The sequence below is a fragment of the Hafnia alvei genome (genome assembly GCF_964063325.1).
In the GTDB taxonomy this organism is placed as follows: Bacteria; Pseudomonadota; Gammaproteobacteria; order Enterobacterales; family Enterobacteriaceae; genus Hafnia; species Hafnia alvei_B.
Genome location: NZ_OZ061315.1, coordinates 3,680,779 through 3,911,464, shown reverse-complemented (window position 1 = coordinate 3,911,464; position 230,686 = coordinate 3,680,779). Strand labels below are relative to the sequence as shown.

The window sequence follows — 230,686 nt, the reverse complement described above, 5'->3', positions numbered from 1 at the left end:
TGCTAAATTCATGTAAGCCAGCGCCTTTTCTGCTGAGGCACGCTCCATGGGATCGCTAAATGATTCAGGTGCAGGGATTGGCTGGTTGATGGCAATCACCTGACCTGGATTGGTTCCCCATGTAACCTGAGGGGCGATGTCGCTGGCGTTCAGCGTGACGGTGGCGTCAAACTGTGCGCCCTCATCAGACTTCAGCGTGCGCCAGTATTCCACGGCTTTGGTCCAGCTTTCGCCTTTTGGCGCAAACTGACGGCCTTTCAGATAATCAAAGGTCGTTTCGTCTGGTGCCACTAAGCCGGCTTTTGCGCCCATTTCTATGGCCATATTGCACAGCGTCATGCGGCCTTCCATCGACAGGGCTTCTACGGCTTTGCCGCAGAATTCCACTACGTGTCCGGTACCACCGGCGTGACCGATTTTGCCAATCACGGCCAGCACGATATCTTTGGCCGTAATGCCTTCGGCGGCATCGCCAGCAATTTCAATTTTCATGGTTTTTGCTCGGCCTTGCTTCAGCGTTTGAGTCGCTAAAACATGTTCGACTTCGGAAGTGCCGATACCGAAGGCCAATGCGCCGAATGCGCCATGGGTGGCGGTGTGAGAATCGCCGCAAACAATGGTGTTACCCGGTAATGTCATGCCTTGCTCGGGGCCGATAACGTGAACGATACCTTGGAAGGGATGATTCAGATCGTATAACTGCACGCCAAATTCTTTGCAGTTTTTCATCAGTTCTTGCATCTGGATACGTGCCATATCGCCGCAGGCGTTAATATCTTTGGTCTGCGTAGAAACGTTGTGATCCATGGTGGCAAAGGTTTTGCTGGTTTGGCGAACAGGGCGGCCCATTGCACGCAGACCATCAAACGCCTGTGGTGACGTGACTTCGTGCACCAAGTGGCGGTCGATATACAGCAGCGGCGTTTCGTTTTCAGCTTCATAAACGACGTGAGCATCAAACAATTTTTGATATAAAGTTTTCGCCATGATCAGGCCTCCTGTGCGATAAAGCGGGCAATTGCATCGCCCATCTCTGAGGTTGAAATCGCTTTACCATCACCCGCTAAATCGCTGGTGCGGAAGCCTTGCTCTAATGCTTGATTAACAGCTTGCTCAACGGCGTTAGCCGCATCGTCTGCATTCAGGCTGTAGCGCAGCAGCAGGGCAAATGACAGAATTTGAGCAATAGGATTGGCAATGTTCTTTCCTGCGATATCCGGGGCAGAGCCACCCGCAGGTTCATACAGACCGAAGCCTTGTTCATTCAGGCTGGCGGAAGGCAGCATGCCCATCGAGCCGGTGATCATGGCGCACTCGTCCGACAAAATATCGCCGAAGATGTTGGAGCACAGCATGACGTCAAACTGCGACGGATCTTTAATCAGCTGCATGGTCGCGTTGTCGATATACATGTGATTCAGCTCGACGTCTGGGTAGTCTTTGCCGATCTCAGTAGCAATTTCGCGCCACAAAATAGAGCTTTGCAGCACGTTCGCTTTATCAATGGAGGTCACTTTGCCACGACGTTTGCGCGCGGCTTCGAAGGCGATACGTGCGATACGTTCGATTTCAAAGCGATGATAAACCTCGGTATCGAAAGCTCGCTCATGCATACCTTGGCCTTCTCGGCCTTTCGGCTGGCCGAAGTAGATCCCGCCGGTTAATTCACGCACGCACAGAATATCGAAGCCGCGAGCGGCGATATCGCTACGCAGCGGGCAAAACTCTTCTAATCCTTCATATAAGCGCGCTGGGCGCAGGTTGCTAAACAGTTTGAAGTGTTTACGCAATGGCAATAATGCGCCGCGTTCAGGCTGCTGTGCGGGCGGAAGGTTCTCCCATTTTGGGCCACCGACGGAGCCAAACAGAATCGCGCTGGCTTGTTCACAGCCTGCAATGGTGGCTGCGGGCAAAGGCGTGCCGTGCTTGTCGATGGCTGCGCCACCGACGTCATATTCGCTGGTAGAAATTCTCAGGCCAAAGCGCTGGCGCACGGCGTCGATGACTTTGTAGGCCTGCGCCATAATTTCTGGACCGATGCCGTCTCCGGGTAAAACGGCAATGTGATGTGTTTGGCTCATAATTAGATCGCTTCCTGATTAGAATGAGAAGGTGATGTTTGTGTTTGGTGGATGCGCTGTTTTTCTTTTTCGACCTGCTGCGCACGCCAGATGTTATTCAGTACGTTAATCAACGCCTGAGCAGAAGACTCGACGATGTCGGTAGTAATGCCGACGCCGTGGAAGCGGCGGCCGTTGTAATTGGCAACGATATCAACCTGACCCAGAGCATCTTTGCCTTGGCCTTTTGCTGAAAGCTGATATTTAATAATATCAATGTCATAGCCAGCGATACGGTTGATAGCTTGATAAACAGCGTCGACAGGCCCATTGCCAGTAGCGGCTTCTGCGCTGATTTCTCCGCCGATGTTTAATTTCACCGATGCGGTTGCCATCACGCTGGTACCCGACTGGACGCTGAAGTAATCCAAGCTGAAGTGCTCAGGCTCTTCCTGCTGTTTATTAATAAAGGCCAGCGCCTCTAAGTCGTAGTCGAATACCTGCCCTTTTTTGTCAGCCAGTTTCAGGAAGGCATCGTATAAGGTGTCCAGATTGAAGTCGGTACCTTCCTGATAACCCATCTCTTCCATGTGATGTTTCACGGCAGCGCGGCCAGAGCGAGAGGTCAGATTCAGCTGTACCTGATTCAAACCAATCGATTCTGGGGTCATGATTTCGTAGTTTTCGCGGTTTTTCAGCACGCCGTCTTGGTGGATGCCAGAAGAGTGCGCGAAAGCATTAGAGCCCACAATGGCCTTATTACCCGGGATGGGCATATTGCACATTTGGCTGATGAATTGGCTGGTGCGGTAAATTTCCTGATGGCGAATATTGGTATGCACACCCAGCATTTCGGAACGTGTACGGATGGCCATGATGACTTCTTCCAATGCACAGTTGCCTGCTCGCTCGCCAATACCGTTGATTGTCCCTTCGACCTGACGTGCACCGGCCTGAACCGCAGTAATGGAGTTGGCGACCGACATGCCCAAATCGTCATGACAGTGAACGGAAATGATGGCTTTATCGATGTTAGGCACGCGCTCGTACAGATTGGTGATGATGCCACCAAATTGATAAGGCGTGGTGTAACCGACGGTGTCGGGAATGTTGATGGTGGTGGCACCGGCCTTGATGGCGGACTCAACGATGCGGCACAGATTGTCTAACGGAGTACGGCCCGCATCTTCGCAGGAAAACTCAACGTCATCCGTGTAGTTACGCGCACGTTTCACGGAATGCACCGCCATTGCCACGACATCCTCAAAGGATTTTTTCAGCTTTGATTCAACATGCAGCGTGGAGGTGGCCAAAAATACATGAATGCGGAAGGCTTCAGCGACGCGCAGCGCTTCAGCGGCGACATCGATATCTTTATCTACGCAGCGTGCCAGTCCGCAGACTCGGCTGTTTTTGATGTTACGCGCAATGGTTTGTACCGATTCAAAGTCACCAGGGGAAGATACGGGGAAGCCAACTTCCATAACGTCAACCCCCATGCGCTCTAATGCCATCGCGATTTGCATCTTCTCTTTGACGCTCAGACTTGCTTGTAATGCTTGTTCACCATCGCGCAGCGTGGTGTCGAAAATAATCACTTGTTGGCTCATGCAGGTTGCTCCTCAATCGTTCTTATTTATCGCGTTGCGCTGCTTTTGATGTAAAAAAAAGCCCGCGCATTTGCGCGGGCTTTCTTGTGTTTGGTTGGAATCAGTTTTGATTACCGCCCACAGGCTCACCGCGCATGCTGGATGCGAGAAGGAGGAGGCTGAGGAGGCGAGTCGTCTGGATCATGTGATTCCGCTCTTAATCTGAGTGAGTAATTTCAATACTTAAAGTGATACTGGATAGCTAAAGTCTTGTCAACGGGTATTTCAGTAGGTGAGAAAAACTCATATCCGATGGGCCTAGTGATAAATATTCTTCTTATGAAGTAGTACAGGATTGTGAGGTGTCTCAGAAATTTTAATGAAACATTAGTTGGCTAATTACGATAGGGCTGTTCTATAACTTGGTTTGTTTCGGTGATAACTAATTGGATGAGAAGCGTATTTTTTAAAATATACATACTTATTATTCTTTGTTAGTTAACTATTGCTTCCTTGAATTTTAAGTACAACTAAATCATTAATCACTAGAATGCATTGGTGTTGAATGAATGAAAGGTTGATGAGTGACAGATGGCCTTTTGTGTCATTTTAATTCTAAATAAATCAATTTGTATTTATTGCTGTGTTTATTTTTATAGCTAGGGATAGCGTTTAAAAATTCCCAAACTGGACGGCTGAGCGGGGTTTGAATTTTCGGCTGTTTTCATATCTTAATTAATTCGTGGTTTTATTTTCTAATCGCGATGCTGAAATATAAATTATATTAGGTGATGTATGTCAGTACAAAACGAAGCTATGTCTTTGGCCGAGAATGGAAGTACAGAACTGGTTCAACTCAGAAACGTTGACCTTAATTTGCTGACTGTCTTTGATGCGGTTATGCAGGTGCAAAATATCACGCGTGCGGCACATGCCTTAGGTATGTCTCAGCCCGCGGTGAGTAACGCTGTTGCTCGATTGAAAGTCATGTTCAACGACGAACTCTTCATGCGCTATGGCCGCGGTATCCAGCCAACGCATCGGGCATATCAGCTGTTTGGTTCGATTCGCCAAGCATTGCAGATTGTTCAGAATGAACTCCCTGGCGCTGGCTTTAACCCGCTAGTAAGTGAACGTGTATTTAATGTGGCGATTTGTAGCCCATTAGATATTCGACTAACAGCAAAGCTATTTAATCAAATTAAAGAGAGCGCATCTCACGTTCAGTTACATTTAAACTCATCAGTAAATGAAAATATTGAACGTAAATTACGCTATCAAGAAAAAGACTTCTTGATTAGCTACAGTCATTTTGAAAGTGAAGAATACTCTTGCGAACCTCTATTTAAAGATGAGTTCGTTTTAGCCGTATCTAAGAATCACCCAAGAATTAATAATATGGTCAGCTATCAGCAGCTATTGGTTGAGCAACATGCTGTTGTTGGTTTGAATTTATTCTCATCGCTAAGCCGTAGTTATTATGAGGCGAGTGAGTTAGCCCGTTGTGTTGCATATCAAGGTACCGATATGAACAGCGTACTGAGCGTGGTATCTAAAACTGAAATGGTGGCTATTGCCCCACGCTGGCTGGTTGAGGATTATGCAGAACACTTGAATCTTTCTGTGGTGTTACTCAGTGATTTGGAGAGAGAACGTACCTGCTATCTGAGCTGGCACCATGCCGCAGAGCGTGATAGCGGTCATCAATGGATGAAAGCCGTACTGAGTGACTTTGGTAGTAAATTTTAAACTTCATGTTTAAATAATTAAGTTAATAAAGAGAGAGCATTAAGCTCTCTCTTTGCATATCTGGGGTTTGTCGCGCTGGTAGTGGTTTATAGATGCTAATAGCGGTTTTATTAGTTTTTTATATTATTTTGAATTCTTTTCATTCGTGGCGAACGGACCCAGTATTTACATTATTCTCTGCCATAGCTTGATGGATAATTATTCAAGAAACCCGTCTTTACTCACATTTTGATGTTCAATAATCGTTGACCCTTCGGCTAGAACAGGTAGACTTCGGCGAAAAGAGCGCACAGCTGTAAGCTGAATAAGATTTTTCACTCATATCTTACTGCGACATCCATTCCGATAAATTCAATGAACTTCTTCTATGATCAATGAGTTAAATAAATATCATTTAGTTGAACGAATTCAGCAGCAGATCAAAACCATACCGCAGCGTGTTGCGCTACGTGAGTGGTCTGCTCAAGGCGAAACTTCATTTACCTGGCAACAGGTAGGGCGTCGGGTTGAGAAACTCGCGCTGGCATTGTGCGCTTTAGGCGTTGATGTGCAGGATCGCGTGGCTATTTTTGCTCACAATTCAGTTTCTTGGACCTTGGTTGATCTGGCTATTTTGCATCTGCGAGCAATAACCGTTCCGGTGTACTCCACAAACACCGCGGGACAGACCGCCTTTGTGCTTAATGATGCTGACGTGCGCATCCTGTTTGTTGATGGCCAATCTCAATATAATGCGGCGCTGGCTCTGCGTGGTGTTTGTCCGCAGTTAGAACGCATTATTGTTATGTCGGACAGCATTGACATGCAGGGCTGTGAAATCGCCTGCACACTTGAAGATTTCGCTGCTAGCGCACAAGAATCTTATTTGCCTCAGTTGGCTGAACGTATTGCACACGCTGATATGAGCGATCTGTTCACGCTTATCTATACCTCAGGCACGACGGGCGAGCCAAAAGGCGTGATGCTAAATTACACCAATATGGGCGCGCAGCTTCGCTTGCATGATGAGCGTTTAACCGTAACGGCCGATGATGTTTCTCTGTGCTTCCTGCCGCTTTCTCACGTATTTGAACGCGCATGGAGTTTCTATGTCATGCACTCTGGGGCGCAGAATGTGTACCTTGGCGATACCAATCAGGTTCGCGAGGCGATGCAATCGGTGAAGCCTACCGTTATGTGTGCAGTTCCGCGTTTTTACGAGAAAATCTTTAGCGCTATTCATGAAAAAGTGGCTCAGGCGAAGTGGCATAAGCGTGCCATGTTCAAGTGGGCTATTTGGGTGGGGGAAAAATGTTTCCTGACCGAGCGTACTGGGAACAAACCAAGCCCTGCGCTGATCGCGATGCATAAGTTAGCCGACAAGCTAGTTCTCAGCAAACTACGTGGAATTTTAGGTGGGCGAGTGCGTTTTCTGCCAGCCGCAGGTGCAAAGCTGGATGATAATGTCATCCTGTTTTTCCAAGCGCTGGGTGCCAACATTAAATACGGTTATGGCATGACAGAAACCTGTGCCACGGTATCTTGCTGGGAAGAGAACGATTTCCGCTTTGGTTCTATTGGTAAACCATTGCCTGACGTTGAAGTCCGTATCGGTCATGAAAATGAAATTCAGGTACGTGGCCCTATCGTCATGTGTGGTTATTTTAACAAGCCGTTGGAAACCGCCGCGACCTTTACTGAAGATGGCTGGTTAAAAACCGGTGACGCAGGGGCATTAGATGAGAACGGTAATTTGTTTATTACCGAGCGCTTGAAAGATTTGATGAAGACCTCTAACGGTAAATACATTGCGCCACAGATGGTTGAAGGCACCTTAGCGCAGGATCGTTTTATCGAGCAGGTTGCGGTTATCGCCGACGCGCGTAAATTTGTGTCTGCGCTGATCGTTCCGTGTTTTGAATCTTTGGAAGAGTACGCTAAGTCGATCAACCTGAAATATCACGATCGCTTAGATCTGCTGCGTCATAGTCATATCGTTGAGATGTTTGAGTTACGCCTGCGTGAAATGCAGAAAGGCTTAGCCAAATTTGAGCAGGTTAAACGCTTTACACTGCTGCCAGAGGCTTTCTCCATGGAACAAGGCGAGCTGACACCAACGCTTAAACTGCGTCGCAAGATTATTAACTCGCGTTACCAGATGGAAATCGAATCCATGTATTTGGAACGATAGTTGTAAACTGATCGTTGTAAACTGATTTTGCTCACCGGCCAGTATTTTTACTGGCCGTTTTGTTTTCTCAAACGGTCCTAACGTATTTTGGCGTGAGAGAATGATTTAGTTCTGTAATTTGGCTGAGCGCAGCGATAAGCGCGGAGCTAATTCCATAACTCTCAGCGTTTTATCCCTAAAAAATGGCTGAATACAGCAAGGTTGTCACTTCCTCTCTTTTCCCCACAGGTTTGTCGTTTGCGCACTTGTTATTCCCACGTTAAGGTAATGAATCAAACACAACACACAAAAAAACAGGGATCCACCCTGAATATGATACCTACGCAAAGTCAGCCTGGAGGCAAACCCATGGAGATGTTGTCAGGAGCCGAGATGGTCGTTCGATCGCTAATCGATCAGGGCGTAAAGCATGTATTCGGTTATCCGGGCGGGGCCGTTCTTGATATTTATGACGCCCTGCACACTGTTGGAGGAATTGAACACGTCCTCGTGCGCCACGAACAGGGCGCAGTGCACATGGCCGACGGATTTGCGCGTGCGACCGGAGAAGTGGGCGTGGTGTTGGTGACTTCAGGTCCTGGGGCAACAAATGCTATCACCGGTATTGCGACCGCTTATATGGACTCGGTTCCGATGGTCGTTATTTCCGGACAAGTCGCCACGTCTCTGATTGGTAATGATGCCTTTCAGGAGTGTGACATGGTCGGGATTTCACGCCCGGTGGTGAAGCACAGTTTTTTAGTGAAGCACACTGAAGATATTCCAACCATTATCAAAAAAGCCTTCTATTTGGCCTCGACAGGGCGTCCGGGCCCGGTCGTGGTTGATTTGCCCAAAGACATCATGAATCCGGCGATCAAACTGCCGTATTCGTATCCTGAAAATGTCAAAATGCGCTCGTACAGCCCGACGTTGCAAGGGCATCGTGGCCAGATTAAGCGCGCGCTACAAACGTTGCTGGCGGCGAAACAGCCGATTATTTATGCCGGTGGCGGCGTGATTAGCTCAGGCTGTCATGAGGAACTGCGCCAGTTAGCCGAACGCTTGAATATTCCAGTGACAACTTCACTGATGGGCTTAGGTGGCTTCCCTGCATCTCATGCTCAAAGCCTCGGCATGCTGGGTATGCATGGCACTTACGAAGCTAATATGGCGATGCACAACGCTGACGTTATTTTTGCCGTCGGTGTGCGTTTCGACGATCGTACCACTAATAATCTGGCAAAATACTGTCCTAATGCGACAGTGCTACATATCGATATCGATCCTACCTCGATCTCCAAAACCGTTGATGCTGATATTCCGATTGTGGGTGATGCCAAAGAGGCGTTGGCGACTTTCTTGGAGCTGCTAGGGCAGAAAGAAGCCAAGCAAGATTTCGATGGCCTGCGTGATTGGTGGCAAAACATTGCTCAATGGCGTGCCCGTAAATGCCTGAGCTATGACACGACCAGCGGCCGCATTAAACCGCAGCAGGTTATTGAAACTCTCCACCGATTAACCAAAGGTGAAGCTTACGTTGCTTCGGATGTGGGTCAGCACCAGATGTTTGCCGCCTTGTACTACGGTTTTGATAAACCGCGCCGCTGGGTGAATTCGGGAGGCCTAGGCACCATGGGCTTTGGCCTACCGGCTGCGCTGGGGATCAAATTAGCCTTGCCGGAAGAAACTGTAATTTGTGTCACCGGCGACGGCAGTATCCAGATGAACATCCAAGAGCTGTCAACGGCGCTGCAATATGATTTGCCAGTTGTGGTGGTGAATCTTAACAACCGCTTCCTTGGCATGGTTAAGCAGTGGCAAGACATGATTTATGCCGGGCGTCATTCACAGTCTTACATGGAATCATTACCGGATTTTGTGAAGCTGGCTGAGGCTTACGGGCACGTTGGGATCGCTATCCGCACGCCTGATGAACTGGAAAGCAAGCTGGAGCAGGCGCTGGCGGTGAAGAATCGTTTAGTATTTGTCGACGTGACCATTGATGAAACTGAGCACGTTTATCCAATGCAAATTCGCGGTGGATCAATGGACGAAATGTGGTTAAGCAAAACGGAGAGGACTTAATAATGCGCCGGATTTTATCTGTATTACTGGAAAACGAATCAGGCGCACTGTCCCGCGTGGTCGGCCTGTTCTCTCAGCGTGGCTATAACATTGAAAGTTTGACCGTAGCCCCTACGGACGATCCCACGCTTTCGCGCATGACGATCCAAACCGTCGGCGATGCGAAAGTGCTTGAGCAAATTGAAAAACAGCTCCACAAACTGGTCGATGTGCTGCGCGTGAGTGAGTTGGTGCAGGGTTCGCACGTTGAGCGTGAAATCATGTTAGTGAAGCTACAGGCAACGGGCTACGGACGTGAAGAAGTGAAGCGTAGCACCGATATTTTCCGCGGACAGATTGTGGATGTCACTGCGGCGCTTTACACAGTTCAGCTAGCTGGCACCAGCGATAAGCTCGATGCCTTCCTAAGTGCCGTGCGAGAGGTTGCTGAAATTGTTGAAGTCGCTCGTTCAGGCGTGGTTGGGGTATCTCGTGGTGACAAAATAATGCGTTAACACAGGTCAATTTTCTGCGTAATAGTGCTATTTAGGGGCTCAGCTTTGTGCTGGGCCTCTTACTTTTTCTTATTTGCTGATGCCATTCAGCAAAAGCGGTTGCTCCTTTCTTCTTTATGCGGTTAGATCATTTGTATCGATGGCCATTCGGTCTTCTTAATTAATTTGATGCGTAAGGGGATAACGTGAAGTTGGATGAAATCGCGCGTCTTGCTGGAGTTTCGCGGACGACGGCCAGTTATGTCATTAACGGTAAGGCCAAACAGTACCGTGTGAGTGATAAAACGGTTGAAAAAGTGATGGCTGTGGTACGTGAGCATAACTATCATCCAAACGCCGTGGCTGCAGGTTTACGTGCTGGCCGCACCCGTTCTATTGGGCTGGTCATTCCTGATTTGGAAAATACCAGCTACACCCGCATTGCAAACTATTTGGAGCGTCAGGCACGTCAAAGAGGCTATCAGCTGTTGATCGCCTGTTCAGAAGATCAGCCAGACAATGAAATGCGGTGTATCGAGCACCTATTACAGCGTCAGGTTGATGCCATTATTGTTTCAACCGCGCTGCCGCCGGAACACCCGTTCTATCAGCGCTGGGTCAACGATCCTTTGCCGATCATTGCGCTGGATCGCGCGTTAGATCCTGAAAACTTTATTAGCGTTGTGGGAGCCGATCGTGAGGATTCTGAGATGTTGGCGGAAGAATTACGCAAATTCCCAGCTAAATCGGTTCTGTATCTCGGGGCTTTGCCTGAGCTGTCGGTGAGCTTTTTACGCGAGCAGGGATTTCGAGACGCATGGCGTGACGATCCGCGTGAAGTGCAATATCTTTACACCAATAGCTACGAACGTGATGCTGCAGGCGTGGCGTTCTCTAATTGGCTGAAAGATAATGAAATGCCGCAGGCTTTGTTCACTACGTCATTCCCGCTTCTGCAGGGGGTGCTGGATGTCACGTTGAAGCATCATGGTCATTTGCCAACCGACCTTGCGATCGCCACCTTTGGTGACAATGAACTACTGGATTTCCTCGATTGCCCCGTTTTGTCGGTGGGACAGCGCCATCGTGATATCGCCGAACGCGTACTGGAATTAGTGTTAGCGAGTTTGGATGAACCGAAGAAGCCGAAAGCGGGTTTAAGCCGAATGCGCCGTGTACTGCTCAAACGTGGCCGTCTTAACCGAATGTAATGCCGAAAGAATTAAGTAAAACGATGAAGTGAGAAGGCGCCGGTGCTAAACCGGCGTTTTTTTTACGCCTGAACTTTATTGACCTGAACTTTATTAGCATGGGCAGACACTTTAAACAGCCTGCGGCAATAATCTAAAAAATAGCCGTAGGCGACACCCATTGCCATAGATACCACGGCGTTGCTGGTGACCGCCGCGATAATTTGCGCGCCGTCGGCACCCACAGACCACAAAATAATGGCATATACCGGCGACTGAAAAGAGACATAGGCAACTAGGTCAGCCACGATTTTTGCAGCTCCTGTTGGGCTATAACGCTGTGACTGACGAATAAACCAATCACGATATATTCCATAGGGCCAGGCAATAAGAATATTGACCGGAATGGAAAGCAGGCGAGATGACAGTGATTGGCTAAAGCTCATTCCTGATAGAAAAACTTCAATCACCATACCGACGATGAAGGAATAAACCACCAGTGCAAAAATATCGGCGGCGGCGCTGCGAGCACGAGAATCGGATGAAAACATAACGGCTAACTCCATATTGAAACTAGTCATTAACGCTTGGTTTATGTGATCATAATGGTTATATGAGCTACTTATTTTTATACAAGTAGCATACATGTTTGGTGCGTGTTTTTTAACTAGTGAAAAATTTTTATTTAAAGATGGATTTGCTACAAAAGGCTGCGCAAATGGCAAGGGTAGGCAAAACGCATGATTTCTCACCATGGCGTTAATTTTTATGTTTTTATTCAATTTGTTGGGTGAAAATCGTACAGGGTAAGAAATCGGGTCATTTATGCTGTTCTAATAATGGTCTGAATAAAATAAAAATGAATATTTGAGAACTATCTGAGGTAGAAAAAATTGTGAGAGGGAATTACTCAATTACTTTTGAAAAAAGGTAGTTAGATAATTAATCCTCAAACCGATTATTATCTCGGGATAAAGTGAGATAAAATAGTTGTCAGAAAAATTATGTTGAATAGTAATTAAGTTATTTTATTGATTTTTAAAGGTGTTTTTAATTTCCAGACTGCGATTAGCTTGCGGCAAATTAGCTTTCTATTTACTACTGTAAAGCGTATGTAAATTATACAAGACATGTTCAAAATGAGAGCTATATTGCAAAGTCTGGTTAAATTTTAATTTTTGGTAAAAGTTTTGTGTTTCTCGTTAGTAACACTCCCTTCCAAGAATTTCCCTTAATTTATCATGATGTTAATTTTATTATTTCTCTTTCAGAGTTTTCGTAGTGATTGGTTTTAATTTCACTTCAGGCAAAAATAATCCCAAACCGCATCCGCTCTGGCTTGACAAGGTTTTCCTACCCTCCGTAAACTTCCTTATGTGGGAATTTGTGGTGTAAAGTGGTGAGATGGGGCAACGAGGGGTAATTTGGGTATGTTTCGTGGCGCAACAACCATCAACCTTGACGGTAAAGGACGCTTAGCGGTTCCAATGCGCTATCGCGAATTACTGCTTGAGGAATCGCAAGGTCAAATGGTTTGCACCATCGATCTCCACCAGCCATGCCTGTTGCTTTATACCCTTCCGCAGTGGGAAGTGATTGAACAAAAACTATCGCGTCTTTCGAGTATGAATCCTGTCGAGCGTCGCATTCAGCGTCTGCTGCTAGGTCATGCCAGCGAATGCCAGATGGATAGCGCCGGTCGATTGTTGATTGCAAGTACGTTGCGTCAGCATGCTGGGCTTACAAAACAAGTGATGCTAGTTGGGCAGTTCAATAAGTTTGAACTGTGGGATGAAGAAAACTGGTATCAACAGGTCAAGGAAGATATTGACGCACAACAGACCGCAACGGAGCCTTTATCCGAGCGGCTACAGGATTTGTCGTTATAGTCATGTCAGAAGAAAATTACCAACACAAGACCGTGTTGCTGGATGAGGCTGTTAATGGCCTCAATCTGCGCAGTAACGGCATTTACATTGATGGCACTTTTGGTCGCGGTGGTCATTCACGTCTTATTTTGTCCCAGCTTGGGCCAGAAGGACGCTTAGTGGCTATCGATCGTGACCCGCAGGCTATTGCCGCCGCAGCAGAAATCACCGATCCACGTTTCTCTATCGTTCATGGCCCGTTTTCCGATATGGCGAACTATGTACGTGAACTCGGCCTAGAAGGCCAAATCAACGGCGTTCTTCTCGATTTGGGCGTTTCCTCTCCACAGCTCGATGACGCCGAACGCGGCTTCTCTTTCATGCGAGATGGACCGTTGGACATGCGTATGGACCCAACGCGTGGTTTGTCCGCGGCTGAATGGCTGATGAAAGCACAAGAAGAGGATATTGCTTGGGTGCTGAAGACGTTTGGCGAAGAGCGTTTTGCCAAGCGTATTGCGCGCGCCATCGTGGAGCGTAATCGCCTAGAGCCAATGACCCGCACACATGAGCTGGCAACGCTGATTGCAAACGCCAGCCCATTCCGTGAAAAACACAAGCATCCGGCAACGCGCAGCTTCCAAGCGATTCGTATTTATATCAACAGCGAACTGGAGGAGATCGAACGTGCACTGAACGGCGCGCTGGAGATTCTGGCCCCAGAAGGTCGCCTGTCGATTATCAGTTTCCACTCGCTGGAAGACCGTATTGTAAAACAGTTTATTCGTCACCATAGCCGTGGACCACAGGTCCCTGCGGGTATTCCTTTGACAGAGGCGCAGCTGCGCAGTCAGGGCGGACGTAAGCTGAAGGCATTGGGCAAAATGAAACCGAGCGGTGAGGAAGTTAACGTTAACCCACGTGCTCGTAGCTCGGTGCTGCGCTTTGCCGAAAGGACGACAGAATGATTGGCAATGAGCGCCATACGCTAGTTGCCGTTATCGGCGGAGATATTCTCCGCCACGGTAAACTGCCTCTGATCTTATTTATCGGTGTTTTGGTATCTGCAGTGTTTGTGGTGACGACCACGCACAAAACGCGCTTGCTGACCGCACAGCGTGAGCAACTGGTGCTTGAACGCGATGCTCTGGATATTGAGTGGCGCAACCTGATCTTGGAAGAGAATGCGTTGGGCGATCACAGCCGTGTCGAGCGTATCGCCACAGAGAAGTTGCAGATGCAGCACGTAGATCCATCTCAAGAAAACATCGTTGTTAAGCAATGAGTTAACAGTGTTTTCAACAAACCACCTTCGACGTAGGTAAATGTGTAATCAATGAAAGCAGTGCGACCCGGAAAGTTAAAGCGTCAGGAAGATCAGGCCAGCTTTGTCAGCTGGCGTTTTGCGTTGCTCTGTGGGTGCATATTTATTGCCTTGATGGGTTTGTTAGGCCGCGTGGCCTATTTACAGGTGATTAATCCCGACCGCTTAGTGCGTGAAGGCGATGCGCGTTCTTTGCGTACACAGCCTATTCTGACTTCGCGTGGGATGATTAGCGACCGTGCTGGCCGACCGTTGGCCGTGAGCGTGCCCGTTAATGCGATTTGGGCCGACCCGAAAGAAGTGAACGAACGCGGTGGTATAACGCTGGATTCACGTTGGAAGGCGCTGGCCGATGCGTTAGAAATGCCGCTGGATAAAATGGCTGCGCGTATCAATGCCAACCCTAAAGGGCGATTTGTCTACCTCGCTCGTCAGGTGAATCCGGCGATGGCTGATTACATCCATAAGCTGAAGCTGCCGGGTATTTTCCTCAAGCAAGAATCCCGCCGTTATTATCCTGCAGGGCAAGTAACCGCTCACATCATCGGTGTTACTAACATTGATGGTCAGGGAATCGAAGGCGTTGAAAAAAGCTTTGACCGCTGGCTAACCGGTCAGCCGGGTGAACGTACCGTCCGTAAAGACCGTTTCGGCCGCGTGATTGAAGATATTTCCTCGGTGGATAGCCAAGCCGCACATAACTTGGCGCTTAGCATCGATGAACGTCTACAGGCGCTGGTTTATCGTGAGCTGAATAACGCGGTGGCGTTTAACAAAGCAGAATCCGGTACTGCTGTGCTGGTTGACGTAAATACCGGTGAAGTGCTGGCGATGGCCAATAGCCCTTCGTATAACCCAAATAACTTAACCAATACGCCAAAAGAAACCATGCGTAACCGCGCGATCACCGACATCTTTGAACCGGGTTCCACGGTGAAGCCGATGGTGGTAATGACCGCGTTACAGCACAACGTGGTGAAAGAGAATAGCGTACTGAATACGCTCCCTTATTTTGTTAACGGGCATCAGATTAAAGACGTTGCCCGTTACTCAGAACTCTCCATTACGGGGATTCTACAGAAGTCGAGTAACGTCGGTGTATCAAAGCTGGCGTTAGCGATGCCGTCCTCTGCGCTGGTAGAAACTTACTCGCACTTTGGATTGGGTAAGGCGACCAATTTGGGGCTGGTCGGAGAAAGCAGTGGCATGTACCCAAAAAAACAACGGTGGTCTGACATAGAGAGGGCCACCTTTTCTTTCGGATATGGGCTAATGGTAACGCCGTTACAGCTAGCGCGTGTCTATGCAACGATTGGCAGCCTCGGGATTTATCGCCCGCTGTCGATTACCAAAGTCGATCCACCGGTTCCGGGCGAACGCGTATTCCCTGAGCCCATCGTTCGTACGGTTGTGCACATGATGGAAAGCGTTGCACTGCCGGGGGGTGGGGGAACTAAAGCAGCAATTAAAGGCTATCGCATCGCGATTAAAACAGGGACCGCGAAAAAAGTCGGTCCAGATGGCCGCTATGTAGACAAATACATTGCTTATACCGCTGGCGTTGCGCCAGCAAGTAATCCTCGATTTGCTCTGGTTGTGGTGATTAACGATCCGCAGGCAGGGAAGTATTACGGTGGTGCGGTATCTGCTCCGATCTTTGGCGCTATCATGGGCGGCGTTCTGCGCACCATGAACGTTGAGCCGGATGCGTTGCCCACGGGTGATAAAAACGAATTAGTGAACAATAAAAAAGAGGGTTCAGGTGGCAGATCGTAATTTGCGCGCGCTTTTGGCTCCTTGGGTAGCAGATGCTCCGGAGCGCGTTTTGCGAGAGATGACATTAGACAGCCGCGTTGCGGCTGCGGGTGATCTGTTTGTGGCGATCGTTGGCCATGCGGCAGATGGTCGCCATTATATTCCGCAAGCGATAGCGCAAGGCGTTGCTGCAGTCATCGCTGAGGCAGATGGGGAAGCAGAAGATGGCACTGTTCGTGAGAGCCACGGCGTTCCCGTTATCTACCTGAGTCAGTTAAACCAGCGCTTATCTGCGCTGGCAGGACGCTTTTACCATCAGCCGGGTGCTGATTTGCGCTTAATCGGCGTAACAGGAACCAACGGCAAAACGACCATTACCCAATTGTTGGCACAGTGGGGCCAGCTGTTAGGCGAAACCAGTGCGGTAATGGGGACGGTGGGCAATGGACTGCTGGGTCAGGTTCATCCAAGTGAAAACACAACCGGCTCTGCGGTTGATGTGCAGCATTTGCTGCGCAGTTTGGTCTCTCAAGGCGCCACGCTGGCGGCGATGGAAGTTTCTTCCCATGGTTTGGTGCAAGACCGCGTTGCCGCTCTGCCGTTTGCTGCATCGGTATTCACCAATCTGAGCCGTGATCATCTGGATTACCATGGTGACATGGCGCATTACGAACAAGCCAAGTGGCTGCTGTTCTCCACCCACCATAGCGGTGAAAAAGTTATCAACGCTGACGATGAAGTCGGTCAGCGCTGGTTGGCTAAGTCTCCTGATGCCGTTGCCGTAACCATGGAACAGCGTTTGCCAGAAAATTGGTCTGGGCGCTGGGTTTCAGCGACCGACGTTGATTACCACGACGGCGGCGCAAGCATCAGCTTTGACTCATCGTGGGGTAAAGGCTTGCTGGAAAGCCGCTTGATGGGCGCATTTAACGTCAGCAATTTGCTGGTCGCTGCCGCTACCATGTTGGCTCTTGGTTATCCTTTGGATGCTTTGTGTAAAAGCTCCGCTCAATTGCAGCCTGTGTGTGGCCGTATGGAAGTGTTCACTGCTCCCGGCAAGCCAACCGTCGTTGTCGACTATGCGCATACGCCAGATGCATTAGAGAAGGCGCTTGAAGCGGCGCGTTTGCATTGCAAAGGCCAGCTGTGGTGCGTGTTTGGCTGCGGTGGCGATCGCGATAAAGGTAAGCGCCCACTTATGGGAGCGATTGCTGAGCAATATGCCGACCGAGTCGTTGTTACTGACGATAACCCGCGTAGTGAAGAGCCTCGTGCCATCATGACTGATATTCTGAACGGTATGCTTGATGCAGGCCGCGCACAGGCCGTTTCTGGCCGTGCTGAAGCCGTCACCGGTGCCATCATGCAGGCGAAGGCCGATGATGTGATTCTCGTGGCAGGCAAAGGCCATGAAGATTATCAACTGGTTGGTAATCGCCGTTTAGATTATTCAGATCGCGTGACCGTAGCACGCCTGCTGGGGGTGATAGCATGATCCCTGTATCTTTGCAGGCTATCGCCGAGGCGGTTAACGGCCAGCTGATTGGCACAGACACGCAAATTAGTGATGTTGTGACCGATACGCGCAAGCTGACCGATGGCTGCTTGTTTATCGCGCTGAAAGGCGAAAAGTTTGATGCCCATGATTTTGCGGCCGATGCCGTGAATCAGGGCGCTGGCGCTTTGCTAGTAAGTAAACACTTACCTATTGATGCTCCGCAAATTGTGGTTGCTGATACGCGCATTGCGCTGGGGTTGCTGGGCGCATGGGTTCGTCAGCAAATGCCAGCTCGCGTTATCGCGCTTACCGGCTCATCAGGCAAAACGTCGGTGAAAGAGATGAGCGCGGAAATTCTGCGTCAGTGCGGCAACGTGCTGTATACCTCCGGTAATTTTAACAATGACATTGGCGTGCCGCTGACGTTGTTACGCCTTGAGCCACAGCATGAATATGCGGTGATTGAGCTGGGCGCCAACCACGTGGGCGAAATTGCCTATACGGTAGATTTAGTTAAGCCAGAAAGTGCCTTAGTCAATAATCTGGCTGCGGCGCATTTGGAAGGTTTCGGTTCCTTAGCCGGCGTTGCCAAAGCCAAAGGTGAGATTTTTGATGGTTTAGCCGCACACGGTACAGCCATCATCAATGCTGATAATAACGACTGGCCGCATTGGCAAGAAAAGATTGCTAACCAGCGCGTCTGGCGTTTCTCTCCGCAGGCCGCTGAGTCCGTCGATTTCTTTGCCAGCGATGTACGAGTGACACATCAAGGCACCGAGTTTGATCTGCACACGCCGTTTGGTACTGCGCCGGTGGTTCTACCGTTGCCGGGCCGCCATAATATTGCGAATGCGCTCGCGGCGGCTGCGCTGACGATGTCGGTGGGTGCCACCCTTGAGAATGTGCGCAACGGATTAAGCGAACTCAAAGCGGTTCCCGGACGTTTATTCCCGATCCGTTTGAATGCAGAACAGCTGATCCTCGACGATACCTATAACGCCAACGTGGGCTCTATGACCGCGGCAGCGCAGGTGTTGGGCTCAATGCCTGGCTATCGCGTCATGGTGGTGGGTGATATGGGCGAGTTGGGCATTGAAGAAGAAGATTGTCATCGTCAGGTGGGCATTGCGGCTCGCGAGGCGGGAGTTGATAAAGTGCTGAGCGTTGGCCGTTTAAGCCATCTCATCAGCGAGGCCAGTGGTTGTGGTGAACATTTCACGGACAAAACGGCTCTGATTGAGCGCCTAAAAAACCTGTTATGCGAACATGCGGCGATCACCATTTTAGTTAAAGGTTCACGTAGTGCCGCTATGGAGCAGGTAGTACGAGGCTTATCTGTGCAGGAATTGCAGGAGAATCAATCATGTTAGTCTGGCTGGCCGAACACTTGGTCAAATATTATTCCGGCTTCAACGTCTTTTCCTACCTGACGTTTCGCGCCATTGTCAGCTTGTTGACGGCGCTGTTCCTGTCATTGTGGATTGGGCCACGAATGATTGCTCGTCTGCAAAAAATGTCTTTTGGTCAGGTTGTTCGTAACGACGGCCCTGAGTCGCATTTCAGCAAGCGTGGTACGCCAACGATGGGCGGTCTGATGATCCTGACCTCCATCACCATCTCGGTGTTGATGTGGGCATATCCCTCTAACCCTTACGTCTGGTGTGTATTGTTTGTATTGCTTGGCTATGGCGTTGTCGGTTTCGTTGATGACTATCGCAAAGTGGTACGTAAAAACACCAAAGGCCTGATTGCGCGCTGGAAGTACTTCTGGCAGTCGGTGATTGCGCTGGTGGTTTCCTTTGCCATGTACTCAATTGGTAAAGGGACTCCGGCAACCGAGCTGGTGGTTCCGTTCTTCAAGGATGTCATGCCGCAGCTGGGTCTGCTGTATATCCTGCTGAGCTACTTTGTGATCGTGGGTACCAGTAACGCCGTTAACCTCACCGATGGTTTAGACGGATTGGCTATTATGCCTACCGTTTTCGTTGCGGCGGGGATGGGGCTAGTCGCTTGGGCGACCGGTAACATGAACTTTGCTGCTTACTTGCACATTCCGTATCTGCGCCACGCCGGTGAACTGGTTATTGTCTGCACGGCAATTGTCGGTGCAGGGCTTGGATTCTTATGGTTTAACACCTATCCGGCTCAGGTCTTTATGGGTGATGTCGGTTCGCTCGCTCTGGGTGGTGCGCTGGGTACGATTGCGGTGCTGCTGCGTCAGGAATTCCTGCTGGTGATTATGGGCGGCGTGTTTGTGATGGAAACCCTCTCGGTTATTTTGCAGGTGGGTAGCTTCAAACTGCGGGGCCAGCGAATTTTCCGCATGGCGCCAATCCATCATCACTATGAACTGAAAGGCTGGCCAGAACCTCGCGTTATCGTGCGCTTCTGGATTATCTCTCTGATGCTGGTGCTGATTGGCCTAGCAACCTTGAAGGTGCGTTAATATGGTGGACTATCAGGGTAAGAAAGTCGTCATCATTGGCCTTGGGCTTACGGGCCTGTCATGCGTTGATTTCTTCTTGGCTCGTGGCGTAACGCCACGTGTTATCGATACCCGTATTTCTCCACCGGGGCTGGATAAGCTGCCGGAAAACGTCGAGCGTCACTTGGGGGATATGAACCAAGAGTGGCTGCTGGATGCCGACCTCATCGTTGCAAGTCCCGGAATTGCACTTGCTTCCCCTGCGCTCAGCGTGGCGGCAGAAGCAGGTGTTGAGATTGTGGGTGATATCGAGCTGTTTTGCCGCGAAGCGCAGGCGCCAATTGTGGCTATTACGGGGTCTAACGGTAAAAGCACCGTGACAACGTTAGTGGGCGAAATGGCTAAATCAGCAGGCTGGAACGTTGGCGTGGGGGGCAATATCGGTTTGCCTGCGCTGATGCTGCTTAAGCAAGAGTGCGATCTTTACGTGCTTGAACTCTCTAGCTTCCAGTTAGAAACCACCAATAGCCTGCGAGCGGCTGCGGCCACGATCCTGAATGTCACCGAAGATCACATGGATCGCTATCCGCTCGGATTGCAGCAATATCGCGCCGCCAAGCTGCGTGTGTATGAAAATGCCAAAGTTTGCGTGGTTAACTCCGACGACGCTCTGACGATGCCGATTCGCGGTGCGGATTCGCGCTGCGTGAGTTTTGGTGCCGACGTGGGTGATTATCATCTGAATCGCCAGCAGGGTGAGATTTGGCTGCGCGTGCATGGTGAAAAAGTGCTCAATACGCGTGAAATGAAAGTCACCGGTAAACATAACTTCACCAACGCATTGGCTGCGTTAGCGCTGGCGGATGCCGTTGGTATTCCACGAGCTTCAAGCTTAAAAGCACTAACGACGTTTACCGGTTTGGCACATCGCTTCCAGCTGTCATTGGAACATAACGGCGTGCGTTGGATTAATGATTCCAAAGCCACCAACGTTGGCAGCACTGAAGCGGCGCTCAATGGCCTGCACGTTGATGGCACTTTGCATCTGTTGCTCGGCGGCGATGGCAAATCAGCAGACTTCAGCGCATTGGCGCAATACCTGCAAGGCGATAACGTGCGCTTGTATTGCTTTGGCCGTGATGGCGCGCAGCTCGCTGCTTTGCGTCCTGAAATTGCCGAGCAGACAGAGACCATGGAACAAGCCATGCGGATAATCGCTGCTAAGGTGAAAACCGGCGATATGGTTCTGTTGTCTCCGGCCTGCGCTAGCCTTGACCAGTTTAAAAACTTTGAACAACGCGGCGGCGAATTCAGCCGTTTAGCCAAGGAGCTTGGCTGATGCGTCTGCGACTCCCGCGGTTACCGCGCCCTAAATTCTCGTTGCCGCATTTTGGCTTAATCACGCGTTTGCGTGAGTGGGTGATGGGGGCGGGCGAGAGCGATGCGGCGATGGTGGTGCTGTACGATCGTACCTTGCTCTGGTTGACCTTTGGTTTGGCGGCGATTGGCTTTGTGATGGTGACATCAGCATCCATGCCAATTGGCCAGCGTTTAGCAGACGATCCTTTCCTGTTTGCAAAACGTGATGCCTTGTATCTGGCATTGGCGTTTGGATTGGCCATGGTGACGCTGCGCGTGCCGATGGAAATCTGGCAGCGCTATAGCAACGCGTTATTACTGATGGCCGTTGCGATGCTGCTGATTGTTCTCGTGGTCGGGAGCTCGGTGAACGGTGCTTCGCGTTGGATTGCGTTTGGTCCACTGCGTATTCAGCCCGCAGAGATCTCTAAGCTAGCGCTGTTTTGCTATCTCTCCAGCTATCTGGTGCGCAAAGTTGAAGAGGTTCGTTCGAACTTCTGGGGCTTCTGTAAACCGATGGGCGTGATGGTGGTATTAGCGGTGCTGCTGCTGGCTCAGCCTGACTTGGGCACGGTGGTGGTGCTATTCGTTACCACGTTAGGTTTGCTGTTCTTGGCGGGTGCCAAGATGTGGCAATTCTTAGCCATTATCGGCTCCGGTATTTTTGCCGTTGTGCTACTGATTATTGCCGAACCGTATCGTATGCGCCGCGTGACGTCGTTCTGGAATCCATGGGCCGATCCTTTCGGCAGCGGTTACCAGCTAACGCAATCGCTGATGGCTTTTGGCCGCGGTGAATTCTGGGGACAGGGCTTGGGTAACTCGGTGCAAAAACTGGAGTATTTACCTGAGGCGCACACCGACTTTATTTTCTCAATTTTAGGCGAGGAACTTGGGTATTTCGGTGTGGTTCTTGCTTTGTTAATGGTATTCTTCGTCGCTTTTCGTGCTATGTCCATCGGACGTCGTGCGTTAGAGGCAGATCAGCGTTTTTCCGGTTTTTTAGCCTGCGCCATCGGTATTTGGTTTAGTTTTCAGGCACTGGTTAACGTTGGGGCTGCCGCAGGGATGTTGCCGACCAAAGGTCTGACGCTGCCGCTAATTAGTTACGGTGGTTCTAGCTTGCTGATTATGTCGACCGCATTGGTATTACTGTTACGCATTGATTATGAAACTCGTCTGGAAAAAGCACAGGCGGTAGTAAGGGGTTCCCGATGAGTAGCAACGCTGATCATCAACAGAATAAACGCCTGATGGTAATGGCGGGTGGCACCGGGGGTCATGTGTTCCCTGGTTTAGCTGTCGCCCATTATTTGCAGGCCCAAGGATGGCAGGTGCGTTGGTTAGGCACCGCCGATCGAATGGAAGCCCAGTTGGTCCCACAGCACGGTATCGAAATCGATTTTATTCAGATTTCTGGCCTGCGTGGTAAAGGATTGAAGGCCCAGCTAGGCGCGCCAATCCGCATTTTTCGCGCGGTCTGCCAAGCTAAAGCCATTATGAAGGCCTACAAGCCAGACGCTGTTTTAGGCATGGGTGGATATGTTTCAGGCCCAGGCGGCTTGGCTGCGTGGCTGTGCGGTGTTCCTATTGTGCTGCATGAACAAAATGGGATTGCGGGTTTAACCAACCGCTGGCTGTCTAAAATCGCTAAGCGCGTATTGCAGGCTTTTCCGGGCGCGTTTCCGAATGCGCCAGTGGTGGGTAATCCAGTGCGTGAAGACGTTCTGGCGTTGCCGACTCCACAGCAGCGTTTAGCTGGCCGTATGGGGCCGATTCGAGTGCTGGTGGTTGGTGGCAGCCAAGGGGCTCGCATCCTGAACCAAACCATGCCGAAAGTTGCTGAACAACTGGGAAACAGAATTACGCTGTGGCATCAAGTAGGGAAGGGCGCTTTGCCAACGGTATTAGCCGACTATGAAAAAGTCGGTCAGACGCAGCACAAAGTGACTGAGTTTATTGATGACATGGCGGCGGCCTATGACTGGGCAGACGTCGTAGTATGCCGCTCAGGCGCTCTGACGGTGAGCGAAATCGCGGCCGCTGGGCTGCCAGCATTGTTCGTACCGTTCATGCATAAAGATCGCCAACAGTATTGGAATGCGTTGCCGCTAGAAAAAGCAGGTGCTGCAAAAATCATTGAACAACCACAGTTGACCGTGGAGTCAGTGACGGCGACGTTGGCAGGATGGGATCGTCAAACCCTGTTAGAAATGGCAGAGAAAGCTCGCGCTGCCGCAATTCCCGATGCGACTGAACGTGTCGCCGCCGTGATTTGTGAAGTTGCGAAATAATTTACCGCTGAGCGGGTTGCTAGTTGTTAGCACCGGCCAAAATGACAGAACTGAGAAACAGTGAATAAGAACGTAAATACTCAACAACTCGCGAAACTGCGTACCATGGTGCCTGAGATGCGTCGCGTCCGGCACATTCACTTTGTCGGCATCGGCGGTGCGGGCATGGGCGGTATTGCCGAAGTGTTGGCTAATGAAGGCTATCAAATTAGCGGTTCTGATTTAGCGCCGAACCCCGTCACGCAGCAGTTAGCCGAACTGGGTGCGCAGATCTACTTCAACCATCGCCCTGAAAACGTCAAAGACGCGAGCGTGGTGGTAGTTTCGACGGCGATTTCTGCAGATAACCCAGAGATCGTTGCGGCGCGTGAAGCCCGTATTCCCGTTATTCGCCGCGCTGAAATGCTGGCCGAGCTGATGCGTTTTCGTCATGGTATTGCCATTGCGGGCACTCATGGCAAAACAACGACAACGGCGATGGTTTCCAGCATTTATGCGGAGGCGGGCTTAGATCCAACGTTTGTAAACGGTGGTTTGGTTAAAGCTGCAGGAACGCATGCGCGTTTAGGTTCTAGCCGTTATCTGATTGCCGAAGCGGACGAAAGCGATGCATCCTTCCTGCATTTACAGCCGATGGTTGCCGTGGTGACCAATATCGAAGCCGATCATATGGATACTTACCATGGCGACTTCGAGAACCTGAAGCAGACGTTTATCAATTTCCTGCATAACCTGCCGTTCTATGGCCTCGCAGTGATGTGTATTGATGATCCTGTGGTGCGTGAATTACTGCCGCGCGTAGGACGTCACATCATTACCTACGGTTTTAGCGATGATGCGGATGTGCGTATCGAGTCCTATCAGCAAAATGGCGCACAAGGCACTTTCTTTATCTGTCGCCAGGATAAGCCTCGTTTAGCCGTAACGTTAAATGCGCCAGGCCGCCACAACGCCCTGAACGCGGCAGCAGCCGTTTCTGTTGCCACCGAAGAGGGGATTGCGGATGAAGACATTCTACGTGCGCTAGAAGGCTTCCAAGGCACCGGGCGTCGCTTTGATTTCCTTGGCGAGTATTCGCTGGAGAATGTGAACGGCAAAGAAGGTAAAGCTATGCTGGTGGATGACTATGGTCATCACCCAACCGAAGTGGACGCCACAATTAAAGCTGCTCGCGCGGGATGGCCGGATCGCCGTTTGGTGATGGTATTCCAGCCGCACCGTTTCACGCGAACCCGCGACCTGTATGATGATTTTGCGAATGTGTTGTGTCAGGTTGATGTTTTATTGATGCTGGATGTTTACTCCGCCGGTGAAACGCCAATTCCGGGGGCCGATAGCCGCTCCCTGTGCCGCACCATTCGTAGCCGTGGCAAGTTAGATCCAGTACTGGTGTCTGACGCTGCAACATTGCCAGCAACGCTGGCTCAGTTTTTAGAAAATGACGACCTGATTTTGACTCAGGGCGCCGGAAATATTGGCAAAGTGGCGCGGACTTTGGCTGAGCAGAAATTGCAGCCGATTAACGTTGACAGAACAAGTACGGATGAAAAACATCATGGCTGAGAAAGTTGCTGTATTACTGGGTGGTACCTCCGCAGAGCGTGAAGTCTCTTTACAGTCAGGCCAAGCAGTTCTTAATGGTCTGAAAGAGGCGGGTATTGACGCGCATCCGGTGGATATAAAAGACTTCCCTGCGACACAATTAAAAGACGCGGGCTTTGATAAGGTCTTTATCGCTCTGCATGGCCGTGGTGGTGAAGATGGAACGCTGCAAGGGGTTCTGGAATTCCTGCAACTGCCTTATACCGGCAGCGGCGTAATGGCTTCGGCGCTGACCATGGACAAACTACGTACCAAGCTGGTTTGGCAGGCGTCTGGCTTACCGGTATCTCCTTTTGTCGCCATCAGCCGTGACCAGTTTGATGAAGGCTTAACCCAAGAAATGTTGGTTGAGCTGAATGCGCTCGGTTTACCGCTGATTGTTAAGCCGAGCCGCGAAGGTTCAAGCGTCGGTATGAGTAAAGTAAGCGATGTCAGCGAGTTTGATGACGCGCTGGTCGAAGCTTTCCGCCATGACGACGACGTGCTAGTTGAGAAGTGGTTAAGCGGCCCTGAATACACCGTGGCTTTCTTGGGTGAAGAGATTTTACCGTCAATTCGTATACAAGCGCCGGGAGTCTTCTATGATTATGAAGCTAAGTACTTGTCGGATAAGACTGAATACTTCTGCCCAAGCGGTTTGAGCGAAGAGCGCGAACGTGAACTGGCTGAGCTGGCGCGAAAGGCCTATAAATCGCTGGATTGCAGCGGCTGGGGACGCGTAGACGTTATGATGGACGCTGACGGAGAGTTCTATTTGCTGGAAGTGAATACGGCACCGGGAATGACCAGCCATAGTCTGGTACCAATGGCGGCGCGCCAGTATGGGTTGAGCTTCTCTCAGCTAGTTGCCCGCATCTTGGAGCTGGCTAACTGATATGTCGCAGGCAGCCCTGAACACTCGCGACCGTGAGCCGACCGGTTCTGGCCAACGCCGTAGTGGTGCAGGTCTGCGTCGCAGTAATGGTATTCGTTTGTTTGGTATGATTTTTTTACTAATCATACTGGGTTCAATAGTGGTTAGTGGCTGGATGGTGGTGAGCTGGATGAAAGACGCCAGCCGCATGCCGCTTTCCAAGCTGGTAGTAACCGGTGAGCGTCATTTCACGAAGAATGACGATATTCGGCAGGCGATTTTGTCGTTGGGTGCTCCGGGCACGTTCATGACGCAAAACGTCGATGTTATCCAGCAACAGATTGAGCGTTTACCGTGGATTAAGCAGGCCAGCGTGCGTAAGCAGTGGCCTAATGAACTCAAGATCCATTTAGTGGAGTATGTTCCGGTCGCGCGTTGGAATGACTTACGTTTGGTCGATGCCGAAGGCAAATCGTTCAGCGTGCCAGCAGAGCGTACAGTGCAGCAGAAAATGCCGTTGCTGTATGGCCCAGAGGGCAGCGAAAATGATGTGCTGGAAGGCTATCACTCAATGAGTCAGGAACTGGCGAAGAATAATTTTAAGCTGAAAATGGTGTCAATGAGTGCACGCCACTCATGGCAGCTAGGTCTGGATAACGACATTCGTCTTGAGCTGGGGCGTGATGATCCTTCTGGACGACTGGCGCGGTTTGAGGAACTTTATCCCGCGTTACAGCAGCAGGCGCAGGCAACCAATCAACGTATTAGCTACGTTGATCTGCGTTATGACACCGGCGCCGCCGTGGGATGGGCTCCAGCGCCGCTTGACCAGCAGACACAGCAAAACGCTAATCAGCAACAGAATCAGGCACAGGTTAAACAACAATGATCAAGTCGACGGACAGAAAACTGGTAGTTGGACTGGAGATCGGAACGGCGAAAGTAGCCGCTCTGGTAGGGGAAGTTCTGCCCGATGGCATGGTCAATATCATCGGTGTGGGCAGTTGCCCATCCCGTGGCATGGATAAGGGCGGTGTTAACGATCTGGAATCCGTCGTTAAATGCGTCCAACGCGCGATTGATCAAGCCGAACTGATGGCAGATTGCCAAATTTCTTCAGTCTATTTGGCTCTTTCTGGCAAACATATCAGTTGTCAGAACGAAATAGGGATGGTTCCTATTTCCGAAGAAGAAGTGACGCTGGAAGATGTAGAGAATGTGGTTCATACCGCGAAGTCTGTTCGCGTGCGTGATGAGCACCGCGTTCTGCATGTTATCCCGCAGGAATATGCCATCGACTATCAAGAAGGCATCAAAAATCCGGTTGGCCTTTCTGGCGTGCGTATGCAGGCTAAAGTTCATCTGATTACCTGCCATAATGATATGGCAAAGAATATTGTCAAAGCAGTTGAGCGCTGTGGGCTTAAGGTCGATCAACTGATTTTTGCGGGACTTGCAGCGAGTTATGCTGTATTGACCGAGGATGAGCGCGAACTGGGCGTTTGTGTGGTAGATATCGGCGGTGGCACCATGGATATGGCAGTCTATACCGGTGGAGCACTGCGTCATACCAAGGTTATCCCATATGCAGGTAACGTGGTAACGAGCGATATTGCCTATGCATTTGGAACGCCTCCTACTGACGCCGAAGCGATTAAAGTGCGTTACGGATGCGCGATGGGGACGTTGGTCAGCAAAGACGAAAGCGTCGAGGTACCAAGTGTTGGTGGACGTCCACCGCGCAGCTTGCAGCGTCAGACGCTCGCTGAGGTTATCGAACCACGTTATACAGAACTGTTAAATCTGGTGAATGATGAAATTCTGCAGTTGCAGGAACAGCTTCGCCAGCAGGGTGTCAAACATCATCTGGCAGCAGGGATCGTGTTAACCGGTGGTGCCGCGCAGATCGACGGATTGGCAGCGTGTGCACAACAGGTTTTCCATACGCAAGTACGTATTGGACAGCCTCTGAATATCACTGGCCTGACAGATTATGCGCAGGAACCTTACTACTCAACGGCGGTTGGGTTGCTGCATTACGGAAAAGAGTCGCACCTTAGCGGTGAGGCTGAAGTAGAAAAAAGAGCTTCAGTGGGCAATTGGTTCAAGAAAATCAATGGCTGGCTGAGAAAAGAGTTTTAATGTTTAAAAAAAGAGATCATCCTTACGCGTTATGATCTCGAAGCGACAGGCACAAAACGGAGAGAAACTATGTTTGAACCAATGGAATTAACCAATGACGCGGTGATTAAAGTCATCGGCGTCGGCGGCGGCGGTGGCAATGCCGTAGAGCACATGGTGCGCGAGCGTATCGAGGGCGTAGAGTTCTTCGCCGTTAACACGGATGCTCAGGCGTTGCGTAAAACAGCTGTCGGCCAAACCATTCAGATCGGTAGTGGTATCACTAAAGGTTTGGGTGCGGGTGCAAACCCTGAAGTCGGTCGTAACTCTGCAGAGGAAGACCGTGAAGGTCTGCGCGCTGCATTGGAAGGTGCTGACATGGTCTTCATCGCAGCCGGTATGGGCGGTGGTACAGGCACTGGTGCTGCGCCCGTTGTGGCTGAAGTAGCCAAAGATTTAGGTATTCTGACTGTTGCCGTGGTGACTAAGCCTTTCAACTTTGAAGGCAAAAAGCGCATGGCGTTTGCAGAACAGGGTATTGCTGAACTGTCCAAACACGTGGACTCCCTGATCACTATTCCGAACGATAAGCTGTTAAAAGTTCTGGGTCGTGGTATTTCCCTGTTAGACGCATTCGGCGCGGCTAACGACGTACTGAAAGGTGCGGTGCAGGGTATTGCGGAACTGATTACACGCCCAGGTCTGATGAACGTCGACTTCGCGGACGTGCGTACCGTCATGTCTGAAATGGGTTATGCCATGATGGGTTCAGGTATTGCCTGCGGTGAAGACCGTGCGGAAGAAGCGGCTGAAATGGCTATCTCTTCTCCACTGTTGGAAGATATCGATCTGTCTGGTGCGCGCGGCGTGCTGGTTAACATCACTGCGGGCTTCGACCTGCGTTTAGATGAGTTCGAAACCGTTGGTAACACTATTCGTGCATTCGCTTCTGACAATGCAACCGTAGTTATCGGTACTTCTCTGGATCCAGAGATGAACGATGAACTGCGTGTGACCGTCGTTGCGACCGGCATCGGCATGGATAAGCGTCCTGAGATTACACTGGTAACAAGCAAACAGGCTCCACAGCCGGTTATTGACCAGCGTTATCAGCAGCACGGCTTGTCTCCGTTACCACAAGAAAACAAACCTGCAGCGGCCAAAGTCGTTAACGACCAAACCGCTCAGGGGAGCAATAAAGAACCAGATTATCTTGATATTCCAGCCTTCTTGCGTAAGCAAGCTGACTAATTTACTCAGATATTTGGCATCTCCGCTCTTTGTGCTAAACTGTCCCGCCGCCCTTAGTATAAAGTTAACTTTGCTAAAGGTGGTTGGATGGATAAACACTGCGAGATAAAACGATGATCAAACAACGGACATTAAAACGTATTATTCAGGCGACTGGTGTCGGTCTTCATACCGGCAAGAAGGTCACGCTGACTATGCGCCCAGCCGCGGCTAACACCGGGGTCATCTATCGTCGCACTGACTTGAATCCACCGGTTGATTTTCCGGCTGATGCAAAATCCGTGCGTGATACCATGCTCTGTACTTGCCTGGTTAATGAGCATGACGTACGTATTTCTACCGTAGAACACTTAAACGCTGCTCTGGCAGGTTTAGGTATCGACAACTTAATTATTGAAGTTGATGCGGCAGAGATTCCTATCATGGATGGCAGCGCCAGTCCTTTCGTTTATCTGCTGTTAGAAGCGGGTATCGAAGAGCTGAACTGTGCGAAGAAATTCCTTCGCCTGAAGCAGACTGTGCGTGTTGAAGATGGCGATAAGTGGGCTGAACTGTCTCCGTATAACGGTTTCAGCTTAGACTTTACTATCGATTTCAATCATCCAGCGATTGATTCCAGCTCACAGCGTTACCGGATGGATTTCTCCGCCGAATCGTTTGTGCGCCAAATTAGCCGTGCGCGTACTTTTGGTTTTATGCGTGATATCGAATATTTACAGTCCCGTGGTTTGTGCCTGGGCGGTAGTTTCGATTGTGCCATCGTAGTGGACGATTACCGCGTTCTTAACGAAGATGGCCTGCGTTTTGAAGACGAATTCGTTCGTCACAAAATGCTGGATGCGATTGGTGACTTGTTCATGTGTGGACATAACATCATTGGTGCGTTCACCGCATTCAAATCAGGTCATGCATTGAACAACAAACTGTTACAAGCAGTATTGGCTAAGCAGGAAGCTTGGGAATACGTAACGTTTGAAGATGATGCCGAAATGCCAATCGCATTCCGCGCACCAACAACAGTTTTGGCTTAACGCCTACTGTTTCTGATCACGACTGGCGGAGTTAGTACTCTCTCCGGCTAATGAAGCCAGTCGTTCTAATTTTTATTCCTGCTTAAATCTTCTATTAGCGCTTTATTCCCTGCTTTAATTCTTCATAATCAAACTACTATGATGTAAACGCATCATTATTATTGTTTCTATCGAGTGGTATTGATGAATCCTGATGTGGATTGATAATAATAATGGTAAAATCTGCGGCCTATGTGTAGTGGAAATACGGAAATCTGATGTGATTGGTATTCTCAATCGTTGGCGACAATTTGGCAGACGCTATTTTTGGCCGCATCTCCTATGGGGGATGGTCGCGGCTACGCTTGGTGTGCCTACTGCATTAGCGAATACCGAACAGACTAAAGTTGCCGATCCTTCTACCAGCTTGCAGCGTTTAATCAACGCCCATAACACGAATGAATTCGCCTGGCTTCAGGCCAGCAAACGCCGCGGTAGTTTCCAATCCGTGGATTATTGGCATCAGCATGCGCTGCGCACGGCGATTCGGCATCTAAGCTATCGCATGACCCCGCAGGCAGCGACGAGTGAGCCCGTCAATGATATCAAGGCTGGTGAGCTGCATGCTCAGCAGCTGGTGTTACTCAGTTCTTTAAGCTCGCTGTTAACGCTACAGCCGGCTATCACGCCTTCTACCCCCGTTTTATTGATGCCTGAGTCGGATACTGCGCCTATCGCGCATAAGCCAGCACTCTGGGTTGCTCAGGTTCAGGGCATTCGTGCCGGACCCCAGCTACGCCATATCTAATTGTTTTTTATACCATCTCATCACTATAAAATTTGGGCGATCGTCAAGCATCGCTCCCTAAGAGATATTAAGAATTATGTTAATTAAATTATTGACCAAGGTTTTTGGTAGCCGTAACGATCGTACGCTGCGCCGTATGCGCAAAGCTGTAGCACTGATTAATCAGATGGAACCGGAGATGGAAAAACTCTCCGACGACGAGCTGAAAGCAAAAACCAATGAGTTCCGTGAGCGTTTGGCAAAAGGCGCAACGGTAGAAAGCTTGTTGCCAGAAGCTTTTGCGACCGTTCGTGAAGCGAGTAAGCGCGTGTTTGGTATGCGTCACTTCGACGTTCAGCTGTTAGGCGGTATGGTTCTGAATGACCGCTGTATCGCAGAAATGCGTACTGGTGAAGGTAAGACCCTGACCGCAACCCTGCCGGCATATCTGAATGCGCTGAGCGGCAAAGGCGTACACGTTGTTACCGTGAACGACTACTTGGCACAGCGTGATGCCGAAAACAACCGTCCACTGTTCGAGTTCCTCGGCCTGTCTGTTGGTATCAACCTGCCTGGTATGACCGCACCAGCGAAACGCGCCGCTTACGCCGCTGATATCACCTACGGTACTAACAACGAATACGGCTTTGACTACCTGCGCGACAACATGGCGTTTAGCCCTGAAGAACGCGTTCAGCGCAAACTGCACTATGCGCTGGTGGATGAGGTTGACTCCATTCTGATCGATGAAGCGCGTACGCCGCTGATTATCTCTGGTCCTGCTGAAGACAGCTCCGAGATGTACATCCGCGTGAACAAGCTTATTCCTCAGCTGATCCGTCAGGAAAAAGAAGACTCTGATACCTTCCAAGGTGAAGGTCACTTCTCCGTTGATGAGAAAAGCCGTCAGGTTAACCTGACCGAACGTGGTCTGATCCTGATTGAAGAGATGCTGGTTGAAGCGGGCATCATGGAAGAAGGTGAGTCTCTGTACTCTCCGGCTAACATTATGCTGATGCATCACGTTACCGCGGCATTGCGCGCACACGTGCTGTTTACGCGTGACGTTGACTACATCGTTAAAGATGGCGAAGTTATCATCGTCGATGAGCACACCGGCCGTACCATGCAAGGTCGTCGCTGGTCTGATGGTCTGCATCAGGCGGTTGAAGCGAAAGAAGGCGTTGAGATCCAAAACGAAAACCAAACGCTGGCTTCTATTACCTTCCAGAATTACTTCCGTCTGTATGAAAAATTAGCCGGTATGACCGGTACTGCTGATACTGAAGCATTCGAATTCAGCTCTATCTACAAACTGGATACCATCGTTGTTCCAACCAACCGTCCAATGATCCGTAACGATATGCCTGATCTGGTCTATATGACTGAAATGGAAAAAATCGGTGCGATTATTGAAGATATCCGTGAATGTACTAAACGCGGACAGCCAGTGCTGGTGGGTACTATCTCGATTGAAAAATCAGAAGTGGTTTCTCAGGAGCTGACTAAAGCGGGTATCAAACACAACGTATTGAACGCCAAGTTCCATGCGAAAGAAGCAGATATCGTGGCCAACGCCGGTCAGCCTGGCGCGGTAACTATCGCAACCAACATGGCCGGTCGTGGTACTGACATTGTGCTGGGCGGCAGCTGGCAGACTGAAGTCGCTGATCTGGTTGAGCCTACTGACGAACAGATTGAAGAAATCAAAGCCGCGTGGAAAATTCGCCATGATGCAGTTCTGGCAGCGGGCGGTTTACACATCATTGGTACCGAGCGTCATGAATCACGCCGTATCGATAACCAGCTGCGTGGCCGTGCGGGCCGTCAGGGTGATGCCGGTTCTTCTCGCTTCTACCTGTCTATGGAAGATGCCCTGATGCGCATCTTCGCTTCTGATCGCGTTACCGGCATGATGCGTAAATTAGGTATGAAACCAGGCGAAGCCATTGAGCATCCTTGGGTGACCAAAGCAATCGCCAATGCGCAGCGCAAAGTTGAAAGCCGTAACTTTGATATTCGTAAGCAACTGCTGGAATATGATGATGTGGCCAATGACCAACGCCGTGCGATCTACACCCAGCGTAACGAACTGCTGGACGTAAGCGACGTTAGCGAAACCATTACCAGCATCCGTGAAGATGTGTTTAAAACCGTGCTTGATACCTATATTCCACCGCAGTCACTGGAAGAAATGTGGGATATCGAAGGCCTGCAAGAGCGTCTGAAGAATGACTTTGATTTGGAAATGCCAATCAAAGAGTGGCTGGATAAAGAGCCTGAATTGCATGAAGAAACTCTGCGTGAACGCATTTTCCAGCAGGCCGTTGAAGTTTATCAGCGCAAAGAAGAAGTTGTTGGCGTAGAAATGATGCGCAACTTTGAGAAGGGCGTGATGCTGCAAACGTTGGACTCCCTGTGGAAAGAACATCTGGCTGCCATGGACTACCTGCGTCAGGGCATCCATCTGCGTGGTTATGCGCAGAAAGATCCTAAGCAAGAATATAAGCGTGAATCCTTCGCGATGTTCGCGTCTATGCTGGAATCGCTGAAATACGAAGTGATCAGCGTGCTGAGCAAAGTTCAGGTGCGTATGCCAGAAGAAGTTGAAGCAATGGAACAACAGCGCCGTGAAGAAGCTGAACGTCTGGCCCGCCAGCAGCAGCTTAGCCACGTAGATGATGCCACTCTGGTTGCGCAGGATTTGGCTTCTCAGACAGGCGAACGCAAAGTTGGGCGTAACGATCCATGTCCTTGCGGTTCTGGTAAAAAATACAAACAGTGTCATGGTCGCCTGCAAGGCTAATCATTTAACGCTGTGAACATCATTGTTATCAAGGGATACGCTTTGGCGTGTCCCTTTTTCTTACCTTATCAGGTAAGAATGTCATCAGAAGGAATAAGCTATGAGCCTGAAACATTTGCACATTGCAGTGGGTATTATTCGCAATGACGAAGGGGAGATTTTCATTACTCAGCGTGGCAGCGACTCACATTTATCCGGCCTGTGGGAGTTTCCCGGCGGAAAAATTGAGGTTAATGAGAGTCCAGTTCAGGGATTGCAGCGTGAGTTATTAGAAGAGACGGGGATTGAAGTATTGGACAGTGAACTGCTGTACCAGCTGGATCATCGTTTTAGCGACCGTATTGTCACGCTCTATTTCTACTTGGTTAAGTGTTGGAATAACACGCCATACGGGCGAGAGGGCCAGCCAATGCGTTGGGTGCACCAGCATCAGCTGAAAGCTGAAGAGTTTCCCGAGCCTAACAAGCCGGTTATCGAACAGCTTAACAAGGCTTAACACTTAACGAAACTTAGATGGCGTAGGAAAACCTACGCCTGTGAACGCATTACTGCTCTTCACTCCAGTCATCACTTTCTGAAAGATCTGGATTACTCGGAATGCGCTTCTCTTCATCCGCCCATTCGCCAAGATCAATCAGCTGGCAGCGTTTGCAGCAGAATGGACGATAAGGGCTTTGCTCACCCCAAATTACGGATTTGCCGCAGATAGGGCAGTTCACCGTCATTACTTCATCTTTCATTTTCTATTTCCTTTCGTGCTCACTTTTTTGAGAACGCTTCAGCGTTGTGAGCCTTTAGTCCATTTTTAGCAGCAGGCTAGTTCAAACTGCAAACGTTCTGGAACAGAACCCTGCTCACTATCAAGTGGTAAGAAGCGGATCGCAAAACGGGTTTTGTGCCCGGAAACTTGCGGGTACACCTGCAAATTCAAAGCAATATTCATTCGCAGCAGATCGGCATCTTCCGCGTTATCCTGATAAAAACCGTTGAGACTGATCATCGGTTTAAAAACGCCAGAGTTACGGATTAAGTTTAGGATTAACGTCAGCGTTGCGGATAATGGTTCAAGGGAAGTGAGCCAAGAATCGACCAGTTCGTCGCGGACTTCTTGCGGCTGATGCAGCCAAATGTGCAGTGTAGGAAGGTCAAAACTACAGCAACCACCGGGGATACCCAAACGCTGACGAACCAAGGCGATGAGACGATCTTCACGCAGCTGTTGGCCAATACGCGGCGCAGCCATCAATGTGGCGGCCTGATTTTTCAGTTGGTTACGTAATTGGCGGATCATCTCCTGATCGACGCCGGGAACTTCAGTCCATTGCAACAGTTTACGCTGTTGGCGTTCAAGCTCTTTTAATAGCTCGGTGCGCACTTCGCCGCGCTCCAATACATCGAGCAGATCGGCCGTGGTACGAAAAAAGGCGAGAGCGCCAGTGATATCTTGTAGATGTCTATGTTGCTGTAATTGCTGAAGTAAGAAATCGATTCGTAGCCAAGTACGCATCTTTTCATTTAGCGGATGTTCAAACAAAACAGTCGTAGATGTATCACTCATGGTGTGGATCCTGTTGGGTCGCTGCCGCCAGATCTAGATAGTGACGATGCAGTGAGGCAACGCGCGGCGCGATGGTTTCAGGGCTACCGCTGTTCTCAATAATATCATCAGCATAGGCTAAACGCTGTGCACGTGTGGCCTGGGCTGCCAAAATGTTTGCGGCTTGTTCGCGAGAAACACCGTCGCGAGCCATCGTCCGCTGAAGCTGTACTTCAGGATCAACGTCAACTACCAAGACGCGCTGCGCTCGTTGAGTTAATCCATTTTCAATCAGCAGAGGAACCACCCATAAAGCATAAGGGGTATCAATCGTGGTCAGTTGACGCTGCGTCTCTTGATGAATCATGGGATGCAGCAGGCTATTGAGCCACATTTTTTCCTGCGGTTGATTAAAAATAATTTCTCGCAGCAATGCCCGATTTAATGAGCCATCATCCAGCAATATTTTTTGACCGAAATGTGCGGCAATTTTTTGTAGCGCGGGAGCGCCAACGGCGACAACCTGCCTGGCAATGACGTCGGCATCAACAACGGGAACGCCCAACTGACTGAACGCATCCGCGACAGTGCTTTTACCACTGCCGATCCCTCCGGTTAATGCAACGATATAGGTCATCATGCCACCTTTTCATAGCAAATTAGCGCATCAATGCTTGCTGACTAACACCTTAATTAACCCACTATGGGTGCGAGAAATAAATGCCATGCGAATCATAATGGTCCTAGCGCCAAGTGCAAGCAAGGATCTTATTGGCTCGACTATTTTGAGAAAAAAACAGGCAGAGTTGTAAGGTTTACGCTTTTTTATGCAGAAAAATGTGATCTGGAAGGGAGGAACTGGCTCGGATAAATTTATGGGAGTGTAACCTAAATTTTGATGAAAAAGCAGTCTTGTCGAGGTGGAATTCTTGCGTATGATAACGTCACTGGAACTGGCGTCATGCAACAGCCAATCGTTTGTATGATTGCATTCCCTGCGAATCGTCGCCGTTAACCAGGAAACCAAACACATGCGTATTGAAGAAGATCTGAAGTTAGGCTTTAAAGATGTCCTGATCCGCCCTAAGCGTTCAACCTTAAAAAGCCGTTCTGAAGTTGAGCTTGAGCGTGAGTACACCTTTAAGCATTCAGGATGGAAGTGGTCCGGCGTTCCGGTTATCGCAGCCAATATGGACACGGTAGGCACTTTCCGCATGGCAGAAGCGCTCGCTTCTTTCGATGTGCTGACCGCAGTTCACAAACATTACACCGTAGAACAGTGGCAGCAGTTCGTTCAGCGTTCGTCTGAAAGCGTACTGCGTCATGTTATGGTTTCTACCGGTACCTCTGAAGCTGACTTCCTGAAGATGAAGCAGATTCTGGCCTTATCCCCATCGCTGAAGTTTATCTGTATTGACGTTGCTAATGGTTATTCAGAGCACTTCGTGGCCTTCCTGCGTAAAGCGCGTGAAGCATGCCCAGATAAAGTGATTTGTGCGGGTAACGTTGTTACCGGTGAAATGGTCGAAGAGCTGATTTTGTCCGGCGCAGACATTGTAAAAGTCGGCATCGGTCCGGGCTCCGTGTGTACCACGCGTGTGAAAACCGGCGTTGGTTATCCACAGCTGTCCGCCGTGATTGAGTGTGCCGATGCTGCGCATGGTCTGGGTGGGCAAATTGTATCCGACGGTGGTTGCACCGTGCCGGGTGATGTGGCTAAAGCTTTCGGCGGTGGTGCTGATTTCGTGATGCTGGGTGGGATGCTGGCAGGGCATGATGAATGCGAAGGCCGTGTCGTTGAAGACGAAAGCGGTGATAAGTTCATGTTGTTCTATGGCATGAGCTCTGAGTCTGCCATGAATCGTCACGTTGGCGGTGTTGCGGGCTACCGTGCAGCAGAAGGTAAAACCGTGCGTCTCCCGCTGCGTGGCCCGGTAGATAACACCGTTCGTGATATCTTGGGTGGCCTACGTTCAGCTTGTACCTACGTTGGCGCAGAGCGCTTGAAAGAGCTAACCAAGCGCACGACCTTTATCCGCGTTGCGGAGCAGGAAAACCGCGTTTACGGTTCCAACTAAGTTAGCACTCTAAATGCAGCCATTCTGTTGATACAGAGTGGCTGTTTTGTTTTATGCCTTCTTTGCCCGTTATCATTTCTTATTGCAATACATTGCCCAGTTGAAAAATCGGGAGATACATTGCAAGCACTAAGCCACCGACCACAATCCCCATAATTACCATCATGATGGGTTCTATCATCTGCGCCAGCGCGTCGCTCAGGCTATTAGCTTGATGCTGATAATGCTGTGCCAAGCGCGACATCATGTGGTCAAGCCCACCGGATTCTTCACCCACCCGTATCAGTTGAAAACACAGTGTTGGAAATACTGACTGCTGCTTTATTGCCAAGCTTAGGGCATCTCCCTGTTGTAAATTCTGGCTCACATTTTCGACCGCCTGCCGAAAAATAGGATTCTGCTGCGCCTGAGTCGCATTTTCTAGCCCTTTCAACAGCGGTAATCCTGCCTGTTGGGTCATAGTGAGGCTGAAAAAAAGTTGGCTAAGATTTGCTGTTGATATCAAACGACCGATGATGGGCAACCGTAATAACATTCGCTGTGTTTGAATTCGGAATGACGGCGAACGCTGATAACGCCATAGCGTCAGAAGCACTGCCGAAGAGATAATCCCAATAATCGACGGCGCATGCTGAATCAGCACCTGAGAGCAAGCCATCAATGCACGCGTGAATGCAGGCAAGGGGGCATTAAAACTTCGATAGAGATCGGAAAATTGTGGCAATACCCAAACTAGCATAATGACGATCACAATGAGTGTGACGCTGAGTAAGAGAGCGGGGTAGCGCAACGCTTTGCCGATCTTGGCCTTGAGCTCGGCTTGGCGCTTCTGTTGCTCTGCCAGCGCGAAACAGCTTTGATCCAGCCGTCCTGTCAATTCTGCCGTGGCAATGGTTTTGCTATACATAGGAGGAAAGATATCTGGGAACGTGACCAGCGCCTCTGACAGAGGAATACCCATACTAACCTGCTGCGCGAGTCGTTGAAGTAAACACCGCCAATGGCGATGTGGATGATCTTCTGACAGCATCAATAGGCATTTAGCCAAAGGCAATTCCGCATGCAGTAGTGTTGCTAGCTGTTCGATGGAGTGAATGCAATCTGTATTCTTCCACGCTAAAGGACGCAGGCGATACTGCCGCTGCATTTTCAGTGGTATGAGCCCCTGTATCTGTAGCTGAAAAAGTGCCTGTTCTTTTTGCTTTGCGAGACAGACGCCCGTTAGCAATTGCTGCGCTGGGTCTATCGCTAACCATGTAAAGAGCGCATAAGTCATCTGTTTTCACCGTACCTTGTCAGCATAATGACCACCCAATACACGCACGACTTCTGCCAGCGAGGTTTCTCCTCGATGAGCGAGCTGAAGACCAGCCTGCCACAGCGATACAACGCCCTGTTGCTGTGATAGCGTGTGAATGTCTAGAGCGGAGGCTTGAGCGAGCAGTGCGAGTTGGATCTCGGGTGAAATTGGCAGGATTTCGTAGACGGCTTTTCGACCATAGTAACCGTTAAAGCAGTGTTCGCAGCCAGCGGCTATCCAGTGATGAAACTCATCGCCTTGCCACTGGCTGGGGGGGAGTTTTTGAGCGGTAAGATCGCGTTGGCGACAATGCTGACAGAGCTTGCGTACCAAGCGCTGTGCGATAACAACGCTCAGGCTGGCGGCGATAAGATAGGGCTTAACATTCAACTGAGATAAACGTACCAGCGTTTCGCTAGCAGAATTGGTATGCAGTGTGGATAGCACCAGATGACCGGTTTGCGCTGCATTAACAGCGATCTCAGCCGTCTCAGCATCGCGAATCTCACCGATCATAATGACATCAGGGTCTTGGCGTAGCAGCGCGCGCAGGACGGTGGTAAACCCGAGTGCGGCTTTGGTATTAATTGCGGTTTGGTTGACGCCTTCTAGCGGTGACTCAACCGGATCTTCTACGCTACAAATGTTGATCTCTGGTGAGCGTAAATAGTTAAGGCTGCTATAAAGCGTGGCTGTTTTTCCACTCCCCGTTGGTCCTGTGACTAAAATCAGCCCTTGGGGTTTGCTCAGTGCGGATTTAAACGTGCTAAGTGCTCGGGGTTCGAACCCTAAGCCGTCGAGCTCAAAAGGCTGGACCCCATCTTGAACCTGACGCAGCACCACTTTTTCACCGAGCCGAGTGGGTAGGGTAGAAATACGGAAGGTTGTGCTCTGTGAATTTAGCGCGATGTTAAGTTGTCCATCCTGTGGAATACGACGTTCCGCGATATCAAGCTCAGCTATCACTTTTAGCCGAGGAATAATACGCAGAGTTTCGCTGCCGTTCGGGAGCGGCAGCGGCTGCAATACGCCGTCAATGCGCAGGCGAACGTTTAGGCTGTTTAGTTTCGGTTCAAGGTGGATGTCAGAGGCTCTTCGCTTGAGCGCTTGCTGAATAATATATTCCAGTAGCTGCTTGGTTTTAACATCATCACCGGTGCCGTCTGGCGAGTTTAACGCTGTTGCATGATGTTGCTGGGCTGACTCTAGCTGGGCTACTCCCCAACGATGCCAAACTACGGATTTCCCGCTGGCGAATTTTATTGCGTCAACGAGTTTGCTGGGAGCCACGGTGTGAGGCCCAGCGATCTGAATCGCGTGGCTATCTTCTTCAATCATGACGCAGCCAAATTGGTGGCATAGCTGCTCAATATGCAGCCGGTTCACTGGGTGTCTCCTGCGGATGGAAAGCGTAGAACTTGATCGCAGGCGGTGACAAGTGAGCTGTTTTCACCTGATGCCTGACAGTTTTTTTGCCAGCTCAGATCGCCGCTCGTGCTGTCTAACTGCGGTGTGAGCGATGCCGTGAGTCCTTTTAACGCCTGTTGCCCTACCGCAGTGATAACGCCTTGGGACACGTTAAGGGTGCTGACATACGTCGTACTTTTGCTTTGGGGAATACCACTTGCCCCAATGTTGCATTCAGAGAGGCTGCCTTGCTCCAGAGCGCACAGTTCAATCGCCGTTTTATAGGGCATCATGGCCTGCAACATATCTGTCATCGCCGCTTTTTGAATATAGCTTTGGTACGCTGGAATTCCTGCGGCACTAAGAATGGCGATGATGGCGATCACGACCATTAGCTCAATAAGCGTAAAGCCGCTTTGGCGGTGGGCTATTAAGTGAGGAACCTGTGTTTGCTGCATGATGAGTCTCCGCTGTGTTGTGCAGCGCAGCATGCAATGAGCATTGGTGGTAGCCAAGTACTGAAGGAGAAGACTGGAAAGGCGATTGACGAGAAATTCAAACCTGTTACAGGTTTCCACGCCATAGTGCGAACAGCGCCGCAATATGGCGTGGGTGAATGCTTATTGGTTTAACCTGGTGTTACTGAAAGCGCATGGAGAGATCGAGCGCTTTGATATGTTTAGTGAGTGCTCCGACTGAAATGAAATCAACGCCGGTCTCAGCAAACTCGCGCAGCGTTTCATCGGTCACATTGCCAGACACTTCTAACTGGGCGAGATCGCCGGTTAGCGCCACCGCTTCACGCATCATATCGGTGGTGAAATTATCCAGCATAATAATATCGGCACCGGCATCCAGCGCTTCTCTGAGCTCGTCGATGGATTCGACTTCCACTTCAACGGGCACATCGGTATGCATCCAAAATGCTTGTTCGACGGCTTTTTTTATCGAACCTGCGGCGATGATGTGGTTTTCTTTAATCAGAAAAGCGTCTGAAAGCCCAAGGCGATGATTGCTTCCGCCTCCGCACAATACCGCATACTTCAGTGCGGTGCGCATACCGGGGATGGTTTTCCGCGTGTCGAGCAGCTGCGTTTTTGTTCCGGCTAAAATATTCACATAGTGGCTGACCGTAGTCGATACGCCGCTGAGCGTTTGTAAAAAGTTTAACGCGGTTCTCTCGCCGGTCAGCAGGATGCGGGCAGGGCCGGTCAGTTTACACAGGCATTGGTTCGGAACCAGTGCGTCACCATCTTTCACTTGCCACTCGATAGTGACTTTCCGCCCTAGTTGCAGAAAGACCTCTTCTAACCAGCGAACACCGCAAAAAACGCCAGCTTCGCGGGTGATGATGGTGGCGGTGGCTTCCCTATCGCTTGGCAATAGTTGTGCAGAGATATCACGGTCAGCGTCTACTTCGCCGCCCAAATCTTCTCGTAGAGCCAGAGACACCGCGTAAGGGATGTCGTTTTCAATACGTTCTAACAGCTCGGCTCGGCGCGAATCGGCGCTGTAGCGGCGTGTCGGCATAATAAAAACTCCGAAAGTAGCAGGTGATGACCTTTAGGCCATAAACATGGACTGTTGATATAGGTCCAAGTATTAAGAATAATCATGCTACTCTGTTGCCGCTATAAGTACCATATATAGCCGTCATACTTGAAGCTGCATCTGCGTTGGCTGCAACTCCAATTACTTTGGCTATAGACAACACTCATTCGGTCAGGAGTAGCAGTAAGAAATGCGATTAGAAGACGGCTGGATTGTTGGCGTTGAGCGCGTGCCTTCGCCTCATTTTGACGATCGCCCAGATAGCGAAGCGCCGTCATTGCTGGTGGTGCATAATATTAGCCTACCGCCGGGCGAGTTTGGCGGACCGTATATCAGCCAGCTTTTTACCGGTACATTACGTGCCGATGAGCATCCTTTTTTTGCTGAAATTCAACATTTGCGCGTTTCTGCACACTGCCTGATACGCCGTGATGGAACCGTGATTCAGTATGTGCCTTTTAATCGCCGAGCATGGCACGCAGGAGTCTCTTGTTTTGAGGGGCGCGAACGCTGCAATGATTTTTCGATTGGCATTGAGTTGGAAGGCACTGATACCCAAGCGTTTGAGCCTGAACAATATTGCAAGCTGGCAGAAATTAACGCATTGCTGATGGATGAATACCCGATAACACCTCAGCGTGTGACTGGACATAGCGATATTGCGCCAGGGCGAAAAACCGATCCAGGCCCGATGTTTTTCTGGGATGAATATCGCCAGATTTTAAGTCGTTACATAAAAAATAAATAAAAAGAAGGGAGTTAAGAAGCATGACTCTGTTTTCGTTGTTACTGGTATTAGCGTGGGAGCGTCTGTTTAAGCTCGGGCACCATTGGCAAATTGATCACCGTTTTGAGCCGATATTTCGGATGGGCTCTGGAGCATCGTTGCCCAAAACATTGCTGATGACGATTGTTTGGATGGCGGTGGTGTTTGCCGTTTTGTGGGCTGCACACGGTATGTTCTTCGGGGTGCTGTCATTGGCATTGTGGATTCTAATTGCGCTGTTTTGCATTGGGGCGGGAGAAATCCGTAAACACTACCGTGCTTATCTCGCGGCTGCGCGCAAAGGCGATGAACACGCGACCGATCAGATGGCGACCGAGCTGGCATTGATTCATGGTTTGCCCACGGATTGTACGGCTGATGTGCGTTTGCGTGAACTGCAAAATGCGCTGGTTTGGATTAACTTTCGTTTCTATCTTGCGCCGCTGTTTTGGTTTGTGGTGGCAGGCCCGTATGGTCCTGTTGCATTAGCGGGATATGCCATGCTGCGTGCTTACCAAACATGGCTAACACGTCAGGGGTCGCCGCTGTTACGTGCGCAGTCGGGTGTGGATTTGGTTCTGAACTGGCTTGATTGGATCCCCGTGCGTTTAGCCGGTGTGACCTATGCGCTGCTAGGCCATGGTGAAAGGGCGCTGCCTGCATGGCTCGCTTCACTGGGTGATGTGCATTCGTCGCAATATAAAGTGCTGACCAATTTGGCACAGTTCTCCTTAGCGCGCGATCCGCATCTCGATCCGATTAAAACGCCGCGTGCGGCGGTAACGCTAGCGCGAAAAATCACCATGGTGTTGCTGGTGGTTGTGGCGCTGCTGACGATTTATGGGGCGTTGATGTAGGTGGAGTGGGGCTTCGTGCGCCAGTACTGTATATGTTAGAATTGTGAAAGGTTTCGTCCGCCAGTGAACATGAGCATTTCCATGAAACCAATGGCGTAGGCGTCCGATGAGAGCCCCGTTGCGCGGGGGCTCTCAACTCGCGCGCTTTTATCCGAGACGCCATTTCCGCTACGGTTTGGTATCGCCCATTCAGGGCGCCCCAAACTCCGCCGGTACATCCTTGTACCGGCGGCTCTCCCTACCAAGACTTAAACAATTAAAAGAAAATAAAAAGATAGAAAATATCTTTTGTCTTTTGTCTTTTGTCTTTTGTCTTTTGTCTTTTGTCTTTTGTCTTTTGTCTTTTGTCTTTTGGCCTTTTCCGGCACGTTGTTCTTCAGCTGAATGGAGGAATGTAGGCTAGGATTTGCCGACTGGACGTCGGCAAAAGAACGACGGAGGCATGGATGCCGATTGTCGTTCGTTCCGTTAAAGCCGGAATGACGCAATGAAGGAACCCGCGTAGCGGGCTGGAGAGCGGTGCCAAGCCCGGATGCAAGGCGGCGGCGATTGAGCCGCCTTGCTCGGACGCCAGCACAATGTCTATGTGAAACTCGGTGTATTCGGCGTACGAAAACTTCACAGTTCTAACGTATACACATACAGTACCGGCAGACGAAACCTTACCCCATAAGTTGAATCGCCCCCCTGATGCCTCCCTACCTATTATCCCCCAACGGCTCCCCAAACACCGGCATCCCTTGTTCATCCCACTCGAAGGTTTTAATACGCGTATGGCGGTTTGGGTCATACAACGGATCGCCTTCGATTTCAGTGTAGTTGCGCGCGTGATAGACCAGTACGTTGTCGCCCTCTTGGGTTTGAGTAAAACTGTTATGTCCTGGGCCAAATTGGCGGTTATGGCGTGCGGTGCCAAATACGGGCTTTTGCGCTTTATGCCATTGAGCGGCATCTAGAATATCAACGCCGTCCTTCGCCCATAGCATCCCCATACAGTAGTTTTCATCGGTGGCGCTGGCGGAATAAGTGATAAAAATTCTTCCGCCATGGTGAATGACCGCAGGTCCCTCGTTGACCCAAAAACCTCTCGTCTCCCATTCCAGCTCTGGCTTGCTCAGCATCACCGGCTGGCCTTTTATCATCCATGCGTTTTCAAGTTCAGCGAGATAAAGATTAGAGTTGCCATAAATCTCAGGATCTTTCTGCGCCCAAAGGTAGTAGCGTTTACCTTGGTATTCAAAACTGGTGGCGTCGAGTGAAAACGTATCCAGCGGCGTGATGATTCTGCCTCGCTCAACCCAGTTTCCGCTTAGCGGATCGGCGTCGTTGCAGGTCAGGGCGAACATACGGTGCTGGAATAGCCCTTCTTTAATCTCCGGTGAATGCGCGGCAGCAAAATAAATCACCCATTGTCCATTGAAGAAATGCAGCTCTGGGGCCCAAATCAGGTGGCTCATTGGACCATTTTCTGGCTTGTGCCAAACAGTCACGGGTTTTGCGTTGGCCAGTTGCTCTAGCGTTTGGGCACGGCGTAGTTCCAAACGATCGTATTCGGGCACCGAAGCGATAAAGTAATACCAACCATCCTGATGCAAATGAATATAGGGATCGGCGCGCTGTTCAATCAGCGGGTTAGGAAAAACGGTCATTTATAGCTCCCTGATATCTCATGGATTAAACAGTATGTGGCTTCGCCTGCTTGGCATCGATTAGCGCATTGAGCTCTTGATAGTTTTCGCGGCGTTTAGCCAGATCGCTCTGAATTTGAATCATCATGGTGCGGTCAACTTTCAATAGGCGTACAACGCCTGCGGTAATCAAATAGCCAATTCCTGGGATGATGGTGAAAAGCAGAATAATACCGCCCACAGCGGTGTCGCTCTGGCGTGCCGCACCGGCGTCGTAGCCGTAGGCTGAAAGCAAGAACCCTACCATTGCGCCCGCCACGGCTAAGCCCACTTTGAGGAAAAACAGGTTGCCTGAGAAGCTAATTCCGGTGCTGCGTTTCCCCGTTTTCCATTCACCGTAGTCGTCAACGTCGGCCATCAGCGACCAGTGCAGTGGGGAAGGGAGCTGATGTAGAATATTGAGCAAGAAATAGAGCACCAGAACTAAAGTGGTCGCGTGTGGGTTTACCCAATAGAAGCCACAGGAGAAAATTGCGAGCACAATATTGGTCCAGAAGAAGACCTTAAGTTTGCAGTAGCGATCGGTTAACGGTTTCGCCAGCGCGCTGCCGAACATCATGCCAATCACGCCTAAGCTGATAAACAGGGTGGCGAAATGCGTGCTTTTTTCCATCACCCACACCACGTAATACATGGTGGCTGCCATACGAATAAAGCCTGGGCAGACGTTGCAGAACGTGAGCAGCAGAATGCGTACCCACTGATCGTTCTTCCATACGTCGCGTAAATCCTGCTTCAGCGCATCATTGCTCGGAACGGCGGGTTTAATGCGCTCGCGAACGGTGGCAAAGCAGAACAGAAACATAAATAAGCCAATCAGCGCCAGCACGCCCATCGCCATTTGATAGCCTTTCGCTTTGTCTTCGCCGCCAAACCAATCTGCCATCGGTAGAAGGGTAGAGGATAAAATCAAGGTGGCGATCCCAACCATGATGAAACGGTAAGACTGGCAGGAAACGCGCTCTTTGGGATCGGCGGTGATAACACCACCTAGCGAGCAATAAGGAATATTGATGGCGGTGTAGGTCAGCGACATCAAGAAGTAGGTTACGAATGCATAGATAACTTTGCTATTATAGGTCCATTCTGGCGTGGTAAACATCAATACGCTGAAAATGACGTAAGGGAATGATACCCAGAGCAGATAAGGACGAAAACGCCCCCAGCGTGTCTGAGTGCGGTCGGCAATGGCACCCATAATCGGGTCGGTAACGGCATCCAGAACGCGCACCGAAAGGAGCAACACGCCAACTAATGCGGGGGCTAAACCAAAGATATCGGTGTAGAAATAGCTCAGGAACATCATGATGGCGCCGCCGATCATATTGCAACCAGCATCTCCCATTCCGTACCCGATCTTTTCTTTTACCGAAAGCTTGTTTTCATTCATGGCTAACATCCTCACATAGAAATTATTTAGCTATCTTGATGAGGATTATGTGCTCGTAAACCTTGATTCTATGGGTAAAGGTTTAGCTGGCGAGATGGATAAATGTGCTATTGGGCTAGAGTTGTGAGCAATGTGGCAATTTGCCCTGATCATTGAGTATCCATGTACGGTGAGGATAAACAATGATCGGGGCCGAGGGGATGAAATCGTTAGAAGTAGTATTTGAATCTAGCTCTTACGCCATAGCGGTCATCATTGTAATGATTAGCAACTTTGCTATTAGTATTCGCATCTAGCAATGAATAATAAGTGCCTATGAAGATATTAAAGTTAGGCATATTCATTATGTTAGGGATTTGATACGACGCATGAATAGTGTGGATATTGTATTTCCCTGGCCCGTCGAGAGAGTCATTTGAATCAAAATTAACGTTTATATTGTCGGTATTAAACTCTTTAATATTGTTATGAGCGTAGATATAACCAAGTTCGAAACGATGCCACAGAACGTTGACTCCCGCCGTAAAGTCGGTTTCATTTGATGCATCGAGGTAGGCCGTATTCACGTTAGTCACTACGCCATTTTCAGGATCGTTAGCCAACCCGTTCCACGTCATGCTAAAACCATAACCGTTTCGCTTGGATTGATCGACAAAACGGCCTTGGCTATCCGTGTAGCCGTAGGCGTTATTAACCACGTTGGTTTCCATTGCGACGGCGGCTGAAAAATCGCGGTCCTTCCAAGCAATAACCGGGCGCATATAAACGACGTTTTTATCATTGGTGAGATGAGTGCCATGATAGTTGCCATCATCAAATAGCGAAGTGCCGTTCTCTATCAGATTGTTAAGTTCGAAATACCAATGATCGATATTTTTGCTAAGCATGACATTGCCGCCCGTATTGCTGCGGCCTCGCCCCTCTTTCATCATATAGATATATCCGTAGCCATTTGAGTAAAGGTCGTTAGCGGTATTTCCTGAGTATTCAATAAAGGTGTCTTGGTTGAGAGGGAACATATCGTAAGCTTCGAAACGACCAATCTTAGCTTGCCAGTTATTTTCGTTGCCAAAGAAGAAGGTTGCATCATCGAGATTCATTTTTCCAGCCAAATCGGCCAGTGGCTGTATGCTGAACCCTGAATAGTTACCAGCCGTGCCGTTCTTATATCCATCAACGCCTAATAGCACACGTCCATTAACATCCCAGCGTTCATTATTACTCGCTTTCCAATCTTTATTATCGCTGCTTTTAAGTGATGTTAATTTTCCGCTATTGCTCGCTGCATCCAAGTTAAATTCGACATCACCATAGATTTTTAGGCTATCAACAAAATGGTTAAGTTTTAATTCGCTCGTATTGTTGGTTTTGGTTTCCAGCGTATCGGTGCGCTTCGCTACTTGAACTGTTTGTTGTTCAGTATTGACGGTGCGGGTTTCTAATTTTTGTACTTTCAGTTCTGCCGCTTCTGCACGGTTTTCCGCCTGAGTGGCGCGTTGCTCGGCCTGCTGAAGCCGTTTTTCTAATGCATTGAGCCGAGCTTCAATACTGCTATCTGTAGAGGCAAAGGTGGATGTAGAGCCGAAAAGAGCTAGACCTATAATTAATGCCAGTGGGTTCACTTTTATCATGATTAACGTTCCATGTGATGAGTGGAAATGTGTTGATAACTAAATACCCTTTCAGCGAGATATTTAATCATTCAACTTTTATATTTATATTCTCGGAAGTATTTCTTGATTTCATGTCTATTTGTTGTCTTGGGTTTTATCTTGTTTGTTGTCGGATGTTTTCTCAATTGCGATATTTCACACTTATATTGAGATAATTATTTATTGTGTGTGAGATCTCATGGCGTTGTTGCGGAGTTACTGATTAGGACGGTGTGAATTATTATTGGTGTGTATTTTTAACTGAATTGATATTAATTAAACTATATTATTGGATGCACGAAGCGCTTTGCATAATGTCGATGGAATAGCTTCTATTTAAGAGGCAAGAATATTATCGCTGAATTTAAAGTCAGTGGATGACTAAGATAAGGAGGGCGTTTGTTTTGTGCTCTTATGGGTCGCCACAGGTCGCATGACAATAGAGCAAACAGCTGAGGTGAATATTCGGTAAATACTTAATATGGCCAATCTGCGGATATATTCCCCGGTTCACTGATTTGCACCAATGGACCGGGGTGTGGTTTGTTAGGTATTGTGAGTCATTTGACCTTTAATCCGTTGATTCCTTTGTTTAATTGCGTAGCCAATACCGAGAATGATCAACCATACCGGTATCAGCAGCACTGAAATCTGAATGCCCGGTGTGAAGTACATGATGACTAAGATCCCGCACAGGAATGCTAAGCACAGGTAGTTGCCGAACGGATACCAGAACGCCTGAAACTTAGGTACTACGCCTTCACGATTTTTAGCCGCACGGAAACGCAGGTGCGCCAAGCTAATCATCGCCCAGTTGATCACCAGAGCTGAAACCACCAGCGCCATCAGTAGTTCAAAGGCTTTCCCCGGCATGACGTAGTTAATCAGCACGCACAGCAGAGTGGCGGCAGCTGAGAGCCCAATCGCTACCACGGGCACACCGCGGCCATCGACTTTCAGTAACGCTTTCGGCCCGTTGCCCTGTTTAGCTAAGCCAAACAGCATGCGGCTGTTGCAGTACACGCAGCTGTTATAAACCGATAGCGCAGCGGTCAAAACCACGATATTCAGGATGGTAGCAACAACGTTGCTGTCTAACTCGTGGAAAATCATCACGAATGGACTGCCGCCTTCCACCACTTTGCCCCACGGATAAAGTGACAGCAGGATAGACAGGGAGCCAATATAGAAAAGCAGGATGCGGTAAATAACCTGATTCGTGGCTTTAGGAATGCTTTTCTCTGGATTATCAGCTTCGGCTGCGGTAATGCCAACCAGTTCTAACCCACCAAACGAGAACATGATAACGGCCATCGCCATCACCAGACCCATCGTGCCGTTAGGGAAGAATCCACCTTGCTCCCACAGATTTGTTACGCTGGCTTCTGGCCCTGCGTGTCCGCTCAGTAAGAGCCATGCGCCGAACACAATCATGCCGATAATGGCGACGACTTTGATAATGGCAAACCAGAATTCCATTTCACCATAGACTTTGACGTTCGCAAGGTTAATGGCGTTAATCGCTAGGAAGAAGACGGCCGCAGAAACCCATGTAGGGATATCAGGGAACCAGTACTGCACATAAATACCGACGGCGGTGAGTTCTGCCATCGCCACAAGCACATACAGAACCCAGTAGTTCCAGCCTGAGGCAAAACCTGCAAAGTTCCCCCAGTATTTAAAGGCAAAGTGGCTAAAAGACCCTGCTACAGGCTCCTCAACCACCATTTCACCCAATTGACGCATTATTAAGAACGCAATAAAACCACCAATCGCGTAGCCCAAAATAACAGACGGGCCCGCCATTTTGATGGTTTGTGCGATACCTAAAAATAGTCCGGTGCCGATGGCACCACCCAGAGCAATCAGCTGAATATGGCGATTTTTCAATCCCCTTTTCAGTTGGTCACCGTGAGGCTGAGCGCGATGCTGCTGATCACTCATGTCTTTCATCCTCTAAATACGCCGGCCGAAAACGACCTCTGGCTCACTGTTACTGTCATTTGTAATTATTAAAATACGAAATGCGTAATTTATTGTTTACATGGAATGCCAATTTGATTTGTTTTACTGGCTACCAATGACTGGAGAATAATGATAAGCGAAAGAAATTGCACCACATTTATAACGTTAAATACCGATATAGATCACAGAGAGAGCTCAATGAATTTTTGCTCATTCATTCAGAGAAAATGAGCATTGTTTATAAAATAGACGCTTTGAGCGAAATTGGCGAAAGAGACGAAAAAAAAGCAGAATTTTACAAAATGAAGCGCTGCCGGTGGAGGTACCTCTTTGGGAGGATGTGGAGAATTGCCGATTGAATGGATTTTGTGCTGGCTGAGCGAGTTTGTTTGGCAAACACCGTATAGCCTTTACTTCTTTACCTAATTTTACCTACCGCACGTAACATATTTATCTTCAAGCAATTAGCATTGTTAATACATATACAAATTAAATAATTATTCATTAGTTTGATTTTTTATGCATATTTAGCGCTGCTTTCACGCTTCAGCCTGAGTGTCTTTTAGTTTCAATAAAGTTAAAATACTCTCTTGCCTCGTAAATGGTATTACCACGTTACAGTTATAGTATTGCTGTGTTGTTTGAGTGACTTTGTTAAAAAATGCTCGCTTTTATGATTTCAATCAAAGCCTGTATGGACAGCAGGTGAATACTTTGTTACTTTAGCGTCACGTTTTTGAAATTGGTATTACCAATTGACTTTGCGCCACTCGCAGAGATTTTAAGCGGCTCGCGAACAAAATAACGTTAATAAGAAGAAGCACTCGCAGAGAAGAAAAGAGCGACATGGCCTACAGCAAAATTCGTCAACCGAAACTATCAGATGTCATCGAACAGCAACTGGAATATCTGATTCTGGAAGGCACGCTACGCCCAGGAGAAAAACTTCTGCCCGAGCGTGAGCTGGCGAAACAGTTTGATGTGTCTCGACCTTCTTTAAGAGAAGCGATACAGCGGCTAGAAGCAAAAGGATTGCTGTTGCGTCGTCAGGGAGGCGGTACCTTCGTTCAAACCAACCTCTGGCAAAGTTTTAGCGATCCTTTGGCTGAACTACTGGCAGACCATCCAGAATCACAATTCGATTTGCTCGAAACCCGTCATGCGCTTGAAGGTATTGCTGCTTATTACGCAGCACTGCGCGGCACAGACGAAGATTTAACCCGTATTCGCACTTGCCATCTGGTTATCCAAGAGGCGCAGGAAAGCGGCGATTTAGACGCTGAAGCGGATGCAGTTATGCAGTATCAGGTCGCGGTGACCGAAGCTGCACATAACGTGGTTCTTCTGCATTTGCTGCGCTGCATGGCGCCGATGCTGGAGCAAAACGTTAAACAGAACTTTGAGTTGCTTTACTCGCGCCGTGAAATGTTGGCCAAGGTAAACGACCATCGTGCCAGCATTTTTGAGGCGATTGTGGCACGCGAGCCAGAGAAAGCTCGTGAAGCATCGCACCGCCATCTGGCATTTATTGAGGATATTTTGTTGGAGCTCAATCGTGAGCATAGCCGCCGTGAGCGGTCGCTGCGCAGACTCCAGCAACGCAAGGATTAAAAACGGATTGTGAAAGCTTAGCCCTTTGATAATCCGTTTTATTGCAACACCACTAGGCAACTAAACCCTGATTGGGCCTGTCTTCGTGTTTTTTCCCGACATGAAGAAAACACACGAAGACAGGCTCCTGACAAACCATTAGACAGATAAGGAATACCACCATGTCAGAACGTTTAAACAATGACGTGGACCCGATCGAAACCCGCGACTGGCTGCAGGCGATCGAATCGGTCATCCGTGAAGAAGGTGTAGAGCGCGCTCAGTACCTGATTGATCAAGTATTGGGTGAAGCCCGTAAAGGCGGCGTAAATCTGCCTACCGGAGCGACCAGCCGCAACTACGTCAATACCATTGCGGTAGAAGACGAACCTGCGTACCCAGGTAATCTGAAGCTGGAACGCCGCATCCGTTCAGCGATTCGTTGGAACGCGATCATGACCGTTCTGCGTGCATCGAAAAAGGATCTGGAGCTGGGTGGCCATATGGCTTCTTTCCAGTCTTCCGCAACGGTATACGAAGTCTGCTTTAACCACTTCTTCCGCGCTCGCAATCAGAAAGACGGCGGCGATTTGGTGTACTTCCAGGGCCACATTTCTCCGGGCGTTTACGCTCGTGCCTTCCTTGAAGGCCGTCTGACAGAAGAACAGATGAACAACTTCCGTCAGGAAGTTCACGGTAAAGGCCTGTCCTCTTACCCGCATCCTAAACTGATGCCTGAATTCTGGCAGTTCCCAACCGTATCCATGGGTCTGGGCCCAATCGGTGCGATCTATCAGGCTAAGTTCCTGAAATATCTGGAACACCGTGGCCTGAAAGACACCTCTGAACAAACCGTATACGCTTTCTTGGGCGACGGCGAGATGGATGAGCCAGAATCTAAAGGTGCGATCACTATCGCAACTCGTGAAAAACTGGACAACCTGTGCTTCATCATCAACTGTAATCTGCAACGTCTGGATGGCCCTGTCACCGGTAACGGCAAAATCGTTAACGAACTGGAAGGCATCTTCGCAGGCGCTGGCTGGAACGTGATTAAGGTTATCTGGGGTAGCCGTTGGGATGAGCTGCTGCGTAAAGATACCAGCGGTAAACTGATCCAGCTGATGAACGAAACGCTGGACGGCGACTACCAGACCTTCAAATCCAAAGACGGCGCTTATGTTCGTGAGCACTTCTTCGGTCGTTACCCTGAAACCGCCGCTCTGGTTAAAGACATGAGCGATGACGAAATCTGGGCATTGAACCGTGGCGGCCACGATCCTAAGAAAGTCTACGCGGCACTGAAAAAAGCGAAAGATACCAAAGGCCAAGCGACCGTTATTCTTGCCCACACCGTTAAAGGTTATGGCATGGGTGACACCGCCGAAGGTAAGAACATCGCTCACCAGGTTAAGAAAATGAACATGGACGGCGTGCGCCAGTTCCGTGATCGTTTCAACGTACCTGTGGCTGATTCTGAAATCGAAAAACTGCCATACGTGACGTTTGATAAAGATTCTGAAGAGTCTAAGTACCTGCACGAACGCCGTCAGGCGCTGCAAGGCTACCTGCCAACTCGTCTGACTCACTTCACCGAGAAACTGGAAATGCCTGCGCTGTCAGACTTCGGTTCTCTGTTGGAAGAGCAGAACAAAGAAATCTCTACCACCATCGCTTTCGTTCGTGCCCTGAACGTGATGCTGAAGAACAAGTCGATCAAAGATCGTCTGGTTCCAATCATCGCCGACGAAGCGCGTACCTTTGGTATGGAAGGCCTGTTCCGTCAGATCGGTATCTACAGCCCTAACGGCCAGCAGTACACCCCGCAGGACCGTGAGCAGGTTGCTTACTATAAAGAAGACGAAAAAGGTCAGATCCTGCAGGAAGGTATCAACGAACTGGGTGCAGCATCATCTTGGCTGGCGGCGGCAACGTCTTACAGCACCAACGATCTGCCAATGATTCCGTTCTACATTTACTACTCCATGTTTGGTTTCCAGCGTATCGGCGACCTGTGCTGGGCAGCGGGTGACCAACAGGCACGTGGCTTCCTGATCGGTGGTACTTCAGGTCGTACAACCCTGAACGGTGAAGGTCTGCAGCACGAAGATGGCCACAGCCATATTCAGTCTCTGACTATCCCGAACTGTATCTCTTACGATCCAGCATACGCTTACGAAGTAGCAGTCATCATGCATGACGGCTTGGAGCGCATGTACGGTGAAGCGCAAGAAAACGTTTACTACTACATCACTACGCTGAACGAAAACTACCACATGCCGGCAATGCCGCAGGGTGCAGAAGAAGGTATCCGTAAAGGTATCTACAAACTGGAAACTCTGGAAGGTAACAAAGGTAAGGTTCAGCTGCTGGGTTCAGGTTCTATCCTGCGTCACGTTCGTGAAGCGGCTAAGATCCTGGCTGAAGAATACGGCGTGGGTTCTGATACCTACAGCGTAACTTCCTTCACCGAGCTGGCTCGTGATGGTCAGGACTGTGAGCGTTGGAACATGCTGCACCCAACCGAAACTCCACGTGTACCGTACATCGCTCAGGTGATGAACGATGCGCCAGCGGTTGCATCTACCGACTACATGAAGCTGTTCGCAGAACAGGTTCGTACTTACGTTCCAGCCAGCGATTATCGCGTACTGGGTACTGACGGCTTCGGTCGTTCAGACAGCCGCGAAAACCTGCGTCACCACTTTGAAGTTGATGCTTCTTACGTTGTGGTTGCTGCACTGGGTGAACTGGCTAAACGCGGTGAAATCGAAGCTTCTGTGGTTGCTGATGCAATTAAGAAATTCGACATCAACCCAGAAAAAGTTAACCCGCGTCTGGCATAAGAGGTACAGAAGAATGTCTATCGAAATTAATGTACCGGACATCGGTGCTGATGAAGTTGAAGTTACCGAAGTGATGGTAAAAGTGGGCGACAAAGTGGAAGCCGAACAGTCTTTGATCACCGTTGAAGGTGACAAAGCTTCCATGGAAGTCCCATCGCCACAGGCCGGTGTAGTTAAAGAAATTAAAGTTTCCGTGGGCGACAAAGTCGAAACCGGCAAACTGATCATGTTGTTTGAAACAAATAGCGAAGCCGAAGGTGCACCAGCTAAAGCAGAAGAGAAACCAGCGGCCGCACCTGCTCCGGCCGCCGCCGCTGCGGCAAAAGATGTTGAAGTTCCAGACATCGGCGCCGACGAAGTTGAAGTCACCGAAGTGATGGTGAAAGTTGGCGATACCGTTGAAGCTGAACAGTCTCTGATCACCGTAGAAGGCGACAAAGCCTCTATGGAAGTTCCTGCACCGTTTGCAGGTGTGGTTAAAGAGATCAAGATTGCGACCGGTGACAAAGTGAAAACTGGCTCACTGATCATGGTCTTCGAAGTGGCTGGCGCTGCGCCTGCCGCTTCTGCACCAGCACAGTCAGCGGCTCCAGCTGCTGCGGCAGCGGGCGCATCAGCGGTTAAAGATGTTGAAGTTCCAGACATCGGCGGTGACGAAGTTGAAGTGACTGAAGTGATGGTAAAAGTGGGCGATAAAGTTGCCGCTGAACAATCACTGATTACTGTAGAAGGCGATAAAGCCTCTATGGAAGTCCCAGCTCCGTTCGCGGGTGTGGTTAAAGAAATCAAGATCGCGACCGGCGACAAAGTAAAAACCGGTTCACTGATCATGACCTTTGAAGTAGAAGGCGCGGCTCCTGCAGCTGCACCAGCTGCTAAACAGGACGCTGCTCCGGCTAAACAGGAACAGAAAGCTGCCCCTGCGCCAGCGGCTAAAGCTGAATCGAAAGGCGAGTTTGCTGAAAACGACGCTTATGTTCACGCAACGCCGGTTATCCGTCGCTTAGCGCGTGAATTCGGTGTGAACCTGGCGAAAGTCAAAGGTTCTGGCCGTAAAGGTCGTATCCTGCGCGAAGACGTTCAGGCTTACGTGAAAGATGCGGTTAAACGCGCTGAATCTGCTCCGGCAGCGGCTGCGGGTGGCGGTATTCCGGGCATGTTGCCTTGGCCGAAAGTTGACTTCAGCAAGTTTGGCGAAATCGAAGAAGTTGAATTGGGTCGCATCCAGAAAATTTCTGGTGCTAACCTGAGCCGTAACTGGGTGATGATCCCGCACGTTACGCACTTCGACAAAACCGATATCACCGATCTGGAAGCGTTCCGTAAACAGCAGAACGCCGAAGCTGAGAAACGTAAACTGGACGTGAAATTCACCCCAGTGGTCTTCATCATGAAAGCCGTTGCGGCAGCGCTTGAGCAGATGCCACGTTTCAACAGCTCTCTGTCTGAAGATGCGCAGCGCCTGACGCTGAAGAAATACATCAACATCGGTGTTGCGGTTGATACGCCAAATGGTCTGGTTGTTCCTGTCTTCAAAGACGTTAACAAGAAGAGCATTACTGAGCTGTCTCGTGAACTGACGGTGATCTCTAAGAAAGCGCGTGATGGTAAGCTGACGGCTGGCGAAATGCAGGGCGGTTGCTTCACCATCTCCAGCATCGGTGGCCTGGGTACAACCCACTTCGCGCCGATTGTTAACGCGCCTGAAGTCGCTATCTTGGGTGTTTCTAAATCAGCGATTGAGCCGGTATGGAATGGTAAAGAGTTTACGCCGCGTCTGATGATGCCGATTTCTCTTTCCTTCGACCACCGCGTGATTGACGGTGCTGATGGTGCTCGCTTTATCACCATCATCAACAATATGCTGTCAGACATTCGTCGCCTGGTGATGTAACCCTAAAAGCCGGCCGAACGGCCGGCTTTTTCTTCAAGTGCGTCAGTGCTGGAGCTAATACGGTTCAGCATTGGATAGTGAGACTTTCGTCACCCGATCAAAGCTTTACAGAATTGTTAACATTTTTGTAAACTATGGGCAGTACGAGCGTCCCGGTGGTAGATGGGCGTTATGAATGACTCTCCTCTTTCCTTTGGAAATAAAGGTTGTGAGCCAAACAATGACGTTGGCAGTGATGTTATCAATGTGGATGATGTCGCACCCGCCGGACAAACAATAAAGAGGTCATGATGAGTACTGAAATTAAAACTCAGGTCGTGGTACTTGGGGCGGGCCCTGCAGGTTACTCTGCGGCTTTCCGTTGCGCGGATTTAGGTTTAGAAACCATCATCGTTGAGCGTTACTCCACCTTGGGTGGCGTATGTTTAAACGTCGGTTGTATCCCTTCTAAGGCTTTGCTGCACGTCGCTAAAGTGATTGAAGAAGCCAAAGCCTTAGCAGAGCATGGCATCGTTTTCGGTGAGCCGAAAACTGACATCGATAAAGTTCGTGTCTGGAAAGAGAAAGTTATCACTCAGCTGACCGGTGGTCTGGCTGGGATGGCAAAAGGCCGTAAAGTGAAAGTGGTTAACGGTCTGGGCAAATTCACCGGTGCTAACACACTGGAAGTTGAAGGCGAAAACGGCACGACCGTGATTAACTTCGACAACGCAATTATCGCTGCGGGCTCTCGTCCAATCCAGCTGCCGTTCATTCCACATGAAGATCCACGCGTTTGGGATTCAACCGATGCGCTGGCGCTGAAATCAGTTCCAGAACGTCTGCTGGTCATGGGCGGCGGTATTATCGGTCTGGAGATGGGTACCGTTTACCACGCGCTGGGTTCTCAGATTGACGTGGTTGAAATGTTTGATCAGGTTATCCCAGCCGCTGACAAAGACGTGGTGAAAGTCTTCACCAAGCGTATCAGCAAGCAATTTAACCTGATGCTGGAAACTAAAGTGACCGCGGTAGAAGCCAAAGAAGATGGTATCTACGTCACGATGGAAGGCAAGAAAGCGCCAGCAGAACCACAGCGTTATGACGCGGTGCTGGTTGCTATCGGTCGTGTACCAAACGGTAAACTGCTGGAAGCGGGTAAAGCGGGCGTTGAAGTTGACGAGCGCGGCTTTATCCACGTCGACAAACAGCTGCGTACCAACGTACCGCACATCTTTGCTATCGGCGATATCGTTGGTCAGCCAATGCTGGCACACAAAGGTGTTCACGAAGGTCACGTTGCCGCTGAAGTTATCGCGGGCATGAAGCATTACTTCGATCCTAAGGTTATTCCTTCTATTGCTTATACTGAGCCAGAAGTTGCCTGGGTCGGTCTGACCGAGAAAGAAGCGAAAGAAAAAGGCATCAGCTATGAAACTTCCACCTTCCCGTGGGCAGCTTCAGGTCGTGCTATCGCTTCTGATTGCGCAGACGGTATGACCAAACTGATCTTCGACAAAGAAACTCACCGTATCATCGGTGGTGCGATTGTCGGCACTAACGGCGGCGAGCTGTTAGGTGAAATCGGTCTGGCAATCGAGATGGGTTGTGACGCTGAAGATATCGCGTTGACTATTCATGCGCACCCAACGCTGCATGAGTCAGTTGGTTTAGCCGCAGAGATCTACGAAGGTAGCATCACTGACCTGCCGAACCCGAAAGCGAAGAAGAAATAATTTTTTTGCGGACTACGCTGAAATGCAAAACGGCTCCTTCGGGAGCCGTTTTTTTATGTCATTCACAACCGCTACTCAAGCTGCTAATCGTCTTTAAAACCAATAAAAAAGGCGATAGTGAACAGCAGTACTCCAACCAAAAGCGCAAACAAGAAGAAATTCATTCCCCAAATTATAGGGCCATTGTCGAGGTCTGTCCGAGCTAGGTGGTTTCCGTTGAGTACCAGATACTGTGATTGAGTATTGTCGATCAGGAAAAACAGCGCAGCGACGGCCAATAAAACCGAGGCAATCTGAAGCACTGTAAGATAAAAACTTTTCGACTTCCTTTTAAGTATCATTCCGCATCCTGCATCTACTCGTGGTGATAGTGGATCATAGCGAAAAAAACCGCGCTTAGATCCTAGAACAGATCAAGATTTATCAGTTTTCAACATTTAATACTGTTACAGAACGATACCAATTTGCATTATGCGCTATTTATGTTGCTTTTATGTGAACGGTTTAACAACCGAGTTAAATCCTGATATGCTGGACGGGCATAACCGGGTACTCTACTTATGAAGACCTTGTAACTTGAAAGGTTTTATCCCCGTCATACTTCAAGCTGCTTATGCGTTGGCTGCACCCGCTCACCCTAGTCACTTACTTGAGTAAGTTCCTAGGGACTCACAGGTTTGCCGCCTTCAATCAGCTTGAATTATTTTGGGGGTACTTTCAGAGCGTGGAACAACGTTCTAAAGGCATCTTACTTACCCGTAACCCGGTGGTGGGTGTGTTCCGTAGTAGGCTTTTATACCGTATCGAGAACGTACTACGAAACACACCCTCTGCACACATAATGACTCCAACAATGAGAGCGAGGATAAAGTCGTGCTAAAAGAATATCGCGAGCACGTCGCTGAACGTGCGGCAGAAGGCGTGGTTCCTAAACCACTGGATGCGACGCAAATGGCTGGGTTGGTTGAGTTACTGAAATCGCCGCCCGCTGGTGAAGAAGAATTTCTGTTAGATTTGCTGATCAACCGTGTGCCACCGGGTGTTGATGAAGCGGCTTACGTCAAAGCGGGTTTTTTAGCCGCTGTTGCGAAAGGCGAAACGACCTCTCCTCTGGTTTCTCAAGAAAAAGCCGTTGAACTGCTCGGTACCATGCAGGGCGGTTACAATATCCATCCCCTGATTGATGCCCTCGATGATGCCAAACTGGCACCTATCGCCGCAAAAGCGCTGTCTCATACGCTGCTCATGTTTGATAACTTCTACGATGTGGAAGAGAAAGCCAAAGCAGGCAACGTGCATGCCCAGCAGGTTTTAAAATCGTGGGCTGATGCCGATTGGTATTTATCTCGCCCAGAACTAGCCGAGAAAATCACGGTCACCGTGTTTAAAGTGACCGGTGAAACCAACACCGACGATCTGTCTCCTGCGCCTGATGCTTGGTCTCGTCCCGATATTCCTTTGCACGCATTAGCGATGCTGAAAAACGAACGCGACGGTATTGTTCCCGATCAGCCGGGTAGCGTGGGTCCGATCAAGCAAATTGAATTACTAAACAAAAAAGGTTTCCCACTGGCCTATGTTGGCGACGTGGTCGGAACCGGTTCTTCGCGTAAGTCAGCGACTAACTCCGTGCTGTGGTTTATGGGCGACGATATTCCTCATGTGCCAAACAAGCGCGGCGGCGGTGTGGTTCTCGGCGGTAAAATTGCACCGATCTTCTTCAATACGATGGAAGATGCGGGGGCGTTGCCGATCGAAGTTGATGTTTCTAAGCTGAATATGGGCGATGTGATTGATATCTACCCGTACAAAGGCGAAGTGCGCAATCACGAAACGAATGAACTGCTGGAAATATTCGAGCTGAAAACCGAAGTGCTGCTGGATGAAGTTCGCGCCGGTGGCCGTATTCCACTGATAATCGGCCGTGGTTTAACTACCAAAGCACGTGAAGCATTGAATCTGCCACACAGCGAAGTTTTCCGTATCGCTAAACCCGTTGCTGCGAGTAACAAAGGTTTCTCTCTGGCGCAGAAAATGGTGGGGCGTGCTTGTGGTACCAAAGGGATTCGTCCGGGGCAATACTGTGAGCCTAAGATGACGTCTGTGGGCTCACAGGACACCACGGGGCCAATGACGCGCGATGAGCTGAAGGATTTGGCATGCTTGGGCTTCTCTGCTGATTTAGTGATGCAGTCGTTCTGCCATACTGCGGCTTATCCTAAGCCGGTAGATGTGACCACGCACCATACGCTGCCTGATTTCATTATGAACCGTGGCGGTGTTTCCTTGCGTCCGGGCGATGGCATTATTCACTCATGGCTGAACCGTATGCTGCTGCCTGATACCGTTGGTACCGGCGGTGACTCCCATACGCGTTTCCCTATCGGGATCTCTTTCCCTGCGGGTTCCGGCTTGGTGGCGTTTGCCGCAGCAACCGGCGTGATGCCGTTGGATATGCCTGAATCTGTGCTGGTGCGCTTCAAAGGTAAAATGCAGCCGGGTATCACCCTGCGCGACTTGGTTCACGCCATTCCTTACTACGCGATTCAGCAGGGCCTACTGACGGTTGAGAAGAAAGGTAAGAAAAATATCTTCTCTGGCCGCATTCTGGAAATTGAAGGTTTGCCAGAGCTGAAAGTTGAGCAGGCGTTTGAGCTGGCGGATGCTTCTGCAGAACGTTCTGCTGCGGGTTGTACGATCAAACTCGATAAGGCGCCAATCAAAGAGTACCTGAGCTCCAATATTGTTCTGCTTAAGTGGATGATCGCAGAAGGTTACGGCGATCGTCGTACCATCGAGCGTCGTATTCAGGGTATGGAAAAATGGCTGGCCGATCCGCAACTGCTGGAAGGCGATGCGGATGCAGAATACGCGGCGGTGATCGACATCGATCTGGCTGATATCAAACAGCCAATTCTGTGTGCGCCAAACGATCCCGATGATGCGCGTCTGTTGTCTGACGTAGCTGGTGAGAAAATCGACGAGGTCTTCATCGGTTCGTGTATGACTAACATTGGTCATTTCCGTGCTGCAGGTAAGCTGTTGGATGGTCACAAAGGCCAGCTACCAACTCGCCTGTGGGTTGCTCCGCCGACGAAGATGGATGCTGCCCAGCTGACCGAAGAAGGCTACTACAGCATCTTTGGTAAGAGTGGCGCACGCGTTGAGATCCCTGGTTGTTCACTGTGCATGGGTAACCAAGCACGCGTGGCCGATGGGGCAACGGTGGTATCGACTTCAACGCGTAACTTCCCGAACCGCTTGGGGACGGGGGCAAATGTGTATCTGGCCTCGGCCGAGCTGGCCGCGGTGGCTTCGCTGTTAGGTCGTTTGCCAAACCCAGAAGAGTACCAGCAGTACATGGAACAGGTTGATAAAACGGCGGTAGACACCTACCGTTACCTGAACTTTGATAAGCTGGAGCAATACACTGAGAAGGCTGACGGTGTGATTTTCCAGACAGCGGTTTAATTTTCAGCTGTGACTGAATATCGAGGAGGCTTCGGCCTCCTTTTTTTTATCGACTATCCCCCAACTCACGCCATAAGCAAGTTTTCACTTCCCATACGTAAACTGACAGATAAATCCGTAATCTGCATGCAATAACATCAATAAATTGCGCCTATGGGGTGTGTTATGAAAAACAGTTGGATGCAACAGATTCAATCTATGCTCGGTGATAAAACTAAGTCGATCGGCGGGTCTGAAGGGTTTGGCAAACTATTGGCTCCGGCGGCATTGGGCGGCTTAGTTGGTGTGCTGTTAGGTAATAAATCCACACGTAAAATAGCGGGCAAGTTCGGTAAAAACGCGCTGATAATTGGCGGCTCGGCTGCGGTAGGTGCGGTGCTGTGGAATAAGTACAAGCAACGGGTTAAAGAGACGCATCAAGATGAACCTCAGTTTGGTATGCGCGCATCGCCCATTGATGCGCGAACCAAGCGCCTAATTCAGGCTGTCGTGTTTGCGGCGAAAAGCGATGGGCATGTAGATGATGCGGAGCGACAGGCCATCGATAATAGCTTGCATGAGCTTGGTCTCGGCGCTGAAGCAGAGCATTGGGTGCAAGAGGCCTTGGCACAACCGTTAAATCCAGCGCTGTTAGCGCAAGATATTAAGAACGAAGACGAGGCGCTTGAACTCTATTATCTGAGCTGTGTAGTGATCGATATCGATCACTTTATGGAGCGTAGCTATTTGGATGCTTTGGCGCAGTCTCTAAAAATCCCTGCTGATGTGAAGCAAGGGATTGAGCATGATATCAGCGAGAAGAAACGCGAGCTGGCTTGACCCTAGACGCTATTTTTGCTGATATATCGCGCCGGTTTTCCAGTGAAAATCGTGCAGGTAACACAACGGAGGCCATGGCCTCCGTTTTATTTTTCCAGTTTGCGAGCCTCGACAGTGCAGCTACGCGATGGATGTTTACACTATAAGTAAGTCATCCCCAGAAAAAATAGGGGAAAGTCGCGGAGGGCTGAACGATGGATTATGAATTTCGCCATGATGTAACGGGGCAGGTCGTCGCCGTATTTTCGATGGGGCACGAGGTCGTTGGGCACTGGCTAAACGAGGAAGTTAAAGGCGATTTGGCTTTGCTGACTCAGGTTGAACAGGCCGCGGCTGAGGTGAAAGGCAGCGAACGCCAGTGGCAGCTAACCGGGCATGAATACACGCTGTGGTTAGACGGTGAAGAAGTGATGGTTCGTGCTAATCAACTGGCAGTGGAAGGCGATGAAATAGAAGAGGGGATGAGTTATTACGATGAGGAAAGCCTCTCATTCTGTGGTTTAGAAGATTTTTTACTGGTGCTAGAGAAATATCGCGCTTTCATCGCTTCGACGCGCTAGCTTGGTTGGGAGCCTGAATTTATCTCTTGTTGAGATATCAAACGGCAGATTAGGTCTGCCGTTTGAGTTGCCACTATCGACGATAGTAGCTTAGTTTGCGTATGCGAGCAGGCTTAGAGAGTCTCGGGCCAGATATTTGCATTTCGTCGCGGTTGGCATCGAAATTCGGCTGAGATCGTGGTAGCTGTCTTCACCCAACGCCTTCATTTTCTTAGTGTTATAGTTGGATAAATCCCATCCGTTACGGTTGGCAAAAAAGACGATCGCTTTTTTGATTTGCGCATTAGGTAAGTCGTTATAACCACAATCATTTTTTAGAAATACGAAGATAGCGGTGAGATCGGCTAAATCTTCGGATTGCATATCATCAAGAGCCTGGCTGGCGGAGGTAAAACTCAGCAAACCTAAAAGCAAAAGCACCAGCGAGGTTTTTTTCATAAACAGATGCACATTATGTAGTTGTAGTTTGACGGTATCATATTTCAGCCCTGTTTCTACAGTGTTTCTTGCTCATTTCATCAATCAATTTATGGAACCTACTTTCCATTAAATCAAGTGCTAGCTTGACTTTCCCCTTACTGGAAGGTCTACCCTAAAATGGCAATAGTTAACTGCAGCTAAACATTTCGTAGCTTCACGTATGAAGCTAAACACGTCTAAGTTTAACCGAGTCTACTCACTGACGCACAAGGGAATCTGACATGCTTCGCCGCGACTTTATCAAACTGACTGCCATGCTGGGTGCATCCAGCGCCTTACCTTTCTGGAGCCGTGCCGCTTTTGCGGCCGATCATCCAGCATTACCGATCCCTGCATTACTCACGCCAGATGCCGCAGGGAAAATAGCGCTCAATGTACAAACCGGTAGCATGAAATGGAAAGCGGGGATGCAAACGCCGACCTGGGGTATTAATGGTCCGCTATTAGGGCCCGCCATGCGTTTGCAGCGAGGTAAGGACGTAGCGATTAATGTGACCAACGCGCTGCCAGAGGCGACCACCATGCATTGGCACGGTATGGAGATTCCGGGCACGTCTGACGGTGGGCCGCAGGCGGTGATTGAGCCGGGCAAAGTATGGACCGCGGCGTTTAAAGTGGACCAACCCGCAACAACGGCATGGTTCCACCCGCATACGCATGGTTTAACCGGGCGTCAGGTGGCGATGGGCTTAGGCGGCCTAATTATTATTGATGATGAAGAAAGCGCGAAGCTCCCATTGCCAAAAGAGTGGGGCGTTGATGATGTGCCGGTGATCCTGCAAGACAAGCGTCTCGATGCCAAAGGCAATATTGATTACCAGCTCGATATCATGACGGCGGCGGTAGGATGGTTTGGCGATATGATGCTGACCAACGGTGCGGTATACCCTCAGCATCTTGCTCCGCGCGGATGGCTGCGACTGCGGTTCCTGAACGGGTGTAATGCGCGTTCATTGAATCTGGCTACCAGCGATGGTCGTCCGTTGTATGTGGTCGGCAGCGATGGCGGGCTGCTGGGTGAGCCGGTTAAATTAACAGAGCTACCGATCCTGATGGGCGAGCGTTTTGAGGTTTTAGTCGATACTCGCGATGGTAAGGCGTTCGACATTATCACTTTGCCGGTCAAACAAATGGGGATGACGCTGCCGCCGTTCGATCGCGCTCTGCCCGTTTTGCATATTCAGCCTACACTGAAGAGTAATGAAGCAAAACTGCCTGATGCTTTAGTGAATATGCCCGCTGTTCCCGCTGCAGATAATATGAAAACGCGCTGGTTGCAGCTGATGATGGATCCTCAGCTCGACATGATGGGCATGCAAATGATGATGCAGCGCTATGGCATGGCATCCATGGCCGGCATGGACATGAAAGGTCACGGCAATATGGCGGGTATGGATCACGGTCAGATGCAAGGACATATGGATCATGGCCAGATGGGGAATGGGAAGATGAATCATGGCGCAATGGGGCAGGGTAACCCAACGGCTCCGGGTTATGACTTCATGCACGGCAACAAAATCAACGGTATTGCGTTTGATATGGCCAAACCGATGTTTGATGTGCCACGTGGCACCTACGAGAAATGGACCATTTCTGGTGAAGGCGACATGATGCTGCATCCATTCCATATCCATGGCACGCAGTTCCGCATTCTTTCTGAAAACGGTAAACCGCCTGCGGCTCATCGTAGTGGCTGGAAAGATACGGTGCGTGTTGAAGGGTGGCGAAGCGAAGTCTTGGTGAAATTCGATCACGAAGCGCCGAAAGAACGCGCTTACATGGCGCATTGTCATCTGCTCGAACATGAAGATACGGGCATGATGATGTCGTTTACGGTGAGTTGAGTTTTTTCGTAAAAAACTAACAGCCTCAAAGCATCACTAGACAACTGGTCTAATTTAATGACAATGGTTTGGTGAGAATAATAATGAGGACGGAATTGAAAAATGAATGCTATCGAAGTGATCCAACAACGCCGTGCGACCAAGCAGTTTGATGCTGGTTATGTCATGACCTTAGAAGAAAAAAAAGAGCTGCTGAATATTGCACTGCAAAATGCGCCAAGCGCCTTTAACCTGCAACATTGGCGCCCATTGCTGATTGAAGACCGCGCCCAGCGTGAGAAAATTCGTGAAGCTGCATGGGGCCAAGCTCAGGTTACCGATGCTTCTATGCTGGTAGTGCTGTGCGGCGATGTCTCTAGCTGGGAGTCTCAGGTAAAAAACATTTGGGCAGAAGCCGCAGAGCCAGTGCAGCAATATATGGTGCCTGCAGTGGATAGCTACTATCGTGGAAAAGCGCAGACCCAGCGCGATGAAATTATGCGCAGCGCGGGTATCTTTGCCCAAACGCTGATGCTAGCCGCTAAGGCGCATGGATATGACTCCTGCCCAATGGATGGTTTTGATTTCGACGCCGTTGGTAAAATTATTAATAAGCCAGAACACTATGAAATTTGCCTGATGATCGCGATCGGCAAAGGTGTGAGCCAACCGTATCCTCGTATCGGCAAGTTGCCGTTTGAGCAAATTGTTAAAACCGATCGTTTTTAATTTCTCAGTAAAATTATCTATGTAGGTGATGAGTAGAGCGCTGCCCATGACGGCGCTCTATTACCTTGCTATACTCTGCGCCCTTAAACGCTCCACTCCTCCTCTCATCATTAAATAGTGTCTGCATGTATGCGGCAACTCGGTGCGTTTTGGCGTTATGATGAAGGGTTGGTAGGGGTGAAAGAACGATTTACAGGACTCGGTCTAAAGGTATATAGCGATGAAACATACAGTTGAAGTAATGATCTCTGAACAGGAAGTGCGTCAGCGTATTGCTGAACTAGGCCGTCAGATTTCAGCAGATTACCGTGATAGCGGCAGCGAGATGGTTCTGGTTGGTTTGCTACGTGGTTCCTTTATGTTTATGGCTGATCTTTGCCGCCAGATTGATGTTCCGCATGAAGTCGATTTCATGACTGCGTCTAGCTATGGCAACGGTATGAATAGCACCCGTGACGTTAAAATCCTGAAAGATTTGGATGAAGATATTCGCGGAAAAGACGTATTGATCGTTGAGGATATTATTGACTCCGGTAATACCCTGAGCAAAGTGCGTGAATTATTTGCTCTGCGTGGCCCTAAATCTTTGGCTATTTGCACCTTATTAGATAAACCAAGCCGCCGCGAAGTTGATGTTCCGGTTGAATATTTTGGTTTTGCTATTCCTGACGAATTCGTGGTTGGCTTTGGCATTGACTACGCTCAGCGTTATCGTCACCTGCCTTATATCGGCAAGGTTATTATGTTAGACGAATAAATCAGTTTATTGATACTTAAAAACGCCGTCATTTTTGACGGCGTTTTTGTTGTGGGTATTTAGTAATAGTTAATGGTTAGAAGTTTTAAATTTTTCTCTTTACCCACAGGCACAATTTGAGTCCAACCAAGATCCTTAGGTAAAAGCACCTTTCCATTGGATTCATTGATTGGTCTAGTCTGGCTAATGACTCTCCCATCTCGGTAACAGCTTGCCTGAACAGACGACTGTATTTGGCTTATATTACAATCACTTTCAACAACGCTGCCAGTAAAGTGAATAACCCCATCAACGGCATAAGTATAGGCAGAGAACATTAATGTTACAGCGGTCGTTAAAAAAAGAAATAAACGATATAGGCTCATGATTACCTCAAAAAGTCGTTATTGAGTTTTTAGCCTTCCATTGCGGGATGCGTTAATTTATTCATTAACTAAATAGTGCAATTAAAAATATAAACGGTCTTTTGCTTTTTATCCTCCCTAGAATGTTGTTTTTTTGTTGCGTGGCAGCGGCGTAATTTAGCAACATTAAATGCAACTTAAAAGAGAATTAAGATTAAATTACAATATAAAAGAAAAGTTGAAACTTGCTTTTATTAATTGATCTGCACTATGAATGTTTTATTAATTACTAATTCTTTATTTCTATTATTTAATTTAATAGTTAATTTTCTATAAAACATTCTTAAATTCTTCTTTTTAAGAAAAGGTGTTATTACTAATTTCTGTTACAGAAATTTCTATTAATGTGGATACCGAATATCTTTTAGAGAGGAAGCAATGATGGAATCAGAATGGTTTACGGCGAAACAACTCACCGAGATAGCACCTTTGCCCACAACACCGCAGGGGTTGCATTCGCATGCCCGAAAATCGGAATGGGTGAGGCGTAAACGTGATGGAAAAACTATTGAATACCATATTGATAGCCTACCAGAAGAGGTTAAGCAGCGGCTGCATTTGCATCAGGTCAACGAGACGAGAGCGTATTATCGACTCCAGCTGAATGATGAAAGCATCGGGGCAAAGCTATGGGACGAGATTTGCGAAAAAATACCGTTACTGCAGCGTGAAAAACTCGTGGAGCTGGCGTTATTAGAAGGAGTTAATGCGTTGTTTTTTCGTTTGGCGTCGTCATTAACGTTCCGTTAGAGGTGTCGACGAGGTTTATTGGAAAGGAAACACAACCGCTGTTATCGCATTCAGGACATCAGCGGTTGTGCTATCACGCGAGTGTCTATTTAGCCTTGTTGCAGCAGGGTAGACATGGCGTTGCGATAACGCAGTTCGAGGGTTTCTCGGCTCGTGGTGGTGATATCCAGATCGCGCAGACGGCCATCTTTCAGACCATAAACCCATCCGTGGATCATCACTTTTTGTCCACGTTTCCATGCTGATTGCATAATGGTGGAATGGCCGAGGTTATAGACCTGTTCAACTACGTTCAGTTCGCACAGGGTATCCAAACGTTTTTCTGGCGGAAGTTCACCCAGCAGGCAACTGTGTTTGTACCACAGGTCGCGAATGTGCAGCAGCCAGTTGTTGATAAGTCCTAGTTCAGGATTTTCGACCGCAGCCTCAATCCCGCCGCAGCCCAAGTGGCCACAGATAATAATATGCTCAACCTGTAATACGTCGACGGCATATTGAACAACCGACAGGCAATTCAAATCGGTATGGATAACGAGGTTGGCAACATTACGGTGAACGAAGAGTTCGCCAGCTTCCAGTCCCGTTAACTGTTCAGCCGGTACACGGCTATCAGAACAACCAATCCATAGAAAGCGCGGACGCTGTGATTGAGCAAGACGACCAAAAAATTCTGGGTCTTCCTGGCTCACGGTATCCGACCATGCATGGTTATTCGCAATAAGTTTTTCGATTTCTTTCATTGAGGTTAATCGTCTGTAACATGCGGTTTGCGATGGTTAATATAGGCTAATCGTCACAGTTTTGAAATCGGAACAGTGCCTTCAGCAAAAAATGGCATAGAAAATAACGGCGTTATTCCTTGAAAAAATTACCATCCGTTAACATTAAGTTATGCAAATGTTCTTCAAAAAGTATCTTAGCATCAGGTGCCTATAAGCCGTAAATACGGTAGCTAATGCTGTTATGGCTATGTAAAATAGGCACTCTTCGGTCAACGTTCACATCCCGATTATTGACGGTTTCTGCTTATTACTGTTTTGGAACCGTTCCAAAAAAAGCCTGATAGCTCAGGCGCAAAGGTACGCTAATCATAATGACAAACGCACTGGAACTTTCCCAGCTCACCAAAACGTATGCGGGTGGCGTGCAGGCGCTGCGCGGTATTGATTTACAGGTTGAGGCTGGCGATTTTTATGCCCTGCTTGGGCCAAATGGCGCAGGGAAATCGACCACCATCGGCATTATTAGCTCCTTGGTGAATAAATCCTCCGGTAAGGTCAACGTGTTCGGTTATGACATCGATCGTGACATCGTTAATGCTAAACGCCAGCTTGGTTTGGTGCCTCAGGAGTTCAACTTCAACCCGTTTGAAACGGTGATGCAGATAGTGGTGCATCAGGCGGGCTACTATGGTGTCGCTCATTCAGAAGCCTTGGTTCGTGCGGAGAAATACCTCAAGCAGTTGGATCTCTGGGGAAAACGTGACGAACGTGCTCGTATGCTTTCTGGCGGCATGAAACGCCGTTTGATGATTGCCCGCGCGCTGATGCATGAGCCAAAACTGCTGATTCTTGATGAACCGACCGCGGGCGTAGATATCGAACTGCGCCGCTCAATGTGGGGATTCTTGAAAGAGCTGAACGCTCAGGGAACCACCATTATTCTGACTACGCACTATCTGGAAGAAGCTGAGATGCTGTGTCGTAACATCGGCATTATTCAGAACGGTGAGCTGGTTGAAAACACGTCCATGAAAGAATTGCTTTCAAAGTTGAAATCTGAAACTTTCATTTTGGATTTGGCGGCGAAAAGCCCATTACCGAAGCTTGAGGGTTATAAGCACCATCTGCGTGATACCTCAACGCTGGAAGTTGAAGTGCTGCGTGAGCAGGGCTTGAATGGCGTATTCAGTCAGCTAAGTGCGCAGGGGATTCAGGTATTGAGCATGCGTAACAAAGCCAACCGTTTGGAAGAGTTGTTCGTGACCTTAGTGCACGATCATGATGAAAAACCGCGTGTGAATACGGAGAAAAAGGCATGAACGCACTCTATTGGGTCGCGCTGAAAAGTATCTGGACCAAAGAAGTTCATCGTTTTGCCCGAATTTGGATCCAAACGCTGGTGCCGCCAGTCATTACCATGACGCTGTACTTCATCATTTTTGGCAATCTGATTGGTTCTCGCATCGGCGAAATGCATGGTTTTGATTACATGCAGTTTATCGTGCCGGGTCTTATCATGATGTCGGTGATTACGAACTCTTATGCCAACGTGGCATCGTCGTTTTTCAGCGCTAAGTTTCAGCGCAACATTGAAGAACTTCTGGTTGCGCCAGTGCCAACGCACGTGATCATCGCCGGTTTTGTCGGCGGCGGTGTGGCGCGTGGCGTGTGCGTGGGTATTCTAGTGACGCTGGTGTCATTATTCTTCGTGCCATTCCATGTTCACAGTTGGGGTGTTGTCGCGGCGACGCTGCTGTGTACTGCTATCCTGTTCTCGCTGGGTGGGTTGCTGAACGCCGTATTTGCCAAAACCTTTGACGATATCAGTCTGGTGCCAACCTTTGTGCTGACGCCATTGACCTATTTGGGCGGCGTATTCTATTCGCTGACCCTGTTGCCTCCTTTCTGGCAGGCGGTATCAAAGCTGAATCCTATCGTCTATATGATCAGCGGCTTCCGTTTTGGGTTCTTAGGCATTAACGATGTACCGCTTATCTTCACCTTTGTGGTACTGCTGGCGTTTATTGTGGTGTTCTATCTGCTGGCGTGGTATCTCATTGAGCGCGGGCGCGGTCTGCGTTCCTAATCGCCTCAAGCCTATGTTAAAGAAGGTAATGCCGTTCGTTTAAGAGATCGAGATACACGGGCATAGTACACCGCGGGGCGCTCCGGCGGCTGACGCCGCTACGACCCCATCGGTGTACTCTCCCTAAAATCGAGCCTAAGTAAACGTAGTTACTGTTAAACAGTTTTTTGTTTTAAATAGCATCATATCTGCCTTATCTCACACTCCTGCATCGCTATTGATTATGTTTGCTGCGGTGAACGCCATTTCCTGATAAACCCTAATACTTGTGAGATTAATCTGAATGCCTGCTCCTAAAAGCCCGCAGCAGATTTTACTATTTATGGCGACGAACGGCAGGATGCCGTACCAAGCAGCAAGGGGAGAACGCACATGTTAGGGATTGTCTTAGCAGGACATACTGGCTTTGCCAGCGGCACGCTAAAATCACTCAAGCATTTGCTGGGGGCGCTGCCAGAGCAATGTATCAGCGTTGAATATACCGATTGGCTGAGCACCAATATGCTTAGTCGGATGATGTGTGATGCGCTACATGCCGCAGACAGCGGTGATGGGGTGGTCTTTATAACCGACATTTTAGGCGCGGCCCCGTTTCGCAGCGCTGCGTTGATGAGCCATAAGCACTCTAAATGCGAAGTGGTGGTGGGCATTAGTTTAGGCTCCATGATTCAGCTGTTCCCTCAGCGTGGGGGGCTCACCGCTTCTGAGTTTCGCGACCAAGCGTTGGAGCTAACGCGTGGGCAAGCGACCAGTTTATGGCACGAACAAAACCGTCATCCAACGGTGATGGTGCGTAGCCCGGAAGCCTGTAATATCGAAAATTAGAGGCCAAAAGCGTGGGCATAGAGGCATCAATGCAAACGGATGACGATTTCTTCAACGTGAAACGCAGAATATCTCTATAATGCGCCCTGATGCTTTTTGCGCACTAAAATCGAGAGGATGTACCCGGTAATGATGAATAATGATGTTTTACGCAGCGTTCGCTACATGCTGAATCTGAATAACGAGAAAATGATCAGCATTTTAGCTCTGGCCGACACCAAGGTGACGCTGGAAGAAATGGCGAGCTTCGTAACCAAAGAAGGTGAAGAAGGCTTTAAGGTTTGCCCTGATGTTGTGATGGGATATTTCCTGAATGGTCTGATTTTCTTCAAGCGTGGCAAAGATGAGAAGTATCCTGCGCCAAAAGTTGAACGCCGTATCACCAACAACATTATTCTGAAAAAGCTGCGCGTGGCATTTGAGCTTAAGTCCGTGGATATTATCGAGATCTTAAAATCTCAGGATTTCGCGATTACCGAATCCGAACTGAGCGCTATTTTCCGCGCTGACGGGCATAAACATTATCGTGAATGTGGCGACCAGCTGCTGCGTTATTTTCTGAAAGGATTAGCTGCGCGCGTGCGTAAAGGCTAATACTCACAGCGTTAAAAGCCGTTTACGGTTCTGCCGTGGTAGCGGTCAATCATTTAATGTGCGAGGAAGTTAAGTTAACGTCCTCGCATTAAAAAATTGTCTATAACGGGTGCTACTCGCGAGCGTCCTGCATCACTTTATTGCATTTCTCCGTACTTGCCTGCCCGTTGCCATCCATGGCTGCTTGAATACACTCTTGATAATCTTTTGGTGAAATAGTTTCCTGAGCGCTTCTCGGTTGAGATGCCCCCTGACACCCTGCTAAAAGCAGGCCTAGTATTGTAATGCCCATTCTGCTCATTTCTCCTCCTTGAAGGCATCGTTGCGGTATCGCCGCAGGTTGCAGGCCATATGCTCTAACTGGTTCCCACATCTAACTCGACCCCTGTGGCGCTACGCTGGTTTAAAAGATAGTAAATGGCGCGATGACGTTGAATTTGATATCAATTTCATCCTGAAACATATTGTTGTAGCCACCGCTATAGTTTGGGTTACTGCCGTGATTGTCGTAGTTGATGTAATGGAGGTTAAACAGCGTTCCTTTAAGCCGCCCGGTCTGTACGATATGGGCGATATTGAATGTCCATGCTGATTCATCGATGCGCTGGTTTTGATCGGCAAGTTCGCCGTCGACGGTGCAGGTAGTGCAGGGTTTGGCGTTCCAGCCATAGACATAGCCTGCGCCAATAACCCAGCCGGGGAGATCATAATTCTTGAGATCGTAGGCAACTCCGGCAAACGCAGACGTTTCGCCGTTGGCATCAAAGTCCGACGCGGCATCCCACCAAATATCCAGTCGCCCGTTAGAGCTGGCATAGGCTGGCGTAATTCGTTGTAGAAAGAATCCCTGATTGCCTTCGGCTTTGACGGTTTGTGCTTCTAAGCGAAAATCCAGCGTATCGACGGTATAACCCAGCGTAATGCCCTGCAGCCAGGCGAGGCCGTCGTACTCATCGTTAATCGAACCGTAGGCCGCAACTGTTCCATTACCCACTTTGTCTTTTGCTCCATAAAACTGATAGCTAACACGCAGATCGTTGCCAGCCACTGGAAAACTGTAAGACAGCTTGGTCATGTACTGATCCATAAAATCAGCGGCTTGCGCCATTGAAGCTTCCAGTATCAGATTGTTTTTAAAGTCATACTTAATCCCTGCGGCCTGCACATAATCGATTTTCGTGCTGTTATCGGCAGCGCGAAACTCATACATTTCCGTATACCAAGGTGCCTTATATTGATCGGACCAGAAATAGGATGCCGAGAGCGTTCCGTTATCACCATAATCCCAGCTACCGCCCATCTCTACGCCCTGATAGGCTCCAGGTACAAAACCCCAATGCACAGCCAATAAGGTTTGTCCTGATGGCTGGATATAGCCCGCGCGCATCCAGTAGTCGTCATATTTCAGTTTTAGCGCGGCTTTATATAAATTGACCCCGCCCTTATCGCCGGACCAGTGCTCGCCCCAGCGTTGGTTGGCTGAGCTAAGACTGATTTCATTGGGGTGAGCCGCATTGCCGGTCGCCAGATTTTCCGCAGCAAAAGCGGCAAGATCGAGGCCGATGATGTCGTCGATGTATCCCGAGCTGAAATCCAGATTGGCGTTAAAGGTTGCATGATGCAGATCTTCAACATAGTCGCCGTAGTTGGGGCTACCTATGGTCATATCGCGTTTATCACGATAGCGCTGTGAATAATAAACTCCGCCGGTTAAGTGGGCGTCATCCCAAAAACCTGCGGTTGGTACTGGAGCAGCAATGAGTAAGGTGGGCACTGCTATGAGTGTGGCGGCAAGCAGAGAACAGCGATTTATTTCGCGCATAAAGAAATCCTTTTTCTACACGAAGAATGAAAAATAGTCGTGAGCGAACAGGGGGAAAGCTCCCCAAAATAAGAGTTAACGCCTATTGGCTACATCTCAGATGCCAGATACGGCTGGTGTAATCTCTGTTGAGGGGAGGATCGATGAATATCCCGCGATACATCAGCTCATCGCCGCCAATCTCGGTAGGGGAATCATCTATCTGATAACGTGCTTGGGCATCTAATCCAGCCAAGTGCAGCAACCGCAGCGGCGCAGAGGCTAAGCTCACCAAGGAAAAAGCCATGACCAGCGCTTCGTGCTTATCAGGCGAAACGAACATCCAAGCGGCAAAATCTGGGTGCTGCCATGGGCTAACCAAACGCCAGAACGTGCCAAATTGGATCAGTTGACGATGTTGCTGATAAAAAGCGATTTGCTCAGTGACGGCGCGATCGCGTTCAGCGTCTTGATGCATCAGATTAAGCATCAGACCATAGTTTCCACTCATCGCCACCGCACCACGCATGGCTATGCTGGTGGAGCGACCCATTTGGTGGTTTGGCACTTCGGAGACGTGTGCGCACTGCATAATGGGTGGATAAAGCAGGCTGGTAGCGTGCTGGATATACACTCTGGAGGCCGCATCGGTGTTATCACTGACCCATGCCTGTGGCATGTAATAAAGCATCCCAGGATCGAAACGCCCGCCTCCGCCAGCACAGCATTCAAATAGAATATGTGGAAAACGCGTGACGAGTGCATCGAGTAGGGAATAGAGGCCAAGGATATAGCGATGTGCTGTCTCTTGTTGCTGCTCGGCAGGCATCACACATGAGCCCACTTCGCTCATATTGCGGTTCATATCCCACTTAATGTAATCAATGGGGTGTTTTTCGAGAAATATGCTCATTTGCGACAGAATATTGTCGCGTACTTCTGCGCGGCCAAGATCTAAAATGTATTGATTGCGCCCTTCTGACAGCGGTTGTTCCCCTGCGCATATCACCCAGTCGGGATGCTGAGTGAAGAGCTGGCTGCGGCGTGAGATCATTTCCGGTTCAAACCACAGACCAAACTTCATCCCCTGCTGATGGACTTTATCAATCAGCGGGCGCAGGCCCTGTGGAAATTTCTTCTGATTCACAAACCAGTCACCCAGAGAACGGGTGTCGTCATTGCGTTCGCCAAACCAGCCGTCATCAAGCATTAAAAGCTCCACGCCGAGCTGTTTAGCATTGCGTGCAAACGTTAAGAGCTTTTCTTCGTTAAAGTCAAAATAGGTTGATTCCCAATTATTCGCCAGAATCGGGCGAGGTTGATGGCGATGTTGTCCGCGTACCAGATTATTGCGATAGAGCTGGTGCAGCGCCTGAGAAAGGCCATTCAGCCCAGTATCGCTCCATACCATAACGGCTTCTGGCGTTTGGAATGATTCGTTTGGCCGTAGCTGCCAGCCAAATCCGTGAGGATTAATACCTAAGAGCAGTCGCGTTTGCTGATAGGCATCGACCTCGGTGCGAGCGGTAAAGTTGCCGCTGTACACAAGATGTAGGGCCCAGACCTCTCCCTGCATTTCAGTGGTTTCTGGACGCACGAGGCCAATAAACGGTTGCTGGTGTGTGCTGCTGGCTCCACGTTTGCTATCGAGCACCACAATGCCTGGATTTAGCGGCTGGCGATGAAGCTGCCGCTCTCGTGCCCAAGCGCCAGGAAACTGGATCTGTTGATAGTGACTATCGGGGAAATCAACCGCGCAGCTCAGCGCGCGCAGCAAGCGCAGTGGCTGTTTGCCTCGGTTAATGAGGCGAGCGGAGCGGGTGATGACGGGATGGTCGCGAAACAGGGTATAGCTTAACTCTACCTGTAAATGCGTCACCGGATCGGCCAGCGTAATCGTCAGGGTTTGTGCTTCATCATCCGTTTCTACCCACGTGCTAGGCAGCCCTTCCAGTCGTGGCTTGCCCTGAACTATGTGATGTGACACATAATGCAGATTGCTTACCTGTGTTCCATCCGCGTAGCGCACTTCAAAGGCGGGCTCTCGGTAATCCCCTGCGCCGTGCCCCGGATATTCCTGCAGAACGGTATCTAAAGAAAACGTTCTGTCTGGCCATGCCGCTGGCGTGGGGGAGAACGATGAGCGATCCAGTTTGGGATAATCATGGTATTGATTAAACGCAGCCACCCGTTTGCCCCAATAGCAATGCACCAAATAACGCTGATGCTCAATGCCTAATACATAGCTGATGTGCTGATTACACAGATGAAAAGTTTGCTGTTCGGCATTCCAGATAATCATGAATTTTCCCCTGAATTTTGGCTAATATTGCGTTGCTGAATATCGTCGAGGATTTCGTAGAATCTGCGTTCGGTAATCTCATAGCTTGATAAAGGTATTAAACTAATGAGCGTCAACGCGCCGGGAATAAGGGTAAACAGCAGGCCAATCCACATAGCCGTATTGGTCGCTTGCACGGTATGAGGAATATAACCCGCCCACGACAGCATGAATCCACCAATGGCACCACCAATAGCGCCAGAAAGTTTGGTTTTAAAAATATTAAGTGAAAAAACCATACCTTCAGAACGGTTGCCGCTGGCCCATTCACCGTATTCCACACAGTCTGCCACCATGGAATAAAGTGCAATTTGTCCAACGCCGCCACAGAATGGGGCTACTGCACCGATGATGAATATAAGGGTGATGTTTCCTTGAAAGAAAAATAGCAGCATGCAGGCTAGAGCCATAACGGCGCTGCTATATATCGCGGTATTTTTCTTGCCAATTTTGGCTGATATAAAAGGAGATACGACGGCACCGCCGACCTGTGCAATCATTGATACCGTAAGAAATACACCAAGCGCCATTTCTGCGTTGAGATTGTAGATGAAAAAATAAAGTTGGAATGTGCCACGGATAACGCCAATCATTTCTAATAAAAACATACCGGTCAACAATAAACGCAGCGGTCTATGTTGTTTTAATAATATCCAAAATCCTTTGAAGCTTTGGCGTTCTTTGCGTGGCACGGAGTGTTTTTCTTTTACGCCGAAAAAAGTAATCAACATACACACTAAAAATATCAGGCTATATATTATGGCGACAGCCCACCAACTCCCCATATATTTCACCAGCCATAGCGTGCTTGCACTGACAGACAGAAAACCAAATGTGGCAATGGTTCTAGGGATAGTAATCACCTTGGTTCTTTCTGTGGGATCTTGTGTTATTGCAGCCGAGAGCGACCAGTAAGGGATATCAATAATGGCAAAGCAGATGCTCCATAAGATATAAGTTGAGTAAGCATAAACCAGTTTTCCTGCCTCTGAAAAATCGGGACTGATAAAACAGGCAACGGTGGTCAGTGAAACTAAAATACTGCCAATCAAAATCCACGGCCTAAATTTCCCCATTTTGGTATGGGTGTTATCAACTAAAATTCCGAGTGCAATATCTGTTGCGCCATCGACTAAGCGGGCAATTAAAAATAATAAACCGACGGCCGCTGCTTTTATACCAAAGCTATCGGTGTAATAAAGCATGAGATAAATAGCGATAAATGCATACATCACATTGGCGCCAAAACTTCCCAGTCCGTAAGATATTGCGGTAGTCCATGAAACTTTATCTGTTGGGTATCGTTTTTCTTTTGGTTTTTCTTGTGTTGAATTGACTATATCCATATAACACTCCGGCACTAAAAAGTGGGTTATCGGGTATGAAAGGTATTTTTTAAAGGTAACGGGTAATGCCAACGTAAGGAGAGTAGAGGATTAAAATAGGTGGGGTTTTGCGTAGGTACTCAAGTTTTAGTAAACAGAGATCACTAATTGTTGTGAACGCGCTCGTCATTGATGAACGATAATGATGCCTCCGATAGAAAAATAGAGTGTTTAATCTATGAATTAAAAGATTATATTTCTGTGGTTGGGTAAACTAGTTAAATATCTATTTATAAGGTTCTTTGATTATTATTTTTAATTTTATTTCATTCATGGGTTTTATTGTAAATTAAAAATTATTTAATTAGGTTATATTTGGTGGGCGGAACCGATAAGGAATTTTATATAATACTCGCACCGGCTTTTTATATATGGCTATTCCCAATATGGACGAATAGCCGATTCTGCCTTTCATGTCTCAGCTCGCTCAGCTACACAATGTTTCCGAAAAACGTCGGCGGTGCGCTTCAAAATATCGGTCAAATTCAAAATATGTGACCTTCATCACTTCACTAAATAAAATCTTAATCCTTCGCGGCAAAAGAACCTGCTTTCGTTTTTCAACGTCTGTTTTTCTCTGTCAGAAGCGCTAGATAGCCCTTCAACTCACAAAATTTCCTCTTCGTTGTTTCGTTGCCTGGCTTTCATTGTATTTTACATCGAAAGGTTTTTTGGCCTATTTTGCCCAAAAAGTAGGCTGTAACCGCGATCACAATTTCACTTCACAGCCTTTGCTGTAATGCATTCGAAAGAGAGCGAAAGCTTCTTTACTCAAACATCACACTCCAAGGAGTCATGGATATGACGTTAGATACCGTAAAACGCCGCGAACAGATTATTGACCTGTTGTGTCACGAGGGCAGCGTACGCGTTGAACCTCTCAGCGCGCGGTTTGGGGTATCGAGCGTCACCATCCGTAATGACCTGCGTTATCTGGAACAAAAAGGCTGTGCGCTGCGCTCTTATGGCGGCGCCATGCTTAATCAGCAATTCGCGTTTGATCGACCTTTGCAAGATAAAGGGCGTATGAACCGCGACGTTAAATCGCGTATCGCAGCCAAAGCGGCAGAGTACGTGAAAGACGGCGACACGCTGATTTTAGATTCTGGATCAACCACGACGCAGATTACGCCACACCTTAAAGGGCGGCGCGATCTGGTGGTCATGACCAACGCGTTGAACATCGCCTATGAACTGGCGGGGTTTGAACGGATTGAAGTGATGGTGCTGGGCGGAAGCGTTCGTCAGAACTCCTATTCGCTCTATGGTCCGGCTGCAGAACAGCAATTGCGTCAATATCGCTTTGATACCTTATTTCTTGGCGTCGATGGGTTTGACCTGGAAGCAGGGATAACCACGCCACATACCGGCGAAGCTCACCTCAATCGCGTGATGTGCGAGGTGGCGCACGAAATTATCGCGGTGGTGGACTCCAGTAAATTTGGTCGCAAAAGCTTCTGCATGATCCGTGAGGCCGGTCAGATCCACCGGCTGATCACTGATAGCCGGATCCCCGACAACTACAAGCGGGCATTAACGGAACTCGGCGTAGAAGTGATTATTGCCGACGACTGATCGATATCCTTGATCGATTAAATAATGCCTGCATGGAGACATCATGCAGCCTTTGTTACAGCTTATCCGTCGCCACAAATCGGGCGAGGCGGTGGGGATCTATTCGGTCTGTTCCGCGCATTCGTGGGTACTCGAAAGTGCCTTACTGCTGGCTAAAGCCCGCCACAGCGCGGTATTGATTGAAGCGACCTCAAATCAGGTCAATCAGTTTGGCGGCTATACCGGGATGACTCCCGCGCAGTTCCGTGATGCGGTTTGGTCACAGGCCGATCGCATTGGATTGCCACGCGATCGGGTGTGGTTAGGAGGCGATCATCTTGGGCCCAACGCTTGGCAGGATCGCAGCGCTGATGAAGCCATGCAGCTCGCTGAAACGCTGATCCATGATTACGTAAGCGCCGGTTTTCGCAAGATCCATCTTGATTGTTCCATGTCATGCCTCGGCGATCCTGTTCCTCTGGGAGATACGGAAGTTGCCGCGCGGGCGGCCCGTTTGTGTGCGGTGGCAGAGAGCGCGTGGCAGCAGGCGGGCGGTGAACGTCCGGTGTATGTGATTGGTACCGAAGTTCCGGTTCCCGGCGGGGCTCAAGAAGACATGGAAGGCATGCAGGTCACCACGCCGCAGGCCGCGGCGACCACGTTAGATATCCATCAAAGAGCATGGCGTAAGGCCGGGCTGGACAGCGTATGGGAAAGAGTGATTGCGCTGGTGGTACAGCCGGGCGTTGAGTTTGACCACCACAGCGTGGTGCATTACCAGCCGAATAAAGCGCAGGTGCTGAGCCAGTTTATCGAAAGCCAGCCGCATATGGTTTATGAAGCTCATTCCACCGACTATCAAACGCCGCACGCCTATCGCGAGCTGGTACGCGATTACTTTGCGATCTTAAAAGTGGGACCCGCCTTAACTTTTGCGCTACGTGAAGCCTTATTTGCTCTCGATCGTATCGATCGTGAATGGAACGGTGAGCTTAAAGCGGCACATCTACGCGACACGCTGGAACAGGTGATGCGCGAACAGCCACAGCAGTGGAATCGCTATTACCACGGTTCGCCACACCAACAATTTATCGATCGCCAATACAGCCTCAGCGACCGCGTTCGCTATTACTGGCCTCATCCTCAGGTACAGCAGGCCGTTGATTTACTGATGAGTAATCTGCGTAGCCATCCGGTGCCGATGGCGCTGCTCAGCCAGTATCTCCCTGAGCAGGCACAGGCGTTGAACGCTGGAACGCTGGGTAAAGATCCACAGCAATGGGTGCTAGACAAAATACAGCGGGTGCTTTTGAGCTACGCCGAAGCCTGTGAGCCCAAGGCTGAAACTATCCAATCTCAGGCGCAAGGAGCCTTAGCATGAGTGAGCTGTTTTCCTATTCTGAAGCATGGCTACATGAGCACCATGCGCTGCATACCGCGCGTGAAATCGATCAACAGCCACGCCTGTGGCGACAGCTACATCAGGAGTTGAGCGACAGTCAGGGACATTGGAAACCGTTCTTGCAGCCGCTATTAGCCGATCCAACGCTACAAATCGTGTTGTGCGGCGCAGGCTCCTCTGCGTTTGTTGGGCGAGCACTGGCCCCTTGGCTGCGTGAGCAATGTGGTTTAGACGTGGTGGCCTATGGCACGACCGATATTGTGCCTTCGCCGCTGCAATATCTCGATCCTGAACGGCCTACGCTGCTGGTGTCCTATGGACGTTCGGGGAATAGCCCTGAAAGCGTCGCGGCCGTGCGCTTAGCCGATCAGATATTGCCGCATTGCCACCATTTAATGCTGACCTGTAATCCCGATGGTGAGCTGGCGCGCTACGCAGAAGGGCGACGTAACGTCTGCTCGCTGATTATGCCGCAGGGTTCGCACGATCAAAGTTTTGCCATGACCTCCAGCTTTAGCTGCATGACGCTGGCTACCGTTCTGCTGCTAGGGCCGTTAACGCTGGCGCAGAGCGCACCGGCACTACAACAGATGACCGCGCTGTGCAGTCGTGAACAACACCATTGGCAACAGCAGGTCAAAGCGCTGGCGAACAGCGGGTTTAAGCGCGCGATGGTCTTAGGCGGACGCTGTTTTACCGGTATCGCCGAGGAAGCCGCGCTGAAGATGCTCGAACTCACCGCTGGGCGGATTGCCACGCGCTATGACTCGTCAATGGGCGTGCGCCATGGACCGAAATTCATGGTGGACGGCGATACGCTGGTGCTGCTGATGATGTCTTCCGAGGCTTATTGCCACCGCTACGATGCTGATTTACTGCGTGAACTGCGCCATGACGATCTGGCTAAACAGATCGTGGCGCTCAGCGCTACGCCGGGAGATTTTCATACCGTACTCGATAGCGATCTGGATGATATCTGGCTGCTATTTCCTTATCTGATGTATTTACAGATGTTGGCGTTTGAAACGTCTTTGGCACTGGGCATGACGCCAGATAACCCGTGCCCGACAGGGGAAGTCAACCGCGTGGTGAAAGGGGTGGAAATCTATCCGTTTACCGCAGTTCGTTCCATCAACACTCATTTAGCAAAATAACAAGTCAGGAGTGGAGCATGTCGACCCCGAATATTTTAATGACCCGCATAGATAACCGATTAGTTCACGGGCAGGTAGGTGTGACGTGGACAAATACGCTAGGGGCTAATTTGGTATTGGTTGCCAATGACGCCGCAGCGGCCGATCCGGTACAGCAAAACCTGATGGATATGGTGGTGGCGGAAGGTGTTCAAACCCGCTATTTCACGCTGGAAAAAACTATCGACGTGATTCATAAAGCGGCCGATCGGCAGAAAATTTTCATCGTATGCAAAACCCCACAGGACGTTCTCACGTTGGTGAAAGGCGGAGTGCCAATCAACTTCGTCAACGTTGGCAATATGCACTTTGCCGAGGGAAAGCGGCAGATACACAAAACCGTATCCGTGAATGACAGCGATACGGCGGCGTTTCGCGAATTGGAGAAACTAGGTATCACCTGTGAAGTTCGGCGGGTGCCGGATGAGTCCGGTGAATCCATTGCCAAACTCTTAGCATAACGGGAGTAAACCATGTTTACAGATGCGTTATTGATTGGCTTATTAGCCGGACTGGCGGGGGTAGACCTGTTCGATGGTCTGACTCATTTCCATCGTCCGGTGGTGATTGGCCCGCTGGTTGGGCTGATTTTAGGCGATGTGCAAACCGGTCTGCTGGTCGGTGGTTCATTAGAGCTGGTTTGGATGGGAATGGTGCCGCTGGCGGGGGCTCAGCCGCCAAACGTGGTGATTGGCGGAGTCATTGGTACCGCGTTTGCCATTCTGACCCATGCCGACCCCAAAGTGGCGATAGGCATTGCGGTGCCTTTTGCTATCGCGGTGCAGGGGTGTATCACGCTGCTGTTCACGGCGTTTTCGCCGATGATGCACAAGTGCGACAAAATGGTGCAGGAGCTCAACTGGCGCGGCATTGAGCGCGTGAACTATCTCGGCATTGCGATCCTGTTCTGCTTCTACTTCATCGTGGCCTTCTTGCCGGTTTACTTCGGTGCCGACGCCGCCAGTGCGATGGTGCAGAAAGCGCCAACGTGGCTGCTGGATGGTCTGGCCGTTGCCGGCGGAATGATGCCTGCCATCGGTTTCTCACTGCTGATGAAAATCATGATGAAAAAGACCTATGTGGCTTATTTCATCCTCGGTTTTATTTCCGTGACCTTTCTCAATATGCCGATTATCGCCGTTGCTTTGGGCGCATTCGCCATCGCGTTGATCGACTTCTTTAACCGTTCCCGCAACGAACAGGATGGCGATACTAACGCGCCTTCTTCTTCGACTCATGCTCAGGAGATGGAAGATGGGATTTAATGACAACGAAGCTGTAATGGCGGCCAAAGCCGAGCAGCGTATGGCACAGGCCTTGGCAACCAGTCAGGTTGAGCAGGACGACTATATCGACAGCACGCCAGCGGAAGCCTTGACTAAGCAAGACTTGAACCGCATGGCGTGGCGTTCTCTGCTTTTACAAGCGTCGTTCAACTATGAGCGTATGCAGGCGGGCGGCTGGCTGTATACCCTCATCCCTGGTCTGCGCAAGATCCATAAGAATCCTCAGGATCTGGCGAACTCAATGAAGATGCACATGGAGTTTATCAATGTGCATCCGTTCGATGTGACATTCCTGTCCGGCCTGGTGCTGGCAATGGAAGGCAGCAAAGAAAAGGTGTCTACCATCCGTGCAGTCAAAGTGGCGCTGATGGGGCCGTTGGGCGGCATTGGCGACGCGCTGTTTTGGCTTACGTTGCTGCCGATCTGCGCCGGTATCGGTGCTTCGTTAGCGCTTCAGGGCAGCCTGTTTGGGCCGATTGTCTTCCTACTGATGTTCAACGTTGTGCATTTTGGCCTGCGTTTCGGGCTGGCTCACTACGGCTACCATGCGGGCACCAGCGCGTTGGCGCTGCTAAAAACCCACACCAAAAAAATATCTCATGCGGCATCGATTGTTGGGATGACGGTGATCGGGGCGCTGGTGGCGTCGTACGTTCATCTCTCCACGCCGTTGGTTATGCATGCCGGTAAAGCCAGCGTCGCGCTGCAGAAAGACGTGCTAGATAAGCTGATGCCCAATCTTCTGCCGCTGTGCTTCACGCTGCTGGTGTTCTGGCTAATGAAACGTGGTTTTTCACCGGTGAAACTGATCGGTTTAACGGTGCTGTTTGGCGTGGTAGGCAAGTTTATTGGATTCCTTTAAGGAGGCGCGATGTTAGGTCTAGTGATTACCGGGCATGGCCGCTTTGCCAGCGGCCTGTTGCAGGGCGTGGAACAGGTGGTTGGTGAGCAGTCTCAGTGCTGTGCGGTGGATTTTCCTGAAGGCGTGAGCACCGCTGAACTGATGGTGATGTTAGAGCAAGCCTGTGCGGCCTGTGACAGCGGAGAAGGCGTGGTGATCCTGAGTGATTTATTGGGTGGCTCGCCGTTTCGGCAGGCCGCGATAATTGCTAAACAACATGCAGATTATCAAGTGATTACCGGCACCAATATGCAGCTTGCGGCAGAGATGATGCTAGAGCGAGAAGGGATGAACCCGCAGTCGTTTCGCGATATGGCGCTGGAGTGCGGGCGACGCGGTGTGACCAGCCTGTGGCACGAAGAACAAAAGTGCAATCAACCACAAAATGATTCTGTCAGCTTAGACGGTATTTAAGGAGCCCATTTTATGTACCTGATTTCAAACCGGGAAATGCTCAAAAAGGCTCAGCGCGAAGGTTACGCGGTACCCGCATTCAACGTTCATAATTTAGAAACGGTTCAAGTGGTGGTGGAAACCGCCGCCGCGCTGAGATCGCCGGTGATTTTGGCCGGTACCCCTGGCACATTTACCTACGCAGGCACCGATTATCTGGTGTCTATTTGCCAAGAAGCTGCGCACCTGCATGATTTGCCGTTGGCGCTGCATTTGGATCACCACGAGCAACTGGATGATATTCGCGCCAAAGTGACCGCCGGCGTGCGGTCGGTCATGATTGATGGTTCGCACTTTGCGTTTGAAGAGAATATTCGCACGGTGGCAGAAGTGGTGCGCCTATGTCAGCGTTATGACGTGAGCGTGGAGGCTGAACTGGGGCGGTTAGGCGGGCAAGAAGATGACCTGAACGTTGACAGCGCAGACAGCTTCTTTACCGATCCTGCCGCCGCACGTGAGTTTGTTCAGCGCACTGGCATTGATTCCCTTGCCGTGGCAATTGGCTCGGCGCACGGTTTATACCACGGTGAACCGCATTTGGATTTTGCCCGCTTGGCCGAAGTGCGCAAGGCCGTTGATATACCGCTGGTGCTGCACGGCGCGTCGGGTATTCCAGAGCATATGGTGCGTGAAGCGATAGGGCTTGGGATCTGCAAAGTGAACGTGGCTACCGATCTGAAAATCGCGTTTGCGGATGCGGTAAAAAGCTACTTCACCGAGCACCCTGATGCGAACGATCCGCGCAAATATATCACGCCGGGTAAACAGGCCATGCGCGAAGTGGTCGAGGAAAAGATTCGAATTTGTGGCAGCGAGGGGAAGCTTTGATCAAAAACGTTAAGGTCTTGTTTGCTCTTTTTCCCCAAGACTTAAGCTAAAAAACAGCCGAGGCTTTGGGATTTCTTTTTCTGATCGTCTTCGTTATAGAGCCACCAGCATGGATGCTGGCGGCAGGTCGATGGCGCACAGGATGTGCGCTCTGAGACCGTTCGGCCAAGCGACTCAGTAAAAAGGACGCGGGTGTAGGGTTCGCGTCCTGACGAACCCTACCCGTACGCCTGCACCAGAGTTATATGAAAAAACCAATGTGGAGAGGCGGGCGGAATATTGCCTTAATTCATCATAGGTTATATCCATAGCTCTCGATTACCGGTGCTATTTTTTAACCATGCATCAAACCCATCACCCATGCTATTCTGTTGTTCCTGAATGATTTCTTTGCCTGATGGCACCTGACTTTTCTAAATATAAAAAATGAAGCTATTTCAATCAATAACAGCCGGATTGCTGTTTTCTCTTTACATTATTTTTATTCCGCAAACGGCTTTTGCAGACCTATTGCCTGAGAGCTGGCAGCAATATCAATACATGCAAGCTGAGCGTGATAGTGAAATCTACTCGCTGGTGGGAGAGCATGTGATCCCCGTGGGGCAAATTAAGCAGGGACAGGTGCTGAACGTCTTTCAAGCCGACGCGGAGTATTACGAATTTCGCTTTGGCAACGGCACTGGCTTTATTGCGCGAGAAGACCTGAGCGAGCGCAAGAATCCTGAAGCGCCGCGTGATAATTTGGGCGATCTGCGCAAGAAAAGTTTTCAAAATCTTGTTACTAGCCGCCCGGTGACCGTGTATAGCCAAGCTGATAATCAAAGTACGCCAGTCGCTACGCTGGAGGAAAACCTGCGTTACCCGATCCTGAACAAACAAAAGGATCGTCTTAATCAGACATGGTATGAAATCAACTTAGGCGATCGCCTTGGCTATGTGAGTGAGCTGGACGCGGAGTTGGATAACGGCATTGCGGTGCTGACGTATCATCATATCTTGAAAAATGAAGAGAATAAGCGTTTTCGTCATACGTCGACCACGACCTCCGACGTGGCATTTAGCAACCAAATGGCCTATTTGAAACAGGCGGGTTATACCACGCTCTCTATGTATCAGTTGGAAGGCTACTTAAACGGCACCATGAATTTACCTGCCAAGGCGGTGGTGCTGACGTTTGATGATGGACTCAAATCGGTCTATCGCTATGCGTATCCGGTGCTCAAACAGAATGGGCAACGCGCTACGGCGTTTATTATCTCTTCGCGCATCAAACGCCATCCGCAGGCTTGGAACCCTAACGGGTTACAGTTCACCAGCATTTCAGAACTGCGTGAAATGCAGGATGTATTTGATATTCAGTCGCATACACACTTTTTGCATCGCGTGAGTGCGAACAAACAGCCAATTTTATTCAGCCGTTCTTATCATAATATTTTGTTTGATTTCCAACATTCGAGAAGGGCGCTTTCGCAGTTTAATCCGCATGTTCAATACTTGTCGTATCCCTTCGGTGGCTATAACCAAAAGGCGATGGATGCGGCGCGTGATGCAGGATTTCATCTGGCGGTGACGACGGTCAAAGGAAGGGTGCGAATGGGGGATAACCCGTTGGCGCTGAAGCGTTTATATGTGCTGCGTACGGATTCGGTGCAAAGCATGGCGTCATTGATTGCTAACAAGCCACAGCCGGTGCCAGAAAAGCCGGATGCTGGAGTGGTTAAGGTGCCTGCGGCGGCGGTGAAATAATATTTTGCTGTTGTGAAAAACCCCCTCCCAACCTCCCCCTTGGCAGAGGGAGTCGCCGCTCGAGATTCATATAAACATCACCGAACGGTTCCCTCCCCTGCGAAGGGGAGGGTTAGGATGGGGTCAATGAGAGCCGGGGGAAATAAAGAATTACGCCACCTGCACGGGAACGGCTTTTGCCAAGCGCTTCATCACATTATCACCTTCAAAATAGGCAACTTTAGGGTTGTGTGAGCGAGCCTGTTCATCAGACATCTGTACGTAAGAACAGATGATCATGGTATCGCCAACGCATGCACAGCGAGCCGCAGCGCCGTTGACGGAAATAATTTTTGAACCGCGTTCAGCGGCAATCGCGTAGGTCGAGAAGCGCTGACCGTTATCTACGTTGTAGATATCGATGGCTTCATATTGCAGGATCCCCGCTGCGTCTAAAAAATCCTGATCGATAGCGCAGGAACCTTCGTAGTGCAAATCTGCCTGAGTCACTTTGACGCGGTGCAGTTTGCCTTGCAACATAGTGCGTACCATAACAATACCTTCATTAACATCTATTGATGGCGGCCATCCCTGAAACCAGAGACGGCAATTCTCTTTATTACCGATTAAGTGGTCTACTATATTTTAATAAAAAAGTTTACCACTGTATGCAAAACAATTAGCTTTCGGCGTTGAACGGCACGCGCATGTTATCAATCAGACGCGCTTTACCTAACCATGCAGAAACTAAAATCACCGCGGTTTGTGTATCCACATTTACGTCTAGCAGAGTGTCAGCGTCGCGAACGAACAGTTCGTCAGGTTGCAAACCGGCTTCCCGCAAGCGTCCTGCAGTTTGTTCTAACAGCTCGTCGATGTTGCGTTCGCCGTTTTCCAACTGAGTCGCTAAATGACTCATGATGTTATACAGGCGAGGGGCTAGGCGACGTTCGTCAGGCGTGAGGTAGCCATTACGTGAGCTCAGCGCCAGCCCATCCTGACCGCGAACGATAGGCACGCCCACGATATCAATATCAAAACTGAGGTCGGCAACCATTTTGCGGATCAGCGCCAACTGCTGGAAATCTTTCTCACCGAAACAGGCAATATCTGGCTGGATGAGATTGAACAGTTTGCTCACGATGGTAGAGACACCGCGAAAATGTCCCGGACGGCTTGCGCCTTCCAGCATGGTTGAGAGTGACGGTACATCGACGTAAGTCTGCTGTTCTAAGCCTTTAGGATAGATTTCTTTTTCAGACGGAGCGAAGACCAAATCCACGCCTAGGCGCGTTAATTTTTCACAATCTTCCTGCAATGTACGCGGATAGCGAGCGAGGTCGTCAGGGCGATCAAACTGCATCGGATTCACAAATACGCTGACGACAACGATATCAGCTCGTGCTTTTGCTTCTTCAACCAGCGTGAGATGACCTTCGTGCAGATTTCCCATGGTGGGTACTAGTGCAACACGCTTGCCTTCGTGGCGCCAACGGCGAATTTCACGGCGTAGCAAAGGGATTGTTTCAATGATTAACACAGTGGTTCTCCAAACTTATGAGCCACGCTAACCTCCCTTTAACGAGAGGCTAGATGCAGGCTTACAGATTAGTTGAAAGTATGTTCCGCTGCCGGATACAGACCCTGTTCAACCTCTTCAATGTATAGACGAATGGCAGCACGAATATCGCTTTGGCCTGCTAAGAAATTCTTGGCAAATTTAGGTGTATGTCCACCGGTGATCCCCAAGGCGTCGTGCATGACTAAAATCTGGCCGTCGGTGTCTTTACCTGCACCAATACCGATAACCGGAATGCGTAGCGCTTCGGTGATGGTTTTTGCCAGTGCCGCAGGCACACACTCTAAAACTAGCAGTTGAGCACCGGCTGATTCCAATGCCAGCGCATCTTCGAGCAGCTTATCGGCACCGTCTTTATCACGGCCCTGAACTTTATAGCCGCCAAAAATATTTACAGATTGCGGCGTTAAGCCAAGGTGCGCACAAACCGGCACTGCGCGCTCGGTCAGCATTTTCACCGTTTCAGCTAGCCAGCTACCGCCTTCCAGTTTGACCATATTGGCACCGGCTCGCATCAGCGTGGCTGAATTCATGCAGGCTTGTTCCGCTGTGGCATAGGTCATGAAAGGCAAATCGGCGAGCAAAAGGCAGTGTGGTGCGCCATGACGCACGGCGCGCGTATGGTAGGCGATATCTTCAATGGTGACAGGCAGCGTAGAATTATGCCCTTGCAGCGTCATTCCGAGAGAATCCCCGACTAACATGACGCGGATGCCCTGATCTTCAAACAGCTTAGCAAAGCTGGCATCGTAAGCGGTGATGGTGGCGAATTTTATTTTTTGTTGTTTTAACTGTAACAGATGGGTGATGCTGGTCGGCTTCATGGTGTCCCCTGACGGCTTCATTCAGAGTGAAACAAAAGCGCATTCTAAGAGATGTTATGCCCTAGGGATAGCGCTTTATCGGCATACCGCACGGGAAAGGTATTAGGGCGAAAATATCAGTAACTTATGGAAATAGAAAGGGAATTAGGTAAATTAGCTAGGAAAGGATATATGTCTGGTAGTAATTATTTATAGCTATTTCATTGATATAACTATGGCCACTACCACCGCGTGAGTGGTTCAGCGCCGAGTTGTGCGATGACAGATTGCAGGCTTTCGCCGGTGGGAAAATGCAATTCGGGGGCAATCTCAGCCAGTGGATATAACATGAATTGCCGATTTTTCATGTCGTAATGCGGTACGGTTAAGCGGTCGGTATTTATTATTTCATCGCCGAACAGCAAGATATCGAGATCTAAGGTACGCGGCCCCCAGCGTTCATCTTTACGAACGCGGCCGTGCTCCAGCTCGATTTTTTGCGTATGGTCTAGCAGATTTTCAGCCGGTAAGTCCGTGTCTAATGCCACCACCGCATTCAGGTAATCAGGCTGATCCTGAGGCCCGAGCGGTGGTGTGCGATATAGCGATGAGGTTGCAATCAGCTTCGTCTGCGGCAGTTCGGCCAGCGCGTTAAGCGCTGACTGAACCTGATGCAGTGGATTAGCCAAGTTGCTGCCTAAGGCTATATAGACGCGTGTCATTCGCTGCTGCCTTCACGACGCGGTGCACGACGACGTGGGCGACGCGGACGGCGACGAACACCATCATCTCCCAACTCATTCGCCATGCTCTTCTGACGTGTTAGAGGCGCTTTCTGGAACTCGTCCCACCACTGCGTCAAACGCTGTAGCTCATGGTTATTCTCCGCCTGCGCACGCAGCGCCAGCAGATCAAAGGCTGCACGGAACTTCGGTTGTTCCATCAGTTTGTGAGCACGTTTGCCCTGACGGCGAGATAAACGCAGTTGCAATGACCAAATATCACGCACTAATGCGGTAATACGTTTTGGAATAGCCAGCGTGCGGCATTGTTCATCCAATATATCGTTCATCGCTAATGCAAAAGCGTCGTAGTAGGTCAGACCGCTCTCGTCATTGATTTTCTGCGCCAGCTCAATCAGTGGATACCACAGCATAGCCGCAAAGAGGAATGCCGGATTCACGCGCATATCGTTTTGCAAACGATGATCGGTGTTTTTCAGCACCTGATTAATGATGCGTTCCATCGGGCTATCGCCGTTTGGCGTGAAATGGCGCGCAATGACGGGGAATAGCGGTTGGAACAACTGGTATTCACACAGCAGCGTGTAAGTGGCGAAGCCATAGCCGGATTGCAGCAGTTTCAACGACTCTTCAAACAGACGTGCCGATGGGATCTCATGTAGCAGCGACGCTAAACGTGGGATCGGTTCGCCGGTTTGTGGACAGATGTTCATGTCCAGTTTGGCAGCAAAACGTACCGCACGCAGCATGCGTACAGGATCTTCACGGTAGCGAGTTTCAGGATCGCCAATCAGGCGAATACGGCCTTCCTGCAAATCACGCAGGCCACCGGTGTAATCACGCACCGTGAAATCTGAAATACTGTAATACAGGCTGTTGATGGTGAAATCGCGACGCTGGGCATCTTCTTCGATGTTGCCATAGACGTTGTCGCGCAGCAGCATGCCGTTCTGGGCCTGCTGGGAGATATTTTTGCCATCACCGGCGTGTTCATGGTGGCCACGGAAGGTGGCAACTTCGATAATTTCAGGGCCGAACATCACATGGGCCAGGCGGAAGCGGCGGCCAACGAGACGACAATTACGGAACAGTTTGCGTACTTGTTCCGGCGTCGCGCTGGTGGTGATGTCAAAATCTTTAGGCTGTTTACCGAGCAGCAGATCGCGCACGCCGCCACCAACCAGATACGCTTCGTATCCTGATTTGTTCAGGCGATAGAGAACCTTGAGGGCGTTCTCACTGATTTGTTGGCGCGAAATGTTATGTTGATCGCGCGGGATCACCGTCATTGAACGTGACTCCTCCGCTTGTGCGCTCTCCGCCTCTCGGCTTAAAACCTTACGGCAAAAGTTGGCGACTCGGGTAAAAATGGTGCACCTCGATAGTGTCTTGTTAGTCGTATGCTCTGAATCATTCAAGCCCTAGCTAATGCCAGCAACTTAAGGTCTGATGAGTATATGCAGAAAAAATAGCGGGTCATCATAGCCTAAGCAGGGCATTTTGAGAATGCCGCTGATAAATTCACGGCATTAATCGTGAGTTTTTGGGTATTTGCTGCACGTCCCAGTGGGCTACTGCATATTCTAGCAGCGCTTCGGTACTTAAATCTTCCCAACTCTTTGGTGCCGACTGCCCCAAAAAGCCAAGTGCAGAAACGATCACGGGGCGAGGATCGCTCATCGGAATCGGCTCGGCGTGATTCTGTTTCGACAGCTTATTCCCATCGTGATTTAGCGCCAAAGGTAGATGCAGATAACGTGGTGCCAGCCAACCTAACTGCTGGTACAGCGTCATCTGACGCACCGTCGGTTCAATAAGATCGGCACCACGGACGATCTCAGTAACGCCTTGAAAATGATCGTCCACCACGACGGCCAGATTATAGGCAAACAGGCCATCGCGTCGGTGAATAATAAAATCCTCTTCCGCCATGGCGCTATCGGCGGCCAGCCAGCCATGGAGCACGTCTTCAAATCCATACACCGGATCGGTTTGCTGCAAGCGCAGCGCGGCGTGCTCAGGCCCCAAATGCAGAGCGCGGCAGTGACCATCGTAAAATCCACCGAGGGAATGAATACGACTGCGGGTGCAGGTGCAGAAATAGGCTTTGTGCTCGTGGCGCAGGGAGTCGAGTGCGGCACGGTAGGCATCATGACGGTGCGATTGATACAGCACGCTGCCATCCCAGTGCAGTTGATAGTGCTCAAGCGTGCGCAAAATACGGCTTGCGGCGCCGGGAACTTCGCGCGGCGGATCGATATCTTCGATGCGGACGAGCCAACGGCCTTGCTGTGAGCGAGCTTGTAAATAACTACCGAGAGCGGCGATAAGCGAACCAAAGTGTAAATCACCGGATGGAGAGGGGGCAAAGCGGCCAATATAATGATGTGATGGCATGGGTTTGATGAATTTCGTTACGTCGGCGTCATGCCGCAGAACGGGAAGAATTCACCACGGTGTTGGCTTCCTGCATTAACGCCGTGGTGAGGCTGGGTAAGAGAAACCATCAACGCCCGTAGCGGGCGTTGGAGGATCTTAATATCCCAGATTAACCAGCCATCTGCTTTTCGCGGATTTCAGCCAGAGTTTTACAGTCGATGCAGAGATCGGCCGTAGGGCGCGCTTCTAAGCGACGAATACCGATCTCAACACCGCAAGACTCACAGAAGCCGAAATCGTCGTCTTCGACTTTCTTCAGAGTTTTTTCGATCTTTTTAATCAGTTTGCGCTCACGATCGCGGTTGCGCAGTTCTAAGCTGAATTCTTCTTCCTGTGCCGCACGGTCTACCGGGTCCGGGAAGTTCGACGCCTCGTCCTGCATATGGGACACAGTGCGGTCAACTTCGTCACGGAGCTGGTTGCGCCACGCTTCAAGAATCAGTTTGAAATGAGCCAACTGGGCTTCATTCATGTACTCTTCGCCTGGCTTCTCTTGGTACGGCTCCACCCCAGCGATGGCGAGAATGCTTAAGGACGACGGTTTACGGTTTTGCCCTTCTTGCATGTTGCTTCTCCTACATAACACGCATTAGCGATCCCCAAACGGGGGAAAAATCAGGCCGCTATAAATAGCAGATGCCGTTAACGTTGGCAATTATTCCTGCATAATGCTTGACAATGGTGTGAAGGACGGCGTATTTGGCGAGCTGCTCTGCGTTTTTTGTCGTTTTTTTCAACAGAAGACGAAATAGCTGGCTCAGGACAACCCAAACGGCAGTGGGATGTTTAGCTCCATTCCTTCCGCGTTAATCTGTGCACCATAGCATATAACTTCTACGCCAAGCGCACAGGCTTGCGCCAGTAATTCCGCGTATTGCGGGTCAATATGTTGTGCTGGCGCAACCTTCGTAATACCGGTATGCAGTACGGCAAAAAACAGTACTGCGCGTTGTCCGTTTTGTACCTGCAGCGCTAGCTCCCGAAGGTGCTTTTGCCCGCGTAGCGTAACAGCATCAGGAAAGTAACCACAATCCTGTTCTAGCAGGGTCACAGACTTCACCTCAATATAGCAGTCAGGTTGATTTTCTGCCTGTAATAACAAGTCGATACGGCTATTTTCTTCACCGTAGCGAACCTCGGTGCGCAGTTTTGTGTAACCAGATAATTCTTTGATGCGCCCAGCCTCGATGGCTTCCTGCACTAACGTATTGGCACGCATGGTATTTACACAGATCCAATGATCTTGCTGAGTCTGAGTGAGCTCCCAAGAATGTGCATATTTTCGTTTTGGGTTGTCAGAGGTGGAATACCAAACCGTATCCCCCGGCGTTGCACAACCTGTCATGGCGCCGGTATTGGCACAGTGCATTGTCATTTCAGTGCCGTCATTAAGGCGAACGTCGGCTAAAAAACGTTTGTAGCGTTGAAGCAAGCGCGCTGATTTTAGCGAGGGGGAAAAAATCATAAGTTCTCTCTATGTTTTTTTTCTTTCTATATATATGTCGAGATTATTCTGAAAATTCAGTGTTACGCGTTTTCTGCCGGTTTTTTTGGCGTCATGAGCGGCCAAGCGGCAATTTGCTCGTAGCGGGTTCGGCCACGGCGGAACTCCGACGAGTAGAGCGCGAAATATTCAAAATCAATCGGCCAATGAAACCCTGATGGCGGGAGTGCTACGGCTTTCGTCGCCCCGCGTAGCAGCGTGACATGAGGATGAAACGGTAGTGGGCTTTGATAACAACCGCTACGTGCAGCCTGCGATCGTAAAAGTTCGGCCAATTGCAGCAGCCCACGCGGTGCTCGGCGAGTGCCTAACCAGACCACTCCTGCGCCCGGCCAGTGGCCCGCGTCGTCGAGATCGAGGCTAAAAGCAGGCTGTTTGATCCGCGCAGCCATATTTTGTAGGGCCTGAGATTTTTGTTCGCTGATGTCACCTAAAAATGCCAACGTAATGTGTAGATTGGCGGCGACGATAGGACGGCCTGCTTCGGCAGAGAACTGTTCTGCACGCCATTTAACCAACGCGCGTTGGGTTTTGGGCGGTATCGGTAAGGCAAAAAATAGGCGGCGGGTATCAGACATGCTTTCTGGTTTCTCTTAGTTTCACCGCTGAATGCTACAATGCCGTCTAGTCGATGTTAAAGCATTTAATCCTAATTAGTTTGGAGCCCTCGTGTCTTTACTCCCTGTTGCTGCGGTTCTTGAATCATTATTGGCCGCGCTGCAATCTTCAGCTCAGGTGCTACTGAATGCACCAACCGGCGCGGGTAAGTCTACGTGGCTGCCGTTGCAATTGCTCAAGGCTGGCTGGCTGAACGGTAAAATCATCATGCTTGAGCCTCGCCGGTTGGCCGCTCGCAGCGTGGCTCATCGCTTAGCGCAACAGCTGGATGAAAATGTGGGTCAAACCGTGGGTTACCGCATGCGTGCCGAAACCAAAGTCAGCGCGCAAACGCGGCTGGAAGTGGTTACCGAAGGTATTTTGACCCGAATGCTTCAGCAAGATCCCGAGCTATCAGGCGTATCGCTGGTCATCCTCGATGAGTTTCATGAACGCAGCTTGCAGGCTGATTTAGCGTTGGCGCTGTTGTTGGATGTGCAGGAGGGATTGCGTGACGATCTACGCCTGCTGATTATGTCTGCCACGCTAGACGACGCGCGTCTTACACATTTGCTGCCCGATGCGCCGGTGATCCGTTCCGAAGGGCGGAGCTTTCCCGTAGTGCGCAGTTACATGCCGGTGTCAGCGCATGAGCGGCTAGATCAAAGCGCCTCGCATGCCGCATTGAATTTGTTACGCCAAGAATTAGGCTCGCTGCTGCTGTTTTTGCCCGGCGTGGGAGAAATCAAGCGCACCGCCGAACTGCTCGAACAGCGCGTGGATGCCAATACCGATATTTGCCCGCTTTATGGGGCGTTGCCGCTGGCTGAACAGCAGAAGGCAATTGATCCGTCACCGGCGGGGCGGCGCAAAGTGGTGCTGGCTACCAATATTGCGGAAACGAGTTTAACCATCGACGGCATTCGTTTGGTCATCGACAGCACGCTTGAGCGTGTCAGCCAATTTGATGTGCGAAGTGGGCTCACTAAGCTGGTCACGCAAAGAACCAGTCAGGCTTCCATGACGCAGCGTGCCGGACGCGCAGGGCGCTTAGAGCCGGGGATCTGTTGGCACTTAATGGCGGCAGAACAGGCCGAACGTACCGCAGAATATAGCGAAGCCGAAATTCTCCATAGCGATCTGAGTGGCCTATGGCTGAATCTTTTGCAGTGGGGATGTCACGATGTCTCTCAGTTAAAATGGCTGGATACGCCGCCGTCTGCGGCGATTTCTGCGGCGCAGCGGCTGCTATTTCAGCTAGGCGCCATTAATGAACAGGGCGGCTTAACCCCTACAGGCCGCGCTATGAGCGATGCCGGGAGCGATCCGCGTTTGGCTGCAATGCTGTGTGCCGCACAAAGTGCCGGTGAGGATGCGCTCGCCACGGCGGCGCTGCTGGCCGCCATCATCGAAGAGCCACCGCGCAACGGTGGTGTTGATCTACGCAATGCGCTTTATCACCCGCAGAGTCATTGGCAACGCCGCGCTAATCAGCTGACTAAACGTTTGGGGAACGGTCAGGGCCGCGTAGCGCTTGACGATGCCGCGTTTTGGCTTGCTCATGCCTTTCCCGATCGTATTGCTAATCTACGTGGACAAGATGGGCGTTATTTGTTGGCGAATGGTCTGGGTGCGGCAATGGCAGCCGATGATGCGCTGGCACGTACGCCATGGTTGATTGTGGCGAATCTTTTGCAGGGCGTGAATAACAGCGAAGCGCGTATTTTGCTGGCGTTGCCTTGTGATATTGAGCTGTTGGCGACGCGCCTGCCGCACCTGATCAGCGAGCAAACCAGCGTGGAATGGGATGACGCGAAAGGTACACTACGCGCATGGAAACGCCAGCAGCTAGGGCGCTTAGTGATCAAAGCACAGCCGCTGGCTAAACCATCGGCTGAGGAATTGTCGCAGGCGCTACTAAATTGGGTTCGCAATCAGGGAATTAGCGCTTTGAATTGGAGCGACTCTGCCAAGCAGCTGCGTTTACGGTTACAGTGTGCAGCGCAGTGGTTACCAGAAGTTAACTGGCCTGCGGTAGATGATGATAGTCTGCTGGATTCGTTAGAAAGCTGGCTATTGCCTGCGCTAGACGGTGTGCGCGATCTGCGCGGTTTACAGAATATCAATCTGACCGAAGCTCTGCTGGCCTTAATGGATTGGTCGATGCGACAACGTCTAGATACTGCGCTGCCGACTCATTACACTGTGCCGACAGGATCGCGTTTACCGCTACAGTATTTTAGCGATAAACCACCGGTATTAGCCGTGCGCTTGCAGGAAGTATTTGGCGAGCAGCACAGCCCTAAAATTGCCGAAGGGCGAGTGGCGTTAGTGTTGGAATTACTCTCGCCAGCCCATCGCCCGCTGCAAATTACCCGTGATTTGGCTGCGTTTTGGCAGGGCTCATACCGTGAAGTGCAAAAAGAGATGAAAGGGCGTTATCCAAAACATGCATGGCCGGACGATCCGGGAAATGCGCTGCCGACGCGTCGGACGAAACGCTATCAGTAAGAAATTCCTACGGTGCAGCTATGATGCTGTGCCAATTTCGGAGGTTTCCTCTTCCCCCTTTAGGCGGTGAGGAACAGATTAGGCGCCACTGCCGGAGAACTGAACAATGTCTAGGGATGACGATCGCGAGCCGATCGGACGTAAAGGTAAAAAAGGTGGCAATCCACCATCCCGTAAAGCGGTACCTAATCGCCGTCGCCGTTATGACGACGAGGACGATGATTATCGCGATGATTTTCGTGATACCGCGAACGATCATGACGAATACGAAGAAGATGATGATTATGATGATGAAGAAGACAGAGAGGACGACGTGGCGCGTAAGAAGGTAAAAAAATCGCGTAAACGCAAACTGTTAGGCTTGCTGATCAAGCTTGCGCTGATCGTCTTTGTGCTGCTGGCGATTTACGGTTTTTATTTGGATCAGCAGATCCGCGGCCGCATCGACGGGAAGGTCTGGCAGTTGCCAGCGACCGTCTATGGCCGAATGGTCGATCTAGAGCCGGGGATGTCCTACAGCAAAAAAGAGATGGTGAATTTGCTGGAAGGTATGCAGTACCGTCAAGTGAGCCGTATTACGCGTCCGGGTGAATTCTCGGTGAACGGTAACAATATTGATATGCTGCGCCGCCCGTTTGATTTTCCGGATGGAAAAGAAGGGCAGATCCATGCACGTTTGGTGTTCAGCAACGATCGTTTAAGCCAGATTCAAAATATGGATAACCAGCGCCAGTTTGGTTTCTTCCGTTTGGATCCGCGTTTAATCACCATGTTGCAGTCCCCCAACGGTGAGCAGCGCTTATTTGTACCGCGTAGCGGATTCCCTGATTTGTTAGTGGATACGCTGATCGCGACCGAAGACCGTCATTTTTATCAGCATGATGGTATTAGTTTCTACTCGATTGGCCGTGCCGTGGTGGCTAACCTCACCGCCGGACGTGCGGTACAGGGCGGTAGTACGCTGACGCAACAGCTGGTTAAAAACCTGTTCTTAAGCAACGAGCGTTCGCTATGGCGTAAGATCAACGAGGCGTATATGGCGCTGATCGTCGATTATCGCTATAGCAAAGATCGCATCTTGGAACTGTATCTGAACGAAGTGTATCTGGGGCAGAGCGGAAGCGATCAGATCCGTGGCTTCCCGTTAGCGAGCCTCTACTACTTTGGGCGTCCGGTTGATGAGCTTAGCCTCGACCAGCAAGCATTGCTGGTGGGGATGGTGAAAGGTGCTTCGCTGTATAACCCGTGGCGTAACCCGAAACTGGCGTTAGAGCGTCGTAATCTGGTGCTAAAACTGCTGGAAAACCAACAGATCATCGACCAAGAACTCTACGATATGCTGAGTGCGCGTCCGCTCGGCGTGCAGCCAAAAGGCGGCGTTATTTCACCTCAGCCTGCGTTTATGCAGATGGTTCGTCAAGAGCTACAGCAAAAACTGGGTAACAAGATCAATGATTTGTCTGGGGTGAAAATCTTCACCACGCTTGACCCGGTATCGCAAGACGCGGCGGAAAAAGCGGTGGAAGATGGCGTTCCTGCGCTGAAAGCGGCTCGTCATGTGAACGATCTTGAAGCTGCGATGGTGATTGTAGACCGTTTCAGCGGTGAAGTTCGTGCCATGGTTGGCGGTGCTCAGCCTCAGTTTGCCGGCTTTAACCGTGCGATGGACGCCCGCCGTTCAGTGGGTTCTTTGGCAAAACCACCGACTTATCTCACCGCGCTGAGCGAGCCGGACAAATATCGCCTGAATACGTGGTTAGCGGATCAGCCGCTTTCGTTGAAACAGCCAAACGGCAGCATCTGGCAGCCGAAAAACTACGATCGTCAGTATCGTGGTCAGGTGATGCTGGTGGATGCGTTGGCGAACTCGCTGAACGTACCGACGGTGAATCTGGGGATGGCGGTAGGGTTAGATCAAATCAGCGCGACATTGCAGCGTTTAGGTATTCCTAAAGATGTGATTAATCCGGTTCCTTCCATGCTGCTGGGGGCGATTAGCCTCACGCCAATGGAAGTTGCGCAGGAGTATCAAACGATTGCCAGCGGTGGTAATCGTGCGCCGCTGTCAGCCGTTCGTTCCGTGATTGCAGAAGATGGAAGCGTGCTGTATCAAAGTTTACCGCAGGCACAAAGCGTGGTGCCGCCGCAGGCAGCCTATCTGACGCTGTATGGTATGCAGCAGGTTGTTGCACGAGGGACATCGCGTTCTCTGACGGCTAAATTTGGCAATTACCATCTGGCGGCGAAAACGGGTACCACTAACGATCTGCGTGATAGCTGGTTTGCCGGTGTTGATGGCAAAGAAGTGACGATTGCGTGGGTTGGGCGTGACAACAATGGCCCGGCTAAGTTAACCGGCGCAAACGGTGCGCTGACGCTTTATCGTCGCTATCTGGAAAACCAGACGCCGTTACCGCTGAACTTAGTGCCACCGGAAGGGATCACCACGATGAATATCGATGAGTCTGGCAACTTTGTGTGTAACGGTGGCGGTTCGCGTAGTATCCCTGTATGGACGGAAAATCCGGAAGGTTTATGTGCAGCATCCGCAGCGCAGCAACCGGCTGCTCAGACTCAGCAACCACAAACTGAAGGACAACAGCCCGCGCAGCAGCAACAGCAGCAGCAAAGTAGCGATGGCGTAGCTGGTTGGATTAAGGATATGTTTGGCAGTAACTAATAATATTCTTGCATGAACAAAAAAGGCCTCTCGTTAGAGGCCTTTTTTATTAGATGAATAATGAATAATAAGCAAGGTGGTGAATTGGTTATTAAATTCGCTTGATGATCATTTAATAGACAAATAAAAACGGGCGGCCGAAGCCACCCGCAATATTCATTCAAACAATGATTAAGCTAAATTAGAACTGGTATACCAAACCAACGCCAACAACGTCGTCGGTGTTGATGTTGTTGTTTTTAGCAAAACCATCTTTGTCGCCGTCTAGCAGGTTGATTTTATAATCAACATAGGCAGACATATTTTTGTTGAAGTAGTAGTAAGTACCGATATCAACATATTTCACTAAATCTTCATTGTCCCATTTTCCGTTATGTCCAGAATTGCCCTGAAGATCTTTGCCTTTTGATTGCAGGTAAGCAATGGATGGGCGCAGGCCGAAATCGAACTGGTACTGGGCTACAACTTCAAAGTTTTGTGTTTTGTTGGCAATATTGTCGTTGCCCCAAGGCGTCATGTTCAGCGTTTCAGCGTACATGGCAGCTAAGTAGATGTTATTTGCATCATACTTGGTACCAATAGTCCACGCCTGTGCTTTACCACCTTTAGCAATTCCACCGCCTAATGACTGATCGTTTGAACGGTCAGAGTTGCTATACGCTGCGCCGAAGGAAACGCCATAGCCGATGTCGTAAGTGGTTGACATGCCGAAGCCGTCACCGTTTTCAGCTGTGAGCCTGCGACCATTATTGGTGCCTTCCTGATTGTTGCTAGAGCTCTCATTCGCGCCTTGATATTGCAGCGCAAAGTTCAGGCCATCAACCAAACCAAAGAAGTTGCTGTTACGGTAGGTCGCTAAGCCGTTAGCACGACCTACCATGTAGTTGTCGGTGTAGGTGTAGGTATCACCACCGAATACTGGCAGCATATCGGTCCACGCTTCTACGTCGTACACCACGCCGTAGTTACGACCGTAGTCAAATGAGCCGTAATCACCGAACTTCAGGCCAGCAAAGCCTAAACGGGTTGCGTTACCGCTGGTTCCACCAGTTGCGCCGCTTTCAGTATGGTTAGCCTGTACGTTATATTCCCACTGGCCAAAGCCTGTCAGCTGATCGGTAATCTGGGTTTCACCCTTAAAGCCGACACGCACGTAGGTGTTGTCGCCGTCTTGGCCATTATCTTCAGAGAACACGTGACGGGCATCAACCTTGCCATATAAATCTACTTTATTACCGTCTTTATTATAAACCTCAGCCGCATTTGCCATACCAGCCACTAATAAAGAAGGAATCACCACCGCTAGAATTTTACGCTTCATTATCATTTCCTTGAATTGACGCTTTTGTATTATTCTTATTCCCTATGTTTAATAAGGATTCCTTTTAAAACATCAGCAGGATAATGTGCCTGGTTATTAAAAGACAATATGGTTCATAAAATAAATAACTCATTTTGTGACGAGGATTATAAATATAATAAATTACAATATTGGTGAGTTATGATTTACTGAAATGTATTATTTTTAATAAACAATTAGCGAATGTCTTATTTAATTTGATATTAATTTTTATTTATCTAAGTAATATTTAATTAGGAGTTTCGTTTAATTTAAACCAGAGTGCAAGACTTGCTTCAGGGGAGGTCTTCAAGGTAGGTGTAGCTTGGCCTCTCGAGATGAAAACAGCGGTGAGGTGAATGAATCGGAATAAATAAAATATGGTGCTTATGCAAGATTTTTAAATCTATTATTCATATGATTTTAATTAAATCATTTATGCAAACCAAATATAACAATCGGATAACTCAGAAATACGTCTCATTCATATTTACCTCGCTTATTTATCCCCACCTAAGATAGTTAAAACCTATTGATTTAACCCTTATCAAAATAAAGGCTATTTTTTGTTCCCTTGACTCCTATAAGGATGAATTTCTCTTGAACTTTACATTTGGTTACGCATAAAATGCGATCTTTATAATAATCATTCTCGTTTGCTTTATTATTTGTCTTTCGCCAGAGAAACCAACATGACTTTACCATCGTTCAAATATTCACAAACCAAGGTTGCAGTTTCTATTGCTGCTAGCTTAGGAATGTGGGCCTCTTTCGCCAATGCGGCTGATACAGCTCAAAAAAATCTAAATGATGACACCTTGGTTGTCACTGCCGGCGGTGGTGTTCAGCAGGAGAGCGCATGGGGGCCTGCGCCAACTATCGCCGCTAAGCGCAGCGCAACGGCAACGAAAACCGATACGCCAATTGAGAAGACGCCACAGTCTGTCTCGGTTGTGACGCGTGAAGAAATGGATACCCATCAGCCTCAGTCTGTTAAAGAAGCGTTGGGCTATACGCCCGGGGTTACTGTTTCTACACGTGGTGCGTCCAATACTTATGACGCGGTAAAAATTCGTGGTTTTGGTTCCGTAAACCAAAACAACTACCTTGATGGTTTAAAGCTACAAGGTGACTTCTATAACGAAGTGATTATTGATCCGTATATGCTGGAACGTGTTGAGCTGATGCGTGGGCCAACGTCAGTGTTATATGGGAAAAGCAGCCCAGGCGGTATTATTTCTATGGTGAGTAAACGCCCAACCACAGAGCCGCTTAAAGAAGTACAGTTTAAAATGGGCACTGATAATCTCTGGCAGACTGGTTTTGATTTCAGTGATGCTTTAGATGACGATGGTGTGTTTTCATACCGTTTGACCGGTGTTGCGCGCTCCAACAATGCTCAACAGGAAATGTCGAAAGAAAAACGTTATGCCATTGCGCCGTCTTTCTCATGGCGTCCTGATGACAAAACCAACTTTACTTTCTTAGCAAATCTGCAGGACAGTCCTGAAACGGGCTACTACGGCTGGCTGCCGAAAGAAGGGACGGTACAACCATTGCCAAATGGTTCTCGTCTACCGACTGACTTCAACGAAGGCGCACCGAATAATAGTTACTCACTGTCGCATAAGTTGGTTGGCTATAGCTTCGACCATGAGTTTAACGACACCTTCACCGTTCGCCAAAATTTGCGCTACGTTGAGTCTAAGACCTCACAGAAAAACGTGTATGGCACTGGCGTTGATGCGACTGGGCATATGCTAAATCGTGGTACCGTTGTTGATAACGAAAAGCTGCACAATTTTGCCGTAGATACTCAATTGCAAAGCAAGTTTGCGACCGCAGACGTTCAGCATACCTTGCTGACAGGCGTAGATTTCCAGCAGATGCGCAACGATATTAATGCTTCGTTTGGCACCGCTCCACCGCTCGATCTGTATAACCCTGTTTATTCTGATTATGATTTTGGCAGCGCAGCGCCTTATCAGCAGAATAAGCAAAAGCAAACCGGTATCTACGCGCAGGATCAAGCCGAGTGGAATAACTTTGTTCTGACATTGGGTGGTCGTTACGACTGGCTGACTCAGTCAACTCGCGCTTATCAAGCCAATAACTATACCGAGCGTGACGATAGCCAGTTTACGGGCCGCGCGGGTTTAAACTATCTGTTTGATAATGGCATTAGTCCATATATCAGCTACAGCGAGTCCTTCGAACCTAACTCTGGTGCTGATTTCAGTGGCAAAACGTTCACACCATCTAAAGGCCGTCAGTATGAGGCTGGTGTGAAGTATGTGCCAAAAGACATGCCGATTGTGGTGACGGGGGCGGTTTATCAGCTGACGAAAACCAACAACCTGATGAAAGATCCTGATACATCACATGGATTTGCATCTATTCAGGGCGGTGAAATTCGTTCTCGTGGCGTTGAGTTAGAAGCGAAGGCTGCGGTTAATGCCAACATTAACGTTACTGCGTCTTACACCTACACCGAAGCAGAGTACACCAAGGACTCTACGTTGAAAGGGAATACCCCAGAGCAGGTGCCAAAACATATGGCTTCCTTGTGGGGTGATTACACCTTTAACGAAGGTGCTTTAAGTGGTTTAACGCTGGGTACCGGCGGTCGATTCATTGGTTCAAGCTATGGCGATCCGGCTAACACCTTCAAAGTGGGCAGCGCAGCGGTGATGGATGCGGTGATCAAATATGATCTGGCGCGCTTCAACCTGCCGGGCTCCAGCATTGCGGTTAACGTGAATAACCTGCTGGACCGCGAATACGTAGCTAGCTGCTTCGATACCTATGGCTGCTTCTGGGGCGCAGAGCGTCAGGTTGTGGCAACGGCGACTTTCCGTTTCTAGTAAGATATACACTCAAGGGCGCGGTTATCGCGCCCGTTCTTTTCTGCAAAGAACATAAGACTAAAGGCTATACCGGAATTGAGTAAAACCGCGATCTCCACCTCGTCAACTTTCACTTTGCAACAGGTCAGCTTCACTGTTCCTGGCCGCACATTGCTGCAAAACGTTTCTCTCACTTTTCCTGAAGGCCAGGTTTGTGGCCTGATTGGCCACAATGGCTCGGGTAAATCGACGCTGCTAAAAATGCTCGGTCGCCATCAGGCTGCAAGCGTTGGCCAGATTTTGCTGGGTGATAAACCGTTGGCTGAATGGGATAGCAAAGCGTTTGCCCGTGAAGTGGCCTATCTTCCTCAACAGCTGCCCGCGGCTGAGGGAATGACAGTGCGTGAGCTGGTGGCCATTGGTCGCTATCCTTGGCATGGTGCGCTAGGGCGCTTTCGCAGCGAAGATCGTGAACGAGTGGAAGAGGCTATTGCCTTGGTCGATCTTAAACCGTTGGCAGGGCGTTTGGTTGACAGCTTATCCGGCGGTGAGCGTCAGCGTGCATGGCTGGCGATGACGGTGGCACAAAATAGCCGCTGTTTATTACTCGATGAACCGACATCGGCGCTGGATATCGCCCATCAGGTTGAAGTGTTGGCCCTTATTCAACGCCTCAGCCGTGAGCGTGGTTTAACCGTGATTGCGGTTTTGCATGACATCAACATGGCCGCGCGTTATTGCGATTACCTGATGGCGCTGCGCGGCGGTGAACTGATTGCTCAAGGTACGCCTGCTGACATTATGCAGGGCGACGTACTGGAAAAAATTTACGGTATACCGATGGGGACGCTGCCGCATCCAAGCGGTGGTGCGCCCGTGAGCTTCGTCTACTGATGCCAGATTTAATGCGTGATCCCAACTCTCCTGATTTTGGCCGTCGTCGTCTGATTACGGCGCTGGCGTTGTCGCCGTTTTTGCTTCCGCTCTCGGTGCAGGCCTCTGCGCTGACCAGTACGACCTATCCCGATCTCAATCGAATTGTGGCGCTCGAATGGCTGCCGATTGAGCTTCTGCTGACGCTCGGCATTACCCCGCTTGCCGTGGCTGAAATCGCCAATTACCGCCTTTGGGTACAAGAGCCTGAATTGGCACCGACGGTTATCGATCTCGGCAACCGTACAGAGCCGAATATGGAGCTGCTGCAACAGATTGATCCATCGCTGATCCTCTATTCCGATGGATTTGGCCCCTCCGTGGCGAAAATGCAAACCATTGCACCCGCGATGGGCTTTTCCTTTAACGATGGCTCAGGTCTGCCGCTGAAACTGGCTAAAAAGTCACTGCAAAATCTGGCGGAAAAACTGGGTGTGCCTGAACGCGCGAGCGCGCACCTCGCGCTATTCCAACAGCGGTTGGCACAAAGCAAACAGCGCCTAAGCGCGTGGGATCAAACGCCGCTGTTGCTGTTTACGTTGTTAGACGCCGGGCATGCCTTGGTCTTTGGTAAAGGCAGCATGTTCCAAGAAGTGATGGATGAGCTGGATTTAAAAAATGCGTGGACGAGTGATACCAACTTTTGGGGCAGCGCGATCGTTGGCATTGAGCAACTGGCGACGGTTTCCCCGCAGGCGCAGGCCATTTTCTTCAGCCACGGTAATGACGCATTGTTTGCTCAGGTACAGAAAACTCCGCTGTGGCAGGCGCTGCCTTTTGTGCGAGGCCAAAAAGTGATCAGCCAGCCGGGCGTGTGGTTCTATGGTGCCACGCTCTCCGCGATGCGTTTCTGTGATTTGCTGGAGTCTGCGTTAGGAGCGAAATCATGAACGCTAACGTAAAAGCATCTCAGGCTAAATTCAGCCTGTGGTTGATCCCGCTGTTGCTGGCATTGCCTGCGCTGGGATTAACCCTATTCAATCTGCATCACCAGCTGCCGTTTAATCAATGGTGGCAGGCCGCGACCGCGCCAGATATGGATAATATCCAGCAGGTCGTGATGCATTACAGCATTCTGCCACGCGACGTTGTTTCTTTGTTGGTGGGTGCTGGGCTTGGCCTTGCGGGGCTACTGTTCCAGCAGGTATTAAAAAATCCGTTGGCGGAACCTGCCACGCTGGGGGTTTCCGCTGGTGCTCAGTTTGGGGTAACGGCGGCGGTGCTATTGGCCGTTTCGCCCGAAAGTTGGATGATGCAGTTGGCGGCTCTGCTGGGCGCCGTGCTGGTAGCGCTTATTGTATTTGGCCTGTCGTGGGGTAAACGCATGTCTCCGGTGACGCTGATTCTGGCGGGGCTGGTGATGGGGCTGTACTGCGGTGCACTGAATTCCCTGATGGCGCTGTTTAATTACGAATCCCTACAGGGCATGTTTGTGTGGGCGAGCGGGGCCCTAAACCAACACGATTGGCATAACGTGACTGAGCTCGCTCCTCGTTTGCTGGTGGCATTACTGCTTTCCGCTTTGCTGATTCGCCCTTTAACGCTGCTTGGATTAGACGACGGGGTGGCTAAAAATCTGGGGCTCGGCTTAAGCAGCGCTCGTTTAGCTACCCTCGCGCTGGCGGTGTTAATTAGCGCACAGATGGTGAATGCCGTGGGCGTGATTGGTTTTATCGGCCTATTTTCGCCGCTGTTGGCGCGCATTTGTGGCGCGCGTCGATTATCTCAACGCTTGTTGATGGCGCCTTTTATCGGCGCTTTGCTGCTGTGGCTCACCGATCAGGTGGTGCAATGGCTCGCCGTGGTTTGGCACGAAATTCCAACCGGCTCAGCCACTGCGCTCATTGGCGCGCCGGTACTGCTGTGGTTATTACCGAAGCTGCGTACCAACGGCAATATGCCGGATATGAACCAAGGCGACCGCATTACGCCAGAACGTCACCATCTGTGGCGTTGGATGGTCATCGGTATGGCTCTACTGGCGTTGGCTCTGGCCGTAGCTTTGCTGTTTGGCCGCGGCAGCGAAGGTTGGTACTGGGCGCACGGCGCTCAGATAGATGCGCTGATGCCTTGGCGCTGGCCGCGTGTGGTGGCTGCTTTGGCCGCGGGAATGATGCTAGCCGTAGCAGGAACCATGATCCAAAAGCTCACCGGTAACCCGATGGCGAGCCCTGAAGTGTTGGGGATTACGTCGGGTGCAGCCCTTGGCGTATTGGTGTTGCTGCTGTTGGTTCCGGGCAATGCGTTTGTATGGCTACTTCCGGCGGGGAGCCTCGGCGCTGCGCTGACGTTATTGTTGGTGATGATTACCTCGAGCCGCAACGGATTTTCCGCCCAGCGTATGTTGTTGGCAGGGATTGCGGTGAGTACGGTGTTTAGTACGCTGGTGGTGATGGTGTTGGCAAGCGGCGATCCGCGTACCGGCATGTTGCTCACATGGTTGGCAGGCTCGACCTATGGCGTAGACAGCGCGCAGGCGTTACGTACCGTGGGCGTTGCTGTGGTACTGATTGCGGCAACGCCGCTGTGCCGCCGTTGGCTCATGCTATTACCTTTAGGCTCGGTAACGGCGAAAGCGGTGGGCGTCGCGCTGATGCCTTCGCGCGTCGCCATTCTGTTGATCGCATCGGCGTTAACCGCTGCCGCGACGTTAATGACCGGGCCGCTGAGCTTTGTTGGCCTGATGGCGCCTCATATGGCGCGAATGCTAGGTTTTAAACGAGCGATGCCACAGCTGATGGTTGCGGCGCTAATCGGTGGTTTTCTAATGATGTTTGCGGATTGGTGCGGACGGATGGTGATGTTCCCTTATCAAATCCCTGCCGGTTTGCTAGCAACGTTTATTGGCGCGCCGTACTTTATTTTCTTGCTGCGCAAGCAGGGGAAATAAGCGAATACAATCCGCCGCGCCATGCGGCGGATATGATATCTAGCGGATAGTTTTAGAAGAACGAATCATCGTCGTTGTTATTGTAGCCGTCGTCATCGCTACCAAAACCTGAATCGAAGAACCCGCTGTCTTGCCCATTCTGATTTGACGCATCATCCTGCCAATCCGCATTTTGCAGATCGGGCTGCATGATATCTGATTGAGTTGCATCAGCTTGTGCCGCATCAGGCTGAGCAATCGTATTTTCCTCAACCACGTTCACGATCTCCTCAGGCCGGCTATTGTGGAACATGCCGGTCAGCATATCCGCGATCACTACGCCACCCGCGACACCCGCTGCCGTTTGCAATGCGCCGCTTAAAAAGCTGCCGCCGCCACGAGAGGCCGCAGGCGCATAACCGCTATTCGCATTGTTGGCATACTGATTATTGGCGTTTTGATTATTGGAATAGTTTGCCGCGCCAGGAATGGGCAGGCTTCCGCTGTTTGATACGGCGGCAGGACGTGACTCGGTTGCATTGGTGCTGCCACCGCCGAACAAGCCCGCTAAAAAGCCGCCGCTGTTCTGTTTCGGCTGGCTCTGTAGCTGAGTCACCTGTTGCTGCAGAGCATTCACCTGATCGTTTAAACGCTTAATCGCCGCTTCTTGTACCAGCATCGCTTGAGCCATGTAGTAAGGCGCCGCAGGCTGTTTGGCGATATATTCCTGAATCAAACGCTCGGCCTGAGCATCCCTCGGCCCGCTGCCTGCTTCAGCCTGTTGAAGGCGAGAGAAAAGGCCAGAGATAACGCGTTGCTCAACGGATTGTTCATCAGACATAGAAACCTCAACAAATATTGATGCCAAAGTGGCGCTAAAACAGATCAATCTGGAATAAATGTAATGCCCATTCATTAAAGATCAATATGGCTTAACGCTTTGTCACAAAGGCTGCGGTTTCTATACAGATGACGTTATCACTGAAAACTACTTAGCCACCTCTTCCACCAGAGGCAGTAAAATTCTCACGCTGTCTCGGGTACGCGATTTGATACGCCCGGGCAGGTGTTTATCTAAGTACTGAAGATTGTCATATTGCGGCTGGTGCCACGTGGTGCCTTCTGGGAAATGCGTATTTTTGCTGGTTTGTTGATAGCCGTCTTTTTTGCCCAGAGACCAATTGCTGGCTTCAACCGCGAGCACTGGAATATTGGCCGCATCGAACGGCATTTGATCTGAGCAACAACCGGTGCCTTTCGGGCTATGTTCGCCATGACCGTTGTTAATGGCGGCGCTAATACCAAAGCGCTTAGCAAGCTTAAGGGCGCGGTCGCGGGATTTCTCGGCGATGGATTTCGGCGTGTTAGCACCGCTGTGGAAGTAGAGTTTATCGCCGGTAATCAAAGAATCGAGATTGATAACTAACAGCGTATTGTCTTTGTCGGCTTTGCTCATTCTGCTGAGATAGTTTTCAGCCCCTTTACTCCCCAACTCCTCGGCGCTGAGCGCAAGGAAGCGAATAGTGGCCTTGGTTTTTACGCTGCGCAGACGCTCGGCAAGCTCCAACATCACGCCAACGCCAGACGCATTGTCATCTACACCCTGCAACGTTAATCCGCCAAGATTATGGTTCACATCGCTGTCGCTCATTGGGGTATAGGTATCAAGATGCGCGACGATTAAGATCTGTTTGTCGGTGCTGCCGGGTTTCACCGCAATCACTGACGTGGCGTTCACGTTATGCCAATCTTTTTTACCTTCGCTTGAGGTATACACATAGCGCGTTTTGAAATCTCTTAAGTCGCTCTGATAGCCCATGTTTTGGAAACGCTGATTAACATAGTCCGCCATCATTAGCTCGGCGGGGCTACCTGCCATGCGGCCGGGGAAGTAGGTCGAGATATGTCGTACTTCTTGTTCGGCTATTTTACCGACGGGCTGATGGGTAATACCTGCGGCTGAAACCGCGAAACTGCTGCTTAGACATAGCGCTGCGCAAACCAGTTTAAGTGAACGGCAGGAAAACATGGGTAAAGCGTCCTTAGCGCTGCAGAAAACCAAAAACGTGTTCAACAGCGTGATAATTGGGATGATAAATCAGTGCGGCTAGTATGGAGTCTTCGCTCTTATTACACAATTTCTAGCGCTCCTAAAATTTAAGGAAATGTTTACTTCCTTAATCTTGCGCCGCCTCAGCTAGCTGCATATTTCTTTCGGTTATTTCAAATACCTTTTCGTCATTTCATTTGGGCAAAGCTGACACCTTATAGTGCCCCTATCCTGCGTTTTTGAAGTTACCGCTGCGCTCACTCCGTTTGATTTGCTGTAACTCCAACCCTCTTGGATAAATATCCGATGTGCCAGTGTGGCCTTCGGGAGAATTTCTGGCTTAAGGATCGTCCATGGATAACCAAAGACTGACTCACTTACGACAGCTCGAAGCGGAGAGTATTCACATCATCCGCGAAGTCGCTGCCGAGTTTTCTAACCCTGTCATGATGTACTCCATCGGCAAAGATTCTTCGGTGATGCTGCATTTGGCGCGTAAGGCATTCTATCCGGGGACGCTACCGTTCCCGCTGCTGCACGTTGATACCGGCTGGAAATTCCGCGAAATGTACGAATTCCGCGATCGCACCGCCAAAGCCTACGGCTGTGAACTTTTGGTTCATAAGAATCCAGAAGGCGTCGCGATGGGCATCAGCCCGTTTGTTCATGGCAGCGCCAAACATACCGACATCATGAAAACCGAAGGCTTAAAACAGGCGCTGAATAAATATGGTTTTGATGCCGCCTTTGGCGGTGCGCGTCGTGATGAAGAAAAATCACGTGCCAAAGAGAGAATCTATTCATTCCGCGACCGCTTCCATCGCTGGGACCCAAAAAACCAGCGACCTGAGCTGTGGCACAACTATAACGGCCAGGTGAACAAAGGGGAGAGCATCCGCGTCTTCCCGCTGTCAAACTGGACTGAACTCGATATCTGGCAATATATCTACTTGGAAAATATCGATATTGTTCCGCTTTATCTGGCAAAGCCGCGCCCTGTTTTAGAGCGTGACGGCATGCTGATGATGGTGGATGACGATCGTATCGATCTCCAGCCGGGGGAAGTGATCAAGCAACGCATGGTTCGATTCCGTACTTTAGGCTGCTGGCCGCTCACCGGCGCGGTGGAGTCTCAGGCGCAAACGCTGCCTGAAATCATCGAAGAGATGCTGGTTTCCACCACCAGCGAGCGTCAGGGAAGAATGATCGATCGCGATCAGTCTGGCTCGATGGAGCTGAAAAAGCGCCAAGGGTACTTTTAAGAATTCGTAGAGGACGAGAACCATGAGCCAGATGATTAACCATTCCATTGCAGACCAAATTGCTGAGCAAGGCGGGGTGGAAGCTTATTTACAGCTGCAACAAGATAAAAGCCTGCTGCGTTTTCTCACCTGCGGCAGCGTGGACGATGGTAAAAGCACGCTGATTGGGCGCTTGCTGCACGATACGCGCCAAATTTATGAAGATCAGCTAACGACGCTGCACAGCGACAGCAAGCGCATTGGCACGCAGGGCGAGAAACTCGATCTGGCGCTGCTGGTTGACGGTCTTCAGGCCGAGCGTGAGCAAGGCATTACCATTGATGTAGCCTACCGCTACTTTTCGACGGAAAAGCGCAAATTTATTATTGCCGATACCCCAGGGCATGAGCAGTACACCCGTAACATGGCGACCGGCGCATCGACCTGCGATTTAGCCATTTTACTGATCGACGCGCGCAAGGGCGTTCTGGATCAAACTCGTCGCCACAGCTTTATCGCTACGCTGCTCGGTATTCGCCATCTGGTGGTGGCGGTGAATAAAATGGATCTGCGTGACTACCAGCAGGATGTGTTTGAGCAAATCAAGCAGGACTATCTCAGCTTTGCCGAGCAACTGCCCGGTGATTTAGCGATTAAGTTTGTGCCGCTTTCCGCGCTTGATGGCGACAATGTGGCGATACAAAGTGAGGCCATGAGCTGGTATCACGGGCCAACCTTATTAGAAATTTTGGAAACCGTTGATGTGGTACACGACGCTGAAAAGCAGCCGCTGCGTTTTCCCGTGCAGTACGTAAACCGCCCGAATCTGGATTTTCGCGGCTATGCGGGAACGCTGTCCGCAGGCGTACTCAGCGTGGGGCAGCAGGTGAAGGTATTACCGTCAGGGGTCACTTCGCGCGTTGCTCGGATTGTTACCTTTGATGGTGACCTGCAAAGCGCCGTACCCGGAGAGGCCATCACGCTGGTGCTGGAGGATGAAATTGATATCAGCCGTGGCGATCTGATCGTGGCCGCTGATGCGTCAATTCCTGCCGTGCAGGGCGCGACGGTCGATGTTGTCTGGATGTCTGAGCAGCCGCTGAGCCAAGGGCAAAGTTTTGATATCAAACTCGGCGGCAAGAAAACCCGCGCTCGCGTGGAGCGAATCGACTATCAGGTGGATATCAACACGCTCACGCAGCGTGCGGTAGAATCTTTGCCGCTCAATGGCATTGGCTTGGTTGAACTCACCTTCGATGAACCGCTGGTTATCGATAGCTATGCGCAAAACCACGACACCGGCAGCTTTATTTTTATCGATAGGCTCACCAATGTTACCGTGGGTGCGGGGCTTATCCGTGAAGCACTGACATCATCACAAACCAATACGGCTGATTTTAGCGCTTTTGAAATTGAGCTTAATGCTTTGGTCCGTCGCCACTTCCCACACTGGGGTGCGCGCGATTTGCTGGGTGGAAAATAGCGGTGACTGATATCAATTTATTACAACCAGCTACTGAAAGTAACGCCTCTAACCCTGATATCGTCTGGCATGAACATGCGGTCAGTCGCGAGAATCGCGAAAAACTGCATGGACATCAGGGCGCGGTGATTTGGTTTACCGGGCTTTCGGGCTCGGGAAAATCATCGGTTGCCGGAGCGTTAGAGCAGGCACTGCATCAGCTTGGGGTGAGTACATACTTACTGGATGGTGACAATGTGCGGCATGGCTTATCGCGTGACCTTGGTTTTAGCGACGACGATCGTATCGAGAATATTCGCCGCGTGGGCGAGGTCGCTAAACTAATGCAGGATGCGGGTTTGTTAGTGCTCACTGCATTTATCTCTCCTCATCGCCATGAACGCCAAATGGTGCGCGAACTGTTACCGGAAGGGCGTTTTATCGAGGTCTTTGTGGATACGCCACTCGCCGTGTGTGAACAGCGCGATCCCAAAGGGCTATACAAAAAAGCGCGTGCGGGTGAGATTAAAAATTTCACTGGAATTAGCTCGATTTATGAGCCTCCTGAGCAGCCTGAAATTCACCTAAATGGCGAACAATTAGTAACAAATTTGGTCGCACAAATGTTAGACGTTTTACGCCATCACGCTATTATCAAACCCTAGTTATTGTTGCATTACATTTATTCCTTTGGTGAATGTAATGATTATTCAGGGTCGATATATGCTAATAAACGCCGCCAACATTCCCGCTGACAAGAAAAAGTCATTGGAGAAAGAAGAGCCTTCCTACGCCTTTGCCGGCGGGGTATTGGGCTTTTCTTTCTATTGGTTGGCTTTTGTTCTGCCCTTTATCGTCTATGGTCTGAATACCCCTTTTTTCCTGCTCTACACGTGGCCGTTTTTTCTGGCTCTGATGCCCATTTCAGTGCTGCTTGGCATTGGTATCAACAAGCTGGTGTCTGGACGACTGCTGATTAGCGTGCCGTTGTGCGGGGTGCTGGTGGTGATGTTGTTCTGGCAAACCTTCTTGTTGCTGACAGGCTGGTAACTCCTGCCGAGTAGGGCAAAATTCTCTACTCAGGTTTTTTCCTCTTACGCCGATAACTCAGAGATATTTTAAAAATATCTTTGGGTTAGTTGTTACAGAGGATAATTACTATGGCAAATGTATCTATCACTATGTCGGTTCCCGCTGCGGGTGTTTCGCCCGCGTTAACCGGCAGCGGCGAAAGCGTTGGTAGCGGAAGCGGCAGCACCGTTGGGGCGAGTACGTCGGGAGGCGGTTCTGACCGTGTCCAACAGCTGATGAAACAAATTCAGGATCTTCAGCAGCAGCTGCGCGATTTAGCGAGTTCGGGCGGCTCACCGGAAGAGATTAAAAAGCAGCAAGAGTTGATTCAAAACCAAATCAAAGCGTTACAGGCCGAAATCGCACGTATTCGCCAGCAAGAGGCGGAGCAGGCGCAGCAAAGCCAGTTGGATAAAGTGGGTAAAACCGGCGACGGCGTTAACCGCCCAACCGATGAAAATCAGATTGATGTTTATATCTGATTTTTTGGCAAACCTGTCATCTCTGCTGATGAAATGACGGGTTTTCCGCTGCAAGATGATTAACGGTTTTACATAACTTTTCCGCAACCTCAAGCCCGCTCTATTTCTTTCCTATGCTATCATGCGCAACTTGCCTTCCCGCTGATATCCCAATGCCTTTTGGTTTAGGGAGTGATAGGGAATAAATATTCGATATTGTCGTGGTGATAGATGACGAGCTATCTGCATTTTCCTAGTTTTGACCCAGTAATTTTCTCTATTGGGCCGGTGTCTTTACATTGGTATGGCCTGATGTATCTGGTGGGCTTTGTCTTTGCTATGTGGTTGGCTGTGCGCCGTGCTAATAAGCCGGGAAGTGGCTGGACAAAAGACGAAGTTGAAAACCTGCTGTACGCCGGCTTCTTGGGGGTATTCCTCGGTGGTCGTATTGGCTATGTGCTGTTTTATAATTTCTCGCTGTTCCTTGAAAACCCTCTTTATCTCTTCAAAGTTTGGGATGGCGGCATGTCGTTCCACGGCGGATTGATTGGTGTCATCGTGGTGATGCTGGTATTTGCTCACCGCACCAAACGTAATTTCTTCCAAGTATCAGACTTTATTGCGCCGCTGATCCCGTTCGGCTTGGGCGCTGGTCGCTTAGGCAACTTCATCAACGGCGAACTGTGGGGCCGTGTGAGCACCGATACACCGTGGGCTATGCTGTTCCCAAGTTCTCGTAGCGAAGACATTCCTTTGGCCGCTACCAATCCACAGTGGCAAGAGATTCTCAACCAGTATGGCGTGCTGCCGCGCCATCCGTCTCAGCTGTATGAACTGCTGCTTGAAGGCGTGGTGCTGTTTATCATTCTGAATCTCTTCATCCGTAAACCGCGCCCGATGGGCAGCGTGTCTGGACTGTTCCTGATTGGCTATGGCGCATTCCGTATCATCGTTGAATTCTTCCGCCAGCCAGACGCACAGCTCGGTCTGTTTGATGGCGTGATCAGCATGGGGCAGATCCTTTCTATCCCAATGATTATCGCGGGTGTGATCATGATGATTTGGGCGTATCGTCGCCCTCAGCCACAGCAAACTCTTTAAATAACGTTTCATAGCCTGCTGCGGACGATCACGCCGCGGCAGGTATCAAAAGCATAAACGTCGTGAGGTGACATGAAACAGTATCTGGATTTAATGAAAAAAGTGCTCGCAGAGGGAACACAAAAGGCCGACCGCACCGGAACCGGCACTGTGTCCATTTTTGGGCATCAGATGCGTTTCAACCTGCAAGAAGGCTTCCCGCTGGTCACCACCAAACGTTGTCATTTACGTTCCATCATTCATGAGCTGCTGTGGTTCCTGAATGGTGATACCAATACGGCTTACCTGCGCGAGAATAACGTCACTATCTGGGACGAGTGGGCAGACGAAAATGGCGATTTGGGCCCGGTGTATGGTAAACAATGGCGTGCTTGGGGTGCGGCTGATGGTCGTCAAATTGACCAAATCAGCAAAGTTATGGAACAGCTAAAACAAGATCCAGATTCACGCCGTATTATCGTATCGGCTTGGAACGTGGGTGAGTTAGACCAGATGGCGTTGGCGCCATGCCATGCGTTCTTCCAGTTTTATGTGGCAGACGGCAAACTCTCCTGCCAGCTGTATCAGCGTTCTTGTGACGTATTCCTTGGCCTACCGTTCAATATTGCCAGCTATGCCTTGCTGGTACACATGATGGCGCAGCAGTTGGATCTGGAAGTGGGCGATTTTGTCTGGACCGGTGGTGATACCCACTTGTACAGCAACCACATGGAACAAACGCAGCTACAGCTCAGCCGCGAGCCTCGTGCGTTGCCTAAGCTGGTGATTAAGCGTAAGCCCGAGTCTATTTTCGATTATAAATTCGAAGATTTCGACATCGAAGGCTACGACCCACATCCAGGGATTAAAGCACCTGTTGCGATTTGATATCGCGTTATTTGCTCTGAAAGCGCCAGCCATTGTGCTGGCGTTTTTTTATCCTTTTTTACCGTAACTTTCGTCCTTATTACTGCTTGGTTTTGCGTGGTCCTTCGCAAACTCCGATGCACGTTTCACTGCGCAATCAAATTGACTGCGGCGAGCATTGCTAAAGCCTTTCGTTCCGCTTTTCCTTTCTAAAATCGGTTTTATAGTCATCTTCCTATCAGGCAGAGATTGAGGGCTTACGATGGAATGGTCACGGATGAGTGGATTTACACTGCTGGAAATGATGGTGGTGATGCTGCTGGTTTCAAGCATGGCGCTGTATGGTCTTCATGGATTCAGGCAGCAGCATATGGCGCTTCAGCTTGAGCAGGCGGGGCTGGCGTTACTGACTTTTTTACAACAGGCGCAACGGCGTGCGTTTGCTGAAAATAGTACGGTCCAAATTGAGGTTAACGCCGAGCAGCGTAGCGTGGAGGTACAAAATACGTCACGAAAATATTTACCTTCCTCACCGGATATTGCTGTCGCCTCTCAACTGACTAAAAACGCAGGGTTTTACGGTGTACGTAATAATGCTTTAGCGGGACATATCGATCTGAGCAATCTGGCTGGAACGGTTAGCATTATTTGGTCTGCGCAGGGGCGTCTGCGGCTGTGCGCGCAGCCTCAACGACTGTTAGGAATACCGTCATGCAACTAAATCATCAGAGCGGTATGACGCTGCCAGACGTTCTGGTTACTTTGCTGCTATCGAGTATTGTCCTGCTATCAAGTAGCCAAATTATGGTCATGCTGAGAGCGAGCAGCGTTCGAACTCAACGCTGGCAACAAATACAAGAAAATATGACCCAGTTGCTCGACCGTGTGGATAAAGATCTCACCCGCACCGGTTTTTGTGCGCGAGGTTGCTTGGTGCCTGAGCCTAAAATTTCGTCTGCGGAGGGAGAAGCCGCCAACTCGTGTCTCATTCTGTTTTACGATCTGAACGGCAACGGGCGAATCGAACTCGCCCCGCCAGCTAACGCGGAGTCATTCGGGTACCGCCTACGCAACGGAGCCTTAGAAACGGCGCGCGGTATTCAGCAATGCTCGGGAAACGGTTGGGAAAAGGTATCCGATGAAAGGGATCTTAACGTTTCGCTGTTTAAAGTGATCCCGCTATATCGTGGATATGAAGTACTGCTGGGATTAAGGCGACTAAAGCCCCCGTTTATGGCTGAACAGCAATCGCGTTTTATTCTGCCTGAGAATGGCCGAGTGATGAGCAAATGAATTTAGCGTATAGCCATGAAAACCCTCAGGCGGGCAGTATGCTATTGCCTTCGATACTCCTGATGCTAAGTTTGTCACTGCTGGTTGTTGGGGCGCAGCAGGGGCACCTGGAGTTACAGGTTCAGAACCTAGCCTATCAGCAGCAGTTCAAGATGCTTCGCCAACAGGCGGAGTCAGCGCTGGAGCTGGCAATAATATCGGACAAATGGCCGACGCCGCTGACCGATGTTTGCCAAACCTCAGCACAGGCTACCGTGTGTTTCAAAGCGATCGGTGCAGAAATTGGGATACTGTGTTCAGCCGCGAAAACGAAAACCCACGGGTTAAAAATACAGCGATTTAGCTATGTGAGTATTGAAAATACGGTGGGTATGCCATTGGCCTTACCGGCAACGCCAAGGATATTAAGACTAGCTAGGGGCTGGCTTGATTACCCTCCGGCCGGTAGCGAAAATTTATGCTAACCACATCAGGACAGAAAGGGCATAGTCAGTCTGGTTTTGGCCTGATTGAGGTCATGGTGAGTATCCTCTTGGTCTCTGTTGGTTTTCTCGGCATGCTGCACTACCAACAATGGATGACGCAGGCACAAATGAGATTGTGGCAACAGCAACGCGCATGGCAGTTCAGCGAGCAGGCTATCACGCTGTATCGAATGGGCGTTCCCGTAGCGGAGATTTCGACACGGTTGTCTCTGCCTAAATCATGGCAGTTGGAGGTCAACATTGAGCAACAGGCAAAATGTGAAATAATTACCGCCAAGATCTCCGCGCCGCTGAACATCCAAGCAAAGCTTGAAAGAACAATCTGCGAACAGTTGACCGAGTGAGCGAGCGCTAATGATTTCCTCCGTACCTATGAAAGGCTAAAGTGTGTATACCCTGCATACTTGAAGCTGCTTCAGCGTTGGCTACGCTCGTGCACCCGAATCACTTACTAGAGTAAGCTCATCGGGATTTACTCACTTGCCGCCTTGAAGCAACTCCAATTATTTTGGGTATAGACCTTCATACTTGAAGCGGCTTCAGCGTTGGCTACGTTTGTTACCCGCCAAAAACTGAGTTATCGGAGAAAGCATGTTTACTGTTTATCACTCGAATCAATTGGATCTGCTTAAGCAACTGATCGCGGCGCTTATTGAAGGCCAACCTTTGCAGAATCCTTTTGAGCAAGAAGTGATTTTGGTACAAAGCCCCGGTATGGCTCAGTGGCTACAGATGGAGTTAGCCAAACAGTTTGGTATTGCGGCGAATATTGAATTTCCCTTACCCGCCACCTTTATTTGGAATCTCTTTACTCAGGTGATGCCGGGTATTCCCAAGGAAAGCGCCTTTAGCAAAGATGCAATGACCTGGAAGCTGATGTGGCTGTTGCCACAAATGCTAGAGCAGGAAGCCTTTGCACCGCTGGCGCGTTACCTTTCTGACGATGAAGACCGTCGTAAACACTTTCAACTGGCCGCTCGTGTGGCGGATCTGTATGACCAATATCTGGTGTATCGCCCTGAATGGCTACAGATTTGGGAGCGCGGTGAGCGTATTGACGGGCTGGATGAAGCTCAGCAGTGGCAGGCTCCGCTTTGGGTTGCGCTTAAAGAGTACACCGCGCAGCTCAACCAGCCTGAATGGCACCGTGCCAATTTATATGAACGTTTTATTCATACCCTAGAGCAATCAACCGAGTGTCCCGCAGGTCTACCTAAACGGGTCTTTATCTGTGGAATTGCGGCCCTGCCGCCGGTATATCTCGATGCGCTACAGGCGCTGGGCAAACATATTGATGTGCATCTGATGTTCACCAATCCGTGTCGCTATTACTGGGGTGATATTCAGGATTATGCCTTTCTTGCCAAGTTACAGAGCCGTAAACGGCGTCATCATATTCAGCGGCAACAAGAGATCGATCTCTTCCGCGATCCGCAAACCGCGTCTGAGTTATTTAATCCCGACGGTGAGCAGGAGCTAAGTAATCCGCTGCTGGCATCATGGGGAAAACTGGGGCGCGATCACATGTATCTGCTGGCGCAGCGTGAACCACAGGAAGTGCACGCGTTTGTTGATTTAGCCCCCGATAACCTACTCAAGCGCATCCAGCACGATCTGTTGGAATTGGAAGATCATGCCCAAATTGTCGATCGACCCGATCGTCTAGAAAGCAGTAACGGCAAGCGACTGCTGGATCTTGGCGATCGCAGCATTAGCGTTAATCTATGCCATAGCCCCCAGCGTGAAGTTGAGGTGTTGCACGATCGGCTGCTAGACCTATTTGCTGAAGATCCTTCTCTCACCCCGCGCGATGTCATTGTTATGGTCGCGGATATCGACAGCTATACGCCGTTTATCCAAGCCGTATTTGGCAATGCTCCGCGCGAGCGTTATCTGCCCTTTGCCATTTCTGACCGCAGTGCGCGACAGGCGCATCCGATAATTCAGGCATTTTTAACCTTACTAGAGCTACCCAATAGCCGGTTTACCTCCGAGCACGTTTTAACTCTGCTTGAGGTTCCAGCCTTAGCCGAGCATTTTGGTATTGGCGAGGAAGGGCTACGTCGTTTACGCCACTGGGTGGATGAATCCGGTATTCGCTGGGGTCTGGATGATGACAACGTGCGTGAGCTCGATCTTCCGGCAACAGGCCAGCACACGTGGCAATTTGGTTTAACCCGCATGCTGTTGGGCTATGCCATGGATAGCCGCTGCGGTGACTGGAACGGGGTTCTCCCTTACGACGAATCGAGCGGCCTGATTGCCGAACTGGCAGGCCAGCTAGCAGACTTATTGATGAGGCTCAGCGAGTGGCGCACGCGCCTGAGTGGTGAATATCGAGTACAAGAGTGGCAGCCGTTATGCCGTGAGATGCTCAATGAATTCTTCGTTCAAGATAGCGAAACGGAAACCGTTCAGGCATTGATTGAGCAACAGTGGCTAAAAGTGATTGGCTACGGGATCAGCGCCGAGTATCCACAGGCCATTCCGCTCTCCATACTGCGTGATGAGTTGGTTTCACGCTTGGACAATGAACGCATTAGCCAGCGTTTTCTAGCGGGGCCGATTAACTTCTGTACGTTAATGCCAATGCGCTCCATCCCTTTCAAAGTGGTTTGTCTGCTTGGCATGAATGATGGCATCTATCCTCGCACTATTGCACCGCTTGGTTTTGACCTGATGGCAAACAAAGTGCAGCGCGGTGACCGAAGCCGTCGAGACGATGACCGTTATCTGTTTCTTGAAGCGCTGCTTTCCGCGCAGGAACGCCTGTATATCAGCTATATAGGCCGCTCGATTCAGGATAATGCGCCGCGTTATCCTTCGGTGCTGGTCAGCGAGTTGATGGAATATATTGCGCAAAGCCATCATTTACCGGGTGATGAAAAACTTGATGTTGATAGCAGCGCCCAGCGAGTGATGGGCTATCTGCAAATAGAACATCCTCGCGTGCCTTTTGCCGCTGAAAACTATGTTAATGATAGCGAAAACCAGAGCTATGCTGCCGAGTGGTTACCTGCGGCGCAGCGCAGCGGTGAGGCTCACCAGACGTTTGCTCAGTCGCTGCCGCTAGAAGATATTTCGATGGTGACACTCGACGATCTCATGCGCTTTTATCGTCATCCCGTGCGTGCCTTTTTCCAAATGCGCCTCGGGGTAAACTTTATTTTAGAAGAGACGGAATTGCCGGATGAAGAGCCGTTTACGCTCGATAACCTCAGCCGCTATCAGCTTAATAGCCAACTGTTAAACCAACTCATTGATGGCGAAGATCCCACCGCGCTATTTCGCCGTGTTCGCTCGGCGGGAGGCTTACCGTACGGGGCTTTTGGCGAGATCTACTGGGAAAAGCAGCAGGAAGAGATGCAAGAAGTTGCTGCCAAGGTTCGAGAATATCGCACCTCGGGACACAGCATCGAAATTGATGACGTGCTGGACGGTGTGCGGCTAACCGGCTGGCTGCAACAGGTACAGGATAATGGTTTAGTGCGCTGGCGGCCTGCGGTATTGGGCGCGGTAGACGGCATGGCTCTTTGGATTGAACACCTTTTTTACTGCGTTAGCGGCGGTGAAGGCGAAAGCCGTTGCTTTGGACGTCAAGACTCGGCCTGGCATTTTGCCGCGTTGAGCAAAAAAGAGGCTGAAAAAGCGTTGCTGCCCCTGATTGAAGGGTATCGCCAAGGCCGTAGCAGCCCGCTATTGCTGCTGCCCAAAACGGGTTGGGCGTGGCTGAATAACTGTTTCGATAAAGATTCGGGCGTTGTTAACTGGGATGAACAAACTCAATCTAAGGCGCAAATGAAGCTACTGCTGGCATGGCAAGGCGACCAGCGGGTGATGGGAGAAGGTTCCGATCCCTATATTCAACGCGTTATGCGTACGATGGATGAGAAGAGACTGCGCGAAATTCAGCAGCTGGCTGAACACTATTATTTGCCATTAGCGCGGAGTAATTTGGCCTGATGGTGGTCAAACCGGTGTGATTTTGTGAGGTTGAATTTGCGTGAACGCTAAGTCTGCCTTAACGTGGTATTAACTTTTAAGCTGAAACGGTATCTCAATCGCTCTATTTTTCAGCATTATACTATCTGTCGCTGACAGTATTTTGGGGTAAATGATGGTTAGGTTTTTCATGCGTAGGCAGTTATCCATCCTGACGGTATTTGCATTTTTGTTGACGAGCGTGTCGCTGTTGTGGATACCGGCGAGTTCAGCAAAAATTGAACCTGCTGGCTGGCAGGCATTGGCGGAAAAGATTGATAAAAGCGCCAGCGATCCGCGCCTCTATCAGGCCATTAAGCTTGATAACGGCATGAAGGTGATCTTGGTTTCAGACAAAGATGCGCCTAAATCCCTTGCCGCGCTGGCACTGCCCGTGGGTTCCCTTGAAGATCCTAATTCACAGCTGGGTTTAGCTCATTATCTTGAACATATGGTTCTGATGGGGTCGAAGCGCTATCCACAGGCGGATAACTTATCCGAGTTTCTGAAAAAGCATGGCGGAAGCCACAATGCGAGTACCGCGTCTTACCGTACTGCGTTTTATCTTGAGGTAGAAAATGATGCCTTGTCGCCAGCCGTTGACCGTTTGGCGGATGCTATTGCTGAACCTTTGCTTGATCCGGTGAATGCCAACCGCGAACGTAATGCGGTGAATGCTGAGCTAACGATGGCGCGTTCACGCGATGGAATGCGTATGGCTCAGGTTTCAGCCGAAACGCTCAACCCAGAACATCCAAGCGCTCGTTTCTCCGGTGGTAATCTGGAAACGCTGAGCGATAAGCCGAACAGCAAGCTTCATCAAGAGCTGGTTTCGTTTTATCACCGCTACTATTCCGCCAATCTGATGGTTGGCGTGATTTACAGTAATCAACCGCTTCCTAACCTTGCCAAGCTAGCCGTGACCTCTTTTGGCCGTATTCCGAACCGTGATGCTAGCGTACCGCCCATTACGGTTCCGGCGGTAACGCCTGAACAGCAGGGAATTATCATCCATTACGTCCCTGCGCAGCCGCGTAAGATGCTGAAAATTGAGTACCGCATTGAAAATAATAGCGCGGCGTTTCGCAGTAAAACCGATACCTATATTGCTTACCTAATCGGAAATCGGAGCAAAAACACACTATCTGATTGGTTACAAAAGCAGGGTTTGGCGGAGTCTATCGGTGCGGGTGCAGACCCGATGATCGATCGTAATGGTGGCGTGTTCTCCATCAGCGTTTCGCTCACCGATAAAGGCTTAGCCGAGCGCGATCGCGTGATCGCCGCGGTGTATGATTATTTAAAATTGCTGCGTGAACAGGGCGTTAAGCCAAGCTATTTCGATGAAATTGCTCATGTACTCGATCTTGATTTCCGCTATCCGTCTATCACGCGTGACATGGATTACATTGAATGGTTGGTCGACAACATGCTGCGTGTGCCAGTGCAAAATGTTCTCGATTCTTCTTATCTCGCAGACAAATATGATCCACAGGCCATTAATGCGCGTTTGGCGAGCATGACGCCGGAAAATGCCCGTATTTGGTTTATCAGCCCGAATGAGCCTCATAACAAAACAGCATATTTTGTTGACGCGCCTTATCAGGTTGATCGTATTACCGCGCAGCAGTTTGCCGCATGGAACACCTTAGAGCAGCGTATCTCTTTGTCTCTGCCAGCGCTGAACCCTTATATTCCTGATGATTTTTCACTTATCAAACCGGTTCAACCCCGTCTGACAAAACCTGAGATTGTGCTGGATCAGCCAGGGCTGCGAGCGTTGTATATGCCGAGCCGCTATTTTGCCGACGAGCCAAAGGCCAATATCACGCTTTCGCTGCGTAACAAAGTCGGCCGTGATGGAGCCAAAGAGCAGGTGATGTTTGCCCTGACTGATTATCTAGCCGGTGTTGAACTTGATCAGCTTGCTTATCAGGCTTCGATTGGCGGGATTAGTTTCTCAACCACCTACAATGACGGTTTAACGATTAACGCCAACGGCTTTACCCAGCGTTTACCGCAGCTGTTGACCACGTTAGTGGAAGGCTATGCCGGATTTGACGCCACCGAAGAGCATCTGGAACAGGCTAAATCATGGTATCGCGAACAGCTTGATTCAGCGGATAAAGCCAAGGCGTTTGAACAGGCCATGCAGCCGATTCAGGCCCTATCAAGCGTGCCTTACACCGAACGCAGCGAGCGAAGAGCGCTGTTGGATGGCATTACTCTAAGCGATATCAAAAACTACCGTAGCCAGCTAATTGAAGGCGCAACGCCAGAGTTGCTGGTGGTAGGCAATATGACCGCTATTCAGGTGAAGGCCTTGGCGCAGAACATTCGCGATCGGCTTAAGTGCGGCGGCACGCTCTGGTGGCATGGAAAGGATGTAGTGATTGAGCATAAGCAGCTTGCCAATATCCAACGAGCCGGTAGCAGTAGCGATTCCGCGTTAGGCGCCGTTTATATCCCAACCGGATATGATGAAATTCAGGGGATGGCCTACAGTAATCTGCTGAGCCAAATTATTCAGCCATGGTTCTACGACCAGCTGCGTACCAAAGAGCAGTTGGGGTATGCAGTCTTTGCTTTCCCATCATCCATTGGTAACCAGTGGGGGATCGGCTTCTTGCTGCAAAGTAATAATCAGGCGCCCGACTATCTGTATAACCGTTACCTAGAGTTTTATGGTCAGGCAGATAAACGTTTGAAAGCGCTGAAAGAAGCTGATTTTAATCAGTATAAACTCGCGCTGGTTAATCAGCTGCGCCAGCGTCCACAGACGTTGGATGAAGAAGCTGGTCGCTTTGCGAATGATTTTGACCGTGGCAACTTCGAGTTCAATACGCGCGCCAAGTTGATCAAACAAATTGATACGTTACATCGCGACAATATTGTGACGTTCTACCATCAGGCGGTGATTAAACCACAGGGAATGGCGCTGTTGTCTCAGGTGCTCGGTGGTCACGCCAATGGGCATTATGCAGCACCAAAAGGATGGACTACTTACCAAAACGCCTCTGCGCTGCAGCAAACTCTGCCCGTTAAGGTTGCTCCATAATGACTCAGGCACAAACGTTAGATGCTTTGGCGCTACCGCTGATTGGGGAGCGCCTGATTGAGGCCTCAGCCGGTACAGGTAAAACATTCACTATCGCTGCGCTGTATCTGCGTTTGCTGTTGGGGCTGGGGGGCGAAAATGCCTATCCTCGCCCCTTGTCCGTAGAAGAAATTCTGGTTGTGACCTTTACCGAAGCGGCGACGGAAGAACTGCGTGGGCGCATTCGGAGTAATATCCACGATTTACGGCTGGCCTGTGTGCGTGGCAGTAGCACCAATCCGCTGTTGTCTGATTTGCTCGATCTTATCGACGACAAAACGGATGCGGTAAGCCAACTATTAGCAGCCGAGCGCCAAATGGACGAAGCCGCTATTTATACTATCCACGGTTTTTGTCAGCGAATGCTCAGCAATAATGCCTTTGAGTCAGGCATTCTGTTCCAACAAACCTTGGTTCAGGATGAACTGCCGCTGCGCCGCCAAGCCTGCGCCGATTTTTGGCGTCGGCACTGTTATCCGTTGCCGCTGAATATTGCGACAGCGGTGAGCCAAGAGTGGAGCGGCCCTGAACAGTTGCTGAGTGATTTACAGCCCTATCTGCATGGGGAACTTCCCGAATTACGCCAAGTGATTGCTGATGACGAAACGCTGGCTCAGCGGCACCAGCAAATTATTGAGCGCATTGATACCGTGAAATCCCAGTGGCGTGCAGCCGCTGGCGAAATTGAAAGCCTGATCGCGGATTCCGGCGTAGACAAACGCAGCTACAGCAGCCGTTATCTACCTAAATGGCTAGCTGCGGTGGGAGATTGGTCGGACGCCGAGACGCAGGATTATCAATTACCCGATGAGCTAAAACGTTTTGGCCAGAACATCCTGCTGGAAAAAACCAAGAAAGGGACGCCTCCACGGCATGTGGTGTTTGTCGCGATCGATCAGCTATTGGTTGAACCGCTGTCTCTGCGTGACTTGTTGTTATCGCGTGCCTTAAGTGAAGTACGTACCAGCGTTCAGCAGGAAAAGCGCCAACATGCGCAGTTAGGCTTCGATGATTTGCTCAGCCGCCTTTCACAGGCGCTACAGCAACCCGGTGGTGAGATGCTGGCTCAGGCGATCCGCCAGCGTTATCCCGTGGCGATGATCGATGAATTCCAAGATACCGATCCTCAGCAATATGGCATCTTCCAAGCGATCTATTTCCAGACAGAGCGCGCCCAACAATCAGACTCGGCGCTGCTGCTGATTGGCGATCCTAAACAGGCGATTTATGCTTTTCGCGGTGCAGACATTTTTACCTACATGTATGCGCGTAGCGAAGTAAGACATCACTACACGCTGGGCACCAACTGGCGCTCATCGCCGAGCATGGTTGCTGCGGTCAATCAGGTTTTCTCCACGATAGAATCTCCTTTTCTGTTCGAAGATATTCCATTTTTGTCCGTTGAAGCGGCCAAGAATAATCAGGCACTGCGTTTTGAAATTGAAGGGCAGCGTCAGCAAGCGATGCATATTTGGCTGCAATCCGGTGAAGGCTGCGGCACCGCTGAATATCAGCAGTCATTGGCAACACAATGTGCCGCGCAAATCCGCGATTGGCTGACGGCGGGGCAGCAGGGCAAAGCGCTGCTGTACTCCAATAAAAACCAGCCGAAACCTGTAGAAGCATCAGATATCACCATTCTGGTGCGTAGCCGCGCTGAAGCGGCATTAATTCGTGATGCGTTAAGCGCGCTGGCGATCCCTTCGGTCTATTTATCTAACCGTGACAACGTGTTTGAAACGCCGGAAGCGCGTGATTTGCTGTGGCTTCTGCAAGCCGTGCTGGCTCCAGAACAGGAACGACTGCTGCGTAGCGCTCTGGCAACCAGTTTGATGGGGCTGAACTCGCAGCAGATTAACCATTTCAATCAGGACGAGCGCTTGTGGGATGCGTTGGTTGATGAGTTTGATGGTTACCGTCAACGCTGGCAAAAGCAGGGCGTATTGCCCATGCTGCGTGAAATCATGGTGAGCAGAAATCTGGCAGAGAATCTGTTGGCCAGTGAGGGCGGTGAACGACGCCTGACGGATGTGCTACACATCGGTGAACTGTTGCAGGAAGCGTCGCTTACGTTAGATAGCGAACCGGCATTGCTGCGTTGGCTCGCGCAGCAAATTGATAACCCCGCAGTGCAGTCGGAAAACCAGCAGCTTCGCTTGGAAAGCGATCGCCATTTAGTGCAGGTGGTGACCATCCATAAATCGAAGGGGCTCGAGTTTCCGATAGTTTGGCTGCCATTTATCGGCAGTTACCGGTTGCAAAAACAGCCGTTGTATCACGACAGAGATAATTTCAAAGCGGTGCTCGATCTGAACTATAACGATGATGCGGTTAAGCTGGCGGAAGAAGAGCGCTTGGCAGAAGATTTGCGCCTGCTCTACGTTGCGCTCACTCGTTCTGTTTATCACTGTAGCCTCGGGTTGGCTCCTCTGTTTTTAGGTGGTCGAAAAAAACAGGGTGAAACCGATGTGCATAACAGCGCTATCGGATATCTGCTGCAAAAAGGGGAGCCAGGAGATGCCGTGATGTTGCAGGAGTGCCTCCAGCGCCTACAAAATGACGATATTGTGGTGACGTCTGTCTCCAGTGAGGATGCGTCACCGTGGGTGCCTAATGCACCAGAAGTACAGGAGCTTCACGCCAAGCAGTTTACCCGCAGGATGCAAGATGACTGGCGTGTCACCAGTTATTCGGGGTTACAGCAGCACAGCAGCACGCCTTTTTTCGACCTGCTTCCTAAACTTGATATTGATGCGGTGGGTGAATCTGATGTTGAAACGACGCCAGAGCTCACGCCGCACACCTTCCCTAAAGGTGCAGCGCCGGGGACTTTTTTACATAGTTTATTAGAACCATTGGATTTCACTCAGCCACGCGATCTTGAATGGCTGAGCGAGCAGGTGACTCTGCAAGGATTAGATGATCAGTGGGTTCCTGTACTCGATCGTTGGCTAGAGGCTATTTTACGCGCCCCGTTAGCTGAAAACGGGCCCTGTTTAGCACAGCTTCCACCAAGCCAAATTCAGGCCGAACTACAGTTTTATCTGCCGATTGAACAGTTGCTAAAAAGTGCTGAGCTGGATGTTCTGATTAAACGTTATGATTCACTTTCCGCCCAGTGCGATCCGTTAGATTTCCGTCAGGTTCGCGGTATGTTGAAAGGCTTTATTGACTTAGTCTTTTGCTGGCAAGGGCGTTATTACGTGTTGGATTATAAGTCCAACTGGCTAGGTGCCGATGAAAATGCCTATACGCCAGAGGCCATGGCGGGGGCGATGGCAGAACATCGTTATGATTTTCAGTACCAGCTTTACTCACTGGCGCTGCATCGGTATTTGCGTCACCGGCTGCCAAATTACCAATACGAGCAGCATTTCGGCGGCGTTTTTTACTGCTTCCTACGCGGGATGTCACCAGATAAACCGGGGCAGGGTGTTTTCCATTGTCGCCCAGATGGTTCGCTTATTGAAGGAATGGACAAGCTCTTTAGTTCGGCCTCGGAGGGCGCAGCATGCTGATTTTTGATCTGCTATTAAGCATGGGAGCACAAAAATACCTGCGTTCTCTGGATGTTCAGTTTGCACGTTTAATGGCAAACCAAGGGCAGCCGCATCTGGCTTTGGCGGCGGCGCTGGTGAGTTTGGAAACGGCTTCGGGTCATGTTTGTTTGCCGCTAAGCCAACTCAGCCTTGCCACGCTGACCAAGCAATTCCCTGACTTTGCCCTCGAGCTTAGCCAGCTGTTTGGTGACATGGATGAAGCGGCATGGCAGGCATGTTTGCTGGCGGAGGCAGAAGTCAGCGATGGGAGCTATTCCGCACCGCTGGTGTTGCAAAACCAACGCTTATACCTGCAACGTCTTTGGCAGGATGAAGGTGTTGTCGCCACTTTCTTTGCGGGCAATGAGGCTGTACAAGATGAATCAAGGTCTGCTTTGCAGGCGATTTTGTCCCAGCTTTTCCCCGCAAGGTCTGAGGAGGCCGAGGTTAACTGGCAGCAGGTCGCTGCCGCCGTTGCTGCAACGCGTAGAGTGTCCGTTATTTCTGGTGGCCCCGGCACGGGGAAAACAACCACGGTCGCGCGCCTGTTGACGGCGCTGGTACGTTTGCATCCCCAGAGTAAACTGCGTATTCAATTAGCCGCACCGACGGGCAAAGCGGCAGCGCGATTGACGGAGTCGTTAGGTAAAGCCATTGAAGTATTAGGATTAACCCCCGCAGAGCGCGAAGTCATTCCTCAGGAAGCTTATACGTTGCACCGCCTGCTCGGGGCACAGCCGAACAGTATCCGTTTGCGTTACCACCGTGAAAACCCGTTGCATGTCGATGTGCTGGTGGTGGATGAGGCCTCGATGGTGGATCTGCCGATGATGTCTAAACTTATCGCCGCGTTGCCTCAGAGAGCCCGGTTGATTCTATTAGGCGATCGCGATCAGTTAGCGTCGGTGGAGGCGGGGGCTGTCTTAGGCGACCTTTGCCGCTTTAGTGAGTTTGGCTATCGTCCTGAGCGAGCTAAACAACTTTCTGGGCTGTGTCAGACAGCGATTCCTGCGGGTGCAGAACAGCCAGATATTGCCGTACGTGACAGCATCTGTTTACTCAGGAAGAGCTATCGCTTTGATGCTAATTCAGGCATCGGGCAGTTAGCTACTGCGGTTAATAGCGGAGATATTTCCGCGGCTCGTCGCTGTTTTGATGGGCAGTTTTCGGATATCTCATGGTCACCGATGACGCAGGATGAAGACTATTCCACGCTTATCCAAACCTGCGTTGAGGGCTATCGTTCAACGCTGCAGCGGGTACGGCAACAGGCTGATGCGGCTGAAGTTCTTGAGAGCTTTTCACGTTTTCGTTTGCTGTGTGCGCTGCGTGAAGGGCCATTTGGGCAGTCTGGACTGAACGATCGTATTGAGCTGGCCTTAGCCAAAGCAAGGCTTATTCACAAGCCTACGCAGGCTCATCAGCGTTGGTACAGCGGTCGGCCGGTGATGGTCACGCGCAATGATAGCTCGTTGGGATTGTTTAACGGCGATATCGGTATTGCGTTGGCTGATGCTGAGAATAACATTCGCGTGTATTTCCAACTGCCCGATGGTTCGATTAAATCTGTCCAGCCTAGCCGTTTACCACAAACCGAAACGGCCTACGCGATGACGGTGCACAAATCGCAGGGCTCTGAATTTGAACATACTCTGCTGGTACTGCCTGCCGATTTTTCACCTATCGTGACGCGTGAGCTGTTGTATACGGCTATCACTCGTGCAAAAAATCAGTTAACGCTGTTTAGCCGCGAGCAAATCTTAAAGACGGCGATCCGCACGCCAACCCTGCGTCGAAGCGGGTTGATGGAACGGATGATGTTGCCCGTCTAGCTGGCTGTCTGCATCCTGCAGACAGCGCGAAGTAGCCTCAAGATAAGTCGGCGAGCAAAATCTTGGAACGGCGCTGGTAGTTGTACAGCTCCTGTTTTTGCATCGGGAGCACGTCAACTTCTGCGGGGGTAAAACCACGCTCTTGGAACCAATGGATGCTGCGCGTGGTGAGCACAAACAGTTTTTCCAGCCCCATTTGTCTGGCTTGTGCTGCCACGCGTTTGAGCAGGGCTTCGCCGCGAGAAGAGCTGCGATAGTCTGGATGTACCGCCACGCAGGCCATTTCGCCAATGCGTTCCTCAGGGAATGGATAGAGCGCCGCACAGGCAATGGTTAGGTTATCTCGCTCAATAATAGTGAATTGATCGATTTCCCGTTCGAGCTGTTCACGCGAACGGCGAACCAAAATACCTTGCTGCTCTAGCGGGCGAATGAGCTCCAAAATACCGCCGATATCATTGATGTTGGCGCGACGTATTTGTTCGGCACTTTCCATCACGATCTGCGTGCCGATGCCGTCGCGGGAGAACAGCTCTTGCACCAAAGCGCCATCGTCCTGATAGCTAATCAGATGGCTGCGCCCCACGCCACTCCGGCAGGCTTTTACGGCTCCACGTAAAAAGCGCACGGTGCCAGAGTTGTAATCGCCAGAGGCTTCCAGTGTTTCAATGCGCGTCTGCGCTTCGTTGGGTAGCAGCTCAGAAACGATCGAGCCATCGTCGTTTGTGACACCTTGCGAAGAGCAAAAACCAATCAGCTTTTCGGCTTTCAGCTTAATCGCTAACTGAGTGGCGACCTCTTCGGAGGTCAGGTTAAAACTTTCACCGGTAACGGAAACGGCAACTGGGCCCATCAACACAATGGCGCCGCTGTCGAGCTGACGGTGAATGGCCTCTTCATCGATACGGCGAATGCGCCCGCTGTGGCAATAATCCACTCCGTCGTCGACGCCGAGTGGTTGCGCGATAATAAAGTTCCCGCTCACCACGTTGATATGGGCACCCTGCAGCGGCGTGTTATTTAAGCTCATGGATAGGCGCGCTGTAATATCTAGTTGCAACTGACCCGCAGCCTGTTTCACCAATTCAAGGGTTCTGGAATCTGTGACGCGCGTATGCTTATGGTAGACAGGCTCATAGTGGTGTTCATTCAGATTGCTATCAATCTGTGGGCGTGCACCGTAGACGACAACCAGTCGGATGCCAAGGCTGTGCAGTAACCCAATATCATTGACGATATTGGCAAAGTTTTCATGCTCAATGGCCTCTCCGCCAAGCATCACAACGAATGTCTTGCCACGGTGAGTATTGATGTAGGGTACTGAGTGACGAAAACCCTGAACCAGTTCGGTGCTACGCTCCTTCATGAGACCCTCTGAATTTTTATTCGCTAAAACTGTATTTTTATTCTTTATTGCGAATAAAGGCAAGTGTGAATTTTATGTAAATTCAAGTCATATCTGCTACGAATAGGGATATCTGTAAAACTCCTTTAAGCATTTTCTAATGACAGCCCCGCCGCGATTCGATAAAGTTTTGCCCTAAAATTTGTGCTGAGGCGCTGTTCTCCGCTGTATTTGGCTTTTTATTTTGGGATTGCATGACAAATTCGAACCATAATCTGACCCGTCGTCGTTTGTTGCAGGGTGCCGCTGCTACTTGGTTTTTAAGTGTAAGCCGAGTGGGTTTTGCTGCGTCTTCACAGGTGATTGCCGTAAGGGTATGGCCGGCGTCGACCTATACTCGAGTGACGCTGGAATCGAAAATTCCCCTGAAATATAAGCAGTTTGCGTTAACGAACCCGAATCGAATCGTCGTTGATATCGAGGGTGTTCACCTTAACAGCGTGCTTAAAGGGATCAGTAGTCAGGTTCAGTCGGGCGATCCCTATTTAAAGACTGCGCGGGTTGGGCAGTTTGATAAAAATACCGTGCGTCTGGTTTTAGAACTCAAACAGGAAATCAGCCCGAAGCTGTTTACCCTAGCGCCGTTTGCCGAATTTAAAAACCGTTTGGTGGTCGATCTTTATCCGGCGCAAGGTACGAGCGCGGCGGAAAACGATCCGCTGCTGGCTTTGCTGGAAGATTACAATAAAGGCGATTTAGGAAAGAGTTTACCGCCGGAAGGGCCGCAAAAAGGTAAAGCCGGGCGCGATAGACCGATTGTTATCATGCTTGATCCTGGGCACGGTGGTGAAGATCCGGGAGCAATTGGTAAAAATAAGACGCGTGAAAAAGATATCGTGTTGCAAATTGCCCGTCGTCTAAGCGCATTGATTAAAAAACAGCCCAATATGCGCGTGTATATGACGCGTAATGAAGATGTCTTTATTCCATTGAAGGTCAGGGTGGCGAAGGCGCGCAAACAGCGCGCTGACCTGTTTATTTCGATTCATGCCGATGCCTTTACCAGCCGCTCGGTCCGTGGTTCTTCAGTATTTGCACTATCGACCAAGGGCGCAACCAGCGCGGCAGCACGATTCTTGGCTCAAACCCAGAATGAATCCGATGAAATCGGTGGAGTTAGCCGCAGTGGCGATCAATACCTCGACCACACGATTTTTGACTTAATGCAGACCGCGACGGTGAACGATAGCCTGAAGTTCGGCAAAGAAGTGCTGAAAAACATGGGCAGCGTGAACAAATTGCATAAAAACAGCGTGGAGCAGGCCGGATTTGCGGTGCTGAAAGCGCCTGATATCCCATCTATTCTGGTTGAAACCGCATTTATCAGTAACGTTGAAGAAGAGCGTAAACTGCGTACCAGCGCTTTCCAGCAGCAGGTTGCTCAATCTATTCTGGCCGGAATTAAAGCTTACTTTGCGAATGGTGGGGAGTTGGCGAGGCGGTAAGGAATGGGCGTTCATGTACTTGCTGTGTAGTATTCCGTCTGCCTTTCGTTTATCGCGTCGTGGTGTAAGGTTCCGCCCGCCTATCAATACCGAATTACCCTGTGCCATCATAAATGAAGGTGTACGGGCAGAGACCACCAGCGCGTGGTCTCTGCACTCTCGCGCTTTTATCCGAGATGCCATTTCCGCTCCGGTTTGGTATCGCCCATCCAGGGCGCCCCAAACTCCGTCGGTACATCCCTGTACCGGCGGCTCTCTCTACCAAGGCTTAAACAATTTAAAAGATAAGAAGACAAAATGTCTTTTGTCTTTTTTATGTTTAAGGAATGCATTTTAGAGCCGCCAGCAGGGATGCTGGTGGCAGGTTGAGGGCGTACAGGATGTACGCTCCGAGACCGGTCGGCCAAACAACTCAGCAAAAAGCGCGCGAGTTGAGAGTCCCCGCGCAACGGGACTCTCATCGGACGCCTACGCCAGTGGTTTCATAGAAATGTATTTGTTGATTGGCGGACGAAACCTTTCACCAAATGGTGCATAGAAAGTGTTTGGAATTGATTTCAATGGATAAAGAGGGGAGGCAAAATTTAGACATAAAAAAACACCCGTTAAGGTGCTTATTTATTTCAGTATGAAAATTGGTTGCGGGGGCCAGATTTGAACTGACGACCTTCGGGTTATGAGCCCGACGAGCTACCGGGCTGCTCCACCCCGCGTCCGACATACTGCTTTTTCTTCTTTCTTCTTTCTTCTTTCTTCTTTCTTCTTTCGTTCTTTTTTTTTCTTTCTTAAATCAACTTTCTATGAAGTTGAAGTTGGTTGCGGGGGCCAGATTTGAACTGACGACCTTCGGGTTATGAGCCCGACGAGCTACCAGGCTGCTCCACCCCGCGTCCGGTTACTACTTTTTATATTTTTATGTACTGCTATTTACTTCTTTTCATCGGATTGGTTGCGGGGGCCAGATTTGAACTGACGACCTTCGGGTTATGAGCCCGACGAGCTACCGGGCTGCTCCACCCCGCGTCCGATGAGGGCGAACTATACACTCGATAGAATTTGATGCAAGATTTTTTTGACTAACATCACTCATTTATCAATTTGATGCATGTTTTTTAATCATTAAGTGTCCTTTTTAATCGATATCGGCATCTTAGCGTTTTTTTAGAGAGGAGAATTCCTTTCAGGCTGTGGGTTTGTTATCGTGCCGCGGTGGTTATTTGGTTTCTAGAGAGCGTGAAATGAAAGGTCGTTGGGGTCAATATGTAGTAGGTGGACTGTTGGTAGCATTGCTGGCGGGATGTTCGTCGCGTCCAACAGATAAGGGTCAGCAGTATAAGGATGGGAAGATTAACGATCCGTTAGAGCTCGTTAATAGGCCGAATGCTAAAGGAAAACCGGTTAACGGAAAGGATTTCTCCGATCAGCTCACCGCAATCCAACGTGCATCGCCTTCTCTCTATAATAGAAACACCGACACTTTCCAAGCGGTGACCAACTGGTTACGAGCCGGAGCCGATACGCGTCAGCTTTCCCAGTTTGGGTTGAACGCTTATCAAATGGAAGGGATGGATAATTTTGGTAACGTGCAGTTCACGGGTTATTACACGCCGGTGATTGAAGCGCGTTATACGCGTCAGGGTGAATTCCAGCACCCGTTGTATCGCATGCCGAGTAAAGGAAAGAACCGCCGCCTGCCGGAACGCTCGGCTATTTACTCCGGCGCGCTGGATAACCGCAATCTGGAAATCGGTTATAGCAACTCCATTATGGATAACTTCATGATGGAAGTGCAGGGCAGTGGCTATGTAGACTACGGCGATGGTCGCCCATTGACCTTCTTTGGTTACTCTGGCAAAAACGGTCATGCCTACCGCAGTATTGGCAAAGTGCTGATCGATCGCGGTGAAGTTGCGCGTGAAGAAATGTCGATGCAGGCGATTCGTAAGTGGGCGGATAATCATTCTGCCGCTGAAGTTCGCGAGCTGCTGGAGCAAAATCCTTCTTTCGTATTCTTCAAACCTGAGATGTATGCGCCGGTGAAAGGGGCAAGCGGTGTGCCTTTAGTGGCAAAAGCATCCGTTGCATCAGATCGTTCGTTGATCCCCGCGGGTTCTACGCTGTTGGCTGAAGTGCCATTGCTGGATAATCAGGGTAAGTTTACTGGCAAATATGAAATGCGCTTGATGGTGGCTCTGGACGTAGGTGGTGCAATTAAAGGCCAACACTTCGACATCTATCAGGGCATTGGTCCAGAAGCAGGGCATGCGGCTGGTTTCTATAATCACTATGGCCGTGTCTGGGTGTTGAAAACTCCGCAAAGCGGTGGACCGTTGTTCAGCGCTTATAATAGATAACACATTTTATTGTTTTCCCTCCCTGCCTCCTCCTTCTCAGGGGGAGGAGCAGTTTGCTGCTCCTCGGCCGGCGAGGGGCTGTATCAAGAATTTCTAAGGTAATAAATCCAATGACAGCATCTTTTTCCGACGCTTATATGCAGCGTTTTAGCGGTATTGCTCGCTTGTATGGTCAGCAGGCGCTGGGCGTATTCTCTCAGGCTCATGTATGCGTTATCGGTATTGGCGGCGTGGGATCGTGGGCGGCAGAAGCGTTAGCTCGCACGGGGATTGGTGCTATTACGTTGATCGATATGGATGATGTTTGCGTGACAAACACCAACCGGCAGATCCATGCGTTGCGCAGCAACGTGGGGCAGGCGAAAACAGAAGTGGTTGCTGCCCGTATTCGTGAGATCAATCCAGAGTGTCAGGTTACCTGCATCGATGATTTTATTACGCCAGATAACGTTGATAAGCTGATTGATAATCGCTTTAGCTATGTTATAGACGCCATTGATAGCGTGCGGCCAAAAGCGGCACTGTTAGCCTATTGCCGTCGCTTTAAAATCCCGATTGTGACGACCGGTGGCGCGGGCGGGCAAATTGATCCCACGCGTATTGAAGTCGCCGATTTGGCGAAAACCATTCAAGATCCGCTGGCGGCCAAGTTGCGTGAGCGCTTGAAGAATGATTTCAACGTGGTGAAAAATAGTAAAGGTAAGCTGGGTATCGACTGCGTGTTCTCGACCGAGCCGCTGGTCTATCCACAGCCTGATGGTAGCGTATGTGCTTCTCGCAGCACTGCGGAAGGGCCTAAGCGTATGGATTGCGCCTCTGGATTTGGCTCGGTCACGATGGTGACGGCAACCTTTGGTTTTGTTGCCGTGGCACATGCGATTAAGAAAATGCTGACTAAGGCTGAGCGCATGGCTGCTCAGCCGTCATGATTACAGGTAGCTTTGCGCGATTCTTTTGATCCCAGCGGCGAGCGAGTTTAAACCGCTGGCGCGCGAAGAGCTTAACTGTTCCAAAATATTGAGCTGTTGAAATAGCGCCAGCGGGTCGCTTGCCATAATCTGCTGCGGCGTTTTGCCTTCTGACGCCGTTAGCAAGATTGCCAACAGACCTTTGACGATGCGCCCGTCGCTGTCGCCATAATAATGCATCGTCCCATCCTCAAGTAATTCTCCACCTAACCACACTTGATTTTCACAGCCTGCTAGCTCGGTTTTTTGCTGCTTCAGTTCAGGTGGAAGCGCAGGGAGCTCACGTGCGAACAGAATGATTTGGCGATAGCGATCTTCCCAAAGCGTTAGAGATTCAAACCGTGCGGCTAACATTTCTGACGTTAATGTCCGGCCAAAAGGATGGGGGGAAATCATGCAAAATCCTCGTCGTTCAAGATTGATAGCGCATAGTTTACCGCTTTTACCAACGCGGTGACGTCTTCAGGGCAATTATAGGGCGCAAATGAAGCACGGAGCGAACCGGTAATGCCCAATGCCTGTATCAACGGCTGCGCACAATGCTGGCCAGCGCGTAACGCTACGCCTTGCTCAGCTATCAAAGCGACTAAATCGCTGTGGTGAATACCTGCAATATTGAAAGCCAGCAGCGCGGATTTAGGCGCACGGTAGCTGATAAACCCTTTAATCTGGCTAAGCTGTTGTTCTGCTTGTTCGGCCAGCGAGACGCAGTAAGCTTCCGCAGCGGCTAAATCGACGTGTTCTAACCACTCAAGTACCGCGGAAAATCCGATAACTCCGGCGATGTTGGGCGTTCCTGCTTCGAAACGGTGAGGAACGGTTTGTTCGATAAAACCGTCAAACCCGGCTTTGGTTAGCATTTTCCCGCCGCCCTGCCACGCATGCATCTGCGCTAGATATTCAGGCTTACCATACAACACGCCAAGCCCCGTTGGGCCATACATCTTATGAGCAGAAAATGCATAAAAATCAACGTTAAGATCGGCGACGTCAAGCGGATGATGTACCACGCCTTGCGCGCCATCAATCATAACTGGCGTGCCATTTTGATGCGCCAGTTCTAGCGCGTAACGTAGATCGGGGCATCCGCCGGTAACGTTCGACATTTGCCCCAAGGCTATCATTTTGGTGCGCGAAGTGAGTAGGGCCGGTAACTGTTTTAGATCCGGTAGTCCGTGTTGGTTGACCGGCAGCTTAACGACATTAGCGCCACATTGTTCAGCCACCATCAGCCACGGTATCAAGTTAGCGTGATGCTCTGCTTCACTTACCAGAATTTCATCACCGGCCTGTAAAACGGGGCGCAGATAGCTTTGCGCTACGAGGTTGATGGCTTCGGTGGTTCCTTTAGTCCAAATAATGCTGTCTGCGCTGTGAGCATGGAGAAGCTGGGCAACCTGCTGACGAGCCGATTCATATCGCTGAGTCAAACGCAGAGCAGCCTGATGTTGGCTGCGGTGTACGGTAGCGGCGCTGCCAGCGTAATACGCTTGGGTGGCTTCAAGTAGTGCTTGAGGTTTAAGTGCGGTTGCTGCGCTGTCGAGGTAGACCGCATGCTGCTCGTTATCTTTTGTTGAAAGTGCAGGGAAGTGGCCGCGAAAGGCTGAATAATCAAAGGATGTCATGCGGAATAATTCCTCATTGCGGGCCGCTTAGTTGTCACGCTCAGCGGGGGCGTGACAGATTAATCTGAATAATCCGGCAGTTTTCTGGCAAAGCTGAAATAGCTTGTTATGCTTTTAACTACTGGCAAATGAATGTGCCGGAGATAAAAAGAGCGTTTAGTAGCGCATTTTAAACTGCAAGGAGTAAATCATGAAGAAATTAGGTGCTGTTTTATCCGCTGTGATGTTTACCTTCGTATTGGCTGGTTGTTCAAGCAATTACGTCATGCATACCAACGATGGTCGCACTATTGTGAGCGATGGTAAACCTCAGGTGGATAACGAAACCGGAATGATTAGCTACAAAGATGCTAACGGCAATCAGCAGCAGATTAACCGTAACGACGTTAAAGAAATGACTGAAAGCAATTAATTTGATTATTAAAATCAACGTCGTAAATCTAAAAGCGCTGACTTCGGTCGGCGTTTTTAGATAAAAAAAAGCACCGCAAATTGCGGTGCTACTAATCACTATGGACAGACAGGGTAAATGTACAGGAAGTGAAAAAACAGTAGCCTAGCTACTATGTCTGAAATCGTCAGACAACTTGCAAACACAACATCACAACCACAAAGCCAAAAGTATTCAGGAACCAAATCCACAAACACTTTTTCGTTCCGGCTCGGGAAGTGGCGTCACTATAGGTATTTGCTGGCCTATCCTCAACGGACAATTTATAATGGCTCGGATAAAAAAAACTAATGGGTAAATAAACGGTTAATTATCTGCAACCGTTTGATAAAAAGTGTCCAGCCATGTCTAAACGATTACCACCACTAAACTCACTGCGCGTGTTTGATGCGGCAGCCCGACATCTCAGCTTTACCAAGGCTGCAGAGGAGCTGTTTGTTACTCAGGCTGCGGTAAGTCATCAGATTAAATCATTGGAAGATTTCCTTGGGCTGAAGCTATTTCGCCGCCGTAATCGCTCTTTGTTACTGACGGAAGAAGGGCAAAGCTATTACCTCGATATCAAAGAAATTTTCTCATCTCTTAATGAGGCAACGCGTAAGCTACAGGCGCGTAGCGCCAAAGGCGCATTAACCGTTAGCCTGCCGCCAAGTTTTGCCATTCAATGGCTCGTTCCACGTCTTTCGGGTTTTAATTCTGCCTATCCGGGCATCGATGTGCGTATTCAGGCCGTCGATCGCGAAGAAGGGAAGCTAGCCGATGACGTTGACGTTGCTATTTTTTATGGACGAGGGCACTGGCCGGGGCTGCGCGTAGAGCGTCTGTATGCTGAGTATTTGCTCCCCGTTTGTTCACCGCAATTATTATTGGGCGAACATCCACTAAAAGATCCGGCCGATATGGCTTATCATACGCTGCTGCACGATACGTCGCGTCGAGACTGGTTAGCCTATACCCGTCAATTAGGGCTACAGCATATTAACGTTCAGCAGGGACCTATTTTCAGCCACAGCGCGATGGTGGTTCAGGCTGCGGTGCATGGTCAGGGTATTGCGTTAGTGAATAACGTGATGGCGCAAACCGAGATCGAAGCCGGTCGTCTGGTTTGTCCGTTTAACGATGTGCTCATCAGTAAGAATTCATTTTATCTGGTCTGTCAGGATAGCCAGGCGGAGCTGGGGAAAATTGCGGCATTCCGTCAGTGGATCCTCGCGCGTGCGGCGAGTGAGCAGGAAAAATTCCGTTTTCGTTATGAATCTTAAGCATCGCTTGCCGATGATAAGTATTCATGCACACGGCTTAATACAGGGTAATCGGAATGAGTAGTCGTTCAATGATGATTTTTGCCGCGATCAGCGGTTTCGTTTTTGTTGCATTGGGGGCGTTTGGCGCACATGTCTTGAGCCGAACCTTGGGTGCTGCTGAGATGGATTGGCTGCATACTGGATTGCAGTATCAGGGGATCCATACGCTGGCAATTTTAGGGCTGGCAGCCTTAATGCAGCGTCGTAAAAATCTGTGGTTCTATTGGAGCAGTGCGTTATTGGCTCTGGGAACCGTGTTGTTTTGTGGAAGTCTTTATTGTCTGGCGCTGTCGCATCTTAAACTGTGGGTGTACATCACACCTATCGGCGGCGTTTGCTTTTTAGTAGGTTGGGCTTTGATGTTAGTAGGTGCCTTACGCATGAGGAAAAGGGCGGAACGCCATGAATAAATTAGCTTTATATTGCCGCCCAGGATTCGAAAAAGAATGCGCAGCAGAAATTACCGAGAAAGCTGCGGCTCTTGAAGTCTTTGGTTTTCCAAGAGTTAAAGAAAATAGCGGCTATGTGACCTTCGAATGCTATCAGTATGAAGATGCCGACAAGCTCGCCAAAAACTTGCCATTCCGTGAGCTGATTTTTGCTCGTCAGATGATTGTGGTGGGTGAGTTGCTTAAAGATTTGCCGACTGACGATCGCGTTTCGCCGATTGTCGGAATGCTGATGAACGTGATTGAAGGTGCCGGTGAACTGCGCGTTGAAGTTCCGGATACCAATGAAAGCAAAGAGCTGATGAAGTTCTGCCGCAAGTTCACGGTGCCACTGCGCGCTGCGCTACGTGAGCAAAAGATCTTGCTGAAGAACGAAAATGCGCACCGCCCTGTGGTGCACGTGTTCTTTATTGCGCCGGGCTGCTGCTATGTGGGTTATTCCTATAGCAATAACAACTCGCCGTTCTATATGGGGATCCCGCGTCTGAGATTCCCATCGGATGCGCCAAGCCGTTCAACGTTGAAGCTGGAAGAAGCGCTGCACGTGTTTATCCCGCACGATGAGTGGGATGAGCGTCTTGCTGGCGGTATGAAAGCGGTCGATCTGGGTGCATGCCCCGGTGGCTGGACTTACCAATTGGTGAAACGCAGCATGTGGGTGCATTCAGTCGATAACGGTCCAATGGCACCCAGCCTGATGGATACCGGACAGGTTACACACCACAAAGCTGATGGTTTTAAATTTGAGCCACCGCATACCAACGGTGTTGATTGGTTGGTATGTGACATGGTTGAGAAACCGGCGAAGGTTTCAAGTTTGGTCGCGCGTTGGCTGGTGAATGGCTGGTGCCGTGAAGCTATCTTCAACCTGAAGTTGCCGATGAAAAAGCGTTATGAAGAAGTGAGTCAAAACCTGTCTATTTTGGCGCAAACGCTGAAAGACAACGGGATTAATGCTCAAATCGCAGCTAAACAGCTTTACCACGATCGTGAAGAAATCACGGTGCACGTGCGTCGCATCTGGGGCGCGATCCCAGGCCGTCGCGATGAGCGTGAACTTAACCGTCGTATGCAGTTGAAGAATAGTAATAATAGCTAAGTGATTGATCCTCTCCTAGCCTCCCTTGAGAAAGGGAAGGTTAGGAGAGGGAAGTTTTAACTGGTGGTCAATTCTACGGTAAACGCAGCTGCTGCAGGTTGCCGCTGATCGTCAGATTGGTTTGTAGCGTGGCGACTTTCTTACACAGCTCCGCCTGTTCCCGGTGTTCTTCCAACTTCTTGCGCCATTTATCTGGCACACTTCCGATTTGTTCAAAGATATTAGCCAGCGAGCCAAATTCGTTAAGCAACGTAGCCGCTGCTTTTGGCCCAATGCCGGGTATGCCGGATATCTTGCTGCTGCTGATCCCTGCCAGTCCCCAGTAATCTGTGAGCTGTTGTGGTTCTACGCCGAACTCTTTTTTCACGAAAGGTAAATCTAGCCAGCGTTTTTGGAAGTAATCACGGATTTGAATGGTAGGGGCTAACAGCTGACAGTAGCCTTTATCCGTGGAGACGATCGTCACGCGATTTCCCGTTTGCGCAATTTTGTATGCCAGCGTCGCGGCGAGGTCATCCGCTTCATTACCTGCCGAATGCCAGCTTTGTATGCCTAATTTATTGAACGCCTCACGGATGGCGGGCATTTCTGCGGCTAAGTTTTCAGGCATGGCGCTACGGCCGGCTTTATAGTCCGGTAAGGCCTGATGACGCCAACTGTTATCGCGATCGTCTTCATCAAAAACGGCCACGGCATGGGTTGGTTGGCTGTGCGCCAACAGTTGCTGTAGCGCATGCTGGCAAGCAATAACGCAGGGTGAACCCTGAACGGCATGAATGCGGCGGATGAGGTTTAGGGCGTCAACGATCAGAAGGTGTATTTGCATGATGGTTATAATTATTCGGAAAAGAAAAAGGGCGGTAACTCGACCGCCCTGCATAAAGTAATGGTTAATTACTTAATGATTTCATAGCAAGGTTCGTAGGCGGTTCCCGGCAGCTTCATACGATGCTGTGCGACAAAGCCTTGCAGCAGATGATCCATGTGCTGCATCATTTTTGCATCGCCGTGGATCTTAAACCGACCATGTTTTTCAATCTCGGCAATACCCACTTCTTTCACGTTACCCGCCACAATGCCTGAGAATGCGCGGCGTAGCGCTGCCGCTAACTTCTCAGGCGGTTGGTCAGGATGCAGATTTAGCGCGGCCATGTTCGCGTGTGTCGGCTCAAACGGCAGCTGCAAATCTGGCGCAATTTTGATCGACCAGTTAAAGCTGTAGAAATCACCGGTTTGGCGGCGGTTCTCTTTTACTTTCGGCATGGCGCGTTTCATCTGGCGAGCGACCTCAGCCGGATCGTCGATGATAATGGTGTAATGCTTACGTGCTGTTTCGCCCAGCGTACTCATGATGAATTCATCCAGCACGCGGAAGTAATCCTCACTCTCTTTTGGCCCAGTTAGGATCAGTGGTAAAACCTGATCTTTGTTTTCTGGATTCATCAGAATGCCTAGCAGGTAGAGCAGCTCTTCTGCCGTCCCCACGCCGCCAGGGAAGATGATGATGCCATGACCAAAGCGAACGAAGGCTTCCAGACGCTTTTCAATATCCGGCATAATCACCAGTTCGTTCACCAGCGGGTTAGGCGGCTCGGCGGCGATGATGGAAGGCTCGGTCATACCGATAAAGCGACTTTCTCTGTAACGTTGTTGGGCGTGTCCAACGGCGGCACCTTTCATCGGCGCTTCCATTGCGCCTGGCCCGCAGCCGGTGCAGATATTCAGCTCGCGCAGTCCTAGCTGGTTACCCACTTTACGTGCGTACAGGTATTCGATCTCGTTAATGGAATGCCCTCCCCAGCACACAATCATGTTCGGTTCTTCGCCAACGTGCAGGGCGCGGGCGTTACGCAGAATCGAAAATACCATGTTGGTGATATGTACTGGGCTTTTGGCATCCAGATGTGGATAGCGATCGGTGTTGGTCATCTGTCCGTTAACAAACAGAATATCGCGCAGCACGGCAAATAGGTTGGCCTGTAGAGCGCGAATGATCTGCCCATCGACAAAAGCGTCTTCAGGCGGATTAACCAATTCCAGTTTCACGCCGCGCTCGCGACGTAGTACGTTGATGTCAAAATTTTCGAAGCGCGATAGTAGCTCGTTGCTGTTATCAGTTTGTGCGCCGGAGTTAAGTACGGCGAGGGAGCAGTTGCGGAATAGGCGGTATAAATCACTGCTTGCCGTGCGCTTTAGCATGTCGACTTCAAGCTGCGACAATAAATCCATAGACCCAAGCGGGCTGATATGTGTAATCAAAGTCACTCCTATACATCTACCGATGCGGTTACCGCGATGGCATCAGGAATAACGAGTCCTGTCTATTGTTAGGCAGGCTCAATTCCGTTGTTCCTGATACGTTTTGCTACTGTATTAATGCACGCTTTCACCTTACAGATTTAGCATTCTGAGCCGATAGCCTATTTATGCTCAAGGCCTGATAGGTTGCTTGATTCATCAATAGCTTATTGTGAACTCGTGCATTTTGCGTCCTGCAAACACCTTACCGTTGTCTTTTGACTTTTGCCAACACTCTTACGTAAGCGCGCGTAATGATTTGCCATTTTTGCGAAGCCTATTGGCGAACCAGTCGGCCTTTTGGTGCAACGAACGGCGTATTTGTGCGCCAAGGATTAATATCCAAGCCACCGCGGCGCGTATAGCGAGCATAAACGCTGAGCGTTTCGGGCTGACAAAAGCGCTGGATATCGCAGAAGATACGTTCTACACACTGTTCGTGGAACTCGTTGTGATGGCGGAAAGAAACCAGATAACGCAGCAGCGCTTCACGATCGATGGCTGGGCCGCGGTATTGAATCATCACCGAGCCCCAGTCAGGCTGATGGGTAATTAAACAGTTGGATTTCAGCAAGTGGCTCACCAATGTTTCTTCCACCACGTTCTGTTGATTAGCGGCATCCTTGAGCAGCTCAGCGTCAAATTCGTAGTTATCGATTTCAATATCGAGATTGTCGATGCATTCTCCACTGAAGGCGGCAATTGGCTGACCTTCAACGTCATCAAGCTTCATCAGCTGTACGCGCACGTCACCCTGCGCACAGTGTGATAAGTCGCGCTGCAGCGTAGTTTGCACGTCATCCCAGCTAGCGAAGCGCGTTTGATTGAAGCTGTTGAGATAAAGTTTAAAGCTTTTTGATTCAATCAAATTCTGGCTAAAGGCATCCAATTCCACATCGGCGATGGCAACCTGCGGCAGGCCTTTGGCGTTAAGCCATGAGAGCTCATACAGCGTCCAAATATCGCCACCGGTGAAAGGCAGTGAATCAGGATAAAGTCCCAGAGGTTCACGATTCATACTGCGAGGAACGGGCTGAAGCAGCGAAGCGTCGTAGCTGTCGCGGTATTCAGTGGCTTTGCCGAGCGTTAAGCCAGCAAGGGCCTGATGATCTTGGTATGACATTATGTGGCCTATATTCGAATAAGAACGGTACAATCAGTGAATACCCTACAGTTTACCTTAGTGAGAGAAAACATGGTGCATGATGTTTCTGCCGCGCTAGCGGAGTTTACCCAGCGTTTTATTGACAACTGGCAGCGTGAAAGCGGTGATTTTCCCTATAGCGAAGCGTTATATGGTGTTGCTTCACCCTGCGTAGTGCATACCGACAACGAAAAGGTGTACTGGAAACCGCAGCCTGCGGCCGTTTCTGATGCTCTAAGCGGTATTTCCCGCGCTTTGGATATTCAGCTGCATGAGGATATCGTTCCCTTTTTCACCTCGCAGTATGCGGGTGATATGAGCGCGGTATTGGGTGATTTAGCGCTAGATCTGGTGCAGGTGTGGAGCGAGGATGACTTGCTGCGTTTGCAAGAAAATCAGATCGGACATTTAGTGACTCAGCGTCGGTTAAAACTTCCCCCAACACTCTTCCTTGCCACCACCGATTCCGAGCTACAGCTGATCTCGCTATGTAACCTTACCGGTAATGTTCTGCTTGAACAGTTTGGCAGTAAACAGCGTGAAGTGCTGGCCGAATCGCTGTCAGAATTCCTGTCTCGTCTACAACCTGTCGTTTTTAAGTAAATTTGGCTTACACGGCTGCCCGTCACCGTGTAAGAGATCTCTCACAAGGCGTGTAGGATATATCGCTTATTAGTGCAGATATTGTGTAGGTTGTTTTTATTTTTTATATAAAAATCAATAAGTAAAATTATTTTCTTGCAGCTTTTTACCGTGTAAGCCAAATGTGAGCCAATTAGGCTCATTGTTTTAAGCCTAAGAATAAGCGATATTAGCTTCACCGGAAGGGAAGACGGTTGGAGCAGGACACATCAGGATGATGTTGCTTCAGGATGAAGTGAAGGACACGCTCAGGAAGAGTGATAAAGGATGTGCCACAGGACGTTGGCCAAGGATACTTCAGGATGAAGTCAGGGACACCTCCAGGACGGAGATTGAGAGCCAGTTAGGATAACAGGCGGGTCAGGAAGACTGAGGAACAGCATCAGGATGATGCAGGATGAAACGTCAGGATGAAAGTTGGACGATACGACGGATTGTCGGGAAATGGATAGCCGTACGGAAAAGTTTTCATGGATGAGCAGGGAGCACAATGAGTAGCTGGATTGCTATAAAACGAACCGGGCGTACTGTGTAAAAACAGTACGCCCTTTTTTTTGCCCATCGCCAATGCTTTTTATTCTTCATCAGTGATTTAACGCCTTCTCATTACTTGCACTATTAAACCATAGCGATACACCTTTACTGCTCAGAGACTGCTTAACCACGTTAGCCTATTGGGACGTGCGAGCTTCAATGCTATTCTTTGCCCCCATTTTATATCCCGCCTGTAGACGTGAGTGAGAAAAGCATGAGTGAATACGCTGAAGTCAGACAGCATTTGCTGAGAATAGAGCAACAGTTAGACAGCCTTGATTTGTCTCAAGAATGTGCACCTGATGCTCAGGCTTTTGAGAGTCAAGAGCCTTTTTGCGTGGACACCATGAGCCCTGAGCAGTGGCTGCAATGGATCCTGCTACCGCGTATGTTTGCGTTGATTGATAACAGCGCGCCATTACCGCGCCGTTTTGCTATTGCCCCCTATTTTGAAATGGCATTTAAGGATCGTTTGCTGGAAGTTCTGCCATTGATCGTTCTGCTCCAAGAGCTAGACAGTATGCTGAACCAAGAAGAAGCCAATTGATGCTGAATATTATTTATCAGGATGAACATTTGGTTGCGGTGAATAAGCCGGCGGGCTGGCTTGTTCATCGCAGTTGGCTCGATCGTCATGAAACCGTGTTTGTGATGCAAACGCTGCGCGATCAGATTGGTCAGCATGTGTTTCCGGTACATCGTCTCGATCGTCCGACGTCTGGCGTGCTACTGATGGCGCTTTCCAGCGACGTCGCCCGTATGCTGTCAGAACAGTTCGAGCAGCGTGAGATGAATAAGACTTATCATGCGGTGGTGCGCGGCTACCTTGAAGGCGAAGCGGTAATTGATTATGCGTTAACGCCAGAGCTGGACAAGATTGCAGATAAGTTTGCAGATCCTGATAAAGCGCCACAAACGGCGGTGAGTCATTACCGTTCGTTAGCCACGGTTGAAATGCCCGTTGCCGTCGGCAAGTATCAAACTGCACGTTATAGTTTGGTCGAGCTAAAGCCAGAAACCGGCCGTAAGCATCAGTTACGGCGTCATATGTCACATTTACGTCACCCGATTATTGGTGACACTAAACACGGTGACCTGCGTCAAAATCGCGCCATGGCGCAGCATTTCTCTTGCTCTGGTTTGATGCTGCATGCGAGCGAGCTGTGTCTCGATCATCCTGTAACCGGAGAGCCACTCTGTTTACAGGCAGGGCTTGACGATCGCTGGCAGCGCATGATGTCGCATTTTAGCTGGCAAAGTTATCTCCCTCATCTTGAAAGGGTTGAGTTTCCAGAGAGTTGCGTTCACGATAGCCAAAATGACGTCAGCGTAAATTCTTAAGAAGAAGGAAAGCATCATGGCTCAGGTTGGTATTTTCGTTGGAACGGTATACGGCAACGCATTGATGGTGGCAGAAGAGGCTGAGAATATCCTCAAAGCGCAGGGACACGAAGTCAAACTGTTTGAGGAAGGTACGCTCGAAGAGTGGCAGTTCTACCGTAATCACTATGCATTGATCGTGACATCTACCACCGGGCAGGGCGATTTGCCGGACTCTATCGCTCCGCTGTTTCGTGCGGTGAAAGACGACGTCGGTTATCAGCCTGAACTGCGCTATGGCGTGATTGCGTTAGGTGATAGCAGCTATACCCATTTTTGCGGCGCAGGTCATCAATTCGATGAACTGTTACAGGAGCAAAAAGCGACGCGCATTGGCGAGTTGCTGGAAGTGGATGCTCAGGTTGATGCCGAGCCCGAAGTGGTCACGGGGCCGTGGGTGGAGAAGTGGGGGCAGTTGATTAAGTAGGCTGCAAGTAGCGTGTTGCTTATGATGTCTTTGCTTATGAGGCCTTCGCGTAAGGTTTCGTCCGCCTATTAATACCGAGCTACATGGATACATTGCTGAAGGCGTACGATGAGGGGCGCCAGCGCGCGCCCCTTCAATCCTCGCGCTTTTATCCGAGATGCCATCTCCGCTACGGTTTGGTATCGCCCATCCAGGGCGCCCCAAACTCCGCCGGTACATCCCTGTACCGGCGGCTCTATCAACCAAGGCTTAAACAATTTAAAAGATAAGAAGACAAAATGTCTTTTGTCTTTTTTATGTTTAAGGAATGCATTTTAGAGCCGCCAGCAGGGATGCTGGTGGCAGGTTGAGGGCGCACAGGATGTGCGCTCCGAGACCGGTCGGTCAAACGACTCGGTAAAAGCGCGCGAGTTGAGAGCCCCCGCGCAACGGGGCTCTCATCGGACGCCTACAACAGTGGCTTCATAGAAACGCAAATGCTCGTTGGCGGACGAAATCTTTCACGGTTCTTGCATATAAGATGCAAGGCGGCGGCGATTGAGCCGCCTTGCTTGACCGCTTTCATCCGTAGTTATATGGGAGAATATTGCCAATAAGCGGGCGAAACGTTCCCAAAACAAACAGAGTATGAAGCGGACGAAATCTTTCACTGCTTTTACATATAAGATGCAAGGCGATAGAAGTTGCCCCGCCTTATTTCTGCGTCAGCTTCTCAAGATCCGCCTCAATCTCGGCAATCTTATTCGCGACCACGCTTTCAAGGTGGCGCAGATCGTCCAAGATCTTGTGTTTAAGATCGACTTCAACCTGATCGCGTTTACAGATCTGATCCAGTTCATCAATTACATAACGCAGGTTCGGGTTAATCTCGTGGATCTCTTTGTAACCTTGCCCTGCGTTATCTGCCACGATGGTTTTACGCTGGCGTGGATATTTAAACTTCACGCTTTTGGCAAAAAACTCGCCTTTATCTTTACGGAAATAAATCTTCAAAATGTCGTTGTTGGCCTCCTGACGAAGGCTGTAGCGGTCAATCTCTTCGGGTTGATTAATCCCCAGACTTTTTAGATTGTCATACATAGCGGCACCTTTTGATATTTTTCATGAGAAGATGAAATATAGACTAAATGGCAGAACCGATTAAATTACCGTCGACGTAAAGTAACTGATAAAAAAATAGCGGGCTCGTTGCCCGCTATTTTTACTCTCTTAGTCGATGCTGCGTAGCAGCTCGTTAATACCAACTTTACCGCGTGTCTTGGCATCAACTTTCTTAACAATAACCGCACAGTACAGGCTGTATTTGCCATCTTTAGACGGCAAGTTGCCAGAAACAACCACGGAGCCAGCCGGTACGCGGCCGTAATGCACTTCACCGGTTTCACGGTCGTAAATCTTGGTGCTTTGACCCAGATAAACGCCCATGGAAATGACTGAGCCTTCTTCAACGATAACGCCTTCAACCACTTCTGAACGTGCGCCGATGAAGCAGTTATCTTCGATGATGGTTGGATTCGCCTGTAACGGCTCTAAAACACCACCGATGCCGACGCCGCCTGAGAGGTGTACGTTTTTACCAATTTGCGCACAAGAACCCACGGTAGCCCATGTATCGACCATGGAGCCTTCATCAACGTACGCGCCGATATTGACATAAGAAGGCATCAGCACGGTGTTACGTGCGATGAATGCACCCTGACGAACGCTGGCAGGTGGCACTACGCGGAAGCCTTCACGCTGGAAGCGTGCTTCGTCATAGTTGGCAAATTTCATTGGGACTTTGTCGTAGAAGCGAGTTTCAGCGCCTTCCATCAGTTTGTTGTCATTGATGCGGAAGGAGAGCAGCACTGCCATTTTCAGCCACTGATGAGTGACCCATTCGCCGTTAATTTTTTCTGCGACGCGCAGTTCGCCTGAATCTAACAGAGCGATAACCTGATTAACTGCTTCGCGCGTGATGCTGTCTACGTTAGCCGGAGTAATGTCTGCGCGGCGTTCAAAGGCGTTTTCAATAAGTGTTTGCAACTGCTGCATGCTGTTCTATTCCCGAAGTTTAATTGACATATCCCCTGCATATTTCGAGTTGTAGATGCGTTGACTACAACTCGAATTATTTTGGGTATAAATCGTAACAAATACATTACCCTTTATCGGTTGGATCGAGGGCTTCTGTCAACCGCTGAGCCAATTCTGCCTGCATTTTAATGCTTAATGCTTTACGTTCGCCGTCTGCCAGAATAAATAAGTCCTCAACCCGCTCGCCGATGGTGGTGATTCGGGCGCTGTGCAGTGACAGCCCCATCTCGGCGAATACTTCTCCCACCTGCGCTAATAATCCCGGCTGATCGAGCGCCACCAGTTCCATATAGCTTCTGCGCTCATTGTGCATCGGCAGGAAACTGACCTCCGTCGGTACGGTAAAATGGCGCAGTTTTGCTGACGGGCGTCGTGTGCGTGGGTGGCGATAGTGTTGTTGCGTGAGCGCCTGTTCCAGCGAATGTTTGATGGTTGCATGACGATCTTGTGCCAATGGGCTGCCATCGGGCTCGAGCACCACGAAGGTATCCATCGCAAAGTTATCGCGATTGGTGAAGATTTGCGCGTCATGTACGCTCAAATTACGACGATCTAATTCTCCCGCCACGGCGGCAAACAGATAAGGTCGATCAGGGCTATAGATAAAAATCTCGGTACCGCCGCGAGTGGCGAGATGGCTCACTAATACCAGCGGTTTGCTGGCGTCATGCTTGAGCAGATGGCGAGCGTGCCATGCCAACTGGTTAGGATTATGGCGTAGGAAATAGTCGGCGCGGCAGCGGCTCCAAATGTAATGCAGCGCCTCTTCGTTGATATTATCCATGCGTAGCAGCGCCAACGCCTGTAAACGGTGATGGCGTACGCGCTCGCGCATATCCGGGGTGTTTTGCATCCCGCGGCGCAGCTGTTTTTCAGTCGCAAAATAGAGTTCGCGTAACAGGCTCTGTTTCCAGCTATTCCACAGCGTTTCATTGGTGGCACAGATATCCGCAACGGTCAGGCTAACCAGATAGCGCAAACGGGTTTCGCTCTGTACTTCGGCGCTGAATTGTTGAATAACGGCGGGATCTTGGATATCGCGTCGCTGTGCCGTGACTGACATCAACAGATGGCAACGCACTAACCATGAAACAAGCTGAGTTTCGCGTGAATTAAGCCCGTGCAACTGAGCAAATTCGATTACGTCTTGAGCCCCTAAAATCGAGTGATCACCGCCGCGCCCCTTGGCGATATCGTGAAATAACGCGGCGAGCAGCAGTAGTTCAGGCTGAGGGAGGCGAGGGTAGAGCTCTACGCACAGCGGATGCCGCTGGCGGGTATTTTCATCCGCAAAACTTTCCAGTTTCAGCAGGACGCGCATGGTGTGTTCATCCACGGTATAGGCGTGAAACAGGTCAAACTGCATTTGGCCGACGATTTTTCCCCACTGTGGCATATAGGCCCATAGAACACTATGGCGGTGCATTGGCAGTAGGGCGCGATTCACTGACCCCGGATGGCGTAATATCGCCATAAACAGTTTACGGGCTTCGGGCAGATCGCACAGCGGCTGGGCCAGATGACGGCGCGCATAGCGAAGATGGCGCAGCGTGGTGGAATAGATCCCCTGTATTTCCTGATTTTTGGCCATCACATAAAACATCTGCAAGATGGTGACCGGATCGCGCATGAAAGTATCGGCGTCGCGCAAATCAATCAGGTTGCCGCGTAGCTGAAAGTTTTCATCCAGAGGGCGTGGCTTTTCATTGGTTCCGAGCGCCAGAATTGCCTCATCAAACAGCTGTAGCAGCATTTGGTTGAGTTCGCCCACACGGCGTGTCATGCGGTAGAAGTCTTTCATCATGCGTTCGATTGGAGCGTTGCCTTCGCCTTCGTACCCAAGCAGTTGGGCGACGCTAAACTGGCGATCGAACAGCAGGCGGTTGTCGTAGCGGTTCAAGACTAAATGCAGGGCAAAGCGGATACGCCACAGAAAGCTTTGGCATTCATTCAATTCGTCGCGTTCTGCCTCGGTAAGAAAGCCGAAACCGACCATCTCATTCATGGATGTCGCGCCAAAATGGCGATGAGCAACCCAAAGCAAAGTGTGAATATCACGCAGGCCGCCTGGGCTGGTTTTTATATCAGGCTCAAGGTTGTAGCTGGTGCCGTGGTAGCGGTGATGGCGATCTTTTTGTTCTTGAATTTTTGCATCGAAGAACTGGGGCGATGGCCAGAATTCATCGCTGAAAATCTGTTTTTGCAGGTGGAGAAACAGTGCAACGTCGCCATAGATTAGGCGTGATTCAATCAGGTTAGTGGCAACAGTAAGGTCTGAAAGCCCCTCCTGAACGCATTCATCTAACGTACGGACGCTATGCCCCACTTCGAGCTTTAAATCCCACAGTAGGGTAATGAGTTCGCTGATGCGCTGTGCGTCTTGTTCATTAAGCGGATCCTGACTCAAAATCAGTAGGTCGATATCAGACAACGGGTGCAGTTCGCCACGCCCGTAGCCGCCCACGGCGATGAGCGCCATGCCCTGACGTTCTTTGAACCCCAAGTGAATCCATAGACGCGTTAGCAGTCGGTCGATGTAGAGCGTTCGGGCGGCAATCAACGATTCTGCCGATTCGCCAGCCTGAAATGCGGCGGCCATCCATTGTTGGAAGCGTTCAAGCGACAGCTTCAGCGGCGCACACTCAAGATCGGATGCGGCAAAATTGTCAGGGGAGGGCGGCTGGATCAGCGGCTCCGTGGTGGTTTCGGATGTGGCTGAAGGTAAAATGGGCATGGGCATCTCCCGTTGTCGCCGAGTTAAACGCAGAACATAAAAAAAGCCGGCATAAGCCGGCTTGAGATGATGACTCGCTCGTTAAGCGATGGGTTATACGTTCTCGTGAACGATAACGCGTGGGAGATCGGTCTCTTCCTCACGCAGTGTCAAAATCTCGCAACCGTTATCAGTCACCACAATAGTATGCTCATACTGCGCGGACAAGCTGCGATCTTTAGTTTTTACCGTCCAGCCATCTTTCATGGTGCGGATGCGGTAATCACCGGCGTTAACCATAGGTTCGATAGTGAAAGTCATGCCCTTTTGCAGTACCACGCCGCCGTCGTCGGCATTGTAATGCAGAACCTGAGGTTCTTCGTGGAACACTTCACCGATGCCGTGACCACAGTATTCGCGCACCACGGAGAAGCCGTGTGATTCGACGAATTTCTGAATTTCAGCACCGATAGTGCGCAGGCGGATACCTGGTTTTACCATTTTTAGTGCCAGATAGAGGCTTTCTAGCGTGATGCGACACAGACGTTCGCCCAGAATGGTAGGTTCACCCACGATAAACATTTTTGAAGTATCGCCGTGCCAGCCATCTTTGATAACGGTTACGTCGATGTTGACGATGTCGCCGTTCTTCAAGATTTTTTCGTCGCTAGGAATGCCGTGGCAAACCACTTCATTCACGGAGATGCAAACGGATTTTGGATAGCCGTGATAGCCCAGACAAGCGGAGATCGCATGCTGTTTTTGGGTAATGTAATCGTCGCAGATACGGTCAAGCTCACCGGTGCTGACACCAGGAACAACGTACGGCTCGATGATTTCTAGGATTTCCGCAGCCAGTCGTCCAGCCACGCGCATTTTTTCGATTTGTTCAGGTGTTTTTATTGAAATTGCCATGAAGTATGTGTCCGCAGGTGTCGTGAAATCGACAATGAGAATCAATTGCTGAACATGTTAACAGTCCTCGGAACCGCTGCCAAATCCTACGATAGCCGTGGGCTCAAAATGCAACAAAAGGTGGAGTCTATGGCTCGTTTATGGTATAAAGCGCGCCGCAGTTCCTATATCTTCTATTCCTTCTGTTCAATGCAGCGGGGCGTTGATAAGGAAGCTGTAAATCTCAATTGTGTTATTTGTATTCTTTGCAAAGAAACGACAACAACACACACATATCGGCACGTGCGCCGGGGTGCCTTGCAGGATGAGTCTTCGGACCATGCCTTGCCGGGTCGGCTCATGGGATATGTGGAGGCTTAACCCCAAACTTTATATAGAGGTTTAATCATGGCAACTGTTTCCATGCGCGATATGCTCAAGGCCGGTGTACACTTTGGTCACCAGACCCGTTACTGGAACCCGAAAATGAAGCCTTTCATCTTCGGTGCTCGTAACAAGGTTCACATCATCAACCTTGAAAAAACTGTTCCAATGTTCAACGAAGCTCTGGCTGAGTTGCAGAAGATTTCTGCTCGTAAAGGCAAAATCCTGTTCGTTGGTACTAAACGCGCTGCAAGCGAAGCGGTAAAAGAAGCTGCGAACAGCTGCGATCAGTTCTTCGTGAACCATCGCTGGTTGGGTGGCATGCTGACTAACTGGAAAACCGTTCGTCAGAGCATCAAGCGTCTGAAAGATCTGGAAGTTCAGTCTCAGGATGGCACTTTCGATAAGCTGACCAAAAAAGAAGTTCTGATGCGCAATCGTGAACTGGCCAAGCTGGAAAACAGCTTGGGCGGTATCAAAGACATGGGCGGCTTGCCTGACGCTCTGTTCGTCGTTGATGCTGATCACGAACACATCGCGATTAAAGAAGCCAACAACCTGGGTATCCCGGTATTCTCTATCGTTGATACCAACTCCGATCCGGACGGCGTTGACTTCGTTATCCCTGGTAACGATGACGCAATCCGTGCAGTAAACCTGTACCTGAGCGCTGTAGCGGCAACTGTCCGTGAAGGCCGTTCTCAGGATCTGGTTTCCCAAGCGGAAGAAAGCTTCGTAGAAGCTGAATAATAAGGCAAGCTCAAAATTTGAGCCCTTATTAACCAGGTATTAAAATATGTTGGTTAGGGGGCCTTTATGGCCCCCCCTTTCTTTGTAAAAATCGCCTTTAACATCACGGCGATATAAAGAACCAATCCCTAGACGAGAGAACCTGTCTCCGTGAGGTTCGCTCTTCACGACGAGACCACCGAGGAAAATACAATGGCTGATATTACCGCCGCCCTGGTAAAAGAACTGCGTGAACGTACTGGCGCAGGCATGATGGATTGTAAGAAAGCGCTGACCGAGGCCCAAGGCGACATCGAGCTGGCAATCGAAAATATGCGTAAATCTGGCGCGATCAAAGCGGCGAAAAAAGCAGGCAACGTTGCTGCTGATGGCGTGATCAAAACCAAGATTGAAGGCAACTACGGTGTGATTCTGGAAGTTAACTGCCAGACTGACTTCGTTGCTAAAGACGGTGGTTTCCAGGCATTCGCTGAGAAAGTGCTGGACGCTGCGTTTGCAGGCAAAATCACCGACGTTGAAGTACTGAAAGCACAGTTCGAAGAAGAGCGTGTTGCACTGGTTGCTAAAATCGGTGAAAACATCAACATTCGTCGCGTTTCTTCTCTGGAAGGCGATGTACTGGCTAGCTACCTGCACGGTGCTCGCATTGGTGTTCTGGTTGCTGCTACTGGCGCTGATGAAGAACTGGCTAAGCAACTGGCTATGCACGTTGCTGCAAGCAAGCCTGAATTCGTTAAACCAGAAGACGTTTCTGCTGAAGTAGTAGAAAAAGAGTACCAGGTTCAGCTGGACATCGCGATGCAGTCTGGTAAGCCGAAAGAAATCGCAGAGAAAATGGTTGAAGGCCGCATGAAGAAATTCACCGGCGAAGTTTCTCTGACTGGTCAAGCTTTCGTTATGGACCCAAGCAAAACTGTTGGTCAGCTGCTGAAAGAGCACAATGCTGACGTTACCAATTTCATCCGCTTCGAAGTGGGTGAAGGTATCGAAAAAGCGACCGTAGACTTTGCTGCAGAAGTTGCTTCAATGACTAAAGGCGCTTAATCGCCTTCAAATGGAACCGCCGCAGGGTGGTTCCATTGTTTTATCTGGAAACGTTAGGCGCATAGCCCTTAGCCAACGTAGAAAGGTTTACACTATTAAGTATCCCAGCCAGCATTAGAATGTATCCCAATGATCGGTTACGACCGTGCATTGAAATACCTCCGACTATTTATTGACTGCTTCTTAGGACAGAACATCATGGCAACTAACTCCAAACCCGTATATCAGCGTATCTTGCTCAAGCTTAGCGGTGAAGCCCTGCAAGGTGCAGAAGGTTTCGGCATCGATGCAAGCGTACTGGATCGTATGGCTCAGGAAGTTAAAGAGCTGGTTGAATTAGGCATTCAAGTCGGTGTTGTCATCGGCGGCGGAAACCTGTTCCGTGGCGCAGGTCTGGCGCAGGCGGGCATGAACCGCGTTGTTGGCGATCACATGGGGATGCTAGCTACCGTGATGAACGGCTTGGCAATGCGTGATGCGTTGCATCGTGCCTATGTGAACGCGCGTCTGATGTCTGCTATTCCGCTTAACGGCGTGTGCGATAACTACAGCTGGGCAGAAGCGATTAGCCTGCTGCGTAACAACCGCGTAGTGATTTTCTCTGCCGGCACCGGTAATCCATTCTTCACAACTGATTCCGCAGCTTGTCTGCGTGGTATTGAAATCGAAGCTGACGTGGTGCTGAAAGCGACCAAAGTTGACGGTGTGTACTCAGCCGATCCGGTCACCAACCCAGATGCCACGCTGTTCGATCAAATGACCTATCAAGATGTGTTGGAAAAAGAACTGAAAGTTATGGATCTGGCCGCTTTCACCTTAGCTCGTGACCATAACCTGCCGATTCGTGTATTTAATATGAATAAGCCAGGTGCTCTGCGTCGTGTCGTTATGGGTGAGAAAGAAGGCACGCTGATCTCCAAATAATTTGGAGCATAACGGCGCTCTACGAACGTGAGAGCCTTACGCGTCATTTTTACTCGATGAATATTGCGTCAGGCTTTCTTGCCAGTTACGCTTGATTGAAAATATATCGGCGTTTCTCAAGACGAAGCGCCAGTTTAATTAACCGTTTTCAAGGGTTCGCAACGTGATCAACGAAATCAAAAAAGATGCCGAAACGCGCATGGACAAATGCGTTGAAGTATTTAAGTCAAACATCAACAAGATCCGTACGGGTCGTGCTCATCCGAACCTGTTGGATGGTATTTCTGTAGAATATTATGGATCTGCTACGCCTTTGCGTCAGGTCGCTAACGTGGTTGCTGAAGACTCTCGCACACTGGCGATCACCGTGTTCGATCGTTCTTTGTCTGCTGCGGTAGAAAAAGCGATCATGGCTTCTGATTTGGGCTTAAACCCAATGTCTGCGGGCGCGGTTATCCGTGTTCCATTGCCAGCGCTGACCGAAGAGCGTCGTAAAGACCTGATCAAACTGGTTCGTGCTGAAGCTGAACAGGGCCGTGTGTCTGTTCGTAACGTACGCCGTGATGCGAACGATAAAGTTAAAGTTTTGCTGAAAGATAAAGAGATCAGCGAAGACGAAGATCGTAAATCGCAAGACGAAGTGCAGAAAATGACTGACGTAATGATCAAAAAGATCGACGCTGCATTAGCTGACAAAGAAAAAGAGTTGATGGAGGTTTAATTCCTCACCGGCTTGAAAAAAGCGTCGCCCCGGCGGCGCTTTTGTTTTTTAGGCTATCCGAGAAACCTCAGGCTGTTGCTGAAGGCGGGCTAATTCTCATAGACAATCCGTCGTCTTAGTTTCAGACTGATGCATCTCCTGTTCTAAACAGTTATTCAGAAGACCCCTCATGAAGCAACTGACTATTCTTGGTTCTACCGGCTCCATTGGCACCAGTACACTGGCTGTGGTGCGAGCAAATCCTGATAAATTTAAAGTTGCCGCGCTGGTGGCAGGTAAAAACGTCGAAGTCATGTTCCAGCAGTGCGTTGAGTTCGCTCCGCGCTATGTTTCTATGGCTGATGACCATGCTGCCCAGATGCTTCGTCAACGCTTACAAGACGCAGGGCTTAGCGGCATCGAGGTGATGTCTGGCGAGCCGGCTGCCTGCGATTTAGCCGCGCTGGATGAGGTTGATCAGGTGATGGCTGCCATTGTTGGCGCAGCAGGCCTCTTGCCGACGCTGGCCGCGATTAAAGCCAATAAGCAGGTTTTACTGGCCAATAAAGAGGCGTTAGTGACCTGTGGACGTCTGTTTATGGATGCGCTGAAACAGAGTCGCGCTCAGCTGTTGCCTATCGACAGCGAGCATAATGCGATTTTTCAGAGTTTGCCCGAGGCTGTACAAAAGAATCTTGGCTTTGCCTCACTGAATGAGAACGGCATATCGCGTATTGTTCTTACCGGCTCAGGAGGACCATTCCGCCAATTGCCGATGGGCGATTTTGCTGCGGTCACGCCCGATCAGGCCTGTGCGCATCCAAACTGGTCGATGGGGCGTAAGATTTCCGTCGATTCTGCCACCATGATGAATAAAGGGCTCGAGTACATCGAAGCTCGTTGGCTGTTTAATGCCTCAGAGTCCGAGATGGAGGTAATAATTCATCCTCAATCCGTCATTCATTCTATGGTGCGTTACCGTGATGGTAGCGTAATTGCCCAGCTAGGTTCGCCAGACATGCGCACGCCGATTGCCCATGCGATGGCTTATCCAGCTCGTGTGCAAACCGGTGTCGAACCTCTCGATTTCTGCAAAATTGGCTCATTTACGTTCGAGCAACCTGATATGGTGCGCTATCCTTGTTTGCAACTGGCGATAGACGCGTCGCGAGCAGGGCAGGCAGCGACAACCGCGTTGAATGCGGCAAACGAAATTTCAGTGGATGCGTTCTTACGTGGGCAAATTCGTTTCACCGATATTGCAGCGCTAAATCAGGACGTTTTGTCGGCATTGACGTGTTGTGAGCCGCAAAGCATTGCAGAAGTCTTGGATATTGACCGCCAAGCGCGTGAAGTAGCCACTCGTCTGAGTGCGAACTTCCTAATATAGATCTGCTATTCCCTGTGTAGGTAGTTTGTGGCGGTTCAGGTGAAATGATATAGTTTGCGACAACTTTCGGTGGGGCGAGATATTTAGTGCGCTAAGTATTTTGATTTTGCTGCTGATTAATTGGTTAGCCGTGACTAGTACACGGCTTTTTTGCGCATTAAACACTTGGTTATTTAATACTCGGTTCAGTTTGTGCAATTGATGTCGCATGGGCAAGGTGAGCTTGATGTTGCCGCTTACTTCGGCGCCATGCTTTTGAGGAATTGATTACACGTATGTCTTCCACTCAATCACCAATGACTGACGAGATAGTCTGTGGTCCACAGCACGTCGCTATCATTATGGACGGCAATGGCCGTTGGGCGAAGCGTCAGGGCAAAATGCGTGTATTTGGCCATAAAGCTGGGGTGAAATCGGTACGTCGTTCCGTACGTTTTGCAGTTAGCCATGGCATCAAGGCGTTAACGTTGTATGCGTTTAGTAGTGAGAATTGGAACCGCCCTGCGCAGGAAGTCAGCGCGCTAATGGAGCTCTTCATCCGGGCATTAGACGGCGAAGTGAAAAGCTTGCATAAGCACAATGTACGTCTGAAAATCATCGGTGATATCGGCCGTTTTAGCTCGCGCTTACAAGAGCGTATTCGTCGTTCTGAGCAATTAACTGAAAATAATGATGGGCTAACGTTAAATATTGCCGCTAATTATGGTGGGCGATGGGATATCATGCAGGGCGTGAAAACGCTGGCCGAGCAGGTTAAGGCAGGAGTGCTTCAACCTGAAGATATCACTGAGGACTTGCTGAGCCAGCAAGTTTGCTTACACGATCTGGCTCCGGTTGACCTTGTCATTCGGACCGGTGGAGAGCATCGGGTCAGCAACTTTTTGCTGTGGCAAATCGCATATTCCGAGTTTTATTTCACGGATGTGCTGTGGCCTGATTTTGATGAACTTACCTTTGAAGGTGCACTTAATGCATTTGCGCAACGCGAGCGCCGCTTCGGAGGCACTACACCTATCAACGCATCAGATGCGTCTTAGGGGGATCTCTTGCTGAAGTCTCGCATTATTACTGCTTTGATCTTAGTGCCTATTGTCATTGCGGCGCTGTTTTTATTACCTCCCGTTGGTTTTGCGATTGTGACCTTAGTCATATGCATGCTAGCCGCTTGGGAGTGGGGACAACTTGCTGGGTTCACATCTAATTCGCAGCGTATCTGGGGCGCAGTGATCTGCGGTCTGGTGCTAGCCGCGATGTTGCTGAGTCTGCCTGAGTTTAATCGAAGCGTGCACCTGCCGTTAATTGCAGGTTCGCTGTGGGCGTCGGTTGTTTGGTGGATTGTTGCGCTGTTTTTGGTGCTGTTTTATCCCAAGTCTGCGGGATGGTGGAAACACTCTCGCGTACTCAAAATTGTTTTTGGTGCAGCGACTATCATTCCATTCTTTTGGGGAATGATTGCGCTACGTCAACACGGCTATGACGCCAATCACTATCAAGGGGCATGGTGGCTGCTGTATGTGATGTTCCTTGTATGGGGCGCAGATTCTGGTGCCTACATGTTTGGCAAACTGTTTGGTAAGAACAAGCTGGCACCAAAGGTTTCTCCGGGTAAAACGTGGGAAGGCTTCATCGGTGGCTTGATTACCTCAGCGCTAATTTCGTGGGGCTTTGGTTTGTACGCGCCGCTCGCCATAGTGCCAACTACGCTGCTGATTTGTTCTATTGTGGCCGCATTGGTTTCGGTGCTGGGTGATTTAACCGAAAGCATGTTCAAACGCGAAGCCGGCATTAAAGACAGCGGGCATTTAATTCCCGGTCATGGCGGCATTCTGGACCGTATTGATAGTTTGACTGCGGCAGTACCTGTGTTTGCATGTCTTATGCTGTTAGTGTTTTACTAGTCCGCTTGAGACAGGGAGCTTACCAATGACCAATATACTCTGGAGCCTGATTGCGTTTTTAGTGGCGCTTGGGGTGTTGATCACGGTGCATGAGTTTGGCCACTTTTGGGTGGCTCGCCGCTGTGGCGTGAAGGTTGAGCGTTTTTCTATCGGTTTTGGTAAGGCGCTGTGGCGTCGTGTAGACCGTAGCGGTACCGAATATGTGCTGGCTCTTATCCCGCTTGGTGGCTATGTCAAAATGCTGGATGAGCGTGTAGAGAGCGTTGCTCCTGAGTTTCGTCATCAGGCGTTTAATAACAAAACGGTGTGGCAGCGAGCGGCAATTGTTAGCGCAGGTCCTATTGCTAACTTTCTGTTTGCTATAGTCGCTTACTGGTTTGTGTTTGTTATTGGCGTTCCCAGCGTTCGTCCGGTTATTGGCGAAATTGTTCCTCAATCGGTAGCGGCCCAAGCAGATATTTCACCAGGATTGGAACTAAAGTCCGTTGCAGGTATCGAAACGCCTGACTGGGATTCTGTTCGTTTAGCGCTGGTCGGTAAAATTGGTGCGAAAGAGACCACCGTTGAAGTCGCGCCGTTTGGCAGTGACAATAAAACGCAGAAAACTCTGGATCTGACGCATTGGCAGTTTGAACCAGATAAGCAAGATCCGGTAGTTTCGCTTGGCATCGTGCCGCGTGGCCCGCAGATTGAGCCGATCCTTGCTGAAGTGCAAAAGGATTCAGCGGCTCAGAAAGCAGGTTTGCAAGTCGGCGATAGGATCGTTAAAGTCGATGGTCAGCCGTTATTGAACTGGCAAACTTTTGTTAAGCAGGTCCGTGAAAGACCTAACGAAAGCATAGCACTTGATATTGAACGCAATGGAAATATTCAATCATTGCAGTTAACACCAGACAGCAAATCTGTTGGTGCTGGTAAAATGGAAGGCTTTGCAGGCATCGCGCCGAAAGTTATTCCATTGCCTAACGAGTATAAGACGATTCGACAATATGGACCGTTTATGGCGATCTATCAGGCCAGTGATAAAACATGGCAATTGATGAAGCTAACGGTCTCTATGGTAGGGAAACTAATTACTGGTGATGTGAAGCTGAATAACCTGAGTGGGCCGATTTCGATCGCGCAGGGCGCAGGGATGTCAGCGGAGTACGGTGTTGTGTATTACCTAATGTTCTTAGCGCTTATCAGCGTTAATTTAGGGATTATCAACCTGTTCCCACTCCCAGTACTTGATGGTGGTCACTTGCTCTTCTTAGCGATTGAAAAGCTAAAAGGAGGGCCGGTTTCCGAGCGAGTTCAAGACTTCAGTTATCGCATCGGTTCTATTTTACTGGTGTTGTTAATGGGGCTTGCACTCTTCAATGATTTCTCGCGCCTTTAAGGGACGGGATTTAGGTTAGGAAGAACGCATAACAACGATGGCGATGAAAAAGTTGCTCATAGCGTCGCTGCTGTTTGGCAGCGCAACCGTATACGGTGCAGATGGATTCGTAGTGAAAAATATTCATTTCGAAGGCCTGCAGCGGGTCGCCGTCGGTGCGGCGTTACTTAACATGCCGGTTCGCGTTGGCGATACCGTCAGCGATGAAGATCTCAGTAACACTATTCGCGCATTATATGCGACCGGCAACTTCGAAGATGTTCGGGTGCTGCGCGATGGTGAGAACTTGATCGTGCAGGTTAAGGAACGTCCTACGATCGCGAGTATTACCTTCTCCGGTAACAAGTCTGTAAAAGACGACATGCTGAAGCAGAACCTTGAAGCTTCTGGCGTGCGCGTAGGTGAAGCTCTGGACCGCACAATGCTTTCTAGCATTGAAAAGGGTCTGGAAGATTTCTACTACAGCGTCGGTAAATACAGTGCGACGGTGAAAGCGGTGGTAACACCTCTGCCTCGTAACCGTGTTGACTTGAAACTGGTATTTACTGAAGGTAAATCCGCTCAGATTCAGCAAATCAATATCGTAGGGAACCACGCGTTCACCTCCGAAGAGTTGATTGCGCGTTTCCAACTGCGCGACGAAGTTCCTTGGTGGAACTTGGTTGGTGACCGTAAATATCAAAAACAAAAACTGTCTGGCGACTTAGAAACCTTGAGAAGCTTCTACTTGGACCGCGGCTACGCCCGTTTCAATATTGATTCTACTCAGGTGAGCTTAACGCCGGATAAAAAAGGCATCTACATCACCATTAACATCACTGAAGGCGATCAGTACAAACTGACCGGCGTTGACGTGAACGGTAACATGGCAGGTTATAGCACCGAAATCAACCGCTTGACCACGATTGAACCGGGTGAACTGTATAACGGTGCCAAAGTGACCAAGATGGAGGATGACGTTAAGAAACTCCTCGGTCGCTACGGTTATGCTTATCCAAAAGTGCAGACTCAGCCTGAAATCAACGATGCGGATAAAACCGTTAAGTTGCATATGAACGTCGATGCGGGTAACCGTTATTACGTGCGTAACATCAAGTTTGCAGGCAATGACACCAGTAAAGATTCCGTTCTGCGTCGCGAAATGCGCCAGATGGAAGGTGCGTGGCTGGGCAGCGACTTGGTCGATCAGGGTAAAGAACGTCTGAACCGTACCGGTTATTTTGAAACCGTTGATGTTGATACTCAGCGTGTTCCAGGTACGCCGGATCAGGTAGATGTCACCTATAAGGTAAAAGAGCGTAACACCGGTACTTTCAACTTCGGTGTGGGCTTTGGTACTGAAAGTGGCGTTAGCTTCCAAGTCGGCGTTCAGCAGGAAAACTGGTTGGGTACAGGTAATACCGTTGGTATTAGCGGTACCAAAAACGACTACCAAACCTATGCTGAACTGTCTATGACAGACCCGTACTTCACCGTTGACGGTGTGAGCTTGGGTGGTCGTATTTTCTATAACGACTTTAAAGCTGATGATGCGGATCTGTCTGACTATACCAACAGCAGCTATGGACTTGATGGCACCTTAGGGTTCCCAATCAACGAAAATAACTCGTTGCGTACCGGTCTGGGTTACGTACATAACTCCCTGTCTGATATGCAGCCACAGGTCGCTATGTGGCGTTATCTGGACTCCATGGGCCAGCATCTGGATGATACGAAGAAAGCTGATTATACCGCTGATGACTTCACGTATACCTTAGGCTGGTCATATAACAACGTTGACCGTGGATTCTTCCCAACTCAGGGCACGAAAGCGTCTCTGAACGGTAAAGTGACCATCCCTGGTTCTGATAACGAATACTACAAAATCACGTTCGATAGCCAAAGCTATCTGCCGTTGGATGACGATCGTTCTTGGGTTGTGATGGGGCGTTCCCGTTTAGGCTACGGTGATGGTCTTGGCGGTAAAGAAATGCCGTTCTATGAAAACTTCTATGCCGGTGGTTCTAGCTCGGTACGTGGTTTCCAATCGAATAACATCGGTCCTAAAGCGGTTTATCTGAATTCGAATGGCAGCATTGATAGTAGCAAGACGGATGACAATGACGCGGTGGGTGGTAACGCCATGGCAGTGGCCAGTCTTGAGCTGATTACGCCAACGCCGTTCGTGGGTGAGAAATATTCCAATTCTCTGCGTACCTCTATCTTCATGGATGCGGGTACCGTTTGGGATACTAATTGGGATAACAACGGTTGTGGAGCGACCTCCTGTAGTTCTCAGGGTATTCCTGACTACAGCGATCCGAGCAACATTCGTGTCTCTGCCGGTCTAGCACTGCAGTGGATGTCTCCATTGGGGCCATTGGTATTCTCGTACGCTCAGCCAGTTAAGAAATACGACGGTGATAAAGCGGAGCAGTTCCAATTTAACATCGGTAAGACTTGGTAATAAGCTACTCTATAAAAGCTACTGTATAAGGCATGGGGATACGTCCCCATGCCAGAATGCATAAGTTCCACTCAGAGCGTTCTTTTATAATGGACGTTGTGAGAGACACTATGGGTCGGTGCCTATGCGGTATACGTGTCGTCGACACATATGGGTGATGGTAAGGAGTCTAAATTGAAAAAGTGGTTATATGCGGCAGGTCTGGGCATGGCATTAGCAGTTTCTGCTAACGTACAAGCTGCTGATAAGATTGCAATTGTAAACGTATCCAGCATCTTCCAGCAGTTGCCACAGCGTGCAACCGTTGCAAAACAACTGGAGAACGAATTCAAGAGCCGCGCAACTGAGTTGCAGGGCCAGGAACGTGATCTGCAGTCAAAAATGCAAAAACTGCAACGTGATGGTTCTACCATGAAAGCTAGCGATCGTACCAAGATGGAAAAAGACATCATGGCACAGCGTGACGCTTTCTCTCAGAAAGCACAGGCTTTTGAGCAGGATAACCGTCGTCGTCAGGGCGAAGAACGTAATAAGCTGTTGAGCCGCATTCAGGATGCAGTTCGTGCCGTTGCTAAAGACAAAGGCTACGATCTGGTTATTGATGCAAATGCTGTTGCTTATGCTGATTCTTCCAACGACATCACTGCACAAGTGCTGAAACAGGTTAAATAAGGCATGGCTTCAATTCGACTCGCTGATCTCGCTCAGCAGTTGAATGCAGAGCTTCACGGTGATGGCGATATCGTCATCACCGGCGTTGCTTCAATGCATTCGGCAAAATCGCAGCAAATCACTTTTTTATCTAACAGTCGCTACCGTGAACAATTAGCTGCTTGCAATGCAAGCGCTGTGGTGTTGACTGAAGCGGATCTGCCTTTCTGTACATCGGCGGCGTTGGTAGTAAGAAACCCTTACTTAACCTACGCACTGATGGCACAGATTATGGATACAACACCGGCTCCGGCAAAAGATATTGCACCGAGTGCGGTGATTGATGCAACGGCTCAGCTTGGCAGCAATGTTTCTGTTGGCGCCAATGCGGTTATTGAAGAGGGCGTCGTGCTAGGCGACAACGTCATCATTGGTGCTGGTTGCTTCGTCGGTAAGTTCACGAAAATTGGTTCAGGCACACGCCTGTGGGCCAACGTTAGCGTTTATCATCAAATCGAAATCGGTGAGAAATGTCTGATTCAGTCAGGAACCGTTATCGGCGCTGATGGTTTTGGTTATGCTAACGATCGCGGCAATTGGATTAAAATTCCACAGCTCGGCACGGTACGTATCGGCGATCGCGTTGAAATTGGCGCATGTACCACCATCGACCGTGGCGCTTTGGATGACACCATCATTGGCAACGGCGTAATTATCGACAATCAATGCCAGATTGCACATAACGTTATGATTGGCGACAATACAGCAGTTGCTGGCGGTGTTATCATGGCGGGCAGTCTGAAGATTGGTCGTTACTGCCAGATTGGCGGTGCAAGTGTGATCAATGGTCACATGGAAATTTGCGACAAAGCCGTTGTAACGGGAATGGGTATGGTGATGCGTCCTATCACTGAACCGGGTATTTATTCCTCTGGTATTCCGCTGCAACCCAACAAGGCATGGCGTAAAACGGCAGCTCTGGTGATGAATATTGATGAAATCAATAAGCGTCTAAAAGCCGTTGAAAAGAAAGTCACTAATGACTAACGACTAAAGCCATACCTTTGTCAGTGAATACATATTCCTGGCATTTACCCTGTTTTACTGGGTATAAAACGATTTGCGGCCTGCATCATCGTCTCTTGTAGACATGAGGCGGGCCGTGTTGTTGATGACAATTAGTTTTCCTACAGGAAGAGTATTTTGACTACTGACACTCATACTCTCAATATTTCCGAGATTTTAGAGTTACTGCCGCACCGTTTTCCGTTCCTTTTAGTGGATCGCGTTCTTGATTTTGAAGAAGGCAAATTCCTGCGTGCAGTGAAAAACGTTACTTTTAACGAGCCGTTTTTCCAGGGCCACTTCCCTGGCAAACCGATTTTCCCAGGCGTGTTGATTCTAGAAGCTATGGCTCAGGCCACCGGTATTCTGGCATTCAAAAGCGCGGGCAAACTGGAGCCAGGCGAGTTGTACTATTTTGCTGGTATTGACGATGCTCGCTTTAAACGTCCCGTTCAGCCGGGCGACCAGATGATTCTGGAAGTTGAATTCCTCAAAGAGCGCCGCGGCGTAGCTCGCTTTAACGGTGTTGCCAAAGTAGACGGTAAGATTGTTTGCGAAGCTTCAATGATGTGTGCCCGTAGCCGGGAGGCCTAATACGTGATTGACCCAACCGCCTTTATCCATCCAAGTGCCATAGTCGAAGACGGCGCAGTCATTGGTGCCGGTGTGCATATCGGTCCTTTTTGCTACGTCGGCTCCCAAGTGGAAATCGGCGAAGGTACCGTGCTGAAGTCCCATGTCGTCGTCAATGGCATTACTAAAATTGGCCGTGATAACGAGATCTATCAGTTCTCCTCTATTGGTGAAGTGAATCAGGATCTTAAATATGCTGGCGAACCTACCCGCGTAGAAATCGGCGATCGTAACCGTATTCGCGAGAGTGTCACCATTCATCGTGGTACTGCACAGGGCGGTAACCTAACGAAAGTAGGTAGCGATAACTTGCTGATGATTAATGCGCATATCGCGCACGATTGTGTCATCGGTAACCGTTGTATTTTCGCTAACAACGCAACGTTAGGTGGTCATGTTACGGTTGATGATTTTGCGATCATCGGTGGAATGACAGCGGTTCACCAGTTCTGTGTGATTGGTGCGCATGTGATGGTCGGCGGCTGTTCTGGCGTCGCGCAGGACGTGCCTCCGTATGTGATTGCACAGGGTAACCATGCAACGCCGTTCGGCCTGAATATTGAAGGCCTGAAGCGCCGTGGTTTCGAAAAAGAGTCTCTGCATGCGATTCGTAATGCATACAAGATCCTCTATCGTAGCGGAAAAACGCTAGAAGAAGCCAAGCCAGAAATTGCCGAGTTAGCCAAACAGCAACCCGCTGTTCAGCTGTTCGTTGATTTCTTTGAGCGTTCGACTCGCGGCATTATCCGCTAAGCTATGACGTTATCTCAGATAGCCTCTGACTCGTTGTCGGTGGATCGCGTTTCGCGTCCGCTGACGATTGGTCTGGTCGCCGGGGAAACCTCCGGCGATATCCTTGGTGCGGGTTTAATCCGTGCTCTGAAAGCGCGTCACCCCAATGCGCGTTTTGTCGGCGTAGCCGGTCCTTTGATGCAAGCCGAAGGCTGTGAAGCCTGGTTTGAAATGGAAGAGCTGGCGGTGATGGGGATTGTTGAAGTTCTCGAACGCCTGCCTCGTCTACTTAAAATTCGCCGTGAACTGACCCAACGCTTTACCGAGCTTAAGCCTGATGTTTTCGTCGGTATTGATGCGCCTGATTTTAATATCACGCTGGAAGGCCGCTTAAAGCAGAAAGGTATTCGAACCATTCATTATGTCAGCCCCTCAGTGTGGGCGTGGCGACAGAAGCGTGTTTTCAAAATTGGCAAGGCAACCGATTTGGTTTTAGCCTTTCTGCCTTTTGAAAAAGCGTTTTATGACAGATTCAATGTTCCATGCCGTTTCATTGGTCATACGATGGCTGATGCAATGCCGCTCAACCCGGATAAACAGGCCGCGCGTCAAGCATTGGGTATTGCTCCCGATGCATTGTGTTTAGCGTTACTGCCGGGCAGCCGTAGCGCTGAAGTTGAAATGTTGAGTGCTGACTTCTTAAAAACAGCGACGATCTTGCGGGAGAAGTATCCGGCATTAGAAATCGTGGTACCGCTGGTCAACGCCAAGCGTCGCGAACAGTTTGAACGGATTAAAGCTGAAGTAGCACCAGAATTAACCGCTCATCTTCTCGATGGGCAAGCGCGTAATGCGATGTACGCCAGCGATGCGGCGCTGTTAGCTTCTGGTACGGCGGCGCTGGAATGTATGCTGGCGAAATGCCCAATGGTGGTTGGCTACCGCATGAAACCGTTCACCTTCTGGTTGGCTGAGCGTCTGGTGAAAACCGATTATGTTTCATTGCCGAATCTGTTGGCGCGCCGTGAGTTGGTACAAGAGCTGCTACAGCACGATTGCCAGCCTGAAAAATTAGCCGCTGCTTTACTGCCGCTGTTAGAAGGTGGTGAAGCCACTAAAGTCTTGCAAAAGACCTTCCTCGAATTGCACCAAAGTATCCGCTGCGGCGCCGATGAACAAGCGGCCGATGCGGTGCTGTCTTTAGTTAATCAATAAGTTAATCAATAGGCCGTAATTCAATGAGCACCAATTCAGTGAGTGACATTTTTGTCTATCCTATCGCGCAGCGAATTGCAGGCGTTGATGAAGTAGGACGCGGACCTTTGGTTGGCGCGGTTGTCACTGCGGCAGTGATCCTCGATCCTGCGCGTCCGATTGCGGGCTTGGCCGATTCGAAGAAATTAAGCGAAAAGCGCCGTAACGCGTTGTATGAAGAAATTATTGAGAAAGCGCTGAGCTGGAGCTTAGGCCGCGCAGAGCCGCACGAAATTGATGAGTTGAACATCCTGCATGCCACTATGCTGGCGATGCAAAGAGCTGTTGCAGGATTATCGATCGAACCTGATTTTGTGCTGATTGATGGTAATCGTTGCCCGAAATTGCCGATGGCTTCTCAGGCTGTGGTGAAGGGTGATAGTCGTGTGGCTGAAATTAGTGCGGCCTCTATTTTGGCTAAAGTCACCCGCGACCGTGAAATGGAAGTTCTGGATGCTCAGTTCCCAGACTATGGTTTTGCACAGCATAAAGGCTATCCAACGGCTTTCCATCTTGAGCGCTTAGCGCAGTTGGGAGCAACAGAACACCACCGTCGCAGCTTTGGGCCGGTTAAACGTGTTCTTGGGCTTATTTAATTAGCCCCCATGTATTTACCTCTTTAGTAACAGGTTTTTAGACGAGTAATTGACATATGGCAGAACCACGTTTCATACATTTGCGCGTTCACAGTGACTATTCCATGATCGATGGGCTGGCGAAAGTCGGCCCATTGGTTAAGAAAGTGGCTGCGCTGGGTATGCCTGCCTTTGCGATTACTGACCATACTAATATGTGCGGGCTAGTGAAGTTTTATGGCGCGGCGCACGGGGCTGGAATTAAGCCAATTATCGGCGCCGATGTATTGGTTAAGAGCGAAATGCTGGGCGATGAGCTTTCCCATTTGACCATATTGGCGGCAAATAACACCGGCTATCAAAACCTAACCCTGCTTATTTCACATGCCTATCAACGCGGGTATGGTGCCGATGGCCCGGTTATCGACCGTGATTGGCTGATTGAATACCGTGAAGGGCTGATATTGCTGTCAGGCGCACGCCAAGGTGACGTGGGCAAAATGCTGCTGCGTGGCAACCAGCAGCTAGCGCATGAGTGCGTTGATTTTTATCAGCAATATTTCCCCGATAGCTACTATCTGGAGCTTATCCGCACGGGCCGCCCTGATGAAGAAAGCTATCTGCATTTTGCCGTGGCCTTGGCTGAAGAGCGCGATCTTCCGGTGGTGGCTACCAACGATGTACGTTTTTTAGAAACCGGTGATTTCGATGCTCATGAAATTCGCGTCGCTATCCATGACGGTTTCACCTTAGACGATCCCAAACGGCCTAAAAACTACAGCGCTCAGCAGTACATGCGCAGCGAAGAAGAGATGTGTGAGCTGTTTGCCGACATCCCCGAATCGCTTGAAAACAGCGTAGAGATTGCTAAGCGTTGTAACGTGACGATCCGGTTAGGTGAGTATTTCCTGCCACAGTTTCCGACCGGCGAGATGTCGACAGAAGACTTCTTGGTGGCAAAATCCAAGCAGGGCTTGGAAGAACGTCTCGAGTTTTTATTCCCCGATCCTGAAGAGCGCGCCAAACGCCGTCCTGAATATGACGAGCGTTTAGAGGTTGAACTTAAAGTTATCAACCAGATGGGATTCCCCGGCTACTTCCTGATCGTGATGGAGTTTATTCAGTGGTCGAAAGATAATGGCGTACCAGTAGGGCCAGGTCGTGGTTCTGGTGCGGGGTCGTTAGTAGCCTATGCGCTGAAAATCACCGATCTGGATCCGCTGGAGTTCGATCTGCTGTTCGAACGATTCTTGAACCCAGAACGTGTTTCCATGCCTGACTTTGACGTCGACTTTTGCATGGAAAAACGTGACCGGGTTATCGATCACGTGGCTGAAATGTACGGACGTGACGCGGTATCGCAGATTATTACCTTCGGTACCATGGCGGCGAAAGCGGTTATCCGCGACGTTGGCCGCGTGTTAGGGCATCCGTATGGTTTTGTCGATCGTATATCAAAACTAGTACCGCCAGAGCCGGGCATGACGCTGGCGAAAGCTTTTGAGGCCGAACCGCAGCTGCCAGAAATTTATGAGGCTGACGAAGAGGTTCGTGCGCTGATCGACATGGCGCGTAAGCTTGAAGGCGTCACGCGTAACGCCGGTAAGCACGCCGGTGGGGTGGTGATTTCACCGACCAAAATTACTGACTTTGCGCCGCTATACTGCGACTCTGAAGGTAATCACCCTGTCACACAGTTTGATAAAAGCGACGTAGAGTACGCTGGTCTGGTTAAGTTTGACTTCTTGGGCCTGCGAACGCTGACGATTATCGACTGGGCGCTTGAGATGATTAATGCCCGCCGTGCTAAAACGGGCGAAGAGCCAATCGATATTGCGGCCATTCCGCTCGACGATAAAAAAAGCTTCGATATGCTGCAACGCTCGGAAACCACAGCGGTATTCCAGCTTGAATCGCGCGGCATGAAAGATTTAATCAAACGTCTGAAGCCTGACTGCTTCGAAGATATGATCGCATTGGTGGCGCTTTTCCGCCCCGGTCCTTTGCAGTCAGGGATGGTTGATAACTTTATCGACCGTAAGCACGGGCGCGAAGAGGTGTCTTACCCTGACGTTCAGTGGCAGCATGAGTCGCTGAAACCGGTGCTCGAGCCGACCTACGGCATTATCCTGTATCAAGAACAGGTTATGCAGATTGCTCAGGTGCTCGCCGGTTATACGCTAGGCGGCGCAGATATGCTTCGTCGTGCAATGGGCAAAAAGAATCCTGTTGAAATGGCTAAGCAGCGTGGTGGGTTCGAAGACGGAGCTAAAGCGCGCGGCGTTGATGGTGAACTGGCGGTTAAAATCTTCGATCTAGTGGAGAAATTTGCCGGCTACGGGTTTAACAAATCTCACTCCGCTGCCTATGCGCTGGTTTCATATCAAACGCTTTGGTTAAAGGCTCATTATCCGGCCGAGTTTATGGCTGCGGTTATGACTGCCGATATGGATAACACCGAAAAAGTCGTTGGCTTAGTAGACGAATGCTGGCGCATGGGGCTAAAAGTGCTGCCGCCGGATATCAACAGCGGGCAGTATCATTTCCATGTGAATGACGATGGCGAGATAGTCTACGGCATTGGTGCGATTAAAGGTGTGGGTGAAGGGCCGATTGAGGCTATCATCGACGCACGTAACGAAGGCGGACATTTCAAAGAGTTATTTGATCTGTGTGCTAGAACAGACACTAAAAAGCTAAACCGACGTATGCTGGAGAAGCTCATCATGTCTGGTGCGTTTGACCGTTTAGGTCCGCATCGTGCCGCACTGATGAATTCGCTAAATGACGCATTGAAAGCCGCTGACCAACACGCCAAAGCAGAGGCGATTGGTCAGGTGGATATGTTTGGCGTGCTGGCCGAAGCACCTGAACAAGTTGAGAAATCCTATAGCAGCGTTGCGCCGTGGCCTGCTCAGGTGGTATTGGATGGCGAACGTGAAACGCTGGGTTTATACCTAACAGGACACCCCATCACCCAATACCTGAAGGAGATAGAGCGCTACGCCGGTGGCATGCGCCTAAAAGATATGCATCCGACGGATCGGGGCAAAATGACCACTGCGGTTGGACTCGTAGTAGCAGCGCGAGTTATGACCACTAAGCGGGGTAACCGCATCGGGGTTTGTACACTGGATGACCGTTCCGGCCGTCTCGAAGTGATGCTATTTACCGATGCGCTCGATAAATATCAACATTTGCTGGAAAAAGACCGTATCCTGATAGCCAGCGGACAGGTCAGCTTTGATGACTTTAGCGGTGGGCTTAAAATGATCGCCCGCGAGCTAATGGACATCAGTGAAGCACGCGAAAAATATGCGCGTGGGCTTGCTATCTCGCTGACTGACAGGCAAATTGATGACCAGCTTTTAAACCGTCTCCGTGACTCGTTGGAACCACATCGGTCGGGGACGATTCCAGTGCATTTATACTATCAACGTGATAATGCACGCGCTAAGTTAAGATTTGGCGCGGCCTGGCGGGTAACGCCGACAGATCGCCTGCTAGTTGACCTTCGTACTCTAGTGGGTAATGAACAGGTTGAACTGGAATTTGACTAATATAGGAATACTATGAGTCTGAATTTTCTGGATTTTGAACAGCCGATTGCAGAACTTGAAGCGAAAATTGACTCGCTAACTTCAGTCAGCCGTCAAGACGAAAAATTAGATATTAATATCGACGAAGAAGTACAGCGCCTGCGTGATAAGAGCGTTGAACTGACGCGTAAGATATTTTCTGATCTGGGTGCATGGCAGGTTGCGCAGTTAGCGCGCCATCCGCGTCGTCCTTATACGCTGGATTATATCGAGCATATCTTTACTGACTTCGATGAGTTGGCAGGCGATCGCGCCTATGCTGATGATAAGGCGATTGTCGGTGGTATGGCTCGTTTGAATGGTCGCGCGGTGATGATTATTGGTCATCAGAAAGGACGTGAAACCAAAGAGAAAATCCGCCGCAACTTTGGTATGCCTGCGCCGGAAGGATACCGTAAGGCTTTGCGTCTGATGGAAATGGCCGAGCGCTTTAAACTGCCAATCATTACCTTCATCGATACCCCAGGAGCATATCCTGGCGTGGGTGCTGAAGAGCGTGGTCAGTCCGAAGCTATCGCTCGTAACCTGCGTGAAATGTCAGGTTTGACCGTGCCAGTTATCTGCACCGTGATTGGTGAAGGTGGTTCTGGTGGCGCGTTGGCTATCGGCGTTGGCGATAAAGTTAACATGCTGCAGTACAGCACCTACTCCGTTATCTCTCCGGAAGGTTGCGCCTCAATTCTGTGGAAGAGCGCCGATAAAGCGCCATTAGCCGCAGATGCGATGGGTATTACTGCTCCGCGTCTGAAAGAACTAAAGCTGATTGACTCCGTTATCCCTGAACCTTTGGGTGGTGCGCATCGCGATGTTCCTGCGATTGCTGCATCCCTGAAAGCACAGCTGTTAGCTGATTTAGGCGATCTTGATGTGTTAGAAACAGAAGAACTGTTGAATCGTCGCTACCAGCGTCTGATGAACTACGGTTACTGCTGATCTTCATCACGAGTGATGCTCATTCTAAAGCCCGGTTATGCCGGGCTTTGTTGTTTTTATCGTTCGTTCAATTTTTGCTGTTTGGCTTACACTTTATGAAGCGCTTTTTGTCAGCGTAAAATTGCTTTCTACATGGTTAAGGGGTAATTTTCCCGAGAATCGTTTGCATTTGGAGGCTATGTGAAACTCAATAAAATCCACCACATCGCAATTATTGCGTCGGATTATCAACGCAGTAAGTCTTTCTACTGTGATGTTTTAGGTTTTACGTTACTGAGCGAAGTTTATCGTGCAGAGCGTGATTCTTGGAAAGGGGATTTAGCGCTTAACGGGGACTATACGATTGAGCTGTTTTCATTTCCCAAGCCTCCCGCTCGAGTGTCTAGGCCTGAAGCCTGCGGTTTGCGCCACTTGGCATTTAGCGTCGATAATATTGATCGTGCGGTAAAACATTTGGAAAAGCACGCGGTGCATTGTGAAGAGGTACGCATTGATCCCTATACGGAACGTCGATTTACATTTTTCTCTGATCCTGATGGGCTGCCGCTTGAGCTCTATCAAGTGAGTGATGACTTGAAAAATAGTACCAATTGCTGAAAATATAATACCAAAAGTGCATAGGATGCTGCGGTTTACTGTGTAACAAGTCCCGCTGTGCTACTATTGCGCGCTTCTTTCCATTTCCCTCTGAGCCTTAGCACACCATGCAAGAGCAAACTTTCCGCGTTGGCGAATGGTTGGTTTTAGCCGCTGATAATAAGATCACCCGTGATGGTCGTTTATTAGTGCTAGAGCCTCGCCTCATCGATATGCTGAGCTACTTTGCTCATCATCCCGATACGGTACTAAGCAGGGATGAACTAATTGATAACGTATGGAAACGTAATATTGTCACCAATCATGTGGTGACTCAGTGTATCTCTGAGCTGAGGAAATATTTAAAAGACGGGCGACCTGACGCGCCTGAGTACATCGTGACGGTGCCTAAACGTGGTTATAAGCTGGTTGAACCGGTTATCTGGTGCGAAGAGGGCGGGGCTGATTTTATCTTACCGACTCAAACGCCGGTTAAAGTGGTCATTGAGCATGAGCCGGAAGATGGCAGCTCGATATCGAATACTGCACCTACATCAGATGTTCATCCTGAGCAATCATCGCTTAGCCATGTCCAAACGGCCAGTCCAGACGCTGTACCAAAAGATGCGGGTGATAAAAAACGTTCATCTAAGCTGTGGCGTTCACGTTTTTGGGTCTGGGTAGCATTTCTATCCTCGCTGGTGCTGTGTATTTCGCTTGTTGGTTTAGCTGTTTTTAACCAGCGAGTGCCTGTGGCACCTGCGCCGATGCTGCTGAATCCGCGTGATATTGATATCCGTATTCAGGGTGGGAACAGTTGCACCAACTGGACGAATCAGCTTTCGTACGTAGTCGGCTTGAGTGAAATGCTAGCGCAAGGCTTGAATACCCATTCAACGTTTTTAGTGCACGATCAAACCAACTATAACTATGGTGGGCCGAGTAGTTCAGGCAAATCTATGTTCATTGAGTTTGTGAATCAGAGGCACTACCGCGCGCAGCAATGTTTCTTGTCTGTGCGTCTGATTGATAACGCTGATAGCTCAGTGATGCTGGAGAAACGCTACTTTATTACGACGGATAATTTGCTGACGGTGCAGAAGGATTTCATCGATAGCATGTTCCAAACGCTAAAAGTGGTTCAACCTTCTAGCATGGTACAAAGAATTGAGACGCTGGTGCCGCAGCACAGTCAGGTACTGCAGCTCTATTATCAGGCACATCAGCTTTTGATCCAGGGGGACAGCGATTCATTAAATCAGGCCAGTACCTTACTTGCCCAGATTACAAAACAATCGCCGGACTTTATCTATGCGCGTGCAGAAAAAGCGCTGGTAGATATATTGCTGAATTCATACCAGCCGTTTAATGCATCAGATCTCGCCGCTCTTCGTAAAGAAATTACTGACGTTGAGGCGATTCCTTTATTGCAGAATAGCGCGATTGTTCAGCAGATATATGCGGTCGATTATTTAAGTCAGGGTAAAGTTGATGAAGCCTTTAATATGATTAATAAAGGCATAGATTTAGAGATGTCTTGGTTAAATTATGTCTTACTTGGTAAAGTCTACGAGTTGAAAGGGGAAAATAACCTTGCTGCGGATGCTTATATTACCGCCTTCAATTTACGCCCAGGAAATAATACCTTGGATTGGATAAAAAATGGCGTCTTCCAAACCAATGTTATCCGCGTTGCCCCTTACTTAGCGAATTACGACTTCTCCGATAACAATTAATTTGTATGATATTTAATCTGGCCTGTTCCCTTATAAAGGAGCAGGCTTTTTTTACCCCCAAAGAATTATAAACCTTCCTCGAATTCCTTACTGACAATGAAAAATATATGCATTAAATGTGTTGTTTTTTTGTGTCTTATTATGTGTTAATTTTGTTTCGCAATGCAGTTTTTTATCTTGAAAAGACACGGGTAATTTTTATGTCAACATGCTGTTTTTACTGGTTTAATTTTGCGTTTCTTGATGTTTTTTTATCATGTGAATAAAAATATCAAGATGTCATTTCTTGGGACACGCTGATAATTTAACTTTACCTTTAGGACTTTTATTTTGCCGGTCAGTAACATGCATCCCATCAAGTCGAACACCTAACTGCGGTAATGAGTGAATACGACTTTTCTGAAAATTAATCAGGAGCAACTGACCATGTCATCAAGCAAGAAAATCGGGCTAATTGCCTGCACCGGCGTAGTAGCTGGTAATATGATGGGGAGCGGTATTGCACTATTACCTGCGAACCTGGCGAGTCTCGGTTCCATCGCAATATTTGGTTGGATCATTTCATTAATCGGTGCAATGTCTCTAGCGTATGTATATGCACGTTTGGCTACTAAGAATCCTCAGGAAGGTGGCCCTATTGCTTATGCTGGTGAAATTGGTCCGGCATTCGGTTTCCAAACCGGTGTTCTTTATTACCATGCAAACTGGATTGGTAATTTAGCAATCGGTATTACCGCAGTTTCTTATCTATCTACTTTCTTCCCAGTATTGAATAGTCCAATTGCAGCTGGCGCAGCATGTATCGCCATTGTATGGATCTTCACCTTTGTGAATATGCTGGGTGGTACTTGGGTAAGCCGTTTAACCACTATCGGTCTGGTTCTGGTGTTAATTCCAGTTATCGGTACCGCTATCGCTGGTTGGGCTTGGTTTGACCCTGCTACTTATCACGCTAACTGGAACACTTCTGGCGGTACTGATAGCCACGCGGTTATCAAAAGTATCCTGCTGTGCCTGTGGGCGTTCGTTGGTGTTGAATCTGCAGCGGTAAGTACTGGTATGGTGAAAAACCCATCTCGTACCGTTCCACTGGCAACCATGTTAGGTACTGCTCTGGCAGGTATCGTTTATATCGCAGCAACTCAGGTTATCGCGGGTATTTACCCAGCAAGCCAAATGGCTGCTTCTGGTGCACCGTTCGCACTGAGCGCTTCAACGATGGTTGGCGGTTGGGCTGCTCCAGTGGTCTCTGCTTTCACCGCATTTGCATGTTTAACCTCTTTAGGTTCTTGGATGATGCTGGTGGGTCAAGCCGGTGTGCGTGCTGCTAAAGACGGTAACTTCCCTAAAGTGTACGGCGAGCTGGACAAAAACGGCATTCCTAAGAAAGGCCTGCTGTTAGCCGCAGTGAAAATGACCGTACTGATGATTCTGATCACTGTAATGAGCGCGAGCGGCGGTAAAGCATCTGACCTGTTCGGTGAACTGACTGGTATCGCGGTTCTGCTGACTATGCTGCCTTACTTCTACTCATGTATCGACCTGATTCGTTTCGAAGGCGTTAACGTGAAAAACCTGCTGAGCCTGGTTGCATCGGTTCTGGGTTGTTGCTTCTGCTTTATCGCTCTGATGGGTGCGGGTTCATTCGAACTGTCCGGTACCTTCATCGTGAGCCTGGTTATCCTGATGTTCTATGCACGTAAAATGAACTCACGCAAACCACAAGCTAGCGCAGACAGCAACGCATAAGTGACTTGGCTAACCGCCAAGTACACAACGAATTGAGTAATCCTCTCGATTACACACAGCAAGACCATTAATTTATCCAGCCTCTCTCTGTTTGAAGTACTTCTACTGAAAAGTAGAGAGGGGCCAGCTTTTTGCCTGGAGAATTAGAGTATGAATATTATTGCCATCTTGAATCACATGGGCGTTTACTTCAAAGAAGAGCCTATCCGTGAACTGCACAAGGCACTGGAAGCACTCGATTTTCAGATTGTTTACCCAAACGACCGTGAAGACCTGCTGAAACTCATCGACAACAACGCACGTCTGTGCGGCGTTATCTTCGACTGGGATACTTATAATCTCGATCTGTGCGAAGAAATCAGCGCGATGAACGAACATCTGCCTGTCTATGCTTTTGCCAACACCCACTCTACTCTGGATGTTAGCCTTAACGATCTGCGTCTGAACGTTGAGTTCTTCGAATACGCACTGGGCGCAGCTCAGGATATCGCACAGAAAATCCGTCAGAGCACTGACGCATACATCGACGAAATTCTGCCTCCGTTGACCAAAGCACTGTTCAACTACGTTAAAGAAGGCAAATACACCTTCTGTACTCCGGGTCACATGGGCGGTACTGCGTTCCAGAAATCCCCAGTGGGCAGCATCTTCTATGATTTCTTCGGCGCTAACGCGATGAAATCTGATATCTCCATCTCTGTGGGTGAACTGGGTTCTCTGCTTGACCACTCAGGTCCACACAAAGAAGCTGAAGAATACATTGCGCGTACTTTCAACGCAGAACGCAGCTACATGGTGACTAACGGTACTTCTACCGCGAACAAAATCGTTGGTATGTACTCAGCACCTGCTGGCAGCACCGTTCTGATTGACCGTAACTGCCATAAGTCTCTGACTCACCTGATGATGATGAGCGACATCACTCCTATCTACTTCCGTCCAACCCGTAACGCTTACGGCATCTTGGGTGGTATTCCTAAGAGTGAATTCCAGCACGACATCATCGCTGAACGCGTTGCACAGACTCCAAATGCAACCTGGCCAGTTCACGCCGTAGTGACCAACTCTACCTACGACGGTCTGCTGTATAACACTGACTACATCAAAGAAGCGCTGGACGTTAAATCCATCCACTTTGACTCAGCATGGGTTCCTTACACCAACTTCAGCCCTATCTACAAAGGCCTGTGTGGTATGAGCGGTGGCCGTGTAGAAGGCAAAGTTATTTATGAAACTCAGTCTACTCACAAACTGCTGGCAGCATTCTCTCAGGCTTCAATGATTCACGTTAAAGGTGATATCAACGAAGAAACCTTCAACGAAGCCTACATGATGCACACCTCTACTTCTCCTCACTACGGCATCGTGGCTTCTACCGAAACCGCTGCTGCAATGATGAAAGGTAACGCCGGTAAACGCCTGATCAACGGTTCTATCGAACGCGCGATTCGTTTCCGTAAAGAAATCAAACGTTTGAACTCCGAGTCTGAAGGCTGGTTCTTCGACGTATGGCAGCCAGAAGGTATCGACGAAGCGAAATGCTGGCCTTTGGATTCCAAAGACAGCTGGCATGGCTTTAAAGATATCGACAACGACCACATGTATCTGGACCCAATCAAAGTCACTCTGTTGACTCCAGGGATGCAGAAAGATGGCTCAATGGCTGATACCGGTATCCCAGCGTCTATCGTTTCTAAATACTTAGACGAACACGGCATCATCGTTGAGAAAACAGGTCCATACAACCTGCTGTTCCTGTTCAGCATCGGTATCGACAAAACTAAGGCACTAAGCCTGCTGCGTGCGCTGACCGAGTTCAAACGTTCATACGACTTGAACCTGCGCGTTAAGAACATGCTGCCTTCACTGTATCGTGAAGATCCAGAGTTCTATGAAAACATGCGTATTCAGGACTTGGCACAGGGCATCCATGCGCTGATCCAACACCACAACCTGCCGGACCTGATGTACCGTGCATTTGAAGTGCTGCCAACCATGGTTATGAACCCACATGCAGCGTTCCAAAAAGAACTGCGTGGCCAGACTGAAGAAGTTTATCTGGAAGAGATGATCGGCAAAGTTAATGCCAACATGATCCTGCCATATCCTCCAGGAGTTCCTTTGGTAATGCCAGGTGAAATGTTGACCGAAGAAAGCCGTCCAGTTCTGGAATTCTTGCAGATGCTGTGCGAAATCGGTGCACATTACCCAGGCTTTGAAACTGATATCCACGGTGCATATCGTCAGGCTGACGGTCGCTACACTGTTAAAGTTATCAAAGAACAGAAGTAATTGACTGACTGAGGGGGCGTCCTGCTAAAGGGCGCCCCCTTTTATTATGCAACCCCCTTAAATGGGAGATGACATGAAAACACCCTCACAACCGCGCGCTATCTACTATGTCGTAGCATTGCAAATCTGGGAATATTTCAGCTTTTACGGCATGCGTGCGTTACTGATCCTTTATCTCACCCATCAGCTTGGGTATAACGACACCCACGCTTTCAGTCTATATAGTGCTTACGCTTCATTGGTTTACGTTACCCCAATTATCGGTGGGATCCTTGCAGATAAGCTGCTGGGTAATCGAATGGCGGTGATAGCCGGAGCCATTCTGATGACGTTAGGCCATGTGGTTCTGGGCGTTAGTGCGGTTTCACCTTCATCTCTCTATTTAGCCTTAGCCATCATCGTGTGTGGTTACGGGCTGTTCAAATCCAATATCAGCTGCCTGCTGGGCGAGCTTTATGCTCCTGAAGATCCGCGCCGTGACGGCGGTTTCTCCTTGCTGTATGCCGCTGGAAACATTGGTTCGATCGTTGCCCCCATTGCCTGCGGCCTTGCTGCAGAACAGTATGGCTGGCACGTCGGCTTCGCATTAGCCGGAATCGGCATGTTTGCCGGTTTGATTATCTTCTTATGCGGACACAAACATTTCCGCCATACCGTTGGTGTGAACCATCAGGGTATGAAAAATAAAACGCTGCGCATTCCTAACTGGGGATGGTTGCTGGCGGCGGTGGTTCTTTCTCCACTCTTTGTCGCGGTTCTTTTCTGGCGCGACTGGTCAAGCTACGCGTTGGCGCTGGTGTGCGCTGCGGCCATTATTATTATGGTGAGCATTTATCGTCGAGCAGAGCCAGATCAGCGTAAAGGCCTGCTGCAAATTGTGATTTTAATGCTGCTCGGTACGCTGTTCTGGGCGTTTGCCCAACAGGGCGGCAGCTCAATCAGCTTGTTCATCGACCGCTTTGTGAATCGCCAATGGTTCTCTTTCACCATTCCTACGGCGGTGTTCCAATCGGTTAACGGTTTTGCCGTCATGCTAAGCGGTGTTGTTCTGGCTTGGCTGGTTCGCGAAAATAGCAACGGCAACCGTATATTGCGCATTTGGGGCAAGTTTGCCCTTGGACTGGTGCTGATCAGCGCGGGCTTCGGCATTCTTACCTTCAACGCTCGCTGGGCGGCGGTTCATGGCCAAGGTTCAATGGCATTAACCGTTTTAGGTCTAGCGGTGATGGGATGCGCAGAACTCTTTATCGATCCAGTGGCGATGGCACAGATCACTCGGCTGAAAATCCCGGGAGTGACGGGCGTCCTTACCGGGATCTACATGTTGGCGACTGGATCGATAGCCAATTATCTTGCGGGTATTATCGCTAATCAAACCGCCGAAGTTTCATTTGAACAAGGCGGGGAAGCGACGGCACACTCCGTGATGGCGTATATCAGCGTGTTTAGCGATATCGCATGGGGCGCGCTTGGCTGCGTTGGACTGGTTGCGGTGATCTGGCTGTGTCATATGTTTATGGTACGCCGCAACGCAGTTACCGCCGAGTCGTGCGAATAAGGGCTTGCTTCCGACAGAACGGATGGTTAACGTTCTGATATTCAATCTTTCAGGGCGGTGACCGCGCCGTAAAGTGTCATGAATAGCTCAGAAATCCAGATGCGAATTGCCAGCAAACTTCAGGGGCGTTCGCATCTGATGGTTGCTTTCAGCGGTGGGCTTGATTCCACCGTTTTACTGCATACGCTCGTTCAGTTACGTATGCAGAACTTCCCTCATCTACAGCTACGGGCTGCTCATGTCCACCATGGGCTCAGCCGCTATGCTGATTTATGGGTCGATCACTGCAGGTCAGTGTGCCAGCAATGGCAGGTACCGTTGCATGTTCTGCGGGTTAAAGTGGATGCCCAGCGCAGCGGCGTTGAAGCCGCCGCGCGTGATGCACGCTATCACGCGATAGCTGGACTTATCGGCAATCACGAAACCCTGCTGACCGCGCAGCATCTTGACGATCAGTGTGAAACCTTTTTATTGGCGCTTAAACGCGGAAGTGGGCCAACCGGGCTTTCCGCCATGGCCAGCCACATGCCGTTTTTCAGCACCGAACAGATGCGTCCGCTGCTCGATATCAGTCGTGCCCAGCTAGAAGAATACGCTGCCAGCTACGATCTCAAATGGGTCGAAGACGACAGCAATCAAGACGATCGCTTCGATCGCAACTTTCTTCGCCTGCGCGTGATCCCAAATCTACGCAACCGCTGGCCACACTTTCCTGAAGCCGTTGCCCGCAGCGCCAGCCTGTGTGCCGAGCAAGAACAGCTGCTCGATGAGCTCTTGTTAGACTCGCTACAGTCTCTGATGAGCGAAGATGACTCGCTGAATATCGAAGGCCTGTTGCCGATGTCTGAGGCCAAGCGCTATGCGCTATTGCGCCGCTGGATTGCCTGTTTTGGCGTAATGATGCCGACTCGTGAACAGCTGCAACGCCTCTGGCACGAAGTAGCAACCGCACGCGAAGACGCGGAGCCGCAGCTTCAACTCGGTAAAAATCAGGTTCGCCGTTATCGCCAGCATCTTTACCTGTTGCCTCCGCTGCGTTCGCTCAAAACAGAAGTCATCGCGTGGGACCCGCGAGAGACGCTGTCGCTGCCAGATGGTCTAGGGGAACTACAGCTCGGTGAGCGCGGAATATGTGTGCGTGCTCCAAGAACGGATGAGGCCGTCTCAATCCGCTTTGCTGCTCATGGCACACTACGCATCGTCGGACGTCGCCATTCACGCCCGATAAAAAAAATCTGGCAGGAACATAACATTCCGCCATGGGAGCGTGAACGAACGCCTATGCTCTACTATGGTGAAACGCTAATCGCAGCACTCGGCGTTTTCATTACCCAAGATGGGCAGGGGATGGCGGATCGGCCGGTGTGGAATATACACTGGACCAAAGACTGGATGTAAATCCTCTTCGTACTTGAAACCGTCTCGGCGTTAGCTGCGCTTGCTTACCCGAATCACTTACTGATGTAAGCTCATCGGGATGCGCTCGCTTGCTGCCTTGATACGGTTCCAATTACGTTGAGGATAAATCTCCGTCATACTTCAAGCTACAAATGCGTTGGCTACACACGTTCACCCCAGTCACTTACTTGCGTAAGCTCCTAGGGATGAATGAGAGGCATCCCGCCTCTCACCGGAGGCCAGCCTCTGGCTGGTCAAATTCGTTCCTGACGAATTTGTCACGTGTTTGCCGCCTTTTTGTAGCCCGAATTATTTAGGAGATTCGTCTGAGTGATGGGGTACCAATTACGTTGAGGATAAATCTCCGTCATACTTCAAGCTACAGATGCGTTGGTTACAGTGATGGCAATGTCGAGGAAGATAATAATGATGAAAAAATTAATGGCTGCGGTAGTGCTGACAGCGGTGGTTTCTCTGCCTGCATTTGCGGCGGGTGATGCGGCTGCAGGCAAAAATAAAGCGATGACCTGCGTGGCTTGCCACGGGATGGAAGGCAAAGTTACGGTGCCGATGTATCCTAATTTAGCAGGGCAGAACGCGATGTATCTGGAGCAGGCGTTGAAAGATTACAAAAGCGGGGGGCGTTCAGGTGGACAAGCTGAAGTGATGAAAGCTTATGTTGGCAATCTTTCCGAGCAGGATATCAGCGATTTAGCCGCTTATTACGCGAGTCTGAAACCATAATGAAAAGGGCGATGAAATCTCATCGCCCTTCGTCTATCTGTTTCGTCAATCTATCTTGATGGAGAGGTGTGCCGAAAGGGGTTAAGACATGCTTACGTTGACAGTGCCAATTTCAGGATGACTGAAGCTAGCAATGTGGTCTAAACGTAACTCCCGTGGCTCGCCGTCTTGCTCAATAACCAGATATTCTACGTGCTTACGTGAAATCAGATCGTTGGCTTTGGCTTGCAACTTCTCTCCGTTGCGCAGTTCTAGCGCCAGTATCAGATGATGCTGGCAGGCGAGTTCCAAATTGTCGTAATCGTCACAGTTGATTGGCTGATACTCTTCAATTTTCGACATAATCACTCACCAATAAGTTAGCGGCGGCATAGGCCGCCTGTTCCCTAACGGCAGAGGGCAGCGCTTCGTTGGCTGCAACCTCATCCAGAGCTTTTAAAACACAACCTAACGCGTCAGGTATATATCCCAAATCTCCACTACCGATCTGGGCGTACATACGGCGTACTAACTCAGAATATTGCTGCAAATTTATCCTCCTCTAAAGCTTATCCCTGTGACGGTTAGTCTGAAAAAATCGGCACGAGGATAAGCTCTGCTTATCTCATCGACTATAGCACAGCCGCCCTCACTAGAAAGCAGGCTGAGTTGCTGCGTGATGTAATAAATCTGTTCTTTACACGTGACAGTCCCACTCTGACTAGTTGCCAGAAGGGGGATACGGTACACTGTTAACAATTATACGAGAGGATTTTATGGCATTAAAGGCAACGATTTACAAAGCTAACGTCAATATTGCAGATATGGATCGTCATTTTTATCATGACGCCTCCCTGACGCTGGCGCAGCATCCATCAGAAACTGAACAACGCATGATGCTGCGGCTTTTAGCTTGGATTTGCCATGCAAACGAGCGCCTGACTTTTACCAAAGGATTATGCGCCGACGATGAGCCAGAATTATGGCTACGTAATGATTACAACGGTATCGATCTGTGGATTGAACTCGGCTTACCCGATGAGAAACGTCTTAAAAAAGCCTGTTCGTTATCGCAGGAAGTGGTGCTCTACGCTTATAGTGAACGCGCTGGCCGCGTGTGGTGGCAACAAAATCAGGCAAAACTGAGCGGGCTTAAAGCACTATCTATCCGTTTTGTTAGCGATGAAATTATGGCGCTGCTGCCTAAGTTTGCTAACCGCACCATGGACTTACAGGCAACAATACAGGAAGGCGCAATCTGGCTGTCTGACGCGCAAAACAACGTTGAAATCCAGTTTGATCACTGGAAGCCTGCGGGAGTCTGAGATGTTGCAGATTACCAACACCGTCTCAGTAAGCGATGACGAAATTGAAATCACCGCGATCCGCGCGCAGGGCAACGGTGGCCAAAATGTGAATAAGTCTTCAACGGCGATTCACCTACGCTTTGATATTCGCAGCTCCAGTTTACCGCCTTTGTACCAAGAGCGTTTACTGGCGATGAGTCATCATCTGATTACCCCCGACGGCGTCATTATCATCAAGGCGCAGGAATATCGGAGTCAGGAGATGAATCGCGAAGCGGCGCTGGCAAGATTGACGGAATTAATTAAATCGGCAGGCGTGGTGGAGAAAGTTCGTCGCCCAACGAAGCCGAGTCGAAATGCAAAACGTAAGCGGGTAGAAAGTAAAACCCGACGCGGGGTGACGAAATCTTTACGTGGCAAGGTGAGTGCGGATTAGCGTTTGTGCTTAGTATGTCACCGAAGATTAAAATAATAGGGACCCACAGTAGGAGAACAACTGTGAAAAAATTGGCTATTTCGCTGTTTTTGGCAGCGGGTGCGATGGCACTGTTCGGGTGTAACGCTCGTTCCCAATATGTAGAACAACCTCTCAAGCCGATGGCGCAAAGTTTTCAGGGCGTATTGCCTTGTGCTGACTGCGAGGGCATGGATACGTCGCTGTTCTTGGAAAAAGACGGCACCTTTGTACTGAAAGAGATCTATCGTGGTGCACGCGATGGCGATCAAACTTTTGCGGAATATGGCAGTTGGCAGCGTACCGCGGATAAGTTAGTGCTGACGGGCACCGATGGCAATAAGCGCTATTTTCGTCCAAAAGGCAATAACTTGACGATGTTGGATGCCAGCGGTAACGACATCGATTCCGCGCTGAATTACACCTTGAAAGCCACGGATGCCCCTTTACCCGTCACGCCAATGACGTTTAAAGGCATGTATGTTTATATGGCGGATGCGGCGATTTTCCGTGATTGTGCTACCGGTAAGCAATTCCCTGTCAGCAATAATATTGCGTTGGAGCAAGGCTATAGCCATGCGCAGGCCGAGCCGGGACAACCTGTATTCTTGGAAATCCAAGGGCACTTCGCGGTAACGCCATCGATGGAAGAAGGTCTGGTGGAAAAAGCGTTAGTTCCTGACGGTCAGCCACGTTTTGATGCCAAAGGCGGCTGCGCAAACTGAGCATAAACGAATACACTTCAGGGCTCAGCCCTGAAGTGTTTAAATTTTATCGGCGTGATGCAGTACAACGAACTTATCCCACAGCTGTTCATTACTTTCTAGATGAGCTGGGTCGCGAATAATCGTGTTGTCGATAGGACAGACTTTCATACAGGTCGGTTCATCGTAGTGGCCTACGCATTCGGTGCAGCGCTCTGCATCAATCTCGTAAATATCCATTCCCATGGAAATCGCTTGGTTCGGGCACTCCGGCTCGCACATATCACAGTTGATACATTTTTTTGTGATCAGTAGGGCCATAACTCTCTCATAACGTTGCAGGGCGGTTTCAAATAAACCACTCAATGTGGGGCGGATAAATACTCGCGTGGGCGCAGGATTATACTCCCTGACGCGCCATACACCAATTTTTTCACTCGGGTTATCCCTCCCGCGTTAGCGTTAGTTTAGCTACGTGGTTGTATCTTTATGGGATGCTGGGTACCGTTAACACTGTTGACCCATTTCAACGAATTGACCCGATTTAAACGAGAAGATGGAATTTTGCTTTCCCTAGGAGCCATTTTGACCGACAGCCAGTCAGCGACAAAAGCACAATGCGTGGTCTTTTTTGACCTTGATGGCACTCTGCATCAGCAAGATATGTTCGGCAGCTTTTTACGCTTTATGCTTTGGCATATGCCACAAAATCTGCTGTTAGTGATCCCTCTATTGCCGGTGATTGCTTTCGCTTTGATCGTTCAGGGAAGAGCAACGCGCTGGCCAATAAGCCTGCTGCTTTGGGCCATCACGTTTGGTCATCGAGAGTCGCGTTTGAATGCGCTTGAGCGCCAGTTTGTGCAGGTGTTTAAGCGTGATGTGGTGCCTTTTCCGGTTGTCATGGGGCGTTTGAAACAGTATTTAAGCAGCCAAACGGCAGAAGTATGGTTGATTACCGGTTCTCCTCAGCGCTTGGTTGAACAAGTCTATGCTGATGAACCTTTTATTCATCAGGTGCGCATGATCGGTAGCCGCATGGTGCGTCGCCGTGGTGGCTGGGTGCTGACGCTGCGTTGTTTAGGGCCGGAAAAAGTGGTGCAGCTAGAAAAGGAGCTGGGTAAGCCGCTTAAACTTTACAGTGGATACAGTGATAGCCAGCAAGATAACCCGCTATTGTCATTTTGCGAGCACCGCTTCCGTGTGAGTCCTACGGGAGAGTTACAGCAGTTAGAGTGAATAAAACAAGCCTCCCCGTACAAAGGGGAGGCTAGATAGCGTAATTACATCGCGGCTTTAAAGATAGCGACGATCTCTTCGTGCGTAGCCTGAATAGGGTTAGTGAAACCACAGGCATCTTTTAAGGCATTGGTTGCCAGCGTTGGCAGATCTTCTTCTTTCACGTTCAGTTCGGTCAAACCGGCTGGAATGTTGACGTCTTTTGCCAGTTTACGGATTTCTGCGATACACGCATCCGCACCTTGCTGGTCATTCATCTTGCTCACATCAACGCCCATCGCCGCGGCGATATCTTTCAGGCGAGCAGCAGACACCTTCGCGTTAAAGATCTGCACGTGTGGCAGCAGAACCGCATTACACACGCCGTGCGGCAGATCGTAGAAACCACCCAACTGGTGCGCCATCGCGTGCACATAGCCCAGTGATGCGTTGTTAAACGCCATACCGGCCAAGAACTGTGCATAGGCCATGGTTTCACGTGCTTCCATGTTGCTGCCGTTTTCCACCGCATGACGCAGTGATTGGCTGATCATGGTGACGGCTTTCAGCGCGCAGGCATCCGTGATTGGGTTAGCGGCGATAGACACGTAGGCTTCTACGGCGTGGGTCAGCGCATCCATACCGGTAGCCGCGGTCAGGCCTTTAGGCATACCGGCCATCAGTTCTGGATCGTTTACTGACAGAATTGGCGTGACGTGCTTATCCACGATGGCCATTTTAATGTGGCGATCAACGTCGGTAATGATGCAAAAACGCGTCATTTCAGACGCAGTGCCTGCAGTGGTATTGATGGAAATCAGCGGTAGCTGTGGTTTGGCCGACTGATCAACACCTTCGTAATCACGGATGTCACCTCCGTTGGCAGCGACCAGTGCAATGCCTTTTGCGCAATCGTGTGGAGAACCACCGCCAAGGGAAATAACACAGTCACTTTGATGCTGACGCAGAATCTCTAAGCCTTCAGCGACGTTGATCGTCGTTGGGTTTGGATGGGTGCCATCATACACCTCGCTCTTAATACCCATGTCAGATAGCAAAGCCTGAACTTTGGCGACAACACCGATTTTGTTCAATACGTTGTCGGTAACAATCAGCGCGTGCTTGTAGCCATAGCCTTTCATCGTAGTTGCAGCTTCGGCTAGGCAGCCAGCGCCAATCATATTCACTGAAGGGATAAAGAAGGTTGAAGTTGTCATCGGGTCATTCCTTAATGTGAGAAAATTAACAATCACGATACTACCCAAGGGGTAGATGAAATCTGATCTTCCTCAAAATTTGGCAGGAATAAAATAATAGCAAAATTAATATATTGATGATTTATATATTTGTGGCATGTGTGATGTATGGCATTTATAAACATAAGGATGTAAATAAACGTGTTAGCGCTGCTAACCAATCTTTACGCGGGTGTAAACGGTGCTTTAGCGAGGGGGGGATAAATGATAACCCCTGAGGCGTCGTTATCTGGCATCAGGGGATAAGGTGTGATTATTTTACCAAGGTTTGCGTTTTTTCAACGTCTTTCAAGCCGCCTTCGTTAACGGCATTTTTGTAGCCCATTTTTTGCAGCATTTTCTCTGCTTTACCTGACTGATTGCCGGTATTGCAATAAAGATGCAGAGTGTCGTTCTTATCCTGTGATACTTCGCTAATACGCTGATCTAGCTGCTTTAACGGAATATTCACCGCGCCCTTCACATGAGTTTCTTGATACTGATCCGGAGTACGCACGTCAATCCAATGCTCTGCGGCCCACAGTGAAGTTGAAGCCATCAGCAGCGCACTGGCAATCAGCGCTTTTTTTACCATTCGAGTTTGACCAAACATCGTGATACATCTCCTTTGTGATTATCAAATAACGGCTTTCGCCTTATGCATACTACGCCAACGGAGCGCGTAAAACTTTGCGTACTCCCTACTATATTGAGAAAACATTCAATCGAGGGAGTAATAGGCAGGAGCTAAGAGATTCCCCGCTATGATTAAAGTCCAAGATGCAACTTCAGATAAGAAGGGTATAATGCGCGCCCTGAATTAATGGAGGTGAGCACGTGAGCGAACTAAATGATGCTTACTGGATGAAGCAGGCGTTAGCCTTAGCGCAAAAAGCGTGGGATCAGGGCGAAGTGCCCGTCGGTGCGATTTTGGTGCTGGATGATAAGGTGATTGGTCAGGGCTGGAACCGTCCAATCACTCGGCACGATCCAACCGCGCATGCTGAAATCATGGCATTGCAGCAGGGCGGGCAGATAGTGCAAAACTATCGGCTGCTAAATGCAACGCTGTATGTCACGCTTGAGCCTTGCGTAATGTGCGCAGGGGCTATGGTGCACAGCCGTATCAAACGTTTGGTTTATGGTGCGAGCGATTTAAAAACCGGTGCGGCAGGCTCTTTACTGGATATTTTGCGCCATCCGGGCATGAATCATCAGATAGAAATCGCTTCTGGCGTGCTGGCGAGCGAGTGCTCGGACATGCTGAGTCAGTTTTTCCAGCAGCGCCGTGAGCAGAAAAAAGCCGAGCGTGAGGCTCGGCGTCAAAATCTTTCGGGTCCTACTGATTAAAACGGCAGCAGTCCGCGCGGGCTGCGCCTTGTCCGTCCTTCCAACGCCTGTTCAGGTGGCACCGCTGGATAACCTTGACCTAACAACGCTTGGCGAGTTTGCTCGGCGGCAATCTGCTTCTCTTTTTCTAACAAATAACCTTCTAGGCTCACCAGATAGCGGCGGATGTTTTCCACATACTGATAAGCCTCATGTCCGCGCGCATAGCCGTAGGTCAGGTTCTGGTTATATTTCTTTTGGCTTAACATAGGCAAACGCTGTTTCACATCGACCCAGCTATTGGGATTTCCACCCTGTTTTTGCGTCAGCTGGCGCACGTCTAGCATGTGCCCGTAGCCCATGTTGTAAGCCGCTAACGCAAACCAGATCTTCTCATCTTCAGGAATGGTGTCTGGCAGTTTATCCATTAAACGTTCGAGATAAAGTGCACCGCCCGCGATGCTTTGCTCGGGATCAAGACGATCTTTTACCCCTAGCCCATCTGCCGTGGCGCGGGTAAGCATCATTAAGCCTCGGACGCCGGTCGGTGACGTGGCCTGAGGGTTCCAGTGTGATTCTTGATAGGCAATGGCCGCCAGCAGCTTCCAATCGATTTTCTTAGCGTATTTTTTAAAGATTTCGCTCAGATCGGGCAGCACATTATCAATTGCGGCTAAGAATGTTTTGATATCGACATAATCAAATCCACCCACATGGCCCAAGTATTTTTCTTCTAAGCGAGCCAGTGACCCGTCATCCACGATATTGCTGAAATAATCCAAGACGGCGGCATACAGGCTGTCATCATCGTCGCGATTGAGATACCACATTACCGGCTCTTCATCGCTGATATCAAAAGCCACGGCTAACTGTGGGTGAATACGCTGGAAAAGCGCCACGCTAACAGAGTCGGCGATCGTGTAATCCAGTGAGCCTTGCACCACGCGCTGCATAAGATCGGTGGATGACAAATCGGTAGACGATTCCCACGTTAGGTTGGGATATTTGGTCTGCTTGTATTGGCTCAGCGTGGTGACGTGCGCAGAACCCGACTGCACGGCCAGAATGCCACTCAAGTCTTTGAGCGATTTTGGCCGAGTTTTGCCCTGACGATAAACCAACTGCTGTGATACTGAATAATAAGAAGGGCCGGTGCGAAAACGGCTGAGGCGTTCGGTATTATAAAGCAGGCCCGCGGCAACCAGATCGCTTTTGCCACTGTCCAAATCATCAAATAATTCTGGCAACGTACCGCGCACGCGAACTTTTAGCTTCACGCCCAGATAATCAGCAAAGCGCTTTGCTAACTCATAATCGAGGCCGCTGATGCTCTTCCCATCGGTTTGATAGGTGAGAGGGGAATTAATGGTGCTGACGCGCAGCTCACCGCGGTCGAGAATCTGCTGTAGCTGGCTCTCGTTTCCGCTACGCCACGGAATATTCGGCCATAGCGCAAGCGCCAGCAGGGCAGAAACGATACCGATAAGATAATAATTATATTTTATACGTTTCAAATAGTTATCTCATGAATGTGTATCGAATTGTGGTGCTGTGTTCGCAGGATAGTATATGGCTAAATCAACAGGAAGGCGGCATTTTGCGCAACAAAGCGTCAGCGTGCAACTCAAAAAGCACATAAAGTTGATCGGGCAGATAAATCGTCAATCCGAAATAAAGGCTACGCAAACGGTTTCGTATGGCGCAGAGATTCTCTATAATGGCCTCCGCTTTCCCCCTGTTTCGCCCACTGAGGCGGTTGTAGACAAGGTTTTTTGACCTATCACAGCCATCTCGAAGACGAGAGAACCTAGATGACGGACTCATTTCCTATGGAAATCATGCGTGGCTCACCCGCTTTGTCGGCTTTTCGTGTTACCCAACTGCTGTCTGCTTGTCGGGACGCTAATCTTCCAGTCAACGATATCTACGCTGAATATGTGCATTTTGCCGATGTCAGCGCACCTCTTTCTTCTGAGGAAAAGGCAACGCTTCAGCGTTTGTTGAAATATGGCCCTTCATTGGCTGAACACGAACCGAAAGGCCGCTTGCTGTTAGTGACGCCGCGCCCCGGTACTATTTCTCCGTGGTCGTCTAAAGCGACTGATATTGCTCATAACTGTAATCTTCCACAGGTCATCCGTTTAGAGCGTGGTTTGGCTTACTATATAAGCATAGACGCCACAGACGCTGTTGATGCGCCACAGCTCAGCGATGCCCAGTGGCAAAAGCTGCAAGACCTGCTGCACGACCGCATGATGGAACGTGTGTTCAGCGAGCTACAGGATGCGCAGAAGCTGTTTACGCACCAGTCTCCGGCTCCGGTGCAAAGCGTGGATATGCTGGGCGAAGGGCGTGACGCGCTGGTTAATGCCAACGTGCGCTTAGGTCTGGCGTTAGCAGATGATGAAATTGACTACCTGCTAGAGTCCTTCACGCGCTTAGGGCGCAATCCTAACGATATCGAACTCTACATGTTTGCTCAGGCCAACTCTGAGCACTGCCGTCACAAGATTTTTAATGCCGATTGGGTTATCGATGGGCAGGAACAGCCAAAGTCGCTGTTCAAAATGATTAAAAATACCTATGAGCAGACGCCTGACTATGTGCTGTCTGCTTACAAAGATAACGCCGCCGTGATGGAAGGTTCTTCAGTTGGCCGTTTCTTTGCGAATCCAGAATCGGGTGTGTATGACTTCCATCAGGAAGAGGCGCACATTTTGATGAAGGTTGAAACTCACAATCACCCAACGGCGATTTCCCCATGGCCGGGCGCAGCAACGGGCTCCGGCGGTGAAATCCGTGATGAAGGAGCCACTGGCCGAGGTTCTAAGCCTAAGGCGGGGCTGGTCGGTTTCTCCGTGTCCAACCTGCGCATTCCGGGCTTTGAACAGCCATGGGAACAGGATTTTGGCAAGCCAGATCGTATCGTCAATGCGCTGAGCATTATGACGGAAGGGCCGCTGGGCGGCGCTGCGTTTAACAATGAATTTGGTCGTCCGGCGCTGCTGGGCTATTTCCGCACCTATGAAGAGCAGGTGAAGAGCCACAACGGCGTTGAGCTACGCGGCTACCACAAGCCAATCATGCTGGCGGGTGGTATCGGTAATATTCGCGCAGACCATGTACAGAAAGGCGAGATCACCGTAGGCGCCAAGCTTATCGTGTTGGGCGGCCCGGCGATGAATATCGGCTTGGGTGGCGGGGCAGCATCTTCAATGGCCTCAGGTCAGTCAGATGCCGATCTGGATTTCGCTTCGGTGCAGCGTGACAACCCTGAAATGGAACGCCGTTGCCAAGAAGTGATCGACAGCTGCTGGCAGCTGGGTGATGAGAACCCGATTCAGTTTATCCACGACGTTGGCGCAGGTGGGTTGTCTAACGCGATGCCAGAGCTGGTGAGCGATGGTGGTCGCGGCGGCCGTTTTGAGCTGCGCGATATTCTTAACGATGAGCCGGGGATGAGCCCGCTGGAAGTTTGGTGTAACGAGTCGCAGGAACGCTATGTGATGTCCGTGGCACCAGAAAAGTTGGCACAGTTTGATGCTATTTGCCGCCGTGAGCGTGCGCCTTATGCCGTTATCGGTGAAGCGACCGAAGAGCTGCATTTAACGCTGAATGACCGCCACTTCGGCAATCAGCCCATCGATATGCCGCTGGACGTATTGCTAGGCAAAACGCCAAAAATGACGCGCGATGTCACCACGCTCAAGGCGCTGGGCGATTCGCTGAATCGCGGCACTATCAGCATTGCAGACGCGGTAAAACGCGTGATGCATCTTCCTGCCGTGGCAGAAAAAACGTTCCTGATCACCATCGGTGACCGTAGCGTTACCGGTATGGTGGCGCGCGATCAGATGGTTGGCCCTTGGCAGATCCCCGTTGCCGATTGCGCGGTGACTACCGCCAGTTTAGATAGCTATTATGGTGAAGCCATGTCGCTGGGCGAACGTGCTCCGGTGGCTTTACTCGACTTCGCCGCCTCGGCACGTTTGGCCGTGGGTGAAGCGCTGACCAACCTTGCTTGTACTCAAGTGGGTGAACTTAAACGCGTTAAGCTTTCGGCTAACTGGATGTCTGCGGCGGGTCACCCAGGAGAAGATGCTGGATTATACGAAGCGGTGAAAGCCGTGGGCGAAGAGCTGTGTCCGGCGCTGGGGCTGACTATCCCGGTAGGCAAAGACTCGATGTCGATGAAAACTCGCTGGCAGGAAGGTAATCAGCCGCGCGAGATGACGTCACCATTGTCGCTGGTAATCACCGCGTTTGCCCGCGTGGAAGACGTTCGTAGCACCGTCACACCTCAGCTACATGTCGATCAGGGCGCAAATACGCTGTTGCTTATCGATCTGGGCGAAGGGCACAACGCCTTAGGCGCAACGGCATTAGCACAGGTTTACCGCCAACTGGGAGATAAACCTGCGGATGTGCGCAATACGCAGAAACTGGCGGGCTTCTTCAACGCCATGCAGGCGCTGGTGGCGGAAGGCAAACTGCTGGCCTATCACGACCGTTCTGACGGTGGCCTGCTGGTTACGCTGGCTGAGATGGCGTTTGCGGGCCATTGTGCCTTGGATATTAATATCAGCGCATTGGGACAAGATCACTTAGCCGCGCTGTTCAATGAAGAGCTTGGCGCTGTGATTCAGGTACGTAACGCCGATCTAGACGTGGTAAAAGCGGTGTTGGCAGATCAAGGCATTGCTGATATTACGCACGAGATTGGCCATGCTTCTAGTGGAAATCACATTGCGATTCAGTCTCATGGCAAAGAGGTTTACCACGAACAGCGCTCGACGCTGCGTTTGTGGTGGGCTGAAACTACGTGGCAGATGCAGCGCTTGCGTGATAACCCTGAGTGCGCCGATCAAGAACATCAGGCCAAGCAGGTGGAGTCCGATCCGGGCCTGAATGTGAAACTTACCTTCAATCCTCAGGATGATATTGCCGCGCCTTACATCGCTAAGGGTAGCCGTCCTAAACTGGCGGTGCTGCGCGAGCAGGGTGTGAACTCCCATGTGGAAATGGCTGCGGCCTTCCACCGTGCGGGTTTTGAAGCTGTGGATGTTCACATGAGCGATATTCTGGCGGGGCGCATTACGCTTGATGAATTCCACACGCTTGTCGCCTGTGGTGGCTTCTCGTATGGCGACGTGCTGGGTGCCGGTGAGGGCTGGGCGAAGTCTATTCTGTTCAACGAGCGTGCTCGCGATCAGTTTGAGTCCTTCTTCCATCGTCCACAAACCTTGGCTCTGGGTGTATGTAACGGCTGTCAGATGATGTCTAATCTGCGTGAGCTAATCCCAGGAGCTGAACTTTGGCCACGCTTTGTGCGCAATACGTCCGAGCGTTTTGAAGCTCGCTTTAGCCTTGTTGAAGTGGCGAGCAGCCCATCTCTGCTATTGCAGGGGATGGAAGGCTCACGTATGCCGATTGCGGTATCGCATGGTGAGGGACATGTTGAAGTGCGCGATGATGCACATTTGGCCGCGATTGAGCATCACGGTCTGGTTGCGCTGCGCTTTGTCGATAACTTCGGTAAGGTAACGGAAGCCTACCCGGCTAACCCGAATGGCTCCGCGAACGGCATTACCGCGCTGACCAGTTCAAACGGTCGCGCCACCGTAATGATGCCTCACCCAGAGCGTGTGTTCCGTACGGTCAGCAACTCTTGGCATCCAGCCGAGTGGGGTGAAGACAGTCCGTGGATGCGTATGTTCCGCAATGCGCGTAAGCAGCTTGGATAGTTAAACTTTCTCTCTATGGCCTTTGCTTAGAGCTTCTGAGCAAAGGCTTTTATTATTTATCCTTTCTTTCCACCCAGCTATAAATTTTCTCCTCTATGACTTCGTGTCTGCAATGGCACTGATATCGGCTCCTTCGAACCAAAAATACTTAAATAAAACTTATCATTAATGTTCGGCTTATTTACTTATTTTTCCGTTTTAATGGTTGAGCATTGTTTCCATAAACAGCTCCCATAAACAGAAAGGATATGTTTAATGAGCGATCATGAATGTCGTGGTGAATGCCAGTGTAAGAAAGTGGTTATTCCGGTGATTTTTGTGCCGGATATCTTAGGCACGCGTTTATCTAATGCCAGAGATCATAAAACGGTATGGGATCCGATGGCGGGAATGGGCAGTTACCACACCCCACTGGGCACCGCTGCGATTGATTTAAGCGGGATGATCACCAAACAGACTGCGATGGTCAATGCCTCCCCTTTGGTTAAAAAACTGCTGGCGCTGCAGGAAAAATTGACGCAGTTACACGGCGCGCTGATGGCCTGCTTGAAATCAGCCAAGATGCAACCAAAGGCAGCAGTGCTGGCGACGGTGAGCTGCCGCTGTCGGCGGCGAAAGGGGCTGCGGAAGTCGAATGCAGTGAATATCACGACAGCCTGTATCAAGACGAAAAAATCCGTGCAGCGGTATATAAGGAGCTGCAAACCGCCAGTTGGGCTTATAACGCAGAAATTAGCGCGCCTAAAAAATAAAAGGAATTAGCTATGCGGCATTTATCGTGGTTATTACTTGGCACTTTGGTGTTATCAACAACCGGCTGTGGGCCACACTCTCTTCGTAAGGATACTGCTATGAGCACCCAACTTCCCACGCAAAAACACTGCTTTGGCCGTTATGAAATTGAATTACCCAATTTTATGTATATGGATAGCGGCGCTTATTCATTTGAAAATTTTAAGATAGAAATTTCAAAAGCAGTACGTTCTGATAACACAACTATTGAGAAAGACTGGATTGGCTACATTAATGGAAAGATATCTAAAGATAGTGAGAACAATGTGGGTAGCCGTATTGTTCAAAAAAATATGGAGTCCAATCCTAGAATAATTTTGGAGTATTCAAATACAGAAAAGAATCCAGATATTGGGATGAGTTCTTTATATCGCTTTCACCCGTATTATTTAAAATCAGTCCCCGAGCGTAAACAATGGATATTGGTCACAGGAAGGTCGATAGAAATTCCTCGTCCACTATCAGCCGATAGACTAGATCAGGAGTTAAAAAACAAAACTGATGCTCAAATGCGGGATGTGCAAAAAATAGCCTACCATGCTTACCCGCACTATGAACAAGGCTACTGTCTTAACAATGAGTATCAATATTATCCTGGACGTCTTGAAAAACGTGATAGCTATTTAATTACATGGAGAGGTATTGCAGAGAAAAAATACACATCTAGCTATATTACGATTAATGTACGGAGCTTAAATAAAGATGAACAGGACTTTTTAGATAGCCGAACTTCCAAAGGCAAACTACTCAGAACCTTCTTCCCGAGTACCACGGTGGTGGTTGGTGGGATTAAAGGGGATCTCTATACCAGCCACGATAAGCTCAACCCGACCGGGCGTGAATTTCAATGGCTGCCTAGCGGTACTGAACTAGGCAATCGCCTAAAACCGTTGATTATGATTGATGGAGAAATTGATACTCGCGATCTGCCCGCTGAATACCGCGATAAAATCAGCGGTGAGGAGCTTATTCTATGGATACTGGAAAGTATCAAAATGCGGGTAGGTGGTGACGAAGATATTCTGTCTCATCGATAAATAAACTGCTTTGAGCTAATGCCATTGTTTATATGCATGGCGTTAGCTGGTTGCTCTTTAATGTGCGCAGCTCCTCCGTTGTCGCAAAAAGACAACAAACCACCATTAATGATGTCGCTAATAGGTGACATGTAACCTATTGATTTATATGTGGTGCGTCGCCTTTGTACGTGGCTGTCTACTTTTAGCGACGCATTGATGAAAAAAAAAGCATGTTTATGCCATTTGCTGTCAACAAAGCGATGTTTGCTAGGTGTTGGAATGATTTATTTATTTTAAATCTTTTTTATTCAATTGGTTGGGATTTATTTTTTAAAGTTGGCACAGCTTCTGCATTATTCAATTCAGTTGCTCATTCACTCTTTTATGTCAGCGACCGCAATAGCGAGTCAGGCTACATAAGCCATCGAATGACGCCAAAGTAAGGTGCCTACCGTCCAATTATCGATAACAGTCGCTTATGCGCTTTATCAAACTCGGGGCGACACGTTGAGTGAGGCACCACCTATTTAATGTCCGACTGTGATGATTGGTTCATCAGCTTGGGACATATAATGAATGACATTCGTCTTATCCGCCGTTGTACGGCACCGATGATGGTTCTACCTCATCAAACTGAAGACGAGAATTGCATTAGCGATATCATTCAAATAACAGAGCCCGAAGCCAGCTATCTGACTTCGGGTTTTTGTTTATCTGCGATCTGAAAATTGCTCCTCTTGCCGGACTCAGTTAGCATCTGGGCAAACCTTTGGGTAATGAGATGATTTCCTTGAAGAGATGGCGTTTATTTCCTCGCTCCCTGCGTCAGCTGGTTCTACTGGCGTTCTTATTAGTCCTGCTTCCTTTGCTGGTGCTGGCGTATCAGGCCTATCAGGGGCTCAACAATTTGAGCTCGCAGGCTGCGGATATCAACCGCACCACGCTTTCTGACGCCCGCCGCAGCGAGGCGATGGCGAGCCTTGCGGTAGAGATGGAGCGCAGCTACAGGCAGTTTTGTGTTTTAGGCGATGAGTCGCTCTCTAAGCTGTATCAAAAGCAGCGTGGTCAATATTCCCAAATGCTGGAGCGTCAGGCTTCTGTGTTGCCCGATCCGCGTTACTATCAAAAGCTGAATGGGCTGATTGACCAACTGGCGGTGTTTAACTGCCAGAATAATGCCCCGGTGACTCAGGCATCGGCTTTACTAGCAGGTTTCTCCGTTGCGAACGGACAGATGGTTCAAGCCACTCGAGACGTGATTTTTACTCGTGGACAGCAGCTTCAGCAGGCAATTGCCGAGCGTGGTCAGTTCTTTGGCTGGCAGTCACTGGTGCTGTTTTTAGTCAGCGTGCTGCTGGTTTTTCTGTTTACACGCATGATCATCGGGCCGGTGAAAGGGGTTGAACGAATGATCAACCGATTAGGCGAAGGAAAAAGCGTCGGTAATATGGTGGCATTTCGCGGGCCGCGTGAAATTCGGTCGCTGGCTCAGCGGATCGTCTGGTTAAGCGAGCGTCTATCATGGCTGGAATCGCAACGGCATGAGTTCCTGCGCCACATTTCACATGAGTTAAAGACGCCTCTTGCTAGCATGCGTGAAGGCACTGAACTGCTGGCAGACGAGGTCGCGGGGCCATTGACGCAGGACCAAAAAGAGGTGGTGGGGATTCTGGATTCTAGCAGCCGCCATCTTCAGCAGCTCATTGAACAGCTCTTGGATTACAACCGCAAATTGGCCGATGCACCGATGGAAAAAGAGAGCGTAAATCTGGGCGAAATGGTCGAGCTGGTGGTTTCTGCTCATAGTTTGCCCGCGCGTGCCAAATCAATTCGTACACTTACTGAGCTAGACGTTGACCTTTGCTGGGCAGAACCTACGCTATTAGAACGCGTTTTTGATAATCTCTATTCCAATGCGGTGCACTACGGGGCGGAATCCGGTACCATCTGGATCCGCAGTCGTTTGGCTGGAGATAAGATACAAATCGATGTGGCAAATACCGGAGCGGGTATACCGCGTGCGGAACAGGCCATGATCTTCGAGCCTTTTTATCAGGGAAGTCTTCAACGTAAAGGCGCTGTCAAAGGAAGCGGTTTAGGGCTCAGTATCGCCCGTGATTGCATCCGCCGTATGCAGGGCGATTTACATCTGGTGGCCGTAGACGGAGCCGACGTCTGTTTTCGCATTGAATTACCATTAACCGCAGAGATCTCATAACTAATGAATAAGTGGTCTGTTCGCGCCCTATTCAACGAACATCTGTTTGACGCTGATGGCTCATGCCGTAAAGCGTCGGCTTTGCGTCCATTAACCCTTTTGGGCGCTGTGTTGTTGGTTCCTTTCTTATTGACCGGATGCGCCAAGAATGGCGTGGGAAATCCTGTCGCTCATGCCGTGCAGGCAATAATTCCTGATAGCAAAGTGGTTGATTACCAAACGGCGTCCTGTGACACCATTTGGCTCAACGACGATAAGGACGCCGTGGATAATGGGCTTTATTGGCTGCGTGCGATGGACTGTGCCGATCGCCTCAGCGGCCAAGATGCGCGCTTACAAGCACGTTCTCTGGGCAGTGAAAATTGGCAGCGTGTGTTTAAACAAAGCTTACTGGTTGGCAGCGCTGAACCTACCGTTGCCGAGCGCCGCCAGATCATCGACCGCTTAAACAGCTACCGTTCTGAATTTCCCGCATCGGTTCGCCCGCTTATTCAAATTTGGCGTGAAAAACAGATGCTGACGATCAACTTACTTGATGAAAAAGCGCGCTTTCAAAAGCTCCAAGCCAGCAGTGATTCTCAGTTAGATGCCCTGCGTGAAACTCAAGGCCGTTTACAGTTCCAGTTAGATGACACCACGCGCAAACTCGAAAATTTAACGGATATTGAGCGCCAGCTATCGTCACGCAAACAGATATCAGGTGAAATGCCCGATCCCGCAGCGAAAGACGATACGCCTGACGCGGGAAAACCTGAGAACAAAGCTCCGGCAGATAACACCGCTAAGCCCGTGACTGAACCAGAAAAAACGGAAGCCCATTAAGGAGCAATACCCCATGGCACAACGTAAACCCGCTAACCTACTTCTCGTGGATGATGACCCAAGCCTACTCAAACTGCTTGGGATGCGCTTAAGCAGCGAAGGATTTCGCGTGACGACGGCGGAGAGTGGGCATGATGCGTTGCGTGTGTTAGGGCGTGAGCAGATTGATCTGGTGATCAGCGATTTGCGTATGGACGAGATGGATGGCATGGCGCTGTTTGCTGAAATCCAAAAGCGTCAGCCGGGGATGCCGGTGATTATACTGACGGCTCATGGTTCTATCCCTGATGCCGTTGCTGCAACACAGCAAGGGGTGTTTGGTTTCTTAACCAAACCCGTCGATCGCGATGCGTTGTACAAAGCCATTGATGAAGCTTTGGCCCAGTCCATGCCCGCGGCCGGTGATGATACCTGGCGTGAAGGCATTGTGACCCGTAGCCCAACCATGCTGCGTCTGCTTGAACAGGCAAACATGGTGGCGCAATCAGACGTTAGCGTGCTGATTAACGGACAAAGTGGTACTGGGAAAGAGGTTCTGGCGCAGGCAATTCATGCCGCCAGCCCGCGAGCAGGAAAGGCGTTTATTGCCATCAACTGTGGCGCGCTGCCTGAACAGCTGCTTGAGTCTGAACTCTTTGGTCACGCCAAAGGCGCATTTACCGGCGCGGTCAGCAGCCGAGAAGGGCTGTTCCAAGCCGCCGAAGGTGGCACGCTATTTCTCGATGAAATCGGTGATATGCCGCTGGCATTGCAGGTCAAACTGCTGCGCGTGCTGCAAGAGCGCAAGGTTAGGCCACTAGGCAGCAACCGCGATATTGATATTAACGTGCGGATTATTTCGGCGACTCATCGCGATTTGCCTAAAGCGATGGCAAAAGGTGAGTTCCGCGAGGACTTATTCTATCGCCTGAACGTGGTCAGTTTAAAAATCCCTGCGTTGAACGAACGCGCTGAAGATATTCCATTATTAGCCAATCACTTGCTGCGTGAGTCAGCGCAACGACATAAACCTTTCGTGCGCAGCTTCTCTACCGACGCGATGCGCCGCCTTATGGCCGCCAGTTGGCCAGGTAACGTGCGTCAGTTAGTTAACGTTATCGAACAGTGCGTAGCGTTAACTAGCGCGCCAGTGATCAGCGAAGCCTTAGTTGAGCAGGCGCTGGAAGGCGAAAATACGGTATTGCCGACGTTCGCGGAAGCGCGTAACCACTTTGAACTCAACTATTTGCGCAAACTCCTGCAAATAACCAAAGGTAATGTAACCAACGCTGCACGTTTGGCCGGCCGTAACCGTACCGAGTTTTATAAGCTACTGGCGCGGCATGAGTTAGATGCGGCAGATTTCAAAGAATAAGAATCCCCTGCGTACTTGAAGCTGCTGCTGCGTTGGCTGCGTGCGCTCACCCGAATCACTTACTCATGTAAGCTCATCGGGATTCTCTTACTTGCCGTCTTGCCGCCGCTCCAATTACTTTGGGGATTCAGGTGCTTTTGTGCGTTTAGGGCGCTAAACAAAGCGTTGAGAATGTTTTACACTTGGCGAATTCAACCAGCCTCTTTTTATATCCAAAGTAGTTGAAGTGACGACAAGGCAGCTAGCGCTGTAGCCGCTTCAAATACAAAGGAAGTGAGTAATTATGAGTCGATCTCTTTCTATTGCGTTAGCCCAGCTCAACTGGCTGGTGGGTGATATCGAAGGTAACACCGAACGCATGCTGAACACGTTGCATGAGCAGCAAAATGCCGGTGCCGATCTGGTCATGTTTTCTGAACTGGCGCTTTCGGGCTATCCACCTGAAGATTTGCTGTATCGCGATGATTTTTATCAACGCTGCCAGCAGCAATTGGATCGTTTACAACAGGCATCTGCTGATATCGCCGTATTGGTTGGGCATCCTTGGCGTGAAGATGGGCACTTATACAATGCGCTGTCTCTGTTCTCTGAAGGTCAGTTAGTTGCCCGCTATTTCAAACAGCAACTACCAAACTATGGCGTGTTTGACGAGAAACGTTATTTCTCCGCCGGCCATGAGAGCTGTGTGGTTGAGCTGAAAGGCTACCGTTTAGGACTGCTGATTTGTGAAGATCTATGGTTTGACGGTCCGGTTGATGCGGTTGCCGCCGCGGGTGCCGAAGTGCTGCTGTCGATCAACGCCTCGCCTTACAACCGCGAAAAACCGTATATTCGCAAAACGTTATTGACCAGCCACTGCCAACGCACCGGTTTGCCTTTGGTCTATCTAAATCAGATTGGGGGTCAGGACGAGCTGATTTTTGATGGTTGCTCGAAAGCCTTTGATGCTGCGGGCAATATGACTCACCGTCTGGCGGGTTTTGCTGAACAGACCGCGCTGTTTAATCTCAATGAATTGCAGGTTGAACCCATGCTTGCGCCAGCGGCAAGTTTGCCCGATCTGGCTCAGGTTTACGAAGCGCTGGTTCTCGCGGTTCGCGACTATGTCACCAAAAATGGTTTTCAAGGCGCGGTGCTTGGCTTGTCTGGCGGTATCGACTCGGCGCTAACGCTGGCGATTGCCGTGGATGCGTTGGGTAAAGACAAAGTTCAGGCGATGATGATGCCGTTCCGCTATACCGCGGATATCAGTATCGCTGATGCGAAAGAAGAAGCTGAAATTCTTGGCGTTGAATTTGATATCGTCTCTATCGAACCGATGTTTGATGCGTTCATGGGGCAGTTGGCACCGATGTTTGCGGGCACCGAACGCGATACTACGGAAGAAAACCTGCAGGCTCGCTGTCGTGGCGTGGTGCTGATGGCGCTGTCTAACAAACGCCGCCGTCTGGTGCTGACCACGGGTAACAAGAGTGAAATGGCCGTCGGCTACGCCACGCTTTATGGCGATATGGCTGGTGGTTTTGATGTGCTGAAAGATGTGCCAAAAACGCTGGTGTTTAAGCTTTCAGAGTATCGTAATACGGTATCCTACGTGATCCCTCAGCGCGTTATCGATCGTCCACCGTCAGCGGAACTGGCTCCCGATCAGCTCGATCAAGACAGCTTACCGCCGTACGACATTCTGGATGCGATTCTAGAAGGTTACGTCGAGCAAGATAAATCCGTGGCCGATCTGGTTGCCGCTGGATTTGATGAAGCGGTGGTGCGAAAAGTGATCCGCTTGGTTGATATTAACGAATATAAGCGCCGTCAGGCTGCGGTTGGCCCGCGTATTACCGCGCGCAACTTTGGCAAAGATCGTCGCTATCCGATTACATCTGGCTTTGGCCGCAAAAACTGGTAAAGGGATTAGCAATGAAGAAGATTGACGCAATTATTAAGCCATTCAAGCTGGATGATGTTCGTGAAGCGCTGGCTGAAGTGGGCATTACTGGCATGACCGTGACCGAAGTAAAAGGTTTTGGTCGCCAGAAAGGCCATACCGAGCTTTATCGCGGTGCAGAATACATGGTCGATTTTTTACCGAAGGTAAAAATTGAAATTGTGGTTGCCGATGATATCGTCGACACCTGCGTAGATACCATCATGCAGACGGCTCAAACCGGAAAAATTGGCGATGGTAAAATCTTTGTCTTTGACGTGGCGCGCGTGGTACGTATTCGTACCGGTGAGCAAGACGAAGAAGCGATCTAATTCGCGTCAGACTGACGTTATTACCACCTTATGCTAATCAAAAAGCCTCTGATGAAAATCAGAGGCTTTTTTGTCGCCTAATCCCCAGCTATAACCCCTCGTGAGCAACGCTTTTAGCATGTTGATTTCGGTCACCTATTTCGGTCACCTACAATATCCTATCGGCGATTTGTAGGCGTTGAGCCATATTTCTATCACGAGCGAGCCAAGGATCTTCCCGTCTTAATCGATGCCAATGGCAAAGTAGACGTCTCGGATTCGCCATTCCATAAGTCTAAACAAAAAACGGCCCCCGAAGGAGCCGCTGACACAGGTAATTTATTGAATCAAATTACGCTTGCTCGGTTATGCGGCCTCCGTTTTTGGCAGGCCATTGCGCTTTTCCGGCAGGCTTTTCTCCGCTTGTTCAGTCGCGACCGGATTTTTTTCAGGTACCACTGCGGCGGCTAAAGCTTCAGGTTCAAACTCATCTACGTTAATGGTACGTAGGCGGCTTTCTTCGGCTTTGACCAAAATGGCTTGCTCTTCGGCGTTGATTAAGCCTTTATCCAGCGCGGTTTTAGCCAACTGATCCAAACGAGTGAACGGCAGGTTTTTACCTAGCGCTTTGCAAACACGCTGATGGATAGGATCTGCGGCAATTACATCTGCCAGCGCGGCTTCAATCAGGCCGTGTGGGTTGTACTCGCTTGGTGTGAGATACATGCCACGTCCGATACGGCTACGTGTTGCAGAAGGAACTTGTAAAATCTTAGCGACTTTATGATCCAGATAGTCAGACGGTGCAGAGTGCGCACGGCCTAATGGGAAGATCACCGCACGCATCAAACCGGCAACCAAGCCATTCGGGAAGTTGCGCAGCAGATCGTCGATAGCCTGCTCGGCTTGATGCAGCGCGTCCTGTACGCCCCAGTGAACCAGCGGCAGGTCAGCTTCATTACGTCCTTCATCTTCATAACGTTTCAGCACGGCGGTGGCTAAGAACAGCTGGCTGAGTAAATCGCCTAGACGCGCAGAGATGCGCTCACGGCGTTTCAAAGAACCCCCCAGCACGCCCATAGAAACGTCGGACAGCAGCGCTAAGTTTGAGCTCATGCGGTTAATCTGCTGATAGTAACGACGTGTGGCGTCTTTGGTTGGCGTGGCGCTGGTGCGGCCATCGGTCAATCCCAGCCAGAAACTACGCACCTTATGACTTCCTACATGACCTAAGTGGCTAAACAGCAGCTTGTCAAAGCGCGGAACGCTGTTGTCTTGCGCCGCAGCCATTTCATCTAAGACATATGGATGGCAACGGATGGCACCTTGGCCGAAGATCATCATGCTACGGGTCAGGATGTTCGCGCCTTCGACGGTAATGGCGATTGGCGCGCCTTGGTAAGCACGGGCGATGAAGTTAGATTCGCCGAGCATAATGCCTTTGCCACCTGCGATATCCATTGCATCAATGATTGAGCGTTGGCCTCTGTGGGTACAGTGATATTTGATAATCGCTGACAGCACCGCAGGTTTCTCGCCCTGCATGATGCCGTAGGTGACTAACGTTGCCGCAGCGTCCATCACATAGGCGTTACCCGCGATACGTGCTAACGGTTCTTCAATCCCTTCCATTTTACCGATGGAGATTTTGAACTGGCGGCGAATATTGGCGTAAGCACCGATGGCCAGCGCCACGCTTTTCAGACTGCCGGTTGCGTTAGACGGCAGGGTAATGCCGCGGCCAACCGACAGGCATTCAACCAGCATACGCCAGCCTTGGCCTGCCATAGTCTGCCCACCGATAATGAAATCAATAGGTACGAACACGTCTTGACCGCGCGTTGGCCCGTTTTGGAACGGAACGTTCAGCGGGAAGTGACGAGTGCCGATTTCAACGCCGTCGGTATCGGTTGGGATCAGTGCACAGGTAATACCCAAGTGCTCTTCACCGCCGAGTAAACGTTCAGGATCAGAAAGTTTGAAGGCTAAACCGAGCACGGTAGCGATAGGCGCAAGGGTGATGTAGCGCTTGTTCCACGTTAGGCGCATCCCCAGCGTTTGCTTGCCTTGCCATTCGCCCATACAGACGATGCCCACATCAGGGATTGCACCGGCATCAGATCCTGCTTCAGGGCTGGTTAATGCAAAACACGGGATCTCCTGACCACGTGCCAAGCGTGGCAGATAGTGATCTTTCTGCGCTTCGGTGCCGTAGTGTTGCAGCAGTTCGCCGGGGCCGAGGGAGTTAGGAACACCCACGGTAATCGCCAGAATGCCGGATACGCCAGACAGTTTTTGCAGCACGCGAGACTGTGCATACGCAGAGAATTCTAAACCGCCGTACTGTTTTTTGATGATCATCGCAAAGAAGCGATGTTCTTTCAGATAGGCCCACAGCTCTGGAGGTAAATCCGCCAGTTCATGGGTGATTTGGAAGTCGTTTGCAATACGGCACGCTTCTTCTACTGGGCCATCCAGAAACGCCTGCTCTTCTTCTGTTAACTTAGGCTGCGGATAGTCGTGCAGTTTTTTCCAATCGGGAGTACCACGGAAAATATCGCCTTCCCACCAGGTTGTGCCTGCGTCGATGGCTTCTTTCTCCGTGCGAGACATCGGCGGCATCACTTTTTGGAATGCCTTTAACGCAGGGCCCGAAATCAGCGAGCGACGGACTGATACCAGCACCAGCGGCAGTAATACCAAGGCAACGGGAACTAAAGCCCAGAATGACCATAGGCCAATGGCGCCCATTGCCGCTGTGTATGCCAGCAAAATGGCGCTGCTTAAATAGAGGTTAACTTGGTGATAGAACAGCACACCAATCGTTATCAAAAAAACCACAAGACTAAGAACCATCATATTAATGCTCCTGCGTGTTCAGAGGTCGGGTTAGGGGACCAAGTTGTAGGAGGTCTGACCTGTTGTAGATAATATAGGTTGTAGTTGAGTTAATTTTATTTAGCAATGTGTTTACATATTAATTACAACACAGTTCACAATTTAGCCCTCAAACTGCATTTCAAGCTAAATCTCTTCGTCGATGAGCGATGATGAGCAAAAAAGAAAGTACAGAATCATGGAAAACGCGGCGTGCAGTGCTTCTCGGGGGGGGAGCTATCCGTTACACTTCTTACAATATTTCTTGTGCCATTTTCTATGTAATAAAGAGGCTGCTATGTACCACGATCTTATTCGTAGTGAACTGAACGAAGCGGCGACAACGCTGCAAAATTTCATCAGCGATGACGCTAACATTGAGGCAATCCAACGTGCAGCAGTGTTGTTGGCAGACTCTTTCAAAGCGGGTGGCAAAGTGCTTTCCTGCGGCAACGGTGGCTCACACTGCGACGCCATGCACTTCGCCGAAGAGTTAACCGGTCGTTATCGTGAAAATCGCCCTGGTTATGCTGCGATTGCGATTTCTGATCCAAGCCACCTGTCCTGTGTGAGCAATGACTTTGGCTACGAATATGTATTTTCTCGTTATGTAGAAGCGGTCGGTCGTGAAGGTGATGTGCTGTTAGGTATTTCCACTTCAGGTAATTCTGGCAACATCATAAAAGCGATCGAAGCCGCACGTGCCAAAGGGATGAAAGTGATCACCCTGACCGGCAAAGACGGCGGCAAAATGGCTGGAAGCGCAGACGTTGAAATTCGTGTGCCGCACTTTGGTTACGCAGACCGTATTCAGGAAATCCATATCAAAGCGATTCATATCCTGATTCAACTGATCGAAAAAGAGATGGTTAAATAAGCTATCTTACTTGCCACTTTGAGCTTGAGCAGTGCTCACCATCCTCACGTACTATGTGTACGCTCCGGTGGTTGCGCGCTGTCTGCACTCAAATTGACTGCGCCGATAACGCTTATTTCGGTATTGAAGTTTTGGTAGGACGAGCCTGCGTGACAGGACGTCACGCAGGAGTTTGGGGCGCCCTGGATGGGCGATACCAAACCGCAGCGGAAATGCCATCTCGGATAAAAGCGCGCGGGTGTTGGGTGCGCGCGCTAGCGCACCTGACTCGTTCGCCTTAATCAGAGTTACAGAGAAACACATTTGCTGGCTGGCGAGCGAAACCCTTTTCAGCGGTAACATAAAGAAGGCAGACGGTGCCTGATTTATATCCGTCGACGTTTGGAACAGGAGGTCGGTATGTGTGAACTACTCGGTATGAGCGCCAATGTCCCAACGGACATCTGCTTTAGCTTTACCGGCTTGGTACAGCGTGGCGGAAGAACGGGGCCGCACAAGGATGGCTGGGGAATTACCTTTTATGAAGGTAATGGCTGTCGCACATTTAAAGATCCGCACCCGAGTTTTAACTCTCCGATTGCCCGTTTAGTACAAGATTATCCGATCAAATCCTGTGCGGTGATTTCGCATATTCGTCAGGCAAACCGTGGCACAGTGTCGCTGGAAAACACGCATCCGTTTACCCGTGAACTTTGGGGACGCAATTGGACGTTTGCACATAACGGACAATTAACGGGATATAAGGGCTTAGAGACGGGACATTTCCGGCCTGTGGGTCAAACCGACAGCGAATATGCGTTTTGCTGGCTGCTGAATAAAATGGCGACCCGATATCCAAGAACGCCGGGTAATTGGCCTGCGGTATTTCGCTTTATTGCGCAGTGCGCCGATGAGCTTCGCGCCAAAGGCGTATTCAATATGCTGCTATCTGATGGGCGTTTTGTGATGGCCTATTGCTCGACCAATCTGTATTGGATCACGCGCCGAGCGCCTTTCGGTAAAGCGACGCTGTTGGATGAGGATGTCGAAATTGATTTTCAATCACAGACGACGCCAAATGACGTCGTCACCGTGATTGCAACACAGCCCCTGACCAGCAATGAGATGTGGCATCGCATTGAGCCAGGAGAGTTTGCCTTATTTTGCTTGGGTGAACGCCAGCTGTGAGGAAGACAGTCCATTGCTTTGCGATGGACGGTTAACCACATATTGGCCACCGATGACATTCACCTGCGGCGCTTGGTGATACTCATTGAAATAAGCATAGGCCGGCTGTAACTGTTTCCAGAACGGTAGATAGTCAGAGTTGCGATGGCGCTGCATATTTTGCTCGGTCATACGGAATGGATAAATATTGATATCGACCAAAGTTTGTCCATTACGGAATGCGCTTTGCACATAGCTAAAGATCTGCGAAATACCTTCATTGGTCATGGCATAACAACCAATGGAAACACAGTCACCGTGAATCATCAGATATTTTCCTGAATAACCGTGCGCCTGATCGTAAGCGTTCGGATATCCGATATTAATAGCTTGGTAATATTTGCTGTTCGGTTTTAGGTGACGGGCATCAATCTGATAGAACCCTTCAGGGCTTTTAAAATCCCCTTCGGTACGTTTTGGACCCAATCCGCCAGAAAACTTGCAAATATTAAAGCTTTGCACCAGCTGATATTTGTCTTGAACCTTGGCAAACAGTTCGAGCTTTCTTTCTTCTTTGAATATCTGAATATAAACCGGAGAGCCCATTAATTGCTGTTTTGTCAGCGGCGTATTTTGTGTCTGCTCACTGGCAGAAGAACTACATGAAGTCAGTGGCAGTACAAAAAATACGGCCAACAAGGCGATGATTTTGCCCATTGATAACCCTGTTAATAAATCATAGAAAGAAGATCTTCAGATTAAGTCTGTTGACAGCTCCCAAAACAGCATCAGTTTAATCCAGAGAGTGGATCTGTAGTGAGTGTTTTTTAACTCATTTGGGATTAAATCTACATGTAGCAAAAATTAATTTTAAGAATTAGTGAGCGATAGTTATATAAAAACCGAATTGTTCACCTGCTAAAAATGAATGGTTCGTGGCTATGTTTAATTAGCTTGATGTAGGTCACGGCAATGTTGCTGATGCAGGCGGCGTAAAATGGTAAAATCGCGCAGTTATCGGTAACATCGTTTTTAGTCCATGTAATACCTCGGGTTAATATTCTCCGATACTTATGAGCGATCTCTTATCTGCACGCATCGATGCGCTTTTTTCTCAACGAGGAGGCCATCATACCCAACATCATTGGAGTGACATCCATTATGGAAGGTAGAGGAACGCCTGCAGGGTTCACATCATTAATGTCATGACGATATATATAGTGCAACCACATGATTAAAATTAAAAAAGGGCTTAATTTGCCTATTGAGGGCGCGCCCGCCCCGATCATTGAACAAGGCCCGACTATACGAAACGTGGCTATTTTAGGCGGCGACTATGTCGGTATGCGACCGTCAATGGCGGTGCAAGAAGGTGATAAGGTCAAAAAAGGTCAGGTTCTTTTTGAAGACAAAAGGAATCCTGGCGTCTTGTTCACCGCGCCAGCCGCAGGGCAGGTGATTGCGATTAACCGTGGTGAAAAGCGTGTTCTGGAGTCGGTAGTTATTGCCGTCGATGGCGATGAGCAAGTGCCATTTGCCCACTATGACGCTTCTGAGCTGGTGAATCTACCCCGCGCTCAGGTTGAAAGCAATCTGCTGGCATCGGGGTTGTGGACAGCGCTGCGCACGCGCCCATTTAGCCATGCGCCAAAACCGGGTTCTAACGCCGCGGCGATTTTCGTAAGCGTTATGGACACTCAGCCGTTAGCCGCTGACCCTCTGCTGATCCTGCGTGAAAACATGGCTGATTTCGAGCATGGACTGACTGTGCTAAGCCGTTTAACCGAAGGCAAAGTTTACGTTTGCCAACAGGCCGGTGCGGGGCTGCAGACCAAGCCTGCGCCAAATATCACCCATAACGAATTTACCGGCCCACACCCCGCGGGGTTGGTGGGAACGCATATCCATTTCCTTGAACCGGTTAGCTTAACTAAAACCGTTTGGCACATGGGCTATCAGGACGTTATCGCCGTCGGCAAACTTTTCACCACCGGTGAGCTGAATACCGATCGCGTGATTGCATTGGCAGGGCCACAGGTAGAAAAACCGCTGCTGCTGCGTACTCGATTAGGCGCTAGCACGGATGAAATTACCGCCGGCCGTTTAAAGCAGGGCGATAACCGTGTGATTAGCGGTTCAGTGCTGAGTGGAACGCAGGCCAGCGGCACCAAAGCTTTCCTAGGTCGTTTCCACCATCAAATCTCCGTGGTGAAAGAAGGGCGTGAGAAAGAGCTGCTGGGCTGGATGATGCCGGGCGCGAATAAATTCTCGATTACCCGCACCACGCTGGGGCATTTCTTTAAGCGCAAACTGTTCGCGTTTTCGACCGACATGAACGGCGGTGAACGCGCCATGGTGCCAATCGGCAACTATGAACGCGTGATGCCATTAGACATTTTGCCAACGATGCTGCTGCGCGATCTGCTCTCTGGCGACTGCGAAAGCGCTCAGGCTCTGGGATGTTTAGAGCTGGATGAGGAAGATCTTGCGCTCTGTACCTTCGTGTGTCCGGGCAAATACGAATATGGCCCGGTGCTGCGTGACGTGCTGACGACCATTGAGCAGGAAGGATAATTCATGGGTCTGAAGAGTTTTATCGAGAATATGGAGCACCACTTCGAACCGGGTGGCAAGCTGCAAAAGTATTATCCGCTGTATGAAGCGGCCGCGACGCTGATGTATACGTCAGGCAAAGTGACGCACGGTGCATCGCACGTTCGTGACGCCATCGACCTAAAACGCATGATGATTTTAGTGTGGCTGGCGGTATTCCCTACCATGTTCTGGGGAATGTACAACGTGGGTCATGAGGCGATTGGCGCGCTCAATCAGCTGTATCAGGGAGAACAACTGGCGCAGGTGATTGCCTCGGATTGGCATTATTGGCTCGCCGAAATGCTGGGCGCCAGCCTACAGGCCAACGCCGGTTGGGTCAGCATGATGACGCTGGGCGCGGTCTATTTTCTGCCTATTTACGCCGTGGTGTTCTTGGTGGGCGGCTTCTGGGAAGTGCTGTTTTCCATCATCCGCAAACATGAGATCAACGAAGGCTTTTTCGTTACTTCGATTCTGTTTGCGCTGATTGTTCCTCCGACGTTGCCGTTGTGGCAGGCCGCACTGGGCATCTCCTTTGGCGTGGTGATTGCCAAAGAGATCTTCGGCGGCACCGGACGTAACTTCCTCAACCCTGCATTGGCGGGGCGTGCATTCCTGTTCTTTGCCTATCCGGCGCAGATCTCCGGTGATTTAGTATGGAACGCTGCAGACGGCTATTCAGGTGCAACGCCGCTGTCACAGTGGAGTGCAACGGGACAGAGCGGTTTGATGAATACCATCACCGGCCAGCACGTGACGTGGATGGATGCTTTCATCGGTAACATTCCCGGCTCAATTGGTGAAGTCTCTACGCTGATGATCCTTCTCGGTGGACTTATCATTATGTTTGGCCGCGTGGCGTCATGGCGCATCGTTGCGGGCGTGATGGTGGGAATGGTGACTATGTCAGCGCTGTTTAACTTCATCGGTTCAGACACGAATCCAATGTTTGCTATGCCGTGGTATTGGCACTTGGTTCTGGGTGGCTTTGCATTCGGTATGATTTTTATGGCAACCGATCCGGTATCGGCTTCCTTTACCAATAAAGGTAAATGGTGGTACGGCGGGCTGATTGGCGTGATGTGCGTTCTGGTACGCGTGATTAACCCCGCCTATCCAGAAGGCATGATGTTGGCGATCCTATTCGCAAACCTGTTTGCTCCATTGTTCGACTACATGGTGGTGCGCGCCAACATCAAAAGGAGAAAAGCACGTGGCTAAGGATTCAGTAAATAAAGCGGGCGTAGGTAAAAACGACAGCATCGGCCGAACGCTGATGGTGGTCGTGGTGTTGTGCTTGGTGTGTTCTGTGATTGTTGCTGGTGCAGCGGTAGGCTTGAAGCCGATGCAGGAAGAGCAAAAGCAGCTGGATAAACAGCGCAACATTCTGGCCGTCGCAGGGCTGATGCAGGGCGATAAGCTCGATGGCGAGCAGGTGAAAACATTGTTCGGCCAGCGTATCGAACCGCGTCTGCTTGACTTGAAAACCGGCGAGTTCACCCCCGGCGATCCATACACCTTCGATATGGGCAAAGCGTTAAAAGATCCGGCCACCAGCATGGTCTTGGATGCCGCGCAGGATCCGGCGGGTATTAAGCGCCGCAGCAACGTGGTTGAAGTGTATCTGGTGAAAAACGAGCAGGGCAAAATCGGTCAAGTGGTATTGCCTGTCTACGGCACCGGCCTGTGGTCGGTGATGTATGCCTTTGTGGCTATCGACACCGACGGTAATACGGTGAAAGGGCTGACGTTCTACGAGCACGGAGAAACTCCGGGTCTGGGCGGTGAAATCGAAAACCCGTCATGGCGTGAAAAATGGGTGGGTAAGCAGCTGTTTGATGACGGCGGCCGTCCGGCGATCCGTATCGTTAAAGGGGGCGCAAATCCTCAGGACCCACACGGCGTTGACGGGCTTTCAGGCGCGACGCTGACCGCCAACGGCGTGCAGCATACCTTCGATTTCTGGATGGGCGACCATGGTTATGGGCCGTTCCTAAAACGCGTTCGTGAAGGAGCATTGAATCGTGGCTGATACTAAAGAGATTAAAAAAGTCCTATTAGGGCCTTTGCTCGACAATAACCCTATCGCTTTGCAAATCCTCGGCGTTTGCTCGGCGCTGGCGGTGACCACCAAGTTAGAAACTGCCTTCGTGATGACGATTGCGGTAACGCTGGTGACGGCATTCTCTAACTTCTTTATTTCACTGATCCGCCATCAGATCCCAAACAGCGTACGCATTATCGTGCAGATGGCGATTATCGCCTCGCTGGTTATCGTGGTTGACCAGATCCTGCGCGCCTATGCCTATGAAATCTCCAAGCAGCTTTCGGTATTTGTTGGCTTGATCATCACCAACTGCATCGTGATGGGGCGTGCTGAAGCCTATGCCATGAAGTCACCGCCGATTGAGAGCTTTATGGATGGTATCGGCAACGGCTTGGGCTACGGCGTTATTCTGATTCTGGTGGGCTTCCTGCGTGAACTGTTTGGTTCAGGCAAGCTGTTTGGCATTACCGTGTTAGAAAGCGTGCAAAACGGCGGTTGGTATCAGCCTAACGGCCTGTTCCTGTTAGCGCCGAGCGCATTCTTCATTATCGGCCTGCTGATTTGGGCGCTGCGCACGCTGAAACCTGAACAGATGGAAAAGGAGTAAGGGCAGATGGAACATTATATCAGCCTGTTTGTACGCGCCGTTTTCATTGAAAACATGGCATTAGCGTTTTTCTTGGGGATGTGTACGTTTCTGGCCGTCTCCAAAAAAGTCACCACGGCTTTCGGTTTAGGTATTGCGGTAACGGTGGTGTTAGGGATCTCTGTTCCCGCCAATAATCTGGTCTATAACTACGTCCTCCGCGACGGTGCTCTGATGGATGGCGTTGATCTCAGCTTCTTAAGCTTTATCACCTTCATCGGCGTTATCGCGGCACTGGTGCAGATCCTCGAGATGATCCTCGACCGCTTCTTCCCATCGCTTTATAACGCGCTGGGGATTTTCCTGCCGCTGATTACCGTTAACTGCGCCATCTTTGGTGGGGTGTCATTCATGGTTCAGCGTGACTACAACTTCACCGAATCCGTGGTTTATGGTTTTGGTTCAGGGATCGGCTGGTTGTTGGCTATCGTGGCGATGGCGGGTCTGCGCGAAAAAATGAAATATGCCAATGTGCCTGCTGGGCTACGTGGGCTGGGCATCACTTTTGTGACCACGGGCCTGATGGCGTTGGGCTTTATGTCCTTCTCCGGCGTACACCTCTGATAGGACAGGAAGGAACCTATGCAAGAAATTATTCTGGGTGTGGCGATGTTCACCCTGATCGTGGTGGCGCTGACCGTCTTGATCTTGTTCGCCAAATCTAAGCTGGTGAATACCGGCGACATACATGTAGAAGTTAACCACGATCCGGAGAAAAGCTTTGATGCTCCGGCCGGTGACAAACTGCTGAACATGCTTTCAAATCAGGGCATTTTCGTTTCTTCTGCCTGTGGCGGCGGTGGCTCATGTGGTCAGTGCCGTGTACACGTTAAAGAAGGCGGCGGCGATATTTTGCCTACTGAGCTGGCGCATATCTCTAAGCGCGAAGCTAAAGAAGGCTGCCGTTTAGCCTGTCAGGTTAGCGTGAAACAAGATCTCAAAATTGAGCTGCCGGAAGAGATTTTCGGTGTGAAAAAATGGGAGTGCGAAGTTATCTCTAACGATAACGTGGCGACTTTCATCAAAGAGCTCAAGCTGCGTATCCCTGAAGGTGAAGCGGTACCGTTCCGCGCCGGTGGCTATATCCAAATCGAATGTGAACCGCACCATGTGCGCTACGCCGATTTTGATGTGCCAGAGGAATACCGTGGCGACTGGGACAAATTCAATCTGTTCCGCTTTGAGTCCAAGGTTACCGAACCCACGATCCGTGCCTACTCAATGGCGAACTATCCCGATGAGAAAGGCTTGATCATGCTCAACGTGCGTATCGCTACGCCGCCTCCGGGTATGCCAGATGCGCCTCCAGGGATTATGTCTTCCTATATCTGGTCGTTAAAACCGGGTGATAAAGTCACCATTTCAGGACCGTTTGGTGAGTTCTTTGCCAAAGAAACCGATGCGGAGATGATCTTTATCGGCGGCGGTGCGGGTATGGCACCAATGCGTTCGCATATTTTCGATCAGCTCAAGCGCCTGCATTCCAAACGCAAAATAAGCTTCTGGTACGGTGCACGCTCAACCCGTGAAATGTTCTACGTTGAAGATTTCGACAAACTGGCGGCAGAGAATCCAAACTTTACGTGGAACATCGCATTGTCCGATCCTCAACCTGAAGATAACTGGACGGGTTACACTGGCTTTATTCATAATGTGTTACTCGAAAACTATCTGCGCGCGCATCCAGCGCCGGAAGATTGTGAGTTCTATATGTGTGGGCCGCCGATGATGAATGCTGCGGTTATTAAGATGCTGAAAGATCTCGGGGTAGAAGACGAGAATATCATGCTCGATGACTTCGGCGGCTGATAGCCACTGTCTTTCAAGCTGCAGGTGTGTTGGCTTCCTTCGCTCACCCCAGTCACTTACTTATGTAAGCTCCTGGGGATTCGTTCAGTTGCCGCCTTCCTGCAGCTTGAAATCCATGGCTATCTATTTGTTGATAAGCTTTTTGTGGCGTCGCCAAAAAACGGGTTGAACATAATGACAAATAATACTGCGCGGGCGACCGCGTTTTTTATTCGCAATACACGCTGGCTGGCTTTTTGCGGGCTGGCTTTTTTGCTGACGGGATGTGGGCCGGAGCAGGTCAACATTGAAGGCAAAACGATGGGGACCTATTACTCCATCAAGTATGTCAGTGACTCAGGGATGCCCGCGCCGGAAAAAATTAAAGCCGAATTGGATAAGCGTTTGGAGCAGGTTAACGATCAGATGTCGACCTACCGTTCCAACTCTGAGCTGAGCCGTTTTAACCAAAGCACCGAGGTGAATACGCCATTCCCAGTTTCGGCTGCGACCGCAAAAGTGGTTGAAGAGGCGATTCGGATTAATAAAGTCACCGATGGCGCGCTGGATATCACCGTTGGGCCATTGGTTAATCTGTGGGGATTTGGGCCAGAAGGTCGTCCCGATCGTATTCCTACGGATGAAGAAATTAACCAGCGTCGTGGTTGGATCGGCATTGAGCATTTATCCGTACAGGGTAATGCGCTGGTGAAGAATATTCCTCAGCTTTATCTCGATCTGTCGTCTATTGCGAAAGGGTACGGCGTGGACGTTGTGGCCGAATATCTTGCTTCGTTAAAGATCACTAATTATATGGTGGATATTGGCGGCGAAGTGAGAACGCGTGGCATCAACGGAGACGGCGCACCGTGGCGCATCGCCATTGAAAAACCGCAGGCTGGGTTACAGCAGAGCGCTCAGGTCATTATTCAGCCGGGCGAGATGGCTATCGCGACCTCCGGTGATTATCGCAATTATTTTGAGCAAAACGGCCAGCGTTTCTCGCATGAAATTGACCCTAAAACAGGGCGTCCGGTCACACATCATCTGGTTTCAATCACCGTGCTGGCGCCTAGCTGTATGACGGCAGATGGCCTGTCGACTGGGTTAGACGTGATGGGGCCAGAGCGCGGAATGGCGTTGGCAAACCTGCTGGGTATTCCGGTATTTATGATTGTGAAAACTGAAAACGGTTTTGAGGATCGTTACTCGGATGCCTTTAAGCCTTATTTGGTGCAGGCAAAAAAAGGTAAATAATATGGCGACGGTGTTTATTGCGACCTTTGTGGTGTTTTTAGCGGTGATTGCCGGAATGTCTATCGGCTATATCATTAAGCGTAAAAGCATCCACGGCAGCTGCGGCGGCATCGCCAACCTCGGCCTTGAAAAAGTCTGCGACTGCCCTGAGCCCTGCGATGCGCGTAAAAAGCGCATGGCGCGCGAAGAAGCCCGACGTGAGATGCTGGAGAAGCATAGGATTATATGAAGGGGCAGTGCCAGTTGAATAGGGATAGCTCGCGAGTGTCATAGTTTCGTACGCCTAGCACATCGAAGCATACATATACACTGTGCAGGCGTCCGAGCAAGGCGGCTTGGCACCACCTTTCAGCCCACTTCGTGGGTTCCCTCGTTTCATATTCCGGTCTTAACGGAACGAACGACAATCGGCATCCATGCCTCCGTCGTTCTTTCGCCGATATCAATCGGCGAATCCTAACCTCCATGATTTACTCGGCTGTTCGGTAATGTGCCGAAAAAAGCAACCCTCAATATCTCGTGCTTTTGTCTTGGTTGGGAGAGCCGCCGGTATAAGGATGTACCGGTGGAGTTTGGGGCGCCCTGGATGGGCGATACCAAACCGTAGCGGAAATGGCGTCTCGGATAAAAGCGCGCGCGTGCAGAGACCACGCGCTGGTGGTCTCTGCACGTACGCCTTCACCAGTGTATCAATGAAGTTCGATATGAACAGGCGGGCGGAATCTTACACAGTAGCCCCATAAATGAAAGGCGGACGAACTCCTCCACTTCCCTTTTTCGATAATTAAACTGTATACTTATACAGTCATTAACTCCATCATTCTCTCTATGCGCAAAATCATACATGTCGATATGGACTGCTTTTATGCCGCAGTCGAAATGCGTGATTTCCCTGAGTTACGCGATGTACCGCTGGCGATTGGCGGGAGTCGCGATCGCCGCGGGGTGATCAGCACAGCAAACTACGCCGCGCGTAAATTCGGGGTGCGTAGTGCTATGCCGACAGGACAAGCGCTTAAGCTGTGCCCGCATCTCACGTTGCGTCCGGGAAGAATGGAAGTCTACAAAGATGTCTCGCGCCACATACGTGAGATTTTCCAGCGTTATACGTCTTTAATAGAGCCGCTGTCGCTCGATGAAGCCTACCTTGATGTTACCGACTGCACCCAGTGCTACGGCTCAGCCACGTTGATTGCAGAGCAGATCCGTAAACAAATCGCCGAAGAGCTCAATTTGACGGCGTCGGCAGGCATTGCTCCGATCAAATTTCTGGCAAAAATTGCTTCCGATCTGAATAAACCTAATGGTCAGTATGTGATTACGCCCGCGCAGGTTGATGATTTTATTCTCACGTTGCCGCTGAAAAAGATCCCCGGCGTTGGCAAAGTGACCGCCGCCAAACTGAGTGAACTGGGGCTGAATACCTGCGCCGACGTGCGCCGCTATAATTTGGCCGAGCTACTACGCCGTTTTGGCAAGTTTGGGCGCGTGCTCTGGGAACGCTGCCACGGTCAGGATGAGCGAGAAGTGATGCCCGATCGGCTGCGTAAGTCCGTTGGCGTGGAAAGAACGCTGTCAGAAGATATTCATAGCTGGGGAGAGTGCGAGGTTTTACTGGAAAAACTGTATGAAGAACTGGAGCGGCGCTTGGCGAAAGTGCAGCCAGATCTGCATATTGCACGGCAGGGCGTAAAACTTAAATTTCATGATTTTCAGCAGACAACGCAGGAGCATGTGTGGTCGATTCTGGATAAGCGCGATTTATTCCAGATAGCGCAGCAGGCTTGGGATGAACGCCGAAATGGCAGAGGTGTGCGGCTGGTGGGGCTGCACGTCACGCTGCTCGATCCACAGCTAGAAAAGCAGCTTTCGCTGGATATTGATGGTTAGGTTTAAGGGCGTGAAGGGATAAAAAAAGCCAACCCTCGGGTTGGCTTCTGTAACACGCAAAGACTTAGCGCTTAGGCTTTCTCTGGGATCGCTTTCAGCAGAGCGGTCAGCAGCTGCCAGTATTGGCCTACGCTGGCAATGTGAACTTGCTCATCCGGTGAATGTGGGCCAGTGATGGTTGGACCGATAGACACCATATCCATTTCTGGGTAAGGTTTTTTGAACAGACCACATTCCAGACCCGCATGGATAACCATGATGTTTGGCGTGGTATCAAACAGCTTCTGGTAAGTTTCACGCACCAAATGCATCACCGGAGAATTTGCATCCGGTTTCCAGCCTGGGTAGCTGCCTTTGGCTTCCACCTGCGCACCAGCCAGTTCACCAATAGAGTTCAGTTGGCTAACCACGGCATCTTTACCGCTGTCGATAAGCGAGCGGATCAGGCAGATAATTTGCGCTTCTTTCGCGTCGGTGGTGACAACACCTACGTTCAGAGACGTTTCTACTACGCCTTTCACTTCGTCGCTCATGCGGATCACGCCGTTTGGCGTGGCGTTCAGCAGGGCAATAAAGCGCTGTTGGCTGTCGGCGGTCAGAGCCTGAGAATCGCTGTGTGCGGTTTCCACCTGAACGCTCAGGTTTTTCTCTACCGCAGCCAGCTCAACTTTCAGAATACTTTGGAAAGCTTCGGCCAGCGTTTTCAGCTTAGCCAGATTCGCCGTAGGAACAGCCAGAACCGCGATGGCTTCGCGTGGGATCGCGTTGCGCAGCGTACCGCCGTTCAGATCTAATACGCGCAGGCCCAATTCGGCAGCGTGACCAGACAGGAAGCGCGCCAGCAGTTTATTGGCGTTGCCTAAGCCCAAATGAATATCACCACCGGAGTGGCCGCCTTTCAGGCCTTTCAGGGTCAGCTTAACCACGTCGTGTCCGGCAGGAACGGCTTCGCGCTGTAATGGCAGCGTAGTGATGAAATCAATACCGCCTGCGCAGCCCATGTAGATCTCACCTTCTTCTTCAGAGTCGGTGTTGATCAAAATATCAGCCTGCAACCAGCCCGCTTTCAGGCCGAATGCGCCTTCCATACCAGCTTCTTCGGTCATGGTCAGCAGTACTTCGATTGGGCCATGAGAAACGCTGTCATCGGCTAAAACAGCCAATGCAGAAGCCATACCGATGCCGTTATCTGCGCCCAGCGTGGTGCCGCGCGCTTTTACCCAGTCGCCGTCAATGTATGGCTGGATCGGATCTTTGGCGAAGTCGTGCACGGTATCGTTATTTTTTTGTGGAACCATGTCCAGATGCGCTTGCAGCACAACCGGCTTACGGTTTTCCATGCCGCGAGAGGCAGGCTTACGCAGCAGGACGTTACCTACTTCGTCACGTTCAACGTGGATGCCTTTTTCTTTAGCCCATGCAACGATGTGCGCGGCTAACGCTTCTTCATGATACGAAGGGTGAGGAATAGAGCAGATATCCGCAAAAATTTGCCACAGTGGCTGTGGAGATAGCTGAGACAGTTCAGACACGTTAAGTCTCCTGATAATCAGTTGTGCTGCCGATAACAGTGGCACAATAGGGGGTTAAGAGATAAAGCCATTTTTTCAGAGAATACCACTATATTTGCTTATGTGGACAGACTAAGGCACTAAATCCGCAATCGGGGTGCCGGCTTTCTGCGAAAGAGACTGGTTTTTATTGCTCTGGCTCTCTATAATCTCGCGCAACCTTTTTTCCCCCCGACCAATCTTTAAGCCATGAATATTATGGCTGGGACACTATTAATGAGCGAAAAATACGTTGTAACTTGGGACGTGCTACAAATGCACGCACGTAAGCTGGCTGCACGCCTGATGCCTTCTGAACAGTGGACTGGAATTATTGCGGTAAGCCGCGGTGGTTTGGTTCCTGCCGCATTACTGGCACGTGAACTGGGTATCCGTCACGTTGATACCGTTTGTATCTCCAGCTACGACCATGATAACCAGCGTGAGCTCAAAGTTGTTAAGCGTGCTGAAGGTGATGGCGAAGGTTTCATCGTGATCGACGATTTAGTGGATACCGGCGGCACCGCTCAGGCGATCCGCGAAATGTATCCTAAAGCGCATTTCGTCACTATTTTCGCTAAGCCAGCAGGTCGCCCTCTGGTTGATGATTACGTTATCGATATTCCACAGAATACGTGGATCGAACAGCCATGGGATATGGGTGTTTGCTTCGTCGAGTCAATCAGCGGCCGTTAATTTGCCCTCTGGCAATGCAATAAAAACGCAATAAGATGTAAAGAAACGTCCGGCTTTGTCCGGACGTTTGTTTTTTAGCGTCCGAGTTCGTTACACTAGTCTGAGCGCTCGCTGGGCGAGATTTAGCTCTGCCGCTTTTTGTCTGCGGCTGAAAAGACAGTACTCGGAGGCTGCCGTTCATCATGTCCCAATCAAACCTTTCTGAAACCTTATTCAAACCTCGATTCAAGCATCGTGAAACGTCCACGCTAGTTAAGCGTCATGGGCACGTTCCGCAGGCTTCGATTGCCTCTGCGCTGGATGGAACCTCGCAGGCTAATTGGTATCGCATCATCAATCGCCTGATGTGGGTTTGGCGCGGCGTCTCACCTATCGAAATTGAGCATGTGCTATCGCATATTGCCGCTTCAACGGCCGAGCGTAGCGATGAGCGCTTGCTAGACACCGTTGTGGGGTATCGGAGCGGCAACTGGATATACGAGTGGTCGCACCAAGCGATGTCTTGGCAGCAACGTGCTCAGGAAGAAAAAGATCCCACGTTGGCCGGTGAATACTGGCTACAAGCGGCGAATCTTTACAGCATCGCGGCTTATCCTCATCTCAAAGGCGATGATTTAGCTGAGCAGGCCGAAGCGCTGGCCAATCGCGCCTACGCGGAGTCGGCTAAGCTGCTGTCATACGAACTGAAAGAGGTCGAGTTTGCGATTGACGGTGGGAAAAAGATCACCGGTTTTCTGCATATGCCGGATAACAGCAAAGGACCATTCCCAACGGTGCTGATTTGCGGCGGCTTAGATATGATGCAGAGCGACAGTTATCGCTTGTTCCGCGACCATCTAGCGCCCGCTGGCATGGCGATGCTCACGATTGATATGCCATCCGTAGGGCTGTCTTCGCATTTCTGTCTGACGCAGGACTCGAGTCGGTTGCATCAACAAGTGCTGCAGGCGTTACCGAATGTGCCGTGGGTCGATCACACCCGAGTCTCGGTATTTGGTTTCCGCTTTGGCGCAAACGTGGCGGTTCGTTTAGCGTATTTAGAGCCTCGTCGTTTGCGAGCGGTTGCCACATTAGGCCCCGTGGTACACAGCCTACTATGCGACAAATGTATTCAAGAACGCGTTCCTGAAATGTATATCGATATGCTGGCGAGTCGCTTGGGGATGAACAGCGTATCCGATGTAGCGTTACGCACCGAGCTAAGCTGTTATTCATTGAAGACTCAAGGGCTGCTTGGCCGTCGATGCCACACGCCGATGCTGGCCGGATATTGGGAACGCGATCCGTTTTGCCCTAAATCTGAAGCCAAACTGATTGCGGACTCTTCGCTAGATGGCAAATTATTGATGGTGCCATCGTCCCCGTTGTTTGAAGGGTTCAATCAGGCTTTACATCAGGTTTGTGACTGGATTGGCGAACATTCGCGTTAATTTGATTGCTAAAGTTTGTAAATTTGTTAAAAAAGAGTAACCACAACAGGAGGATGTAGCATGACATTACCAGGTGGTTACTCTAAAAGCCGCTTAATCAAAAAATTCACCGCGCTTGGCCCCTATATTCGTTCGGGCCAGTGTCAGGATGATCATTTCTTTTTTGACTGTTTAGCCGTGTGTGTCAACGTTAAACCTAATCCAGAAAAACGTGAGTTTTGGGGATGGTGGCTCGATCTTGCCGCCGAGGAAACGCATTTTACCTATCGTTATTCGTTTGGATTGTTTGATAAGAACGGCGTTTGGCAGGAGCAGGTGATTAAAGATCCTGAAGTGACTGACAAATTAGAACAAACCTCACTCAATTTTCATAACCGCCTCAAAGAGCTTTTAACTACGCTCGAGATTAAAATTCAGCCAGCCGACGACTTTTCTGAAGAGTTAGTTCGCCTTCGAGCCTGATCGGGCGCAGTAATAAGTGTGCTTTTGCGTTATGCCTGTTGGCATAACGCGCCTCTCCTGATACTTTTTCTCTTTCTCCCCATTTCTCCAACACCAATAAACGGCAAAAAGATTATGAGTGGCAGCCAAACCCTAGTTGTAAAGCTAGGTACCAGCGTATTGACCGGCGGTTCGCGCCGTCTAAACCGTGCCCATATCGTGGAACTCGTTCGTCAGTGTGCGCAACAGCACGCCGCGGGGCATCGTATTGTGATTGTAACCTCCGGTGCGATTGCCGCTGGACGTGAGCATTTGGGCTACCCCGAGCTCCCCGCAACCATAGCTTCTAAGCAGTTATTAGCCGCCGTTGGGCAGAGCCGTTTGATTCAGCTGTGGGAACAGCTGTTCTCTATTTACGGTATCCATATTGGACAGATGCTGCTAACGCGTGCTGATTTAGAAGATCGCGAGCGTTTCTTAAATGCGCGCGACACCCTGCATGCGCTGATGGATAACCGCATTGTTCCCGTGATTAATGAAAACGATGCGGTGGCGACGGCGGAAATTAAAGTTGGCGACAACGATAATCTTTCTGCGCTGGCCGCCATTTTGGCAGGGGCCGACAAGCTGCTGCTGTTGACCGATCAGGCTGGACTATTTACCGCCGATCCTCGTCATAACCCAACCGCCGAACTTATTCGCGAAGTAAATAGCATCGATGATGCGCTGCGCGGTATTGCGGGCGATAGCGTATCGGGTTTAGGTACAGGCGGTATGACCACCAAGCTACAGGCCGCCGACGTTGCCTGCCGTGCCGGTATCGACGTGATTATCGCCGCGGGTAGCAAGCCGGGCGTTGTGGGTGACGTTATTGAAGGTGTATCCGTTGGAACCCGCTTCCATGCGCTGGAAACGCCGTTGGAAAACCGCAAACGCTGGATTTTTGGTGCGCCACCGGCGGGTGAAATTACCGTGGACGATGGCGCCGTGGCTGCGATTCTTGAACGTGGCAGCTCATTGTTGCCGAAAGGCATTCGTGATGTGAGCGGTGATTTCTCACGCGGTGAAGTTATCCGCATTCGCAATCTGGAAGGGCGCGATTTGGCCCACGGCGTGAGCCGCTACAACAGCGACGCGCTGCGCATGATCGCCGGCCACCATTCACAGCAAATCAGCGCTGTTTTGGGCTATGAATACGGCCCGGTTGCCGTCCACCGTGACGATATGATCGTAAGCTAAGGGGTTAATATGTTAGAAGAAATGGGTAAGGCGGCCAAACGGGCATCCTATCACTTAGCCGTCCTTAGCTCGGCGCAGAAAAATCAGGCGCTTGCGCTGATTGCCGATTATCTAGAACAGGATAGCGAATCTATTCTGCAAGCGAACCAGATGGACGTTCAGCAGGCGCGTGAGAACGGTTTAACCGAAGCGATGCTCGATCGTTTACAGCTCACGCAGAGCCGTTTGGAAGGCATTGCTAACGACGTGCGTCAGGTGTGCAACCTCACCGATCCGGTGGGCAAAGTGATTGATGGCAGCGTCTTAGACAGCGGGTTAAATCTCGAACGCCGCCGTGTGCCGTTAGGCGTGGTAGGGGTGATTTATGAAGCGCGCCCGAACGTAACCGTGGATACCGCGGCGCTGTGCCTGAAAACCGGTAACGCGGTGATCCTGCGCGGCGGCAAAGAGACGCATCGCACCAATCAGGCAACGGTAAAAGTGATCCAGCGAGCGTTGGAGAAAGCAGGGCTGCCAGCCGATGCGGTGCAGGCGATTGAAAGCCCTGACCGTGCGTTGGTCACCGAGCTGCTTAAACTGGATCGCTACGTTGATATGCTGATCCCACGCGGCGGCGCTGGTTTGCATAAACTGTGTCGCGAGCAGTCAACGATCCCGGTGATTACAGGTGGGATTGGTGTTTGCCATATCTATGTCGATCAGGGCATGGACGCTGAACAGGCGTTGAAGATTATTGTGAACGCCAAAACCCAGCGCCCAAGCACCTGTAACACGGTAGAAACGCTGCTGGTGGACAAACAGGACGCCGAGCAGTTCTTACCGCAGCTAAGCCAGCGGATGCACGACGTCGGAGTTTCATTACACGCCTGCCCGCATGCGCTGCCGTTGCTAAGCCAAGGTCCTGCGTCTGTAGCGCCGGTACAAGATGCTGAATTGGATGACGAATGGCTGTCGCTGGATCTAAATGTAGTGGTGGTTGATGGGCTGGACGGTGCGATTGAGCACATCCGTGAGCACGGCACTCAGCACTCTGATGCGATTTTGACGCGTAATATGCACCATGCCGATCGTTTTGTGCGCGAAGTGGATTCTTCAGCGGTTTACGTTAACGCCAGCACGCGCTTCACCGACGGCGGCCAGTTTGGCTTAGGCGCTGAAGTTGCGGTGAGCACCCAGAAGCTACACGCCCGAGGCCCGATGGGTCTGGAAGCCTTAACCACCTATAAATGGATTGGTTACGGTGACGATTTAATTCGTCGCTAGTGGTTTTTCCCGCAGAATGAAAACGGCGCATTGAGCGCCGTTTTTTCTATTTACTCGTTCTATCAAATATCTCCCCGTTTAACGGGCCGATATTCTTGGCTATTCCGCGACTTTGATGATCAGCTTACCAAAGTTTTTACCACTCAATAGCCCTTGGAAGGCGCTAATGCTGTTCTCAAGTCCTTCTACAATATCTTCTTTAAACGCGATTTTTCCTTGCGCCAGCCACGCGCTCATCTGGGCGTAAAATTCAGGATAGCGATCGCCATAGTCCTGCGAAATAATAAAGCCTTCAACGCGCATGCGTTTTTTCAAGATGGTCGACATCAGCAACGGCAAGCGGTCTTGCTGGTGGTCGCTATGATGACCGTTGTATTGGCTGATCATGCCGCATACCGGGATTCTCGCTTTGGTATTCAGCAAAGGAAGAACTGCGTCAAAAACGGCGCCGCCAACGTTTTCATAATATACGTCGATGCCTTTGCTACAGGCGCGTTTTAGCTGTACGGCGAAATCCGGTGCTTTGTGGTCAAGACAAATATCAAACCCTAGCGTTTCAACCGCATAACGGCATTTCTCAGCACCGCCGGCAATACCGACCGCGTGGCAGCCGCGTAGCTTCGCTACCTGACCCACAACGGAGCCTACGGCGCCGGTTGCAGCGGCCACAACGACGGTTTCACCCGGCTGTGGATTGCCGATATCGGTAAGTCCCATATAACCCGTAAAACCAGGCATACCTAATAGGCCTAAGGCGTAAGAGGGATGGTCCATATTGGCATCTAGCTTTTGCAGTCCTTCACCGTCGGATAGCGCATAGTCTTGCCAACCGGTGTAGGCCAAAACCAGATCGCCCACTTGGTATTTATCATGCAGTGATTGCTCAACGCGACACACTGTGCCGCCGCAGATCACCTCGCCGATAGCCAACGGAGGAGAATAAGACGGCGTATCATCCATGCGGCCACGGACATACGGATCTAATGAAAGATAAAGGGTGCGCAGCAAAGCCTGCCCTTGTACCGGTTCTGGCTGAGCAATTTGCTCTAAGCGAATATCTTGATCGGAAGGCATCCCCTGAGGGCGCTGCGCCAGAACGTATCGGCGATTGAGGCGAGATGAGATAGACATAACAGACTCCGTGATAGGTTAACGGCAACTCCAATTATCCATCGAATAATGGAAGACGGGTTCCAGACTAACTAAAAAATGCCCGGTTTGATGTCGTATGTGTGCGGCTTGATATGATTTGTGGATATAAATAATTTTCCTAAGGAAAATCACCTTAAGAACAAAATGGCCTTTTGTGTTGATTTAATAGTCATACGAATCTCTAGTACCTTGACGCTACTAATGAATTTCACTATCGTGATTCCCGCACTTCAGGCGTTTCCTCAGTAAATATTCCCCTCAGTGCCGATATAGCTCAGTTGGTAGAGCAGCGCATTCGTAATGCGAAGGTCGTAGGTTCGACTCCTATTATCGGCACCATTTCAAACTTTTCTCAAACTTATCAAAGTTGATTTTTTCAGCTATAAAACAGAGTGATAGGTGGTTTTGTACTATTTGAAGTTCAAATCAAGTTGGGTTCTATCGCTACAACGGCTACATGTTGGTTAGCAGAATATGCCACACATGTGGGTAAGTTTTTCATGACATAGGGAGTAACTCTATTTGGATGAAATCATAGCTGGCTCATGTCGATAAGAATCCGATTTGGGGAATGTACAGTACGATTATACATTGCATCAGGTAAGGCAATGATGCAATGGCGCTTAGGCTGTACTTAATTATTAAATATTATGTAGGCTTAAGAGTAAGTTATTTCCGCTGTACAAAATTCATGAAGATTACAGATAAATAAGGAATAAGCCATTTATATTCCATTATTAATTTTTTCTCTTTTATTATAATAATATGATAGCAAAAAATATTTTTGACTACATTTTTCCTTTGTACCAAAAGAGAGTGATTTCTTATGAGCACAGTACTGATTAGCCAGTAAAATTAAATATTTTAATTATCCGAAGGGTGGGGACGATTCATATCAGTATTTCGTGACGAAGATTATGTTATCAATGATACAGTGATAGTACTATCGGAATTTCAATGAGTAAACTTTTGCGGGTGAGTATGAACAAGGAAATTAATATATTAAAGCAGTTGAATGAAATAGGAAATGCATCATCATTTAGTGATGCATTGGGGCAGTATGAAGATTTCAAAAGTGACTTGAAAGAGTGGCGGATAATGTATTCACACGAATCCGCTGATGGACCATTCTATCTACCCAAAAAAGAACTATCACCAAAATGTTATCTCTTAACACCATTTAAAGGAAATTCCATATTCGTTATTGATAAAGAAGTTATTGAGACGAAAGGTATAACTGAGCATTTCATTTCAACGGCGATATATGTTGATAGTAATGCTGCTAGTTATATTCGCTCATTTGCCTATGAGGCTGAACCATCAGAAAGAGTTTTTCAAATCTGTAGTTCTATATCTAAAAACATATCTCAAGATAGTATTAATACATTAAATATGGCCTTGTATCTTTCTGAAATAGAAAATAACCTGAAAGAAACTAATATTAATAAAGTTAGAGAAACAGTCTCTTCATTAAAATCTATTTCCATGGTGAACTCTCAATTTGATTCATCGTGGCGGGATATATTTATACGTAAATATAAGGCGGCAGCTGAAAGGGAGGCAGATAATCTTCTATTTGACTACTATAACAAAGATGGAAGCCCGTTTGGTCAATTTTCGAAAATAGTAGACCTGATGGAGCTACTGTTACTGAAGGTAAAAATAATTGAATATAGTTCCAAACGTTCTTCTGAGAATAAATTATTGGAACTTTTATCTGTTATTGATAAAGAAATATCTATTTTTATGCCAAAGGAAATAGCCGTTTGTGTTGATATTCTTTTCTATAAAAACAAGCTAAAAATAACTAGAAAACTCAATGGTCTTACAAATATACCTGAACCTCTTCAATTGGTTAGAAATTGCGCTATGGATTTATTTATGGCGAGGATGTTAGATTTGTTGACCAATACTATTGGTGACAAAAATAATACACAGTTTCATCTCGCACAAATATTAACTTGCGATGTTGATGTTTGGGATATATTGAACCTCACTGGACTCTCCGCTATTGCGGTTCACAGAGAGTCACATAAAATGCTTCCAATTTATAGTGATGATTTCACAAGGTGGATATTTGATACTCTTGGAGATAAAAAACTTGAGAGTATATCAAGAATGTTTACACCTCAAGGTATGGTTGAAAGAAAAAAAAGGCGCTCTCACAATGAGATCCAAGATAGCCTGCATAGATCTCGTCAAGAGTTAGTTCAAATTTTAATAAGAAAAAGAAAAATATGATGTCATTTAACTCCTAGGTGCAACAGTTTTGTTATATATCTATGCATTGTTTATGGCTGACCCCAACACACTGAAAACTGAAAATATCGGAGACCAAAAACTTTCGCTCCTCGCCCATAACAGAGCGAATGCTCTTTCATTCCAACAGTTGCGAGTACTGGTTTCTTTATGTGCCATGAAATGGGGAGAAGAACACTCAAACTCGAACTATTGCCCATTTATATCTTAAGTTCTGGCATGTTGGTGCCGATAGTTAAAGTGAAGTGGAATACTAAATCTGGCCACCTGAATAGAGGTGATATCATCGCCTCATAGTCAAAACAGGTGACATTATGACCGGACGTAACAGACGCAATTTTAGCCCCGAGTTTCGCCTCGAAGCTGCCCAGCTTGTACTCGATCAGCACTACAGCGTTGCCGCCGCTGCAACAGCAATGAATGTCGGTAAATCCACGATGGATAAATGGGTTCGCCAGCTTAAAGAAGAACGCGCAGGGAAATCCCCAAAGGCCTCTCCGATGACGCCTGAGCAACTTCGCATTCGTGAATTAGAAAAACGACTACAACGTGTTGAAATGGAAAACGATATATTAAAAAAGGCTACCGCGCTCTTGATGTCAGACTCCCTGAACAATTCTCGTTAGTTGAGAAACTCAGGACGCGGTTTCCTGTTGCCTTTATTTGCAATGTGTTCGGGATCCATCGCAGTAGCTATCGGTACTGGCTAAGCCGACCGCAGAAACCTGATGCAAAACACATCGTTATACTTAGCCTTAGTTCGTGAAGTTCATCATGCCAGTAATGGCTCTGCGGGGGCCTGGAGCATTGCCGATATGGTCAGCGCAA

193 protein-coding genes, 4 tRNA genes and 1 pseudogene (2 of these 198 running past the window's edge) are annotated in these 230,686 nt (G+C 49.9%); 140 read left to right on the top strand and 58 right to left on the bottom strand.

From position 1 onward, the window contains the following. The 3 genes in view from leuC to leuA are tightly spaced (at most 2 nt apart) and all read right to left on the bottom strand, a layout consistent with a single transcriptional unit that may run on beyond the window. Positions 1 to 987, bottom strand: partial view of a 3-isopropylmalate dehydratase large subunit gene (gene leuC / locus AB3Y96_RS18330; RefSeq protein WP_367299897.1) — the 5' portion only. It extends 426 nt beyond the left edge of the window; the window shows 987 of its 1,413 coding nt (coding positions 1-987); it begins with the start codon at positions 985 to 987; its stop codon lies off the left edge, out of view. A 2-nt stretch (positions 988 to 989) separates the two neighbouring features. After that, positions 990 to 2,081, bottom strand: coding sequence for a 3-isopropylmalate dehydrogenase (gene leuB, locus AB3Y96_RS18325; protein ID WP_072310039.1), 1,092 nt, complete (start codon positions 2,079 to 2,081; stop codon positions 990 to 992). A 2-nt stretch (positions 2,082 to 2,083) separates the two neighbouring features. Beyond that, entirely contained in the window at positions 2,084 to 3,670 is a 1,587-nt protein-coding gene (leuA, locus tag AB3Y96_RS18320; protein WP_367299896.1) for a 2-isopropylmalate synthase, read from the bottom strand. Between the two features lie 774 nt (positions 3,671 to 4,444). Here leuA and leuO point away from each other — a divergent pair. From leuO to cra, 5 genes are all read left to right on the top strand, one after another. Then, positions 4,445 to 5,398, top strand: coding sequence for a transcriptional regulator LeuO (leuO, locus tag AB3Y96_RS18315; protein WP_072310041.1), 954 nt, complete (start codon positions 4,445 to 4,447; stop codon positions 5,396 to 5,398). Between the two features lie 367 nt (positions 5,399 to 5,765). Next, the gene (locus AB3Y96_RS18310; RefSeq protein WP_367299895.1) at positions 5,766 to 7,568 is read left to right on the top strand and encodes a long-chain fatty acid--CoA ligase; all 1,803 of its coding nucleotides are present in this window, start codon (positions 5,766 to 5,768) and stop codon (positions 7,566 to 7,568) included. A gap of 348 nt (positions 7,569 to 7,916) precedes the next feature. Continuing rightward, a complete protein-coding gene (gene ilvI, locus AB3Y96_RS18305) occupies positions 7,917 to 9,635 on the top strand; it encodes an acetolactate synthase 3 large subunit (RefSeq protein ID WP_367299894.1) in 1,719 nt (572 codons plus the stop codon). A 2-nt stretch (positions 9,636 to 9,637) separates the two neighbouring features. Then, the gene (gene ilvN / locus AB3Y96_RS18300) at positions 9,638 to 10,129 is read left to right on the top strand and encodes an acetolactate synthase small subunit (protein ID WP_168780284.1); all 492 of its coding nucleotides are present in this window, start codon (positions 9,638 to 9,640) and stop codon (positions 10,127 to 10,129) included. Between the two features lie 185 nt (positions 10,130 to 10,314). Then, entirely contained in the window at positions 10,315 to 11,319 is a 1,005-nt protein-coding gene (cra, locus tag AB3Y96_RS18295) for a catabolite repressor/activator (protein WP_025800372.1), read from the top strand. 62 nt (positions 11,320 to 11,381) lie between these two features. Here the strand turns inward: cra and AB3Y96_RS18290 are convergent, their stop codons facing one another. Continuing rightward, positions 11,382 to 11,849, bottom strand: a complete 468-nt coding sequence (locus AB3Y96_RS18290; RefSeq protein WP_367299893.1) for an L-alanine exporter AlaE — start codon at positions 11,847 to 11,849, stop codon at positions 11,382 to 11,384. An 879-nt stretch (positions 11,850 to 12,728) separates the two neighbouring features. Here AB3Y96_RS18290 and mraZ point away from each other — a divergent pair. The 19 genes from mraZ to mutT all read left to right on the top strand — a co-directional run bounded on the left by mraZ (position 12,729) and on the right by mutT (position 34,747). Continuing rightward, positions 12,729 to 13,187, top strand: coding sequence for a division/cell wall cluster transcriptional repressor MraZ (mraZ, locus tag AB3Y96_RS18285; RefSeq protein WP_004094563.1), 459 nt, complete (start codon positions 12,729 to 12,731; stop codon positions 13,185 to 13,187). A gap of 2 nt (positions 13,188 to 13,189) precedes the next feature. Continuing rightward, positions 13,190 to 14,134 carry a 16S rRNA (cytosine(1402)-N(4))-methyltransferase RsmH gene (gene rsmH / locus AB3Y96_RS18280; protein WP_367299892.1) on the top strand — a complete coding sequence of 315 codons (945 nt, stop codon included), beginning with the start codon at positions 13,190 to 13,192 and terminating at the stop codon, positions 14,132 to 14,134. After that, entirely contained in the window at positions 14,131 to 14,451 is a 321-nt protein-coding gene (ftsL, locus tag AB3Y96_RS18275; RefSeq protein WP_072310047.1) for a cell division protein FtsL, read from the top strand. The genes rsmH and ftsL overlap by 4 nt, the downstream gene beginning before the upstream one ends. A 51-nt stretch (positions 14,452 to 14,502) precedes the next feature. Further along, positions 14,503 to 16,266: a peptidoglycan glycosyltransferase FtsI gene (locus AB3Y96_RS18270; protein ID WP_072310048.1), complete on the top strand. Its 1,764-nt coding sequence runs from the start codon at positions 14,503 to 14,505 to the stop codon at positions 16,264 to 16,266. Then, positions 16,253 to 17,740: a UDP-N-acetylmuramoyl-L-alanyl-D-glutamate--2,6-diaminopimelate ligase gene (gene murE, locus AB3Y96_RS18265; RefSeq protein ID WP_367299891.1), complete on the top strand. Its 1,488-nt coding sequence runs from the start codon at positions 16,253 to 16,255 to the stop codon at positions 17,738 to 17,740. The genes AB3Y96_RS18270 and murE overlap by 14 nt, the downstream gene beginning before the upstream one ends. After that, positions 17,737 to 19,113, top strand: a complete 1,377-nt coding sequence (gene murF / locus AB3Y96_RS18260) for a UDP-N-acetylmuramoyl-tripeptide--D-alanyl-D-alanine ligase (RefSeq protein ID WP_367299890.1) — start codon at positions 17,737 to 17,739, stop codon at positions 19,111 to 19,113. Before murE ends, murF begins: the two co-directional genes overlap by 4 nt. Then, on the top strand, positions 19,107 to 20,189 hold the full coding sequence (mraY, locus tag AB3Y96_RS18255; RefSeq protein ID WP_004094552.1) for a phospho-N-acetylmuramoyl-pentapeptide-transferase: 1,083 nt from the start codon (positions 19,107 to 19,109) through the stop codon (positions 20,187 to 20,189). The genes murF and mraY overlap by 7 nt, the downstream gene beginning before the upstream one ends. Position 20,190: 1 nt before the next feature. Continuing rightward, the gene (gene murD, locus AB3Y96_RS18250; protein ID WP_367299889.1) at positions 20,191 to 21,507 is read left to right on the top strand and encodes a UDP-N-acetylmuramoyl-L-alanine--D-glutamate ligase; all 1,317 of its coding nucleotides are present in this window, start codon (positions 20,191 to 20,193) and stop codon (positions 21,505 to 21,507) included. An 83-nt stretch (positions 21,508 to 21,590) separates the two neighbouring features. Beyond that, complete coding sequence (gene ftsW / locus AB3Y96_RS18245; RefSeq protein WP_230676541.1) at positions 21,591 to 22,745, top strand: cell division protein FtsW; 1,155 nt, start codon at positions 21,591 to 21,593, stop codon at positions 22,743 to 22,745. Next, complete coding sequence (gene murG / locus AB3Y96_RS18240) at positions 22,742 to 23,821, top strand: undecaprenyldiphospho-muramoylpentapeptide beta-N-acetylglucosaminyltransferase (RefSeq protein WP_072310052.1); 1,080 nt, start codon at positions 22,742 to 22,744, stop codon at positions 23,819 to 23,821. The genes ftsW and murG overlap by 4 nt, the downstream gene beginning before the upstream one ends. 105 nt (positions 23,822 to 23,926) lie before the next feature. After that, positions 23,927 to 25,384 (top strand): UDP-N-acetylmuramate--L-alanine ligase, encoded by a 1,458-nt coding sequence (gene murC / locus AB3Y96_RS18235; RefSeq protein ID WP_211095729.1) that lies wholly within the window; start codon positions 23,927 to 23,929, stop codon positions 25,382 to 25,384. Then, a complete protein-coding gene (locus AB3Y96_RS18230) occupies positions 25,377 to 26,297 on the top strand; it encodes a D-alanine--D-alanine ligase (RefSeq protein WP_072310054.1) in 921 nt (306 codons plus the stop codon). Before murC ends, AB3Y96_RS18230 begins: the two co-directional genes overlap by 8 nt. A 1-nt stretch (position 26,298) precedes the next feature. Further along, complete coding sequence (ftsQ, locus tag AB3Y96_RS18225; protein ID WP_025800359.1) at positions 26,299 to 27,165, top strand: cell division protein FtsQ; 867 nt, start codon at positions 26,299 to 26,301, stop codon at positions 27,163 to 27,165. Next, complete coding sequence (gene ftsA, locus AB3Y96_RS18220) at positions 27,162 to 28,418, top strand: cell division protein FtsA (protein ID WP_004094542.1); 1,257 nt, start codon at positions 27,162 to 27,164, stop codon at positions 28,416 to 28,418. The genes ftsQ and ftsA overlap by 4 nt, the downstream gene beginning before the upstream one ends. Positions 28,419 to 28,487: 69 nt before the next feature. Further along, on the top strand, positions 28,488 to 29,648 hold the full coding sequence (gene ftsZ, locus AB3Y96_RS18215; RefSeq protein WP_025800357.1) for a cell division protein FtsZ: 1,161 nt from the start codon (positions 28,488 to 28,490) through the stop codon (positions 29,646 to 29,648). Between the two features lie 113 nt (positions 29,649 to 29,761). Next, positions 29,762 to 30,679, top strand: coding sequence for a UDP-3-O-acyl-N-acetylglucosamine deacetylase (gene lpxC / locus AB3Y96_RS18210; RefSeq protein WP_025800356.1), 918 nt, complete (start codon positions 29,762 to 29,764; stop codon positions 30,677 to 30,679). Positions 30,680 to 30,938: 259 nt separating this feature from the next. Continuing rightward, positions 30,939 to 31,466 (top strand): secA translation cis-regulator SecM, encoded by a 528-nt coding sequence (gene secM / locus AB3Y96_RS18205; RefSeq protein ID WP_072310089.1) that lies wholly within the window; start codon positions 30,939 to 30,941, stop codon positions 31,464 to 31,466. Between the two features lie 76 nt (positions 31,467 to 31,542). Continuing rightward, positions 31,543 to 34,251, top strand: a complete 2,709-nt coding sequence (secA, locus tag AB3Y96_RS18200; RefSeq protein WP_367299888.1) for a preprotein translocase subunit SecA — start codon at positions 31,543 to 31,545, stop codon at positions 34,249 to 34,251. A gap of 106 nt (positions 34,252 to 34,357) precedes the next feature. After that, complete coding sequence (gene mutT, locus AB3Y96_RS18195; RefSeq protein WP_168780286.1) at positions 34,358 to 34,747, top strand: 8-oxo-dGTP diphosphatase MutT; 390 nt, start codon at positions 34,358 to 34,360, stop codon at positions 34,745 to 34,747. 49 nt (positions 34,748 to 34,796) lie between these two features. On the opposite strand, the gene yacG is transcribed toward mutT, so the two are convergent. From yacG to coaE, 3 genes are all read right to left on the bottom strand, one after another. Next, positions 34,797 to 34,991, bottom strand: a complete 195-nt coding sequence (yacG, locus tag AB3Y96_RS18190; protein WP_072310057.1) for a DNA gyrase inhibitor YacG — start codon at positions 34,989 to 34,991, stop codon at positions 34,797 to 34,799. A 65-nt stretch (positions 34,992 to 35,056) separates the two neighbouring features. Then, on the bottom strand, positions 35,057 to 35,809 hold the full coding sequence (zapD, locus tag AB3Y96_RS18185) for a cell division protein ZapD (protein WP_072310058.1): 753 nt from the start codon (positions 35,807 to 35,809) through the stop codon (positions 35,057 to 35,059). Then, a complete protein-coding gene (gene coaE / locus AB3Y96_RS18180; protein ID WP_072310090.1) occupies positions 35,802 to 36,425 on the bottom strand; it encodes a dephospho-CoA kinase in 624 nt (207 codons plus the stop codon). Before coaE ends, zapD begins: the two co-directional genes overlap by 8 nt. A gap of 394 nt (positions 36,426 to 36,819) precedes the next feature. Here coaE and AB3Y96_RS18175 point away from each other — a divergent pair, with 394 nt between their 5' ends. Beyond that, positions 36,820 to 37,866, top strand: coding sequence for a GMP reductase (locus AB3Y96_RS18175; protein ID WP_367299887.1), 1,047 nt, complete (start codon positions 36,820 to 36,822; stop codon positions 37,864 to 37,866). Positions 37,867 to 37,945: 79 nt separating this feature from the next. Here AB3Y96_RS18175 and hofC read toward each other — a convergent pair whose 3' ends face one another. The 4 genes from hofC to nadC all read right to left on the bottom strand — a co-directional run bounded on the left by hofC (position 37,946) and on the right by nadC (position 42,103). Then, positions 37,946 to 39,142 (bottom strand): protein transport protein HofC, encoded by a 1,197-nt coding sequence (gene hofC, locus AB3Y96_RS18170; protein WP_367299886.1) that lies wholly within the window; start codon positions 39,140 to 39,142, stop codon positions 37,946 to 37,948. 6 nt (positions 39,143 to 39,148) lie between these two features. Further along, positions 39,149 to 40,552: a type II secretion system protein GspE gene (gene gspE / locus AB3Y96_RS18165; protein ID WP_367299885.1), complete on the bottom strand. Its 1,404-nt coding sequence runs from the start codon at positions 40,550 to 40,552 to the stop codon at positions 39,149 to 39,151. Next, positions 40,549 to 41,031, bottom strand: coding sequence for a prepilin peptidase-dependent pilin (gene ppdD / locus AB3Y96_RS18160; RefSeq protein WP_367299884.1), 483 nt, complete (start codon positions 41,029 to 41,031; stop codon positions 40,549 to 40,551). The genes gspE and ppdD overlap by 4 nt, the downstream gene beginning before the upstream one ends. Before the next feature lie 181 nt (positions 41,032 to 41,212). Next, complete coding sequence (gene nadC / locus AB3Y96_RS18155) at positions 41,213 to 42,103, bottom strand: carboxylating nicotinate-nucleotide diphosphorylase (RefSeq protein ID WP_072310062.1); 891 nt, start codon at positions 42,101 to 42,103, stop codon at positions 41,213 to 41,215. Between the two features lie 211 nt (positions 42,104 to 42,314). On the opposite strand from nadC, the gene ampD reads away from it, so the two are divergent. Together ampD and ampE are read left to right on the top strand one after the other, a co-directional pair. Beyond that, entirely contained in the window at positions 42,315 to 42,872 is a 558-nt protein-coding gene (gene ampD, locus AB3Y96_RS18150) for a 1,6-anhydro-N-acetylmuramyl-L-alanine amidase AmpD (RefSeq protein ID WP_072310063.1), read from the top strand. A 20-nt stretch (positions 42,873 to 42,892) separates the two neighbouring features. After that, on the top strand, positions 42,893 to 43,747 hold the full coding sequence (gene ampE / locus AB3Y96_RS18145) for a beta-lactamase regulator AmpE (protein WP_072310064.1): 855 nt from the start codon (positions 42,893 to 42,895) through the stop codon (positions 43,745 to 43,747). 698 nt (positions 43,748 to 44,445) lie between these two features. Here the strand turns inward: ampE and AB3Y96_RS18140 are convergent. The 4 genes from AB3Y96_RS18140 to AB3Y96_RS18125 all read right to left on the bottom strand — a co-directional run bounded on the left by AB3Y96_RS18140 (position 44,446) and on the right by AB3Y96_RS18125 (position 50,421). Beyond that, positions 44,446 to 45,396: a family 43 glycosylhydrolase gene (locus AB3Y96_RS18140; RefSeq protein ID WP_367299883.1), complete on the bottom strand. Its 951-nt coding sequence runs from the start codon at positions 45,394 to 45,396 to the stop codon at positions 44,446 to 44,448. 25 nt (positions 45,397 to 45,421) lie between these two features. Then, on the bottom strand, positions 45,422 to 46,825 hold the full coding sequence (locus AB3Y96_RS18135) for a glycoside-pentoside-hexuronide (GPH):cation symporter (RefSeq protein WP_367299882.1): 1,404 nt from the start codon (positions 46,823 to 46,825) through the stop codon (positions 45,422 to 45,424). A 209-nt stretch (positions 46,826 to 47,034) separates the two neighbouring features. Further along, positions 47,035 to 48,456, bottom strand: coding sequence for a carbohydrate porin (locus tag AB3Y96_RS18130; protein ID WP_367299881.1), 1,422 nt, complete (start codon positions 48,454 to 48,456; stop codon positions 47,035 to 47,037). Between the two features lie 567 nt (positions 48,457 to 49,023). Further along, entirely contained in the window at positions 49,024 to 50,421 is a 1,398-nt protein-coding gene (locus tag AB3Y96_RS18125; RefSeq protein WP_367299880.1) for an amino acid permease, read from the bottom strand. An 867-nt stretch (positions 50,422 to 51,288) separates the two neighbouring features. Here AB3Y96_RS18125 and pdhR point away from each other — a divergent pair. The 4 genes from pdhR (at position 51,289) to lpdA (ending at position 58,487) form a co-directional block, all read left to right on the top strand. Beyond that, positions 51,289 to 52,053 (top strand): pyruvate dehydrogenase complex transcriptional repressor PdhR, encoded by a 765-nt coding sequence (pdhR, locus tag AB3Y96_RS18120; RefSeq protein WP_025800338.1) that lies wholly within the window; start codon positions 51,289 to 51,291, stop codon positions 52,051 to 52,053. Positions 52,054 to 52,214: 161 nt separating this feature from the next. Then, a complete protein-coding gene (gene aceE, locus AB3Y96_RS18115) occupies positions 52,215 to 54,878 on the top strand; it encodes a pyruvate dehydrogenase (acetyl-transferring), homodimeric type (protein ID WP_367299879.1) in 2,664 nt (887 codons plus the stop codon). A gap of 13 nt (positions 54,879 to 54,891) precedes the next feature. Beyond that, positions 54,892 to 56,772 (top strand): pyruvate dehydrogenase complex dihydrolipoyllysine-residue acetyltransferase, encoded by a 1,881-nt coding sequence (gene aceF, locus AB3Y96_RS18110; protein ID WP_367299878.1) that lies wholly within the window; start codon positions 54,892 to 54,894, stop codon positions 56,770 to 56,772. 290 nt (positions 56,773 to 57,062) lie between these two features. After that, positions 57,063 to 58,487, top strand: a complete 1,425-nt coding sequence (lpdA, locus tag AB3Y96_RS18105) for a dihydrolipoyl dehydrogenase (RefSeq protein WP_025800335.1) — start codon at positions 57,063 to 57,065, stop codon at positions 58,485 to 58,487. A gap of 83 nt (positions 58,488 to 58,570) precedes the next feature. On the opposite strand, the gene AB3Y96_RS18100 is transcribed toward lpdA, so the two are convergent. Beyond that, positions 58,571 to 58,828: a hypothetical protein gene (locus AB3Y96_RS18100; protein WP_072310071.1), complete on the bottom strand. Its 258-nt coding sequence runs from the start codon at positions 58,826 to 58,828 to the stop codon at positions 58,571 to 58,573. A 532-nt stretch (positions 58,829 to 59,360) separates the two neighbouring features. On the opposite strand from AB3Y96_RS18100, the gene acnB reads away from it, so the two are divergent. From acnB to yacL, 3 genes are all read left to right on the top strand, one after another. Next, on the top strand, positions 59,361 to 61,958 hold the full coding sequence (gene acnB, locus AB3Y96_RS18095) for a bifunctional aconitate hydratase 2/2-methylisocitrate dehydratase (RefSeq protein ID WP_367299877.1): 2,598 nt from the start codon (positions 59,361 to 59,363) through the stop codon (positions 61,956 to 61,958). A gap of 165 nt (positions 61,959 to 62,123) precedes the next feature. Further along, a complete protein-coding gene (locus AB3Y96_RS18090; RefSeq protein ID WP_072310073.1) occupies positions 62,124 to 62,777 on the top strand; it encodes a tellurite resistance TerB family protein in 654 nt (217 codons plus the stop codon). Between the two features lie 194 nt (positions 62,778 to 62,971). After that, positions 62,972 to 63,337 (top strand): protein YacL, encoded by a 366-nt coding sequence (gene yacL, locus AB3Y96_RS18085; RefSeq protein WP_072310074.1) that lies wholly within the window; start codon positions 62,972 to 62,974, stop codon positions 63,335 to 63,337. A 90-nt stretch (positions 63,338 to 63,427) separates the two neighbouring features. On the opposite strand, the gene AB3Y96_RS18080 is transcribed toward yacL, so the two are convergent. Next, positions 63,428 to 63,775, bottom strand: a complete 348-nt coding sequence (locus AB3Y96_RS18080; protein ID WP_025800331.1) for a YacC family pilotin-like protein — start codon at positions 63,773 to 63,775, stop codon at positions 63,428 to 63,430. 263 nt (positions 63,776 to 64,038) lie between these two features. Between AB3Y96_RS18080 and cueO the strand changes: the two genes are divergently transcribed. The 3 genes from cueO to hpt all read left to right on the top strand — a co-directional run bounded on the left by cueO (position 64,039) and on the right by hpt (position 67,126). Beyond that, positions 64,039 to 65,661, top strand: coding sequence for a multicopper oxidase CueO (cueO, locus tag AB3Y96_RS18075; protein WP_367299876.1), 1,623 nt, complete (start codon positions 64,039 to 64,041; stop codon positions 65,659 to 65,661). A 102-nt stretch (positions 65,662 to 65,763) separates the two neighbouring features. Further along, positions 65,764 to 66,369 (top strand): nitroreductase family protein, encoded by a 606-nt coding sequence (locus tag AB3Y96_RS18070; protein WP_072310076.1) that lies wholly within the window; start codon positions 65,764 to 65,766, stop codon positions 66,367 to 66,369. 220 nt (positions 66,370 to 66,589) lie between these two features. Next, positions 66,590 to 67,126, top strand: a complete 537-nt coding sequence (gene hpt, locus AB3Y96_RS18065; RefSeq protein ID WP_367299875.1) for a hypoxanthine phosphoribosyltransferase — start codon at positions 66,590 to 66,592, stop codon at positions 67,124 to 67,126. A 59-nt stretch (positions 67,127 to 67,185) separates the two neighbouring features. On the opposite strand, the gene AB3Y96_RS18060 is transcribed toward hpt, so the two are convergent. Next, positions 67,186 to 67,491, bottom strand: a complete 306-nt coding sequence (locus tag AB3Y96_RS18060; RefSeq protein WP_072310078.1) for a hypothetical protein — start codon at positions 67,489 to 67,491, stop codon at positions 67,186 to 67,188. A gap of 417 nt (positions 67,492 to 67,908) precedes the next feature. Between AB3Y96_RS18060 and AB3Y96_RS18055 the strand changes: the two genes are divergently transcribed. Next, positions 67,909 to 68,280, top strand: a complete 372-nt coding sequence (locus AB3Y96_RS18055) for a DNA-binding protein (protein WP_247650338.1) — start codon at positions 67,909 to 67,911, stop codon at positions 68,278 to 68,280. A gap of 89 nt (positions 68,281 to 68,369) precedes the next feature. Here AB3Y96_RS18055 and can read toward each other — a convergent pair whose 3' ends face one another. Then, the gene (gene can / locus AB3Y96_RS18050; RefSeq protein WP_072310080.1) at positions 68,370 to 69,020 is read right to left on the bottom strand and encodes a carbonate dehydratase; all 651 of its coding nucleotides are present in this window, start codon (positions 69,018 to 69,020) and stop codon (positions 68,370 to 68,372) included. Positions 69,021 to 69,373: 353 nt separating this feature from the next. Here can and AB3Y96_RS18045 point away from each other — a divergent pair, with 353 nt between their 5' ends. The 4 genes from AB3Y96_RS18045 (at position 69,374) to AB3Y96_RS18030 (ending at position 72,507) form a co-directional block, all read left to right on the top strand. Continuing rightward, on the top strand, positions 69,374 to 70,321 hold the full coding sequence (locus AB3Y96_RS18045; protein WP_072310081.1) for an ABC transporter ATP-binding protein: 948 nt from the start codon (positions 69,374 to 69,376) through the stop codon (positions 70,319 to 70,321). Further along, positions 70,318 to 71,088 (top strand): ABC transporter permease, encoded by a 771-nt coding sequence (locus AB3Y96_RS18040; RefSeq protein WP_072310082.1) that lies wholly within the window; start codon positions 70,318 to 70,320, stop codon positions 71,086 to 71,088. The genes AB3Y96_RS18045 and AB3Y96_RS18040 overlap by 4 nt, the downstream gene beginning before the upstream one ends. Before the next feature lie 372 nt (positions 71,089 to 71,460). After that, positions 71,461 to 71,913 (top strand): PTS sugar transporter subunit IIA, encoded by a 453-nt coding sequence (locus AB3Y96_RS18035; protein WP_072310083.1) that lies wholly within the window; start codon positions 71,461 to 71,463, stop codon positions 71,911 to 71,913. Positions 71,914 to 72,042: 129 nt separating this feature from the next. Continuing rightward, complete coding sequence (locus AB3Y96_RS18030; RefSeq protein ID WP_025800288.1) at positions 72,043 to 72,507, top strand: DUF1456 family protein; 465 nt, start codon at positions 72,043 to 72,045, stop codon at positions 72,505 to 72,507. 112 nt (positions 72,508 to 72,619) lie between these two features. Here AB3Y96_RS18030 and chiQ read toward each other — a convergent pair whose 3' ends face one another. The 4 genes from chiQ to AB3Y96_RS18010 all read right to left on the bottom strand — a co-directional run bounded on the left by chiQ (position 72,620) and on the right by AB3Y96_RS18010 (position 77,995). Continuing rightward, positions 72,620 to 72,808: a ChiQ/YbfN family lipoprotein gene (chiQ, locus tag AB3Y96_RS18025; protein ID WP_072310084.1), complete on the bottom strand. Its 189-nt coding sequence runs from the start codon at positions 72,806 to 72,808 to the stop codon at positions 72,620 to 72,622. 102 nt (positions 72,809 to 72,910) lie between these two features. Continuing rightward, positions 72,911 to 74,329 carry an OprD family outer membrane porin gene (locus AB3Y96_RS18020; RefSeq protein WP_367299874.1) on the bottom strand — a complete coding sequence of 473 codons (1,419 nt, stop codon included), beginning with the start codon at positions 74,327 to 74,329 and terminating at the stop codon, positions 72,911 to 72,913. Between the two features lie 82 nt (positions 74,330 to 74,411). Beyond that, entirely contained in the window at positions 74,412 to 76,610 is a 2,199-nt protein-coding gene (locus AB3Y96_RS18015; protein ID WP_367299873.1) for an alpha-galactosidase, read from the bottom strand. After that, positions 76,607 to 77,995, bottom strand: coding sequence for an MFS transporter (locus tag AB3Y96_RS18010; protein WP_367299872.1), 1,389 nt, complete (start codon positions 77,993 to 77,995; stop codon positions 76,607 to 76,609). Before AB3Y96_RS18010 ends, AB3Y96_RS18015 begins: the two co-directional genes overlap by 4 nt. An 840-nt stretch (positions 77,996 to 78,835) precedes the next feature. On the opposite strand from AB3Y96_RS18010, the gene agaR reads away from it, so the two are divergent. From agaR to AB3Y96_RS17965, 9 genes are all read left to right on the top strand, one after another. Then, a complete protein-coding gene (gene agaR / locus AB3Y96_RS18005; RefSeq protein WP_367299871.1) occupies positions 78,836 to 79,609 on the top strand; it encodes a transcriptional repressor AgaR in 774 nt (257 codons plus the stop codon). Positions 79,610 to 79,652: 43 nt separating this feature from the next. Beyond that, positions 79,653 to 80,969, top strand: coding sequence for a D-tagatose-bisphosphate aldolase, class II, non-catalytic subunit (locus tag AB3Y96_RS18000; RefSeq protein WP_367299870.1), 1,317 nt, complete (start codon positions 79,653 to 79,655; stop codon positions 80,967 to 80,969). After that, positions 80,966 to 82,144 carry an SIS domain-containing protein gene (locus AB3Y96_RS17995; protein WP_367299869.1) on the top strand — a complete coding sequence of 393 codons (1,179 nt, stop codon included), beginning with the start codon at positions 80,966 to 80,968 and terminating at the stop codon, positions 82,142 to 82,144. The genes AB3Y96_RS18000 and AB3Y96_RS17995 overlap by 4 nt, the downstream gene beginning before the upstream one ends. 17 nt (positions 82,145 to 82,161) lie before the next feature. Next, a complete protein-coding gene (gene agaV, locus AB3Y96_RS17990) occupies positions 82,162 to 82,644 on the top strand; it encodes a PTS N-acetylgalactosamine transporter subunit IIB (RefSeq protein ID WP_072309647.1) in 483 nt (160 codons plus the stop codon). A gap of 12 nt (positions 82,645 to 82,656) precedes the next feature. Next, positions 82,657 to 83,448, top strand: coding sequence for a PTS N-acetylgalactosamine transporter subunit IIC (gene agaW / locus AB3Y96_RS17985; RefSeq protein ID WP_025800283.1), 792 nt, complete (start codon positions 82,657 to 82,659; stop codon positions 83,446 to 83,448). After that, complete coding sequence (locus AB3Y96_RS17980; RefSeq protein WP_025800282.1) at positions 83,438 to 84,331, top strand: PTS system mannose/fructose/sorbose family transporter subunit IID; 894 nt, start codon at positions 83,438 to 83,440, stop codon at positions 84,329 to 84,331. The genes agaW and AB3Y96_RS17980 overlap by 11 nt, the downstream gene beginning before the upstream one ends. Before the next feature lie 9 nt (positions 84,332 to 84,340). Continuing rightward, complete coding sequence (agaF, locus tag AB3Y96_RS17975; protein WP_367299868.1) at positions 84,341 to 84,784, top strand: PTS galactosamine/N-acetylgalactosamine transporter subunit IIA; 444 nt, start codon at positions 84,341 to 84,343, stop codon at positions 84,782 to 84,784. A gap of 12 nt (positions 84,785 to 84,796) precedes the next feature. Continuing rightward, positions 84,797 to 85,651 carry a tagatose bisphosphate family class II aldolase gene (locus AB3Y96_RS17970; protein ID WP_367299867.1) on the top strand — a complete coding sequence of 285 codons (855 nt, stop codon included), beginning with the start codon at positions 84,797 to 84,799 and terminating at the stop codon, positions 85,649 to 85,651. 426 nt (positions 85,652 to 86,077) lie between these two features. Further along, on the top strand, positions 86,078 to 87,397 hold the full coding sequence (locus tag AB3Y96_RS17965; protein WP_367299866.1) for a polysaccharide deacetylase family protein: 1,320 nt from the start codon (positions 86,078 to 86,080) through the stop codon (positions 87,395 to 87,397). 150 nt (positions 87,398 to 87,547) lie between these two features. On the opposite strand, the gene panD is transcribed toward AB3Y96_RS17965, so the two are convergent. From panD to thpR, 9 genes are all read right to left on the bottom strand, one after another. Next, positions 87,548 to 87,928, bottom strand: coding sequence for an aspartate 1-decarboxylase (gene panD / locus AB3Y96_RS17960; protein ID WP_008814566.1), 381 nt, complete (start codon positions 87,926 to 87,928; stop codon positions 87,548 to 87,550). Between the two features lie 127 nt (positions 87,929 to 88,055). Then, positions 88,056 to 88,916 carry a pantoate--beta-alanine ligase gene (gene panC / locus AB3Y96_RS17955; protein WP_072309650.1) on the bottom strand — a complete coding sequence of 287 codons (861 nt, stop codon included), beginning with the start codon at positions 88,914 to 88,916 and terminating at the stop codon, positions 88,056 to 88,058. Positions 88,917 to 88,984: 68 nt separating this feature from the next. Next, the gene (gene panB, locus AB3Y96_RS17950; RefSeq protein ID WP_367299865.1) at positions 88,985 to 89,779 is read right to left on the bottom strand and encodes a 3-methyl-2-oxobutanoate hydroxymethyltransferase; all 795 of its coding nucleotides are present in this window, start codon (positions 89,777 to 89,779) and stop codon (positions 88,985 to 88,987) included. A gap of 221 nt (positions 89,780 to 90,000) precedes the next feature. Next, positions 90,001 to 90,480 carry a 2-amino-4-hydroxy-6-hydroxymethyldihydropteridine diphosphokinase gene (gene folK, locus AB3Y96_RS17945; protein WP_072309652.1) on the bottom strand — a complete coding sequence of 160 codons (480 nt, stop codon included), beginning with the start codon at positions 90,478 to 90,480 and terminating at the stop codon, positions 90,001 to 90,003. Continuing rightward, on the bottom strand, positions 90,477 to 91,871 hold the full coding sequence (pcnB, locus tag AB3Y96_RS17940) for a polynucleotide adenylyltransferase PcnB (RefSeq protein WP_367300343.1): 1,395 nt from the start codon (positions 91,869 to 91,871) through the stop codon (positions 90,477 to 90,479). The genes folK and pcnB overlap by 4 nt, the downstream gene beginning before the upstream one ends. Before the next feature lie 151 nt (positions 91,872 to 92,022). Next, positions 92,023 to 92,898 carry a tRNA glutamyl-Q(34) synthetase GluQRS gene (gene gluQRS / locus AB3Y96_RS17935; RefSeq protein WP_367299864.1) on the bottom strand — a complete coding sequence of 292 codons (876 nt, stop codon included), beginning with the start codon at positions 92,896 to 92,898 and terminating at the stop codon, positions 92,023 to 92,025. A gap of 151 nt (positions 92,899 to 93,049) precedes the next feature. Next, positions 93,050 to 93,505 (bottom strand): RNA polymerase-binding protein DksA, encoded by a 456-nt coding sequence (dksA, locus tag AB3Y96_RS17930; protein WP_046458922.1) that lies wholly within the window; start codon positions 93,503 to 93,505, stop codon positions 93,050 to 93,052. A 192-nt stretch (positions 93,506 to 93,697) separates the two neighbouring features. Further along, on the bottom strand, positions 93,698 to 94,405 hold the full coding sequence (sfsA, locus tag AB3Y96_RS17925) for a DNA/RNA nuclease SfsA (protein ID WP_072309655.1): 708 nt from the start codon (positions 94,403 to 94,405) through the stop codon (positions 93,698 to 93,700). A 62-nt stretch (positions 94,406 to 94,467) separates the two neighbouring features. Next, positions 94,468 to 95,022, bottom strand: coding sequence for an RNA 2',3'-cyclic phosphodiesterase (gene thpR / locus AB3Y96_RS17920; protein ID WP_367299863.1), 555 nt, complete (start codon positions 95,020 to 95,022; stop codon positions 94,468 to 94,470). A 91-nt stretch (positions 95,023 to 95,113) separates the two neighbouring features. Here thpR and hrpB point away from each other — a divergent pair, with 91 nt between their 5' ends. Together hrpB and mrcB are read left to right on the top strand one after the other, a co-directional pair. Next, positions 95,114 to 97,552 (top strand): ATP-dependent helicase HrpB, encoded by a 2,439-nt coding sequence (hrpB, locus tag AB3Y96_RS17915; RefSeq protein ID WP_367299862.1) that lies wholly within the window; start codon positions 95,114 to 95,116, stop codon positions 97,550 to 97,552. A gap of 106 nt (positions 97,553 to 97,658) precedes the next feature. After that, positions 97,659 to 100,232 carry a bifunctional glycosyl transferase/transpeptidase gene (mrcB, locus tag AB3Y96_RS17910; RefSeq protein ID WP_072309658.1) on the top strand — a complete coding sequence of 858 codons (2,574 nt, stop codon included), beginning with the start codon at positions 97,659 to 97,661 and terminating at the stop codon, positions 100,230 to 100,232. A gap of 181 nt (positions 100,233 to 100,413) precedes the next feature. Here the strand turns inward: mrcB and ompC are convergent, their stop codons facing one another. Next, complete coding sequence (gene ompC / locus AB3Y96_RS17905; protein WP_302622580.1) at positions 100,414 to 101,556, bottom strand: porin OmpC; 1,143 nt, start codon at positions 101,554 to 101,556, stop codon at positions 100,414 to 100,416. A gap of 707 nt (positions 101,557 to 102,263) precedes the next feature. Here ompC and fhuA point away from each other — a divergent pair. From fhuA to fhuB, 4 genes are all read left to right on the top strand, one after another. Then, positions 102,264 to 104,435: a ferrichrome porin FhuA gene (gene fhuA, locus AB3Y96_RS17900; RefSeq protein ID WP_072309660.1), complete on the top strand. Its 2,172-nt coding sequence runs from the start codon at positions 102,264 to 102,266 to the stop codon at positions 104,433 to 104,435. A 78-nt stretch (positions 104,436 to 104,513) separates the two neighbouring features. Beyond that, positions 104,514 to 105,311 carry a Fe3+-hydroxamate ABC transporter ATP-binding protein FhuC gene (fhuC, locus tag AB3Y96_RS17895; RefSeq protein WP_168780221.1) on the top strand — a complete coding sequence of 266 codons (798 nt, stop codon included), beginning with the start codon at positions 104,514 to 104,516 and terminating at the stop codon, positions 105,309 to 105,311. Between the two features lie 11 nt (positions 105,312 to 105,322). Further along, entirely contained in the window at positions 105,323 to 106,240 is a 918-nt protein-coding gene (fhuD, locus tag AB3Y96_RS17890; protein WP_367299861.1) for a Fe(3+)-hydroxamate ABC transporter substrate-binding protein FhuD, read from the top strand. Beyond that, positions 106,237 to 108,240 carry a Fe(3+)-hydroxamate ABC transporter permease FhuB gene (gene fhuB, locus AB3Y96_RS17885; RefSeq protein WP_367299860.1) on the top strand — a complete coding sequence of 668 codons (2,004 nt, stop codon included), beginning with the start codon at positions 106,237 to 106,239 and terminating at the stop codon, positions 108,238 to 108,240. Before fhuD ends, fhuB begins: the two co-directional genes overlap by 4 nt. Before the next feature lie 52 nt (positions 108,241 to 108,292). Here the strand turns inward: fhuB and AB3Y96_RS17880 are convergent, their stop codons facing one another. Then, a complete protein-coding gene (locus tag AB3Y96_RS17880) occupies positions 108,293 to 109,060 on the bottom strand; it encodes a DUF2076 domain-containing protein (protein ID WP_367299859.1) in 768 nt (255 codons plus the stop codon). Positions 109,061 to 109,207: 147 nt separating this feature from the next. Then, the gene (locus AB3Y96_RS17875) at positions 109,208 to 110,248 is read right to left on the bottom strand and encodes an aminopeptidase (protein ID WP_072309664.1); all 1,041 of its coding nucleotides are present in this window, start codon (positions 110,246 to 110,248) and stop codon (positions 109,208 to 109,210) included. Between the two features lie 374 nt (positions 110,249 to 110,622). On the opposite strand from AB3Y96_RS17875, the gene cysD reads away from it, so the two are divergent. The 15 genes from cysD (at position 110,623) to recD (ending at position 130,678) form a co-directional block, all read left to right on the top strand. Then, the gene (cysD, locus tag AB3Y96_RS17870; protein WP_025800261.1) at positions 110,623 to 111,531 is read left to right on the top strand and encodes a sulfate adenylyltransferase subunit CysD; all 909 of its coding nucleotides are present in this window, start codon (positions 110,623 to 110,625) and stop codon (positions 111,529 to 111,531) included. Positions 111,532 to 111,553: 22 nt separating this feature from the next. Continuing rightward, on the top strand, positions 111,554 to 112,993 hold the full coding sequence (gene cysN / locus AB3Y96_RS17865; RefSeq protein ID WP_367299858.1) for a sulfate adenylyltransferase subunit CysN: 1,440 nt from the start codon (positions 111,554 to 111,556) through the stop codon (positions 112,991 to 112,993). 2 nt (positions 112,994 to 112,995) lie between these two features. Then, on the top strand, positions 112,996 to 113,637 hold the full coding sequence (gene cysC / locus AB3Y96_RS17860; RefSeq protein WP_367299857.1) for an adenylyl-sulfate kinase: 642 nt from the start codon (positions 112,996 to 112,998) through the stop codon (positions 113,635 to 113,637). A 58-nt stretch (positions 113,638 to 113,695) separates the two neighbouring features. Further along, positions 113,696 to 114,022: a DUF3561 family protein gene (locus tag AB3Y96_RS17855; protein WP_043495303.1), complete on the top strand. Its 327-nt coding sequence runs from the start codon at positions 113,696 to 113,698 to the stop codon at positions 114,020 to 114,022. A gap of 110 nt (positions 114,023 to 114,132) precedes the next feature. Next, a complete protein-coding gene (locus AB3Y96_RS17850; protein WP_081329609.1) occupies positions 114,133 to 114,525 on the top strand; it encodes a FlxA-like family protein in 393 nt (130 codons plus the stop codon). Positions 114,526 to 114,735: 210 nt separating this feature from the next. Next, positions 114,736 to 115,605: a prolipoprotein diacylglyceryl transferase gene (gene lgt / locus AB3Y96_RS17845; RefSeq protein ID WP_072309667.1), complete on the top strand. Its 870-nt coding sequence runs from the start codon at positions 114,736 to 114,738 to the stop codon at positions 115,603 to 115,605. A gap of 72 nt (positions 115,606 to 115,677) precedes the next feature. Beyond that, positions 115,678 to 116,472: a thymidylate synthase gene (thyA, locus tag AB3Y96_RS17840; protein ID WP_043495300.1), complete on the top strand. Its 795-nt coding sequence runs from the start codon at positions 115,678 to 115,680 to the stop codon at positions 116,470 to 116,472. Positions 116,473 to 116,728: 256 nt separating this feature from the next. Then, the gene (locus AB3Y96_RS17835; protein WP_367299856.1) at positions 116,729 to 117,172 is read left to right on the top strand and encodes a prepilin-type N-terminal cleavage/methylation domain-containing protein; all 444 of its coding nucleotides are present in this window, start codon (positions 116,729 to 116,731) and stop codon (positions 117,170 to 117,172) included. Continuing rightward, entirely contained in the window at positions 117,163 to 117,744 is a 582-nt protein-coding gene (locus AB3Y96_RS17830; RefSeq protein ID WP_367299855.1) for a prepilin peptidase-dependent protein, read from the top strand. Before AB3Y96_RS17835 ends, AB3Y96_RS17830 begins: the two co-directional genes overlap by 10 nt. Continuing rightward, the gene (locus AB3Y96_RS17825) at positions 117,741 to 118,208 is read left to right on the top strand and encodes a DUF2509 family protein (protein WP_367299854.1); all 468 of its coding nucleotides are present in this window, start codon (positions 117,741 to 117,743) and stop codon (positions 118,206 to 118,208) included. Before AB3Y96_RS17830 ends, AB3Y96_RS17825 begins: the two co-directional genes overlap by 4 nt. Then, a complete protein-coding gene (locus AB3Y96_RS17820) occupies positions 118,202 to 118,573 on the top strand; it encodes a prepilin-type N-terminal cleavage/methylation domain-containing protein (RefSeq protein ID WP_072309671.1) in 372 nt (123 codons plus the stop codon). Before AB3Y96_RS17825 ends, AB3Y96_RS17820 begins: the two co-directional genes overlap by 7 nt. 247 nt (positions 118,574 to 118,820) lie before the next feature. Next, positions 118,821 to 122,192 (top strand): exodeoxyribonuclease V subunit gamma, encoded by a 3,372-nt coding sequence (recC, locus tag AB3Y96_RS17815; RefSeq protein WP_367299853.1) that lies wholly within the window; start codon positions 118,821 to 118,823, stop codon positions 122,190 to 122,192. A gap of 169 nt (positions 122,193 to 122,361) precedes the next feature. Next, the gene (gene ptrA, locus AB3Y96_RS17810) at positions 122,362 to 125,268 is read left to right on the top strand and encodes a pitrilysin (protein ID WP_367299852.1); all 2,907 of its coding nucleotides are present in this window, start codon (positions 122,362 to 122,364) and stop codon (positions 125,266 to 125,268) included. Next, on the top strand, positions 125,268 to 128,825 hold the full coding sequence (recB, locus tag AB3Y96_RS17805) for an exodeoxyribonuclease V subunit beta (RefSeq protein WP_367299851.1): 3,558 nt from the start codon (positions 125,268 to 125,270) through the stop codon (positions 128,823 to 128,825). Before ptrA ends, recB begins: the two co-directional genes overlap by 1 nt. After that, on the top strand, positions 128,819 to 130,678 hold the full coding sequence (gene recD / locus AB3Y96_RS17800) for an exodeoxyribonuclease V subunit alpha (protein WP_367299850.1): 1,860 nt from the start codon (positions 128,819 to 128,821) through the stop codon (positions 130,676 to 130,678). The genes recB and recD overlap by 7 nt, the downstream gene beginning before the upstream one ends. A gap of 37 nt (positions 130,679 to 130,715) precedes the next feature. On the opposite strand, the gene argA is transcribed toward recD, so the two are convergent. Continuing rightward, a complete protein-coding gene (gene argA / locus AB3Y96_RS17795) occupies positions 130,716 to 132,044 on the bottom strand; it encodes an amino-acid N-acetyltransferase (protein ID WP_043495288.1) in 1,329 nt (442 codons plus the stop codon). 233 nt (positions 132,045 to 132,277) lie between these two features. Between argA and amiC the strand changes: the two genes are divergently transcribed. After that, positions 132,278 to 133,528 (top strand): N-acetylmuramoyl-L-alanine amidase AmiC, encoded by a 1,251-nt coding sequence (amiC, locus tag AB3Y96_RS17790; protein WP_072309674.1) that lies wholly within the window; start codon positions 132,278 to 132,280, stop codon positions 133,526 to 133,528. Between the two features lie 636 nt (positions 133,529 to 134,164). Here amiC and AB3Y96_RS17785 read toward each other — a convergent pair. The 3 genes from AB3Y96_RS17785 to AB3Y96_RS17775 all read right to left on the bottom strand — a co-directional run bounded on the left by AB3Y96_RS17785 (position 134,165) and on the right by AB3Y96_RS17775 (position 134,551). Beyond that, positions 134,165 to 134,241, bottom strand: a tRNA-Met gene (locus AB3Y96_RS17785). Positions 134,242 to 134,341: 100 nt separating this feature from the next. Continuing rightward, positions 134,342 to 134,418 (bottom strand) — tRNA-Met (locus AB3Y96_RS17780). Positions 134,419 to 134,474: 56 nt separating this feature from the next. After that, positions 134,475 to 134,551: transfer RNA gene (locus AB3Y96_RS17775), tRNA-Met, on the bottom strand. Positions 134,552 to 134,766: 215 nt separating this feature from the next. Here AB3Y96_RS17775 and mltA point away from each other — a divergent pair. Both mltA and tcdA read left to right on the top strand, forming a co-directional pair. Continuing rightward, positions 134,767 to 135,882, top strand: a complete 1,116-nt coding sequence (mltA, locus tag AB3Y96_RS17770) for a murein transglycosylase A (protein ID WP_367299849.1) — start codon at positions 134,767 to 134,769, stop codon at positions 135,880 to 135,882. Between the two features lie 110 nt (positions 135,883 to 135,992). Continuing rightward, positions 135,993 to 136,811, top strand: coding sequence for a tRNA cyclic N6-threonylcarbamoyladenosine(37) synthase TcdA (gene tcdA, locus AB3Y96_RS17765; protein ID WP_367299848.1), 819 nt, complete (start codon positions 135,993 to 135,995; stop codon positions 136,809 to 136,811). On the opposite strand, the gene csdE is transcribed toward tcdA, so the two are convergent. Both csdE and csdA read right to left on the bottom strand, forming a co-directional pair. Further along, complete coding sequence (gene csdE / locus AB3Y96_RS17760) at positions 136,812 to 137,246, bottom strand: cysteine desulfurase sulfur acceptor subunit CsdE (protein WP_367299847.1); 435 nt, start codon at positions 137,244 to 137,246, stop codon at positions 136,812 to 136,814. After that, a complete protein-coding gene (gene csdA, locus AB3Y96_RS17755) occupies positions 137,243 to 138,475 on the bottom strand; it encodes a cysteine desulfurase CsdA (RefSeq protein ID WP_367299846.1) in 1,233 nt (410 codons plus the stop codon). The genes csdE and csdA overlap by 4 nt, the downstream gene beginning before the upstream one ends. A gap of 190 nt (positions 138,476 to 138,665) precedes the next feature. Between csdA and AB3Y96_RS17750 the strand changes: the two genes are divergently transcribed. The 4 genes from AB3Y96_RS17750 to rlmM all read left to right on the top strand — a co-directional run bounded on the left by AB3Y96_RS17750 (position 138,666) and on the right by rlmM (position 141,778). Next, complete coding sequence (locus AB3Y96_RS17750) at positions 138,666 to 138,887, top strand: YgdI/YgdR family lipoprotein (RefSeq protein WP_004094379.1); 222 nt, start codon at positions 138,666 to 138,668, stop codon at positions 138,885 to 138,887. A gap of 383 nt (positions 138,888 to 139,270) precedes the next feature. Further along, positions 139,271 to 140,188, top strand: a complete 918-nt coding sequence (locus tag AB3Y96_RS17745) for a transcriptional regulator GcvA (protein ID WP_040045320.1) — start codon at positions 139,271 to 139,273, stop codon at positions 140,186 to 140,188. Positions 140,189 to 140,244: 56 nt separating this feature from the next. Further along, entirely contained in the window at positions 140,245 to 140,640 is a 396-nt protein-coding gene (locus AB3Y96_RS17740) for a DUF423 domain-containing protein (RefSeq protein ID WP_172625155.1), read from the top strand. Then, positions 140,633 to 141,778 (top strand): 23S rRNA (cytidine(2498)-2'-O)-methyltransferase RlmM, encoded by a 1,146-nt coding sequence (rlmM, locus tag AB3Y96_RS17735; protein ID WP_072309678.1) that lies wholly within the window; start codon positions 140,633 to 140,635, stop codon positions 141,776 to 141,778. Before AB3Y96_RS17740 ends, rlmM begins: the two co-directional genes overlap by 8 nt. 73 nt (positions 141,779 to 141,851) lie before the next feature. Here rlmM and xni read toward each other — a convergent pair whose 3' ends face one another. The 3 genes from xni to queF all read right to left on the bottom strand — a co-directional run bounded on the left by xni (position 141,852) and on the right by queF (position 145,202). Next, on the bottom strand, positions 141,852 to 142,604 hold the full coding sequence (gene xni, locus AB3Y96_RS17730) for a flap endonuclease Xni (protein ID WP_367299845.1): 753 nt from the start codon (positions 142,602 to 142,604) through the stop codon (positions 141,852 to 141,854). Between the two features lie 68 nt (positions 142,605 to 142,672). Then, the gene (gene ppnN / locus AB3Y96_RS17725; protein ID WP_367299844.1) at positions 142,673 to 144,037 is read right to left on the bottom strand and encodes a nucleotide 5'-monophosphate nucleosidase PpnN; all 1,365 of its coding nucleotides are present in this window, start codon (positions 144,035 to 144,037) and stop codon (positions 142,673 to 142,675) included. 316 nt (positions 144,038 to 144,353) lie between these two features. After that, a complete protein-coding gene (gene queF / locus AB3Y96_RS17720) occupies positions 144,354 to 145,202 on the bottom strand; it encodes an NADPH-dependent 7-cyano-7-deazaguanine reductase QueF (RefSeq protein ID WP_367300342.1) in 849 nt (282 codons plus the stop codon). A 69-nt stretch (positions 145,203 to 145,271) separates the two neighbouring features. On the opposite strand from queF, the gene syd reads away from it, so the two are divergent. The 4 genes from syd (at position 145,272) to AB3Y96_RS17700 (ending at position 148,203) form a co-directional block, all read left to right on the top strand. Next, positions 145,272 to 145,823, top strand: coding sequence for a SecY-interacting protein (syd, locus tag AB3Y96_RS17715; protein WP_367300341.1), 552 nt, complete (start codon positions 145,272 to 145,274; stop codon positions 145,821 to 145,823). Positions 145,824 to 146,610: 787 nt separating this feature from the next. After that, positions 146,611 to 146,943, top strand: coding sequence for a YqcC family protein (locus tag AB3Y96_RS17710; RefSeq protein WP_072309682.1), 333 nt, complete (start codon positions 146,611 to 146,613; stop codon positions 146,941 to 146,943). After that, entirely contained in the window at positions 146,943 to 147,737 is a 795-nt protein-coding gene (gene truC / locus AB3Y96_RS17705; protein ID WP_367299843.1) for a tRNA pseudouridine(65) synthase TruC, read from the top strand. The genes AB3Y96_RS17710 and truC overlap by 1 nt, the downstream gene beginning before the upstream one ends. A 16-nt stretch (positions 147,738 to 147,753) precedes the next feature. After that, positions 147,754 to 148,203, top strand: a complete 450-nt coding sequence (locus tag AB3Y96_RS17700; RefSeq protein WP_367299842.1) for a flavodoxin — start codon at positions 147,754 to 147,756, stop codon at positions 148,201 to 148,203. Positions 148,204 to 148,896: 693 nt separating this feature from the next. On the opposite strand, the gene AB3Y96_RS17695 is transcribed toward AB3Y96_RS17700, so the two are convergent. The 4 genes from AB3Y96_RS17695 to map all read right to left on the bottom strand — a co-directional run bounded on the left by AB3Y96_RS17695 (position 148,897) and on the right by map (position 153,907). Next, positions 148,897 to 149,283, bottom strand: coding sequence for a DUF3461 family protein (locus AB3Y96_RS17695; protein ID WP_008814520.1), 387 nt, complete (start codon positions 149,281 to 149,283; stop codon positions 148,897 to 148,899). Positions 149,284 to 149,412: 129 nt separating this feature from the next. Then, a complete protein-coding gene (dapD, locus tag AB3Y96_RS17690) occupies positions 149,413 to 150,237 on the bottom strand; it encodes a 2,3,4,5-tetrahydropyridine-2,6-dicarboxylate N-succinyltransferase (RefSeq protein WP_040047095.1) in 825 nt (274 codons plus the stop codon). Positions 150,238 to 150,343: 106 nt separating this feature from the next. Further along, positions 150,344 to 153,013, bottom strand: coding sequence for a bifunctional uridylyltransferase/uridylyl-removing protein GlnD (gene glnD, locus AB3Y96_RS17685; protein WP_367299841.1), 2,670 nt, complete (start codon positions 153,011 to 153,013; stop codon positions 150,344 to 150,346). Positions 153,014 to 153,106: 93 nt separating this feature from the next. Continuing rightward, a complete protein-coding gene (gene map, locus AB3Y96_RS17680; protein ID WP_025800227.1) occupies positions 153,107 to 153,907 on the bottom strand; it encodes a type I methionyl aminopeptidase in 801 nt (266 codons plus the stop codon). A gap of 387 nt (positions 153,908 to 154,294) precedes the next feature. Here map and rpsB point away from each other — a divergent pair, with 387 nt between their 5' ends. From rpsB to AB3Y96_RS17560, 24 genes are all read left to right on the top strand, one after another. Beyond that, complete coding sequence (gene rpsB / locus AB3Y96_RS17675; protein WP_025800226.1) at positions 154,295 to 155,020, top strand: 30S ribosomal protein S2; 726 nt, start codon at positions 154,295 to 154,297, stop codon at positions 155,018 to 155,020. A 192-nt stretch (positions 155,021 to 155,212) separates the two neighbouring features. After that, complete coding sequence (gene tsf / locus AB3Y96_RS17670) at positions 155,213 to 156,064, top strand: translation elongation factor Ts (RefSeq protein WP_025800225.1); 852 nt, start codon at positions 155,213 to 155,215, stop codon at positions 156,062 to 156,064. Between the two features lie 198 nt (positions 156,065 to 156,262). After that, on the top strand, positions 156,263 to 156,988 hold the full coding sequence (gene pyrH, locus AB3Y96_RS17665) for a UMP kinase (RefSeq protein WP_020303583.1): 726 nt from the start codon (positions 156,263 to 156,265) through the stop codon (positions 156,986 to 156,988). Positions 156,989 to 157,151: 163 nt separating this feature from the next. Then, a complete protein-coding gene (gene frr / locus AB3Y96_RS17660; protein ID WP_025800224.1) occupies positions 157,152 to 157,709 on the top strand; it encodes a ribosome recycling factor in 558 nt (185 codons plus the stop codon). A gap of 169 nt (positions 157,710 to 157,878) precedes the next feature. After that, positions 157,879 to 159,078: a 1-deoxy-D-xylulose-5-phosphate reductoisomerase gene (gene ispC / locus AB3Y96_RS17655; protein WP_367299840.1), complete on the top strand. Its 1,200-nt coding sequence runs from the start codon at positions 157,879 to 157,881 to the stop codon at positions 159,076 to 159,078. 275 nt (positions 159,079 to 159,353) lie between these two features. Further along, positions 159,354 to 160,115 (top strand): (2E,6E)-farnesyl-diphosphate-specific ditrans,polycis-undecaprenyl-diphosphate synthase, encoded by a 762-nt coding sequence (gene ispU / locus AB3Y96_RS17650; protein WP_072309688.1) that lies wholly within the window; start codon positions 159,354 to 159,356, stop codon positions 160,113 to 160,115. Positions 160,116 to 160,124: 9 nt separating this feature from the next. Continuing rightward, entirely contained in the window at positions 160,125 to 160,976 is an 852-nt protein-coding gene (gene cdsA, locus AB3Y96_RS17645; protein WP_072309689.1) for a phosphatidate cytidylyltransferase, read from the top strand. A 25-nt stretch (positions 160,977 to 161,001) separates the two neighbouring features. Continuing rightward, positions 161,002 to 162,357, top strand: coding sequence for a sigma E protease regulator RseP (gene rseP / locus AB3Y96_RS17640; protein WP_367299839.1), 1,356 nt, complete (start codon positions 161,002 to 161,004; stop codon positions 162,355 to 162,357). Between the two features lie 37 nt (positions 162,358 to 162,394). Beyond that, positions 162,395 to 164,803, top strand: coding sequence for an outer membrane protein assembly factor BamA (gene bamA, locus AB3Y96_RS17635; RefSeq protein ID WP_367299838.1), 2,409 nt, complete (start codon positions 162,395 to 162,397; stop codon positions 164,801 to 164,803). A 174-nt stretch (positions 164,804 to 164,977) separates the two neighbouring features. Continuing rightward, positions 164,978 to 165,475, top strand: a complete 498-nt coding sequence (skp, locus tag AB3Y96_RS17630) for a molecular chaperone Skp (protein ID WP_025800218.1) — start codon at positions 164,978 to 164,980, stop codon at positions 165,473 to 165,475. A gap of 3 nt (positions 165,476 to 165,478) precedes the next feature. Continuing rightward, positions 165,479 to 166,501, top strand: a complete 1,023-nt coding sequence (lpxD, locus tag AB3Y96_RS17625) for a UDP-3-O-(3-hydroxymyristoyl)glucosamine N-acyltransferase (protein WP_367299837.1) — start codon at positions 165,479 to 165,481, stop codon at positions 166,499 to 166,501. Between the two features lie 156 nt (positions 166,502 to 166,657). Beyond that, positions 166,658 to 167,113, top strand: a complete 456-nt coding sequence (fabZ, locus tag AB3Y96_RS17620; RefSeq protein WP_025800216.1) for a 3-hydroxyacyl-ACP dehydratase FabZ — start codon at positions 166,658 to 166,660, stop codon at positions 167,111 to 167,113. A gap of 3 nt (positions 167,114 to 167,116) precedes the next feature. After that, positions 167,117 to 167,905 carry an acyl-ACP--UDP-N-acetylglucosamine O-acyltransferase gene (lpxA, locus tag AB3Y96_RS17615; protein WP_061553608.1) on the top strand — a complete coding sequence of 263 codons (789 nt, stop codon included), beginning with the start codon at positions 167,117 to 167,119 and terminating at the stop codon, positions 167,903 to 167,905. A gap of 3 nt (positions 167,906 to 167,908) precedes the next feature. Further along, on the top strand, positions 167,909 to 169,099 hold the full coding sequence (lpxB, locus tag AB3Y96_RS17610; protein ID WP_072309691.1) for a lipid-A-disaccharide synthase: 1,191 nt from the start codon (positions 167,909 to 167,911) through the stop codon (positions 169,097 to 169,099). A gap of 23 nt (positions 169,100 to 169,122) precedes the next feature. Further along, positions 169,123 to 169,734 carry a ribonuclease HII gene (gene rnhB / locus AB3Y96_RS17605; RefSeq protein ID WP_367299836.1) on the top strand — a complete coding sequence of 204 codons (612 nt, stop codon included), beginning with the start codon at positions 169,123 to 169,125 and terminating at the stop codon, positions 169,732 to 169,734. A gap of 56 nt (positions 169,735 to 169,790) precedes the next feature. Beyond that, complete coding sequence (gene dnaE, locus AB3Y96_RS17600) at positions 169,791 to 173,273, top strand: DNA polymerase III subunit alpha (RefSeq protein ID WP_367299835.1); 3,483 nt, start codon at positions 169,791 to 169,793, stop codon at positions 173,271 to 173,273. A 12-nt stretch (positions 173,274 to 173,285) separates the two neighbouring features. Further along, a complete protein-coding gene (gene accA / locus AB3Y96_RS17595; RefSeq protein ID WP_025800211.1) occupies positions 173,286 to 174,245 on the top strand; it encodes an acetyl-CoA carboxylase carboxyl transferase subunit alpha in 960 nt (319 codons plus the stop codon). Positions 174,246 to 174,425: 180 nt separating this feature from the next. Then, entirely contained in the window at positions 174,426 to 174,842 is a 417-nt protein-coding gene (locus AB3Y96_RS17590) for a VOC family protein (RefSeq protein ID WP_072309693.1), read from the top strand. Between the two features lie 107 nt (positions 174,843 to 174,949). Then, positions 174,950 to 176,557, top strand: a complete 1,608-nt coding sequence (gene cadC, locus AB3Y96_RS17585; RefSeq protein ID WP_367299834.1) for a lysine decarboxylation/transport transcriptional activator CadC — start codon at positions 174,950 to 174,952, stop codon at positions 176,555 to 176,557. A 426-nt stretch (positions 176,558 to 176,983) separates the two neighbouring features. Further along, positions 176,984 to 178,306: a cadaverine/lysine antiporter gene (gene cadB / locus AB3Y96_RS17580; protein WP_072309695.1), complete on the top strand. Its 1,323-nt coding sequence runs from the start codon at positions 176,984 to 176,986 to the stop codon at positions 178,304 to 178,306. 150 nt (positions 178,307 to 178,456) lie between these two features. Then, positions 178,457 to 180,598: a lysine decarboxylase CadA gene (locus tag AB3Y96_RS17575; RefSeq protein WP_367299833.1), complete on the top strand. Its 2,142-nt coding sequence runs from the start codon at positions 178,457 to 178,459 to the stop codon at positions 180,596 to 180,598. A gap of 73 nt (positions 180,599 to 180,671) precedes the next feature. Next, positions 180,672 to 182,156, top strand: coding sequence for a dipeptide permease DtpD (gene dtpD, locus AB3Y96_RS17570; RefSeq protein WP_367299832.1), 1,485 nt, complete (start codon positions 180,672 to 180,674; stop codon positions 182,154 to 182,156). A 78-nt stretch (positions 182,157 to 182,234) separates the two neighbouring features. Then, complete coding sequence (tilS, locus tag AB3Y96_RS17565; RefSeq protein WP_367299831.1) at positions 182,235 to 183,554, top strand: tRNA lysidine(34) synthetase TilS; 1,320 nt, start codon at positions 182,235 to 182,237, stop codon at positions 183,552 to 183,554. 426 nt (positions 183,555 to 183,980) lie between these two features. Beyond that, entirely contained in the window at positions 183,981 to 184,298 is a 318-nt protein-coding gene (locus tag AB3Y96_RS17560) for a cytochrome c (protein WP_081250283.1), read from the top strand. A gap of 81 nt (positions 184,299 to 184,379) precedes the next feature. Here AB3Y96_RS17560 and rof read toward each other — a convergent pair whose 3' ends face one another. Together rof and AB3Y96_RS17550 are read right to left on the bottom strand one after the other, a co-directional pair. Next, positions 184,380 to 184,640: a Rho-binding antiterminator gene (rof, locus tag AB3Y96_RS17555; protein WP_025800203.1), complete on the bottom strand. Its 261-nt coding sequence runs from the start codon at positions 184,638 to 184,640 to the stop codon at positions 184,380 to 184,382. Next, positions 184,627 to 184,827, bottom strand: coding sequence for a YaeP family protein (locus tag AB3Y96_RS17550; protein WP_008814496.1), 201 nt, complete (start codon positions 184,825 to 184,827; stop codon positions 184,627 to 184,629). Before AB3Y96_RS17550 ends, rof begins: the two co-directional genes overlap by 14 nt. A gap of 226 nt (positions 184,828 to 185,053) precedes the next feature. On the opposite strand from AB3Y96_RS17550, the gene AB3Y96_RS17545 reads away from it, so the two are divergent. The 3 genes from AB3Y96_RS17545 (at position 185,054) to nlpE (ending at position 186,763) form a co-directional block, all read left to right on the top strand. Then, entirely contained in the window at positions 185,054 to 185,602 is a 549-nt protein-coding gene (locus AB3Y96_RS17545) for a YaeQ family protein (protein ID WP_040047107.1), read from the top strand. 1 nt (position 185,603) lies between these two features. Then, on the top strand, positions 185,604 to 186,020 hold the full coding sequence (arfB, locus tag AB3Y96_RS17540) for an alternative ribosome rescue aminoacyl-tRNA hydrolase ArfB (RefSeq protein WP_040047108.1): 417 nt from the start codon (positions 185,604 to 185,606) through the stop codon (positions 186,018 to 186,020). 62 nt (positions 186,021 to 186,082) lie between these two features. Beyond that, positions 186,083 to 186,763: an envelope stress response activation lipoprotein NlpE gene (gene nlpE / locus AB3Y96_RS17535; protein WP_367299830.1), complete on the top strand. Its 681-nt coding sequence runs from the start codon at positions 186,083 to 186,085 to the stop codon at positions 186,761 to 186,763. A gap of 39 nt (positions 186,764 to 186,802) precedes the next feature. On the opposite strand, the gene AB3Y96_RS17530 is transcribed toward nlpE, so the two are convergent. Continuing rightward, positions 186,803 to 187,063: a YfhL family 4Fe-4S dicluster ferredoxin gene (locus tag AB3Y96_RS17530; protein WP_025800199.1), complete on the bottom strand. Its 261-nt coding sequence runs from the start codon at positions 187,061 to 187,063 to the stop codon at positions 186,803 to 186,805. A 264-nt stretch (positions 187,064 to 187,327) separates the two neighbouring features. Here AB3Y96_RS17530 and yfhb point away from each other — a divergent pair, with 264 nt between their 5' ends. Then, entirely contained in the window at positions 187,328 to 187,978 is a 651-nt protein-coding gene (gene yfhb, locus AB3Y96_RS17525; RefSeq protein ID WP_367299829.1) for a phosphatidylglycerophosphatase C, read from the top strand. Between the two features lie 44 nt (positions 187,979 to 188,022). Here yfhb and yiaY read toward each other — a convergent pair whose 3' ends face one another. Continuing rightward, on the bottom strand, positions 188,023 to 189,174 hold the full coding sequence (gene yiaY / locus AB3Y96_RS17520; RefSeq protein ID WP_072309702.1) for an L-threonine dehydrogenase: 1,152 nt from the start codon (positions 189,172 to 189,174) through the stop codon (positions 188,023 to 188,025). Between the two features lie 292 nt (positions 189,175 to 189,466). Beyond that, a complete protein-coding gene (gene pspE / locus AB3Y96_RS17515; RefSeq protein ID WP_025800196.1) occupies positions 189,467 to 189,787 on the bottom strand; it encodes a thiosulfate sulfurtransferase PspE in 321 nt (106 codons plus the stop codon). Positions 189,788 to 190,029: 242 nt separating this feature from the next. Between pspE and tadA the strand changes: the two genes are divergently transcribed. Then, entirely contained in the window at positions 190,030 to 190,542 is a 513-nt protein-coding gene (gene tadA, locus AB3Y96_RS17510) for a tRNA adenosine(34) deaminase TadA (protein WP_072309703.1), read from the top strand. Here tadA and mltF read toward each other — a convergent pair. Continuing rightward, on the bottom strand, positions 190,539 to 192,035 hold the full coding sequence (gene mltF, locus AB3Y96_RS17505; protein WP_367299828.1) for a membrane-bound lytic murein transglycosylase MltF: 1,497 nt from the start codon (positions 192,033 to 192,035) through the stop codon (positions 190,539 to 190,541). The two genes, tadA and mltF, sit on opposite strands and share 4 nt — an antisense overlap. 55 nt (positions 192,036 to 192,090) lie before the next feature. Between mltF and AB3Y96_RS17500 the strand changes: the two genes are divergently transcribed. The 9 genes from AB3Y96_RS17500 to glnB all read left to right on the top strand — a co-directional run bounded on the left by AB3Y96_RS17500 (position 192,091) and on the right by glnB (position 204,726). Then, positions 192,091 to 192,297 (top strand): hypothetical protein, encoded by a 207-nt coding sequence (locus tag AB3Y96_RS17500; RefSeq protein WP_043495249.1) that lies wholly within the window; start codon positions 192,091 to 192,093, stop codon positions 192,295 to 192,297. Positions 192,298 to 192,350: 53 nt separating this feature from the next. Then, on the top strand, positions 192,351 to 196,265 hold the full coding sequence (gene purL / locus AB3Y96_RS17495) for a phosphoribosylformylglycinamidine synthase (RefSeq protein WP_367300340.1): 3,915 nt from the start codon (positions 192,351 to 192,353) through the stop codon (positions 196,263 to 196,265). Between the two features lie 255 nt (positions 196,266 to 196,520). Then, the gene (locus AB3Y96_RS17490; protein ID WP_367299827.1) at positions 196,521 to 197,027 is read left to right on the top strand and encodes a hypothetical protein; all 507 of its coding nucleotides are present in this window, start codon (positions 196,521 to 196,523) and stop codon (positions 197,025 to 197,027) included. Between the two features lie 89 nt (positions 197,028 to 197,116). Continuing rightward, entirely contained in the window at positions 197,117 to 198,094 is a 978-nt protein-coding gene (locus AB3Y96_RS17485; RefSeq protein WP_367299826.1) for a hypothetical protein, read from the top strand. 763 nt (positions 198,095 to 198,857) lie between these two features. Next, entirely contained in the window at positions 198,858 to 200,294 is a 1,437-nt protein-coding gene (locus tag AB3Y96_RS17480) for a sensor histidine kinase (protein WP_367299825.1), read from the top strand. 3 nt (positions 200,295 to 200,297) lie between these two features. Next, positions 200,298 to 201,116: a two-component system QseEF-associated lipoprotein QseG gene (qseG, locus tag AB3Y96_RS17475; RefSeq protein ID WP_072309709.1), complete on the top strand. Its 819-nt coding sequence runs from the start codon at positions 200,298 to 200,300 to the stop codon at positions 201,114 to 201,116. 13 nt (positions 201,117 to 201,129) lie between these two features. Then, complete coding sequence (glrR, locus tag AB3Y96_RS17470; RefSeq protein ID WP_040047114.1) at positions 201,130 to 202,470, top strand: two-component system response regulator GlrR; 1,341 nt, start codon at positions 201,130 to 201,132, stop codon at positions 202,468 to 202,470. 283 nt (positions 202,471 to 202,753) lie between these two features. Next, positions 202,754 to 204,376, top strand: a complete 1,623-nt coding sequence (locus AB3Y96_RS17465; protein WP_072309710.1) for an NAD+ synthase — start codon at positions 202,754 to 202,756, stop codon at positions 204,374 to 204,376. Positions 204,377 to 204,387: 11 nt separating this feature from the next. Further along, positions 204,388 to 204,726 carry a nitrogen regulatory protein P-II gene (glnB, locus tag AB3Y96_RS17460; protein ID WP_025800186.1) on the top strand — a complete coding sequence of 113 codons (339 nt, stop codon included), beginning with the start codon at positions 204,388 to 204,390 and terminating at the stop codon, positions 204,724 to 204,726. Between the two features lie 345 nt (positions 204,727 to 205,071). Here the strand turns inward: glnB and fadE are convergent, their stop codons facing one another. Next, the gene (fadE, locus tag AB3Y96_RS17455) at positions 205,072 to 207,564 is read right to left on the bottom strand and encodes an acyl-CoA dehydrogenase FadE (protein WP_367299824.1); all 2,493 of its coding nucleotides are present in this window, start codon (positions 207,562 to 207,564) and stop codon (positions 205,072 to 205,074) included. A 316-nt stretch (positions 207,565 to 207,880) separates the two neighbouring features. Between fadE and lpcA the strand changes: the two genes are divergently transcribed. Beyond that, the gene (gene lpcA / locus AB3Y96_RS17450) at positions 207,881 to 208,459 is read left to right on the top strand and encodes a D-sedoheptulose 7-phosphate isomerase (RefSeq protein ID WP_367299823.1); all 579 of its coding nucleotides are present in this window, start codon (positions 207,881 to 207,883) and stop codon (positions 208,457 to 208,459) included. 399 nt (positions 208,460 to 208,858) lie between these two features. Continuing rightward, the gene (locus AB3Y96_RS17445) at positions 208,859 to 209,626 is read left to right on the top strand and encodes a class II glutamine amidotransferase (RefSeq protein WP_367299822.1); all 768 of its coding nucleotides are present in this window, start codon (positions 208,859 to 208,861) and stop codon (positions 209,624 to 209,626) included. Here AB3Y96_RS17445 and dpaA read toward each other — a convergent pair. Beyond that, positions 209,597 to 210,322: a peptidoglycan meso-diaminopimelic acid protein amidase gene (dpaA, locus tag AB3Y96_RS17440; protein ID WP_040047119.1), complete on the bottom strand. Its 726-nt coding sequence runs from the start codon at positions 210,320 to 210,322 to the stop codon at positions 209,597 to 209,599. The genes AB3Y96_RS17445 and dpaA overlap by 30 nt on opposite strands. A gap of 513 nt (positions 210,323 to 210,835) precedes the next feature. Here dpaA and AB3Y96_RS17435 point away from each other — a divergent pair. The 9 genes from AB3Y96_RS17435 (at position 210,836) to dinB (ending at position 219,828) form a co-directional block, all read left to right on the top strand. Beyond that, complete coding sequence (locus AB3Y96_RS17435) at positions 210,836 to 212,179, top strand: Na(+)-translocating NADH-quinone reductase subunit A (protein WP_367299821.1); 1,344 nt, start codon at positions 210,836 to 210,838, stop codon at positions 212,177 to 212,179. A gap of 3 nt (positions 212,180 to 212,182) precedes the next feature. Then, entirely contained in the window at positions 212,183 to 213,421 is a 1,239-nt protein-coding gene (locus AB3Y96_RS17430; RefSeq protein ID WP_367299820.1) for an NADH:ubiquinone reductase (Na(+)-transporting) subunit B, read from the top strand. Further along, entirely contained in the window at positions 213,414 to 214,232 is an 819-nt protein-coding gene (locus tag AB3Y96_RS17425; RefSeq protein ID WP_367299819.1) for a Na(+)-translocating NADH-quinone reductase subunit C, read from the top strand. The genes AB3Y96_RS17430 and AB3Y96_RS17425 overlap by 8 nt, the downstream gene beginning before the upstream one ends. Beyond that, positions 214,225 to 214,854: an NADH:ubiquinone reductase (Na(+)-transporting) subunit D gene (locus AB3Y96_RS17420; RefSeq protein WP_025800172.1), complete on the top strand. Its 630-nt coding sequence runs from the start codon at positions 214,225 to 214,227 to the stop codon at positions 214,852 to 214,854. The genes AB3Y96_RS17425 and AB3Y96_RS17420 overlap by 8 nt, the downstream gene beginning before the upstream one ends. A 6-nt stretch (positions 214,855 to 214,860) precedes the next feature. Continuing rightward, the gene (nqrE, locus tag AB3Y96_RS17415) at positions 214,861 to 215,457 is read left to right on the top strand and encodes an NADH:ubiquinone reductase (Na(+)-transporting) subunit E (RefSeq protein WP_072309715.1); all 597 of its coding nucleotides are present in this window, start codon (positions 214,861 to 214,863) and stop codon (positions 215,455 to 215,457) included. Positions 215,458 to 215,475: 18 nt separating this feature from the next. Continuing rightward, a complete protein-coding gene (nqrF, locus tag AB3Y96_RS17410; protein ID WP_072309716.1) occupies positions 215,476 to 216,702 on the top strand; it encodes an NADH:ubiquinone reductase (Na(+)-transporting) subunit F in 1,227 nt (408 codons plus the stop codon). 171 nt (positions 216,703 to 216,873) lie between these two features. After that, positions 216,874 to 217,938 carry an FAD:protein FMN transferase gene (locus tag AB3Y96_RS17405; RefSeq protein WP_367300339.1) on the top strand — a complete coding sequence of 355 codons (1,065 nt, stop codon included), beginning with the start codon at positions 216,874 to 216,876 and terminating at the stop codon, positions 217,936 to 217,938. A gap of 1 nt (position 217,939) precedes the next feature. Beyond that, complete coding sequence (gene nqrM, locus AB3Y96_RS17400; protein WP_043495224.1) at positions 217,940 to 218,167, top strand: (Na+)-NQR maturation NqrM; 228 nt, start codon at positions 217,940 to 217,942, stop codon at positions 218,165 to 218,167. 599 nt (positions 218,168 to 218,766) lie between these two features. Continuing rightward, a complete protein-coding gene (dinB, locus tag AB3Y96_RS17395; protein ID WP_367299818.1) occupies positions 218,767 to 219,828 on the top strand; it encodes a DNA polymerase IV in 1,062 nt (353 codons plus the stop codon). Positions 219,829 to 219,899: 71 nt separating this feature from the next. Here the strand turns inward: dinB and pepD are convergent, their stop codons facing one another. After that, positions 219,900 to 221,360, bottom strand: coding sequence for a beta-Ala-His dipeptidase (gene pepD, locus AB3Y96_RS17390; RefSeq protein WP_367299817.1), 1,461 nt, complete (start codon positions 221,358 to 221,360; stop codon positions 219,900 to 219,902). Positions 221,361 to 221,615: 255 nt separating this feature from the next. Between pepD and gpt the strand changes: the two genes are divergently transcribed. The 5 genes from gpt (at position 221,616) to proA (ending at position 226,447) form a co-directional block, all read left to right on the top strand. Next, on the top strand, positions 221,616 to 222,074 hold the full coding sequence (gpt, locus tag AB3Y96_RS17385) for a xanthine phosphoribosyltransferase (RefSeq protein WP_367299816.1): 459 nt from the start codon (positions 221,616 to 221,618) through the stop codon (positions 222,072 to 222,074). Between the two features lie 182 nt (positions 222,075 to 222,256). Then, positions 222,257 to 223,504, top strand: a complete 1,248-nt coding sequence (gene frsA / locus AB3Y96_RS17380; protein WP_072309719.1) for an esterase FrsA — start codon at positions 222,257 to 222,259, stop codon at positions 223,502 to 223,504. 60 nt (positions 223,505 to 223,564) lie between these two features. After that, the gene (gene crl, locus AB3Y96_RS17375; RefSeq protein WP_025800158.1) at positions 223,565 to 223,966 is read left to right on the top strand and encodes a sigma factor-binding protein Crl; all 402 of its coding nucleotides are present in this window, start codon (positions 223,565 to 223,567) and stop codon (positions 223,964 to 223,966) included. Positions 223,967 to 224,080: 114 nt separating this feature from the next. Further along, the gene (proB, locus tag AB3Y96_RS17370; protein WP_072309720.1) at positions 224,081 to 225,184 is read left to right on the top strand and encodes a glutamate 5-kinase; all 1,104 of its coding nucleotides are present in this window, start codon (positions 224,081 to 224,083) and stop codon (positions 225,182 to 225,184) included. A gap of 9 nt (positions 225,185 to 225,193) precedes the next feature. Beyond that, the gene (proA, locus tag AB3Y96_RS17365) at positions 225,194 to 226,447 is read left to right on the top strand and encodes a glutamate-5-semialdehyde dehydrogenase (protein WP_367299815.1); all 1,254 of its coding nucleotides are present in this window, start codon (positions 225,194 to 225,196) and stop codon (positions 226,445 to 226,447) included. A 99-nt stretch (positions 226,448 to 226,546) separates the two neighbouring features. On the opposite strand, the gene AB3Y96_RS17360 is transcribed toward proA, so the two are convergent. Beyond that, a complete protein-coding gene (locus AB3Y96_RS17360) occupies positions 226,547 to 227,578 on the bottom strand; it encodes an NADP-dependent oxidoreductase (RefSeq protein ID WP_367299814.1) in 1,032 nt (343 codons plus the stop codon). Positions 227,579 to 227,862: 284 nt separating this feature from the next. Between AB3Y96_RS17360 and AB3Y96_RS17355 the strand changes: the two genes are divergently transcribed. The 3 genes and pseudogenes from AB3Y96_RS17355 to AB3Y96_RS17345 all read left to right on the top strand — a co-directional run. Continuing rightward, a tRNA-Thr gene (locus tag AB3Y96_RS17355) sits at positions 227,863 to 227,938 on the top strand. Positions 227,939 to 228,556: 618 nt separating this feature from the next. Then, complete coding sequence (locus AB3Y96_RS17350) at positions 228,557 to 229,840, top strand: hypothetical protein (RefSeq protein WP_367299813.1); 1,284 nt, start codon at positions 228,557 to 228,559, stop codon at positions 229,838 to 229,840. 332 nt (positions 229,841 to 230,172) lie between these two features. Further along, positions 230,173 to 230,686 (top strand): annotated as a pseudogene (locus AB3Y96_RS17345) (IS3 family transposase) (it continues 666 nt past the right edge of the window).

What these genes read in the sequence shown, in the direction of transcription:
- leuB (WP_072310039.1), bottom strand. Translation starts at nt 2,081, where the DNA reads ATGAGCCAAACACATCACATTGCCGTTTTACCCGGAGACGGCATCGGT.
- leuA (WP_367299896.1), bottom strand. Translation starts at nt 3,670, where the DNA reads ATGAGCCAACAAGTGATTATTTTCGACACCACGCTGCGCGATGGTGAA.
- leuO (WP_072310041.1), top strand. Translation starts at nt 4,445, where the DNA reads ATGTCAGTACAAAACGAAGCTATGTCTTTGGCCGAGAATGGAAGTACA.
- AB3Y96_RS18310 (WP_367299895.1), top strand. Translation starts at nt 5,766, where the DNA reads ATGATCAATGAGTTAAATAAATATCATTTAGTTGAACGAATTCAGCAG.
- ilvI (WP_367299894.1), top strand. Translation starts at nt 7,917, where the DNA reads ATGGAGATGTTGTCAGGAGCCGAGATGGTCGTTCGATCGCTAATCGAT.
- ilvN (WP_168780284.1), top strand. Translation starts at nt 9,638, where the DNA reads ATGCGCCGGATTTTATCTGTATTACTGGAAAACGAATCAGGCGCACTG.
- AB3Y96_RS18290 (WP_367299893.1), bottom strand. Translation starts at nt 11,849, where the DNA reads ATGTTTTCATCCGATTCTCGTGCTCGCAGCGCCGCCGCCGATATTTTT.
- mraZ (WP_004094563.1), top strand. Translation starts at nt 12,729, where the DNA reads ATGTTTCGTGGCGCAACAACCATCAACCTTGACGGTAAAGGACGCTTA.
- rsmH (WP_367299892.1), top strand. Translation starts at nt 13,190, where the DNA reads ATGTCAGAAGAAAATTACCAACACAAGACCGTGTTGCTGGATGAGGCT.
- ftsL (WP_072310047.1), top strand. Translation starts at nt 14,131, where the DNA reads ATGATTGGCAATGAGCGCCATACGCTAGTTGCCGTTATCGGCGGAGAT.
- AB3Y96_RS18270 (WP_072310048.1), top strand. Translation starts at nt 14,503, where the DNA reads ATGAAAGCAGTGCGACCCGGAAAGTTAAAGCGTCAGGAAGATCAGGCC.
- murF (WP_367299890.1), top strand. Translation starts at nt 17,737, where the DNA reads ATGATCCCTGTATCTTTGCAGGCTATCGCCGAGGCGGTTAACGGCCAG.
- mraY (WP_004094552.1), top strand. Translation starts at nt 19,107, where the DNA reads ATGTTAGTCTGGCTGGCCGAACACTTGGTCAAATATTATTCCGGCTTC.
- murD (WP_367299889.1), top strand. Translation starts at nt 20,191, where the DNA reads ATGGTGGACTATCAGGGTAAGAAAGTCGTCATCATTGGCCTTGGGCTT.
- ftsW (WP_230676541.1), top strand. Translation starts at nt 21,591, where the DNA reads ATGGGGGCGGGCGAGAGCGATGCGGCGATGGTGGTGCTGTACGATCGT.
- murG (WP_072310052.1), top strand. Translation starts at nt 22,742, where the DNA reads ATGAGTAGCAACGCTGATCATCAACAGAATAAACGCCTGATGGTAATG.
- murC (WP_211095729.1), top strand. Translation starts at nt 23,927, where the DNA reads ATGGTGCCTGAGATGCGTCGCGTCCGGCACATTCACTTTGTCGGCATC.
- AB3Y96_RS18230 (WP_072310054.1), top strand. Translation starts at nt 25,377, where the DNA reads ATGGCTGAGAAAGTTGCTGTATTACTGGGTGGTACCTCCGCAGAGCGT.
- ftsQ (WP_025800359.1), top strand. Translation starts at nt 26,299, where the DNA reads ATGTCGCAGGCAGCCCTGAACACTCGCGACCGTGAGCCGACCGGTTCT.
- ftsA (WP_004094542.1), top strand. Translation starts at nt 27,162, where the DNA reads ATGATCAAGTCGACGGACAGAAAACTGGTAGTTGGACTGGAGATCGGA.
- ftsZ (WP_025800357.1), top strand. Translation starts at nt 28,488, where the DNA reads ATGTTTGAACCAATGGAATTAACCAATGACGCGGTGATTAAAGTCATC.
- lpxC (WP_025800356.1), top strand. Translation starts at nt 29,762, where the DNA reads ATGATCAAACAACGGACATTAAAACGTATTATTCAGGCGACTGGTGTC.
- secA (WP_367299888.1), top strand. Translation starts at nt 31,543, where the DNA reads ATGTTAATTAAATTATTGACCAAGGTTTTTGGTAGCCGTAACGATCGT.
- yacG (WP_072310057.1), bottom strand. Translation starts at nt 34,991, where the DNA reads ATGAAAGATGAAGTAATGACGGTGAACTGCCCTATCTGCGGCAAATCC.
- zapD (WP_072310058.1), bottom strand. Translation starts at nt 35,809, where the DNA reads ATGAGTGATACATCTACGACTGTTTTGTTTGAACATCCGCTAAATGAA.
- coaE (WP_072310090.1), bottom strand. Translation starts at nt 36,425, where the DNA reads ATGACCTATATCGTTGCATTAACCGGAGGGATCGGCAGTGGTAAAAGC.
- AB3Y96_RS18175 (WP_367299887.1), top strand. Translation starts at nt 36,820, where the DNA reads ATGCGTATTGAAGAAGATCTGAAGTTAGGCTTTAAAGATGTCCTGATC.
- hofC (WP_367299886.1), bottom strand. Translation starts at nt 39,142, where the DNA reads ATGACTTATGCGCTCTTTACATGGTTAGCGATAGACCCAGCGCAGCAA.
- ppdD (WP_367299884.1), bottom strand. Translation starts at nt 41,031, where the DNA reads ATGCAGCAAACACAGGTTCCTCACTTAATAGCCCACCGCCAAAGCGGC.
- nadC (WP_072310062.1), bottom strand. Translation starts at nt 42,103, where the DNA reads ATGCCGACACGCCGCTACAGCGCCGATTCGCGCCGAGCCGAGCTGTTA.
- ampD (WP_072310063.1), top strand. Translation starts at nt 42,315, where the DNA reads ATGCGATTAGAAGACGGCTGGATTGTTGGCGTTGAGCGCGTGCCTTCG.
- ampE (WP_072310064.1), top strand. Translation starts at nt 42,893, where the DNA reads ATGACTCTGTTTTCGTTGTTACTGGTATTAGCGTGGGAGCGTCTGTTT.
- AB3Y96_RS18140 (WP_367299883.1), bottom strand. Translation starts at nt 45,396, where the DNA reads ATGACCGTTTTTCCTAACCCGCTGATTGAACAGCGCGCCGATCCCTAT.
- AB3Y96_RS18135 (WP_367299882.1), bottom strand. Translation starts at nt 46,825, where the DNA reads ATGAATGAAAACAAGCTTTCGGTAAAAGAAAAGATCGGGTACGGAATG.
- AB3Y96_RS18130 (WP_367299881.1), bottom strand. Translation starts at nt 48,456, where the DNA reads ATGATAAAAGTGAACCCACTGGCATTAATTATAGGTCTAGCTCTTTTC.
- AB3Y96_RS18125 (WP_367299880.1), bottom strand. Translation starts at nt 50,421, where the DNA reads ATGAGTGATCAGCAGCATCGCGCTCAGCCTCACGGTGACCAACTGAAA.
- pdhR (WP_025800338.1), top strand. Translation starts at nt 51,289, where the DNA reads ATGGCCTACAGCAAAATTCGTCAACCGAAACTATCAGATGTCATCGAA.
- aceE (WP_367299879.1), top strand. Translation starts at nt 52,215, where the DNA reads ATGTCAGAACGTTTAAACAATGACGTGGACCCGATCGAAACCCGCGAC.
- aceF (WP_367299878.1), top strand. Translation starts at nt 54,892, where the DNA reads ATGTCTATCGAAATTAATGTACCGGACATCGGTGCTGATGAAGTTGAA.
- lpdA (WP_025800335.1), top strand. Translation starts at nt 57,063, where the DNA reads ATGAGTACTGAAATTAAAACTCAGGTCGTGGTACTTGGGGCGGGCCCT.
- AB3Y96_RS18100 (WP_072310071.1), bottom strand. Translation starts at nt 58,828, where the DNA reads ATGATACTTAAAAGGAAGTCGAAAAGTTTTTATCTTACAGTGCTTCAG.
- AB3Y96_RS18090 (WP_072310073.1), top strand. Translation starts at nt 62,124, where the DNA reads ATGAAAAACAGTTGGATGCAACAGATTCAATCTATGCTCGGTGATAAA.
- yacL (WP_072310074.1), top strand. Translation starts at nt 62,972, where the DNA reads ATGGATTATGAATTTCGCCATGATGTAACGGGGCAGGTCGTCGCCGTA.
- AB3Y96_RS18080 (WP_025800331.1), bottom strand. Translation starts at nt 63,775, where the DNA reads ATGAAAAAAACCTCGCTGGTGCTTTTGCTTTTAGGTTTGCTGAGTTTT.
- cueO (WP_367299876.1), top strand. Translation starts at nt 64,039, where the DNA reads ATGCTTCGCCGCGACTTTATCAAACTGACTGCCATGCTGGGTGCATCC.
- AB3Y96_RS18070 (WP_072310076.1), top strand. Translation starts at nt 65,764, where the DNA reads ATGAATGCTATCGAAGTGATCCAACAACGCCGTGCGACCAAGCAGTTT.
- hpt (WP_367299875.1), top strand. Translation starts at nt 66,590, where the DNA reads ATGAAACATACAGTTGAAGTAATGATCTCTGAACAGGAAGTGCGTCAG.
- AB3Y96_RS18060 (WP_072310078.1), bottom strand. Translation starts at nt 67,491, where the DNA reads ATGAGCCTATATCGTTTATTTCTTTTTTTAACGACCGCTGTAACATTA.
- AB3Y96_RS18055 (WP_247650338.1), top strand. Translation starts at nt 67,909, where the DNA reads ATGATGGAATCAGAATGGTTTACGGCGAAACAACTCACCGAGATAGCA.
- can (WP_072310080.1), bottom strand. Translation starts at nt 69,020, where the DNA reads ATGAAAGAAATCGAAAAACTTATTGCGAATAACCATGCATGGTCGGAT.
- AB3Y96_RS18045 (WP_072310081.1), top strand. Translation starts at nt 69,374, where the DNA reads ATGACAAACGCACTGGAACTTTCCCAGCTCACCAAAACGTATGCGGGT.
- AB3Y96_RS18040 (WP_072310082.1), top strand. Translation starts at nt 70,318, where the DNA reads ATGAACGCACTCTATTGGGTCGCGCTGAAAAGTATCTGGACCAAAGAA.
- AB3Y96_RS18035 (WP_072310083.1), top strand. Translation starts at nt 71,461, where the DNA reads ATGTTAGGGATTGTCTTAGCAGGACATACTGGCTTTGCCAGCGGCACG.
- AB3Y96_RS18030 (WP_025800288.1), top strand. Translation starts at nt 72,043, where the DNA reads ATGATGAATAATGATGTTTTACGCAGCGTTCGCTACATGCTGAATCTG.
- chiQ (WP_072310084.1), bottom strand. Translation starts at nt 72,808, where the DNA reads ATGAGCAGAATGGGCATTACAATACTAGGCCTGCTTTTAGCAGGGTGT.
- AB3Y96_RS18020 (WP_367299874.1), bottom strand. Translation starts at nt 74,329, where the DNA reads ATGCGCGAAATAAATCGCTGTTCTCTGCTTGCCGCCACACTCATAGCA.
- AB3Y96_RS18015 (WP_367299873.1), bottom strand. Translation starts at nt 76,610, where the DNA reads ATGATTATCTGGAATGCCGAACAGCAAACTTTTCATCTGTGTAATCAG.
- AB3Y96_RS18010 (WP_367299872.1), bottom strand. Translation starts at nt 77,995, where the DNA reads ATGGATATAGTCAATTCAACACAAGAAAAACCAAAAGAAAAACGATAC.
- agaR (WP_367299871.1), top strand. Translation starts at nt 78,836, where the DNA reads ATGACGTTAGATACCGTAAAACGCCGCGAACAGATTATTGACCTGTTG.
- AB3Y96_RS18000 (WP_367299870.1), top strand. Translation starts at nt 79,653, where the DNA reads ATGCAGCCTTTGTTACAGCTTATCCGTCGCCACAAATCGGGCGAGGCG.
- AB3Y96_RS17995 (WP_367299869.1), top strand. Translation starts at nt 80,966, where the DNA reads ATGAGTGAGCTGTTTTCCTATTCTGAAGCATGGCTACATGAGCACCAT.
- agaV (WP_072309647.1), top strand. Translation starts at nt 82,162, where the DNA reads ATGTCGACCCCGAATATTTTAATGACCCGCATAGATAACCGATTAGTT.
- agaW (WP_025800283.1), top strand. Translation starts at nt 82,657, where the DNA reads ATGTTTACAGATGCGTTATTGATTGGCTTATTAGCCGGACTGGCGGGG.
- AB3Y96_RS17980 (WP_025800282.1), top strand. Translation starts at nt 83,438, where the DNA reads ATGGGATTTAATGACAACGAAGCTGTAATGGCGGCCAAAGCCGAGCAG.
- agaF (WP_367299868.1), top strand. Translation starts at nt 84,341, where the DNA reads ATGTTAGGTCTAGTGATTACCGGGCATGGCCGCTTTGCCAGCGGCCTG.
- AB3Y96_RS17970 (WP_367299867.1), top strand. Translation starts at nt 84,797, where the DNA reads ATGTACCTGATTTCAAACCGGGAAATGCTCAAAAAGGCTCAGCGCGAA.
- AB3Y96_RS17965 (WP_367299866.1), top strand. Translation starts at nt 86,078, where the DNA reads ATGAAGCTATTTCAATCAATAACAGCCGGATTGCTGTTTTCTCTTTAC.
- panD (WP_008814566.1), bottom strand. Translation starts at nt 87,928, where the DNA reads ATGGTACGCACTATGTTGCAAGGCAAACTGCACCGCGTCAAAGTGACT.
- panB (WP_367299865.1), bottom strand. Translation starts at nt 89,779, where the DNA reads ATGAAGCCGACCAGCATCACCCATCTGTTACAGTTAAAACAACAAAAA.
- folK (WP_072309652.1), bottom strand. Translation starts at nt 90,480, where the DNA reads ATGACACGCGTCTATATAGCCTTAGGCAGCAACTTGGCTAATCCACTG.
- gluQRS (WP_367299864.1), bottom strand. Translation starts at nt 92,898, where the DNA reads ATGCCATCACATCATTATATTGGCCGCTTTGCCCCCTCTCCATCCGGT.
- dksA (WP_046458922.1), bottom strand. Translation starts at nt 93,505, where the DNA reads ATGCAAGAAGGGCAAAACCGTAAACCGTCGTCCTTAAGCATTCTCGCC.
- sfsA (WP_072309655.1), bottom strand. Translation starts at nt 94,405, where the DNA reads ATGATTTTTTCCCCCTCGCTAAAATCAGCGCGCTTGCTTCAACGCTAC.
- thpR (WP_367299863.1), bottom strand. Translation starts at nt 95,022, where the DNA reads ATGTCTGATACCCGCCGCCTATTTTTTGCCTTACCGATACCGCCCAAA.
- mrcB (WP_072309658.1), top strand. Translation starts at nt 97,659, where the DNA reads ATGTCTAGGGATGACGATCGCGAGCCGATCGGACGTAAAGGTAAAAAA.
- fhuA (WP_072309660.1), top strand. Translation starts at nt 102,264, where the DNA reads ATGACTTTACCATCGTTCAAATATTCACAAACCAAGGTTGCAGTTTCT.
- fhuD (WP_367299861.1), top strand. Translation starts at nt 105,323, where the DNA reads ATGCGTGATCCCAACTCTCCTGATTTTGGCCGTCGTCGTCTGATTACG.
- fhuB (WP_367299860.1), top strand. Translation starts at nt 106,237, where the DNA reads ATGAACGCTAACGTAAAAGCATCTCAGGCTAAATTCAGCCTGTGGTTG.
- AB3Y96_RS17880 (WP_367299859.1), bottom strand. Translation starts at nt 109,060, where the DNA reads ATGTCTGATGAACAATCCGTTGAGCAACGCGTTATCTCTGGCCTTTTC.
- AB3Y96_RS17875 (WP_072309664.1), bottom strand. Translation starts at nt 110,248, where the DNA reads ATGTTTTCCTGCCGTTCACTTAAACTGGTTTGCGCAGCGCTATGTCTA.
- cysD (WP_025800261.1), top strand. Translation starts at nt 110,623, where the DNA reads ATGGATAACCAAAGACTGACTCACTTACGACAGCTCGAAGCGGAGAGT.
- cysN (WP_367299858.1), top strand. Translation starts at nt 111,554, where the DNA reads ATGAGCCAGATGATTAACCATTCCATTGCAGACCAAATTGCTGAGCAA.
- AB3Y96_RS17855 (WP_043495303.1), top strand. Translation starts at nt 113,696, where the DNA reads ATGCTAATAAACGCCGCCAACATTCCCGCTGACAAGAAAAAGTCATTG.
- AB3Y96_RS17850 (WP_081329609.1), top strand. Translation starts at nt 114,133, where the DNA reads ATGGCAAATGTATCTATCACTATGTCGGTTCCCGCTGCGGGTGTTTCG.
- lgt (WP_072309667.1), top strand. Translation starts at nt 114,736, where the DNA reads ATGACGAGCTATCTGCATTTTCCTAGTTTTGACCCAGTAATTTTCTCT.
- thyA (WP_043495300.1), top strand. Translation starts at nt 115,678, where the DNA reads ATGAAACAGTATCTGGATTTAATGAAAAAAGTGCTCGCAGAGGGAACA.
- AB3Y96_RS17835 (WP_367299856.1), top strand. Translation starts at nt 116,729, where the DNA reads ATGAGTGGATTTACACTGCTGGAAATGATGGTGGTGATGCTGCTGGTT.
- AB3Y96_RS17830 (WP_367299855.1), top strand. Translation starts at nt 117,163, where the DNA reads ATGCAACTAAATCATCAGAGCGGTATGACGCTGCCAGACGTTCTGGTT.
- AB3Y96_RS17825 (WP_367299854.1), top strand. Translation starts at nt 117,741, where the DNA reads ATGAATTTAGCGTATAGCCATGAAAACCCTCAGGCGGGCAGTATGCTA.
- AB3Y96_RS17820 (WP_072309671.1), top strand. Translation starts at nt 118,202, where the DNA reads ATGCTAACCACATCAGGACAGAAAGGGCATAGTCAGTCTGGTTTTGGC.
- recC (WP_367299853.1), top strand. Translation starts at nt 118,821, where the DNA reads ATGTTTACTGTTTATCACTCGAATCAATTGGATCTGCTTAAGCAACTG.
- ptrA (WP_367299852.1), top strand. Translation starts at nt 122,362, where the DNA reads ATGCGTAGGCAGTTATCCATCCTGACGGTATTTGCATTTTTGTTGACG.
- recB (WP_367299851.1), top strand. Translation starts at nt 125,268, where the DNA reads ATGACTCAGGCACAAACGTTAGATGCTTTGGCGCTACCGCTGATTGGG.
- recD (WP_367299850.1), top strand. Translation starts at nt 128,819, where the DNA reads ATGCTGATTTTTGATCTGCTATTAAGCATGGGAGCACAAAAATACCTG.
- argA (WP_043495288.1), bottom strand. Translation starts at nt 132,044, where the DNA reads ATGAAGGAGCGTAGCACCGAACTGGTTCAGGGTTTTCGTCACTCAGTA.
- amiC (WP_072309674.1), top strand. Translation starts at nt 132,278, where the DNA reads ATGACAAATTCGAACCATAATCTGACCCGTCGTCGTTTGTTGCAGGGT.
- mltA (WP_367299849.1), top strand. Translation starts at nt 134,767, where the DNA reads ATGAAAGGTCGTTGGGGTCAATATGTAGTAGGTGGACTGTTGGTAGCA.
- tcdA (WP_367299848.1), top strand. Translation starts at nt 135,993, where the DNA reads ATGACAGCATCTTTTTCCGACGCTTATATGCAGCGTTTTAGCGGTATT.
- csdE (WP_367299847.1), bottom strand. Translation starts at nt 137,246, where the DNA reads ATGATTTCCCCCCATCCTTTTGGCCGGACATTAACGTCAGAAATGTTA.
- csdA (WP_367299846.1), bottom strand. Translation starts at nt 138,475, where the DNA reads ATGACATCCTTTGATTATTCAGCCTTTCGCGGCCACTTCCCTGCACTT.
- AB3Y96_RS17750 (WP_004094379.1), top strand. Translation starts at nt 138,666, where the DNA reads ATGAAGAAATTAGGTGCTGTTTTATCCGCTGTGATGTTTACCTTCGTA.
- AB3Y96_RS17745 (WP_040045320.1), top strand. Translation starts at nt 139,271, where the DNA reads ATGTCTAAACGATTACCACCACTAAACTCACTGCGCGTGTTTGATGCG.
- AB3Y96_RS17740 (WP_172625155.1), top strand. Translation starts at nt 140,245, where the DNA reads ATGAGTAGTCGTTCAATGATGATTTTTGCCGCGATCAGCGGTTTCGTT.
- rlmM (WP_072309678.1), top strand. Translation starts at nt 140,633, where the DNA reads ATGAATAAATTAGCTTTATATTGCCGCCCAGGATTCGAAAAAGAATGC.
- xni (WP_367299845.1), bottom strand. Translation starts at nt 142,604, where the DNA reads ATGCAAATACACCTTCTGATCGTTGACGCCCTAAACCTCATCCGCCGC.
- syd (WP_367300341.1), top strand. Translation starts at nt 145,272, where the DNA reads ATGGTGCATGATGTTTCTGCCGCGCTAGCGGAGTTTACCCAGCGTTTT.
- AB3Y96_RS17710 (WP_072309682.1), top strand. Translation starts at nt 146,611, where the DNA reads ATGAGTGAATACGCTGAAGTCAGACAGCATTTGCTGAGAATAGAGCAA.
- truC (WP_367299843.1), top strand. Translation starts at nt 146,943, where the DNA reads ATGCTGAATATTATTTATCAGGATGAACATTTGGTTGCGGTGAATAAG.
- AB3Y96_RS17700 (WP_367299842.1), top strand. Translation starts at nt 147,754, where the DNA reads ATGGCTCAGGTTGGTATTTTCGTTGGAACGGTATACGGCAACGCATTG.
- AB3Y96_RS17695 (WP_008814520.1), bottom strand. Translation starts at nt 149,283, where the DNA reads ATGTATGACAATCTAAAAAGTCTGGGGATTAATCAACCCGAAGAGATT.
- dapD (WP_040047095.1), bottom strand. Translation starts at nt 150,237, where the DNA reads ATGCAGCAGTTGCAAACACTTATTGAAAACGCCTTTGAACGCCGCGCA.
- glnD (WP_367299841.1), bottom strand. Translation starts at nt 153,013, where the DNA reads ATGCCCATTTTACCTTCAGCCACATCCGAAACCACCACGGAGCCGCTG.
- map (WP_025800227.1), bottom strand. Translation starts at nt 153,907, where the DNA reads ATGGCAATTTCAATAAAAACACCTGAACAAATCGAAAAAATGCGCGTG.
- rpsB (WP_025800226.1), top strand. Translation starts at nt 154,295, where the DNA reads ATGGCAACTGTTTCCATGCGCGATATGCTCAAGGCCGGTGTACACTTT.
- tsf (WP_025800225.1), top strand. Translation starts at nt 155,213, where the DNA reads ATGGCTGATATTACCGCCGCCCTGGTAAAAGAACTGCGTGAACGTACT.
- pyrH (WP_020303583.1), top strand. Translation starts at nt 156,263, where the DNA reads ATGGCAACTAACTCCAAACCCGTATATCAGCGTATCTTGCTCAAGCTT.
- ispC (WP_367299840.1), top strand. Translation starts at nt 157,879, where the DNA reads ATGAAGCAACTGACTATTCTTGGTTCTACCGGCTCCATTGGCACCAGT.
- ispU (WP_072309688.1), top strand. Translation starts at nt 159,354, where the DNA reads ATGTCTTCCACTCAATCACCAATGACTGACGAGATAGTCTGTGGTCCA.
- rseP (WP_367299839.1), top strand. Translation starts at nt 161,002, where the DNA reads ATGACCAATATACTCTGGAGCCTGATTGCGTTTTTAGTGGCGCTTGGG.
- bamA (WP_367299838.1), top strand. Translation starts at nt 162,395, where the DNA reads ATGGCGATGAAAAAGTTGCTCATAGCGTCGCTGCTGTTTGGCAGCGCA.
- lpxD (WP_367299837.1), top strand. Translation starts at nt 165,479, where the DNA reads ATGGCTTCAATTCGACTCGCTGATCTCGCTCAGCAGTTGAATGCAGAG.
- lpxB (WP_072309691.1), top strand. Translation starts at nt 167,909, where the DNA reads ATGACGTTATCTCAGATAGCCTCTGACTCGTTGTCGGTGGATCGCGTT.
- rnhB (WP_367299836.1), top strand. Translation starts at nt 169,123, where the DNA reads ATGAGCACCAATTCAGTGAGTGACATTTTTGTCTATCCTATCGCGCAG.
- dnaE (WP_367299835.1), top strand. Translation starts at nt 169,791, where the DNA reads ATGGCAGAACCACGTTTCATACATTTGCGCGTTCACAGTGACTATTCC.
- accA (WP_025800211.1), top strand. Translation starts at nt 173,286, where the DNA reads ATGAGTCTGAATTTTCTGGATTTTGAACAGCCGATTGCAGAACTTGAA.
- cadC (WP_367299834.1), top strand. Translation starts at nt 174,950, where the DNA reads ATGCAAGAGCAAACTTTCCGCGTTGGCGAATGGTTGGTTTTAGCCGCT.
- cadB (WP_072309695.1), top strand. Translation starts at nt 176,984, where the DNA reads ATGTCATCAAGCAAGAAAATCGGGCTAATTGCCTGCACCGGCGTAGTA.
- AB3Y96_RS17575 (WP_367299833.1), top strand. Translation starts at nt 178,457, where the DNA reads ATGAATATTATTGCCATCTTGAATCACATGGGCGTTTACTTCAAAGAA.
- dtpD (WP_367299832.1), top strand. Translation starts at nt 180,672, where the DNA reads ATGAAAACACCCTCACAACCGCGCGCTATCTACTATGTCGTAGCATTG.
- tilS (WP_367299831.1), top strand. Translation starts at nt 182,235, where the DNA reads ATGAATAGCTCAGAAATCCAGATGCGAATTGCCAGCAAACTTCAGGGG.
- AB3Y96_RS17560 (WP_081250283.1), top strand. Translation starts at nt 183,981, where the DNA reads ATGATGAAAAAATTAATGGCTGCGGTAGTGCTGACAGCGGTGGTTTCT.
- rof (WP_025800203.1), bottom strand. Translation starts at nt 184,640, where the DNA reads ATGTCGAAAATTGAAGAGTATCAGCCAATCAACTGTGACGATTACGAC.
- AB3Y96_RS17545 (WP_040047107.1), top strand. Translation starts at nt 185,054, where the DNA reads ATGGCATTAAAGGCAACGATTTACAAAGCTAACGTCAATATTGCAGAT.
- arfB (WP_040047108.1), top strand. Translation starts at nt 185,604, where the DNA reads ATGTTGCAGATTACCAACACCGTCTCAGTAAGCGATGACGAAATTGAA.
- AB3Y96_RS17530 (WP_025800199.1), bottom strand. Translation starts at nt 187,063, where the DNA reads ATGGCCCTACTGATCACAAAAAAATGTATCAACTGTGATATGTGCGAG.
- yiaY (WP_072309702.1), bottom strand. Translation starts at nt 189,174, where the DNA reads ATGACAACTTCAACCTTCTTTATCCCTTCAGTGAATATGATTGGCGCT.
- pspE (WP_025800196.1), bottom strand. Translation starts at nt 189,787, where the DNA reads ATGGTAAAAAAAGCGCTGATTGCCAGTGCGCTGCTGATGGCTTCAACT.
- AB3Y96_RS17500 (WP_043495249.1), top strand. Translation starts at nt 192,091, where the DNA reads ATGGCTAAATCAACAGGAAGGCGGCATTTTGCGCAACAAAGCGTCAGC.
- purL (WP_367300340.1), top strand. Translation starts at nt 192,351, where the DNA reads ATGGAAATCATGCGTGGCTCACCCGCTTTGTCGGCTTTTCGTGTTACC.
- AB3Y96_RS17490 (WP_367299827.1), top strand. Translation starts at nt 196,521, where the DNA reads ATGAGCGATCATGAATGTCGTGGTGAATGCCAGTGTAAGAAAGTGGTT.
- AB3Y96_RS17485 (WP_367299826.1), top strand. Translation starts at nt 197,117, where the DNA reads ATGAGCACCCAACTTCCCACGCAAAAACACTGCTTTGGCCGTTATGAA.
- AB3Y96_RS17480 (WP_367299825.1), top strand. Translation starts at nt 198,858, where the DNA reads ATGATTTCCTTGAAGAGATGGCGTTTATTTCCTCGCTCCCTGCGTCAG.
- qseG (WP_072309709.1), top strand. Translation starts at nt 200,298, where the DNA reads ATGAATAAGTGGTCTGTTCGCGCCCTATTCAACGAACATCTGTTTGAC.
- glrR (WP_040047114.1), top strand. Translation starts at nt 201,130, where the DNA reads ATGGCACAACGTAAACCCGCTAACCTACTTCTCGTGGATGATGACCCA.
- AB3Y96_RS17465 (WP_072309710.1), top strand. Translation starts at nt 202,754, where the DNA reads ATGAGTCGATCTCTTTCTATTGCGTTAGCCCAGCTCAACTGGCTGGTG.
- glnB (WP_025800186.1), top strand. Translation starts at nt 204,388, where the DNA reads ATGAAGAAGATTGACGCAATTATTAAGCCATTCAAGCTGGATGATGTT.
- fadE (WP_367299824.1), bottom strand. Translation starts at nt 207,564, where the DNA reads ATGATGGTTCTTAGTCTTGTGGTTTTTTTGATAACGATTGGTGTGCTG.
- lpcA (WP_367299823.1), top strand. Translation starts at nt 207,881, where the DNA reads ATGTACCACGATCTTATTCGTAGTGAACTGAACGAAGCGGCGACAACG.
- AB3Y96_RS17445 (WP_367299822.1), top strand. Translation starts at nt 208,859, where the DNA reads ATGTGTGAACTACTCGGTATGAGCGCCAATGTCCCAACGGACATCTGC.
- dpaA (WP_040047119.1), bottom strand. Translation starts at nt 210,322, where the DNA reads ATGGGCAAAATCATCGCCTTGTTGGCCGTATTTTTTGTACTGCCACTG.
- AB3Y96_RS17435 (WP_367299821.1), top strand. Translation starts at nt 210,836, where the DNA reads ATGATTAAAATTAAAAAAGGGCTTAATTTGCCTATTGAGGGCGCGCCC.
- AB3Y96_RS17430 (WP_367299820.1), top strand. Translation starts at nt 212,183, where the DNA reads ATGGGTCTGAAGAGTTTTATCGAGAATATGGAGCACCACTTCGAACCG.
- nqrE (WP_072309715.1), top strand. Translation starts at nt 214,861, where the DNA reads ATGGAACATTATATCAGCCTGTTTGTACGCGCCGTTTTCATTGAAAAC.
- nqrF (WP_072309716.1), top strand. Translation starts at nt 215,476, where the DNA reads ATGCAAGAAATTATTCTGGGTGTGGCGATGTTCACCCTGATCGTGGTG.
- nqrM (WP_043495224.1), top strand. Translation starts at nt 217,940, where the DNA reads ATGGCGACGGTGTTTATTGCGACCTTTGTGGTGTTTTTAGCGGTGATT.
- dinB (WP_367299818.1), top strand. Translation starts at nt 218,767, where the DNA reads ATGCGCAAAATCATACATGTCGATATGGACTGCTTTTATGCCGCAGTC.
- gpt (WP_367299816.1), top strand. Translation starts at nt 221,616, where the DNA reads ATGAGCGAAAAATACGTTGTAACTTGGGACGTGCTACAAATGCACGCA.
- frsA (WP_072309719.1), top strand. Translation starts at nt 222,257, where the DNA reads ATGTCCCAATCAAACCTTTCTGAAACCTTATTCAAACCTCGATTCAAG.
- crl (WP_025800158.1), top strand. Translation starts at nt 223,565, where the DNA reads ATGACATTACCAGGTGGTTACTCTAAAAGCCGCTTAATCAAAAAATTC.
- proB (WP_072309720.1), top strand. Translation starts at nt 224,081, where the DNA reads ATGAGTGGCAGCCAAACCCTAGTTGTAAAGCTAGGTACCAGCGTATTG.
- proA (WP_367299815.1), top strand. Translation starts at nt 225,194, where the DNA reads ATGTTAGAAGAAATGGGTAAGGCGGCCAAACGGGCATCCTATCACTTA.
- AB3Y96_RS17360 (WP_367299814.1), bottom strand. Translation starts at nt 227,578, where the DNA reads ATGTCTATCTCATCTCGCCTCAATCGCCGATACGTTCTGGCGCAGCGC.
- AB3Y96_RS17350 (WP_367299813.1), top strand. Translation starts at nt 228,557, where the DNA reads ATGAGTAAACTTTTGCGGGTGAGTATGAACAAGGAAATTAATATATTA.